Source organism: Phenylobacterium sp. (assembly GCF_965229015.1).
In the GTDB taxonomy this organism is placed as follows: Bacteria; Pseudomonadota; Alphaproteobacteria; order Caulobacterales; family Caulobacteraceae; genus Phenylobacterium.
Window position 1 is genome coordinate 107721 of the sequence record NZ_CBDDIM010000002.1, and the last position, 221392, is coordinate 329112.

General features: G+C 70.1%; 212 protein-coding genes, 4 tRNA genes and 1 riboswitch (2 of these 217 only partly in view). Of the genes, 132 read left to right on the forward strand and 84 right to left on the reverse strand.

The genetic code is table 11. The annotated features are described in order from the left end of the window. On the reverse strand, positions 1-1438 hold the 5' portion of the coding sequence (locus tag ACO06I_RS16740; RefSeq protein WP_421933754.1) for a DNA translocase FtsK 4TM domain-containing protein. It extends 956 nt beyond the left edge of the window; 1438 of the gene's 2394 nt are visible here — the first part of the coding sequence; it begins with the start codon at positions 1436-1438; its stop codon lies off the left edge, out of view. A gap of 85 nt (positions 1439-1523) precedes the next feature. Further along, a complete protein-coding gene (locus ACO06I_RS16745) occupies positions 1524-2471 on the reverse strand; it encodes a cupin-like domain-containing protein (RefSeq protein WP_421933755.1) in 948 nt (315 codons plus the stop codon). Between the two features lie 87 nt (positions 2472-2558). Between ACO06I_RS16745 and ACO06I_RS16750 the strand changes: the two genes are divergently transcribed. Continuing rightward, positions 2559-2993 carry a hypothetical protein gene (locus ACO06I_RS16750; protein ID WP_421933756.1) on the forward strand — a complete coding sequence of 145 codons (435 nt, stop codon included), beginning with the start codon at positions 2559-2561 and terminating at the stop codon, positions 2991-2993. Between the two features lie 3 nt (positions 2994-2996). Here the strand turns inward: ACO06I_RS16750 and ACO06I_RS16755 are convergent, their stop codons facing one another. Further along, the gene (locus tag ACO06I_RS16755; protein WP_421933757.1) at positions 2997-3611 is read right to left on the reverse strand and encodes an alpha-ketoglutarate-dependent dioxygenase AlkB; all 615 of its coding nucleotides are present in this window, start codon (positions 3609-3611) and stop codon (positions 2997-2999) included. Positions 3612-3630: 19 nt separating this feature from the next. Here ACO06I_RS16755 and ACO06I_RS16760 point away from each other — a divergent pair, with 19 nt between their 5' ends. The 4 genes from ACO06I_RS16760 to ACO06I_RS16775 all read left to right on the forward strand — a co-directional run bounded on the left by ACO06I_RS16760 (position 3631) and on the right by ACO06I_RS16775 (position 8276). After that, positions 3631-4131, forward strand: a complete 501-nt coding sequence (locus ACO06I_RS16760; RefSeq protein WP_421933758.1) for a hypothetical protein — start codon at positions 3631-3633, stop codon at positions 4129-4131. A 182-nt stretch (positions 4132-4313) separates the two neighbouring features. Then, positions 4314-6221, forward strand: a complete 1908-nt coding sequence (gene dnaK, locus ACO06I_RS16765; RefSeq protein ID WP_421933759.1) for a molecular chaperone DnaK — start codon at positions 4314-4316, stop codon at positions 6219-6221. A gap of 152 nt (positions 6222-6373) precedes the next feature. Next, positions 6374-7522 (forward strand): molecular chaperone DnaJ, encoded by a 1149-nt coding sequence (dnaJ, locus tag ACO06I_RS16770; protein WP_421933760.1) that lies wholly within the window; start codon positions 6374-6376, stop codon positions 7520-7522. 19 nt (positions 7523-7541) lie between these two features. After that, positions 7542-8276, forward strand: a complete 735-nt coding sequence (locus ACO06I_RS16775; protein WP_421933761.1) for an aminoglycoside adenylyltransferase domain-containing protein — start codon at positions 7542-7544, stop codon at positions 8274-8276. A gap of 117 nt (positions 8277-8393) precedes the next feature. Here the strand turns inward: ACO06I_RS16775 and ACO06I_RS16780 are convergent, their stop codons facing one another. After that, positions 8394-8921: a GNAT family N-acetyltransferase gene (locus ACO06I_RS16780; protein WP_421933762.1), complete on the reverse strand. Its 528-nt coding sequence runs from the start codon at positions 8919-8921 to the stop codon at positions 8394-8396. Between the two features lie 96 nt (positions 8922-9017). Here ACO06I_RS16780 and mutS point away from each other — a divergent pair, with 96 nt between their 5' ends. From mutS to ACO06I_RS16815, 7 genes are all read left to right on the forward strand, one after another. Further along, positions 9018-11702 carry a DNA mismatch repair protein MutS gene (gene mutS, locus ACO06I_RS16785; protein WP_421933763.1) on the forward strand — a complete coding sequence of 895 codons (2685 nt, stop codon included), beginning with the start codon at positions 9018-9020 and terminating at the stop codon, positions 11700-11702. 137 nt (positions 11703-11839) lie between these two features. After that, a complete protein-coding gene (locus ACO06I_RS16790) occupies positions 11840-12079 on the forward strand; it encodes a hypothetical protein (protein WP_421933764.1) in 240 nt (79 codons plus the stop codon). A 140-nt stretch (positions 12080-12219) separates the two neighbouring features. After that, positions 12220-15048: a [protein-PII] uridylyltransferase gene (locus ACO06I_RS16795; RefSeq protein ID WP_421933765.1), complete on the forward strand. Its 2829-nt coding sequence runs from the start codon at positions 12220-12222 to the stop codon at positions 15046-15048. A gap of 39 nt (positions 15049-15087) precedes the next feature. After that, complete coding sequence (murJ, locus tag ACO06I_RS16800; RefSeq protein ID WP_421933766.1) at positions 15088-16719, forward strand: murein biosynthesis integral membrane protein MurJ; 1632 nt, start codon at positions 15088-15090, stop codon at positions 16717-16719. A 148-nt stretch (positions 16720-16867) separates the two neighbouring features. Next, positions 16868-17902 (forward strand): tryptophan--tRNA ligase, encoded by a 1035-nt coding sequence (trpS, locus tag ACO06I_RS16805; protein WP_421933767.1) that lies wholly within the window; start codon positions 16868-16870, stop codon positions 17900-17902. Between the two features lie 166 nt (positions 17903-18068). Continuing rightward, entirely contained in the window at positions 18069-18542 is a 474-nt protein-coding gene (locus tag ACO06I_RS16810; protein WP_421933768.1) for a universal stress protein, read from the forward strand. Between the two features lie 31 nt (positions 18543-18573). Further along, the gene (locus tag ACO06I_RS16815; protein ID WP_421933769.1) at positions 18574-19374 is read left to right on the forward strand and encodes an SDR family NAD(P)-dependent oxidoreductase; all 801 of its coding nucleotides are present in this window, start codon (positions 18574-18576) and stop codon (positions 19372-19374) included. A gap of 194 nt (positions 19375-19568) precedes the next feature. Here the strand turns inward: ACO06I_RS16815 and ACO06I_RS16820 are convergent, their stop codons facing one another. Continuing rightward, positions 19569-20255, reverse strand: a complete 687-nt coding sequence (locus ACO06I_RS16820; RefSeq protein ID WP_421933770.1) for a MarC family protein — start codon at positions 20253-20255, stop codon at positions 19569-19571. Positions 20256-20331: 76 nt separating this feature from the next. Between ACO06I_RS16820 and pyrF the strand changes: the two genes are divergently transcribed. Further along, positions 20332-21039, forward strand: coding sequence for an orotidine-5'-phosphate decarboxylase (gene pyrF, locus ACO06I_RS16825; RefSeq protein WP_421933771.1), 708 nt, complete (start codon positions 20332-20334; stop codon positions 21037-21039). 156 nt (positions 21040-21195) lie between these two features. On the opposite strand, the gene ACO06I_RS16830 is transcribed toward pyrF, so the two are convergent. Next, complete coding sequence (locus ACO06I_RS16830) at positions 21196-21744, reverse strand: hypothetical protein (RefSeq protein WP_421933772.1); 549 nt, start codon at positions 21742-21744, stop codon at positions 21196-21198. Between the two features lie 234 nt (positions 21745-21978). After that, positions 21979-22176, reverse strand: a complete 198-nt coding sequence (locus ACO06I_RS16835) for a DUF1674 domain-containing protein (protein WP_421933773.1) — start codon at positions 22174-22176, stop codon at positions 21979-21981. Between the two features lie 156 nt (positions 22177-22332). Between ACO06I_RS16835 and ACO06I_RS16840 the strand changes: the two genes are divergently transcribed. The 5 genes from ACO06I_RS16840 to purH all read left to right on the forward strand — a co-directional run bounded on the left by ACO06I_RS16840 (position 22333) and on the right by purH (position 28236). Then, positions 22333-22719, forward strand: a complete 387-nt coding sequence (locus ACO06I_RS16840; protein WP_421933774.1) for a hypothetical protein — start codon at positions 22333-22335, stop codon at positions 22717-22719. A gap of 57 nt (positions 22720-22776) precedes the next feature. Then, positions 22777-24066 carry an RsmB/NOP family class I SAM-dependent RNA methyltransferase gene (locus ACO06I_RS16845; RefSeq protein WP_421933775.1) on the forward strand — a complete coding sequence of 430 codons (1290 nt, stop codon included), beginning with the start codon at positions 22777-22779 and terminating at the stop codon, positions 24064-24066. Between the two features lie 42 nt (positions 24067-24108). After that, entirely contained in the window at positions 24109-24774 is a 666-nt protein-coding gene (rpe, locus tag ACO06I_RS16850; RefSeq protein ID WP_421933776.1) for a ribulose-phosphate 3-epimerase, read from the forward strand. 8 nt (positions 24775-24782) lie between these two features. Continuing rightward, complete coding sequence (locus tag ACO06I_RS16855; protein ID WP_421933777.1) at positions 24783-26510, forward strand: heparinase II/III family protein; 1728 nt, start codon at positions 24783-24785, stop codon at positions 26508-26510. Positions 26511-26538: 28 nt separating this feature from the next. After that, a riboswitch (ZMP/ZTP riboswitch) is annotated at positions 26539-26621 on the forward strand. Positions 26622-26643: 22 nt separating this feature from the next. After that, positions 26644-28236, forward strand: a complete 1593-nt coding sequence (gene purH, locus ACO06I_RS16860; RefSeq protein ID WP_421933778.1) for a bifunctional phosphoribosylaminoimidazolecarboxamide formyltransferase/IMP cyclohydrolase — start codon at positions 26644-26646, stop codon at positions 28234-28236. Between the two features lie 136 nt (positions 28237-28372). On the opposite strand, the gene ACO06I_RS16865 is transcribed toward purH, so the two are convergent. From ACO06I_RS16865 to ACO06I_RS16880, 4 genes are all read right to left on the reverse strand, one after another. Further along, a complete protein-coding gene (locus tag ACO06I_RS16865; RefSeq protein ID WP_421933779.1) occupies positions 28373-28606 on the reverse strand; it encodes a hypothetical protein in 234 nt (77 codons plus the stop codon). Continuing rightward, a complete protein-coding gene (locus ACO06I_RS16870; protein WP_421933780.1) occupies positions 28606-31428 on the reverse strand; it encodes a M16 family metallopeptidase in 2823 nt (940 codons plus the stop codon). Before ACO06I_RS16870 ends, ACO06I_RS16865 begins: the two co-directional genes overlap by 1 nt. 307 nt (positions 31429-31735) lie before the next feature. Then, positions 31736-32428: a hemerythrin domain-containing protein gene (locus ACO06I_RS16875; RefSeq protein WP_421933781.1), complete on the reverse strand. Its 693-nt coding sequence runs from the start codon at positions 32426-32428 to the stop codon at positions 31736-31738. Positions 32429-32490: 62 nt separating this feature from the next. After that, on the reverse strand, positions 32491-33153 hold the full coding sequence (locus tag ACO06I_RS16880) for a glutathione S-transferase family protein (protein ID WP_421933782.1): 663 nt from the start codon (positions 33151-33153) through the stop codon (positions 32491-32493). 111 nt (positions 33154-33264) lie between these two features. Between ACO06I_RS16880 and ACO06I_RS16885 the strand changes: the two genes are divergently transcribed. Then, positions 33265-34218, forward strand: coding sequence for a LysR family transcriptional regulator (locus ACO06I_RS16885; RefSeq protein WP_421933783.1), 954 nt, complete (start codon positions 33265-33267; stop codon positions 34216-34218). 143 nt (positions 34219-34361) lie between these two features. Here the strand turns inward: ACO06I_RS16885 and ACO06I_RS16890 are convergent, their stop codons facing one another. The 5 genes from ACO06I_RS16890 to ACO06I_RS16910 all read right to left on the reverse strand — a co-directional run bounded on the left by ACO06I_RS16890 (position 34362) and on the right by ACO06I_RS16910 (position 39711). Then, complete coding sequence (locus ACO06I_RS16890) at positions 34362-35345, reverse strand: NADP-dependent oxidoreductase (protein ID WP_421933784.1); 984 nt, start codon at positions 35343-35345, stop codon at positions 34362-34364. A gap of 95 nt (positions 35346-35440) precedes the next feature. Further along, complete coding sequence (locus tag ACO06I_RS16895) at positions 35441-36421, reverse strand: small ribosomal subunit Rsm22 family protein (protein WP_421933785.1); 981 nt, start codon at positions 36419-36421, stop codon at positions 35441-35443. A gap of 9 nt (positions 36422-36430) precedes the next feature. Continuing rightward, positions 36431-37021, reverse strand: a complete 591-nt coding sequence (locus tag ACO06I_RS16900; RefSeq protein WP_421933786.1) for an SRPBCC family protein — start codon at positions 37019-37021, stop codon at positions 36431-36433. Between the two features lie 9 nt (positions 37022-37030). Further along, positions 37031-38971 carry an acetate--CoA ligase gene (acs, locus tag ACO06I_RS16905; RefSeq protein ID WP_421933787.1) on the reverse strand — a complete coding sequence of 647 codons (1941 nt, stop codon included), beginning with the start codon at positions 38969-38971 and terminating at the stop codon, positions 37031-37033. A 77-nt stretch (positions 38972-39048) separates the two neighbouring features. Beyond that, positions 39049-39711, reverse strand: coding sequence for a TetR/AcrR family transcriptional regulator (locus ACO06I_RS16910; RefSeq protein ID WP_421933788.1), 663 nt, complete (start codon positions 39709-39711; stop codon positions 39049-39051). A 93-nt stretch (positions 39712-39804) separates the two neighbouring features. Here ACO06I_RS16910 and ACO06I_RS16915 point away from each other — a divergent pair, with 93 nt between their 5' ends. Further along, positions 39805-41178, forward strand: coding sequence for a cytochrome P450 (locus ACO06I_RS16915; protein WP_421933789.1), 1374 nt, complete (start codon positions 39805-39807; stop codon positions 41176-41178). Between the two features lie 75 nt (positions 41179-41253). Next, complete coding sequence (locus ACO06I_RS16920; RefSeq protein WP_421933790.1) at positions 41254-42003, forward strand: creatininase family protein; 750 nt, start codon at positions 41254-41256, stop codon at positions 42001-42003. 30 nt (positions 42004-42033) lie between these two features. Here ACO06I_RS16920 and ACO06I_RS16925 read toward each other — a convergent pair whose 3' ends face one another. The 6 genes from ACO06I_RS16925 to tsaD form a co-directional block, all read right to left on the reverse strand. After that, positions 42034-43245: a cell wall hydrolase gene (locus ACO06I_RS16925; RefSeq protein ID WP_421933791.1), complete on the reverse strand. Its 1212-nt coding sequence runs from the start codon at positions 43243-43245 to the stop codon at positions 42034-42036. A 195-nt stretch (positions 43246-43440) separates the two neighbouring features. Continuing rightward, on the reverse strand, positions 43441-44157 hold the full coding sequence (locus ACO06I_RS16930; RefSeq protein WP_421933792.1) for a class I SAM-dependent methyltransferase: 717 nt from the start codon (positions 44155-44157) through the stop codon (positions 43441-43443). 56 nt (positions 44158-44213) lie between these two features. Further along, complete coding sequence (locus tag ACO06I_RS16935) at positions 44214-44582, reverse strand: Rieske (2Fe-2S) protein (RefSeq protein WP_421933793.1); 369 nt, start codon at positions 44580-44582, stop codon at positions 44214-44216. Then, a complete protein-coding gene (locus ACO06I_RS16940; RefSeq protein ID WP_421933794.1) occupies positions 44579-44863 on the reverse strand; it encodes a YciI family protein in 285 nt (94 codons plus the stop codon). The genes ACO06I_RS16935 and ACO06I_RS16940 overlap by 4 nt, the downstream gene beginning before the upstream one ends. A 9-nt stretch (positions 44864-44872) precedes the next feature. Beyond that, positions 44873-45871 carry an NAD(P)H-dependent glycerol-3-phosphate dehydrogenase gene (locus ACO06I_RS16945; RefSeq protein ID WP_421933795.1) on the reverse strand — a complete coding sequence of 333 codons (999 nt, stop codon included), beginning with the start codon at positions 45869-45871 and terminating at the stop codon, positions 44873-44875. Then, on the reverse strand, positions 45868-46956 hold the full coding sequence (gene tsaD, locus ACO06I_RS16950) for a tRNA (adenosine(37)-N6)-threonylcarbamoyltransferase complex transferase subunit TsaD (RefSeq protein ID WP_421933796.1): 1089 nt from the start codon (positions 46954-46956) through the stop codon (positions 45868-45870). The genes ACO06I_RS16945 and tsaD overlap by 4 nt, the downstream gene beginning before the upstream one ends. A 68-nt stretch (positions 46957-47024) precedes the next feature. Between tsaD and hemC the strand changes: the two genes are divergently transcribed. The 6 genes from hemC to ACO06I_RS16980 all read left to right on the forward strand — a co-directional run bounded on the left by hemC (position 47025) and on the right by ACO06I_RS16980 (position 51779). Beyond that, positions 47025-47978 carry a hydroxymethylbilane synthase gene (hemC, locus tag ACO06I_RS16955; protein WP_421933797.1) on the forward strand — a complete coding sequence of 318 codons (954 nt, stop codon included), beginning with the start codon at positions 47025-47027 and terminating at the stop codon, positions 47976-47978. Positions 47979-48030: 52 nt separating this feature from the next. Further along, positions 48031-48723, forward strand: coding sequence for a uroporphyrinogen-III synthase (locus ACO06I_RS16960; RefSeq protein WP_421933798.1), 693 nt, complete (start codon positions 48031-48033; stop codon positions 48721-48723). Positions 48724-48726: 3 nt separating this feature from the next. After that, positions 48727-49605, forward strand: a complete 879-nt coding sequence (locus tag ACO06I_RS16965; RefSeq protein WP_421933799.1) for a COG4223 family protein — start codon at positions 48727-48729, stop codon at positions 49603-49605. Next, positions 49602-51128: a heme biosynthesis protein HemY gene (locus ACO06I_RS16970; protein ID WP_421933800.1), complete on the forward strand. Its 1527-nt coding sequence runs from the start codon at positions 49602-49604 to the stop codon at positions 51126-51128. The genes ACO06I_RS16965 and ACO06I_RS16970 overlap by 4 nt, the downstream gene beginning before the upstream one ends. A 41-nt stretch (positions 51129-51169) precedes the next feature. After that, positions 51170-51245 (forward strand) — tRNA-Thr (locus ACO06I_RS16975). Positions 51246-51332: 87 nt separating this feature from the next. Continuing rightward, a complete protein-coding gene (locus ACO06I_RS16980; protein ID WP_421933801.1) occupies positions 51333-51779 on the forward strand; it encodes a hypothetical protein in 447 nt (148 codons plus the stop codon). Here the strand turns inward: ACO06I_RS16980 and ACO06I_RS16985 are convergent. Beyond that, positions 51776-52003: a helix-turn-helix domain-containing protein gene (locus tag ACO06I_RS16985; RefSeq protein ID WP_421933802.1), complete on the reverse strand. Its 228-nt coding sequence runs from the start codon at positions 52001-52003 to the stop codon at positions 51776-51778. The genes ACO06I_RS16980 and ACO06I_RS16985 overlap by 4 nt on opposite strands. 173 nt (positions 52004-52176) lie before the next feature. On the opposite strand from ACO06I_RS16985, the gene ACO06I_RS16990 reads away from it, so the two are divergent. Next, positions 52177-52470: a hypothetical protein gene (locus ACO06I_RS16990; RefSeq protein WP_421933803.1), complete on the forward strand. Its 294-nt coding sequence runs from the start codon at positions 52177-52179 to the stop codon at positions 52468-52470. 9 nt (positions 52471-52479) lie between these two features. On the opposite strand, the gene ACO06I_RS16995 is transcribed toward ACO06I_RS16990, so the two are convergent. Then, complete coding sequence (locus ACO06I_RS16995) at positions 52480-53232, reverse strand: SIR2 family NAD-dependent protein deacylase (RefSeq protein WP_421933804.1); 753 nt, start codon at positions 53230-53232, stop codon at positions 52480-52482. Between the two features lie 203 nt (positions 53233-53435). Here ACO06I_RS16995 and ACO06I_RS17000 point away from each other — a divergent pair, with 203 nt between their 5' ends. Then, positions 53436-53900 (forward strand): chemotaxis protein CheW, encoded by a 465-nt coding sequence (locus ACO06I_RS17000; protein ID WP_421933805.1) that lies wholly within the window; start codon positions 53436-53438, stop codon positions 53898-53900. A gap of 103 nt (positions 53901-54003) precedes the next feature. Next, the gene (locus ACO06I_RS17005) at positions 54004-55302 is read left to right on the forward strand and encodes an ammonium transporter (protein ID WP_421933806.1); all 1299 of its coding nucleotides are present in this window, start codon (positions 54004-54006) and stop codon (positions 55300-55302) included. Positions 55303-55306: 4 nt separating this feature from the next. Here the strand turns inward: ACO06I_RS17005 and ACO06I_RS17010 are convergent, their stop codons facing one another. Next, on the reverse strand, positions 55307-55591 hold the full coding sequence (locus tag ACO06I_RS17010) for a DUF167 family protein (RefSeq protein ID WP_421933807.1): 285 nt from the start codon (positions 55589-55591) through the stop codon (positions 55307-55309). Then, a complete protein-coding gene (locus ACO06I_RS17015; RefSeq protein WP_421933808.1) occupies positions 55591-55896 on the reverse strand; it encodes a YggT family protein in 306 nt (101 codons plus the stop codon). The genes ACO06I_RS17010 and ACO06I_RS17015 overlap by 1 nt, the downstream gene beginning before the upstream one ends. Before the next feature lie 108 nt (positions 55897-56004). Between ACO06I_RS17015 and ACO06I_RS17020 the strand changes: the two genes are divergently transcribed. The 4 genes from ACO06I_RS17020 to ACO06I_RS17035 all read left to right on the forward strand — a co-directional run bounded on the left by ACO06I_RS17020 (position 56005) and on the right by ACO06I_RS17035 (position 60159). After that, positions 56005-56080, forward strand: a tRNA-Ala gene (locus ACO06I_RS17020). An 89-nt stretch (positions 56081-56169) separates the two neighbouring features. Further along, a complete protein-coding gene (locus ACO06I_RS17025; protein ID WP_421933809.1) occupies positions 56170-57612 on the forward strand; it encodes an MBOAT family O-acyltransferase in 1443 nt (480 codons plus the stop codon). Between the two features lie 4 nt (positions 57613-57616). After that, positions 57617-59203, forward strand: coding sequence for an alginate O-acetyltransferase AlgX-related protein (locus ACO06I_RS17030; protein ID WP_421933810.1), 1587 nt, complete (start codon positions 57617-57619; stop codon positions 59201-59203). Positions 59204-59379: 176 nt separating this feature from the next. Next, positions 59380-60159, forward strand: a complete 780-nt coding sequence (locus ACO06I_RS17035) for a metallophosphoesterase family protein (protein WP_421933811.1) — start codon at positions 59380-59382, stop codon at positions 60157-60159. A gap of 102 nt (positions 60160-60261) precedes the next feature. Here the strand turns inward: ACO06I_RS17035 and ACO06I_RS17040 are convergent, their stop codons facing one another. The 3 genes from ACO06I_RS17040 to polA all read right to left on the reverse strand — a co-directional run bounded on the left by ACO06I_RS17040 (position 60262) and on the right by polA (position 65945). Beyond that, the gene (locus tag ACO06I_RS17040; protein WP_421933812.1) at positions 60262-61137 is read right to left on the reverse strand and encodes a DUF1206 domain-containing protein; all 876 of its coding nucleotides are present in this window, start codon (positions 61135-61137) and stop codon (positions 60262-60264) included. A 53-nt stretch (positions 61138-61190) separates the two neighbouring features. Next, complete coding sequence (locus ACO06I_RS17045) at positions 61191-62864, reverse strand: CocE/NonD family hydrolase (RefSeq protein WP_421933813.1); 1674 nt, start codon at positions 62862-62864, stop codon at positions 61191-61193. A gap of 216 nt (positions 62865-63080) precedes the next feature. Beyond that, positions 63081-65945 (reverse strand): DNA polymerase I, encoded by a 2865-nt coding sequence (gene polA, locus ACO06I_RS17050; RefSeq protein ID WP_421933814.1) that lies wholly within the window; start codon positions 65943-65945, stop codon positions 63081-63083. A gap of 203 nt (positions 65946-66148) precedes the next feature. Here polA and dnaN point away from each other — a divergent pair, with 203 nt between their 5' ends. The 5 genes from dnaN (at position 66149) to ACO06I_RS17075 (ending at position 73088) form a co-directional block, all read left to right on the forward strand. Then, positions 66149-67267: a DNA polymerase III subunit beta gene (gene dnaN / locus ACO06I_RS17055; RefSeq protein WP_421933815.1), complete on the forward strand. Its 1119-nt coding sequence runs from the start codon at positions 66149-66151 to the stop codon at positions 67265-67267. A gap of 52 nt (positions 67268-67319) precedes the next feature. Further along, the gene (gene recF / locus ACO06I_RS17060) at positions 67320-68465 is read left to right on the forward strand and encodes a DNA replication/repair protein RecF (protein ID WP_421933816.1); all 1146 of its coding nucleotides are present in this window, start codon (positions 67320-67322) and stop codon (positions 68463-68465) included. Then, positions 68462-70900 (forward strand): DNA topoisomerase (ATP-hydrolyzing) subunit B, encoded by a 2439-nt coding sequence (gyrB, locus tag ACO06I_RS17065; RefSeq protein WP_421933817.1) that lies wholly within the window; start codon positions 68462-68464, stop codon positions 70898-70900. Before recF ends, gyrB begins: the two co-directional genes overlap by 4 nt. Positions 70901-70978: 78 nt before the next feature. Further along, on the forward strand, positions 70979-71848 hold the full coding sequence (locus ACO06I_RS17070; protein ID WP_421933818.1) for a class I SAM-dependent methyltransferase: 870 nt from the start codon (positions 70979-70981) through the stop codon (positions 71846-71848). Between the two features lie 166 nt (positions 71849-72014). Further along, complete coding sequence (locus ACO06I_RS17075) at positions 72015-73088, forward strand: methyl-accepting chemotaxis protein (RefSeq protein WP_421933819.1); 1074 nt, start codon at positions 72015-72017, stop codon at positions 73086-73088. On the opposite strand, the gene recQ is transcribed toward ACO06I_RS17075, so the two are convergent. The 3 genes from recQ to ACO06I_RS17090 form a co-directional block, all read right to left on the reverse strand. Further along, a complete protein-coding gene (gene recQ / locus ACO06I_RS17080; RefSeq protein WP_421933820.1) occupies positions 73085-74917 on the reverse strand; it encodes a DNA helicase RecQ in 1833 nt (610 codons plus the stop codon). The genes ACO06I_RS17075 and recQ overlap by 4 nt on opposite strands. A gap of 48 nt (positions 74918-74965) precedes the next feature. Continuing rightward, positions 74966-75430, reverse strand: coding sequence for a BLUF domain-containing protein (locus ACO06I_RS17085; protein ID WP_421933821.1), 465 nt, complete (start codon positions 75428-75430; stop codon positions 74966-74968). Positions 75431-75506: 76 nt separating this feature from the next. Then, complete coding sequence (locus ACO06I_RS17090) at positions 75507-77246, reverse strand: N-acyl-D-amino-acid deacylase family protein (protein ID WP_421933822.1); 1740 nt, start codon at positions 77244-77246, stop codon at positions 75507-75509. 172 nt (positions 77247-77418) lie between these two features. On the opposite strand from ACO06I_RS17090, the gene ACO06I_RS17095 reads away from it, so the two are divergent. Next, positions 77419-77553 carry a hypothetical protein gene (locus tag ACO06I_RS17095; protein ID WP_421933823.1) on the forward strand — a complete coding sequence of 45 codons (135 nt, stop codon included), beginning with the start codon at positions 77419-77421 and terminating at the stop codon, positions 77551-77553. A 183-nt stretch (positions 77554-77736) separates the two neighbouring features. Here ACO06I_RS17095 and ACO06I_RS17100 read toward each other — a convergent pair whose 3' ends face one another. Continuing rightward, complete coding sequence (locus ACO06I_RS17100) at positions 77737-78198, reverse strand: COG3650 family protein (protein WP_421933824.1); 462 nt, start codon at positions 78196-78198, stop codon at positions 77737-77739. Positions 78199-78245: 47 nt separating this feature from the next. On the opposite strand from ACO06I_RS17100, the gene ACO06I_RS17105 reads away from it, so the two are divergent. The 3 genes from ACO06I_RS17105 to ACO06I_RS17115 all read left to right on the forward strand — a co-directional run bounded on the left by ACO06I_RS17105 (position 78246) and on the right by ACO06I_RS17115 (position 81155). Further along, positions 78246-79388 carry a DNA cytosine methyltransferase gene (locus tag ACO06I_RS17105; protein ID WP_421933825.1) on the forward strand — a complete coding sequence of 381 codons (1143 nt, stop codon included), beginning with the start codon at positions 78246-78248 and terminating at the stop codon, positions 79386-79388. Positions 79389-79719: 331 nt separating this feature from the next. Next, positions 79720-80712 (forward strand): cysteine synthase A, encoded by a 993-nt coding sequence (cysK, locus tag ACO06I_RS17110; protein ID WP_421933826.1) that lies wholly within the window; start codon positions 79720-79722, stop codon positions 80710-80712. A 32-nt stretch (positions 80713-80744) separates the two neighbouring features. Then, complete coding sequence (locus tag ACO06I_RS17115; RefSeq protein ID WP_421933827.1) at positions 80745-81155, forward strand: very short patch repair endonuclease; 411 nt, start codon at positions 80745-80747, stop codon at positions 81153-81155. On the opposite strand, the gene ACO06I_RS17120 is transcribed toward ACO06I_RS17115, so the two are convergent. The 4 genes from ACO06I_RS17120 to ACO06I_RS17135 form a co-directional block, all read right to left on the reverse strand. Further along, on the reverse strand, positions 81152-82870 hold the full coding sequence (locus tag ACO06I_RS17120) for a response regulator (RefSeq protein ID WP_421933828.1): 1719 nt from the start codon (positions 82868-82870) through the stop codon (positions 81152-81154). The genes ACO06I_RS17115 and ACO06I_RS17120 overlap by 4 nt on opposite strands. Positions 82871-83090: 220 nt before the next feature. Beyond that, entirely contained in the window at positions 83091-83558 is a 468-nt protein-coding gene (locus ACO06I_RS17125) for an OsmC family protein (protein WP_421933829.1), read from the reverse strand. A gap of 2 nt (positions 83559-83560) precedes the next feature. Then, positions 83561-85348 carry an acyl-CoA dehydrogenase C-terminal domain-containing protein gene (locus ACO06I_RS17130; RefSeq protein ID WP_421933830.1) on the reverse strand — a complete coding sequence of 596 codons (1788 nt, stop codon included), beginning with the start codon at positions 85346-85348 and terminating at the stop codon, positions 83561-83563. A gap of 93 nt (positions 85349-85441) precedes the next feature. After that, positions 85442-85909, reverse strand: a complete 468-nt coding sequence (locus tag ACO06I_RS17135; protein ID WP_421933831.1) for a MerR family transcriptional regulator — start codon at positions 85907-85909, stop codon at positions 85442-85444. Positions 85910-86180: 271 nt separating this feature from the next. On the opposite strand from ACO06I_RS17135, the gene ACO06I_RS17140 reads away from it, so the two are divergent. Then, positions 86181-88634 carry a zinc-dependent metalloprotease gene (locus tag ACO06I_RS17140; RefSeq protein ID WP_421933832.1) on the forward strand — a complete coding sequence of 818 codons (2454 nt, stop codon included), beginning with the start codon at positions 86181-86183 and terminating at the stop codon, positions 88632-88634. A 7-nt stretch (positions 88635-88641) separates the two neighbouring features. Here the strand turns inward: ACO06I_RS17140 and ACO06I_RS17145 are convergent, their stop codons facing one another. Then, entirely contained in the window at positions 88642-90327 is a 1686-nt protein-coding gene (locus ACO06I_RS17145; protein WP_421933833.1) for a lysine--tRNA ligase, read from the reverse strand. A gap of 118 nt (positions 90328-90445) precedes the next feature. On the opposite strand from ACO06I_RS17145, the gene phnD reads away from it, so the two are divergent. Next, a complete protein-coding gene (phnD, locus tag ACO06I_RS17150; RefSeq protein WP_421933834.1) occupies positions 90446-91453 on the forward strand; it encodes a phosphate/phosphite/phosphonate ABC transporter substrate-binding protein in 1008 nt (335 codons plus the stop codon). 23 nt (positions 91454-91476) lie between these two features. On the opposite strand, the gene ACO06I_RS17155 is transcribed toward phnD, so the two are convergent. Both ACO06I_RS17155 and ACO06I_RS17160 read right to left on the reverse strand, forming a co-directional pair. Further along, positions 91477-91893, reverse strand: a complete 417-nt coding sequence (locus tag ACO06I_RS17155) for a PaaI family thioesterase (protein WP_421933835.1) — start codon at positions 91891-91893, stop codon at positions 91477-91479. Beyond that, positions 91890-92342 (reverse strand): PaaI family thioesterase, encoded by a 453-nt coding sequence (locus ACO06I_RS17160; protein WP_421933836.1) that lies wholly within the window; start codon positions 92340-92342, stop codon positions 91890-91892. The genes ACO06I_RS17155 and ACO06I_RS17160 overlap by 4 nt, the downstream gene beginning before the upstream one ends. A 334-nt stretch (positions 92343-92676) precedes the next feature. Between ACO06I_RS17160 and ACO06I_RS17165 the strand changes: the two genes are divergently transcribed. Then, positions 92677-93690 (forward strand): ligase-associated DNA damage response exonuclease, encoded by a 1014-nt coding sequence (locus ACO06I_RS17165; protein WP_421933837.1) that lies wholly within the window; start codon positions 92677-92679, stop codon positions 93688-93690. Continuing rightward, the gene (locus ACO06I_RS17170) at positions 93665-95308 is read left to right on the forward strand and encodes a cisplatin damage response ATP-dependent DNA ligase (protein WP_421933838.1); all 1644 of its coding nucleotides are present in this window, start codon (positions 93665-93667) and stop codon (positions 95306-95308) included. Before ACO06I_RS17165 ends, ACO06I_RS17170 begins: the two co-directional genes overlap by 26 nt. Before the next feature lie 164 nt (positions 95309-95472). Here the strand turns inward: ACO06I_RS17170 and ACO06I_RS17175 are convergent, their stop codons facing one another. From ACO06I_RS17175 to ACO06I_RS17185, 3 genes are read right to left on the reverse strand one after another with little or no spacing between them, the layout of a single operon-like run. Continuing rightward, positions 95473-96831 carry a hypothetical protein gene (locus tag ACO06I_RS17175; protein WP_421933839.1) on the reverse strand — a complete coding sequence of 453 codons (1359 nt, stop codon included), beginning with the start codon at positions 96829-96831 and terminating at the stop codon, positions 95473-95475. After that, positions 96828-97745, reverse strand: a complete 918-nt coding sequence (locus tag ACO06I_RS17180) for an ATP-binding cassette domain-containing protein (RefSeq protein WP_421933840.1) — start codon at positions 97743-97745, stop codon at positions 96828-96830. Before ACO06I_RS17180 ends, ACO06I_RS17175 begins: the two co-directional genes overlap by 4 nt. Beyond that, complete coding sequence (locus ACO06I_RS17185; protein ID WP_421933841.1) at positions 97742-98263, reverse strand: D-glycero-alpha-D-manno-heptose-1,7-bisphosphate 7-phosphatase; 522 nt, start codon at positions 98261-98263, stop codon at positions 97742-97744. The genes ACO06I_RS17180 and ACO06I_RS17185 overlap by 4 nt, the downstream gene beginning before the upstream one ends. A gap of 128 nt (positions 98264-98391) precedes the next feature. Here ACO06I_RS17185 and ACO06I_RS17190 point away from each other — a divergent pair, with 128 nt between their 5' ends. The 5 genes from ACO06I_RS17190 (at position 98392) to ACO06I_RS17210 (ending at position 104268) form a co-directional block, all read left to right on the forward strand. Then, positions 98392-100215, forward strand: a complete 1824-nt coding sequence (locus ACO06I_RS17190; RefSeq protein WP_421933842.1) for a dipeptide ABC transporter ATP-binding protein — start codon at positions 98392-98394, stop codon at positions 100213-100215. A gap of 10 nt (positions 100216-100225) precedes the next feature. Then, positions 100226-101293 (forward strand): mannose-1-phosphate guanylyltransferase, encoded by a 1068-nt coding sequence (locus tag ACO06I_RS17195; protein WP_421933843.1) that lies wholly within the window; start codon positions 100226-100228, stop codon positions 101291-101293. 114 nt (positions 101294-101407) lie between these two features. Then, positions 101408-102499, forward strand: a complete 1092-nt coding sequence (locus tag ACO06I_RS17200; RefSeq protein WP_421933844.1) for a GNAT family N-acetyltransferase — start codon at positions 101408-101410, stop codon at positions 102497-102499. Between the two features lie 60 nt (positions 102500-102559). Next, complete coding sequence (locus ACO06I_RS17205) at positions 102560-103762, forward strand: threonine ammonia-lyase (protein ID WP_421933845.1); 1203 nt, start codon at positions 102560-102562, stop codon at positions 103760-103762. 14 nt (positions 103763-103776) lie between these two features. Beyond that, positions 103777-104268: an FKBP-type peptidyl-prolyl cis-trans isomerase gene (locus ACO06I_RS17210; RefSeq protein ID WP_421933846.1), complete on the forward strand. Its 492-nt coding sequence runs from the start codon at positions 103777-103779 to the stop codon at positions 104266-104268. 9 nt (positions 104269-104277) lie between these two features. On the opposite strand, the gene ACO06I_RS17215 is transcribed toward ACO06I_RS17210, so the two are convergent. After that, on the reverse strand, positions 104278-105366 hold the full coding sequence (locus tag ACO06I_RS17215; RefSeq protein WP_421933847.1) for a hypothetical protein: 1089 nt from the start codon (positions 105364-105366) through the stop codon (positions 104278-104280). Positions 105367-105423: 57 nt separating this feature from the next. On the opposite strand from ACO06I_RS17215, the gene ACO06I_RS17220 reads away from it, so the two are divergent. From ACO06I_RS17220 to ACO06I_RS17235, 4 genes are all read left to right on the forward strand, one after another. After that, positions 105424-105756, forward strand: coding sequence for a DUF1294 domain-containing protein (locus ACO06I_RS17220; RefSeq protein WP_421933848.1), 333 nt, complete (start codon positions 105424-105426; stop codon positions 105754-105756). A 67-nt stretch (positions 105757-105823) separates the two neighbouring features. Continuing rightward, on the forward strand, positions 105824-107056 hold the full coding sequence (locus tag ACO06I_RS17225; RefSeq protein WP_421933849.1) for an FAD-dependent oxidoreductase: 1233 nt from the start codon (positions 105824-105826) through the stop codon (positions 107054-107056). Continuing rightward, positions 107056-107406, forward strand: coding sequence for a nuclear transport factor 2 family protein (locus tag ACO06I_RS17230; RefSeq protein ID WP_421933850.1), 351 nt, complete (start codon positions 107056-107058; stop codon positions 107404-107406). The genes ACO06I_RS17225 and ACO06I_RS17230 overlap by 1 nt, the downstream gene beginning before the upstream one ends. Beyond that, entirely contained in the window at positions 107403-108476 is a 1074-nt protein-coding gene (locus ACO06I_RS17235; RefSeq protein ID WP_421933851.1) for a phosphotransferase family protein, read from the forward strand. Before ACO06I_RS17230 ends, ACO06I_RS17235 begins: the two co-directional genes overlap by 4 nt. Before the next feature lie 184 nt (positions 108477-108660). Here ACO06I_RS17235 and purU read toward each other — a convergent pair whose 3' ends face one another. After that, positions 108661-109503 (reverse strand): formyltetrahydrofolate deformylase, encoded by an 843-nt coding sequence (purU, locus tag ACO06I_RS17240; protein WP_421933852.1) that lies wholly within the window; start codon positions 109501-109503, stop codon positions 108661-108663. 206 nt (positions 109504-109709) lie between these two features. On the opposite strand from purU, the gene argE reads away from it, so the two are divergent. Beyond that, positions 109710-110879 carry an acetylornithine deacetylase gene (gene argE / locus ACO06I_RS17245; RefSeq protein ID WP_421933853.1) on the forward strand — a complete coding sequence of 390 codons (1170 nt, stop codon included), beginning with the start codon at positions 109710-109712 and terminating at the stop codon, positions 110877-110879. Positions 110880-111084: 205 nt separating this feature from the next. On the opposite strand, the gene ACO06I_RS17250 is transcribed toward argE, so the two are convergent. Continuing rightward, complete coding sequence (locus ACO06I_RS17250; RefSeq protein ID WP_421933854.1) at positions 111085-112071, reverse strand: glycosyltransferase family 2 protein; 987 nt, start codon at positions 112069-112071, stop codon at positions 111085-111087. A gap of 61 nt (positions 112072-112132) precedes the next feature. On the opposite strand from ACO06I_RS17250, the gene rfbC reads away from it, so the two are divergent. From rfbC to ACO06I_RS17270, 4 genes are read left to right on the forward strand one after another with little or no spacing between them, the layout of a single operon-like run. Then, the gene (gene rfbC, locus ACO06I_RS17255; RefSeq protein ID WP_421933855.1) at positions 112133-112687 is read left to right on the forward strand and encodes a dTDP-4-dehydrorhamnose 3,5-epimerase; all 555 of its coding nucleotides are present in this window, start codon (positions 112133-112135) and stop codon (positions 112685-112687) included. Continuing rightward, on the forward strand, positions 112687-113523 hold the full coding sequence (locus tag ACO06I_RS17260; protein ID WP_421933856.1) for an acyl-CoA thioesterase: 837 nt from the start codon (positions 112687-112689) through the stop codon (positions 113521-113523). The genes rfbC and ACO06I_RS17260 overlap by 1 nt, the downstream gene beginning before the upstream one ends. Positions 113524-113538: 15 nt before the next feature. Then, positions 113539-114129 (forward strand): DedA family protein, encoded by a 591-nt coding sequence (locus ACO06I_RS17265; protein WP_421933857.1) that lies wholly within the window; start codon positions 113539-113541, stop codon positions 114127-114129. Between the two features lie 53 nt (positions 114130-114182). Continuing rightward, positions 114183-115499 carry an amidohydrolase family protein gene (locus ACO06I_RS17270; RefSeq protein ID WP_421933858.1) on the forward strand — a complete coding sequence of 439 codons (1317 nt, stop codon included), beginning with the start codon at positions 114183-114185 and terminating at the stop codon, positions 115497-115499. A gap of 4 nt (positions 115500-115503) precedes the next feature. On the opposite strand, the gene ACO06I_RS17275 is transcribed toward ACO06I_RS17270, so the two are convergent. Further along, entirely contained in the window at positions 115504-116580 is a 1077-nt protein-coding gene (locus ACO06I_RS17275) for a sensor histidine kinase (protein ID WP_421933859.1), read from the reverse strand. 73 nt (positions 116581-116653) lie between these two features. After that, entirely contained in the window at positions 116654-117751 is a 1098-nt protein-coding gene (locus ACO06I_RS17280; protein ID WP_421933860.1) for an NADH:flavin oxidoreductase, read from the reverse strand. A gap of 123 nt (positions 117752-117874) precedes the next feature. Here ACO06I_RS17280 and ACO06I_RS17285 point away from each other — a divergent pair, with 123 nt between their 5' ends. From ACO06I_RS17285 to ACO06I_RS17315, 7 genes are all read left to right on the forward strand, one after another. Then, a complete protein-coding gene (locus ACO06I_RS17285) occupies positions 117875-118306 on the forward strand; it encodes a globin domain-containing protein (protein WP_421933861.1) in 432 nt (143 codons plus the stop codon). A 109-nt stretch (positions 118307-118415) separates the two neighbouring features. Then, entirely contained in the window at positions 118416-119840 is a 1425-nt protein-coding gene (locus ACO06I_RS17290) for an MFS transporter (RefSeq protein WP_421933862.1), read from the forward strand. Positions 119841-119965: 125 nt separating this feature from the next. Beyond that, on the forward strand, positions 119966-121102 hold the full coding sequence (locus ACO06I_RS17295; RefSeq protein WP_421933863.1) for a patatin-like phospholipase family protein: 1137 nt from the start codon (positions 119966-119968) through the stop codon (positions 121100-121102). Further along, a complete protein-coding gene (locus ACO06I_RS17300) occupies positions 121099-121884 on the forward strand; it encodes a 3-hydroxybutyrate dehydrogenase (protein WP_421933864.1) in 786 nt (261 codons plus the stop codon). Before ACO06I_RS17295 ends, ACO06I_RS17300 begins: the two co-directional genes overlap by 4 nt. Positions 121885-121978: 94 nt before the next feature. Then, entirely contained in the window at positions 121979-122896 is a 918-nt protein-coding gene (locus ACO06I_RS17305) for a glutathione S-transferase family protein (protein ID WP_421933865.1), read from the forward strand. Positions 122897-122909: 13 nt separating this feature from the next. After that, the gene (locus ACO06I_RS17310) at positions 122910-123728 is read left to right on the forward strand and encodes a crotonase/enoyl-CoA hydratase family protein (RefSeq protein WP_421933866.1); all 819 of its coding nucleotides are present in this window, start codon (positions 122910-122912) and stop codon (positions 123726-123728) included. Positions 123729-123792: 64 nt separating this feature from the next. Further along, positions 123793-124440: a glutathione S-transferase family protein gene (locus ACO06I_RS17315; RefSeq protein WP_421933867.1), complete on the forward strand. Its 648-nt coding sequence runs from the start codon at positions 123793-123795 to the stop codon at positions 124438-124440. A 6-nt stretch (positions 124441-124446) separates the two neighbouring features. On the opposite strand, the gene ACO06I_RS17320 is transcribed toward ACO06I_RS17315, so the two are convergent. After that, entirely contained in the window at positions 124447-125340 is an 894-nt protein-coding gene (locus tag ACO06I_RS17320; protein ID WP_421933868.1) for a LysR family transcriptional regulator, read from the reverse strand. A gap of 154 nt (positions 125341-125494) precedes the next feature. On the opposite strand from ACO06I_RS17320, the gene ACO06I_RS17325 reads away from it, so the two are divergent. Next, positions 125495-125989, forward strand: coding sequence for a VOC family protein (locus tag ACO06I_RS17325; RefSeq protein ID WP_421933869.1), 495 nt, complete (start codon positions 125495-125497; stop codon positions 125987-125989). 70 nt (positions 125990-126059) lie between these two features. Continuing rightward, the gene (locus ACO06I_RS17330; RefSeq protein ID WP_421933870.1) at positions 126060-126740 is read left to right on the forward strand and encodes a hypothetical protein; all 681 of its coding nucleotides are present in this window, start codon (positions 126060-126062) and stop codon (positions 126738-126740) included. Here the strand turns inward: ACO06I_RS17330 and queG are convergent. The 4 genes from queG to ACO06I_RS17350 are packed head-to-tail and all read right to left on the reverse strand — an operon-like array spanning position 126737 to position 130600. Further along, entirely contained in the window at positions 126737-127846 is a 1110-nt protein-coding gene (gene queG / locus ACO06I_RS17335) for a tRNA epoxyqueuosine(34) reductase QueG (RefSeq protein ID WP_421933871.1), read from the reverse strand. The two genes, ACO06I_RS17330 and queG, sit on opposite strands and share 4 nt — an antisense overlap. After that, positions 127827-128501 carry a glutathione S-transferase family protein gene (locus tag ACO06I_RS17340; RefSeq protein WP_421933872.1) on the reverse strand — a complete coding sequence of 225 codons (675 nt, stop codon included), beginning with the start codon at positions 128499-128501 and terminating at the stop codon, positions 127827-127829. Before ACO06I_RS17340 ends, queG begins: the two co-directional genes overlap by 20 nt. A 39-nt stretch (positions 128502-128540) precedes the next feature. Further along, positions 128541-129473 carry a cation diffusion facilitator family transporter gene (locus ACO06I_RS17345; RefSeq protein WP_421933873.1) on the reverse strand — a complete coding sequence of 311 codons (933 nt, stop codon included), beginning with the start codon at positions 129471-129473 and terminating at the stop codon, positions 128541-128543. A gap of 56 nt (positions 129474-129529) precedes the next feature. Further along, on the reverse strand, positions 129530-130600 hold the full coding sequence (locus tag ACO06I_RS17350) for a citrate synthase/methylcitrate synthase (protein WP_421933874.1): 1071 nt from the start codon (positions 130598-130600) through the stop codon (positions 129530-129532). A gap of 89 nt (positions 130601-130689) precedes the next feature. On the opposite strand from ACO06I_RS17350, the gene ACO06I_RS17355 reads away from it, so the two are divergent. After that, complete coding sequence (locus ACO06I_RS17355; protein ID WP_421933875.1) at positions 130690-131856, forward strand: citrate/2-methylcitrate synthase; 1167 nt, start codon at positions 130690-130692, stop codon at positions 131854-131856. 272 nt (positions 131857-132128) lie between these two features. Here the strand turns inward: ACO06I_RS17355 and gltB are convergent, their stop codons facing one another. Together gltB and ACO06I_RS17365 are read right to left on the reverse strand one after the other, a co-directional pair. Then, a complete protein-coding gene (gltB, locus tag ACO06I_RS17360) occupies positions 132129-136694 on the reverse strand; it encodes a glutamate synthase large subunit (protein WP_421933876.1) in 4566 nt (1521 codons plus the stop codon). Between the two features lie 5 nt (positions 136695-136699). Next, positions 136700-138136, reverse strand: coding sequence for an NAD(P)-dependent oxidoreductase (locus ACO06I_RS17365; RefSeq protein ID WP_421933877.1), 1437 nt, complete (start codon positions 138134-138136; stop codon positions 136700-136702). Positions 138137-138357: 221 nt separating this feature from the next. Here ACO06I_RS17365 and ACO06I_RS17370 point away from each other — a divergent pair, with 221 nt between their 5' ends. Continuing rightward, positions 138358-139164 (forward strand): undecaprenyl-diphosphate phosphatase, encoded by an 807-nt coding sequence (locus ACO06I_RS17370; RefSeq protein ID WP_421933878.1) that lies wholly within the window; start codon positions 138358-138360, stop codon positions 139162-139164. A gap of 7 nt (positions 139165-139171) precedes the next feature. Here ACO06I_RS17370 and ACO06I_RS17375 read toward each other — a convergent pair whose 3' ends face one another. Continuing rightward, positions 139172-140143 (reverse strand): complex I NDUFA9 subunit family protein, encoded by a 972-nt coding sequence (locus tag ACO06I_RS17375; RefSeq protein WP_421933879.1) that lies wholly within the window; start codon positions 140141-140143, stop codon positions 139172-139174. A 153-nt stretch (positions 140144-140296) separates the two neighbouring features. Here ACO06I_RS17375 and ACO06I_RS17380 point away from each other — a divergent pair. From ACO06I_RS17380 to rpoN, 7 genes are all read left to right on the forward strand, one after another. Continuing rightward, a tRNA-Leu gene (locus ACO06I_RS17380) sits at positions 140297-140383 on the forward strand. Between the two features lie 51 nt (positions 140384-140434). Further along, positions 140435-141052 (forward strand): ribonuclease D, encoded by a 618-nt coding sequence (locus ACO06I_RS17385; RefSeq protein ID WP_421933880.1) that lies wholly within the window; start codon positions 140435-140437, stop codon positions 141050-141052. Between the two features lie 7 nt (positions 141053-141059). Further along, on the forward strand, positions 141060-141680 hold the full coding sequence (lptC, locus tag ACO06I_RS17390) for an LPS export ABC transporter periplasmic protein LptC (RefSeq protein WP_421933881.1): 621 nt from the start codon (positions 141060-141062) through the stop codon (positions 141678-141680). A gap of 52 nt (positions 141681-141732) precedes the next feature. After that, on the forward strand, positions 141733-142278 hold the full coding sequence (locus tag ACO06I_RS17395; RefSeq protein ID WP_421933882.1) for an LptA/OstA family protein: 546 nt from the start codon (positions 141733-141735) through the stop codon (positions 142276-142278). 41 nt (positions 142279-142319) lie between these two features. Next, entirely contained in the window at positions 142320-143045 is a 726-nt protein-coding gene (gene lptB, locus ACO06I_RS17400; RefSeq protein WP_421935102.1) for an LPS export ABC transporter ATP-binding protein, read from the forward strand. 85 nt (positions 143046-143130) lie between these two features. Beyond that, entirely contained in the window at positions 143131-145188 is a 2058-nt protein-coding gene (locus ACO06I_RS17405) for a prolyl oligopeptidase family serine peptidase (protein WP_421933883.1), read from the forward strand. A gap of 103 nt (positions 145189-145291) precedes the next feature. Further along, the gene (gene rpoN / locus ACO06I_RS17410) at positions 145292-146788 is read left to right on the forward strand and encodes an RNA polymerase factor sigma-54 (protein WP_421933884.1); all 1497 of its coding nucleotides are present in this window, start codon (positions 145292-145294) and stop codon (positions 146786-146788) included. On the opposite strand, the gene ACO06I_RS17415 is transcribed toward rpoN, so the two are convergent. Genes ACO06I_RS17415 through ACO06I_RS17425 form a run of 3 tightly spaced genes read right to left on the reverse strand, consistent with a single transcriptional unit; the run spans position 146785 to position 148935 of the window. Further along, a complete protein-coding gene (locus tag ACO06I_RS17415) occupies positions 146785-147414 on the reverse strand; it encodes a glutathione S-transferase family protein (protein ID WP_421933885.1) in 630 nt (209 codons plus the stop codon). The two genes, rpoN and ACO06I_RS17415, sit on opposite strands and share 4 nt — an antisense overlap. An 8-nt stretch (positions 147415-147422) precedes the next feature. After that, on the reverse strand, positions 147423-147869 hold the full coding sequence (locus ACO06I_RS17420; protein ID WP_421933886.1) for a GNAT family N-acetyltransferase: 447 nt from the start codon (positions 147867-147869) through the stop codon (positions 147423-147425). 19 nt (positions 147870-147888) lie between these two features. Then, positions 147889-148935 (reverse strand): aspartate-semialdehyde dehydrogenase, encoded by a 1047-nt coding sequence (locus tag ACO06I_RS17425; RefSeq protein ID WP_421933887.1) that lies wholly within the window; start codon positions 148933-148935, stop codon positions 147889-147891. Positions 148936-149218: 283 nt separating this feature from the next. On the opposite strand from ACO06I_RS17425, the gene ACO06I_RS17430 reads away from it, so the two are divergent. The 3 genes from ACO06I_RS17430 (at position 149219) to ptsN (ending at position 151067) form a co-directional block, all read left to right on the forward strand. Then, positions 149219-149845, forward strand: a complete 627-nt coding sequence (locus ACO06I_RS17430; RefSeq protein ID WP_421933888.1) for an exopolysaccharide biosynthesis protein — start codon at positions 149219-149221, stop codon at positions 149843-149845. A gap of 31 nt (positions 149846-149876) precedes the next feature. Then, the gene (gene hpf, locus ACO06I_RS17435; RefSeq protein ID WP_421933889.1) at positions 149877-150530 is read left to right on the forward strand and encodes a ribosome hibernation-promoting factor, HPF/YfiA family; all 654 of its coding nucleotides are present in this window, start codon (positions 149877-149879) and stop codon (positions 150528-150530) included. Between the two features lie 72 nt (positions 150531-150602). Next, positions 150603-151067, forward strand: a complete 465-nt coding sequence (gene ptsN / locus ACO06I_RS17440) for a PTS IIA-like nitrogen regulatory protein PtsN (RefSeq protein ID WP_421933890.1) — start codon at positions 150603-150605, stop codon at positions 151065-151067. Positions 151068-151201: 134 nt separating this feature from the next. Here the strand turns inward: ptsN and ACO06I_RS17445 are convergent, their stop codons facing one another. The 6 genes from ACO06I_RS17445 to ACO06I_RS17470 all read right to left on the reverse strand — a co-directional run bounded on the left by ACO06I_RS17445 (position 151202) and on the right by ACO06I_RS17470 (position 156191). Next, entirely contained in the window at positions 151202-151468 is a 267-nt protein-coding gene (locus ACO06I_RS17445) for a DUF1150 family protein (protein WP_421933891.1), read from the reverse strand. A gap of 45 nt (positions 151469-151513) precedes the next feature. Then, positions 151514-151933 (reverse strand): Hsp20 family protein, encoded by a 420-nt coding sequence (locus ACO06I_RS17450; RefSeq protein ID WP_421933892.1) that lies wholly within the window; start codon positions 151931-151933, stop codon positions 151514-151516. Between the two features lie 135 nt (positions 151934-152068). Next, positions 152069-152653, reverse strand: coding sequence for a pyridoxamine 5'-phosphate oxidase family protein (locus tag ACO06I_RS17455; protein WP_421933893.1), 585 nt, complete (start codon positions 152651-152653; stop codon positions 152069-152071). A gap of 264 nt (positions 152654-152917) precedes the next feature. Continuing rightward, on the reverse strand, positions 152918-154723 hold the full coding sequence (locus ACO06I_RS17460; protein ID WP_421933894.1) for a methyl-accepting chemotaxis protein: 1806 nt from the start codon (positions 154721-154723) through the stop codon (positions 152918-152920). A gap of 783 nt (positions 154724-155506) precedes the next feature. Continuing rightward, a tRNA-Ala gene (locus ACO06I_RS17465) sits at positions 155507-155582 on the reverse strand. A 129-nt stretch (positions 155583-155711) separates the two neighbouring features. Next, entirely contained in the window at positions 155712-156191 is a 480-nt protein-coding gene (locus ACO06I_RS17470; RefSeq protein WP_421933895.1) for a TIGR02300 family protein, read from the reverse strand. Between the two features lie 117 nt (positions 156192-156308). Between ACO06I_RS17470 and aroA the strand changes: the two genes are divergently transcribed. The 11 genes from aroA to ACO06I_RS17525 all read left to right on the forward strand — a co-directional run bounded on the left by aroA (position 156309) and on the right by ACO06I_RS17525 (position 167200). Next, on the forward strand, positions 156309-157631 hold the full coding sequence (gene aroA, locus ACO06I_RS17475) for a 3-phosphoshikimate 1-carboxyvinyltransferase (protein WP_421933896.1): 1323 nt from the start codon (positions 156309-156311) through the stop codon (positions 157629-157631). Continuing rightward, positions 157628-158278, forward strand: a complete 651-nt coding sequence (gene cmk / locus ACO06I_RS17480) for a (d)CMP kinase (protein ID WP_421933897.1) — start codon at positions 157628-157630, stop codon at positions 158276-158278. The genes aroA and cmk overlap by 4 nt, the downstream gene beginning before the upstream one ends. 173 nt (positions 158279-158451) lie before the next feature. Then, complete coding sequence (gene rpsA / locus ACO06I_RS17485) at positions 158452-160161, forward strand: 30S ribosomal protein S1 (protein ID WP_421933898.1); 1710 nt, start codon at positions 158452-158454, stop codon at positions 160159-160161. A 315-nt stretch (positions 160162-160476) separates the two neighbouring features. Continuing rightward, positions 160477-160761: an integration host factor subunit beta gene (locus ACO06I_RS17490; protein WP_215343259.1), complete on the forward strand. Its 285-nt coding sequence runs from the start codon at positions 160477-160479 to the stop codon at positions 160759-160761. Positions 160762-160768: 7 nt separating this feature from the next. Next, positions 160769-161194 (forward strand): large-conductance mechanosensitive channel protein MscL, encoded by a 426-nt coding sequence (gene mscL, locus ACO06I_RS17495; protein WP_421933899.1) that lies wholly within the window; start codon positions 160769-160771, stop codon positions 161192-161194. 31 nt (positions 161195-161225) lie between these two features. Beyond that, positions 161226-161870 carry a phosphoribosylanthranilate isomerase gene (locus ACO06I_RS17500; RefSeq protein WP_421933900.1) on the forward strand — a complete coding sequence of 215 codons (645 nt, stop codon included), beginning with the start codon at positions 161226-161228 and terminating at the stop codon, positions 161868-161870. An 8-nt stretch (positions 161871-161878) separates the two neighbouring features. Beyond that, positions 161879-163099 carry a tryptophan synthase subunit beta gene (gene trpB, locus ACO06I_RS17505; RefSeq protein ID WP_421933901.1) on the forward strand — a complete coding sequence of 407 codons (1221 nt, stop codon included), beginning with the start codon at positions 161879-161881 and terminating at the stop codon, positions 163097-163099. Beyond that, positions 163096-163929, forward strand: coding sequence for a tryptophan synthase subunit alpha (gene trpA, locus ACO06I_RS17510; protein ID WP_421933902.1), 834 nt, complete (start codon positions 163096-163098; stop codon positions 163927-163929). The genes trpB and trpA overlap by 4 nt, the downstream gene beginning before the upstream one ends. Before the next feature lie 4 nt (positions 163930-163933). Next, complete coding sequence (gene accD, locus ACO06I_RS17515) at positions 163934-164866, forward strand: acetyl-CoA carboxylase, carboxyltransferase subunit beta (protein WP_421933903.1); 933 nt, start codon at positions 163934-163936, stop codon at positions 164864-164866. Between the two features lie 78 nt (positions 164867-164944). Further along, positions 164945-166264, forward strand: coding sequence for a bifunctional folylpolyglutamate synthase/dihydrofolate synthase (locus ACO06I_RS17520; protein WP_421933904.1), 1320 nt, complete (start codon positions 164945-164947; stop codon positions 166262-166264). A 75-nt stretch (positions 166265-166339) separates the two neighbouring features. Continuing rightward, entirely contained in the window at positions 166340-167200 is an 861-nt protein-coding gene (locus ACO06I_RS17525; RefSeq protein WP_421933905.1) for a hypothetical protein, read from the forward strand. Between the two features lie 146 nt (positions 167201-167346). On the opposite strand, the gene trxA is transcribed toward ACO06I_RS17525, so the two are convergent. The 7 genes from trxA to ACO06I_RS17560 all read right to left on the reverse strand — a co-directional run bounded on the left by trxA (position 167347) and on the right by ACO06I_RS17560 (position 177374). Continuing rightward, complete coding sequence (gene trxA / locus ACO06I_RS17530; RefSeq protein WP_421933906.1) at positions 167347-167670, reverse strand: thioredoxin; 324 nt, start codon at positions 167668-167670, stop codon at positions 167347-167349. Positions 167671-167750: 80 nt separating this feature from the next. Then, on the reverse strand, positions 167751-171233 hold the full coding sequence (gene addA / locus ACO06I_RS17535) for a double-strand break repair helicase AddA (RefSeq protein ID WP_421933907.1): 3483 nt from the start codon (positions 171231-171233) through the stop codon (positions 167751-167753). After that, positions 171230-174265: a double-strand break repair protein AddB gene (addB, locus tag ACO06I_RS17540; RefSeq protein WP_421933908.1), complete on the reverse strand. Its 3036-nt coding sequence runs from the start codon at positions 174263-174265 to the stop codon at positions 171230-171232. The genes addA and addB overlap by 4 nt, the downstream gene beginning before the upstream one ends. Then, the gene (locus ACO06I_RS17545) at positions 174262-174969 is read right to left on the reverse strand and encodes a nucleotidyltransferase family protein (RefSeq protein WP_421933909.1); all 708 of its coding nucleotides are present in this window, start codon (positions 174967-174969) and stop codon (positions 174262-174264) included. The genes addB and ACO06I_RS17545 overlap by 4 nt, the downstream gene beginning before the upstream one ends. Then, entirely contained in the window at positions 174966-176063 is a 1098-nt protein-coding gene (amgK, locus tag ACO06I_RS17550; protein ID WP_421933910.1) for an N-acetylmuramate/N-acetylglucosamine kinase AmgK, read from the reverse strand. The genes ACO06I_RS17545 and amgK overlap by 4 nt, the downstream gene beginning before the upstream one ends. Further along, positions 176041-176508, reverse strand: a complete 468-nt coding sequence (tsaE, locus tag ACO06I_RS17555) for a tRNA (adenosine(37)-N6)-threonylcarbamoyltransferase complex ATPase subunit type 1 TsaE (protein ID WP_421933911.1) — start codon at positions 176506-176508, stop codon at positions 176041-176043. The genes amgK and tsaE overlap by 23 nt, the downstream gene beginning before the upstream one ends. Next, entirely contained in the window at positions 176505-177374 is an 870-nt protein-coding gene (locus ACO06I_RS17560) for a GNAT family N-acetyltransferase (protein WP_421933912.1), read from the reverse strand. The genes tsaE and ACO06I_RS17560 overlap by 4 nt, the downstream gene beginning before the upstream one ends. Before the next feature lie 139 nt (positions 177375-177513). Between ACO06I_RS17560 and ACO06I_RS17565 the strand changes: the two genes are divergently transcribed. The 3 genes from ACO06I_RS17565 to ACO06I_RS17575 are packed head-to-tail and all read left to right on the forward strand — an operon-like array spanning position 177514 to position 180583. Further along, entirely contained in the window at positions 177514-178371 is an 858-nt protein-coding gene (locus tag ACO06I_RS17565) for an alpha/beta hydrolase (protein WP_421933913.1), read from the forward strand. A gap of 9 nt (positions 178372-178380) precedes the next feature. Beyond that, entirely contained in the window at positions 178381-179892 is a 1512-nt protein-coding gene (locus ACO06I_RS17570) for a CoA-acylating methylmalonate-semialdehyde dehydrogenase (RefSeq protein ID WP_421933914.1), read from the forward strand. Between the two features lie 25 nt (positions 179893-179917). Then, complete coding sequence (locus ACO06I_RS17575) at positions 179918-180583, forward strand: hypothetical protein (protein WP_421933915.1); 666 nt, start codon at positions 179918-179920, stop codon at positions 180581-180583. Positions 180584-180598: 15 nt separating this feature from the next. Here ACO06I_RS17575 and ACO06I_RS17580 read toward each other — a convergent pair whose 3' ends face one another. Further along, positions 180599-180832: a hypothetical protein gene (locus ACO06I_RS17580; protein ID WP_421933916.1), complete on the reverse strand. Its 234-nt coding sequence runs from the start codon at positions 180830-180832 to the stop codon at positions 180599-180601. Positions 180833-180933: 101 nt separating this feature from the next. Here ACO06I_RS17580 and zapE point away from each other — a divergent pair, with 101 nt between their 5' ends. Beyond that, positions 180934-182046 (forward strand): cell division protein ZapE, encoded by a 1113-nt coding sequence (zapE, locus tag ACO06I_RS17585; protein ID WP_421933917.1) that lies wholly within the window; start codon positions 180934-180936, stop codon positions 182044-182046. Here the strand turns inward: zapE and ACO06I_RS17590 are convergent. Further along, entirely contained in the window at positions 182043-182924 is an 882-nt protein-coding gene (locus tag ACO06I_RS17590) for a LysR substrate-binding domain-containing protein (protein WP_421933918.1), read from the reverse strand. The genes zapE and ACO06I_RS17590 overlap by 4 nt on opposite strands. 104 nt (positions 182925-183028) lie before the next feature. Here ACO06I_RS17590 and ACO06I_RS17595 point away from each other — a divergent pair, with 104 nt between their 5' ends. From ACO06I_RS17595 to ACO06I_RS17625, 7 genes are all read left to right on the forward strand, one after another. Further along, a complete protein-coding gene (locus ACO06I_RS17595) occupies positions 183029-183340 on the forward strand; it encodes a hypothetical protein (protein WP_421933919.1) in 312 nt (103 codons plus the stop codon). Positions 183341-183394: 54 nt separating this feature from the next. Next, positions 183395-183802, forward strand: a complete 408-nt coding sequence (gene sdhC, locus ACO06I_RS17600) for a succinate dehydrogenase, cytochrome b556 subunit (protein ID WP_421933920.1) — start codon at positions 183395-183397, stop codon at positions 183800-183802. Next, positions 183802-184188, forward strand: a complete 387-nt coding sequence (gene sdhD, locus ACO06I_RS17605; RefSeq protein WP_421933921.1) for a succinate dehydrogenase, hydrophobic membrane anchor protein — start codon at positions 183802-183804, stop codon at positions 184186-184188. The genes sdhC and sdhD overlap by 1 nt, the downstream gene beginning before the upstream one ends. Positions 184189-184196: 8 nt before the next feature. After that, positions 184197-185984, forward strand: coding sequence for a succinate dehydrogenase flavoprotein subunit (gene sdhA / locus ACO06I_RS17610; protein ID WP_421933922.1), 1788 nt, complete (start codon positions 184197-184199; stop codon positions 185982-185984). Between the two features lie 45 nt (positions 185985-186029). Beyond that, positions 186030-186812, forward strand: a complete 783-nt coding sequence (locus tag ACO06I_RS17615; RefSeq protein WP_421933923.1) for a succinate dehydrogenase iron-sulfur subunit — start codon at positions 186030-186032, stop codon at positions 186810-186812. 124 nt (positions 186813-186936) lie between these two features. After that, on the forward strand, positions 186937-188166 hold the full coding sequence (locus ACO06I_RS17620; RefSeq protein ID WP_421933924.1) for an NAD(P)/FAD-dependent oxidoreductase: 1230 nt from the start codon (positions 186937-186939) through the stop codon (positions 188164-188166). 19 nt (positions 188167-188185) lie between these two features. Continuing rightward, positions 188186-188506: a 2Fe-2S iron-sulfur cluster-binding protein gene (locus tag ACO06I_RS17625; protein WP_421933925.1), complete on the forward strand. Its 321-nt coding sequence runs from the start codon at positions 188186-188188 to the stop codon at positions 188504-188506. A 241-nt stretch (positions 188507-188747) separates the two neighbouring features. Here ACO06I_RS17625 and ACO06I_RS17630 read toward each other — a convergent pair whose 3' ends face one another. Continuing rightward, positions 188748-189341 (reverse strand): sigma-70 family RNA polymerase sigma factor, encoded by a 594-nt coding sequence (locus ACO06I_RS17630; protein ID WP_421933926.1) that lies wholly within the window; start codon positions 189339-189341, stop codon positions 188748-188750. A gap of 328 nt (positions 189342-189669) precedes the next feature. On the opposite strand from ACO06I_RS17630, the gene ACO06I_RS17635 reads away from it, so the two are divergent. Then, entirely contained in the window at positions 189670-190602 is a 933-nt protein-coding gene (locus tag ACO06I_RS17635; RefSeq protein ID WP_421933927.1) for a hypothetical protein, read from the forward strand. Here ACO06I_RS17635 and ACO06I_RS17640 read toward each other — a convergent pair. The 3 genes from ACO06I_RS17640 to ACO06I_RS17650 form a co-directional block, all read right to left on the reverse strand. Next, on the reverse strand, positions 190529-191254 hold the full coding sequence (locus tag ACO06I_RS17640; RefSeq protein WP_421933928.1) for a carbon-nitrogen hydrolase family protein: 726 nt from the start codon (positions 191252-191254) through the stop codon (positions 190529-190531). The two genes, ACO06I_RS17635 and ACO06I_RS17640, sit on opposite strands and share 74 nt — an antisense overlap. A gap of 190 nt (positions 191255-191444) precedes the next feature. Continuing rightward, positions 191445-192431, reverse strand: coding sequence for an NAD(P)H-dependent flavin oxidoreductase (locus tag ACO06I_RS17645; RefSeq protein WP_421933929.1), 987 nt, complete (start codon positions 192429-192431; stop codon positions 191445-191447). A 60-nt stretch (positions 192432-192491) separates the two neighbouring features. Next, entirely contained in the window at positions 192492-194810 is a 2319-nt protein-coding gene (locus ACO06I_RS17650; RefSeq protein WP_421933930.1) for an ATP-binding protein, read from the reverse strand. Between the two features lie 88 nt (positions 194811-194898). Here ACO06I_RS17650 and ACO06I_RS17655 point away from each other — a divergent pair, with 88 nt between their 5' ends. The 5 genes from ACO06I_RS17655 (at position 194899) to ACO06I_RS17675 (ending at position 198533) form a co-directional block, all read left to right on the forward strand. Next, positions 194899-195468 (forward strand): hypothetical protein, encoded by a 570-nt coding sequence (locus tag ACO06I_RS17655; RefSeq protein WP_421933931.1) that lies wholly within the window; start codon positions 194899-194901, stop codon positions 195466-195468. Further along, positions 195461-195853, forward strand: coding sequence for a metallopeptidase family protein (locus ACO06I_RS17660; protein WP_421933932.1), 393 nt, complete (start codon positions 195461-195463; stop codon positions 195851-195853). Before ACO06I_RS17655 ends, ACO06I_RS17660 begins: the two co-directional genes overlap by 8 nt. Before the next feature lie 221 nt (positions 195854-196074). Beyond that, on the forward strand, positions 196075-196476 hold the full coding sequence (locus ACO06I_RS17665; protein WP_421933933.1) for a response regulator: 402 nt from the start codon (positions 196075-196077) through the stop codon (positions 196474-196476). Positions 196477-196786: 310 nt separating this feature from the next. Continuing rightward, positions 196787-197917, forward strand: coding sequence for a ferritin-like domain-containing protein (locus ACO06I_RS17670; protein ID WP_421933934.1), 1131 nt, complete (start codon positions 196787-196789; stop codon positions 197915-197917). A 136-nt stretch (positions 197918-198053) separates the two neighbouring features. Continuing rightward, positions 198054-198533, forward strand: a complete 480-nt coding sequence (locus ACO06I_RS17675; RefSeq protein ID WP_421933935.1) for a VOC family protein — start codon at positions 198054-198056, stop codon at positions 198531-198533. Positions 198534-198655: 122 nt separating this feature from the next. Here the strand turns inward: ACO06I_RS17675 and ACO06I_RS17680 are convergent, their stop codons facing one another. Genes ACO06I_RS17680 through ACO06I_RS17690 form a run of 3 tightly spaced genes read right to left on the reverse strand, consistent with a single transcriptional unit; the run spans position 198656 to position 199490 of the window. After that, complete coding sequence (locus ACO06I_RS17680) at positions 198656-198925, reverse strand: hypothetical protein (RefSeq protein ID WP_421933936.1); 270 nt, start codon at positions 198923-198925, stop codon at positions 198656-198658. 28 nt (positions 198926-198953) lie between these two features. Beyond that, positions 198954-199214: a hypothetical protein gene (locus tag ACO06I_RS17685; protein ID WP_421933937.1), complete on the reverse strand. Its 261-nt coding sequence runs from the start codon at positions 199212-199214 to the stop codon at positions 198954-198956. A gap of 51 nt (positions 199215-199265) precedes the next feature. Then, positions 199266-199490, reverse strand: a complete 225-nt coding sequence (locus tag ACO06I_RS17690) for a DUF2188 domain-containing protein (protein WP_421933938.1) — start codon at positions 199488-199490, stop codon at positions 199266-199268. A 294-nt stretch (positions 199491-199784) separates the two neighbouring features. On the opposite strand from ACO06I_RS17690, the gene ACO06I_RS17695 reads away from it, so the two are divergent. The 12 genes from ACO06I_RS17695 (at position 199785) to mmcB (ending at position 208388) form a co-directional block, all read left to right on the forward strand. Beyond that, on the forward strand, positions 199785-200252 hold the full coding sequence (locus tag ACO06I_RS17695) for a hypothetical protein (protein WP_421933939.1): 468 nt from the start codon (positions 199785-199787) through the stop codon (positions 200250-200252). Beyond that, positions 200249-200680, forward strand: coding sequence for a hypothetical protein (locus ACO06I_RS17700; RefSeq protein WP_421933940.1), 432 nt, complete (start codon positions 200249-200251; stop codon positions 200678-200680). Before ACO06I_RS17695 ends, ACO06I_RS17700 begins: the two co-directional genes overlap by 4 nt. Further along, positions 200677-201441 carry an ImmA/IrrE family metallo-endopeptidase gene (locus tag ACO06I_RS17705; protein WP_421933941.1) on the forward strand — a complete coding sequence of 255 codons (765 nt, stop codon included), beginning with the start codon at positions 200677-200679 and terminating at the stop codon, positions 201439-201441. Before ACO06I_RS17700 ends, ACO06I_RS17705 begins: the two co-directional genes overlap by 4 nt. A 188-nt stretch (positions 201442-201629) precedes the next feature. After that, positions 201630-201842 (forward strand): DUF4287 domain-containing protein, encoded by a 213-nt coding sequence (locus tag ACO06I_RS17710; RefSeq protein ID WP_421933942.1) that lies wholly within the window; start codon positions 201630-201632, stop codon positions 201840-201842. Between the two features lie 189 nt (positions 201843-202031). After that, positions 202032-202556 carry a hypothetical protein gene (locus ACO06I_RS17715; RefSeq protein WP_421933943.1) on the forward strand — a complete coding sequence of 175 codons (525 nt, stop codon included), beginning with the start codon at positions 202032-202034 and terminating at the stop codon, positions 202554-202556. A 14-nt stretch (positions 202557-202570) separates the two neighbouring features. Then, complete coding sequence (locus ACO06I_RS17720) at positions 202571-203122, forward strand: hypothetical protein (protein ID WP_421933944.1); 552 nt, start codon at positions 202571-202573, stop codon at positions 203120-203122. Positions 203123-203240: 118 nt separating this feature from the next. Then, complete coding sequence (locus ACO06I_RS17725) at positions 203241-205055, forward strand: DUF885 domain-containing protein (RefSeq protein WP_421933945.1); 1815 nt, start codon at positions 203241-203243, stop codon at positions 205053-205055. Positions 205056-205296: 241 nt separating this feature from the next. Beyond that, positions 205297-206427: a ferritin-like domain-containing protein gene (locus ACO06I_RS17730; RefSeq protein WP_421933946.1), complete on the forward strand. Its 1131-nt coding sequence runs from the start codon at positions 205297-205299 to the stop codon at positions 206425-206427. An 82-nt stretch (positions 206428-206509) separates the two neighbouring features. After that, on the forward strand, positions 206510-206965 hold the full coding sequence (locus tag ACO06I_RS17735) for a deoxycytidylate deaminase (protein ID WP_421933947.1): 456 nt from the start codon (positions 206510-206512) through the stop codon (positions 206963-206965). Between the two features lie 190 nt (positions 206966-207155). Beyond that, positions 207156-207674 (forward strand): lipocalin family protein, encoded by a 519-nt coding sequence (locus tag ACO06I_RS17740; protein WP_421933948.1) that lies wholly within the window; start codon positions 207156-207158, stop codon positions 207672-207674. Positions 207675-207729: 55 nt separating this feature from the next. Further along, the gene (locus ACO06I_RS17745; protein WP_421933949.1) at positions 207730-207894 is read left to right on the forward strand and encodes a hypothetical protein; all 165 of its coding nucleotides are present in this window, start codon (positions 207730-207732) and stop codon (positions 207892-207894) included. A gap of 41 nt (positions 207895-207935) precedes the next feature. Next, complete coding sequence (mmcB, locus tag ACO06I_RS17750) at positions 207936-208388, forward strand: DNA repair putative endonuclease MmcB (RefSeq protein ID WP_421933950.1); 453 nt, start codon at positions 207936-207938, stop codon at positions 208386-208388. Here mmcB and ACO06I_RS17755 read toward each other — a convergent pair. Beyond that, the gene (locus tag ACO06I_RS17755) at positions 208385-208942 is read right to left on the reverse strand and encodes an ActR/PrrA/RegA family redox response regulator transcription factor (RefSeq protein WP_421933951.1); all 558 of its coding nucleotides are present in this window, start codon (positions 208940-208942) and stop codon (positions 208385-208387) included. The genes mmcB and ACO06I_RS17755 overlap by 4 nt on opposite strands. Before the next feature lie 94 nt (positions 208943-209036). Next, positions 209037-210419 (reverse strand): ActS/PrrB/RegB family redox-sensitive histidine kinase, encoded by a 1383-nt coding sequence (locus ACO06I_RS17760; protein WP_421933952.1) that lies wholly within the window; start codon positions 210417-210419, stop codon positions 209037-209039. Positions 210420-210473: 54 nt separating this feature from the next. On the opposite strand from ACO06I_RS17760, the gene ACO06I_RS17765 reads away from it, so the two are divergent. The 3 genes from ACO06I_RS17765 to ACO06I_RS17775 all read left to right on the forward strand — a co-directional run bounded on the left by ACO06I_RS17765 (position 210474) and on the right by ACO06I_RS17775 (position 213299). Further along, a complete protein-coding gene (locus ACO06I_RS17765; protein ID WP_421933953.1) occupies positions 210474-211064 on the forward strand; it encodes an SCO family protein in 591 nt (196 codons plus the stop codon). Between the two features lie 168 nt (positions 211065-211232). Further along, positions 211233-212513, forward strand: a complete 1281-nt coding sequence (locus ACO06I_RS17770; RefSeq protein WP_421933954.1) for a polyhydroxyalkanoate depolymerase — start codon at positions 211233-211235, stop codon at positions 212511-212513. Positions 212514-212561: 48 nt separating this feature from the next. After that, entirely contained in the window at positions 212562-213299 is a 738-nt protein-coding gene (locus ACO06I_RS17775) for a M48 family metallopeptidase (RefSeq protein ID WP_421933955.1), read from the forward strand. Positions 213300-213346: 47 nt separating this feature from the next. Here ACO06I_RS17775 and ACO06I_RS17780 read toward each other — a convergent pair whose 3' ends face one another. Further along, on the reverse strand, positions 213347-215299 hold the full coding sequence (locus ACO06I_RS17780; RefSeq protein WP_421933956.1) for a transglycosylase domain-containing protein: 1953 nt from the start codon (positions 215297-215299) through the stop codon (positions 213347-213349). 299 nt (positions 215300-215598) lie between these two features. Between ACO06I_RS17780 and ACO06I_RS17785 the strand changes: the two genes are divergently transcribed. The 7 genes from ACO06I_RS17785 to atpD all read left to right on the forward strand — a co-directional run. Beyond that, on the forward strand, positions 215599-215937 hold the full coding sequence (locus ACO06I_RS17785; protein WP_421933957.1) for a CC_3452 family protein: 339 nt from the start codon (positions 215599-215601) through the stop codon (positions 215935-215937). A 315-nt stretch (positions 215938-216252) separates the two neighbouring features. After that, entirely contained in the window at positions 216253-216552 is a 300-nt protein-coding gene (locus ACO06I_RS17790; RefSeq protein ID WP_421933958.1) for a PaaI family thioesterase, read from the forward strand. A gap of 191 nt (positions 216553-216743) precedes the next feature. Then, complete coding sequence (locus ACO06I_RS17795; protein WP_421933959.1) at positions 216744-217298, forward strand: F0F1 ATP synthase subunit delta; 555 nt, start codon at positions 216744-216746, stop codon at positions 217296-217298. Positions 217299-217304: 6 nt separating this feature from the next. Further along, positions 217305-218840 (forward strand): F0F1 ATP synthase subunit alpha, encoded by a 1536-nt coding sequence (atpA, locus tag ACO06I_RS17800; RefSeq protein ID WP_421933960.1) that lies wholly within the window; start codon positions 217305-217307, stop codon positions 218838-218840. A gap of 7 nt (positions 218841-218847) precedes the next feature. Further along, the gene (locus ACO06I_RS17805; protein ID WP_421933961.1) at positions 218848-219477 is read left to right on the forward strand and encodes a pseudaminic acid biosynthesis-associated methylase; all 630 of its coding nucleotides are present in this window, start codon (positions 218848-218850) and stop codon (positions 219475-219477) included. Positions 219478-219485: 8 nt separating this feature from the next. Further along, entirely contained in the window at positions 219486-220355 is an 870-nt protein-coding gene (locus tag ACO06I_RS17810; protein ID WP_421933962.1) for a F0F1 ATP synthase subunit gamma, read from the forward strand. 18 nt (positions 220356-220373) lie between these two features. After that, a protein-coding gene (gene atpD, locus ACO06I_RS17815; protein ID WP_421933963.1) for a F0F1 ATP synthase subunit beta crosses the window boundary here: on the forward strand, positions 220374-221392 show its 5' portion. It continues 571 nt past the right edge of the window; 1019 of the gene's 1590 nt are visible here — the first part of the coding sequence; its start codon is at positions 220374-220376; its stop codon lies off the right edge, out of view.

Genomic DNA, 221392 nt, shown 5'->3' on the forward strand with positions numbered 1-221392 from the left:
ACTGCTCGGGGGGCAGGCGGTAGAGGATCGACAGGATCATGGCGTTGACGCCGACCGACTTGCCCGAGCCGGTGGTGCCGGCGATCAGCAGGTGGGGCATCTTCGACAGGTCGGCGATATAGGGCTCGCCGCCGATGGTCTCGCCCAGCGCCATGGGCAGGGCGGAGTTGGACTTCTCGTATTCGGCGCTGCCCAGCAGGTCGCGCAGATAGACGGTCTCGCGCCGGGCGTTGGGCAGCTCGATGCCGATGGCGTTGCGGCCGGGCACCACGCTGACGCGGCAGGCGGCGACGGACATGGAGCGGGCGATATCGTCCGACAGGGCCACGACCCGGGCCGACTTCACCCCGGCGGCCGGGACCAGCTCATAGAGGGTGACCACGGGACCGGGACGGATCTGGTCGATGGCGCCCTTGACCCCGAACTCGGCCAGCACGCTCTCCAGCAGCTGGGCGTTCTGGCGCAGGGCGCCCTCGTCGAACTGGCTGGCCCGCGGCTTGGGCTTGGCCAGCATGGAGAGCTCGGGCAGGGCGAAGCCGCCGGTCTTGACGAAGTCGAAGGCGCCCTGGGCCTCGCGCAGCTCGCGGCCGGATTCCTTGGGGGCGGCCTTTGGGATCTTCACCGCCACCGGGGGCGCGAAGGGTTCCGGCTCGGCGGTCGCGGCCTGGGGCGGGGGCGCGGCGGCCTCCGGCTTGGCGATGGGCGGCAGGGCCGAGGCGGGGATGCGATCCTCGCCGGTCGAGGCGGCGCGCGCGCTGGCGCGGCGGGCGACCGAGGGGCGGACCGGCTTGGGCGCTGGCGCGGCCTTGGGCTGCAGGGCGCCGGCCAGCCAGTGGGCGGCGGCGCCCAGGTCGAGGCGGCGCAGGCCCAGGGCGTAGCCGAGGCCCGCGAAGGCGCCGACGGCCAGCAGCAGGGCGGCGATCAGGGTGGCGCCGGGCAGGCGGGCGAAGGCCAGGACGCTGGCCACGCCGTGCAGCAGGCCGTCGCCCCAGAAGCCGCCCAGGCCCTTGGCGAGCGGCCAGGCGGCGGGGGCCGGGGGGGCGGCCAGCAGGCCGGCCAGGGCCAGCAGGCCCAGGGTTCCGACCAGGGCGCGCAGGCGCACCTGGGCCCGGGTCTCGTCGGGATGGGGGGAGACGGCGCGATAGAGTCCGAACAGCACCATCAGCAGGGCGGCGACGCCGGCGGCCAGGCCCAGGGACTGGACCCCGATGTCGGCGGCCGTGGCGCCGGGACCGCCCAGGGCGTTGGCGGGGCGGAAGGGGGAGGCGGCGTTGAGGCTGGGATCGCCGGCGCTATAGGTGGCCAGCGCCACGGCGAAGGCCGCGCCGGAGGCCGCGATCAGCCCGCCCCGAAGCCGCGCGGTGGTCGGATGGGTCCAGGCCAGGCTGGCGATATGCAGCCCCAGCTCCAAACCCGTCTTTCGCGCCGCCCGCGCCATTCGTCACGCCTCCCATTCTGGAAGCCCCAGTCTATGGGCCCCAGTTGGTTAAGAGGCGTTTACTTCAAGGCGTCCCGATGGCCGGTCAGGCGGCTTTCCTGACATCGGGCCCGAAGCCCTCGCGCCAGCGCACGCAGCCGGGCGCCGCCAGGTCGATATCGAACTGCCGGGTGTGGTCGCGCTCCACCGTGCCCAGGGGCACGAGCCGCTTCAGGACCAGGGAGGCGGCCAGGTAGGCGGGCCGCAGGACGGCCGGGGTCGCCCGCGAGCCGAGCTTCAGCCCGAGCCTGCGACGCAGCACCGCATGGGTGTGGAAGACCCCGTTCACCAGCCGAGAGTGGGGGGAGGCGAAGTCCATGGACATGGAGACGTTGAGGTCGTCGCCATTGGTCACCCGGTGCGGCGAGTGCAGGGGCCAGTAGACCGCCTCGCCGGGGGACAGGGCCACGGGCCGGGCGTGGGGCTCCATCTCGGCGCGATAGGGCAGGTCCGACAGGGTCTCCTTCATCAGGATGGCCTGCAGGGACTCCTCGCTGACGAAGTCCTGGGTCGGCGGGTAGAGGCGGATCGTCTTGTGGCCGCGCACGTGCCACAGCATGGTCTCGCCCGGATCGACGTGGAAATAGATGCCCATGCGGGGGCTGGAGATCAGCACGGCGGCGTCGGCGCCGGCCACCTTCACCCCGGTCTTGGCGCTGAACTCGGCGCTGAGGGCCTCGAACACCCGCCGGTAGCGGGGATTGATCTTCAGCGCGCTGCGCGGGCTCAGCCACAGGGCGCCGCGCTTGGCGGCCTCCAGCAGTTCGGCGCCGGAGAGCTTGCCCGCCTCGCCGGCGATCCAGAGCTGATCGGGGGGCGGGTTCTCGGCCATGGTGCAGACGGTGAGCTGGTCGCGCGGATGCTCGTCCAGCAGCCGGACCAGGGCCTCGTCGGTGAACAGGCCGGTCTCGGCCAGCCGGTGCTTGAAGGTGAGGATCTCGCGACCGGCCAGGGCGGCCTGGTCGGGGAGGAGCGAGGGCATCAGCTCGGGCATGACTGCAAGTCCCGTTTCAAGTCAGGTGGGCGGGCGCGCTGCAATCGCGATTCCACTTTCCCGCGATCCGCATTAGGACTTGGCGCCATGTGGAGCATGCCGCGCAGCGTCCTGAAGGTTGTCGCCGTCCTCATCGCCCTGTGCGCGGTGGGCGGATTTGTCCTGGGGGTCCGGGGCGCGCCCGAAAAGGCCCGGCTGCCGGGGGAGGGGCCTCCCGGCGCCGCCGCCGGCGTCCAGCTCCAGGCCACAGAGGCCAAGCCGCTGGGGGACGAGATCCCGGCGCCGCCCCCGCCGGTGGTGACAGCCAAGGTCGAGGAGAAGAAGCCCGAGGTGAAGACGCCGCAGGCCGATCCCCTGGATCTCGCCGCCGACCAGGTCGCGCCCCAGACCGTGGCCAGCGCCACCCCGGCCAAGCCCGCCGCCCCCAAGCCCGCTCCGCCGAAGACCGCGCCCGCGGCCGACGACAAGGTCGGCGACCTGCTGGACGGCATCACCCCGCCCCCGGAAGATCCACCGATCTAGGCCTTAGGGCCTCGGCCCGGCCCGCCGCAGGGTCAGGTTGATCCGGCCGCCGCCGGGGATCAGGCGCGAGGAGCCGGCCAGGATGCGGTCGACCCCGTGATGGAACAGGCGCGCCTCGCCCCCCAAGAGGCAGACATCCCCCGAGGCCAGCCGCAGCGAGCGGGTGGGGTCCCCCCGCTTGAGACCGCCGAGCCGGAAGAGCGCGGTGTCGCCGAGGGAGACCGACAGCACCGGAAACCCGAAGTCGGCCTCGTCCTTGTCCTGATGCAGGCCCATGCGGGCGCCCTCCCGGTAGAGATTGACCAGGCAGGCGTCGGGCGGGGTCGCCGGATCGGCGAGCTGCGCCCACAGCTCGAGCAGGATCGGGGGAATGGCGGGCCAGGGCTGGCCGGTTTCCGGATGGGTGGCCTGGTAGCGGTAGCCGCGGGCGTCGGTGACCCAGCCCAGGGGGCCGAGATTGGTGGTCTCCACGCTCATGGCCTTACCGCCGGGGGTGATGGGCCGGTAGAAGGGCGCGGCGCCGGCGAGGCCGAGAACCTCCTCGGCCAGGGCGCGTTGCGTCTCCGGCGACAGGCGGCCGGGATGGAGCACGAAGCCCTGCGTCGTCGAAACGGTCATGAGGCGCCATATAGGCCAGATGGACGATCACGCATCCATGCGGCCTGGCGGTTTGCGGACCCTGACCTCCGGCGAGGCGGCCCTGGCCTGGGAGCTGTTCGGCGGGGGCCTCGACCCCGAACCCGTGCGGATCTTCGCCATCCCCCTTTGGCGGCGGGCCTTCGTGCCCTTCGGACGGCTGATCGTCTGGCCGGCGGCCCAGGCCCACGCCGACTTCGCCCGGGCGCCGCTGCCCCTGCAGGGGGTCTTCGTCCACGAACTGACCCACGTCTGGCAGGCCCAGTCGGGGGTCAATCTGCTCACGGCCAAGCTGCGGGCCGGGGATGGTCCCGGCGCCTACGCCTACGATCTTTCGAAAACCTGCGATTTCTCAAGTTTGAATATCGAGCAGCAGGCCATGGTCTTCCAGCACGCGTTTTTGGCCGCGCGCGGCGGTTTCGCGCCGCATGAAGGTGAAGCTTATGCAAGGATATTAGCGACTTGGCGGGAGGGCTCCGCCACAAGACCCCGCACACTTTAAGGGCATTCGCCCTTGCGGGGACGCCCCGCCATCCCATATCGCGACTCGACGGCGGTTTCCGCACAGGTTAACCGCCCGAGACCCTGATCGAACCGGGGACGGTGACAGAAAAAGTCGGGCGCTTGGAAACGAGGCCCCTCACGCACCGTCCGCCACTAGTGGAGCGAGCAAGAGACTCGAACATGAGCAAGATTATCGGCATCGACCTCGGCACGACGAATTCGTGCGTTGCGATCATGGACGGCAAGCAGCCGAAAGTGATCGAGAACGCCGAAGGCGCGCGGACCACGCCTTCCGTGGTGGCCTTCCTGGAAGACGGGGAGCGCCTTGTCGGCCAACCCGCCAAACGCCAGGCGGTGACCAATCCCACCAACACCGTCTTCGCGGTCAAGCGTCTGATCGGTCGTCACAACGACGATCCGCTGGTCGAAAAAGACAAGAAGATGGTGCCCTACGAGATCGTCAAGGGTCCCAATGGGGACGCCTGGATCCGGGCCCAGGGCAAGGACTACTCGCCCCAGCAGATCTCCGCCTTCATCCTGGGCAAGATCAAGGAGGACGCCGAGCGTCACCTGGGCGAGAAAGTCGAGAAGGCGGTCATCACCGTCCCGGCCTATTTCAACGACGCCCAGCGCCAGGCCACCAAGGACGCCGGCAAGATCGCTGGCCTGGAAGTCCTGCGCATCATCAACGAACCCACCGCCGCGGCGCTCGCCTACGGGCTCGAGAAGAACGACGGCAAGAAGATCGTGGTCTACGACCTCGGCGGCGGCACCTTCGACGTGTCGATCCTCGAGATCGGCGACGGCGTCTTCGAGGTGAAGGCCACCAACGGGGACACCTTCCTCGGCGGTGAGGACTTCGACCTGCGGATCGTCGACTACCTCGCCGACGAGTTCAAGAAAGAGACCTCGGTCGATCTGCGCAAGGACAAGCTGGCCCTGCAGCGCCTCAAGGAAGAGGGCGAGAAGGCCAAGAAGGAGCTGTCGACCACCACGCAGTACGAGGTGAACCTGCCCTTCATCTCCATGAACGCGTCGGGTCCCCTGCACCTGAACATCAAGCTGTCGCGCGCCAAGCTGGAAGCCCTCGTCGAGGACCTGATCGCCAAGACGGTCGGGCCCTGCGAGATGGCCCTGAAGGACGCCGGCCTGAAGAAGTCCGACATCGACGAAGTGATCCTGGTGGGCGGCATGACCCGCATGCCCAGGGTCGTGGACACCGTGAAGGAGTTCTTCGGCCGTGAGCCCCACAAGGGCGTGAACCCGGACGAAGTCGTGGCGCTGGGCGCCGCGGTGCAGGCCGGGGTGCTGCAGGGCGACGTCAAGGACGTGCTGCTGCTGGACGTCACCCCCCTGACGCTCGGCATCGAGACCCTGGGCGGGGTGTTCACCCCGCTGATCGAGCGCAACACCACCATCCCCACCAAGCGTTCGCAGACCTTCTCGACCGCCGACGACAACCAGTCGGCCGTGACCATCCGGGTGTTCCAGGGCGAGCGGCCCATGGCGCACGACAACAAGATGCTGGGTCAGTTCGACCTGGTGGGGATTCCCCCGGCGCCGCGCGGCGTGCCGCAGGTCGAGGTGACCTTCGACATCGACGCCAACGGCATCGTCAACGTCTCGGCCCGCGACAAGGCGACCGCCAAGGAGCAGTCGATCCGCATCCAGGCCAATGGCGGGCTGTCGGACGCCGACATCGAGAAGATGGTCCGCGAGGCCGAGAGCAACAAGGCCGAGGACGAGAAGCGCAAGGCGATGGTCGAGGCCAAGAACCAGGCCGAGGCGGTGATCCACTCCACCGAGAAGGCCATGGCCGAGCACGGCGACAAGATCGGCGGTCCCGACAAGGAAGCCATCGAAGCCGCGCTCACCGACCTGAAGTCGGCGGTGGAGGGCGACGACGCCGAAGCCATCGCGGCCAAGACCCAGACCCTCATCCAGGCTTCCATGAAGCTGGGCGAGGCCATGTACGCCGCCCAGCAGGGCGGCGGTGAAGGCGAGCAACCTGACGCCTCGGGCGGTGACGACGTCGTCGACGCCGAGTTCGAGGAAGTCAGCGACGACGACACCAAGAAGTCCGCGTGATCCGCGCCCCATGGCGGCCCTTCGCATCCCTTGCGGAAGGTCGTCATGGGGAGCGACACCGCGTCGCGGCGATCGCGCCTGGCCCAAGGCTTGCAGCGCGAGCCGGGCGGCCCCACCTCCCATGAAGATCAATTTGAACGCCTGATGATTTGATGCGGGACTATTACGAGATCCTGGGCGTGACCCGCGGCTGCGACGAGGCCGCGCTGAAGTCGTCCTTCCGCAAGCTGGCCATGGAGCACCACCCCGACCGCAATGGCGGCTGCGAGGAGGCCGAGGGCCGGTTCAAGGAAATCAACGAGGCCTATTCGATCCTGTCGGATCCCCAGAAGCGCGCCCGCTACGACCAGTTCGGCCATGCCGGGGTGAACGGCGGCGGCGGCGGTCAGGGCGGCGGCCAGTTCCACGACGTGAACGACATCTTCAACGAGGTGTTCGGCGACGTCTTCGGCGACATGTTCGGCGGACGCCGCCAGCGTGGCGGCCCGGCCCGCGGCCAGGACCTGCGCTATGATCTCGAGATCAGCCTGGAGCAGGCCTATGCCGGCTCGGAGGTGGAGATCGTGGTCCCCGCCTCCATCCAGTGCGAGGCCTGCGAGGGCTCGGGCGCCAAGCCCGGCACCAGCCCCACGGTCTGCGGCACCTGCGGCGGGGCCGGCCGGGTCCGCGCCAGCCAGGGCTTCTTCTCCGTCGAACGGGCCTGTCCCCGCTGCGGCGGCTCGGGCCAGATCATCCTCGACCCCTGCGTCGAATGCCGCGGCCACGGCCAGGTCCGCAAGGAACGCACCCTGCAGGTGCGCATCCCGGCCGGGGTCGACGACGGCGCCCGCATAAGACTTGCCGGAGAAGGGGACGCTGGAGCGCGGGGCGGCCCGCGCGGCGACCTCTACATCTTCCTGTCGGTGAAGCCGCACGAGCTGTTCGAGCGCGATGGCCTGGACCTGCTCTGCACGGTGCCGGTGCCCATGACGGTGGCGGCCCTGGGGGGCGCCATCGAGGCGCCCTGCCTGATGGGCGGCGAGAATTGCGACGGCAATTGCAAGATCGAGGTCAAGGTGCCCGAAGGCGCCCAGACCGGCCGCACCGTCCGGCTCAAGGGCCGCGGCATGCCCTCCCTGCGCTCCCGCGAGCGGGGCGACCTGGTGGTGGAGCTGTTCGTCGAGACCCCCACCCGCCTCAGCGCCCGGCAGAAGGAACTGCTGCGCGAGCTGTCGGACCTCTGCGGCGAGCAGCAGCATCCCAAGTCCGCCAACTTCCTGGGCAAGGCCAAGCGCTTCTGGGAAGAGGTGACGGGGGCCTAGGCTCCCTCCGCCGCCGGCCATGATCCCGCCCGCCGACGCGATCGCCGCCGCCGACGTCTTCCTGGGCCTGATCGACGCTGAGGCGCCGGGCCTGGTGCTGGACTTCCACCTGGTGGGCTCGGCCGTGCTGGACGACTGGCGTCCCGGGACCAGCGACGTCGACTTCCTCGCCGTCACCGCCCAGCCGCTCTCGGACCTCCAGCGGGAGGCGATCACCGCCGCCCTGCTGGCCTATAACCGGCTCCCCGGCCGGCCGGCCATCGAGGGCGAATGGATGACGGCGGGCGACCTGACCCGGCCACCGGCCACCAACCCGGGCGTCATCGCCCTGCGCACCCTGGACCTGCACGGCTACGCCGTGCGTGGCGCGCGTCCCGCCGAGATCTGGCGTGACGAGGCCGCGGTCCGCGCCGCCATCCTGGACAATCTCGACACCTACTGGACCGCCTGGCTGCGGCGCGCCCGAAGGCTGCTCACCCCGCTGGGGATCATGATGCTGGACGGCTGGGCGCCGGCCTGGGGCGTGCTCGGCGTGGCGCGCCTGGCCTACAGCCTGGAGACCGGGGACATCATCTCCAAGACCGGGGCCGGCCGCTGGGCGCTCGGCCGGTTCCCCCGGCATCGCCGCATCCTGGCCGAGGTCCTGCGCCTGCGCACCGGCGAGGGCGAGCCCGGCTACCGCGGCCGCTTCCCCCGCAAGCGCGAGGCCCTGGCGGCCATGGCCGAAATCATGGCGGCGTGCCGGAAATCCTGAGCTGTCATCCCGGTTTCCGCGCCAGCGGAAGACCGGGACCCAGAAGCACCGATCTCTCCTGCACGCTCCGCGCGTCTGGGTCCCGGACAAGCGCAAGCGCGCTTTCCGGGATGACACTCAGAATTGGGCCGTCAGCGCCCGGATATCCGCCCACCGGTAGCTGACCTCGTACATCAGGCCGCCGGGGCCGGGCTCCTTGCGCGGGGCGTCGGCCTCGCCGCCCAGGTGTTCGTAGAAGCCGCGGGCCGGGATGTTGTCGCGCAGGACCGAGATCATCAGGGACCGGGCCCCCTGGTCGGCGAACACCCGGGCCGCGGCGGTCAGCAGCCGCCGGCCCAGCTCCTGGCCCTGGTGGGCGCGCAGGACATAGAGGGTGGTGACCTCCGCCTCCCCGGCGACGCGACTGCGGGACGGACCGCCCGCGGCGTAGCCGACGATGCCCGCCCGGTCGGCGGCCGCCAGGGTGATCTCGTGCTCGGCGGGGCTGACCAGGGCCCGGGTGAAGCGCCGGGCGTGCACGGGCGCGCTCATCCGGTCGAGATAGGAGTCCGGCAGCAGGCCGCGATAGGTCTCGCGCCAGGCGGTCACATGGACCTGGGCCAGGGCCTCGGCGTCGTCGGGGCCGGCGGGGAAGATGACGTGCATGGGAAACCTCCCGGACTTAACCACAGCTTGGGCCTCGCGGGGCTCGGTTCAAGGGGCTGACGCGGAGGGCGGGCGCCGTTAACCTCCGCGCCGAGCATGAACGCCCAGATCCCCCCCTCCGCGGACTCCGCCGGCGCCACCCCGGTGATGGCCCAGTACTTCGAGGCCAAGGCCCGCCAGCCCGACGCCCTGGTCTTCTTCCGCATGGGGGATTTCTACGAGCTCTTCTTCGAGGACGCCGAGAAGGCCGCCGCGGCCCTGGGCATCACCCTGACGGCGCGAGGGAACCACGGCGGCGCGCCGATCCCCATGTGCGGGGTGCCGGTCCACGCCGCCGAGGCCTATCTGGCCAAGCTGATCCGGTCGGGCTTCAAGGTCGCCGTCTGCGAGCAGATGGAGGACCCCGCCGAGGCCCGCAAGCGCGGCTCCAAGTCCATCGTGCGGCGCGACGTGGTTCGCGTGGTGACGCCGGGCACGCTCACCGAGGACGGCCTGCTGGATGCCCGCGGCGCCAATCGCCTGGCCGCCGTGGCGGTCCGCGCCGGGGCCGCGGCCGTGGCCAGCGTCGAGCTCTCCACCGGCGAGGTGGAATGCTGGGCCGTGGCCCGCGAGAACCTGGCCTCGGCGCTCGCCGCCCTGGGCCCCTCCGAGATCCTGGTCCCCGACCGCCTGTTCGCCGACGAGGGCATGAACGCCGCCCTGCGCAGCGCCGGCGGGGTGGTGCAGCCCATGCCCTCGGCTCTGGCCGAACCCGCCGCCTCCGAGGCCCGGCTGAAGCGGCTCTACGGGGTCGACACCCTGGACGGCTTCGGGACCCTGTCGGGGGCGGAGATCTCGGCGCTCGGCCTGATCGCCGCCCACCTGGAGACCACCCAGGCCGGCCGCCTGCCGGCCCTGACCGCCCCGCGGCGGGCCGGCGAGGCCGACGTCATGGCCATCGATCCGGCCACGCGGACCAGCCTGGAGATCGAGAAGAGCCTGTCGGGGTCCCGCGAGGGCTCCCTGCTGGGCGCCATCGACCGCACCATCACCGCCCCGGGCGCCCGGATGCTGGCCGCCCGCCTGGCCCGGCCGCTGCTGGACCCCGCCGCCATCGAGCTCCGGCTCGACGCCGTCGGCTGGTTCGTCGAGCGCCGCCCCCTGCGCCAGAAGCTGCGGGAGGAGTTGAAGGGCCTGGGCGACATGGCGCGCGCCCTGTCGCGCCTGGCCCTGGGACGCGGCGGCCCCCGCGACCTGGGCTGCCTGCGCGACGGCCTGGCCCGCGGCGAGGCGATCGCCGTCCTGTTCGCCGGGGCGCCCGAGCCCCTCGATCCGCCGCCGCCGGCCGAGATCGCCGCCGCGCTCGCCGCCCTCCACGCCCAGGACCATTTCGACCTGGGCGCCTTCCGCCAGATGCTGGCCCAGGGCCTGGGCGACGAGCTGCCGGCCCAGGCCCGCGACGGCGGCTTCGTGGCCGCGGGCGTCCGCCCCGAGCTCGACCAGGCCCGCGCCCTGCGCGACGACAGCCGCCGGGTGATCCTGCAGCTGGAGGCCCAGCTCGCCTCCGAGAGCGGCGTGGCCCTGAAGATCCGCCACAACGCCGTCCTGGGCTATTTCGTCGAGTGCACCGCCAAGGCCGCCGAGCCCCTGATGGCGCCGCCGCTGAACGCCACCTTCATCCACCGCCAGACCCTGGCCAACCAGGTGCGCTTCACCACGGTGGAGCTGGCCGAGCTGGACGCCAAGATCGCCCAGGCCGCCGAGCGGGCGCTGGCCATCGAGGTGGCCACCTTCGAGGCCTGGCGCGAGGCCGCCATCGGCGTGGCCGCCGCCATCCAGGCCGCCGCCGAGGGCGCCGCGCGCCTGGACGTGGCCTCAGGCCTGGCCGAATGGGCCGACGACGTGGGCGGGACGCGCCCGATCATCGACCGCTCCACCGCCTTCGAGGCGGTGGCCGCCCGCCATCCGGTGGTGGAGGCCGCGGTCAAGCGGGCGGGCGAACCCTTCACCCCCAATGACTGCCGCCTGGACGGCGCCGGGGCCGTGGGCCCGCGCCTGGCCATCGTCACCGGGCCGAACATGGCCGGTAAGTCCACCTTCCTGCGGCAGAACGCGCTCCTTGCGGTGCTGGCCCAGGCGGGTTGCTACGTGCCGGCCCAGAGCCTGCGGATCGGGGTGGTGGACCGCCTGTTCAGCCGGGTCGGGGCCGGGGACGACCTGGCCCGCGGCCGCTCGACCTTCATGGCCGAGATGGTGGAGACCGCCGCCATCCTGACCCAGGCCACCCCGCGCTCCCTGGTGATCCTCGACGAGATCGGCCGGGGCACGGCCACCTATGACGGCCTGGCCATCGCCTGGGCCTGCGCCGAGGCCCTGCACGAGACCAACCGCTGCCGCGGCCTGTTCGCCACCCACTATCACGAGCTGGCGGTGCTGGAGGGCCGGCTCGCCCACGTCGCCAACCTGTCGCTGAAGGCCAAGGAGTGGAACGGCGACCTGATCTTCCTGCACGAGGCTGGTCCCGGCCCCGCCGACCGCTCCTATGGCGTGCAGGTGGCCAAGCTGGCCGGCGTGCCCGCCCCGGTGGTGATCCGCGCCCGCGAGGTGCTGGAGCGCCTGGAGCGGGAGACCGGCGCCCCGGCCCACCTGGAGGACCTGCCCCTGTTCGCCGCCAGCGCCCCCGGCGTCGCCGAGCGCTCGGGCCCCAGCGCGGTGGATGCGGCGGTGGCCGAGCTCGACCCCGACAGCATGAGTCCCCGCGAGGCCATGGCGGCGCTCTATCGGCTCAAGGGCCTGCTCTGACCTAGGCCAGTCCGAGAATTGTGCGGTGCAAAATATTAAGCATCGCGCTGCACCATTTTTTAAGCGCCAGGGTACAAAAACCCCTCCGACGAGCGCGGGCCGCCTCCCCATTTTTCCGCGCCGCAGGAGATTAGAACATGATCCGCATCGCCGTTATCGCCGCCGCCGCCGCCCTCATCGCCTCCTCGGCCAGCGCCACCGAAGTCCGCGTCTCCCTCACCGGCAAGTCCGCTGACCAGATCAACGCCGACATCCGCGATGCGGCCCGCACCGTCTGCCTGAAGGACACCGCGGGCGACACCATGATCCTCGGCGCCTACAGCCGCTGCGTCCGCGACACCCTGAAGGTGACCCGCGAGAAGCTCGCCGCGCTCTAAGCCGCGCAAGCTCGATCCGATTGCAGGAAGGCCGGCGCTCACGGGCGCCGGCCTTTTTCTTTGGCCGCGGCTCCGTGCGGGGTTCGCCCGGGGGGCGGCGCGGCCCTATATGTCGGGGACCATCTCCCCAAGGGCCCCCCATGCCGCCACGCCTGCGTCCCACGCGCCTGGAATATGTCGTCGACGGAATCCGGCTGCGCGCCCAGCTCTCCGCCGCGGCCCTGGACGCCGCCGGCGACGAGGCCGAGCAGCGCCGGCGCGCCCTGGACATCCTCAAGCAGGCCCTCTTCCGCGGCCGGATGATCGCCAAGGAGCGGCTGGAGAACGGCGCCGGCGGCATCGAGACCGCCCGGCTGCTTTCGGGCGTCACCGACGAGGTGGTCACCGCCCTCTACGACTTCACCACCGTCCACGTCTTCCGGGCCCGCAACCCCACCGAGGGCGAGCGCCTGGCCCTGATGGCGGTGGGCGGCTACGGGCGCGGCACCCTGGCGCCCTTCTCCGATCTCGATCTGCTGTTCCTGCGGCCCTACAAGCAGACGGCCCATGCCGAGAGCGTCATCGAGTACATGCTCTACGCCCTGTGGGACCTGGGCTTTAAGGTCGGCCACGCCTCGCGCACGGTCGAGGAGTGCATCCGGCTCTCCAAGGAAGACTTCACCATCCGCACCTCGATCCTGGAGGCGCGGCGCCTGACCGGCGACGAGAAGCTGGCCGAGGAGCTGACCCGCCGCTTCGCCAACGAGGTGGTGAAGGGCACCGGCGCCCAGTTCGTCGCCGCCAAGCTCAAGGAGCGCGACGAGCGCCACGACCGGGCCGGCGCCACCCGCTACCTGGTGGAGCCCAACGTCAAGGAGGGCAAGGGCGCCCTGCGCGACCTCAACACCCTGTTCTGGATCGCCCAGTACCTGAACCCCTCGGCCCAGGCCCGGATGGACGGCATCGTCCACCTGGAGATGTTCGAGCGCCGCGAGGTGGCCGCCTTCCTGCGCGCCTTCGACTTCCTCTGGGCGGTTCGCTGCCACCTGCACTTCGCCACCGGCCGCCCGGAAGAGCGCCTGACCTTCGACCTGCAGCCGGAGATCGCCCGGCGCATGGGCTATGGCGACCGCGGCGACGCCCCGGCCGTCGAGCGCTTCATGCGGCGCTATTTCCTGATCGCCAAGGAGGTGGGCGCCCTCACCCGCGTCTTCGCCGCCAAGCTGGAGTCCGAGCGGGTCAAACAGCAGCCCAGGGGCATCTCCCGCCTGCTGCCGGGCCGGGGCCAGTCGCGGAAGAAGGTGCTGGACCCCGGCTTCCACGAGGAGGGCGGCCGTCTCAACATCGACGGTCCGGAGGTCTTCGAGGCCGACCCCATCAACCTGTTGCGCCTGTTCCGCCTGGCCGATCAGCGGAACCTGGACCTGCACCCCGACGCCTTCACCGCCGCCACCCGGTCCCTGCCCCTGATCACCTCGAAGACCCGGCGCGACCCCGCCGCGGCCAAGGTGTTCCTGGATATCCTGGCCCGCGGCCGCGACCCGCAGCGCACCCTGACCCTGATGAACGAGGCGGGTGTGCTGGGCCGCTTCCTCCCGGAGTTCGGCCGCATCGTCGCCCAGATGCAGTTCAACATGTACCACTCCTACACGGTGGACGAGCACACCCTGCGGGCCGTGGGCGTGATCGCCCAGATCAAGGCCGGGCGCTTCGCCGAGGACCATCCGCTGTCGACGGCCATCATGCCGCTGATCGACGACCCCGAGGCCCTGTTCCTGGCCATGCTGCTGCACGACACCGGCAAGGGCGGGGCCGGCGGCCAGGAAAAGGCCGGGGCCCGGGCCGCGCGCCAGGCCTGCGAGCGCCTGGGCCAGGACCGCAAGCGCATCGAGCTGGTGGCCTGGCTGGTGGAGCATCACCTGGTGATGAGCGACTACGCCCAGAAGCGCGATGTCTCCGACCCGCGCACGGTGGTGGACTTCGCCCGCATCGTGGAGACTCCCGAACGCCTGCGCCTGCTGCTGGTGCTCACCGTGGCCGACATCCGCGCCGTGGGGCCCGGCGTCTGGAACGGCTGGAAGGGCCAGCTGCTGCGCGAGCTCTACGCGGCCACCGAGGCCGTGTTCCGCGGCGGCCGGGGCTCGGACGCCGCCGCCGCCGTGCGCCGCTATCACGAGAACGCCGCCTATGACGCACGCATGCGTCTGGTGGCGGTCGATCCCGCCGCCACCGCCTGGGCCCAGGCCATGGAGGACGCCTATTTCACCTCCTTCGCCGAGGCCGAGGTGCAGCGCCACGCCATCCTGGCCCGGCGCGCCGAGACCGCCGCCGCCGCCGCCGAGGGGCATATCCGCCCGGGGCTGAACGCCTCGGAGGTGGTGGTGGCCGCTCCCGACCGCCCTCGTCTGTTCGTCGATCTCGCCCACGCGGTGACGGCGCTGGGCGCCAATGTGGTGGGCGCCCGGGTCTTCACCTCGCGCGCGGGCCAGGCTCTGGACGTCTTCTATGTGCAGGACGTCACCGGGGCGGCCTATGGCAGCGACAACGCCAAGGCCCTGGCCCGCCTGGCCGAGGCCCTGGAAGCCGCCGCCCGCGGCGAGCCGGTGAAGACCGAGACCAAGCGCACTTCCGACTTCAGCCGCGCCGCGGCCTTCTCCATCACCCCCACCGTCATGCTCGACAACGACGCCTCGGAGGTCTCGACGGTGGTGGAGGCCTCGGGCCGCGACCGGCCAGGCCTGCTGGCGGCGCTCGCCCAGCCTATCTCCGAGGCCGGCCTCTCCATCCTCTCGGCCCATATCGACGGCTATGGGGAGCGGGCGGTGGACGCCTTCTATGTGGTGGACGCAGCGGGCAAGAAACTCACCGATCCCAAGGCCATGACCAGTCTGAAGGCCGATCTGATGGCGGCCCTGGACGAGGGCGAGGCCGCCGCCGCGCCGAAGAGCCGCGCCAACCTGCAACGGGCCCGGGCCAGCGTGGCGCGCTGATCCCTTGACGGCGGCCGCGGCCCTGCGCACAGAGCCAAGGTGAGCGATCCAACCCCGACCTCGACGTCCGCCCCCGCCAAGCCCGGCGGGATGATCCGTTCGTCGATGATCTATTCGGCGCTCACCCTGGTGAGCCGGTTCATGGGCCTGGCCCGCGACCTGGTGATCACTGCCCGCCTGGGGGGCAGCTCCAACATCGCCGCCGACGCCTATTTCACGGCGCTGACCTTCCCCAACCTGTTCCGCCGGATCTTCGCCGAGGGCGCCTTCGCCGCGGCCTTCGTGCCCGACTATTCGCGCCGCCTGGCCAGCGACGGCCGGGAGGCCGCCGACGCCTTCGCCGCCGACAGCCTGGCGACCCTGGCGGCCGCCACCGTCGCGGTGACCATCGTCTGTCAGCTGGCCATGCCCTGGCTGATGATGGCCTACAGCCCCGGCTATATGAGCGACCCGGCCAAGTTCAAGCTGGCGGTGCTGCTCACCCAGATCACCATGCCCTACCTGCCCTGCATCTCGATCGCCTCCCTGTTCGCGGGCATCCTGACGGCGCGGGGGCGGTTCGTGATCTACGGCCTCTATCCCACCATCCTCAACGTGGTGATGCTGATCGCGGTCCTGCCGCAGAAGGACCCCACGGCGGCGGCCTTCGCGGCCTCGGTGGGGGTGGTGATCGCCGGGATCGGCCAGGCGGCGATCTGCTGGTGGGGCGCGCACCGCACCGGCGCCCGGGTCCGCCTGAAGGCCCTGAAGTTCACCCCGGAGATCAAGGCCCTGGCGCGGCGCGCCGTGCCCGGGGTGATCGCCTCCAGCGCCGTGCAGATCAACCTGTTCATCTCCGCCATCCTGGCCTCCCAGGTGGCCGGCATGCGGGTCTGGCTGAACGTCGCCGAGCGGTTCTACCAGCTGCCGCTCAGCCTGGTGGGGGTGGCCATCGGGGTGGCCCTGCTGCCGCGGCTCGCCACCGCCTTCCAGCTGGGGGACCATGACGACGCCCAGGGGTCCATGGACCAGGCCATCGTCTTCGGTCTGGCGCTCACCCTGCCCGCCGCCGCGGCCCTGATGGCCATGCCGGTCTATCTGGCCGACGGCCTCTTCGCCCGCGGCGAGTTCACCTATGCCGACGCGGCCTCCTCCGGGGCGCTGCTGTTCCACTACGGCTGGGGCCTGCCGGCCTTCGTCCTGATCAAGATCCTGCAGCCGGCCTTCTTCGCCCGCGGCGACACCAAGACCCCGATGCGGTTTTCCCTCATCTCGGTGGTGGTCAATATCGTGCTGGGGGTGGCGCTGTTCTACACCATCGGCTTCCCCGGCATCGCCATCTCCACGGCCATCGCCTCCTGGGGCACGGTCGCCCAGATGGCGGTCCTGCTCTGGCGGCAGAACGCCTACCGGCCTTCCAAGCGCGCCATCGGCAAGATCATCCGGGTCATGGTCGCCAGCGTGGGGCTTGGGGTGCTGCTGGCCCTTGCCGCCCATTTCCGCACCACCCTGGAGGCCCCGATGGCGGGCCTCGGCCACGCCAAGGAGATCACCGTCCTCCTGGTGTCGGCGGTCGGCGGCCTGCTCTATCCGGTGCTGTTGTTCGCCTTCGGCGGCGTCACCCCGGCCGAGGTGCGCGGGGCCCTGAAGCGGCGCAAGGGCGACGTGGCCGTCGCCGTCCCCGACCTCTGACGGACTTGCCCAAAACGCCCGCCCGGACTATTCGCATCGGCCATGACTTTGACCGGACGTCTCTCCTGGCGATGGCGCAGCGCCTGACCCCGCCTCCGCGGCGCGATGCTTCGCGCCCCCACGTCCTCTCTTTTCAAAGCCTGATCCCATGACCGAACAAGCTCCCGCCGCCTATGCCGGCAAACGACGCGTGCTCTCCGGCGTCAAACCCACCGGCGACCTGCACCTGGGCAACTATCTCGGCGCCCTGGTGAAGTTCACCCGCATGCAGCACGAGGCCGAGACCTTCATCTTCGTGGCCGACCTGCACGCCATCACCGAATGGCAGGACCCGGCCAAGCTGACCGCCCAGACCCGCGAGATCGCCGCGGCCTATCTGGCGGCCGGCCTGGATCCGAAGATCGCCACCATCTTCCCGCAGTCGGCGGTGACGGAGCACGCCGAGCTCGCCTGGATCTTCAACTGCGTGGCCCGGGTCGGCTGGCTCGACCGGATGACCCAGTTCAAGGACAAGTCGGGCAAGCACAAGGAGCGCGCCAGCGTCGGCCTCTACACCTACCCGGTGCTCCAGGCCGCCGACATCCTGCTCTACAAGGCCACCCACGTGCCGGTGGGCGACGACCAGAAGCAGCATGTCGAGCTGACCCGCGACATCGCGGCGAAGTTCAACCACGACTTCGACGCGCCGGGCTACTTCCCCCTGCCCGAGCCCATCCACCAGGGCGCGGGCGCGCGGATCATGTCCCTGCGCGACGCCAGTGAGAAGATGAGCAAGTCCAACCCTTCGGATGCCGCGCGCATCAACCTCACCGACGAGGCCGATGTGGTGGCCCAGAAGATCCGCAAGGCCAAGACCGATCCCCTGCCGCTGCCGGACACGGTGGAGGCGCTGAAGGACCGGCCCGAGGCCCAGAACCTGGTGGGGATCTACGCCGCCCTCGACGGCCGCACCTCGGCGCAGGTGCTGACCGAGTTCGCGGGCGAGGGCTTCGGCGCCTTCAAGCCGCGGCTGGCCGACCTGGCGGTGGCCAAGCTCGGCCCGGTGGGGACCGAGATGCGGCGGCTGATGGCCGATCCCACGGAGATCGACAAGGTGCTGGCCGCCGGCGCCGAACGCGCCCGGGCCGCCGCCGCCCCGACGCTGGCCGAGGTGAAGAAGCTCGTCGGCTTCTGGGGCGCCTGAGTCCTCCCAACCTTCGTCATCCCGGACGGCCGCCAGGCCGATCCGGGACCCAGGGGCCATGCGAACCGCCCCTGGGTCCCGGCTCTCCGCTTCGCTACGGCCGGGATGACGTAAAGGGTTGAGAGGGATGCTTGCGCTTGTCCGCGCTGCAAGCCACCGTCGCCCCATGAGCCAACGCAAGTTCCTGGTCATCGCCGACGACAGTCCGGAGTTCCTGGCCGCGCTGAAGTTCGCCTGCCGCCGCGCCCGCTCCACCGGCGGCCACGTGGCCCTGCTGCGGGTGATCGAGCCGGCCGTCTTCGAGCACTGGAGCGGCGTGCGCGAGGAGATCGAGCGCCAGGCCCGCGAGGAGGCCGAGGCCGCCCTGCAGAAGATGGCCGAGTTCGTGGTGGCCGAGACCGGGGTCTCGCCCGAATTCATCATCGAGCACGCCGACAACACCCGCGCGGCCCTGCGCAAGGTGGTCTCCGAGGATCCGGACATCAAGATCCTGGTCCTGGCCGCCGCCGTGGAGGGCCGCGGCCCCGGCCCCCTGGTGGCCTCCATCGCCAAGGAGGGCGTCAAGTGGGGCGCCCGCAAGCTGCCGGTCACCATCGTCCCGGGCGATCTGACCGACGACGAGATCGCCGATCTGGCGTAACTAGGTCTGATCGACAGGGGCGAGGGGCTGCATGGACCGCAAGTTGGCGCTGATCACGGGGGCTTCGGCCGGGATCGGGGCGGCCTTCGCCAGGATCTACGCCAGCCACGGCTATGACGTGGCGCTCACCGCGAGGCGCGCCGACCGGCTGGACCGCCTGGCCGAGGACATCCGCCTGCGTCACGGCGTCGAGACCCTCACCGTCGCCGCCGACCTGGCCGATCCGGCCGCGCCGGGCGCCATCCTCGACCACCTCACCGCCCACGGCCGGCGGGTGGACGCCCTGATCAACAACGCCGGCTACGGCCAGCCCGGGACCTATGCCGACACCACCTGGGAGCAGCAGCAGGCGGTGATCCAGGTGATGCTGACCGCCCCCAGCGAGCTGGCCCACCGGGTGCTGCCCGGCATGGTGGACCGCCGTTTCGGCCGCATCGTCAATGTCGCCTCTCTGGCGGGCCTGGTCCCCGGCTCGGCCGGCCATACCCTCTATGGCGCCACCAAGAGCTACCTGGTGAAGTTCTCCCAGAGCCTGCACCTGGAGAACCTGGCCACCGGGGTGCATGTCAGCGCGCTCTGCCCCGGCTTCACCTATTCGGAATTCCACGACGCCAACGGCACGCGGGAGCGGATCAGCGCCTCGACGCCGGCCTGGCTCTGGCTGGGCGCCGACGAGGTGGCCGCCGCCGGCTACGAGGCCGTGGAGGCCAACCGCGCGGTCGCGGTCCCCGGCGCTCCCAACAAGGCCATCGCCGGCCTGGCCCGGCTGATCCCCGACGACTGGGCGCTCGCCCTGATGGCCTGGCAGGGCCCGCGCTTCCGCAAGGTCTAGGCAGGCGCCGCGAACCACGAACTTCGCGAACGACGGGGATCGGAGCGCGACCTAGCCCTACCCCAGTGTCATCCCGCATGGAGCGCGAAGCGCGGAAGTGCGGGACCCATACGCACCGATCTTTCCGGAGAGGCCCGCGCGTCTGGGTCCCGGTCTTCCGCTGTGCGGAAACCGGGATGACACCATTTGCCTGCTCAGTGCGCCGCGTAGGGCGCGGCGGCCTTGCGCAGGATGACGTCGTGGGTGCTATCGGCGATGCCGATCATCACGAACTGGACGGCGAGCGCGCAGAGGATCAGGCCCAGGACCCGGACCACGATGGTCAGGCCGATCTTGCCCAGCATGCGGGTGATCAGCGGGCTGGCCCAGAAGGCCAGCATGGTCGACAGGGCCGTGGCGGCGATCACGCCCACCCCCACCGCCGCCCCGATCAGGCCGAAGCGCTTGGCCTCGCTGGCGTAGATGATCACCGTGGAGATGGCGCCGGGCCCGATCAGCAGGGGCATGGCGAAGGGCACGATCATCCGCTCGAAACGCTTGCGGGCATGGGCCCGGCCCTCGCCGGGGGTGGTGTCGGCCCCCTCGACGCTGGTGGCCATGTCGCCGCGCACCATGTCCAGGCCCAGAAGGAACAGGATGATCCCGCCGGCCATGCGGAAGGCCGGCAGGGAGATGCCGAAGAAGGCCAGCAGGGACAGGCCCGAGAAGTAGAAGAAGGTCAGGAAGAACAGGATGAAGAAGGCGATATAGACCGCGATCAGCCGCGAATCCTTGCTCTTCACCCCCATGGTCGCCGCGGCGAACAGGGGCACGGTGCCGATCGGGTCGATCAGGGCGAAAAGGGCGACGAAGAAGTTGACCGCGAAGTCTGCCGGGCTCATTGCAGCGTCTTAGCCCAATTCGTCTCCCGCGCCGACCTCCTGGCTGAGGTCCCCCGCGCCTGCCCGGAGCTAAGCCATGTCCGAGACCCTGGTCAAAGCCGACCCCCGCCTGATCATCCCCCTGGACCTGCCCACGGTGGCCGAGGCCCGGGCCATCGTCGAGGCCCTGGGATCGGCCGTCAGCTTCTACAAGGTGGGTCTGGAGCTGTTCGCCACCGGCGGCGGCATGGACCTGGCCCGGGAGCTCAAGGCCAAGGGCAAGCAGGTCTTCCTGGACTGGAAGCTGCATGACATCGGCACCACGGTGCAGCGCTCGACCGCCGTCCTGGCCGACTCCGGCTGCGACTTCCTCACCGTCCACGGCGAGCCCCAGGTGATGGAGGCCGCCGTGCGCGGCAAGGGCCGCTCCGACCTGAAGATCCTGGCGGTGACGGTGCTCACCAGCCTGTCGGACGCCGACCTGCTGGAGATGGGCTTCTCCGAGACCGCGCGGTCCCTCGTCGAGCGTCGCATCCACCAGGCGGTGAAGGCCGGTTGCGACGGGGTGGTGGCCAGCCCGCACGAGGCGGCCCTGGCCCGGGCCATCGGCGGCAAGGACTTCCTGGTGGTCACCCCTGGCGTGCGTCCCGACTGGTCGGCCAAGAACGACCAGGCCCGGGCCGCCACCCCGGCCGACGCCCTGAAGGCCGGCGCCTCGCACCTGGTGGTGGGCCGGCCCATCACCGCGGCCAACGATCCACGCGAGGCCGCGCTGCGGGTGGCCGGCGAGATGGCGGGCGTCTAGGCCTAGATGCTCCCCCACTGGGGGAGCTCCCGGCCGAAGGCCGGGTGAGGGGGACTTTGACCCTCGTTTGTGGGCGGCAACCCCCTCCGTCACGCGTCTGTCGACGCGCGCCACCTCCCCCAAATCGGCCTGCGGCCTGGGGGAGGATCTGAGGTGCTACTTGTGGCCGTAGCCGCCGTGGCCGCCGCAGGTGTTGCACCCGCCGCCGCCCTTGTGGCCGCCGCCGCGGCCGATATTGATGCTGACGTGGCTGCTGGAGCTGGCGAAGGCCGAGGCCCGCGCGCTGGCGGCCGCCCCGGCTCCGGCCCCGGCGAATCCGCCGCCGCCGCTCATCACATAGCCGCCGCCCCCGCCGTAACCGCCCTCGGGATAGGGGCCGACGCCGCCGTCATAGTAGAAATTGCCCAGGGTCAGCTCGCCGCACTGGCGGCAGTCGCCGCAGCGCTGCTCGCGGCAGGGGGGTGGGCCGCGATCCTCATAGCGGTCGTCGCGGTCATACCCGCGGTCCTCATAGCCATACCGCCGGTCGTCATGGCGGGCGGCGCAGCCCCCGCAGCTGGGATAGCCGTAGTGCTGGGCCACGTCGCCATAGGTGGGCAGGTTGAAGCCGCCGCCCCCGCCGCAGCGGTCGGGGCAACCGGCCAGGGCCGCGCTCGCGCCAAGGGCCAGGGCCAGGCCCATCGCCATCCGAATTAACCAGGACATGCCGCGTCTCCACCAGGTCTCGCGGCGACAAACCTAGGCCCGGCAAGCGGTTGCGGCGACTGCTCACGCCTCAGGCGCGAATGCCGGCGCGGAGAAGGTTAATGACGGGAGCGGTTCACCTTCTCACGTCATCCCGGACGGCCGACAGGCCGAACCGGGACCCAGGGGGGTTGATCGCGGCCCCTGGGTCCCGGCTCTCCGCTTCGCTGCGGCCGGGATGACGGAAAAGCGCGTTCAGAAGTCGACGGCGATGCCCTTGCGCTCCCAGTCGCCGAAGCGGGTGGGTTCGGGACCGGCCGGGCCGCCGTCCTCGGCCGGCGCCTGGGCGGCCTGCGCCTCGGCGTGGCGGGCGGCGGCTTCCTCCAGGGCCCGGCGGGCGGCGGGGGTCAGGGGCTTGCCGGGGGCGGCGTTCGGGGGCGCGGGGTCTTCCATGGGGGTAATTTACGCCCTGCCGCCCCCGCGCGCCAGTCGCCGGGGGCCAAGCGTTGCCATGCGGCTCAAGCCATTCTAGGTAGAGTCATCGGCGTCCGCCCCCCGCGTCAGGCGAGATCTTCCGGCGGATGCGCAACATTCGGGGGAGTGTTTCAAATGTCCAAGATTTCCGTCGCCTTCTTCGGCGCCGCGGTCCTCTACGCCCTGTTGGGCATGAGCCTCGGCATGTTCATGGGCGCCACCGAGGATTTCACCCTCGCGCCCGTCCACGCCCACATCAACCTGCTGGGCTGGGCGACCCTAGCCCTGATGGGGACCTTCTACGGCCTGGCCGGCGCCCAGGCGCCGGCGCGCCTGGCCTGGACGAATTTCGCCGTCTCCAATCTCGGCAATCTCATCAGCCTGCCCCTGCTGGCCATCATGCTGAAGGGGAACAAGGCCTATGTGCCGATCATGGTGGGCGGCGAGGTGCTGCTGGTCCTGGGCATGGCGATCTTCGCCGTGGCGGTGCTCAGCGTGGCCCGCAAGCCGGCGATGGCCTAGGTCGATAAGCCGACGTCAGGGCTTGCCTAAGGACCGCTTTGGGGGCACGCCGCCCGCGTGAACGACCTTGCATCCCCTGACGCCGCCGGCCTGCCGGCCCGCCGCGCCGCGCTCGACCTGCTGAGCGCGGCGCTCGCCCGCCGCACCGGCTTCGACGAAGCCGCCGCCACCCCGGCCTTCCGCAACCTGGCGCCCCGCGACCGGGGTTTCGCCCGCGCCCTGGTGTTGGCCACCCTGCGCCACCTGGGGCCCATCGACCGGGCCCTGGACGCGCGGCTGTCGCGGGACCCGCCCGACGTGGTGCGCAACATCCTGCGCCTGGGCGCCGCCCAGGCCTTCGTCCTGGGCACCCCGGCCTTCGCCGCGGTCGGGACCAGCGTCGACCTGGTGGCCGCGCTGAAGGAGGGCCGCGCCTTCAAGGGGGTGGTCAACGCCATCCTGCGGGCCCTCACCCGCGAGCCGCCGGACATGACCGATCCGGAGTCCCTGGCCCCGCCCTGGCTGTTCAGCCGCTGGTCGGCCGCCTTCGGGCCGCAGGCGGCCCGCGCCATGGCCACCCTGATCGCCGCCGAGCCGGCCACCGACCTGTCCCTCAAGGGGCCCGCCACCCCCGAGCTGCTCGCCGCCCTCGAGGCCGAGGAACTGCCCGGGGGAACCCTGCGCTCGGCCCTGCGGGGCGAGATCTCCACCTGGCCGGGCTTCGCCGAGGGGGCCTGGTGGGTGCAGGACGCCAGCGCCGCCGTCCCCGCCCGCCTGCTGGAGGTGAAGCCCGGCGAGACCGCGCTGGATCTCTGCGCCGCCCCGGGGGGCAAGACCCTGCAGCTGGCCGCCGCCGGGGCGGAGGTCACCGCCGTCGACCGCTCCGCCGCCCGCCTGGTGCGGGTGGCCGAGAACCTCGCCCGCCTGGGCCTGACGGCCGAGACGGTGGCCGCCGACGCCGGGGCCTGGAGCGACGAACGCAGCTTCGACGCCGTCCTGCTGGACGCCCCCTGCAGCGCCACGGGCACCTATCGCCGCAATCCCGACGTGCTCTGGGCCGCCAAGCCCGGCGATGTCGCCGCCCTGGCCGGCGTCCAGGCCAAGCTGCTGGACTCCGCGGCCCGCCGCGTGAAGCCCGGCGGCCGCCTGGTCTATTGCGTCTGCTCCCTGGAGCCGGAGGAGGGTGAGGCCCAGACGGCCGGCTTCCTGGCCCGCAATCCCGAATTCGCGCTCGCCCCCATCGCGCCCGGCGAGGGCGGGGCGCCGGAGGCCAGCGTCAGGGCGGACGGCACGCTCAGAATCCTGCCCCACCACCGCATCGGAGGCACGGACGGCTTCTTCGTCGCCCGCTACGTCCGCGGCGCCTAACTCCGCCTTGTCCCGGGCGCCGGGCCCCGTTAAGTCGGGACCATGACCGCGCGCACCCCGATCATCGCCCCCTCCATCCTGGCGTCGGATTTCGCCAAGCTGGGGGAAGAATGCCGCGCCGTGGCCGCGGCCGGCGCCGACTGGCTGCACATCGACGTGATGGACGGCCACTTCGTGCCCAACATCACCCTCGGGCCCGACGTGGTGAAGGCGCTCAAGCCCCACGTCTCGATCCCCTTCGACGTCCACCTGATGATCGCCCCGGTCGACCCCTATCTGGAGGCCTTCGCCGCCGCCGGGGCCGACCTGATCAGCGTGCATCCCGAGTCCGGGCCCCACCTGAACCGCACGCTCAAGCGCATCCGCGAGCTGGGCTGCAAGGCGGGCGTGGTGTTCAACCCCTCGACCTCGCCCTCGGTGATCGAGTGGATGATGGACGAGGTCGACCTGATCCTGGTGATGTCCATCAACCCCGGCTTCGGCGGTCAGAAGTTCATGCACTCCCAGCTGGCCAAGATCGCCAGGCTGCGGGAGATGATCGACGCCACGGGCCGCGACATCCACCTGGAGGTGGACGGCGGGGTGACGGTGGAGACCGCCCCCCTCTGCGTGGCCGCCGGCGCCACGGCCCTGGTGGCCGGGACCGCGGTGTTCAAGGGCGGCCCCGCCGCCTACGCCGCCAATATCGCCGCCCTGAAGGGCGGGTAGGACCCGGCATGGCGGGCGGCCTTCCGGCTCTGACGCGCCTGCCCGGCCGAGTCTTCCTCCAAGCCCTGGCCCAGGGAACCCGCCGCCAGGCGCAGCGGGAGTGGGCCGGCACCCCCATGCACCGCTGGCTGCTGGCCAGGCCGCGCCCGGAGGGGCTGGCCGCCGATCCCCACGATCCGCGCCCGGTGGATCCGGAGGCCGGCCGTCGCATCCTGGACGGACGCTTCGTCTTCGGCGGCGCGACCCTGGAGACCGGGACCCGCGGCGATCCCTGGGATCGTCCCAGCCCCACCCGCCGCTTCGCCGCCATCCTGCACCGCTTCGACTGGATGCCCGACCTGCTGGCGACCGGCGAGGCCGGCGCCGCCGAGGGCCTGCGCCTGACCCTGGACTGGAGCCGGGTGTTCGGCCGCTGGAACGGCTTCTCCTGGGCCCCGGAGGTGCTGGAGCGGCGGACCTTCAACCTGGCCTGCGCGGTCCACACCCTCTGCGCCCGGGCCTCCGACGCCGAGACCGCCCTCATCACCCTGGATCTCGCCCGCCAGGCCCGCCACCTGCTCTCCAGCCTCGAGGGGCCGGTGCGCGCTGCCGAGCGCGCGGCCGCCGCCACCCTGGCCGGGACCACGCTTTCCGGCGAGGCCGGCGAGCAGCTGGTCGATCGCGGCCTGGTGCGGCTGGAGCGCGCCCTGCACGTCACCGTCCAGCCCGACGGCGGCCACGCCTCGCGCAGTCCCCGCGCGGCGCTCGAACTGCTGCTGGACCTCCAGGCCCTGGACGAGGCGCTGGTCCAGCGGGGCATCGCCGCCCCCGACGAGATGATGCGGGCCATGGACCGGCTCACCGGCGCCATCCGCTTCTTCACCCTGGCCGATGGGTGTCTGCCCGACCTGCAGGGGGGCGAGGCGGGCCGCAGGTCCTATGTGGCGGCCGCCCGGGCCAGCGAGGAAGCGTCCGCCCGCCTGCCGGCGGCCCGCAACGGCTATCAGCGCCTGGAGTCCCGCAGCCTGCAGATTCTGGCCGACTGCGCCCCGCCGGCGCAGGGGCCCTGGAGCGTGACCGCCTGCGCCCAACCCCTGGCCCTGGAGGTGCTGGCGGCCGGCCGGCGGATGATCGTGGCCTGCGCCTGGTCCCCGGAGGCCAACGGCCCCCAGGCCCTGCGCCTGGCCGACGCCGCCTCCACGGTCAGCGTCGGCGACGCCGCCTGTGGCGAACCCCTGCGCGGCTTCCGGGCCGGGGCGCTGGGGCCCCGCCTGGTGGACGCCTATGAGACCGTGGCGGCCCAGCGCCACGAGACCCGCGAGGCCCTGTGGCTGGAGATGTCCCACGACGGCTGGGTCCCGCGCTTCGGCCTGCGCCACGAGCGGCGGCTGTTCCTGGACCTGCTCGCCGACGAGCTGCGGGGCGAGGACCGGCTGGCGCCGGTCGAGGCCGCCGCGGGCGACCACGACGGCCGCCGCTTCGTGCCCTTCATGGTCCGCTTCCACGTCCATCCCGAGGTCCGCGCCAGCCTGGCCCGGGACGGCAAGAGCGTGCTGCTGCGGGCCGAGGGGGACGAGACCGGCTGGTGGCTGCGCAACGACGCCCAGGAGGTGGCCGTCGAGACCTCGGTCTATTTCCAGGACGGCCTGCCCAAGCGCACCCATCAGATCGTGCTGCGCGGCAACGCCCGCCTGGACGCCGGCGCGCGGGTGCGCTGGAAGCTCGCCGCCGCCGAGGCCTGGCCGCCGCCGCATTGACGATTTGACCCGGCAGGCCTAAACGACCCGCGACCTGCGTGACTGGCGAAACTGAGGTGGGAGACCACCGGGGAGCGCAGGGTCCCTACGCCGCTCGCCTGGGCAAAATTCCTTAAACGATGAAGGATTTGCCGTGCCCGCAGCCCCCGACTTCCCCAAACCCGCCGACCGCGCCCCCCTCAAGCGCGCCCTGATCTCGGTCTCCGACAAAACCGGCCTGATCGAGGCCGCCAAGGTCCTGGCCGAGCTCGGCGTCGAGCTGGTCTCCACCGGCGGCACCCGGGCGGCCATCGCCGGCGCCGGCCTGGCGGTGAAGGACATCTCGGAGCTGACCGGCTTTCCCGAGATGATGGACGGCCGGGTCAAGACCCTGCACCCCATCGTCCACGGCGGCCTCCTGGCGGTGCGCGACGCCCCCGACCACGCCAAGGCTATGGCCGAGCACGGCATCGGCGGCATCGATCTGGTCTATGTGAACCTCTATCCCTTCGAGGCGACCGTGGCCGCCGGCGCCGACTTCGAGACGGCGATCGAGAACATCGACATCGGCGGCCCGGCGATGATCCGCTCGGCGGCCAAGAACCACGGCTATGTCTGCGTCTGCACCGAGATCTCCGACCTGGGGGAGGTGTTGGCCGAGCTGAAGGCGACCGGGACCACCAGCCTGGCCCTGCGCAAGTCCCTGGCCGCCCGGGCCTATGCCCGCACGGCGACCTATGACGCGGCCATCTCCACCTGGTTCGCCGCCGCCCTGGGGGACATCGCCCCCAAGCGCCGGACCATCGCCGGCGAGCTGGTTCAGACCATGCGCTACGGCGAGAACCCCCACCAGTCGGCCAGTTTCTACCGCTTCGCCGATCCGCGTCCGGGGGTGGCGACGGCCAAGCAGCTGCAGGGCAAGGAGCTCAGCTACAACAACATCAACGACACCGACGCGGCCTTCGAGCTGATCGCCGAGTTCGACCCCGCCGCGGGCCCTGCCTGCGCCATCATCAAGCACGCCAATCCCTGCGGCGTGGCCACCGGAAAGACCATGGTGGAGGCCTATGAGCGGGCGCTCGCCTGCGACCCCACCAGCGCGTTCGGCGGCATCATCGCCCTGAACCAGAAGCTGGACGCCGCCACGGCGACCGAGATCCTCAAGCTGCTCACCGAGGTGGTGATCGCTCCGGACGCCGATCCCGACGCCGTGGCCCTGTTTTCCAAGAAGAAGAACGTGCGCCTGCTGGTGACCGGCGGCCTGCCCGATCCCCTGGCGGCCGGGACCACCTTCAAGTCGGTCTCCGGCGGCTTCCTGGTGCAGAGCCGCGACGACGCCCGCCTGACGGCCGCCGACCTCAAGGTCGTCACCAAGCGCGCGCCGACCGACGAGGAGGTGCGCGACATGCTGTTCGCCTTCACCATCGCCAAGCACGTGAAGTCCAACGCCATCGTCTACGCCCGCGCCGGCCAGACCCTCGGGGTCGGCGCCGGCCAGATGAACCGCAAGGACTCCGCCCGTATCGCCGCGCTTCGAGCCGCCGACTTCGGTCTGGACCTCAAGGGGTCGGCCTGCGCCTCGGAGGCCTTCTTCCCCTTCCCCGACGGCCTGATCCAGGCCGCCGACGCCGGCTGCACCGCGGTGATCCAGCCCGGCGGCTCCATCGGCGACCAGAAGGTTATCGACGCCGCCGACGAGCGCGGCCTAGCCATGGTCTTCACCGGGGTGCGGGTCTTCCGGCACTAGAAGGAAACATGGGTGTCATCCCGGAAAGCGCGTTTGCGCTTGTCCGGGACCCATACGCGCGGGGTGTGCAGGGTAGATCGGTGCGTCTGGGTCCCGGTCTTCCGCGTGCCGCGGAAACCGGGATGACACGGTTTAGCTAGGATGCCGCTCGCGTGTCCCACCAGCGCCACAGGGCCGCGAGACCCCAGAAGATCTCGATCAGCCCGAAGGGCCAGGCGCCCTGCAGGAAGGCGTAGGACGAGGCCGCGAAATTGGCGAAGGCGAAGCCCAGGGTCCACCAGGGGCTTCGCCTTTCCATGATGTAGCAGAACAGGCTGGCGCAGACGGCCGCGAGGCCGAACAGCGACAGGGCGTCGAAGTGAAATCCCATCAGGGGGCTTTAGCAGCTTTCCTCAGGGTGGGACTGTCGAGATCGAGGTCGGCCGCCGGGATCACCTCCAGGTCGGGCCGTCGCGCCTTCAGGCCCTCGGTGAAGCTCTTGGCGTCGCCGGCGACGATGACGCTGACCTTGGCGGGATCGAGCTTGGTCGCGGCGAAGTCCTGCACCTGGGCCCCGGTCACCGCCTCCACCTTGCCGGTATAGGCGTTCATCTCGCTGAGCGGCACACCGTAGAGGGCGAGGTTCCCCAGGATGTCGGCCAGGCCGTCGGTGGTCTCCAGCTCGCGGCCGAAGCCGCCGATCAGCACCGACTTGCGGGCCTTCAGCTCGTCGGCGCCGGGCGGGGTCGAGGTCAGGCCCTTCATCTCGGCCAGGATCAGGTCCAGCACCTGGGGCGCGGACTCGTTCTTGGTCTGGGCCGCGGCGCGGAACAGGCCGGTGGTCCGCCGTGGGGTGAGGGACGAGCTGGCGCCGTAGGAGAGGCCGCGCTTGATGCGGATCTCCTGGTTCAGCCGGGCCGAATAGCCGCCCCCCAGCACGGTGTTGGTGACGATGCCGGGATAGTAGGCCGGGTCGCTGCGGGGGATGGCGGGCCCGGCCACCGTCACCGCCGCCTGGCCGGTGCCGGGCAGGTCGATGGCGATGGCGCGCGGCTTGGCGGCCGGCGTGATGGTGGGGGCGGCCGGGGTCGGCGCCGCCGGCTTCTTCCAGTCCCCGAAGGTCTTCTGCGCCAGGGAGAAGCCCTGCGCCGGCGTGATCTTGCCGGTGAGGACCAGGATGGCGTTGTCGGGCCGGTAATAGGCGTCGTGCAGCTTCACCAGGTCGCCGGTGGCGAACCTGGCCACCGAGGCCGGGGTGCCGCCGGCCACATGACCGAAGGCGGTGCCGGCGAAGACCGTGGGGCCCGCAGCGAAGGAGGCCAGCTGGCCGGGCTCCTGATAGGCCACAGACAGTCCGTCCAGGGTCTGGGCCCGCTGGCGCTCCAGCTCCTCGCTGGCGAAGGCCGGGTTCTTGGCCACGTCGGCCATGATCGCCATGGCCGCGTCCAGGTTGCCCGGCATGACATTGAGGGTGACGGAGCTGCTCTCCTGGCCGCCGCCGGACTCCAGGGTCGCCCCCAGGGCCTCGGTCTGCTGGGCGATCTGCGGGGCGCTGCGGGTCTTGGTCCCTTCCGTCAGCATGCCGGCGGTCATGTTGGCCACGCCCGCCAGGCCGTTCGGATCGGCCCAGGCGCCGGTCTTCACGGTGAGGTCGGCGGTCACCAGGGGAAGCTCGGTGGATTGGGCGACGATCACCCGCAGGCCGTTGGCCAGGGTCTTCTCGGCCGGCTTGGGCAGGACCGGGCTGACGGGCTCGGCCAGGGGCGGCGGGGCGACGCGCTGGCCCTCCGGGGCCAGTTCGCTGACCGGGCCGGCATACTTCACCGAGGCGACGACGGGGGCGGCGGCGACCGTGGCGGTCTCGCCCTTGGGCCGGTCGCTCTCGGGCAGGTAGCGGATGGTCATCCGGCGGTCATCGGGCAGGTACTTGGCGGCCACCCGCTGCACGTCGGCGGCGGTGACGGCCTGGAGCTCGGCCAGTTCCTTGTTGGCCTGGGCGGCGTCGCCCTCGGTGCGCAGGGCGTAGCCCAGGGCGAAGGCGCGGCCGTCGATGGTCTCGCGTTCCCGAAGCTTGCCGGCCACCAGCTCGTTCTTCGCCTCCGACAGCTCGGCGGCGGTGGGCGGGGCGTCGCGCAGGCGCTTCACCTGTGCCAGCAGGGCCTTCTCGCCCTCGTCGATGGTGTGGCCCGAGGCCATGATCGAGCCCACCCCGAACAGGCCCGGCTGCTGCGGCAGGTCGGCCTGGGAGAAGACCTGGGCCGAGATCTGCTGGTCGTAGACCAGGGCGTCATAGAGCCTCGACGACTTGCCCGAGGACAGGATGGCGTCCAGCACCTTCAGGGGGGCGGCGTCGGGGCTGGAGGCCTGCGGACCCAGCCAGGTGATGGCCACGGCGGGCAGGGGGACATTGGGGCCGTAGCCGGTGAAGACGCCGGGCCCCTTGCGGGGCGGCTCCACGGCGGTGACCCGCTTCAGCGGAGCGGCCGGGGGCTTCAGCGGGCCCATATACTTGTCGACCCAGGCGTCGAGCTTCTTCGGATCGAAGTTGCCCACCACGATCAGGGCGGCGTTGTCGGGGCGGTAGTATTCGTTGTGGAAGGCCCGCACGTCGTCGATGGTGGCGGCGTCCAGCTCCTCGATGGAGCCGATCCCGGGGCGCTTGTAGGGATGGGTCGTGTAGCTGGCCTGGGGCAGGTAGAGGCCAAACAGCCGGCCATAGGGGCTGGCCAGCACCCGCTGGCGCAGCTCCTCCTTCACCACGTCGCGCTCGGACTTGAAGTTGGCCTCGTCCACCACGAGGGAGCCCAGGCGCTCGCTCTCCACCCAGATCAGCCGCTCCAGGTGGTTGGCCGGGACGACCTCGTAGTAGTTGGTGAAGTCGTCATAGGTCGACGCGTTGTTGATCCCCCCCACGTCCTCGGTGAAGCGGTCGATGCTCTCTGCCGGGAAGTCCTTGGTAGCCTTGAACATCATGTGTTCGAACAGGTGGGCGAAGCCCGAGCGGCCCTGGGGGTCGTCCTTCGAGCCCACGCCGTACCAGACCTGCACCGTCACATTGGGGGTCGTGCGGTCCAGCGAGGTGTAGAGCTTCAGCCCATTGGCCAGGGTCCGCTCCTGGTAGGCGATCGGCGGAACCGTATCGGCGGCGAAGGCGGGCGCGGTGGCGGCGAGCCCCAGGCTCAGGGCGGCGGCGCAGGCGAAGGTGCGGAACATGGAGGCGTCTCGAAGGGGCTGGGTTGCTGCGAACCTAGCACCCGCGACGCGCGAGGGAAGCTTACGGGATTGTCATTGAAAGCCGCGGTGCGGCGAGGTTTGAACGATCGACCACGAACGTCACGAACGTCACGAACAAGAGTGTCATCCCGGAAGCCGCGTCAGCGGCTGTCCGGGACCCAGACGGGCAGACCCCTCCGAAGGATCGGTGAGTATGGGTCCCGCACTTCCGCGCTGCGCGCTCCATGCGGGATGACACCGCTGTTTTGTTCGTGCCGTTCGTGAGGTTCGTGGTTCCTCTTCGGCCCTAGGCCGCCAGGCCCAGTCCCTCGCTCAGGTGCGCGAAGTCGACCGCCGAGATGTTGGGCTGGACCGCCACCGACAGGATCGCGCCGAAGGCCTCGGCCGGCGCATTGGCGCGCATGGCGCTGAGCATGCCGATGCGGTCGGTGCGGGTGGCGGCCGGGATCATCAGCCTGGCGACGGCCACCATCTCCTCGGGCGGGATCTGGCTGACGATGGCGTCCTCCAGGGCCATCAACTCCTCGTCGGAGAACAGGCTCTGCAGGATCGGCAGCATCAGCTGCTCCTCCTCGGCCATGTGGGCGAAGTCGTCGGCGCAGAACAGCGAGAACCGAAGGTAGAGCGCCCGCAGCAGGGGCGCCTTGGCCGGCCCCTCGGCGTGCTCGATGCGGCAGGCCAGGGTCTCGATGTCCTCGAAGGTCGCCCGGTGATGCTCGTGGGCCTGGGCCAGGCGGGAGGTGGAGCCGGGCGCGCGGGCCTCCAGGGCGGTGTGGATCACCGCGTCCTCGTGGACCAGGTGCTGCTCCGACAGGCGCAGCTGGGCGCGCAGGTCGGCCAGCAGCTGGGGCAGGTCGGCGTCGCCGGCGTCGGCGGCGCCCAGGCGCGCCAGCATCTGGCAGAGGCCGAGCCGGATGCCCTTGTGGATCGGGGCGTAGAAGTCGTGGGTGGCCAGCGGTTTGGCTTGGAGGAAGGACATGGAGGTCTCCGCCCGCCGCGGCGCCCGCGGCGGGTCTTCAGAACGGGGATTGGGGAAGGACGCTAGGCGGCGCGGGCCTGGCCGAGGGCCGAGACGAAGCCGTTGAAGCCGGCATAGGTGGCGTCCCAGGACGGCAGGGCCTTCATCCGCGCGATCCAGGCCTGGATGTTGGGATAGGGGCTGAAGTCGAAGCCCGAGGCCTCGCCCAGGGTGACGAAGGCCGAGCCGAGATAGTCGGCCAGGCTGATCTCGCCGCCGCAGACGAAGGGCCGGTCGCCCAGCATGTGGCGGTCGAGCACGGTCAGCCAGCGCGGCGCGTGCTCGGTCCCGAAGGCCACCATGGCCTGGGCGAGGTCCGGGTCCACACCGTGCGGGATGCCGAAGTTCGGATAGACGGTGAACAGGCAGAAGTACTCGTGGAAATTGGTGGCGAACCAGTCGAGGGCCTCGTTGACCCGCGCCCGGGCCTTGAGCTCGGTGGGGTAGGCCGGCGACCCCACCTTGTCGGCCAGGTATTTCAGGATCGCCGAGGATTCGCCGAGCGCGAAGTCGCCGTCCACCAGGAAGGGCACCACCCCGTTGGGGTTCACCGCCAGATAGGCGGCCTCGCGGTTGGCGTGGCTCATCAGGTCCACGTGCTCGCGCTCCAGGGCGATGCCGGCCTCGGCGGCGAACAGCATCACGGGGCGCGAGGTGGTGGAGATCGGGTCACAAAAGAGTTTCATCGGTGCGTCTTGTTCTTGTCAGGGTTGCGGGGGGCGGGGTTTAGTTCGACGAACGCGGGTCGGCAATCGGCGGTCTTGCAGGAAGGTTCTGCGGAAATGCAGAATAGCGCGATGTTTGACTGGAACGACCTCAAGGCCTTTCTCGCCGTCGCCCGCGGCGGCTCGACCCTGGCCGCCGCCAAGACCCTGAAGATCAACCAGACCACGGTGGCCCGGCGGATCGAGGCCCTGGAGTCCGCCCTGGGCTTGAAACTGTTCGAGCGCGGCCAGGCCGGCAGCCGGCTCACCGAGGCCGGCGAGGACCTGCTGGCCGAGGCCGAGCGCATGGAGGTCTCGGCCAAGGCCTTCGCCAACCGGGCCGGCGCCCACCAGCGGGGCCTGGCCGGGACCCTGAAGGTCACCTCCACCGAGATCCTCGCCAACCTGGCCATCACCCCGGCCCTGGTGGGGTTCCGCGAGCTCTATCCCGACGTGAAGGTGGAGCTGATCCTGGGTGACCTGCCCCTGGACCTGGCGGCGGGCGAGGCCGACGTGGCCATCCGGGCTGGCCAGGCCCTGACGGTGTCGGACCTGGTGGCCCGCAAGCTCGCCGACTTCGAGTTCGCCCTCTATTGCAGCCGCGACTACGCCGCCCGCCGCGGGCTGCCCGCCACCCTGGAGGACCTGCGCCAGCACGACCTGATCGGCGGGGAGGGCGCCCGCCTTCCCCTGCCTGGCACCCGTTGGCTGTTCGATCAGCTCCCGGGCGCGGTCCCCGCCCATACCTCGAACTCGATGACCAACCTGAACCTGGCGGTGAAGGCGGGCCTGGGAATCGCCCCCATCGGCTGCCTGCTGGCCGATCTCGACCCCGACCTCATTCAGATCTGGCCGCCGATCCCCGATCTGAGCGCCAGCGCCTGGGTGGTGACCCGGGCGGAGCTGAAGGACACGCCGCGGGTGCGGGCCTTCATCGACTTCATCGTCCCCCACGTCGCCACCCTGCGCCGCACCCTGGAGGCCCAGGGCGCGGCCATGAAGGCCGAAAAGGCCGCAACGGTGGTGGCCTTCCCGAGGACGGCCTAGCTTAAGGTGTCATCCCGGTTTCCGCGGCACGCGGAAGACCGGGACCCAGAAGCACCGATCCCTCCGGCATGTCCCGCGCATCTGGGTCCCGGACAAGCGCAAACGCGCTTTCCGGGATGACAGTTTGGGGGCGCCCTGACGTTCTAGTCCGCCAGCTTCACCAGCATCTTGCCGGCGTTGCGGCCTTCCATCAGGCCGATCAGGGCGGCCGGCGCGTTGGCGATCCCGTCCAGCACCGTCTCCTGGTACTTGACCTGGCCGTCCTTCAGCCAGCCGGCCATGTCGCGCTGGAAGTCGGCGTACATGTGCATGAAGTCCGTGCCCACGAAGCCCCGCAGCATCACCCGCGAATAGATGATGTTGGACAGGTTCGAGACGTTGGAGTGGCCGGAATTGTAGCCGGAGATGAAGCCGCAGACCGGGATGCGGCCGAGCGTGTTCATGCGGCGCAGGGCCGCCTCCAGGTGATCGCCGCCGACATTGTCGAAATAGACGTCGATCCCCTTGGGCGTGGCGGCCTCCAGCTGGCCGCGGATCGGGGCGTCCTTGTAGTTGATGACGGCGTCGAGGCCGACCTCGTCCTTCAGCCAGGCGGCCTTCTCGGCCGAGCCGGTGGAGCCCACCACGTAGCAGTTCTTGATCTTGGCGATCTGGGCGGCCACCGAGCCGACGGCCCCGCCGGCGGTGGAGACGAAGACCTGTTCACCGTCCTTCAGGGCGCCGATGTGCAGCAGGCCGCCATAGGCGGTGAAGCCGGTCATGCCGAGCGCGTGCATGTGGACGGTGAGCGAGAGGTCCGGATCGGGGGTCAGCTTGGTGAGGCCCTTGCCGTCGCTCACGAAGTATTCGCGGAAGCCCAGGCGGTTGGAGACCAGGTCCCCGACGGCGAAGTCGGGGGTCTTGGACTGGACGACGCGGCCCAGGGCCCCGCCCATCATGGCCTCGCCCAGGGCCTGGCCGGCGGTGAGGCGCGGCCGCATGGCCGGGTCCACCGACATGTAGAGGTTCTGCACCAGCACCTCGCCGTCGGCGGCGTCGGGGACCTGGGTCTCGACGACCGCGAACTGGTCGACCGTGGGCAGGCCCTTGGGGCGCTCGATGAGGTGGATTTCGCGGCTGACGGGCATGTCGCCCTCCCATTTTGGAATTTGAAAAAGCTAAAAATTCACCGATCACGCAATGTGATGGATCGGATGGCGCAGTCTGTCACAGCCCCCTCCCGTCAGGGAAGGGCGTCGCCCCAGTCGAGGCGCCGGGCCCAGGCGTAGGCGGCCTTGTCGCGGCGGGGGATGTCGGTCAGCTCGGCGGTCCCGGAGGTCGTGCAGAGCTTGAAGGTGATCGCCGGCTTGGCGGTCCTCGGCGGGGCCAGGATGCGGGGTGTGGGGGGCCGCGTCGTCACCGAGGGGCGGGCGGCGACGAGGTAGATAAATTTTTCGTCTTCGAAGGGCAGGTCGGCGCCCTTGGCCAGCCTGTGGTCCCGCGAACGGGGCAGGCGCTGGACGAAATGGCACCAGTCCGGCGGGGTCAGGGGACAGGCCTGCGTGTGGGGGCAGGGGGCCAGCAGGGTCGCGCCGGCCGTGATCAGGGTTTGCCGCGCGGCCAGGATGCGGCGATAGCCGTCGGGGGTTCCGGGCTCGATCAGGGCCAGCATCCCGTCGGCGGCGCTCCACAGGGCCGAGACGGTGTCGGCCTGGCGCGCGGCCGGGATCTCGGCCAGGGCGTAGCTGGCGATCACCAGGTCGGCCTGGGGCCAGTCGACAGCCGGCGCGGTGAGGTCGCCGCGTAGAAATTTCGCGTCTCTCAGGGCGCCGTGGGCCTCGGCGGCCAACCTGGCGGCCATGTCCAGGAAGGGCCGGCTGGAGTCCAGCAGGGTCACGGCCGCGAGGCCCGGCCAGGTCTCCAGGGCCGCCCAGCTGGCTCCGCCGGGGCCGGCGCCGGCGTCCAGCAGGCGGGCCGGGGCGAAGTCCGGCGCCATCCGCCGGGCCTCGGCCAGCACATAGGCGCCGGCGGCGTAGGTGGCCGGCAGGCGCGAGAGCACATAGGCGATGGCGTCGGCCTCGTCGGTGACCACCACCTTGGAGGTCTCGCCGCCGCGATAGCCGCTGGAGATCCTGGCCGAACGCTCGGCCAGGCCCTTGCGGGACACGCCCTCCAGCAGGCGGTCGGCGGCGAGGCGAAGGGCGGCGGGCAGGTCGGGGCTCATGGGAAGGCTTTAGCCCGCCGGGGCCGCCCGCGCCAAACTCTCACGCTTCAGGGCGCCCATGGCCATCAGCACGTCGCGGCGCAGGGCCAGGCGGGCGAGGGCGCCCGGGACCGCATAGGGGCTGGCGGCCCGGTTCTCATAAACCACGCGGGTCGCCCGGCCGCCGCGCAGGGGGATCAGCCGCCACTCGCCCTCCAGGATCTTCAGGTCGCCGTCGGTGCGCTTGAAGCGCAGGCGCCTCGGCGGATCGAAGTCCGAGCGCACGATGCTGCGGAACCGGGGCATCAGGCCGGGGCGGGCGATCTGTTCGCGTATGTCCCAGCGTCCGGCCGGATCGCGCTCCAGCACCCGGCAGCTCTTGAGGCTGGGCGCCATGCGGGGGGCGAGGTCGCAGTCGGTGAGCACCGCCCAGACCACCTCCGGCGCGGCGGCGATCTCCACCCCGGCGCGGATCAGGCCCGAGGCGCCGTCCGGGTCGGGCCGGACCTCAACATAGGTCTGGCCCCGGGTCAGCTCGGCCAGCACCTGGCCCGGCGGCTCCCAGGCCCAGACCGGAGAGGCCTGGACCAGCAGGGCCGCGAGGGCGAGGGCCAGGCGCACGCCGCGCCCTCAGCTTCCGACGCGGTTCTTCACCAGGTCGTCCACCACTGACGGGTCGGCCAGGGTCGAGGTGTCGCCCAGGTTGGAGAGGTCGTTCTCGGCGATCTTGCGCAGGATGCGGCGCATGATCTTGCCGGAGCGGGTCTTGGGCAGGCCGGGGGCGAACTGCACCACGTCGGGCGCCGCGAAGGGCCCGATCTCCCGGCGCACCCAGCCCTTGAGCTCGGCCTGCAGGATGTCGGTGGGAACCACCTCGGCCTTCAGGGTGACGAAGCAGTAGACGCCCTGGCCCTTGATATCGTGCGGGAAGCCGACGACGGCGGCCTCGGCCACGTTCTCGTTGCTCACCAGGGCGCTCTCGATCTCGGCGGTGCCCAGGCGGTGGCCGGAGACGTTGATCACGTCGTCCACCCGGCCGGTGATCCAGTAATAGCCGTCCTCGTCCCGGCGGCAGCCGTCGCCGGTGAAATATTTACCGGCATAGGTGGAGAAATAGGTGTCGAAGAAGCGCTGGTGGTCGCCGTAGACGGTGCGCATCTGGCCGGGCCACGAGTCGGTGATCACCAGGTTGCCGCTGGTGGCCCCGTGCAGGGTCTTGCCCTCGGCGTCCACCAGCTCGAACTTGATCCCCGGCAGGGGCTTGGCGCAGGAGCCGGGCTTCAGCGGCGTGGCGCCGGGCAGGGGCGAGGCCAGGCAGGCGCCGGTCTCGGTCTGCCAATAGGTGTCGACGATGGGGCAGCGGCCGTCCCCCACCACCCGGTGGTACCAGAGCCAGGCCTCAGGATTGATCGGCTCGCCCACCGTGCCCAGCAGGCGCAGGGACTTGCGCGAGGTCTTCTGGACCGGGGCGTCGCCGTCGCGCATCAGGGCGCGGATGGCGGTGGGGGCGGTGTAGAAGGTGTTGACCTTGTGCTTGTCGATCACCTCCCAGAAGCGGGAATTGGTGGGGTAGTTGGGCACCCCCTCGAACATCACCGTGGTGGCGGCGTTGGCCAGGGGGCCATAGACCACATAGGAGTGGCCGGTGACCCAGCCCACGTCGGCGGTGCACCAGAAGACCTCGCCGGGCTTGTAGTCGAAGACCAGCTCGTGGGTGTGGGCCGCCCAGACCAGATAGCCGCCGGTGGTGTGCAGCACGCCCTTGGGCTTCCCCGTGGAGCCGGAGGTGTAGAGGATGAACAGCGGGTCCTCGGCGTTCATCGGCTCGGGCTCGCAGGTGTCGGAGACGCTCTGCTTGAGATCCGAATAGAAGGCGTCGCGGCCGGCCTTCATCGGCACGTCGGCGCGGGTCCGGCGCACCACGACGACGTCGGTCACCCCCGGGCACTGCTCCAGTGCCTCGTCGACATTGCGCTTCAGCGGCACGATCTTGCCGCCCCGCAGGCCCTCGTCGGCGGTGATGACGATCTTCGAGTCGCAGTCCTGGATGCGGCCGGCGATGCTGTCGGGGGAGAAGCCGCCGAAGATCACCGAATGGACGGCGCCGATGCGGGCGCAGGCCAGCATGGCCACGGCGGCCTGGGGGATCATCGGCAGGTAGATGGTGACCCGGTCACCCTTCTGGACGCCCTTGGCCTTCAGCACATTGGCCATGCGGCAGGTTTCGGCGTGCAGCTGGCGGTAGGTGAGGTTGTCCCAGGGCTCGCCCTCGTCGCTCTCCCAGATGATGGCCACCTGGTCCCCACGGGTCTCCAGGTGCCGGTCCAGGCAGTTGACCGAGACGTTCAGCACGCCGTCGGCGTACCAGCGGATGTGGAAGGGATGCTTGTGGAAGGAGGTGTCCTTCACCACCGTGAAGGGCTTGATCCAGTCGAGCCGGCCGGCGACCTCGGTCCAGTAGCCGTCGGGATCGGTTTCGACCTGTGCGACCGCCGCCTCATAGGTCTGCGCGTTCATCTTGGCCCGCTTGGCCCAGGCCGCGGGAACCGGGAAAACTTCGCCCTCGCTCACCGTTCACACTCCCCTAAATAGCTTGGGTGCGAGTTATGCGGAGGGCGCCACGTCGGCGCAACAGGCTCCGCCAGAAATCAGCGTTTCGGAATGAGCTGCTCGAAACCGGCGATCAGGCAGTTGAGGCCGAAGGCGAACTGGCCGTCGACATCGCCCCCCACCTCGAAGGCGCTCATCACCTGGGCGAAATGGGGATAGGCGCCGGTGGCCAGCATGGCCTTGGCCAGGTCGTCATTGCCGTCGTGGCCGGTGGCCTGGCGGGCGCGCAGCTCGGCCTCCCCCACCGCCCAGCTCACCACATAGGAAAACCCCGTGCTCATGGCGTAGGCCGCGTCCCGCGGCGACAGGCCGGCCCGCATCAGGATCGCCAGGATCATCTCGCCCTGGGCCATGATGTTGGGGCCGACGAAGAAGCCGTGCGGCAGCAGCTTGGCCACGTCGCGGCGGGCCAGCAGGTGGCGGCGCAGCTGCTGGGCCATGCGGTAGATGTCCTCGCGCCAGTCCCGCCCGTCCAGGGTGAAGGTCAGGTCGGCCATCAGGTGGTCGTAGAGCGCCACCTGCAGGGCGTCCTTGCTGGGGAAGTGCCAGTAGAGGGCCGGCGCCTGGACGTTCAGCTCGGCGGCCACGGCCCGCATGGTCAAGCGCTCGATCCCCTCGCGTTCCAGGACCCGCGCCGCGGCCTCCACCACCAGGTCGGGACTGAGCTGCGGACGGGCCTTGGAGGGGAGGCGGGAGACCATGCCCGTCATTCTGTCATTCATTTAACGTTGTAAATCTCCTTCGGTGGCGTAGGCTCAGCTTAACAGCGTTAAATGAGCCTGGGAGGGCGCGCCATGACCGCCGTCGAGATGTCGCCGAAGCTGGTGGGGTCCGATCCGCCGCCGCGCCGCATGCCGCTGTTCGGCCTGGACAAGGCCCTGCGCAAGCATCCCTTCCCCACCATCCCGCCGCAGGCCTACCGCGCCCCGGTGTTCAAGGTCCCCACCCCGGGCGGCCAGCGCTTCTACGTGGTCAGCGACCCGGCCGGGGTGAAGCGAATCCTGCTGGATCATGTCGCCAACTATCCGAAGACCGAGCGCGAGCGCAGGTTCTTCTCGGCCATGTTCGGCGACGGCCTGCTCTCCACCGACGGGGAGGTCTGGCGGGCCCACCGGCGGACCATGGCGCCGTCCTTCTCGCCCCCCAGCGTGGCCGCCTACGCCCCCACCATGGCCGCCTGCGCCGAGGCCTTCCGCCAGCGTTGGGACCAGGCGCCGGAGGGCGCCGAGATCGACGTGGCCGAGGCCATGACCGACCTGACCCTGCAGATCATCGCCAGGACCATGTTCTCCACCGACGGCGCCGATGTCGCCGGCGTGGTGCGCGGGGCGATGAGCCGGGCCATGGACCAGCTGGACTTCAACATCCTCGACCTGCTGCCGGGGATCGGCGAGATGCGGTTCAAGGCCCGCGAGCGGCGGATCGAGACCATCTTCGCCGAGCTGGACGCCGCCATCGCCCGGATGATCGCGCAGCGTCAGGCCGATCCGCAGGACGGGCCGCAGGACCTGCTGGCCCGGCTGATCGCCGCCCGCGACGGGGAGACCGGCCAGGCCATGAGCCCCAAGGAGATCCGCGACCAGGTGGTGACCATCTTCCTGGCCGGCCATGAGACCACTGCGGCCACCATGTGCTGGCTCTGGTACCTGCTCTCCCAGCATCCGGAGGTGGAGGCCCGCCTGCACGCCGAGCTCGACCAGGTGCTGGGCGGCCGCGCCCCGGGCCACGAGGACCTGGCTAGGTTGCCCTATGCCCGGATGGTGGTGGACGAGGCGCTGCGGATCTATCCGGCCGCGCCGGGCCTCTCCACCCGGGTGGCCCTGGAGGCCGACGAGATCTGCGGGGTGAAGATCCCCAAGGGCGGCATGATCGCGGTCGCCCCCTGGATCCAGCATCGGCACGAGACGCTTTGGGAGAACCCCGGGCGGTTCGATCCCGAGCGCTTCGCCCCGGGGGTGGAGCGGCCCCGCTTCGCCTACATGCCCTTCGGCGGCGGGCCCAAGGTCTGCATCGGCGCGGCCCTGGCCACCACCGAGACCCTGCTGATCCTGGCCACCCTGGCCCAGGGCTACAGCCTGGCCCTGAAGCCCGGCCACCAGGTGGAGATCCTCCAGAAGATCACCATGCGCCCGCGCGGCGGGCTGCCGATGATCCTGCATCGCAGATAGCGCGGCGGCGCTTACGGGGCGGGCGGGAACCGACTATGTGGGAGGGGACGCCATTTCCCAGCCCAGGACCGCCCCATGCTGCTGCACCTCTCCACCTGGCCCGAGATCGAGACCTTTCTCACCCGCTCGAAGACGGTGGTGATTCCGATCGGGTCCAATGAGCAGCACGGGCCCACCGGCCTGCTGGGCACCGACTGGCTGTGCCCGGAGATCATCGCCCACGAGGCCCAGAAGACCGGCGACATCCTGGTGGGGCCGACCTTCAATATCGGCATGGCCCAGCATCACCTGGGCTTCCCGGGCACCATCTCCCTGCGGCCCTCGACCTTCATCGCCGCCATCGGCGACTGGTGCCGGTCGCTCGGCCACCACGGTTTCGAGAGGATCTATTTCCTCAACGGCCATGGCGGCAATGTCGCCACCATCGAGGCGGCCTTCTCCGAGCTCTACGCCGAGGCGAGCTTCGCCGGCCGCCCGCGCGGATTCTCCCTGAAGCTGAAGAACTGGTGGGAGCTCAGGGGGGTGATGGCGGTGGCCAACCGCCAGTTCCCGGTGGGCCACGGCAGCCATGCGACCCCCTCGGAGATCGCGGTGACCCAGTGGGCCTATCCCGACCACATCAAGAGCGCCAACTACGCGCCCCAGATCGCCCCCACCGGGCCGATCCGCGAGGCGCTGGACTTCCGCGCCCGCTATCCGGACGGCCGCATGGGCTCCGACCCGGCCCTGGCCACCCCGGAAAAGGGCGGCGAGCTGGTGGCCACCGCCGCGGCGGGCCTGATCGAGGACGTGAACGCCTTCTCGGCGGAGGTCGCGCCGGGCTGACCGCCAGCGGAGAGGGCGAGAGCTCTCGCCCTAGAACATCGAGCCGGGCATGGCCAGGCGCGGCGGGCCCTTCCTCTTGGGCTGGCCGGTCCAGTCGAGATCCTCGGCCTTCAGCAGGGCGCCGGCGTCCTTGGCGGCGTCGGCCACGGTGACCAGCTCCTCGGCCTTGGCGACGGGCTCATGCCCGCCCGCCGGGGTCTTGCCGTCAGCGGCCTTGGGGGCCTTGGTCTGGACGGCTTCCTCGACGGGCAGGGCTTCCTCGACCGCGTCCTTGGTGAGGGTGGCGTCGATCTTCGGGGTGGTGGCGTAGCGGTCGAGGGCGGCGATCTGCATGCCCTCGGCCTCGGTGCCGAGATACTTGCCGGAGAAGGCGGGCGGCAGGCCCGAGCCCCCGGTCCAGCGATAGAAGATATGCGCGCCGATGGTCCCGACCTTGACCAGGCTCGGGCTCCAGTACGCGGCCACGTAGTTGGCGTGATAGTGGGTGGCGGTGCCGACCTTCTTCATCACGTAGCCGTTGAGGGCGGCCGAGGCGACGCTGCGGGCCCGCAACCAGGCGGCTTCCTGCGGCTGACGGTTCATCGAGCCATCGCAGGTGAAGCTGAACTGGCAGCCGGTGGTGCGGTTGGAGCCCTGGAAGACCACGCCGCAGACGGTCTTGGGGAAGGCCGGGTGGCGCATGCGGTTGAGGACCACCTGGGCTACGGCCCGCTGGCCGTCCAGGCTTTCCCAGGCCGCCTCGTAATAGATGGCCGCGGTCATGCAATCGATGGCCCGGGCCTCGTCCAGAACGCCGCCGGTCTTCAGCTTGAAGGGCCGGGCCGCCGGATTGGGCAGGGCCGAGGTGGGGTTGGCCAGGTTCCAGGCGCGGGCCTGGTCGGGGTCGAGGTCCTGCAGGCGGATGACGGCGGCGTCGGCCGCGGCGCCTTCCGGCAGGGCGTCGGGATTGATCACCCCGTCCACCTTCTGCAGGGCGCCGCCCATGCGGGGCTCGACCCGGCTGGCCAGGGTCAGCATGGCGGGATCCATCCCGGCGGTGAGGCGGGCGAAGGCCTGGGCCGACATCTCGCCGCCGGTCAGGCGGGCGAGGCGCGCATTGCGGCCGTCCGGGGCCGCGGCGAAGGCGAGGCCGGCGGTGAGCGCGGCCGCCAGGCCCAGCTCCACGCCCACGAGGTGGATCGCGTCGCGTCGCGGCAGGCGGCTCGAGAGGAGCTGCGAGAGATGACGGAAGCGCTTCAACACGTGATGTCTTCTCCTGGGACAGTGCACTGCAGCAAATGCAAGCCGGACGCCATAAACCCGAAACGGGGATCGCGCCACCAGGATTCTTTTATTTTGTATTAACTATGGCGTGAGGCGCCGCCCAAACAGTCAGGGTCGGTCGCCGACTCCAGCGGCGAAACCGCAGAGCAAGCCTTCAGGAAAGCTTGGCAGTAATCAGCGCGGGATTTCTTTGACCTTGGTCAAGGCCACCTGGCGATAGACCGCGGTGATATCAAAGTAGCGGTGGAAGACTCCGTGGAAGCGATCCACCGCCTGCTTCACGCCTGGCCCGCCGATTTCGCTCTCGTGGTGCCAGTAGTCGTCCAGCACCATCATGCCGCCGACCTCCAGCAGGGCCGCGCAGAAGGCCAGGTCCACTCCGACGGCCCAGGCGGTGTGGGAGCCGTCGATATAGATCAGGTCGTAGGCCTCGCCCCGCTCCAGCATCCTGGGCAGCTCGTAGGTGGAGAAGCCCTTGTGGGTGGTCAGGCTGGAGAAGCCGAGCTTGGCGGTGTTGCGTTGGAAGCGCGGCTCGACGGCGTGGTACTTCTCTTCGGGATTCAGATCCTCGTCGAACCAGGGATCGATCACCGTGACGTCCAGCCTGGCCGGCAGCAGCCAGTCCATGAAGGCCAGGTTGCGCCCCTCATAGGCGCCGATCTCCATGTAGCGGATCGACCCGCGCTGGGCGGCGAAGTCCCGCAGCAGGGGGGAGACGAAGGGGATGTTCTGGTCGGCCCAGCCCTCGGTGAACTCGAAGCCCTTGGCCTGACAATGCCGGGCGAAGGCCGCGGCGTCCTCGTCGGCGCGCGGCGTGGCCAGCATGGTCTTGGCGAATTGCGGCGCGAACCGGTGGTTCATGGTCGCAAGGGCGCGAAGGGCGTCGGCCATGGCAGGCTCCTCAAGTCTCGGCCCGGATGGCTTAGCGCCCGCGGGTTAAGGAAGAGTCAGGCGGTGAGGATCTCGCCGTCCGCCACGGTCACCGGCCAGGGGCGCAGGTGGTCGTCAGCGCAGGGGCCGGCCACGCAGAGACCGTCGGCGGGGCGGAACATGGCGCCGTGGGCCGAGCAGATGATCCGGTCGCCCTCCCGGGTCAGGTAGCGGTCGTCCATCACCGCCAGGGGCCAGCCGTTGTGCGGGCAGGAATCGACATAGCCGGTCACCTGGTCCCCCTGGCGCACCAGGAAGCCGGCGAACAGCGACTGGTCCTGGCGGAAGCGGAACCCCTTGGCCCCGGGATCGGCCAGGTCGGCCAGGGCGCAGAGCCGGACGCCGGCCGGCGGCCGGGCCGGATTGTCCCCGCCGTCCCGGGTCACAGGTTTCCGATGCTGGCGCGGAAGGGCAGGACCTGCACGCTCTGGAACAGGCCGGCCAGGGTGTAGGGGTCGTCGCGATTGAAGGCGCGGGCCACCTCGGCGCTCTCGCCCTCCATCACCAGCAGGGAGCCGGCCATGTCGCCCTTGTCGTCCAGGATCGGCCCGCCCAGCTTCACCACCTCGCTGAAGGTCCCGGCATAGGCCAGGTGGGCCGGGCGGGTGGCCATGCGCAGGTCCAGCGAGTCGGGCTTGTCGAGGCAGATCAGGACGAAGAGGGCCATGGGACTTCCTTAGCGTTCAGCCTTGAGGGGTCGGGAGAGCAGGCCGGCGATGGCCGTGTCGAGATCGGCCTCGCCGGCCAGGATGGCGGCGACGGCGTCGGAGATCGGCATCTCCACGCCGACCTTGGCGGCGAGGTCCCGCACCGCCGGGGCCGAGGCCACGCCCTCGGCCACCGCGCCGCCGAGGCTGGCCAGGGCCGCCTCCAGGCTCATGCCCTGGCCGAGCGCCAGGCCGATGCGGTTGTTGCGCGACTGGGCGCTGGAACAGGTGAGCACCAGGTCCCCCAGGCCGCAGAGGCCGGCGACGGTCTCGGCCTCGCCCCCCAGGGCCACGGCCAGACGGGTCAGCTCGGCGAAGCCGCGGGTGATCAGGGCGGCGTGGGCGCTGCGTCCCAGGCCGCGGCCCTCGACGATTCCGCAGGCGATGGCCAGGACGTTCTTCACCGAGCCGCCGATCTCGGCGCCCACCATGTCGGTGGCCACATAGGGGCGGAACAGGGGGCTGGCGATGGCCTCGGCCAGGGCCCGGCCCAGCGCCTCGTCGGGGCAGGCCAGGGTCACGGCGGTGGGCAGGCCGCGGGCCACCTCGCCCGCGAAGCTCGGCCCCGACAGCACGGCGGGGGCGGCCTGGGGCAGGGTCTCGGCCAGGATCTCGGTCATCAGTTTCAGGGTGCCCTGCTCCACCCCCTTGGCGCAGAGCAGGATCGGGACGCCGGGCCTGGCGTGGGGCGCGAAGGCCCTCAGGCTGGCCCGCAGGTGCTGGGCCGGGGTGACGTTGAGGATCAGGTCGCAGCCGGCCAGGTCGGCCAGGTCGCCGGTGGCGGCGAAGGCGGGGTCCAGCTTGATCCCGGGCAGGAAGACGCTGTTCTCCCCCTGGGTGCGGATGGCGTCGACCACCTCGGGCTCGCGGGCCCAGAGCGTGGTGGTCAGGCCGGCGCGGCCGCAGACCAGGGCCAGGGCCGTGCCCCAGGCGCCGCCGCCGATCACGCCCGCGGTCTTCATGCTCATGCCTTTGCGCCCTTGCGACCGTAGGAGTGGGTGGGATTGGACAAGGCCGCGGCGGCGTCCAGGGGCCAGCGCGGCCGGGCCGGGGCGTCCAGGGGATCGGTCATGCCGAGCGCCAGACGCTCGGCGCCGGCCAGGGCGATCATGGCGGCGTTGTCGGTGCAGTAGGCCAGCGGCGGGGCGTCGAAGGAAAAGCCCCGGGCCCGGGCGGTCTCCTGCAGCTTGGCCCGCACCGCCCCGTTGGCCGCCACCCCGCCGGCGACCACGAAGCGCAGGTCGCGGCCCTGGCGGGTCAGGGCGTAGGCGGCCATGGCCCGCTCGGTGCGGTCGGAGAGCTGGCGGGCGATGGCGGTCTGGACGCAGGCGGCCAGGTTCCTTCGCTCGACCTCGCTGGTGACGGTCTCGGCCAGGCGGGCGGCGGCGGTCTTCAGGCCGGAGAAGGAGAAGTCGCAGCCCTGCCGCCCCAGCAGGGCGCGGGGCAGGGTGAAGGCGGTGGGATCGCCCCCCTCCGCCAGCTTTTCCAGGGCCGGCCCGCCCGGATACGGCAGGCCGAGGCTCTTGGCGATCTTGTCGAAGGCCTCGCCGGCGGCGTCGTCGATGGTGGAGCCCAGACGCGTGCAGGCCCCAATGCCCTCCACGGCCAGCAGCTGGCAATGGCCGCCGGAGACCAGCAGCAGCAGGAAGGGATAGGGAATGTCGGCGGCCAGGCGCGCCGAGACCGCGTGGCCCTCCAGGTGATTGACCGCGATCAGCGGCAGGCCGCGGGCCAGGGCCACGGCCTTGCCGAAGGCCAGCCCCACCATCACCCCGCCCACCAGGCCGGGGCCGGCGGTGGCCGCCACGCCGGAGAGGTCGCCATAGGTGACGCCGGCCTCGGCCATGGCCTGGGCGGCGATGGCGTCGATGGACTCCACATGGGCCCGGGCGGCGATCTCGGGCACCACCCCGCCATAGGGGGCGTGGGCGGCGATCTGGCTGGCGATGACGGAGGACAGCACCTCGACGCGGCCGTCGGCGGACCGCCGGACCACGGAGGCGGCGGTTTCGTCGCAGCTTGTTTCGAGGCCCAGGAGGGTAAGGTCGGTCATCTGCGTTGCGGCTTGGGGTTCCGTCCTGTAGCCAACGGCTCAGTCCCCGCCGAGGTAGCCCTCCCGCCGTGTCCACGCAACCTGTCCGGATCGGAGCCCGCGGCTCCAAGCTTTCGCTGGCCCAGGCCGGCATGATGCAACGCCGTATCGCCGCGGCCCTCGGGGCGCCCCCCGAGGACGCCGAACGCGTCGCGCCCCTGATCATCATCACCACCACCGGCGACCGGGTCCAGGACCGCCGCCTGCTGGAGATCGGCGGCAAGGGCCTGTTCACCAAGGAGATCGAGGAGGCGATGCTGGAGGGCCGCATCGACTGCGCCATCCATTCGCTGAAGGACATGCCGGCGGTCTGCCCCGACGGCCTGACCATCGCCGCCATCCCCGAGCGGGAGGATCCCCGCGACGCCTTCCTGTCCCTCAAGGCCGACCGGCTGGAGGACCTGCCGCAGGGCGCGCGCCTGGGCACCGCCTCCCTGCGCCGCCAGGCCCAGTCCCTGCACCGCCGTCCGGACCTCGACGTCCAGATGCTGCGGGGCAATGTCGACACCCGCCTGGCCAAGCTGCAGGCCGGGGACGCCGACGCCATCCTTCTGGCCATGTCGGGGCTCAACCGTCTGGGCCTGGGCCACCTGCCCAAGAGCCTGATCGATCCCATCGAGGTTCCGCCGGCCCCGGGCCAGGGGGCGCTGGCCATCGAGACCCGCGAGGCCGACATCGGCCTGGCCTGGCTCGACGCCGTGCGCCACGCCGGCACCACCGTCGCGGTGGCCGCCGAGCGCGGGGCCCTGGCCGCCCTGGAGGGGTCCTGCAAGACCGCCATCGGCGCCCACGCCCGCCTGCTGGGGGACCGCATCCACCTGATCGTCGAGGCCCTGTCCCCCGACGGGATCCACCGTTTCCGCCGCGAGGGCGAGGCCGTCCTGGCCGGCGACCACGTGGCCGTCGCCCGCGAACTGGGCCTGGCCCTGGGCGCCCAGGTGCTCGAGGAGGGCGGCGACCTGCTCGCCCTGCACGCGACATGATGACCGCCCAGGGTTGCGTTAAGGCCAAGCTTCGCTCAACCGTATGCGGACGATGAGCAGCCGTAAGATCTGGATCACCCGCGCCCAGCCGGGCGCCGAGGCCACCGCCGCCCGCGTGCGCGCCCTGGGCCACGAGGCCTTCGTGGCGCCCCTGCTGGAGGTGCGCCCCGTCGAGGGGGTGCAGATCGACCTGTCCGGCGTCTGCGCGCTGGCCTTCACCAGCGCCAACGGCGTGCGCGCCTTCATCGAGGCCACGCCGGAGCGGTCACTGCGGGTGTTCGCCGTGGGCTCGGCCACGGCCCAGGCGGTCCGGGCGGCCGGGTTCAAGAACGTGCTGTCGGCCGACGGCGACGTCGAGGCCCTGGCCGAGGGCATCGCCGCCCGCAAGCGCGACCTCAAGGGCTGCGTCCTGCATCCGGGCGCCGCCGAGCCGGCCGGAGATCTGGTGAGCGCCTTGGAAAAGCACGGGATCGAGGCGCGGCGCCTGATCCTCTACGACACCGGCCCGGCGGAGCTGACCCCCGAGGTGCTGGAGGTCCTGCCGAGCCTGGACGCGGCCCTGCTGCACTCGCCCAAGGCCGCCAAGGTGCTGGCCGACCTGCTCAAGGACCACCCGCTGCCGCAGCTGCGGGCGCTGTGCCTCTCCAAGGCGGTGATGAAGCCGCTTACGCGCGCCAAGCTTTCGGCCAAGGTGTTCGCGCCCTTTCCTCTCGAAGCGGCGCTGCTTAATCTGATAGACCGTTAGATCATGAGCATAGCTCCGGACCCCGTCGAACTTTCGGCCCCCCGGGATCCCGCCTCCTATGGCCGCTCAAGGCTCATGGGGCCCGGGTTCTGGGCCCTGATCGCGTTCGGGGTGCTGTGCATCCTCGCCGGCTTCGGCATCTCCCGATTCGGACCCCAGCTCTTCCCGGTCAAGCCGGCGGCGCCGGCCAGCGCCGCGGCCGTCGCCCCCGGCGCCGCGCCCGCCAGCGGTCCCGCCCCGGTCGAGGCCGCCCTGCCCCTGGCCGCCGAGACCCCGCCGCCGCCGACCTCCGAGGCGGTGATCCGCCTCACCGAGCGGATCGACGCCCTGGAGGCCGAGCAGTCGCGCACCGCCGAGGCCGCGGCCTCGGCGCTCGCCGCCGCAGCCCTGATGGAGGCGGCCCAGACCTCCCGCCCCTTCGCCGACGAACTGGCCGCCCTCGACGCGGTCTCGCCCCCCTCGGCCGAGCTGCGCGCCCTGCGCCGGATCGCCGAGCGCGGCGCCCCCAGCCGCGCGGCCCTGGCCGCCAGTTTCCCCGACTACGCCGCCCGCGCCGCCGGCGCCGCCCGCGCGCCGGGGGAAGGGGCCGGCCTCGGCGCCCGCCTGGCCGCCGCCCTGTCCCGCGTCGTCACCCTGCGCCAGGTGGGCGACGTGCCGGGCACGGGGATCGACGCCCTGCTGGCCCGGGCCGAACGCCAGGTGGAGGAGGGCGACCTCGACCACGCCCTGAAGACCCTGGACGGCCTGCCCCCGGCCGGCCGCGACGCCATCGCCCCCTGGCGCGCCGCCGCCGAGAACCGGGCCGACATCGACCGCCGCGTCTCCGCGGTCCGCGTCCAGGCCCTGGAGGACCTCGCCCGGCTGGCCCGGAGCGGGGCATGATCCGCACCGCCATCGTCATCTTCCTGGTGGTGGCGACCGCCACCGCCATCCTGGCCGTCACCGGCGAGCCCGGCCACGCCAGCATCGTCTGGCTGGGCTGGCGGGCCGACATGACCGCCGCGGCCATGGTGCTGATCACCCTGATGGGGGCCTTGGGCGCCATGATCGGCTGGCGGCTGCTCCTGTGGGTGATGGAGGCCCCGCGCCGGGCCGAGCGGGCCCGGGCCGACGCCCGCCGCCGCCAGGCCAACGAGACCCTGACCCGCGGCTTCCTGGCCGCCGCCGCCGGCGACGGCTCCGAGGCCCGCCGCCTGGCCCTGAAGGCCGCCGACCTGGCCGACGAGGCGCCGGGCCTGGTCCGGGTGCTGGCCGCCCAGGCCGCCGAGGCCGCCGGCGACGCCATCGCCGCCCAGGCGGCCTATTCGGCCATGCTGGGCTTCCCCGAGATGCGGCTGGCCGGCCACAAGGGCCTGATGCAGCTGGCCCTGGCCCAGGGCGACAAGCCCGGCGCCCTGCGCCACGCCGAGCAGGCCTTCGGCCAGGGCCGCACCGCCCGCTGGGCCTGGCGCGCCCTGCTGGAGGCGCGGCTGGAGGCCGGCGACTGGGACGGGGCCCTGGACCTGGTGAAGACCGCCCTCGACCGCAAGATCGTCTCCCCCATCGTCGCCGAGCGGGCCCGCGCCGCCCTGCTGGCCGCCTCGGCCGCCCAGCTCGAGACCTCCCTGGACCCCAAGGCCCGCGGCCAGGCCGCCGACTACGCCGTGGAGGCCGCCAAGCTGCAGCCCGGCTTCGCGCCCGGCGTGGTGATGGCCGCCCGGCTGCTGGCCGTCGAGGGCAAGGCCAACCGCGCCGCCCAGGTGATCGAATCCGCCTGGAAGGTGGCGCCGCACCCGGCCCTGTGGCTGGCCTATCGCGACCTGAAGACCAGCGAGACGCCCCGCCAGAGGGCCGAGCGGCTCAGCGACCTGGCCCGACTCAATCCCGACGCCCGGGAGAGCCGCATCCTGTTCGTCGAGCAGGCCCTGATCGGGGGAACCCCGGCCCGCGCCCGCGAGGCGGCCAAGACCCTGGAGGCCGAACCGGTCACCGCCCGCATCGCCGGCCTGATGGCGCGGGTGGCTTTCGCCGCCGGCCAGCCGGACGAGGCCCGGGTCTGGATGGCGCGCGGGGTCGGCGCCCCGCAGGAGGCCGACTGGAGCGATCTGGACCCCGAGGGCCAGGCCTTCGCCTACCAGGCCGCCGACTGGGCGCGGCTGACCGCAGCCTATGCCGAGACCGGCGAGCTGATCCATCCGCGCCACGAACGGGCCGAGCGGACCATGAGCGAGCTGCCGGAACTGCCCATCGCCTATGCCGACAGCGCCCCGTTCCTGCACGCCCACGAGGCCGCCCCGCCGCCCTATGAGGGGGATGAGGGCCTCTATGACGACGAGCCGCCGGAGCCCCCGCCGCCCCCGCCGGTGGGTCAGAGACGACCGCAGGCCCGACGCCGCTTGGCGAGCGCGCCGAGAGCAGCTAAATAGGCGCTCCCGCGCGGACCGGTTCGCCGATCCACGAGGTTTAGGCCGCTTTAGCTCAGCTGGTAGAGCACATCATTCGTAATGATGGGGTCAGGTGTTCGAGTCACCTAAGCGGCACCACCCTTCCTTCCGATCCGCAAATCCAGGCGTCCCCGCCCGCGGCGAATCACGTCAGGGATTTCCCACCCCCCGCGACGGAATCGGCACATGGACGACCCCCGGCACATCCGGCTGATCTCCCGGCTGTCCATGGACTATGTGATCTCGATCTACAGCGCGGTCCTGCGCGGCGGGACCCACGACCCCCTCGACGCCCTGATCCTGTCCACCGTGGCTGTGGCCAATGTGGCCCACCTCAGCGCCGACCCGGCCCAGTCCCTGCGGTATGGGGCGATCGACCAGCCCGAGCCCTTCGAGATCAAGCGGCCCATCAGCCGCAACGCCGTGGCCCTGTCTCTGGGCCTCTCCTACGAGACCGCGCGGCGGCGCATCCAGAAGCTGATCGACGCCGGGTCCCTGATCGACACCGAGGACGGCCTGGTGGGGGCCAACGAGACCCGCAATCCGGAGATGGTCCTGGCCATGGCCAAGCAGAACGCCACCCTGCTCAAGCGCCTGGTGCGGCTGATGCGGGAGTCCGGCGTCGAGGTCTAGCCCCGGCGGACCAGGACGGCGCCCATCCAGGCGTCCTCCACCATCAGCTTGACGCCGTTGCGCTCGAGGGCCTGGGCCAGGCGCTGCTGTGTGGTCCCGTGGGCGGGGCGGCCGTTCTCGAACTGGGAGATGGTGGTGAAGGCCACGCCCGACTTCTCGGCCAGGTCCTTGAGGCTCCAGTCGAGCAGGGCGCGGCCGGCGCGGCAGCATTCGGGGGTCAGCATGGAACCGGTCTCCACGGCGAATTCCGCTGATTCTAGGCGATGAGCGTTAAAAATTCACCGCCGATCGTGGGGGCCTTGCGGCGCGGCGTCGCGCGCGGCTTGCCCCGGTTGGGCAAGAGGCCTAGTTCGGACCCCGACGCGGCGCCTGTCGCCTGCAGATCCCGAAGCGCCGCATGACCGACGAACCCCGCCCCCGCAAGATTCTCAGCCTGAAGAACCCGCCGACGCGGCCTCTGGGCCCGGAGCCGATTCGTCCCAAGGCGCCGCCGCCCCCGCCTCCGCCGCCGGTTCAGACCTTCGCCTGGAAGTGCAAGCCCTGCGGGGCCGGCTTCAATGTGGGCGATGAGCTGGCCGACGACGTGGTCATCCGCTGTCCGTCCTGCAACGCCAAGATCGGCCTGGTGGGAGACTTCCGCGCCGATCCGCCGCCGGCCAAGCTGAGGGCCCGTCCGGTCAAGCCGGGCTAGCCGAATCCACTAGAGACTCGCGGCGACCTCGCTCATCACCGGCCCGATCTCGTCGTTGAGCACCAGGTCGGCCAGGTCGTCCAGGTCGGTGGGGTCGCGGTTGACGATGGCCAGGGCCGCCCCGTTGCGCTTGGCCACCTGGGGCAGGGCCGCGGCCGGATAGACCACCAGGGACGACCCCAGCACCAGGAAGAGGTCGCTGTTGAGGCTCTCGCGCTCGGCGCGCTTGAGGACGTCGGGCTTGAGCGGCTGGCCGAAGGAGATGGTGGCGGTCTTCACGATGCCGCCGCAGGCCTGGCAGACGGGCAGCTCGTCGGTGGCCACGAACCGCGCCTTGAGGTCCGCCAGCTCGTGGCGCAGGCCGCAGTCCAGGCAGGTGGCGTAGCTGGCGTTGCCGTGCAGCTCGATGACGCGGGCCGGCGGGATGCCGCTATCCTGGTGCAGGTTGTCGACGTTCTGGGTGATGACGCTGGAGAGCTTGCCCTGCTCCATCAGCCGCACCAGGGCGTAGTGGCCCTCGTTGGGGGCGGCCCCGACCCAGCCGGCGCGGCCGGAGAAGGCTCGCGTCCAGGCCTCCCGGCGCTTGTCGGGATCGGCCACGAAGTCCTGGAAGTTGATCGGGGTCATCTTGCTCCACACCCCGCCCGGGGACCGGAAGTCGGGAATGCCGGATTCCGTGGAGATGCCGGCCCCGGTGAAGGCCACGATGCGTCGGGCCTCGCCGATCAGGGCGGCCAGGTCCTGGCGGGGATTGCGTGTCATCGGTCGAGGTTAGGCGCGGCGGGCGCGCGGGCGCAACCCGACCGGCCCGCGCAGGTTTCGGTAACCTTCGCTGTTAATAAAATCGAGTGGGTTCCGTGGGATAAGGCGATCGAGGTTGAGCAGGCCTCGTCGGCAGCGCGCCCAAAAAGGGCGCCGCGCGGCGAGTTCGACCCTCGAAGGCAACGCTTGGGAGAATTCTAAGCATGGACCGCTCGCATATTCCCCAGCCCGGCGCGGAGCTGATCTCGATCCGTATCGGCGACCAGGCCTACGCCATCGACATCATGGCTGTCCGGGAGATTCGCGGCTGGACCGCCGCCACGCCCCTGCCCCACGCCCCGCCCCACGTCCTGGGGATGATGAACCTGCGCGGCGCCATCCTGCCGGTGATCGACCTGGGCTCGCGCCTGGGCCTGGGCCCGGCCGAACCCAACGCCTCCTCCGTGGTGGTGGTGGCCCAGATCGGCGAGGCCCAGGTGGGCCTGGTGGTGGACGCGGTCTCCGACATCCTCACCGTCACCGAGGGCCTGATCCAGACCCCGCCGGACGTGGGCACCTTCGACTCCCTGCAATACGTCAACGGGGTGATGACCACCGACACCGGCATCGTCAGCCTGCTGTCCCTGGACAATGTCCTGCCGGCCGAGCCCATCGTCCTGGCCGCCTAGGCGCCCTGCCCGCTTTTTACGCGCCGTCTGAAAAATTCTGCCTGCACAACGGGCAGAGTCTGCTGTAGCCAGGGCCCCAGCTTGGGGACTCGGGGGAGCGGGCATGACGGTTCGGACGCTGGCGCGGTGGGGCGCGCTGATCTTGGGCGTGGCCCTGGCCTCGCCGGCCCTGGCGCAAGGCGCCGCGCCAGCCATCGATCACGGCGACACCGCCTGGGTGCTCAGCGCCACGGCGCTCGTCCTGTTCATGACCCTGCCGGGCCTCGCCCTCTTCTACGCCGGCCTGGTGCGCGGCAAGAACGTGCTGTCGGTGATGACCCACTGCGTGGCCATCGCCTGCCTGGGCTCGGTGCTGTGGTTGCTGGCCGGCTACAGCCTGTCCTTCTCCGGAACCGGCCCGCTGATCGGCGACCTGGCCAAGCTGGGCCTGGTCTCGGTGGGCCGCGACGCGGTGGTGGGCAAGTTGCCGGAGAGCGTCTTCTTCGCCTTCCAGATGACCTTCGCGGTCATCACCCCGGCCCTGATCGTCGGGGCCTTCGTCGAGCGCATCAAGTTCTCCGCCGTCCTGCTGTTCTCCGGCCTCTGGCTGCTGGTGGTCTACGCCCCGGTCTGCCACTGGGTCTGGGGCGGCGGCTGGCTCGCGGGCCTGCACGTCATGGACTATGCCGGCGGCCTGGTGGTCCACGCCACGGCCGGGGTCTCGGCCCTGCTGATCGCCTGGCGCCTCGGCCCGCGCGACGGCTTCCCCCGCGACCTCTCGCCGCCGCACAATCCGGGCATGACCATGATGGGCGCCGGCATGCTCTGGGTCGGCTGGTACGGCTTCAACGCCGGCAGCGCCCTGGCCGCCGACGGGAACGCGGGATCGGCCCTGATCGCCACCCACCTCTCGGCCGCCACGGCGGGCCTGGTCTGGGCGGCCATCGAGTGGAAGCGGTTCGGGCGTCCCAGCATGGTGGGCCTGGTCACCGGCGTGGTGGCGGGCCTGGCCACCGTCACCCCGGCCTCGGGCTTCGTCGGCCCCCTGGGGGGCGTGATCCTGGGGGCCGCCGGCTCCCTGGTCTGCTACCAGGCCGTGGACCTGGTGAAGCACCGCCTGAAGATCGACGACAGCCTCGACGTCTTCGCCGTCCACGGGGTGGGGGGCATCCTCGGAACCTTGCTGGTGGCGATCCTGGCCAGCGCCGGTCTCGGCGGGGCCGGCTATGCGCCGGGCATGACCATGGGGTCCCAGGCCCTGACCCAGATCCTGGGGGTGGCCGCGGTCTGCGCCTGGTCGGGGATCGCCACCCTGGTCCTGGTCTTCCTGGTACGCCGCACGACGGGCCTGCGGGCCACCGACGATGCGGTGGACGAGGGCCTGGACATGTCGGCCCACGGCGAGCGGGCCTACAATCCCTGAAACCTCACGGGGCGGGCTTGGGGCCGAAGGCGGCCTCGAAGTCCGCCTCGGTGGCGGACTCCACCTCGATCATCTTCACCCGCGCGGTCTCGCCCGAGGCGATGCGCAGGGCCGACTTGGGCCGCTTCAGGGTCTTGGCCAGCAGGACGAGCACCGCGGCGTTGGCCGCGCCCTCGGCGGCCACCGTGCTCACCCGAACCTTCAGATAGGGCCGGCCCTCGGGATCGGTCGCCCAGCCCTCCACCGCGTCACGGCCGCCCTTGGGCGTGACCCGGACGGGCAGGCGCATCAGCCCATCAGGGCGACGAGGGGCCCGAACGCCATCGGCAGCAGGTAGGCCTTGATGCCCTGCAGGATCAGCAGGACGATGATCGGGCTGATATCCACCCCGCCCAGCGGCGGAATGATCCGCTGGAACGGCGCCAGGATCGGGTGCGTCACCGCGTCCAGGAACTTGGCGATGTTGTAGACCACCTGGTTGCGCAGATTGATCACGTCGAAGGCCACCAGCCACGAGATGATGGCGTTGGCGAAGATCGCGAAGATCAAAAGGCCCAGGAGCGAATTGACGATGAAGTAGAGGAAGCTGCCCATGGCCCCGGTTTAAAGGGGCTCCTGTGTCGCTGGCAAGGCGCTGCGTCGTCGTCGCGCATTTCTGCGGCTTGACACGAGGGGTCCGAAAACGCTTATTCCGCGCCTCCTGGGGCCGTAGCTCAGATGGTAGAGCGCCTCGTTCGCAATGAGGAGGTCAGGGGTTCGATTCCCCTCGGCTCCACCAGGAACCTTCCGACAGCCTGATCGGGCCCGGCGCGCCTTGCCGCCCGGGACCAAGCCTGCCACAACCGGGCGGCCAGCGTTGGGGGGCGGATGGTCTTCTCGTCCATCATCTTCATCTTCTATTTCCTGCCCGTCTTCCTGCTTGGCTATTACGTCAGCGGCTGGCGTACGGGCGCCCTGCTGGTCGGCAGCGTGGCCTTCTACGTCTGGGGCGAGGGGGCCTATGTCCTCCTGCTGCTGGCCCTGATCGGCGCCAACTACGCCGGGGCCCGCGCCCTGGACCGGGCCCAGGCGCCCGCGCGGCGCCGCCTGATCCTGACCGCCATGATCGTGCTGGATCTGGGGGTCCTGGCCTGGTTCAAATATGCCGGCTTCCTGGCCCACACGCTCAACGAGATCCTGCCCGGGGCGCCCCTGCCGGAGCTGACCCACCGCCTGCCGCTGGGCATCTCCTTCTTCACCTTCCAGCTGATCAGCTACGCCGTCGACGTCTGGCGCCGCGCCGTGCCGGCGGAGGCCTCCCTGGCGCGGTTTTCGGCCTATATCCTGATGTTCCCGCACCTGATCGCCGGGCCCATCGTCCGCTACGCCGACATCGCCGAGGAACTGCACGCCGACCGCCGGGGGTCGGGCCGGGTGGGGCTGGGGTTCCAGTACTTCATCGTCGGCCTGTGCCAGAAGGTGCTGATCGCCAACACCGTGGCGCCCGTGGCCGACCACGCCTTCGGCCTGCCGCCCGGGACCCTGAGCGCGACGGCCGCCTGGCTGGGGACGCTCGCCTACACCCTGCAGATATACTTCGACTTCTGCGGCTATTCCAACATGGCGATCGGTCTGGCCTTCATGCTGGGCTTCACCTTCCCGAAGAACTTCGACCACCCCTATGCGGCGACCTCGCTGACCGACTTCTGGCGGCGCTGGCACATGTCGCTGTCCTCCTGGTTCCGGGACTATGTCTACATCCCGCTTGGGGGGAACCGGGGCGGCCAGACCAGGACCGTCCGCAACCTGCTGATCGTCTTCTTCCTCACCGGCCTGTGGCACGGGGCGGCCTGGAGCTTCATCGTCTGGGGTCTCTATCACGGGGCCTTCCTGATGCTGGAGCGGTACGGCCTGGACCGGGTCCTGGCCGCCGCGCCGCGGCCCCTGCGCCATCTCTACGCCGTGGCGGTGGTGATGGTGGGCTGGGTCTTCTTCCGCGCCGCCGACCTGCCCCAGGCCCTGGCCTATCTGGCGGCGATGTTCGATCCGCACGGCTTCAAGCCCCTGGGGGTGGCCCTGCGTCACCTGCTGGACACCGAGGTGATCGCCGCCTTCGTGGCCGGCGCCGTCTTCGCTGTCCCGACCCTGCAGGCCCTGATGGGGGGGTTGAAGGCCCGGCGCTCCGACGCCCCCTCGCCTCGCCTGGCGGCCCATCTGGACACCCGCGGCGCCTATGTCCTGCCCACTCCGGTCCTGGCGGCGGGCTTCGTGGTCAGCATCGCGGTCCTGGTCAATTCGACCCTCAATCCGTTCCTCTATTTCCGGTTCTGAGGCGATGGACACCCCGATCCCGCGCCGAGGCCTGATCGCCACCATCCTGGTCCTGATGGCCGCCGCCTTCCTCCTGCCCCACCTGGCCAGGCCGCCCCAGCTGCAGGAGGGCCGGGTCCTGGCCGGGCCGCCGGCCTGGACGGGGTTGGCGGGCCTGGACGACCTGCGCCACCGGACCGACGCCTATGTGGCCGATCGCTTCCCGGCCCGGCCCTTCCTGATCGGTTCTCTCAACCTCGCCCGCCTGCGGATCGGCGACAGCGGCTCCGACCGGGTGCTGGCCGGGCGCGACGGCTGGCTGTTCTACAACGACGGCTCGCGCCTGGGCCCGGCCCGGGGCGTGGGGGCGGTGGACGACGCCCAGGCCGCCGAGTGGCTGCGGGGCCTGTCGGGCCGCGTCGAGGCCCTGCACGGCCGCCCCTATCTGGTGGTGGTCCCCCCGGCCAAGGAGACCATCTATCCCGAGCTCGGCCCCGCCTGGTATTCGGGCCCCAATCCTGGCCGGACCAGCCTGCGCCTGGCGCAACTGGCCGCCCGGACCGAGCCCGGCCACGTGGTCCACCTGCACGACGCGGTGGCGGCGGTGAAGGCCGCGGGCGTCCCGGCCTTCAGCCGCCACGACACCCATTGGACCGGCGACGCCGCCTATGCCGGCTACGTCCAGATCATGGCCCGCCTGCGCGCCCAAGGCGTGGCGGCCCAGACCCGGCCGCTCAGCGACTTCCGGCCGGTGGTGAACGGGGTCAATCCGCCGCGCGACCTGGCCCTGATGCTGGGGGTGGCCAGCTTCGTGCCGATCCACTACCGCGGCTATCTCGATCCCGCCGCCGCCGGCTACCGGACCAGCTGGCTCTCCGAGCGCCGCGGGTGGACGGCGCCCCAGCTGGTGGACACCGGCCAGGCGGGCAAGCCCACCCTGCTGCTGACCCGGGACTCGTTCTCAAACGCCCTGACGCCCTTCCTGCTGGGGCACTTCAGCCGGGTGATCCTGACCCATATCGACGACGGCTTCTGGCGCCAGGACCTGATCGACCGGTTCCATCCCGACGTCGTCATGCTGGAGGTCCAGGAGCACGGCCTGGGCTTCGTCATGCGCGGCTCGCCGGCGGTGTCGGAGGCCGCCGAGGCCCGCATCGAGGCCGCCCTGCCGCGCGCCCCGGCCCACGGCCCTCTGGCGCCCTCGGCCCCGTCCCGAGGGCGGTTCGCGCCGGTGGCGCGGGCCGGCGCCGCCTTCGCGGGGCTGGACGCCGCGGTCCCCACCCCGGGCTGCAATGTCGACCAGGCCCTGATGGACGCCCGCGGCCTGGTGGTGGCGGGCTGGATCTCGGACCTGTCGGTCAAGGCCAGCCCCACCGAGGGCGCCGTACGCCTCAGCGGCGCGGCCGGTGACTTCCTCCAGCCCCTGGCGATCGACCAGGCGCGGCCCGACGTGGCGGCCGCCTTCAAGCGCCCTGTCGCCCAGCCCAGCGGCTTCTCCACCAGCCTCAGCGTCGAGGGCCTGCCCGCGGGGACCTACGGCCTGCGGGTCTATCGCCGCGCGGCGTCGGGCTGGATCGGCTGCCAGGGTCCGCAGGGGTTGGTGCGCCCCTGAGCCCAACGGCTTGTTCATCCGGCAAGGCTAGGGTCGCGCCGCGTCCGGCCAAAAATCCGCCCGAACCGGTGTCTAGCTTGACCCGTTGCGGGGCGGGCGGGTCTTTCCGGTCGTCTCCGCGTTGAAGACCTCGCGCACCCTACCTAAGGTGGGCGTCCAACCCAGAAGGCCCGCCCTTGTTCTCTCGCCTGTTCGGCCGCAAGACCCCGGAAGCTCCGCCCTCCACTGGCGGGCGGCTGGTCTACGCCGTCGGCGACATCCACGGCCGGCTCGACGCCTTCGATCCCCTGCTGCACGCCATCGCCCAGGACGTCCTGGACTCGGCGCCGCAAGAACGGCCGATGCTGGTCCTGCTGGGGGACTATGTGGATCGCGGCCCGGCCTCGGCCCAGGTCATCGATCGCATCCTGAGCCTTCAGGCCGAACCCGCCTTCGAGGTCCGGGCGCTCAAGGGCAACCACGAGGAAGCCCTGTTGCAGTTCCGCGACGAGCCGGGCTTCGGCCAGACCTGGGTGGAGCATGGCGGGTCGGCGACGCTCGCCTCCTACGGCGTCCAGCCCCCGGCCACCCGCACCGACCCCGAGGCCTGGGAGACCGCCCGCCTGGCCTTCGGCAAGGTCCTGCCGCCGGCCCACACCCACTTCTATGAAAACCTGGAGCTGATGCTGACCGTGGGCGACTACGCCTTCGTCCATGCCGGCGTTCGGCCCGGCGTGCCCCTGGAGCGCCAGGTGGAGCGGGACCTGTTGTGGATCCGCGCGGAGTTCCTGCAGTCCACCGCCAAGTTCGAGAAGATCATCGTCCACGGCCACACCCCGATGGAGGAGCCGCAGATCACCGGCCGCCGGATCGGGGTCGACACCGGGGCCTATGCCACCGGCCTGCTCACCGCCGTGCGGCTGGACGACAGCGGGCACCGCATCCTGCAGGGCCGCGCGGTGCGTTCGGCCGCCTAGAGCCTTTTAGGGCCAGATCTGGCCCGTTTAAAAAGGCTCTAAATTCCAAAAGGTTGAGCGCGCCGGGCGGGTTAACCGGCTTCCACTTAACCCTGGCGCGCTCTAGCCCAGGATCCGGTCCACCGCCATGCGGCGATAGCGGGCCTCGATGAAGGCGAAGAGTCCGAAGGCCACCAGACCCAGCGCCACAAGGGTCAACAGGGCGTCGCCGAAGGGCTGGCCCTCCAGCAGTTGCAAGGCGCCGCCCATGCCGGACGCCTGTTCGCTGCGGGCCTTGATCCCCGCCGCCAGCATCAGGGCGCCGATGGGCAGGAAGGCCAGGCCCCGCCCCAGATAGCCGGCGCGGCCGACCCAGGGCGCCCAGGTGCGGACGGTCTCGTCGCAGGCCAGGGGCTTGCAGAAGTCCCGGCCGAAGACCTGGACGATATTGCCCACCCCGGCCCCCAGGATGAACAGGCCCGCCGCGGCGATCAGCAGCTCGCCTCCGGGCAGGGCCAGGATCGCGGCCACGGCCTGCCGGGTCTTGGCCTGGTCGTCGGCCTCGGTGAGGTCCTCCAGGGCGTCGATCAGGCCGAACACCGAGACCGCCAGGGCGCCGTAGACCACTCCGCTGATCGCCTGGCCGATGCGCGATCCGATGGCCCGCAGGCTGGTCCCCTGACGGTCGGCGTCGAACACCGACTGCAGCAGGCGCCAGCCGGCGAAGGCGTAGAGCCCCAGGCCGGTGAGCCAGAGCAGCACCACGCCGAAGGGCCAGTGCGCCCAGGCTTCCAGCGCCCCGCGCGAGCCCTGCGCCCGGGGGGTCAGGTCCAGGGCGGCCAGGACGGCCATGCCGCCGATGCTGAGATAGATGAAGCCGCGGGCCAGATAGCCCGCCCGGCAGGCGAGTTCGGCCAGGGCCGGCCAGGGCGCCTGGACGATCCAGTCGCGCACCTGGGCGAAGGCGGTGGCCGAGGGTTCATTGGCGGTGGTGGTCACGACGAACGCCTCGCGCCCAAGCGGCGCTGGGGCGGGAACGTCAGCCCGGCCCCCTAGTTCCCCTCCGGATAGATCACCGGCAGGATCAGGGCGGAGGGGTGGGCGGCGTCCATATGGACGCTGTTGACCGCCACCCGGGGCTTGAGGCTGTGCTGGCCCGGGGCCTCGCCGGTGTTGGGATTGACCTCGAAGCGCGGGGCGTTGGAGGAGGTGATGTGCACCGCGATCCGGTGCCCCTTCTCGAAGGTGATGGCGGTGGACCACAGGTCGATGGTCAGTTCCTCCGGGGCGTTCGGGGTCATCATCTTCACGTCGTCGGGCTCGCGTCCCTGGCGGTAGCGGGTGCGGATCGGCGCATCCAGGACCAGGGCCTCGTAGCCGTCGGGATAGACGTCCACCAGCTTGGCCATGAAGTCGGTGTCGAGGCCGTCGGTGGCGCCGTAGAGCTCCACCTTCACCGGTCCGGCGATGGCCACGTCCCTGTCCAGCACCGGCGTCTGGAAGCGCAGGTAGTCCTGGCGCGCCGGAACCTGGCGCTGGTCTTCCGGCCCGCGATCGAAGGTCAGGTTGGCGCCGCCGAAGGTGGCCACCGGATTGGCCGGATCGAACCTGTAGCTGAGCCTGGCCTCGGTCGCGGCGGGCGGCTTGGTGGTCAGCCCCTTGTCCGGCGTCAGATAGTAGCGGACTTCGCGGTGGGCCGGCGGCCAGTTGGCCGAGGTCATCATCCGGTTCTTGGGCGAGGCCGCGCCCTTCCGGGCGCCGGCCATCATGAAGAAGCTGACCGGGGGCTCGTCCATGATCCCGTTGTCGATGCCCTTCAGCCAGTAGTCGAACCAGCGCAGTTCGTTGCCGAAAGCGCCCTGCAACTGGTCCTGACCGGGATAGGCCAGGTCGCCGGACAGCGGCCCGTGGCCGAAGGGGCCCATCAGCAGCTTCTGATTGCCCTTCGCGCCCTTGGAACCTTGGTTCTGCAGGTGCTCGAAGTTCGACGTATTGCCCTGGTTGAAGATGTCGTACCAGCCGCCGACATTGTAGATCGGCACGGCGATGTACTTGCGGTTCGTGCTCATGGCGAACCGGTTCCAGAACACGTCGTCGGCGGCCCGGGCGCGCAGGGCGTCGACCTCGGCGTCGGAGACCCCCTGGCCCTTCAGCCAGCCCACCGAGTCCTTTTCCTTGATCACCCCGCCCATGAAGCTGGAGTGCAGCCGGTCATAGGGGGCCACCACCACATAGGCCGCCTTCAGGTGGGGCGGGTTGGCCATGGCCGCGGCGTTGGAGGTGACCCCGAGCGCCGAGGCCCCGGTGACCCCGACGCGGCCGTTGGACCAGGGCTGCTTGGCGGCCCACTCGACGCTGTCGTAGCCGTCCTCGATGTCGGTGACATAGGCCTGGTAGAAGCCCTCGGAGCGGCCCTTGCCGCGCACGTCCTGCAGGACGAAGACATAGCCGGCGTCGGTGTATTTCTTTGCCGCCGCGGCCAGCTGGTCGGGGGTTCCGCGCCCGTCCTTCAGATAGGGGGTGCGGCTCAGCACCACCGGCCAGGGGCCCGTCCCCTGGGGCTTGAACACATTGGCCGCCAGCTTCACCCCATCCCGCAGGGTGGCGAATTCCTCCACCGCGCCGGGCGGCGGGGCGTAGGCGGCCGGCGGCGGGGTCTGGGCCAGGGCGCTCATCGGCGCAAGGAACAGGGTGGCGGCCAGCAGGGCCGCTTTGAAGGTCGTCATGGGCTTCCCCCCGCGCCGATCAGGCGCGAAAATTTTCTGTCTTTGAAATCGCGGCGCGGACGCCACGGGGAGATTAGAGGACCGAACCCCCAATGTGTCATCCCGGAAAGCGCGTAGCGCTGGTCCGGGACCCAGATGCGCGGGGGGCGCCGGAGACATCGGTGTCTATGGGTCCCGGTCTTCCGCTGGCGCGGAAACCGGGATGACACAGAGGGTCTAGTGCGCGTCGTCCCAGTTCTTGGCGGCCCGCGCATCCACCACCAGGGGGACCGAGAGGGCCACCACGGGTTCGGCGGCGTGTTCCATCACCCGCTTGACGACCTTGATCAGGGCCTCGGCCTCGGCCTCGGGGACCTCGAAGACCAGTTCGTCGTGCACCTGCAGCAGCATCCGGGCCTTCAGTCCCGAGGCCTTGAGGGCGGCGGGCATGCGGATCATGGCCCGGCGGATGATGTCGGCCGCGGCCCCCTGAAGCGGGGCGTTGATGGCCGCCCGGTCGCCGAAGGCCCGCTCGGCCTGGGACTTGGAATAGACCGCGGGGATATTGACCTTGCGGCCGAAGATGGTGGTGACGAACCCCTGGCTGCGCGCCGCCTGCTTGGTGCGGTCCATATAGGTGCGGATGCCGGGGAACCGTTCGAAATAGGTCTTGATATAGGCCCCGGCCTCGTCCTGCGGGATCGACAGCTGGTTGGCCAGGCCGAAGGCCGAGATGCCGTAGACGATGCCGAAATTGATCGCCTTGGCGCGGCGCCGGGTCTCGGCGGGCATGCCCTCCACCGGCACGCCGAACATCTCCGAGGCGGTGGCCGCGTGGATGTCCAGGCCGTCGAGGAAGGCCTTCTTCAGCTGCGGGATGTCCCCCACATGGGCCAGCAGGCGCAGCTCGATCTGGCTGTAGTCGGCGCTTACCAGCACATGTCCCGGCTCGGCGATGAAGGCCTTGCGGATCTTGCGGCCCTCCTCGGTGCGGACCGGGATGTTCTGCAGGTTGGGGTCCGACGAGGACAGCCGCCCGGTGGTGGTGGAGGCGAGCGCATAGGAGGTGTGGACCCGGTTGGTGCGCGGGGAGATGGCGGCGGCGAGGGCGTCGGTATAGGTGCCCTTCAGCTTGGAGAGCTGGCGCCAGTCCAGCAGCACCCGGGGCAGCTCGGCGCCCTGGGCGGCCAGCTCCTCGAGGATGGAGGCGTCCGTGCCCTGGGCGCCGGTGGCGGTGGTCTTCTTCGAGGCCAGGCCCATCTCCTGATAGAGCACCTCGCCGATCTGCTTGGGGCTGCCGAGGTTGAAGGGGCGGCCGGCGAGCGCATGGGCCTGGGCCTCCAGCTCGGTCATCCGCACCGAGAAGTCGTGGGAGAGCCTGGCCAGTTGGTCGGGATCGATGCGGATCCCCTCGCACTCCATCTGGGCCAGGACCGGCGGCATGGGCCGCTCCAGGGTCTCGTAGACGGTGAGCAGGCCCGCCGCGGCCAGCTTCGGGCGCAGGATCTGGTAGAGCCGCAGGGTGACGTCGGCGTCCTCGGCGGCGTAGCAGGTCGCAGGCTCCAGGGGCACGTGCTTGAAGCTCTTCTGGGCCTTGCCCGCCCCGGCCACCTGCTTGAAGGCGATGGGCTCGTGGCCCAGCCAGCGCTTGGACAGCTCGTCCATGCCGTGGCTCTTGTGCAGCCCCGCCTCCAGCACGTAGCTGATCAGCATGGTGTCCTCGATGGGGGCCACATCGATCCCCTGCCGCGACAGCACCGCCAGGTCGTACTTGGCGTTCTGGGCCACCTTGAGGACCGAGGGGTCCTCCAGCAGCGGCTTCAGCCGCGCCATCACCGCGTCGTGCGGGATCTGGGTCAGGTCGGCCGGAGCGTCGAATTCCAGCCCGCCCTCGTGCTCGTGGCCCACGGGGATGTAGCAGGCCTCGCCGGCCGCGACCGCCAGGGACACCCCGCAGAGGCCGGCGTTTGCCGAGGAGAGCGAGTCGGTCTCGGTGTCGAAGGCGATGACCCCGGCGGCCCGGGCCCGGGCGATCCAGGCGTCGAGGGTCTCAAGGTCGCGGACGCAGACATATTTGGTGGTGTCGATGGGGCCGTGGTCGGTGACCGCCTCGGGGCGCGGGGCCGGCGTCGAGGGCGCGGCCGGCGCCTTGGTCCCACCGCCGCCGCCGGCGACGCGCCGGCCCAGGGTGTGCAGGCCCATCTCCTCCAGGAAGGCGGCCAGCACCTCGGCGGTGGGCTCGGCCACCCTCAGGTCGTCGATGGGGGCGGGCAGGGGTGTGTCGCAGTCCAGCTGCACCAGCTGCCGCGACAGGCGGATCTGGTCGGCGAAGTCGATCAGGGTCTGGCGGCGCTTGTCCTGCTTGATCTCGCCGGCCCGCGACAGCAGGGTGTCGAGGTCGCCATACTCGTTGATCAGCAGGGCGGCGGTCTTGACGCCGATGCCGGGCGCGCCCGGCACATTGTCGACGCTGTCGCCGCACAGGGACTGGACGTCCACCACCTTGTCCGGCGGCACCCCGAACTTCTCGATCACCTGTTCGCGGCCGATCAGCAGGTTCTTCATGGTGTCCATCATGAACACCCGGTCCCCCACCAGCTGCATCAGGTCCTTGTCCGACGAGATGATCCGCACCTCGCCCCCCATGTCGCGCACCTTGCAGGCATAGGCGGCGATGATGTCGTCGGCCTCGTAGCCCGGCAGTTCCAGGCTGGGCACGCCGAAGGCCCGCGTGGCGTCCCGCACCAGGGGGAACTGCGGGATCAGGTCCTCGGGCGGCGGCGGGCGGTGGGCCTTGTACTTGTCGTACAGCTTGTTGCGGAAGGTCTTCTCCGAATGGTCGAAGATCACCGCCAGGTGGGTGGGGGCGTCGGCCTGGGCCTTCATGTCCACCAGCAGCTTCCACAGCATGTTGCAGAAGCCCGAGACCGCCCCGATGGGCAGGCCGTCGCTCTTGCGCGTCAGGGGCGGCAGGGCGTGGAAGGCGCGGAAGATGAAGCCCGACCCGTCCACCAGATAGAGTCGGACGGCCGGCCCGTCCTGGGTGTTGTCGCGGGGCAGGTCGGGCAGCGGCGGGGCGTCGGCGATCGGCGTGTCGGTCATGCCTCCAAGATAGGGGGCAGAGGCCGCCGGGTCACCTGCGCAGAGGCCCGCGCCGCGACCTGACGCCACATATCTTCGACTTCTCCCGGCCAGGGCGCCGGTCCCTCTTCCGCGCGGCGGCAATTCGGTTAAAGTCGCAAGTCCCTTCCTATCGGGGGGCGGCGGCGCACGGGCGCGCCGTTGGCCACAGGTTCGGACTGACCATGAAATTGACGATCGAGCGGGCGGCGCTTCTGAAGGCGCTCGGGCATGTGCAAAGCGCGGTGGAACGCCGCAACACCATCCCGATCCTCTCCAATGTGCTGCTCTCGGCCGAGGGCGAACGCCTGACCTTCTCGGCCACCGATCTCGACATGGAGATCATCGACGAGGCCTTCGCCCAGGTGGAGCAGCCGGGCCAGATCACCGCGCCGGCCCACACCCTCTATGAGATCGTCCGCAAGCTGCCGGACGGCGCCGACGTCTCGCTCTCCTTCACCGGCGAGGACCCGCGCCTGACCGTGGCCGCCGGGCGCTCGCGCTTCAACCTGCCGGTCCTGCCGGCCGGCGACTTCCCGGTGATGTCGTCGGATGGCCTCTCCAACCGCATCGGCGTCGATGTCGGCGACCTGATCCGCCTGATCGACAAGACCAAGTTCGCGATCTCCACCGAGGAGACCCGCTACTACCTCAACGGCCTCTACCTGCACTCGGTGGTGGAGGGCGGCGTGGCCAAGCTGCGCGCCGTGGCCACCGACGGCCACCGCCTGGCGCTCGCCGAGATGATCGCCCCGGAGGGCTCGGCCGGAACCCCCGGCGTCATCGTGCCCCGCAAGACGGTCAACGAGGCCCGGCGCCTGCTGGAGGACGCCGGCGAAAGCGTCGACCTGGCGGTCAGCCCCCAGAAGGTGCGCTTCGAATTCGGCGGCGCCGCCCTGACCTCCAAGGTCATCGACGGCAACTTCCCCGACTATGTCCGGGTCATCCCCCGCGACAACGACCGGGTGATGATGGTGGACAACAAGCTGTTCGCGAAAGCCGTGGACCGGGTGGCCACCATCTCGGCGGAGAAGAGCCGCTCGGTGCGCATGGCCATCGAGCCGGGCCGGGTGATCCTGACGGTCCGCAACATGGAGGCCGGCCAGGCCGTCGAGGAGATCGAGGTCGACTATTCCGGCGAGGCTTTCGAGCTCAGCTTCAACGCCCGCTACCTGCTGGACGTCACCGACCAGATCGGCGCGGAGCTCGCCGAGTTCCGCTTCGGCGGCCCCAACGACCCGGCCCTCGTTCTCGACCCCACCGACCCGGACGTCCGCTACGTCCTGATGCCGCTCAGGGTCTAGGGCCGCGATCACGGCTGTGGGGTGAGGTGGAAAAACCGGCTATGACCCGCCGGTGACCCGCTCGGCCCTTACCCGCCTGACCCTGACGGACTTCCGCTCCTATGGCCGCGCCGAGCTGCCCCTGGACGGGCGGCCGGTGTTTCTGATCGGGCCCAATGGGGCGGGGAAGACCAATCTGCTGGAGGCGGTCAGCCTGCTCACCCCCGGCCGCGGACTGCGGGGCGCCAGCCTCGCCGAGGTCGGCCGGCGGATGCCGGGGGAGACCCAAGGCCGCGCCTGGGCCGTGGCGGCGATCATCGAGCTGGACGGTGAGCCGGTGCGGCTGGGCACCGGAACCGAGACCGCGGGCGCCGCGCGGCGCACGGTGCGGCTGGAGGGCGAGCCCGTGCCGCCCGGCCGCCTGGCCGACCACCAGCGCCAGGTCTGGCTGACCCCGGCCCAGGACCGGCTGTTCCTGGAGGGCGCCGGCGACCGGCGCCGGTTCTTCGACCGCCTGGTCTTCGCCGCCGAGCCGGCCCACGCCGCCCACGCCTCGGCCTATGAGAAATCCCAGCGCGAGCGCATGCGCCTGCTCACCGACGGTCCGGCCGATCCCGACTGGCTGAGCGCGCTCGAGGCCCGGCTGGCCGAGGCCGGGGCCCTGATGGCCGCGGCGCGGGCCCGGACCCTTTCGGCCCTCCAGAGCGAGATCGACGAGCGCGGGGACCGGCCCTTTCCCCAGGCCCGCCTCAGCCTCACCGGCGCCTGGGAGCAGATGGCGCTGGAGGGCGTCGAGACCCCGGAGATCGAGGCCCGCCTGGCCCAGGCCCTGGCCGGGGCGCGGGAGCGGGACGCGGCTGCGGGGCGGGCGCTCACCGGCCCCCATCGGGGGGATCTGGCGGTGATCCACGCCGAAAAGGACCGCCCGGCGGCGGAATGCTCCACCGGGGAGCAGAAAGCCCTGATTCTGAACCTGGTTTTGGGGCAGGCGGCGCGTCTTTCACGTGCAGAATCAGGACCAAACCCTATATTGTTGCTAGACGAAGTCGCAGCGCACCTGGACCGCCGCAGGCGGGCCGCATTGTTCGACGAAATCACGGCGCTCAAGCTCCAGGCCTTCCTCACCGGCACGGACGAGCACCTGTTCGAAGATTTGAAGGGCCGGGCCCAGGGCGTCCATGTGGATGGCTCCAGCCTGGCGATTCTGGATACCGAATGACCGACGAAACGCAGATCCCCGACAACACGCCGGAAAACAACGGCCAGGCCGAATACGGCGCGGAGTCCATCAAGGTCCTCAAGGGCCTGGACGCCGTCCGAAAACGCCCGGGCATGTACATCGGCGACACCGACGACGGGTCGGGCCTGCACCACATGGTCTATGAGGTGGTGGACAACGCCATCGACGAGACCCTGGCCGGCTGGGCCACCCGGGTCGAGGTGATCCTCAATCCCGACGGCTCGGTCACCGTGACCGACGACGGCCGCGGCATCCCGGTGGACATCCACGAGGGCGAGGGCGTCTCGGCGGCCGAGGTCATCATGACCCAGCTGCACGCCGGCGGGAAATTCGACCAGAACTCCTACAAGGTCTCCGGCGGCCTGCACGGCGTGGGCGTCTCGGTGGTCAACGCCCTGTCGGACTGGCTGCGCCTGAAGATCTATCGCGGCGGCAAGGCCTACGAGATGGAGTTCCGCCGCGGCGACGCGGTCTCGCCCCTGATCGTCACCGGCGACGCCCCCTTGCGCGAAAACGGCGAGTTCCTGTCGGGGACCGAGGTCACCTTCATGGCGTCGACCGAGACCTTCGCCTTCATCGAGTTCGACCGGAAGACCCTGGAGCATCGCCTGCGCGAGCTGGCCTTCCTCAATTCCGGCGTCACCATCTGGCTGAAGGACAACCGCGAGGCCGAGCCCTTCGAGGAGGTCATGCACTACGAGGGCGGCATCGAGGCCTTCGTGCGCCACCTCGACAAGGCCAAGACCCCGATCCTGAAGACCCCCATCGTGGTTCGCGGCAAGCGCGAGAACGTCGAGCTGGACCTGTCGCTCTGGTGGAACGACGGCTATCACGAGAACGTCCTCTGCTTCACCAACAACATCCCGCAGAAGGACGGCGGCACTCACCTGGCCGCCTTCCGCTCGGCGCTGACCCGCATCATCACCGGCTATGCCGAGAGCTCCGGCGCCACCAAGCGCGAGAAGGTCTCGCTGTCGGGCGAGGACAGCCGCGAGGGCCTGACCTGCGTCCTGTCGGTCAAGGTTCCCGACCCCAAGTTCTCCAGCCAGACCAAGGAAAAGCTGGTCTCCTCGGAGGTGCGTCCCGCCGTCGAGAGCCTGGTGTCCGAAGGCATCGGCCAGTGGTTCGAGGAGCATCCGGTCGAGGCCAAGCTGATCGTCCAGAAGATCGCCGAGGCCGCCGCCGCCCGCGAGGCGGCCCGCAAGGCCCGCGACCTGACCCGGCGCAAGACCGCGCTCGACATCTCCTCCCTGCCCGGCAAGCTGGCCGACTGCCAGGAGCGCGATCCCGCCAAGTCCGAGATCTTCCTGGTGGAGGGTGACTCCGCCGGCGGCTCGGCCAAGCAGGCCCGCAACCGCGAGAACCAGGCCGTCCTGCCCCTGCGCGGCAAGATCCTCAATGTGGAGCGCGCCCGCTTCGACCGCATGCTGGGGTCCGACCAGATCGGCACCCTGATCACGGCGCTCGGCGCCGGCATCGGCCGCGACGACTTCGATATTGAGAAGGTCCGCTACCACAAGATCGTCATCATGACCGACGCCGACGTCGACGGCGCCCACATCCGGACCCTGCTGCTCACCTTCTTCTACCGGCAGATGCCGCAGGTGATCGAGCGCGGCTATCTCTATATCGCCCAGCCGCCGCTCTATAAGGCGGCCAAGGGCAAGTCGATCACCTACCTCAAGGACGATCCGGCCCTGGAGACCTACCTGGTCAACGAAGGTCTGGATGGCGCGACCCTGGATCTCTCCAATGGCGAACGCCTGGCCGGCCAGGACCTGCTGGCCCTGATCCAGACCTCCCGCTCGGCCAAGGCCAATATCGAGCGCCTATCGTCGCGGGCCCCCGCCTTCGCCATCGAACAGGCGGCCCTGGGCGGCCTGTTGGCCGAGGGGACCAATATCGACGCCGCCGCCAAGCGGCTCGACCTCTACGCCGAGGAAAGCGACGGCAGCTGGTCCGGCGAGCCCGGCCCCGCCGGCGGCTTCGTCTTCAGCCGGGTCAAGCGCGGGGTCTCCGAGCGCGTGGTGCTGGACGACCTGCTGCTGCACGCCGCCGACGCGCGACGCCTGGCCGAGCGCGCCGCCACCATGGCCGACACCTTCGCCGGCCCGGCGGTCTTCACCCGCAAGGACAAGGTCACCACGGTGCGCGGGCCCCTGGATCTGGTGGGCGCGATCATGGACGCCGGCCGCCGCGGCCTGGCCATCCAGCGCTACAAGGGCCTGGGCGAGATGAACCCCGAGCAGCTGTGGGAAACCACCCTTGACACCGACGCCCGCACCCTGCTGCAGGTCCGGGTCAACCACGCCGACGACGCCGACGACATGTTCACCCGCCTGATGGGGGACCTGGTGGAGCCGCGCCGGGAGTTCATCCAGGAGAACGCCCTGGACGCCGAGGTCGACGTCTAAGCCGGACTTGTAACCGCCGCGCGGTTTGGGCAAACGGGCTCTCCGCGCGGCGTCTCGCCGCCTAGCGAAAGTTTCCGCGTGCTGCTGATCGACGAAGCCAGGATCGTGACCGAGGCCGACGGCCTCGCCGCCCGCGGCGCCACCGTCAACGAGGTGCTGGAGTTCCTGCGGGGCAAGCTCTCGCTGGACGCCTTCGGCATGCTGCTCTTCGACCTGCCGCGCGAGGACCTGCCGGCGCTGTCGGCGCTGTTGCCGCGCATGGCCAGCGAGGAGACCCAGCGCAACTTCACCGGCGACGCGGGCCTGTCCCTGCTCAAGCCCACGGTCAGCTTCATCCGGGCGCTCGCCTACAACTACGCCGCCCTGCGCAACCGCTCGCTCTCGGGGGCGAAGATCCTCGACTATGGCTGCGGCTACGGGCGGATGACCCGGCTGCTCTACTATTTCAGCAATCCCGAGGCGATCTGGGCCCTGGACCCCTGGGACCTGGCGGTGAACCTCTGCCGCGAGGCGAACCTGGCGGGCAACCTCGCCCAGTCGGACTACCTGCCGGTCAGCCTGCCGGCGCCGGAAGCCGCCTTCGACGTGATGTTCGCCTTCTCGGTCTTCACCCACACCTCGCGCAACGCCACCGACGCGGCGCTCGGCGCCCTGCGCAAGCACATCGCCCCGGACGGCCTGCTGGCCATCACCATCCGCCCGGCCGAGTACTGGGTGGTGAACCCCGACTACGCCCCCCAGGCCGCCGATTATCAGGCCCGACACGCCGCCGAGGGCTTCGCCTTCGTCCCCCACGGCCGCGACACCGTGGAGGGGGAGGCCACCTATGGCGACACCTCCATGACCCTCGACTTCATCGCCCAGACCTATCCGGACTGGCGAATCGCGGGCGCCGACTGGGCCCTGGCCGACCCCTATCAGCGCTACGTCTTCCTGGCGCCCGCCTAAAAACCGGGCAATCTCTGCCCAAAATCTAGGAATTTCCGGGGTTTCAGCGCGGGAATGCGCCGGCGCAGGCGCCTGCGACACTTAAAATGGTCGCCCCGACTCCGGGATCGTGTCCGCATGTCCCGATCGTCCCGTCAGCGTGCGCCGCGGCGCAAGAGGATGCGGTTTGGCTGAATCCGACGGCCCCCTGGTCCCGGAACGCATTCTGGAGCTCTCCGAACGGCTGTCGTCCGTCGCCGGCGCCAAGATCGGCGAGATCTCGTCGATCAATCGCGAAGCCAAGATGCTGGCGATCAACGCCCTGATCACCGCCGCCCGCGCGGGCGACGCGGGCAAGGCCTTCGCCATCGTGTCGGAGGAGTTCAAGCGCATCTCCCAGGAGATCGACGAGGTGGCCCAGGCCCTGGAGAGCCAGGTCCGCGCCGACCTGCGGGAGTTGTCGGCGGTGGGGGGCGCGATCCTCGACCACCTGCGCGGCCAGCGCCTCGCCGACCTGGCGCTCAACGCCATCGAGATCATCGACCGCAACCTCTATGAGCGCACCTGCGACGTCCGCTGGTGGGCCACCGATTCCGCCGTGGTGGCCTGCTGCGCCGAGCCGACGCCCGAGGCCGCCCGCCACGCCAGCAGCCGGCTGAAGGTCATCCTCGACGCCTATACCGTCTATCTCGACCTGTGGATCTGCGACGCCCGGGGCAAGGTGCTGGCCACCGGCCGGCCCCAGACCTATCCCCAGACCCAGGGCCTGTCGGTGCCCGCCGCCGGCTGGTTCCAGCAGGCGATGAAGACGGTCTCGGGCGACGAGTTCGTGGCCTGGGACATCGAGCGGATCGCCGCCCTGCACAACGCCCCGGTGGCCACCTACGCCACCGCCATCCGCCAGGACGGCCTGGCCGACGGGGCGGTGATCGGGGTCCTGGGCATCCACTTCGACTGGAAACCCCAGGCCCAGGCGGTGGTGGACGGGGTGCGCCTGACCGAGGACGAGCGGGCCCGCTCGCGGGTGCTGCTGCTGGACCACAGCGGCCGGATCCTGGCGGCCTCCGACCGGCGCGGCGAACTGGAGGAGACCTTCCGCCTGCCCGGCGACGCCACCGGCATGGGCAGCTACGCCCGCGACGGGGTCACCGTCGGCTACGCGCTCACGCCGGGCTACGAGACCTATCAGGGCCTGGGCTGGTACGGCGCCATCACCCAGCGCGAACCCGACGCGGCCTCCGCCGGCGTCCGAGCAGCTTAAGCCTCGAACCCCTTCACTACCTCCAGCACCGCCTCGCCGTAGCGGGCGAGCTTGCTCTCGCCGACCCCGGAGACGGCGGCCAGGCGGGGCAGGGAGCCGGGCTTGGTCTGGGCCACCTCGATCAGGGTGCGGTCGGGGAAGATCACATAGGGCGGCACGTGCTGGCGCTTGGCCTCCCCGGCCCGCCAGTAGCGCAGGGCCTCGAACAGGCCGGCGTCGGCGACGTCGATGGCCGCGGCCTCCCGGCGCTTGCGGGGCCGGCCGGAGCGGGTGGTGGGGTCATGCTCCTCGGGCGCCTTGCGCAGACCCACCCGGCGCTCGCCGCGATAGACCGCCTTCACCCCCTCGGGGTCCCCCAGGCCGATCAGCGGGCGGCCGTCATTGGGGTCCTCCTTCAAGAGGCCGTCGAACAGCAGCTGGTCCAGCAGGTCGCGCCAGCCATTGGTGCTGAACTCCTGGCCGATGCCGAAGGTGGTGAGCCCGGCCTCGAAGCTGGAGGGCTCCTTGGTCTTGCCCAGCAGGTGCTCCACCAGCCGGCCGCGCCCGAACCGGCCGCCCAGGCGGTGGACCGCCGAGAGCGCCTTCTGGGCGGCCTCGGTGGCGTCGATGCTCTCGGGCGGCGACAGGCAGAGGTCGCACTGGCCGCAGGGGGCCACGCCCTCCTCGCCGAAATAGCGGCGCACGGCGGCGGCGCGGCAGTTGGCGCCGTCCAGCATGGCGTAGAACTGGCCGACCTTGCGGCGCTGCACGGCCTTGACCGTGTCGTCCATCTCGCGGCCGTCGATGCGGCGATAGGCCCAGGCCATGTCGGCCGCGCCATAGAGGGTGATGCCCTCGGCGGGATCCCCGTCGCGGCCGGCCCGGCCGATCTCCTGCCAGTAAGCCTCGATGGAGGCGGGCGGATCGGCGTGGATCACGAAGCGGACGTCGGGTTTGTCGACCCCCATGCCGAAGGCGATGGTGGCCACCATCACCGCGGCGTCCGCCTCCAGGAAGGTCTCCAGCCGCTCGGCGCGGACGGTCTTGTCGAGGCCGGCGTGATAGGCGAGCGCGTGGGTTCCGGCCGCCCGCAGGGACTCCGCCAGCTTGTCGACCCCGTCGCGGGAGCCAGCATAGACCACGCCCGAGCGGTCGGGCCGGGCCTCGATCAGCTCCAGCACCCGCTTGTGGCCCGCGCCCCGTTTGCGTTCGGCTGAAAGCGCCAGTTCGGGCCGCGCGAAACTGGCGACGAACTCCTGGGCGTTCTCGAGCCGCAGTTCGGCGCGGATGTCGTCGCGGGTGCGCGCATCGGCGGTGGCGGTGACCGCCAGGCGCGGCACATCGGGGAAGACCTCGGCCAGGCGGCCCAGCATGCGGTATTCGGGGCGGAAGTCGTGGCCCCACTGGCTGACGCAGTGGGCCTCGTCTATGGCCACCAGGGCGAGCGGCGTGCGGCGCAGGCGCTCCATCACCGAGGAGCTCATCAGGCCCTCGGGCGAGATGTAGAGCAGATCCAGCTTGCCCGCCTCGATCCGCTCCCAGGTCTGGGCCTTCTCCCAGGGCTCGATATTGGAGTCCAGCCGCGCGGCGGCCACCCCCGACTGCACCAGTCCCGCCACCTGGTCGGTCATGAGCGCGATGAGGGGCGAGACCACCAGGCCCAGGCCCGGGCGCATCAGGCTGGGGATTTGGTAGCAGAGGCTCTTGCCGCCGCCGGTGGGCAGGACGGCCATGGCGCTGCGCCCGGCCAGGATCTCGGCGATCACCTCGGCCTGGCGGCCCCGGAACTCGGCATGGCCGAAGGTGCGGCGCAGGATCTCCCGCGCCTCGTCGAGGGAGGCGGATGGCATGGCGGTCTTATGCCGTGCGTCGGGCCCCGCGCGAAGAGGCCTAAGACACTAGGCTGTGAGCGCCGTGCGGTCCTGGATGCCGCGGACCGCCTTCAGCAGGCGCAGGGCCGCCTTGTCGCTCAGGGTGGCGGGGTCGAAGGCCTGCTTCTGCGCCAGGGTGTCGAGGATGGCGTCGTCGGCGGGGCTGAAGCGGCGCGCGCACATGTTCCAATCGCCGAACTCGGGGGCGTCGGCGGGGCCGGCCGAGATGACCCGGCTGTCGGTGTGGCGGGGGTCGTTGAGGATCCGCTGATAGGTGGTCATCACCGCCGTGGCGGGGCCCTCCAGGGCCTGGACGAACCAGCCGTCATGCACCAGCAGCAGGCCGGTGAGGGAGGTCAGCCGGTTGTTGCGGATGGAGGCGCGGATCAGGGCGTCGATCTCGTCGTCGGCCACCATGTCGGGCGCGAAGGCCTGGCGGCTGGCATAGATCAAGCGGTGCAGCGAGCGGCTGCCGGAAATGGCCTGCGACATACCCTGGCATGCCACGGCCGCTCCTAACGGACGCCTAACGCGTTCGTTGAAATCATTCAGCAAAGCTTGGCCGTGGCTACTCCGCCGCCATCGACACGGGCGCGGCCTGGCTGCCGCGCAGCAGGCGGCCGGGCAGGGCGCCGGTGGGCTCGCCGTCGCGATAGGTGACCTGGCCGGCCACGATGGTGGCCACATAGCCGTCGGCCCGCTGGATCAGCCGACGCCCGCCGGCCGGCAGGTCATAGGCCACCTGGGGCGCCCTCAGGGTCAGGTGCTCGTAGTCGATGACGTTGAGATCGGCCCGGTAGCCCGGGGCGATCAGGCCGCGGTCGAACAGGCCGAGCGCCTGGGCGGTGTCGTGGCTCTGCATCTTGACCATCAGCGGCAGGGAGAGCCTGGCCCCCCGGGTGCGGTCGCGGGTCCAGTGGGTGAGGTTGGAGGTGGGGAAGCTGCCGTCGCAGATCATGCCCACATGGGCCCCGCCGTCCGACAGGCCCGGCACGGTGTCGGGATGGGTCAGCATCTCGAAGCTGGGGTCCAGGGAGCCGTCGGCATAGTTGAGGAAGGGCAGGTAGAGCATGCCCCGTCCGCCGTTCGACAGCATGTGGTCGAGGGCCAGTTCCTCCGGCGTCACGCCCCGGGCGGCGGCCATCGCCGCGATGGTGCGGTCCGGGGTCTGCTCGTAGTCGGGCTCGGCCCCCATCAGGAACATGATCCCCCAGTTGCGGGTCATGTTGGCGGCGAAGGCGGGATCGGCGGCCGCGCCCTCCTCGAACAGCTGGGCGCGGAAGGCCGGGTCGCGCAGTTTCTCCACCCGCTGCGCCAGGGGCAGCTTGGCGATGGCCTGGTAGCTGGGGCGGCTGGTGAACGGGTTGAGGGTCAGCTCCAGGCCGAACAGGATGCCCACCGGCCGCCCGGCCACCTGGGCCTTCATCGGCAGGCCGGATTCGTTGGCGGCGCGCAGCTGCTCCAGCAGGAACTCGTACTGCCGCGGCTGGCGGGGATTCTGCACCAGCGAGAAGGAGAGCGGCCGCCCCGAGGCCTCGACGATCCGCCGCAGCATGGCGAATTCCTCGGCCGGGTCGTTGAAGTCGGAGACGAACTGCAGGGCGCCCTTGCCGGCCGCGGCCAGCCCCATGGCGATGCCGGTGAGCTCGGCCTCCGAGGCGGTGAGGGTGGGGGTCGGCTGGCCGTCGCTGGTGCGGTGGTTGAGCGTCCGGGAGGTGGAGAAGCCGAGCGCCCCGGCCTCCACCGCCCGCTTGGCGATGGCGGCCATGGCGGCGATGTCGGCCTCGGTGGCCGCCTCGCGGTTGGCCCCGCGCTCGCCCATCACATAGACCCGCAGGGCCGCGTGGGGCAGCTGGCTGCCGATGTCGACGTCGAAGCTGCGGGCGGAAAGCGTGTCGAGATAGTCGGGATAGCTCTCCCAGGTCCAGGGCAGGCCCTCGGTCAGCACCGGGAAGGGAATGTCCTCGACCCCCTCCATCAGGCGGATCAGCCGGTCGTGGTCCTCGCGCTTGCAGGGGGCGAAGCCGACCCCGCAATTGCCCATCACCACGGTGGTCACCCCATGCCAGGCCGAGGGCTGCATGTGGGAATCCCAGGTCGCCTGGCCGTCATAGTGGGTGTGGATGTCCACGAAGCCGGGGGTGACGATCTTCCCCGCCGCGTCGATCTCCTCGGCGCCCCGGCCGCGCACCTCGCCCACCTGGGCGATCAGCCCGTCCTTGATGGCCACGTCGGCGGCGTAGGGCTCCCCGCCCGAGCCGTCCACCACGCGGCCGTTGCGGATCACCAGGTCCCAGGCCCGTTCCATGGCGGTCTCCCTATCGTCTTCTTCGTTGGATCGAATTGGGCGCCCGGAGGGGCCGCGGGGTCAAGGGCGCCGCGAGGTCAGGCTGGGTCCTATTTCGCCGGCCCCACCCGAAGCGTTAACCGCGGCAAGCTAGGCTGTGGGCCAAGATCACGGGGTTCGGGAGGACCCTCCCATGGCGCTCAAGACCTTCTTCACCGCCGCCACCCTGGCCGCCGTCCTGGTGGGCCTGCTGCTTCCGACGCCGAACAAGCACGCCGCCCCGGCCGGCGAGAGCCAGATCGCGACGATGACGCTGGGGGCGGGGTAGGCTCCCAGTTGTTCCCGGTGTGGGGAGCGCCCAGAGATCAGCGCGGCATGCTCCTCTCCCGCTTGCGGGAGAGGTCGGGTGAGGGCCCTTTCTGAAGGGCCATTGCGCTCCGATCTCAGCAAGACCTCCGCTGCGCGGAGGCCCCCTCACCCATCCTCTCCCCCTGAATGGGGAGAGGCGAAGTTATTCCTTCGGCATCGCCGCGGCCTTGCCGGCGCAGCCCTTCAGGGTCTCGGCGCCCAGCGTCACCTCCGCCGCATAGCCGTACTTCAGGTCCGACATGCCGTCGGAGCAGGCCTGCAGGGTCAGGGTGACGGTGAGCGGGACCGCGCCGGCCGTGGTGGTCCAGACCGCCTTGGGCCCCTGCAGGGTCAGGCCCGGATTGGCGGCCACCAGGTTGGGATGGTCGGGGCGCTGCAGGGTGATCTGGGTGGCGCGGATCTGCAGGCCCCAGAAGGGCTCGGTCCCGCGCGCGTCGAGATCGCCGGAGAATTCCTCCGGGATCGGGGCCACGACCGGCGGCGGCGCGGCCGCGGGCGGCGTCGCCGGCGCATCGGCGGGGGGCGGGGCCACGGCGCCGTCGGGCGCCTGGGGCGAGCAGGCGGCCAGGATCAGGACGCAGGCGGTAAGGACGATGGGGCGCATGGCGGCGATCCTTTCGCGGGGACGGAAGCAGGCTAGACTCTCCCGCGATGAGTCGGAACGCCCCTCGCCCCTTCTATGAGTTCTTCGCCGGCGGCGGCATGGCCCGCCTCGGCCTGGGCGAGGCCTGGACCTGCGCCTTCGCCAACGACTTCGACGCCGCCAAGGCCGCCACCTATCGCGCCAATTTCGCCGACGCCGAGGACCATTTCCGCCAGGGCGATGTCTGGAAGCTGGCGCCGTCCGAACTGCCGGGCCAGGCCGACCTCGCCTGGGCCTCCTCCCCCTGCCAGGACTTCAGCCTGGCGGGCGCGCGGGCGGGGCTGACGGGGGGCCGATCCTCGGCCTTCTTCGGCTTCTGGCGGCTGATGGAGGCCCTGGCCGCCGAGGGCCGCGCGCCGCGCACGGTGGTGATCGAGAACGTGGCGGGCCTGCTGACCTCCCATGGCGGGGCCGACTTCACCGCGCTGTGCCGGGCCCTGGCCGCCCAGGGCTACCGCTTCGGGGCCCTGGAGATCGACGCCGCCCGCTTCCTGCCCCAGTCGCGGCCCCGGGTCTTCGTGGTGGCCACGCGCCAGCCCGTCCCCGCCGGCCTGATCGGAGAGAGCCCCTTCCACACCCGCCTCGTGCGCGAGGCCCAGGCCCGCCTGCCGCAGGACCTGGCCGCCGCCTGGGTCTGGTGGCGGGGCCCGGCGCCGGCCGCCCGCAACACCGACCTCGCCAGCCTGCTGGAGCCCGACGGCGCCGTGACCTGGCATTCGCCCGCCCGGACCCAGGCCCTGGTCGCCCTGATGGCGCCCCTGCACCGGGCCCGGCTCGACGCCCTCAAGGCTTCTGGCCAGCGGGCCGTGGGGGGCCTCTTCCGCCGCATGCGGGCGGAGAACGGCGTGCGGGTGCAGCGCGCCGAGGCCCGTTTCGACGGCCTGGCCGGCTGCCTGCGCACCCCGCGCGGCGGCTCTTCGCGCCAGACCCTGGTTGTGGTGGAGGCCGGCCAGGTCCGAACCCGCCTGCTCAGCCCCCGGGAAGGCGCCCGGCTGATGGGCCTGCCGGAAACCTATCAACTGCCCAAGGCGGCCACCTCGGCCCTGCACGTCATCGGCGACGGGGTGGCGGTCCCGGCGGTCCGCTGGCTGGCGGCGACGATCCTCGAGCCCCTGCTGGACGGGTCGCCGGCGGTGCTGGCGGCGGAGTAGAACAAACCGCTCATCGCGGCGAAGGTCGGGACCCAGATTCATGCCGCGGTCCTGAAGTTGGCCCGCCCGTTCGTGTGGTTCGTGTGGTTCGTGGTTCCAATTCTTGAGACCGTGCGGCCGCCGAGGCCCAACAGATTGTCCACGAACCACACGAACCACACGAACGGGGGTTCCTGATCAAAGGTTCGAGGTGAATCTGGGTCCCGGCCTTCGCCGGGATGAGCGGTTGTTATTAGAAAACCTCGGCCTCCCGCGCCAAGAACCTCCCTTCCAAATCCCGGCCACGGGGGTAGGGTCGGCCCTCAAAGCGACCCCTCCAGAGACCAGACCCATGGCCGACGCCGCCGACACCTCCGCCTATGACGCCGCCCGCTACAAGCGCGCCGGCCGGGGCAAGATCTACGACTCCATCATCGACACCATCGGCGACACGCCCCTGGTGGCCCTGCCCAACCTCACCAAGGCGCTGAAGCCCAAGGGGATCGTGCTGGCCAAGCTGGAGTTCTTCAATCCGATCGGCTCGGTGAAGGACCGCATCGGGGTGGCGATGATCGAGAGCCTCGAGGCCCGCGGCATCCTCAAGCCCGGCGGCGCCATCATCGAGCCCACCAGCGGCAACACCGGCATCGCGCTCGCCTTCGTCGCCGCCTCCAAGGGCTACAAGCTGACCCTGGTCATGCCCGAGAGCATGTCCATCGAGCGGCGCAAGATGCTGCTGATCCTGGGCGCCAAGCTGGAGCTGACGCCGGCCGAGCGCGGCATGGCCGGCGCCGTGGCGCGCGCCAAGGAACTGGTGGACGCCACCCCGGGCGCGGTCATGCCCCAGCAGTTCGACAACGCCGCCAACCCGCTGATCCACCGGGTCTCCACCGCCGAGGAAATCTGGAACGACACCGCCGGCGCGGTGGACGCCGTGGTCTCCGGGGTCGGCACCGGGGGCACCATCACCGGGGTCGGCCAGGTGCTGAAGGCCCGCAAGCCCTCCCTGAAGATGGTCGCCGTCGAGCCCGAGGCCTCGCCGATCCTCTCGGGGGGCAAGCCCGGCCCGCACAAGATCCAGGGCATCGGGGCGGGCTTCGTCCCCTCCATCCTCGACCGCGGGGTGATCGACGAGATCATCCAGGTCTCTAACGACGACAGCTTCGCCATGGCCCGGCGGGTGGCCCGCGAAGAGGGCATCCCGGTGGGCATCTCCTCCGGCGCGGCCCTGACGGCCGCCTTCGACCTGGCGTCGCGCGACGAGTTCGCCGGCAAGACCGTGGTGGCCATCATCCCGAGCTTCGCCGAGCGCTATCTCTCCACCGCCCTCTTCGACGGGCTGTAGGCGCGCCCCCCGCCGGGCGGGGAGGAGTCGCCATGACCGACGTCTATGGCCCGGACAAGCGCTCGGCGGTGATGCGCGCCGTGAAGGGCAAGGGCACCACCCCGGAGATGAAGGTGCGCCGGGCGCTCACGGCGCTCGGCGCCCGCTATCGCCTGCACCGCAAGGACCTGCCGGGCTCGCCCGACATCGTCCTGCCGGGACGCCGGCTGGCGATCTTCGTCCATGGCTGTTTCTGGCACGGCCACGACTGCGCCCGCGGCGCCCGCGTGCCCAAGGCCAACCGCGACTACTGGGTGGCCAAGGTGGCCCGCAACCGCGCCCGCGACGCCGCCGCCCGCGAGGCCCTGACGGCCCTGGACTGGCGGGTGGAGACGATCTGGGAGTGCGACCTCAAGGACGCCGAGGCCCTGACGGCCCGGCTGGAGGGCTTGCTGCAGCCCTAGGCCGCCGCAGTCTCGACTGAGTCCTCGGCCTCCGGCAGCACGCGGGCGATGGCGGCGGTCAGGGCGGCGGGGTCGATGGGCTTGGCGACGTGGTCGGTCATGCCGGCGGCCAGGCTATCGACCCAGTCCTTGGCGCTGTCGGCGGCGGTGCAGGCGATCACCGGGGTGGCCTTGTTGGGGCCGGGGGTGGCGCGCAGGCGGCGGCAGGTCTCGTGGCCGTCCATCCCCGGCATCTGGACGTCCATCAGGATGACGTCGTAGACGCGGGCGGCGGCCAGGGTCAGGGCCTCCTCGCCGCTGGACGCGGCGGTGAGCTCCACTCCGTAGGGTTCCAGGATCAGGGCCACGGCGCGCCGGTTGACCTCGTGATCGTCCACCACCAGCACCCGCGCCGGACCCAGGGCGGCCTCCAGGGCCGGCTCGGCCGGCGCCGCGGCCTCCACCAGGTCTAGGGACAGAGTGAAGAGCGCCCCCTGGCCCGGAAGGCTGGCGGCGACCAGGTCGCCGCCCATCAGGCGGGCGAGCTGGCGGCTGATGGAGAGGCCCAGGCCGGTGCCGCCATGGGTGCGGGCGGTGGAGGCCTGAGCCTGCTCGAAGGGGGCGAACAGGCGGGAGATCTCCTCGGGGGTCAGGCCGCGCCCAGTGTCGGCCACGGCGAAGCGGAAGGCCTCGCCCTTGTGGCTCACCGCCAGGATCACCGCGCCGCGGTCGGTGAACTTGATGGCGTTGGAGATCAGGTTGTTGAGGATCTGGCGCAGGCGGGTGGGGTCGCCGGCCACGCAGGCGGGCAGGGTCTCGGCGCCCAGCCGCTCCAGGGTCAGGCCCTTCTTCTCGGCCTCGGCCCGCCAGAAGGCGGTGGTGTCCTCCACCAGGGCGTCGAGGTCGAAGGGGACGGTCTCGATGCTCATCCGCCCGGCCTCCATCTTGGAGAGGTCCAGCAGGTCGTTGAGCAGGGTGCGCATCATGCGTCCCGACTGGGCGATCAGGGCGCCTGCGGCGGCGTCGGCCCCGCCATGGCGCTCGATGACCTCGGCCCCGGCCAGGATGGCGCTGATGGGGGTGCGCAGCTCGTGGCTGACCATGGCCATGAAGGCCGACTTGACCTCGGCGGCCGCCTCGGCGGCGCTCCGGCCGCGTTCGGCCTCCTCGCGGGCGCGGCGCTGGGCCTCGAGGGCCTCGGCGGCGGCCCGCCACAGGATGGTGGAGGAGAAGACCAGCAGCACGCCCACCATGCCGACGGCGATCCCGTAGGTGGAGGCGCCGCTGATCGCCCAGGCCATGCCGGCGGTGAGCAGCAGATAGACGCCGAAGGGGGTCATGGCCGCCACATAGGCCGCCTGGGACCGCTGATTGGTGACCACGGTGTTGAGGACGGCGCCGGCCAGGAACAGGCCGCCGCAGATCAGGCCCCCCGAGCCCCCACCCACGATCGCCATCAGGGCCAGGGCCCCATAGATGATGGAGTTGAGGCTGAGGATGGCCAGGGCCAGCCGGGGCCGGAAGGCGCGCGCGCGGGCCTTGTCGGTGGCGAACAGGAGGAATTCGCCGGTGTGCAGCAGGCCGTAGGCGGCGATCCAGGCGGCGGCGGGGGTCCAGCCGGCAACCGGCGCCAGGACCACGGCGTAGACCGCGGCGAACACCATGCGGGTGCGCATGCCGGCGGCCCGGGCCAGCATAGTCTTGGCCAGACCATCGTCGGTGGAGTTCTGCACCATGGTCGGCGCCCCTGGGTGTGAGGGTCTGAGCACGCCCCTTGGAGAGCCAGCTTAGCCCCGGGGCCTAAACCATCGGTAAAGCGCCACCGCCGTCGGTTGCGCTAGACCCTGACCGTTTCAGCTGGACCCATCTGAAACGGCGAGAAGGGTCCAGCTTCAAGACATGAGAGCATGTCGGGCGGCGGAGCCGGTATCCAGTTCCGCCTGACGCGCTCTGGAGTCAGGCCGGGCGGCGCGGCTCCACCACGACCTCGGTGGTCACCGAATTGGCGATGTAGCATTCCTCGTGGGCCTCGTGGTGCAGCCGGTCCAGGGCCTCGGCGGTGGGTTCGTCGCCCCGCCAGGTGACCGTCGGCCGCAGCCAGACCTTGGTGACCCCCAGCCGCCCGGGGGCGACCTCGGCCATGATCCCCTCGGCGGCGTCCTCGTAGCGGACCGCCGTGAAGCCGGCCAGCCGGGCGCGGTGCAGGAAGGTCAGCATGTGGCAGTTGCTGAGCGCCGCCACCAGCATCTCCTCCGGATCGACCGCCGCCTCCACCGCCCACTTGCCCACCACGTGCGGCGAGGCCGAGGCCGGAACCTCGACCCCGCCGTCGAAGGTCAGGCTGTGGCCGCGGCTGTAACGCCCCTTGGCGAAGTCCTCGCCGTCCTTGAGGGTCCAGAGGACCTCGGCGACATACTTGGCCATGGTCAGAAGGCCTCCGCCGGCAGGGCCATCATCAGCTCCGAACCCGTGACCAGCTTGGCCAGGTGGGCGCCGGCGTCGGGCAGGATGCGCTGCATGTAGTAACGGCCCACCACCAGCTTGTCGGCGAAGTAGGAGTCGGTCTCCCCCGCGGCGATCTTGGCCTGGGCGGTCTTGGCGATAAGGGCCCACATATAGGCCAGCGCCGTGAGGCCGAAGAGGTGCATGTAGTCGGTGGAGGCGGCGCCGGCGTTGTCGGGGTTCATCAGGCCGTTCTGCATCAGCCACATGGTGCCCTCCTGCAGCTTGGCCTTGGCGTCGGCCAGGCCGTCGGTGAAGGGCTTCAGGGCCGGATCGCCGGCGTTGGCGTCGACGAAGGCGTCGATCTCGGCGAAGAAGCTCATCACCGCCCGGCCGCCTTCGGCCGCCAGCTTGCGGCCCACCAGGTCCAGGGCCTGGACGCCGTTGGTGCCCTCATAGATGAGCGCGATGCGGACATCGCGCATGTACTGGCTGGCGGGGAAGTGCTCGGTGAAGCCCGAGCCGCCATGGATCTGCAGGGCGTCGGAACAGACCTTCAGGCCCTTGTCGGTGAGGAAGCCCTTCACCACCGGGGTCATCAGGGCCATGTAGTCGCCGGCCTTCTGGCGCACCGCCTCGTCGGGGCTGGCATGGGCCAGGTCGCCGTGCAGGGCGGTCCAGAACAGGAAGGCGCGGCCGGCCTCGATGATGGCGCGACTGTCCATCAGCATGCGCCGCACGTCGGGGTGGACGATGATCGGGTCGGCGGGGCCGTCGGGGTTCTTCGGCCCGGTCAGCGAGCGGCCCTGCAGGCGGTCCTTGGCGAAGGCGGCGGCGGCCTGATAGGCGGCCTCGGCCTGGGCGACGCCCTGCAGTCCCACCCCGATGCGGGCTTCGTTCATCATCACGAACATCAGGCGCAGGCCCTGGTTCTCCGTCCCCACCAGCCAGCCGGTGCTCTCCTCATGCTGGATGACGCAGGTGGCGTTGCCGTGGATGCCCATCTTCTCCTCGAGGCCGGCGCAGAAGACGCTGTTGCGCGCGCCCGGCTTGCCGTCGGCGTCGGGGATGAACTTGGGCACGATGAACAGGCTGATGCCGCGCACCCCGGCCGGCGCGCCCTCGATGCGGGCCAGGACCAGGTGGACGATGTTCTCGGCCATGTCGTGCTCGCCCCCCGAGATCCAGATCTTCTGGCCCGAGATCTTGTAGCTGCCGTCGGCCTGGGGAACCGCCTTGGTGCGCAGCAGACCGAGGTCCGTGCCGCACTGGGGTTCGGTCAGGTTCATGGTCCCGCCCCATTTCCCCGAGACCAGGTTGGGCAGGTAGAGGCTCTTCTGTTCGTCCGAGCCGCCGTTGAGGATCGCCGAATAGCAGCCGTGGGTCAGACCCGGATACATGGAGAAGGCCATGTTGGCCGAGGAACTCATCTCCGAGAACGACAGGTTCACCACGTGGGGCAGGCCCTGGCCGCCATAGGCGGGCTCGGCCCCGAGCGCCGGCCAGCCGCCCTCGACGAGCTGGGCGTAGGCCTCCTTGAAGCCCTTGGGCGTGGTGACCGTGTTGTCGGGATGCCAGGTGCAGCCTTCCTTGTCGCCCACGGCGTTCAGGGGTGCGAGGACCTCGCTGGTGAAGCGGCCGGCCTCCTCGATGATCTGCTGGACCACGTCCATCGAGGCGTCGGCGAAGGCCGGCAGGTCGGCGTACTTCTCGATCTGCAGGACGTCGCGCAGCAGGAAGGCGTGGTCGCGCACGGGGGGCTGGTAGGTCATGTCCGCTCCGGAATTGTCAAAAGGGCCCCCGACGGGTCGGGAGCCCTTGAGAGATACTAGCTGAGGTTCTCGCCGCCGCTAAGGCGCCGGAGACTACTTGGCGTGTTCGAGATCGCCCAGGCGGGCGCGCAGCACCTGATCGTAGTCGGCCGCCCGGGGCAGCAGGTCCGGCCGGGTCCGGGCCAGTTGGCCCTCCAGGGCGTCGCAGCCGGAGCGGAGCTCCTCGATGGCCTTGTCGATGTCCTGGCGCTGGGCCTCCAGGGCCACGATCCGCTCGCGGAACTTGGTGAGGGACTTGATGTTCTGGGCCGCGCCGCCGTCGTCGACCTCGTAGAGGTCGAGGATCTCGCCGATCTCCGACAGGGCCAGGCCGACCCGCTTGCCGCGCAGGATCAGCTGCAGCCGGGCGCGGTCCTTGTAGGAATAGACCCGGTTCATGCCGTCGCGGGCGGGGGAGAGCAGGCCCTTGTCCTCGTAGAAGCGCAGCGCCCGGGGCGTGCACTTAAACTCCAGGCAGAGCTGGCGAATGGTGAAGGTCCGCGCCGGACGGCGCAATTCCATGGGCACTGGATGTCCTCCCTCGGAGTTTTCTTGGTTGCCCGGAACGTAAGCCTGCATTCCGTTAACGTCAACATGATCGTTGATCACCTTGCGTGAGCTCGCAGGCTTGTGATCGGCGTCCGGACCCTCGGAGCCTGACCGTTTCAGATGGATTCATCTGAAACGGACAATCGGGCTCGAATCTCATGTTTAGAACGTGACGGGCGCCTGAACCGGTAGCCACTTCAGGCTGTCACGCTCTAGGCTGACCCCTCCATCTGGGGGCGGTTCGATGACACGCAATATCTGGCTCTGCTCGGCGGCGGCCCTGGTCCTGCTGACTGGCGCGCCGGCGAGCGCCCGGGACAAGGCGCCCGCCGCGGCCGAGGCGACGGCCGGCGCCCAGCGCCAGGAGGGCCTGCTGCCGGTCTATGTGGACAAGGCCAAGGGCAGGATCCTGCTCTCCCTGCCGGCCCCCGACGCCGACGGGGTCAGCGGCCGCTTCCTTTATCTGACGGCCCTGCGCGCCGGCCTGGGCTCGGCGCCCGTGGGCCTGGACCGCGCCGCCATCGGCGACACCCAGGTCCTGGTGTTCCGCCGCCTCGGCAAGAAGGTGTTCGCCGAGTACGAGAACCCCCGTTTCCGCGCCGCCGGCGCCCCGGCTCCGGAACAGACCGCGGCCCGCGAGGCCTTCGCCACCTCCATCGTCTGGGCCGGCGAGGTGGCCGGGACCGAGGGCGACGGCCGCATCCTGGTGGACATCTCTTCCTTCCTGACCCGCGACGTCATGGGGGCGGCCGATGCGCTGAAGCGCGCCGACGAGAAGGGCTACCGCCTGGTCCCGGAGCTTTCGGCCGCCGACCCCTCGATGGTGAAGGTCTTTCCGGAGAACCTGGAGTTCGAGGCCCGCCAGACCTATCAGTCCGACACGCCGGGACCCGAGAGCCGTAACATCGCCCCGGACGCCAAGCTGATCACCCTGCAGGTGCGCCACAGCCTGGTGAAGCTGCCCGACCCCGGCTACGAGGTCCGCCGGTTCGATCCCCGCGCCGGCGTGTTCGGCTCCACCGTCCTGGACTACGCCGCCCCCCTGGGCGCCGACATCGTCGGCCAGGTGGCCCACCGCTTCCGGCTGGAGAAGACCGATCCCACCGCCGCCCGCTCGCCGGTGAAGAAGCCCATCGTCTTCTATGTCGACCGCGCCGCGCCCGAGCCGATCCGCACCGCCCTGAAGGAGGGCGCCGCCTGGTGGGCCCAGGCCTTCGAGGCGGCGGGCTATCAGGACGCCTATCGGGTGGAGATCCTGCCCGAGGGGGTCGATCCCCTGGACGTCCGCTACAACGTCATCAACTGGGTGGACCGGGCCACCCGCGGCTGGTCGGTGGGCCAGTCGGTTCGCGACCCGCGCACCGGCGAGATCCTCAAGGGCAGCGTGCTGCTGGGCGCCCTGCGGGTTCGGCAGGACATGCTGATCTTCGAGGGCCTGGTGGGGGCCGACAAGGTGGGGACGGGCGGGCCCAACGATCCCGTCGAGGTCTCCCTGGCGCGCCTGCGCCAGCTGGCCGCCCATGAGGTGGGCCACTCCCTGGGCTTCGCCCACAACTTCGCCGGCAGCACGCAGGGCCGCGCCTCGGTGATGGACTATCCGGCCCCGCGGGTGACCCTGGTGGCCGGCAAGCCCGACCTCTCCGACGCCTATGGGGTGGGCCTGGGCGCCTGGGACAGGTTCATCGTCGACTGGCTCTATGGCCAGGTTCCGTCCGGCGCGGCCGGCGAGGCGGCCCTGGCGGCCAAGGCCCGGGCGGAGATGGCGTCCGGCGCCCGCTATGTCACCGACGGGGATTCCCGTCCGGCCGGCGCCGCCCAGCCCTGGGGCGCCCTGTGGGACGACGGGGCCGACCCTGTCGCCGAGCTGACCCGGATGATGGGGGTGCGCCGCGCGGCCCTCGACCGCTTCGGCCTCTCGGCCCTGAGGGCCGGGGAGCCGGTGGCGAGCCTGCGCCGCAAGTACGTGCCGATCTTCCTGCTGCACCGCTACCAGGTGGACGCCGCCGCCAAGCAGCTGGCCGGGATCGACTATCCCTATGCGGTGAAGGGCGACGCCCGCGAGGCCGCCCCCATCGTGCCCGCCGCCGGGCAGCGCGCGGCCCTGGAGGCCCTGCTGGCGACCCTGCGGCCCGCCGAGCTGGACACCCCCGAGGCCCTGATCCCGCTGCTCTCGGCGGGCCAGTCCGGGGACGGGGACCGGCAATTCGAGATCGAGGTCTTCGACGGCGATCCGGTGTTCGATCCGCTCACCGCCGCCGACGTGGCCGCCGGCCTGACGATCGAGGCCCTGACCGCCCCCGACCGCCTGGGCCGGCTGGTGGAACAGCACCGCCGCGACGCCGCCCTGCCCGGCGCCGGCGAGGTGCTGGACCGGCTGATCGCCACGGCCTTCGCCCCGGCCGCCGGGCGGAGCGCCGAGATCGCGCGACGGGTGCAGACCCGCGCCGTGCTGGACCTGGCCGAGGTCTCACGCAGGGCCGGGACCTCGCCGGCGGTGTCGGCGGAGATCGATCAGAGGCTGGCCGACCTGGCCGCGCGGCTGAAGGCCTCGCCCGGCGAGGGCGCCGACCGGGCCCACCGCCTGCGGCTGGCGGGGTTGATCGCCGACCGCGACGAGATGGCCCGGGTGCTGGCCCAGCCCAAGCTGAAACCCACCGTGCCGCCGGGCATGCCGATCGGCGACGACGGGGACTGGTGAGCCCTGGTTAGCCGACCAGTTCCCCCGCCAGGCCGCGCTCGATCAGGGCGATGGTGCGCTCCAGGCCGAAGATGGCCGCGAAGGAGCCGAAGCGGGGCCCCTGGCTCTGGCCCAGCAGCACCTCGTAGAGGGCGGTGAACCACAGGCGCAGGGGCTCGAAGCCGGCCTCCTTGCCGGCGGCGTAGACCTCGTTCTGGATCAGCTCGGCGTCCTGGCAGCCGGCGGGCAGGGCCCTGAACCGGGCGATCAGGTCCTGCATCGCCGCCCGCTCCTGGCCGTCGGCGACCCGGAAGGTCTTCGAGGGCTTCACGAAGTCCTCGTAGTAGTTGATCGCGTAGCCGGCCAGGTGGTCCAGCAGGGGCTGGGTGGCCGGCGTGGCGCCGGGGATGTAGCGCTCCAGGAAGCCCCAGAGGATGTCCTTGGTGGAGGCGTCGGCGGCCGAGACCAGGTTCAGCAGCAGGGAATAGGAGACCGGCGACCCCTCGGCGGGCGGGTTGGCGTGGTGGACGTGCCAGACCGGGTTGTCGATCTGCGGCTCGTTGGAGCCCTCGGCCCGCTTGCGGTTGTAGGCGTCGAGCTGCTGCAGATATTCGTCGGTGGCCTTGGGGGCGACGTCGAAATAGAGCCGCTTGGCCGAGCGCGGCGACTGGAACATGTAATAGGCCAGGCTCTCCGGCGGGGCGTAGCGCAGCCACTCCTCCATGGAGAAGCCGTTGCCCTTGGTCTTGGAGATCCGCTCGGCGTTCTCGTCGAGGAACAGCTCGTAGCTGAAGGTCACCGGGGGCACGCCCCCCAGGGCCTTGGCGATGGCCGTCGAGGTCTTGACCGAGTCGATCAGGTCCTTGCCCGACATCTCGTAGTCCACCTCCAGGGCGGTCCAACGCAGGGCCCAGTCGGGACGCCACTGCATCTTCACGTGGCCGCCGGTGACCGGGACCTCGGTGCGGCCGCCGTCGGGGTCGTCGAAGACGATGGTCCCCTTCTCGACGTTGCGCTCCAGGGTGGGGACCTGCAGCACCTTGCCGGTCTTGGGGCTGACAGGGAGGAAGGGCGAATAGGTGGCGCGCCGCTCGGGGCCGAGGGTCGGCAGCATGACCTTCTGGATGGCGTCGAAGCGGGCCAGGGCGGTGAGCAGGGTCGCGTCGAAGCGGCCCGAGCGGTAGGTCTCGCTCGACGACATGAACTCGTAGTCGAAGCCGAAGCTGTCGAGGAAGGCGCGCAGGCGCGCGTTGTTGTGCCCCGCGAAGCTGCCGTCGGTGCCGAAGGGGTCGCGCACCACGCTCAGCGGCTTGTCGATGTCCTCGAGCAGCATCGCCTGGTTGGGCACGTTGGGCGGAATCTTCCGCATGCCGTCCATGTCATCGGAGAAGGCGATGAGGCGGGTGGGGATGGCGTCGTCGGTCAGGGCGCGGAAGGCCACCCGCACCATGGTGGTCCGCGCCACCTCGCCGAAGGTGCCCACGTGCGGCAGGCCCGACGGGCCATAGCCGGTCTGGAACACCACCGGTTTCACCAGGGCCGGAAGCGTGGCGACGGCCTCGGCCGCCTTGCCCTGGGCGATGAGGGTGACGGCGAGATCGCGCTCGGCGTCGGTGAGCCGCAGGCGCAGGATACGCTCCAGCAGCAGGCGGGCCTGTTCGAAGGGCCAGCTCTTGGCTTCACGGGCTTGGTGGGAAAGACCTTGCAGGGACATGGGCGGGCGTTAGCGCCCTATGTGCCGGGCCTCAAGCTTAGTTTTCGCTGGCCGCCGTCGGATAAGCGTCACAAGAACAGGCGAAACAGGGAGCCAGGACGTCTTGCAGGGTGTTTCGATGATCTCTCGCCGCGCGGGTTTCAGTCTGCTGGCCGCGACCCTGGCGCTCGCCGCCTGCGCCAAGCCGGCGGACAAGCCCGCCCCCACCGACACCCTGAACTTCTCCATCATGTCGACGGAGAAGGCCTCGACCCAGGCCGCCGAATGGGCGCCCTTCCTGGCCGACATGGAGAAGGCCACCGGGCTGAAGGTGAAGCCCTTCTATGGTTCCAACTATTCGGCCCTGATCGAGGCCATGCGCTTCAAGCAGACCGACATGGGCTGGTTCACCAACCAGTCGGGGCTGGAGGCGGTGCGCCGCTCCGGCGGCGAGGTCTTCGCCCGCACCACCAAGCCGGACGGCGGCCAGGACGGCTACCAGTCGGTGATCATCGTGGCCAAGGACAGCCCGATCACCCTGGAAACCCTCCTCAAGTGCGACAAGAGCCTGAGCTTCGGCATGGGGGACGCCAAGTCCACCTCCGGGACCCTGGCGCCCATGACCTATCTGTTCGCGCCGCGGGGCATCCGGCCGGACGAATGCTTCAAGACCGTCCGCTCGGCCAACCACGAGGCCAATCTCTACGCCGTGGCCAACCGGGTGGTGGACGCGTCGACCAACAACACCGCCTCCATGGCCCGGCTGGCCCAGCACGGCACCGCGGCCGGGGACCGGACCCTGGCCAATCTGAAGGTGATCTGGACCTCCCCCACCATTCCGGAGGACCCCATGCTGTGGCGCAAGGACCTGGACCCGGCGGTAAAGGCCAGGATCGCCAAGTTCTTCTTCTCCTATGGCGTGGGGACCGGTCCGGAGGCCGAACGCCAGCGCGACAACCTGCGCCGCATCGAGAGCGGTCCCTTCAAGCGCGCCGACGCCACCCACCTGCTGCCCGTGCGCGAGATGGAGGCCACCGAGCAGCTGATGGAGGCCCGGGAAAAGGGCGACACCGCCGCCGCCGCCAAGGCCCAGGCGGAGCTGGACGCGGTGCATGCGGAAGAGAAGGCGGCCAAGCCGGCCTCCTAGATGCTCCCCTCCTGGGGGAGGATCTATTCGTCCGAGCTCAGCATGAAGTGGCCGCGCAGGGCGGCGATGGGGCTGGAGCGGGCTTCCTGCCAGGCTTCCACCGTCACATTGGCGATGCGGCGGCCGACCTTGCGCAGGTCGGCGCGGGCGTAGGTGGTGAGCGCCCGGCCGGGGCGCAGGTATTCGATGGTGACGTCGATGGTCTTGTGGACCTTCGGGGTCTGCTGGACCACGGAGAGCTGGGCGAGCGCCGTCATCTCCAGGAAGGCGCCGATCACCCCGCCGTGCAGGGCCGGCAGCATGGTGTTGCCCACCAGGTGGGGGGCGAAGGGCAGGATGGCGGTCATCTCGTCGCCCGCCAGCTCGCAACGCATGCCCAGGAACTGGATATAGGGCACCGAGGCCAGGAAGCCCTGCAGGCGGTCGCCGGCCTCGCTCATCGGGCCGCTCCGGGGGCCGGGGCGCCGTTGAGGATGAAGGCGGCCTGGGCGGTGGCGATGGGATCGTCGGGGTCCTCGTCCCAGGCATGGGCGCGGACGAAGGCGATGGACCTCGTCATCTTGTAGCAGTGGGCGAGCGCCGTGACCCCGGCGCGCGGCGCGGCGGGGCGCATGTAGTCGATGCGCAGGTCCAGGGTGGCGGTGGGAAAGCGCTCGTTCTTGGCCGAGGAGATGGCCAGGCCGCAGCAGTGGTCCAGCAGGGAGGTGACGACGCCGCTGGCGATCACCCCGGTGGCGGGGTCCCCCACCAGTTCGGCCCGCCAGGGAACCAGGATCGAACCCCGGGACTCCCCGACGGACACCAGTTTGAAGCCGAGCGCGGCGGCCTGGGGCACCGTCTCCACCATGTGGACGGCCATCTCGCGCAGGGGGTGTTCGGGGGCGCTCATGCCTTCGGTTTGGGCCAGGCCCGCCCGAGGGTCAAGGACGACCCAAGGGAAGGTTTAGGCGGCGGTGAACCCGGTGGTGAGCGCGACGAGGGCGATGGCGAGCATGGGCAGGGCGGCCATCAGGAGGGTGGCGAGGCCGCTGGCGCGGCCGAGGTTGAACGGGTGAGACATGGCATTTTCTTTCGGTTCGGAGCGAAGCGCGGGGAGGCGCGTTCGTCTCGAGCGGGGGTATAGGAGCGGCCCCTCGCGAATACTCGTTAAGTCTTGGTCATGACGCCGATTTCACAATATGAATACTCTGTAAGGTGGAGCTTCCCATGAGCCGGCGGCCCGGATGATCAAGCCCGAAGCCCTGCTGCGCCCCACCCCGGCCGGCCTCTACTGCCCGCCCGGCGACTTCTACATCGACCCCACCCGGCCGGTGGACCGGGCGGTGATCACCCACGGCCACTCCGACCACGCCCGCGCCGGCCACGGGGCGGTGCTGGCCACGCCCGAGACCCTGGCCATCATGGCCGAGCGCTATGGCGCCGACTTCGCCGGGGCGAGCGAGGCCGCCGCCTTTGGCCGACCCGTGCATCGCGACGGGGTGGAGGTGACTCTGGTCCCGGCCGGCCACGTCCTGGGCTCGGCCCAGGCGGTGGTCCAGTGGAAGGGCCTGACCATGGTGGTGTCGGGGGACTACAAGCGCCGGCGCGACCCCACCTGCCCGCCCTTCGAACCCGTGCCCTGCGACGTCTTCATCACCGAGGCCACCTTTGGCCTGCCGGTGTTCCGTCATCCGCCGGACTCGGGCGAGGTCGCCCGGCTGCTGCGTTCGGTGGCCCAGTTCCCGGAACGCTCGCATCTGGTGGGCGCCTATGCGCTGGGCAAGGCCCAGCGGGTGATCCGCCTTTTGCGGGAGGCGGGCTGGGACAAGACCATCTACGTCCATGGCGCCCTGGAACGGTTGAACCGCCTCTACGAGGACCACGGGATCGACCTCGGCCCGCTCTCGCCCGCCACCGTGACCACCAAGCAGGACTTCGCCGGCGCCATCGTCATCGGCCCGCCGTCGGCCCTGCAGGACCGCTGGTCGCGGCGCTTCCCCGATCCGGTCCAGGCCTTCGCCTCGGGCTGGATGCAGGTCCGCGCCCGCGCCCGCCAGCGGGGGACCGAGCTGCCCCTGGTGATCTCCGACCACGCCGACTGGGATGAGCTCACCGCCACCGTCGACGAACTGCGTCCCGGCGAGCTGTGGATCACCCACGGCCGCGAGGAGGCCCTGGCCCGCTGGGCCCAGCTGCACGACATCAAGGCCCGGGCCCTGGCCCTCGTCGGCTATGACGACGACGAGGAGGACGGCTAGCTTGCGCGCCTTCGCCGAACTCCTGGACCGCCTGTCGCTGACGGCGTCGCGCAACGCCAAGCTGACCCTGGTGCGCGACTATCTGCGGGAGACGCCCGACCCCGACCGGGGCTGGGCGCTGGCGGCCCTGACCGGCGACCTCAGCTTCGCCGCCGCCAAGCCCACCTTCATCCGCAAGGCGGTGGAGGAGCGGATGGACCCGCTGCTGTTCCGCTGGTCCTACGACTATGTGGGGGATCTGGCCGAGACCGTCGCCCTGGTCTGGCCGGCGCGGCCGGGCGCCAATCGCGAACCGGAGCTGTCCGAAGTCATCGACGCCCTGCGCGGCGCCACCCGGGCCGAGGTGCAGCGGCTGATCGAAGGCTGGCTGGACGCCCTGGAGCCCACCGGCCGCTGGGCGCTGCTGAAGCTGATGACCGGCGGCCTGCGCGTCGGGGTCTCGGCCCGCCTGGCCAAGCAGGCGACAGCCGACCTGGGCGGCGTGCCGGTGTCGGAGGTGGAGGAGGTCTGGCACGCCCTGCACCCGCCCTACGAGGATCTGTTTTCCTGGCTGGAGGGCCGCTCGGACCGGCCGCGCCCGGACTCGCCCGGCCGCTTCCGCCCCACCATGCTGGCCCAGGCCATCGACGAGGCGCTCGACTTCGGCAAGCTCGACCCCGCCGACTATGCCGCGGAGTGGAAGTGGGACGGCATCCGCGTCCAGGCGGTGAACGAGGAGGGCGTGCGCCGCCTCTACACCCGCAACGGCGACGACATTTCAAAGACGTTTCCCGACGTGCTCCAGGTCCTGGACTTCGAAGGCGCCCTGGACGGCGAGCTGCTGGTGATGGGCGACGACGGGGTGGCCAGCTTCGGCGACCTGCAGCAGCGGCTGAACCGCAAGACGGTGGACGCCAAGCTGATGGCGAAGCACCCGGCCGGCATCCGCGCCTATGACCTGCTGGCCGAGGCCGGCGAGGACACCCGGGTCCTGCCCTTCAGGGACCGCCGGGTCCGGCTGGAGGCCTTCGTCGGCCGGCTCGCCACCCCGCGCATCGACCTGTCGCCCCTGCAGCCCTTCGAGACCTGGGCGGAGCTGGCGGCCCTTCGCGCCTCACCCCCGCCCGGCGACCCGCAGATCGCCGAGGGGCTGATGCTGAAGCGGTGGGATTCGATCTACGAGGCCGGGCGTCCCAAGGGACCCTGGTTCAAGTGGAAGCGCGACCCGTTCCTGATCGACGCGGTGCTGATGTACGCCCAGCGCGGGCACGGCAAGCGCTCGAGCTTCTATTCCGACTACACCTTCGGGGTCTGGACGGAGGTCGAGGGCAAGCGGGCGCTCACCCCCGTGGGCAAGGCCTATTTCGGGTTCACCGACGAGGAGCTGAAGCTGATCGACAAGTTCGTTCGCGACAACACCATCGAGCGGTTCGGCCCTGTCCGCTCTGTGAAGGCCGAGCCCCATTTCGGCCTGGTGTTCGAGGTGGCCTTCGAGGGCCTGCAGCGCTCCACCCGCCACAAGTCCGGGGTCGCCATGCGCTTCCCCCGCATCCACCGTATCCGCTGGGACAAGCCCGCCGGGGAGGCCGACGAGCTGGAGACCCTGGAACGGATGCTGGCCCAGATGGAGGGGCGCTAAACCGAAGATGCTCCCCCACTGGGGGAGCTGCCGGCGAAGCCGGCTGAGGGGGACTTTGACTCTTGTCTTTGGGCGGTCGGGGTCAACTACGTTGATCCCCCTCCGGCACGGACCTGCGGTCCGCGCCACCTCCCCCACATCGCGCTGGCGCGCTGGGGGAGGATCTATGAACTACGCGTTTCCGGCGCCTTGATCCGCCGCCAGGCGAGGGCCCAGGCGACGACGGCCTGGGCGAGGCCCGAGGCCAGGCTGGCCCAGGGGGCCAGCGAGAGCGGCACGAACAGGGCCTGGCCGATTCCGGGGCTGATCACCGCCCCCACGATACCGCCCACGGCGTAGAGCAGGGCGAGCGCCACCACCGCGCCGAAGTCGCCGCGCTGGGGCCGGGGGCCGAAGCGGAACAGGGCGATGACGCCGAGGTCACGCAGGATGAAGGCCATCAGGGCCGCGGCCTGGGCCGGGTCGGGGCCCTGGTCGAAGGCCGAACCGGCGCCGCCGACCATGAAGGCGGCCGCCACCAGGAGCAGGGCCAGCAGGAAGGGGGCGATGGCGGCGGGCGTCAGGGGAAGGGCTCGGCCAAGATCACCCTTGCCCAGGGCGCCCGCGAACTGGCGCAGCCGCACCCGGTCGGCGGGCTCGGCGAAGGCCGCCGCATAGGCCGCCAGCGCCACGGCGAGGGCCCCCACCAGCAGGGCGGCGGCCAGTCCGCCCCCGGCATAGGCGAAGCCGCCGAGGAAGATGGCCAGGAAGATCAGGAAGGCCGGCCAGACCACCGGCGCGTTCTTCATCTGCAGCTCCAGCCGCATCAGCCGCCAGGCGCCGGCCAGGGCCCAGCCGGCGAAGGCCAGGGTCGCGAGGGTCCGGAACCCGACGGCGGGGAAGACCTGGCCCCACCAGGTGACCTCGCCGCGGGCGTAGAGGAAGGCCGGAATCCCGGCCAGGCCGGCGCCCTTCTGGAAGCCGGAGGAGCCGGCGACGACGCTCAGCAGGAAGAGGCCCAGGATCAGGCCGCCCATCACCCCGCCGGCGCGGGCCACCCGGCCCTCGGCGCGGGCCTTGCGCACCCCGATCAGGGCGGCCCCCAGGCTGACGGCCTGGAGCAGGAGGGCCAGCGCGATCAGGAAGGCGAGCATCCACAGGGCGCCCGGCTGGCCCTGGACCAGCATCAGCCCGGCCATCAGGACCACCCCTGTCAGGGCGCAGAGCCAGGCCAGGCTCGAGGCCCCCAGCAGCTTGCCCCAGGTCATGGCCCAGGGGGTCAGGGCCGAGAGCCGCTGGAAATCCCAGGTGCGGTCGGCGATCTCCGCCAGCACCGCCGTGCCGGCGGCCCGCGAGCCCCAGATCACGCCGCAGATCAGGAAGACGAAGCCCCCCACCCCGGCCAGGGCCGGCAAGGGCCCGCCGCCGGAGTCGCGGGCCAGCAGGGCCGTGGCGCCATAGATCAGGATGAGCGTGACCGCGGCCCAGGCGACGCGGCGGGGCGAGGCCTCCAGCCACAGATTGCGTTGGAACTCCGGGTTCATCGGGCCACCTCCGCCAGATAGGCGTCTTCCAGGGTCTTGCGGCTCGCCTGGAAGGCCCGGACCTTCAGGCCCGCCCCGATCAACTGCGCGAGCAGGGCCGAGTCGTCCTCGCCGTCGGCCAGGACCAGGGTGGCGGCGTCGCCCTCCAGCCGTTCGACGGTGACGCCGAGGGCCACCAGCCGGTCGCCCAGGTCGTCCGGGGTCTCGGCGAAGACCACCTCCACCCGGCTCCCGTCGCGATGCCCGGCGCCAGCCGCCAGCACCCCGCCGCCGGCCACCGCGCCGTCGCGGATCATCAGCATCTGGGTGGAGTAGTCCTCCAGCTCGGCCAGGATGTGGGAGGAGACCACGATGGTCATGCCCTCGCGCGACAGGGACAGGATCAGGTCCGACAGGCTGCGCCGCGCCTCGGGGTCCAGCCCGGCGGCGGGCTCGTCCAGCAACAGGACGCGGGGACGGTGGACGATGGTCTGGGCGATGGCCAGGCGCTGCTTCAGGCCGCGCGACAGTTCGCCGGCCCGGGCCTCCAGGCGGTCGGTCAGCTGCACCCGGGCCGCGGCGGCCTCGACGGCGGCCGGGGTGTCGGCCACCGACACGCCCCGGGAGCGGGCGGCGTAGGTCAGGGCCTTGCGCACCGACAGCTCGTCATAGAGGCCGAAGAAGTCGGGCAGGTAGCCGATGGCGGCGTGGACCCCGCGGGGGTCGGTCTCCACGTCGAGGCCCGCCACCGCGATGGTCCCCTCGGTGGGGACGTCGAGGGCGGCGATGCAGCGCATCAGGGTCGACTTGCCGGCCCCGTTGGGGCCCACCAGGGCCAGGACTGCGCCAGCCTGGACGTCGAAGGACACCCCGTGCAGGGCGCGGGCCGAGGGGTAGTCATAGACCACCCCGCGAACCTCAATCATCGCGGTCATGTCAGCTCCCCTTCCAGGAAGGCCTTGAGGTCGCCGCCGGTGAACTTCAGTCCGCGGATCCCGGCGCGGCGGCCGGCCTCCACGTCGCCGTCCTTGTCCCCCACCATGACGGAGCGGGTCAGGTCCACGGGCCACTCGGCGATGGCCTGCAGCAGCATGCCGGGATTGGGCTTGCGACCCGGCGGGTCAGGATGCCGATAGATCTCGTCGGCGGCCTCGGGGTGGTGCGGACAGTAGTAGAAGGCGTCGACCTTGCCGCCGACCTCGGCCAGCGACGCGCTCATCTGGGCGTGCAGTTTCCGGACGTCGTCCTCGGTGTAGTAGCCGCGGCCGACCCCGGACTGGTTGGTCACCACGAACACCCACCAGCCGGCGGCGTTGAAGGCGGCGATGGCCTCCCGGGCGCCTGGAATCCAGACGAAGTCCTCCCAGCGATAGACATAGCCGGGGTCTTCGTTGAGCACCCCGTCGCGATCGAGGAACAGGGCGGGGCGGGGGGACGGGTCAGGCGCGCTCACGCCGCCACCTTAGCGCCAAGACCCGGCTCCTGTCGCGGGGGTCGGCCTTAAGCTTTCGTAAGCTCGCCATTTCGCCGACACATCGCCCCGGCTATGGTCGCGCGTCCCTTCCAGTTTCCGAGGTCGCCTTGGCCGACGCATCGCCCGTTCTCTCCATCAAGGACCTCCGGGTCGACTTCGCCACCCATGATGGGGTGGTCAACGCCGTGCGCGGGGTCTCCCTGGACGTGGCCCGGGGCGAGACCCTGGGTGTGGTGGGCGAGAGCGGCTCGGGCAAGAGCCAGACCTTCATGGCCCTGATGGGCCTGCTGGCCCGCAACGGCCAGGCCAGCGGTTCGGCCAGGTTCCTCGGGACCGAGCTGCTGAACCTGAAGCCGTCGGAGCTCAACAAGATCCGTGGGTCGAAGATGACCATGATCTTCCAGGACCCTCTCACCGCCCTGACCCCCCACGTCCGCATTGGCGAGCAGATCGCCGAGCCCCTCCGCCTGCACCTGGGCATGTCCGGGGACGCGGCGACCAAGCACGCCAAGGACTGGCTGGACCGGGTGCGCATCCCCGACGCCGCCCGCCGGCTGCGCCAATATCCGCACGAGCTGTCGGGGGGCATGCGCCAGCGGGTGATGATCGCCGCCGCCATGGCCGGTTCGCCCGCCCTGCTGATCGCCGACGAGCCCACCACCGCCCTCGACGTCACCGTCCAGGCCGAGATCCTCGACCTGATGGACGAGCTGAAGCGCGAGACCGGCACGGCCATGGTGCTGATCACCCACGACATGGGGGTTATCGCCCGCCTCGCCGATCGGGTCTGCGTCATGAAGGACGGGGCCTATGTGGAGGAGGGCGGCGCCGAGGCGATCTTCGCCGCCCCGAAGGACGCCTATACGCGGGCCCTGCTGGACGCGATCCCGCGCCTGGACCGCTCCGATCGCGGCGGCCGCCCGACCCTGTCGCCGGTCGCCCCCAACGCTCCCGTCGTGGTGGAGGGCAAGGACATCAAGGTCTGGTTCCCGATCCACGAGGGTGTCTTCGGCGCCAAGCGCAACCTGCGGGCCGTCGACGGCGTCTCCTTCCAGGTGCGCGAGGGCGAAACCCTCGGCGTGGTGGGGGAGAGCGGCTGCGGCAAGTCCACCCTGGCCCGCGCCGTCATCAACCTGATCCCGGCCACCGGCGGGGCGGTCACCCTGCTGGGCCGTGACATCACCGGCGCCGACAAGGAGGCCGTCCGCGCCTCGCGCCGCGATCTGCAGATCGTCTTCCAGGACCCGCTGGCCAGCCTCGACCCGCGCATGACCATCGGCGATTCCATCGCCGAGCCCCTGCAGGTGTTCAAGCCGGAGCTGAAGCGGGCCGAGCGGGACACCGAGGTGGCCGCCATGATGGCCAAGGTCGGCCTGCCGCCGGCCCTGATCAACCGCTATCCGCACGAGCTGTCCGGCGGCCAGAACCAGCGGGTCGGCATCGCGCGGGCCATGATCCTCAAGCCCCGGCTGGTGATCTGCGACGAGGCGGTCTCGGCCCTAGACGTCTCCATCCGCGCCCAGATCATCGACCTGCTGATCGAGCTGCAGAAGGAGATGGGCCTGGCCATGGTGTTCATCAGCCACGACCTGGCGGTGGTCCGCGAGATCAGCCACCGGGTCATGGTGCTCTATCTGGGCCGGGTGATGGAGCAGGCCGACCGCGAGCAGATCTACGCCCATCCGCACCACCCCTACACCCAGGCCCTGCTCTCGGCCGCGCCGATCCCCGATCCGGTGCGCGAACGGGCCCGCAAGCGGCTGAAGCTGTCGGGGGAGCCCCCCAGCCCCATGGACCCGCGCAGCGCCCTGCGCTTCCTGCCCTCCCGGCTCTCGGCCGACCCGCTGGGCCAGGTCTATGTGCCGCAGCTGAAGGAGGTGGCCCCAGGCCACCTGGTCTCCGAATTCGACCCGCCGGCCGAAGCGGCCTAGAGCGCGCGCCATGAGCGGAAAGATCACGCCCATCCTGATGTCGGGTGGCGCGGGCACGCGCCTCTGGCCCCTATCGCGGCAGGCCAAGCCCAAGCAGTTCCACCGGCTGGGGGGCGCTGAGACCCTCATCCAGGCCACGGCCCTGCGGGTGACCGGCGAGATGTTCAATCCGCCCATCGTCGTCTGCGCCGCCGCCCACGCCGACCTGACCCGCGACCAACTTCGGGAGGTGGGGATCACGCCCCGGGCCCTGATCGCCGAACCGGCGCCGCGCAACACCGCCGCGGCCTCGGTGGCTGCCGCCGCCGTGGCCGCCGAGATCGATCCGGAGGGGGTCTTCCTGCTGCTGCACGCCGACAACCTGGTGGCCGATGTCCCGGCCATGCACCGCGCGGTGGAGGCGGGCCGGGCGGCCGCCGAGGCCGGCGAGGTGGTGATCTTCAGCCTCAAGCCGACGGGGCCGGAGACCATCTACGGCTATATCCGCGCCGGGGCCGGCGACGGCCCGGTGCGCAAGGTCGCCCAGTTCGTCGAGAAGCCGGACCTTGAGACCGCCAAGCGCTTCGTGGCCGATCCCGACTATGGCTGGAACGCCGGCATGTTCATGTTCAGCGCCGCCGCCTTCCTCGAGGAGTGCCGCAGGCTGGCGCCCGCCATCTCGGCGGCCGCCGAGGCCGGGGTCGCCAAGGCCGCGCGGCGCGGCGACCTGATCGCGCTGTCGCCCGACTTCCTGACCGCGCCGTCGGAGGCCATCGACACCGCCATCATGGAGAAGACCGCCCGCGCCAGCGTCGTGGGCGCCGACATCGGCTGGAGCGACGTGGGCAACTGGAACGCGCTGTGGGAGGGCTCGGCCCAGGACGGTGAGGGCAATGTCGCCGACGGGGACGTGGTTCTGGTGGGCTCGGCCCGCAGTCTGGCCCGCACCGACGGGCCGGTGGTGGTCCTGGCCGGGGTCGAGGACCTGGTGGTGGTGGTGGAGAACGGGGTCGTCCTGGTCACCCGGCGTGAGTCCACCGCCTCGGTGCGCGCCGCCGTCGACGTCCTGAAGACCCGGGGGCGCGGCGAGCTGCTCTGAACCCTGGGATGACTTGCCGTTCGCGGAAGTTGCATTCGGCCCCTTCCGGCAACTTCGCGGAAAGACTTCTTGGTTAAGTTCGCCGTCCTGTAGTCGCGTATTCGCCGCCTCGGGATGGCCGTCTTGCACATCGAAGTCCTCCGTCCGCAGGACATGACGGCGCAGCGGTTGGCCCGTTGGGCGGCCCTGCAGGCCACCGACATCACCCTGGACAGCCCCTTCCTGTCGCCCGACTGGGCCCGCGCCGTGGCCGGCGTCCAGCGCCAGACCTCCCGCCAGGTCCGCGTCGCCGTGGCGGTGGAGGACGGCCGCGATGTCGCCTTCCTGCCGGTCCGGGTCGGCCACCTCACCGCCATGCCGGTGGGGGCGCCGATGTGCGACTACCAGGGTCTGGTGGCCGAGCCCGGCGCCCGGATCGACATCCGCAAGATGATCCAGGCGCTCGGGGTCCAGCGCTTCGACTTCTGCCACATGATCGAGGCCCAGGCGGTCTTCGCCCCCTATGCCCGGGGCCGCGACCTGTCCCACGTGGTGGACGTCACCGAGGGATACGAAGCCTATGAGGCCGCCCGCCGCGAGGCCGGGACCTCGGTGCTGAAGGATTGCGACAAGAAGCGCCGCAAGGTCGAGCGCGAGATCGGCCCGGCCGTTTTCACCCCCTTCTCCCGCAGCCAGGCCGACTTCGACCAGCTGGTGGCCTGGAAGCGCGCCCAGCTCGACGCCACCGGCCAGACCGACATCTTCGACGCCGGCTGGACCTTGCGGCTGATGCAGGACCTGTTCGAGCGCCGCGATCCCGACTTCGGCGCGGCCCTGTTCACCCTGCACTTCGGCGACCGCCTGGCCGCCGTGCACCTGCACCTGCACGGCAAGCAGACCATCCACGGCTGGCTGATCGCCCACGACCCGGAGTTCGAGCGCTATTCGCCGGGGATCCTGCTGTTCCAGGACATCCTGCGCTGGATGGACGCCACCCCCTATACGCGCCTGGACCTGGGTCCCGGCGACTACCGCTTCAAGCGCGAACTGGCCAACGCCGGCGTCTGGGTCACCCACGGCTTCGTCGGCGGGGTCGCGCCGGCCGCCCTGGTCCGCCACGCCGCCTACGGGGTCCGCGCCGCCGCCGAGGCCCTGCCCCTGGGCAAGATGTCGGCCCTGCCCGGCAAGGCCATGCGGCGGATGGACGTGCTGCGCGGCCTTCGCTGACGTTGCCGTGAGGGCCCGCCCTCGTTAGAGGTGGCGTCCTTTTCCACCCCTGGCCTGATCATGACCCTGTCCATCGACGATATCCGCGCGGCCGCCGAGCGGCTGAAGGGGCGCATCGAGCGCACGCCCTGCCGCCAGTCGCGGACGCTGTCGGAGATTACCGGGGCCGACGTCTGGGTGAAGTTCGAGAACCTGCAGTTCACCGCCGCCTATAAGGAGCGCGGCGCGCTCAACACCCTGCTGCAGCTCTCCGACAATGAGGCCAAGCGCGGGGTGATCGCCGCCTCGGCCGGCAATCACAGCCAGGGCCTGGCCTATCACGCCGCGCGCCTGGGCATCCCGGTGACCATCGTCATGCCCCGCAACACCCCCTTCGTGAAGGTGCAGCAGACCCGCGCCTTCGGGGCCGAGGTGGTCCTGGACGGGGAGACCTATGACGACTCAGCCGCGCTCGCCAAGACCCTGTGCGCTGAGCGGGAGCTGGTCTTCGTCCACCCCTTCAACGACGTGAAGGTGATGGCCGGCCAGGGCACGGTGGCGCTGGAGATGTTCGAGGACGTGCCCGACCTGGAGGTGCTGCCCATCCCCATAGGCGGCGGCGGCCTGATCGCCGGTTGCGCCACGGTGGCCAAGTCGCTGAACTCCAAGGTCGAGATCTACGGCGTCGAGCCGGCCATGTACCCCTCCTTCACCGCCAAGATGCGCGGCGTCGGCGCGGCCACCGGCGGGGCCACCATCGCCGAGGGCATCGCGGTCCGGAGCGTGGGCGAGGAGAGCTACGCCATCGCCCGGCCGCTGATCGACGACGTGCTGCTGATCGAGGAGCCCTATTTCGAGCGGGCCATCGCGCTCTACTGCAATGTCGAGAAGACGGTGGTGGAGGGCGCCGGCGCGGCCTCGCTGGCCGCCCTGCTGGCCTATCCGGAGAAGTTCCGCGGCAAGAAGGTCGGGCTGATCATCACCGGCGGCAATATCGACACCCGGCTGCTGGCCTCGGTGCTGACCCGCGAGCTGGTGCGCGAACAGCGGCTGGTCTCCCTGCGCATCATCGGCGACGACCGGCCGGGGCTGCTGGGCACCGTCTCGGTGCTGATCGGCAAGATGGGCGCCAATATCGTCGAGGTGGCGCACAACCGCCTGGCCCTGGACGTGCCCGCCAAGGGTGCGGAGTTCGACATCATGATCGAGACCCGCGACGCCCAGCACACCCAGGAAATCATGGACGCCCTGCGCGAGAGCGGCTACCCGCCCCGCGCGGTCTGAGAAGCGAGATTGCAATGAAGCGTATCGTCCTGGCCTTCGCCCTGATGGCCCTGGCCGCCTGCGGGCCGAACAAGAAGGCCGCCGACAATCTCGGCGCCGCCACGACCTTCCTGGCCGCCAACGCCAAGGCGCCCGGCGTCGTCACCCTGCCCTCGGGCCTGCAGTACAAGATCGTCCGCTCGGGGCCCAAGGACGGGCTTCGCCCCCATCCCGGCGACGAGGTGAAGGTCCACTACGAGGGCAAGCTGCTGGACGGCAAGGTGTTCGATAGCTCCTACGAGCGCGGCGTGCCGGCCGCCATGCCGCTGGACGCCCTGATCCCGGCCTGGATCGAGGCCCTGCAGCTGATGCGGCCCGGCGACGAATGGGTGCTCTATGTGCCGCCGGCCCTGGGCTATGGCGAAGAGGGCGCGGGCGGCGGCGAGATCCCCGGCAACAGCGTGCTGATCTTCAAGATCGAGCTGATCGGCGTCCTGCCGGGCCCCGGCTCGGTCGCCCAGGGCTAGCGCAACGGCCTAGCTAAACAGATGCCTGCGGGTGTCGGGATTCTCCCGGCGCCACATGACGTTGTCCAGGAAGAAGTGGTGGATGTTGATGAAGATCCACACCGCGAACAGGCAGGCCGTGGGCCCGAACACCGCGTGGTCGTAAGGGATCACCGCGTCCATCAGGTTGGGCAGGCCCCAGAAGCCGACAAAGCCCAGGACCAGGCCTGAGGCCACGAATATCCCAAGGCCGCTTTTCCACCTGAACGATTTGGCGCGCTCCACACCGGCCTGATAGCGCCAGACCACCGCCAGGTACTGCAGCGAGTGGAAGGCCGGGATCACCAGCAGCCACAGGGGGTTGATGCGCATGAAGACCAGCCAGGCGTAGAGGCTGGCGGCGTAGGCCGCCGCCCCGTTCCAGGGCAGGGTCCTCCAGGACCGTCCCATCACCACCAGGGTCGCCGCCGTGGTGAGCGCCGCGGCCAGGCCCGCGACCGCCAGCAGGGCCTGCGGGACCGGCAGGGCGTAGTAGTCCAGGCCCCAGAGGTGGGTCACCTTCACCAAGTGGTTGGCGTTCAGCCAGGAGAAGGCCCAGACCACATAGGCGTTCACCAGGAACACCTTCTTCTGCATCGCGCCGAAGAAGCTCTTCTTCAGGGCGCTGTCGACCATCAGCATGCCGTAGCCCTGCTTGACGTAGTGCCAGCCCACGAAGAAGGCCATCAGGTTGCCGCCGAAGCCCAGCAGGCGGGAGTCCGCGCGCGTCAGGGCGGTGGCCAGGAAGGCCGCCAGGGCCAGAGGCACGATCAGGCCGGCGAAGATGTAGCGGCCGCGCAGCGCCGGCGCGTGGGTCCCGGAGAAGGCCTTGGCCGGGTAGTCGCGGTAGAAGATCTGATAGGAGTGGGCGAAGTGCGGGTGGTTGAGGACGTTGATCAGCATCCACATCGCCGCCGCCAGGGGCGCGGCCACCCGCTCGGCCGGCAGCAGCAACAGGGCCGGGAAGGCCAGCAGCGACCCGCCCCCCAGCAGCAGGAAGTCGGCCACCGGGCCCCACAGGTGGCGGCGCGGCGTCGCGGCCGCCGCGTGCGTCGCGGTCTCGCCCAAGGCTATCGACATGGCGCCCTCCGCCCCGGTTCTTCGGACGCCAGCATGGCGGGCAATGCTTAGGCCCCGGTGAACGTCCCGCTAAGCCTGTGGCGCCAGACTGCCGGCGTGCTGACCTTCATCCTCACCTATCTGGCGGTGCTCAACCTGACCGCCTTCGCCGTCTTCGCCGCCGACAAGCGCGCCGCCGCCGCGGGCCGCAGGCGGACCCCTGAGGCCACCCTGCTGGGGCTGGCGGCCCTGGGCGGCGGCCTGGGCGCCGTGGCGGCCCAGCGCCTGCTGCGCCACAAGACCCGCAAGCAGCCCTTCGCCCGCGAGCTGGGCCTGATCCTGACGGGCCAGGGGGTTCTGGTCGCCGTGCTCGGCCTGCTGGCCGTCCGACACGCCCTTGTCATCCCCTAAGGAAGCCTGCTGAGATCGGTCTTGGAGCCGCGCCGTCAGAGCGCCGGCCAAGGGACGGAAGCAGCGCATGGACTACGACCTGATCGTTGTCGGCGGCGGTATCGGCGGCTCGGCCCTGGCCGCCGTCATGGCGCAGGCGGGCGCCCGCGTCCTGCTGCTGGAACAGTCGCTGGCCTACGAGGACAAGGTGCGCGGCGAGTGGATCGCGCCCTGGGGCGTCACCGAGGTCAAGCGCCTGGGGCTCTACGACCTGCTGGTGGGCGCCGGCGGGCACCACCTGGAAACCCACATCTCCTATGACGAGAACCGCGATCCGGAGGACGCGCGGTCGACGCCGATCCCGCTGGGGGTCTTCGCCCCCGACGTGCCGGGTCCGCTGTGCATCGGCCATCCCCACCACTGCCAGACCCTGTTCGACGAGGCCATGCGGCGCGGCGTCGACGCCCGGCGCGGGGTGCAGGTGATGTCGGTGAGCGCCGGGGCGGCGCCCAGCGTCACCTTCCGCCAGGACGGCGTCGAGACCACCGCCACCGCCCGCCTGCTGGCGGGCGCCGACGGCCGGGCCTCCATGGTCCGCGAGAGCCTGGGCATCGTCCTGCACCAGGACGCGCCGCACCACATGTTCGCGGGCCTGCTGGTGGAGGGCGCGCCGGGCTGGGACGACAAGGTCCAGGCCATCGGGGTGGAGGGGGACTTCTCCTTCCTGGCCTTCCCGCAAGGGGCCGGCCGGGCGCGGCTCTACGGCGCCTTCAGCCTCGACCAGCGCCGGCGGTTCTCCGGTCCCGACGGGCCGCGGGCCTTCCTGGAGGCCTTCCGCATGTCCTGCTCGCCGGACAACGAGCACCTGGCCCGCGCCACCCCGGCGGGACCTCTGCTGGCCTATTTCAACAACGACGCCTGGACCGATGAGCCCTTCGCGCCGGGCGCGGTGCTGGTGGGGGACGCCGGCGGCTGGAACGACCCGATCATCGGCCTGGGCCTCTCCATCACCTATCGCGACGTGCGCCTGGTGACCGACATCCTCAAGGCCAGCCCCGACTGGGCCAAGGCCGACTTCACCCCCTATGGGCAGGAGCGGGCCGAGCGCCTGCGCCGGCTGCGATTCACCGCGGGCCTGGTCTCGGCCCTGGAGGCGGAGTTCGGCGAGGGCCCCCGCGCGCGGCGCGAGAGCCTGCATCAACGCGCCCTGCAGGATCCCTCCCTGCGGGCCCACACCCTGGCGGTGATGGCTGGACCGGAAATGCTGCCGCCCGACGTCTTCACCCCGCAACACCGCGCCCGCGTCCTGGGAGAGGCCTGATGGAAGAGTTCAACACACGCTGGCTGGCGGCCTGGACCGCCAAGGACGTCGAGGCCCTGCTGGGCTTCTATGCGCCCGACACTCTCTATTTCGACCAGCAGACCGCCGCGGGCATCCGCGGACACGAGGCCTTGGGCGCCTATCTGTGCGGCCTGTTCGGCATGACCCCGCCCATGCGCTACGAGGCCGAGGCGGTCTGGGAGATCAAGGGCGGCTTCTGCGGCCGCTGGTACTGCACGATCGGGGATGCGGCGACGCCGGCCCTGCGCGGCTTCGACCTGGTGCTGATGGACGGCGACCGCATCGGCCGCAACGAGGTCTATGTCCACACCCTGGGGCCCGCGGCGTGAGCGAGCTCCCCATCGTCACCGATCCCGCCGCCATCGACCCCGCCTGGCTGACCGCCGCCCTCAACCGCGCCGGCGTCGCCGCCCAGGTGGAGGGCTTCATCACGGAGAAGGTGGGGGACGGCATGCTGGGGGAAAGCGTCCGCTTCAACCTGGCCTATGCAAAGCCCGTCGAGGGCGCCCCGGCCAGCCTGGTGGGCAAGTTCCCCTCCGCCGATCCGGTCAGCCGCGCCACCGGCGGCCAGATCGGTCTCTATCTGAACGAGGTGCGCTTCTATCAGGAGATCGCCCACACCGTGGCGATCCGCACCCCGCGCCCCTTCGTGGCGGCCATCGACCCGGAGACCAGCGACTTCGTGCTGCTGCTGGAGGACATGGGTCCGGCCCGCGGCGGAAACCAGCTCACCGGCTGCTCCCTGACCGACGCCCAGACGGTGATGGACGAGGCCGCGGCCCTGCACGGCCCCCGCTGGGCCGATCCCAGGCTGGACGAGGTGGAGTTCCTCAACCGCCAGATGCTCGACCCCGCCGCCCTGGTGGCCATGTTCGGCGGGATCATGGCCGCCTTCCGCCAGCGCTACGAGGGCGCCCTGGAGCCGGAATACATGGCCCTCTGCCAGGACTTCGCCGACAATCTCGCGGGCTATTATTCGGGTCCGCAGACCCCACCCACCGTGCAGCACGCCGACTTCCGCCTCGACAACATGCTGTTCGAGCCCCAGGGCGGCCGCTGGCCCCTGGCGGTGCTGGACTGGCAGACCGCGGCCAAGGGGCCGGGGGTGCAGGACGTGGCCTATTTCATCGGCGCGGGCCTGCCGACCGAGGAGCGCCGCCGCCACGAGCGCGACCTGTTGCGCCGCTGGCTCGAGGCGCTTTCCCGCTACGGCGTGACCTACAGCTGGGACGAGGCCTGGACGGCCTACCGCCACTACCTGCTGCACGGGGTCTTCACCGCCATCTTCGCCTCGGTCAGCACCAAGCAGACCGACCGCGGCGACCAGATGTTCCTCACCATGGCCCGGCGCCACAGCGCCCACGCCCTGGACCTGGAGTCGATGAAGCTGCTGCGCTGAGAAGAAGGTCGAGCCCGAACCGGGGGCGGCTTCATCCTCAAGTGTCATCCCGCATGCAGCGGCGAAGCCGCGGAAGTGCGGGACCCATACGCACCGGCCTCTCCGGCAGGCTCCGCGCGTCTGGGTCCCGGTCTTCCGCGCGCCGCGGAAACCGGGATGACACGCTTGGGCGCGCAGCGCCCCCTCAGTCGGTGAACACCACCGTCTTGCTCCCGTTGAGCAGCACCCGGTCCTCCAGCCGCCAGCGCACGGCGCGGGCCAGGACCCGGCGCTCGATGTCGCGGCCCTTGCGGATCAGGTCCTTCGGCGTGTCGCGGTGGCTGATGCGCTCGACGTCCTGCTCGATGATCGGGCCCTCGTCGAGGTCGGCGGTGACGTAGTGGGCGGTGGCGCCGATCACCTTCACCCCGCGCTGGTGGGCCTGGTGATAGGGCCGCGCCCCCTTGAAGCCCGGCAGGAAGGAGTGGTGGATGTTGATGCAGCGGCCCTCCAGCTTGGCGGCCAGGCCGTCCGACAGCACCTGCATGTAGCGGGCGAGCACCACCAGCTCGGTCTCGGTGTCCTGGATGAGTTTCCAGAGCGCGGCCTCCTGCTCCATCTTGGTGTCGCGGGCGACCGGGAGATGGTGGAAGGGCACGCCCGACAGATCCAGGTGGGCGTAGGTGTCGGCGGCGTGGTTGGAGACCACGGCGGCGAGCGTCATGGGCAGTTCGCCGCGGCGCCAGCGATAGAGCAGGTCGGCCAGGCAGTGGTCCTGCTGCGAGGCCAGGATCATCACCCGCTTCTTGTCCTTGGCCCCCCGCAGGGTCCAGTCCATGCCGAATTCCTGGGCGTGGGGGGCGAAGGCGTCGCGCAGGCTCTCGGCGCTCTCGCGGCCGGCGTCGAACACCACCCGCATGAAGAAGCGGCCGGTCTCCTCGTCGTCGAACTGCTGGGCGTCCAGGATGTTGCCGCCGCGTTCGAAAAGGAAGGCCGAGACGCGGGCGACGATTCCGGGGCGGTCGGGGCAGGCGAGGGTCAGGATCATGGCCCTGCCTAAGGCTTGATCACCGGACGGACGTCAAGCCGCTCACGCTCAGTTGCGCGCGCCGGCGGGGTGGAGCCCGTCGCGGCCCAAGGCTAGAGCGTGATCCGCTCAGATTGAATCGGAGCGGCGCTCTAGCTTCCTGGCTTGTCGCGCAATTTTCCGACGAACCGGTGTCCACTTCCTCGGATTGCGCTCTAGGGTGGCCCATGACCCTGACGTCCCGCGCCCTCGACATCCTGGCGACCCTGGTGGCCTTCGACACCACCTCGCACCTCTCCAACCTCGCCCTCATCGAATGGGTGGAGGCCTATCTGGACGGCCATGGCGTGCCCCACCGCCGGGCGCCCAATCCCGAGGGGACCAAGTCCAACCTGCTGGCCACTATCGGCCCGATGATCCCGGGCGGGGTGGTGCTGTCGGGCCATACCGACGTGGTGCCGGTGGACGGCCAGCCCTGGGTCACCGACCCCTTCAGGCTGACGCCCAAGGCCGACGGCCGCATCTATGGGCGCGGGACCTGCGACATGAAGGGCTTCCTGGCGCTCGCCCTGGCCGCCGTCCCCGACCTGGTGGCGGCGAACCCCCGCAAGCCGGTCCACCTGGCCTTCTCCTATGACGAGGAGATCGGCTGCCTGGGGGCGCCCGACCTGATCCGCCTGATCGGCGCCGAGCTGCCGGCCCCGGCCCTGGTGGTGGTGGGGGAGCCCACCAACATGGAGGCCGTCCGCGGCCACAAGGGCATCATCAACCACCGGGTGACGGTCAACGGCCACGAGGCCCATTCCAGCCAGACCCAGCTGGGAGTCTCGGCGATCATGGAGGCCGTGCCCCTGATGGCCGCCCTGCGCGACCTGGCGGCGAAGCTGGAGCGGGAGGCCGACCCCGCCTCCCTGTTCACCCCCAAGCAGGCGACGCTCACCATCGGCCTGGTGAACGGCGGCACGGCGGGCAACATCCTGGCGCGCGAATGCGTGTTCCAGTTCGACCTGCGCTATCCGGCCGGCCTGGATCCCGACGTCGTGCTGGCCGATTTCATGGCCCAGGCCGCCGCCCTCGACGCCGAGCTCAAGGCCCGCGCCCCCGAGGCGGGGGTCAGGGTCGAGCGCCGCTCCGCCACTCCGCCCCTGGCGCCCGAGCCCGACAGCGCCGCCGAGGTCTTCGCCCGCCGGCTGACCGGCGACAACGGCCCGCCCCGCGTGGTGGCCTTCGCCACCGAGGCTGGCCAGTTCCAGCAGGCCGGATTTTCCACCGTGATCTGCGGCCCGGGCTCCATCGACCAGGCCCACCAGCCCAACGAATATGTCGAGGCCGTCCAGATGGACCGCGGCGGCGCCTTCATGGAACGCCTGGTGGAGTGGGCCGCGGCGGGGGAATGAATGAGGGAAACCACGAACCTCGCGAATGGCACGAACAAGAACGAGCCGCTTCCCCAGTGTGTCATCCCGGTTTCCGCGTAGCGGAAGACCGGGACCCATACTCACCGATCCATCCTGAAAATCCCGCGCGTCTGGGTCCCGGACAAGCGCTGCGCGCTTTCCGGGATGACACTTGTTTTGTTCGCGCCGTTCGTGAACGAAGGTCCTACCGCCGCTTGATCACCACCCGGCGCAGGAACAGGTCCAGCGGGTTCCAGGTCATGGCGCGCGCGATGGCCCAGGAGCTCACCGTCCGGGTCGCCTGGGCCTCGCGGCGGGCGGCGAGCGCCACGTCCAGACCCTTCAGCCCCGCCATCAGCCCTCGCCAGGGCGCGCGGAACTCGTGGCGGTCGGCGTGGCGGACGAAGAGCAGGGCGGTGGTGAACAGGTGCAGGGGCAGGGTCAGCCACAGCAGGAGCGGCGGGGTGTTCTTCACATAGACCCACAGCCGGTTGCGGGTGCCGTGGAAGACCGCGAAGGTCGACCGGGGCCCGCCGGACGCCGTCGAGCCCACGTGCCGCACCACGGCGGTGGGGATCACCAGGGTCGGCTCCCCGATCAGCCGCATGCGGTAGCCGAAGTCGACGTCCTCGCAGTAGCAGAACAGGCGCTCGTCGAAGCCGCCCAGCGCCAGGAAGAAATCCCGCGCCACCAGCATGGCCCCGCCGCAGGCCGAGAACACCTCGCCGGGCGCCACCGGGCCCGGATCGGCGCCGGTATAGCCGCCCCGGAAGGGGAAGCCCGCCCCCGACATCACGTCCCCCAGTCCGTCCAGCCGTCCGGGGTCGTCGGCCATCAGCTGGCGGGAGGAGAAACACTTCACCTGCGGCCAGGTCTCCGTCGCCGCCATCAGGGTCTCCAGCCAATCGGGGTCGGCGAAGGCGTCGGGATTGATCAGGGCCATCCACCTGCCCCGCGCCAGGCCCGCCGCCCGGTTGACCCCCGCTGCGAAGCCCAGGTTCTCGCCCGCCTCGACGAACCTCACCCCCGGATGGGCGGCGACCGCGGCCTGCGGCGCGCCGTCGCTGGAGGCGTTGTCCAGCAGGATGATCTCGTGGTCGGTGAAGCCTTGGCGCTCCAGGGCCGCCAGGCAGGTTTCCAGGTGGCGGCCGCTCTGATAGGCGACCACGATGATGCTGACGGCGGGCGTCAAGGACTTGTCTTTGCCGCCAACCCGCGCCATCGCAAGCGTCACTCCGTCCAATTGAGGCGCCATGACGACGATTACGCCGCTCGCCCTGCCCGAGGTCCTGCTTATCACGCCCAAGCGCCATGGCGATGCGCGGGGCTGGTTCGTGGAGACCTGGAGCCGTCGAGCCTTCGCCGACGCCGGGCTCGACATCGATTTCGTGCAGGACAACCACGCCTTCAGCGCCGAGGCCGGCACCGTGCGCGGCCTGCATTTCCAGACCGCGCCCCACCCCCAGGCCAAGCTGCTGCGGGCCCTGCGCGGGTCCATCCTCGACGTGGCCGTCGACATCCGCCCCGGTTCGGCGACCTACGGCCGCTGGGTCTCGGCCACCCTGACCGCCGAGGGCGGCGAGCAGCTCTTCGTGCCCCGCGGCTTCGCCCACGGCTACTGCACCCTCTCCCCCGACACCGAGATCGCCTACAAGGTCGACGGCCTCTATGCGCCGCAGACCGAGGGCGCGGTGCTTTGGAACGATCCGGATATCGGGATCGACTGGCCTGACTTCGCCGGCGCCAGCCTGTCGGAGAAGGACAAGGTCGCCCCGCGCCTAAAGGATCTCGCCCCGGTGAGCTTCTGATGGGCGAGGTCTCCGAACTGGTCTCCATCCTGGAGCTGGAGCCCATCGAGCTGGACCTGTTCCGCGGCCAGACCCCGCCCGGCGCCGGCAGTCGCATCTACGGCGGCCAGGTGGTGGCCCAGGCCATGGCCGCGGCCTATCGCACCATCGACGATGGCCGGCTCTGCCACTCCATGCACGGCTATTTCATGCGGCCGGGCGACCCCAAGGTCCCCATCCTGTTCCAGGTGGAGCGGGTGCGCGACGGCGGCACCTTCGCGGTGCGCCGGGTGGTGGCCCTGCAGCACGGCAAGCAGATCTTCAACCTGGCCGCCTCCTTCCAGATCCCGGAACAGGGCTTCGAGCACCAGTTCGACATGCCCGCCGCGCCGGATCCCGACACCCTGCTCAACGAGGAGCAACTGCGGGCCAAGGCGGGCCTGGATCCCGCCAGCCGCCGCATCTGGCCGGTGGAGGTGCGCCCCGTCGATCCCTCTCCCCACGGGGTGGCCCAGGTGCGCGAGCCCTCCGACATGTGCTGGTTCCGCGCCCGCGTCTCCCTGGGGGAGGACGTGGTCCTCAACCAGTGCGCCCTGGCCTACGGCACCGACATGACCCTGCTGGACGTGTCGCTGCGGCCCCACGCGGTGGACTGGGACTCCGGCCGTCTGCAGGTGGCCAGCCTCGACCACGCCCTCTGGTTCCACAAGGCCAGCGACTTCTCCCAGTGGCACCTCTATGTGCAGGACAGTCCCTCGGCCTCTGGCGGCCGGGGTTTCAACCGCGGGTCCATCTATGGGCCCGACGGCGCCCTGGTGGCCTCGGCCACCCAGGAAGCCTTGATCCGGTATCGGTAGAAAGACGTCTCGCCCATGGGCGATCTGCAGCAGGCGCTGGTCGCCTACGGACCTATCGCGATCTTCCTGGGCGCCGCCTTCGAGGGGCAGGCCGCGGTGATCGCCGGCGGCTTCCTGGCTCACCAGCACCTGGTGACCCTGTGGATGGCGCTGGCCTGCGCCGCGGCGGGCTCCTGCCTGATCGACCAGGCCCTGTTCCTGGCCGGACGCCGCTTCCGCAGCACCAATTTCGTGATCCGCACCGCCCAGACCCCGGCCTTCGCCAAGGCGCTCGGCTTCATCGAGCGCTATCCGGTGAGTTACATCTTCGCCTTCCGCTACCTGTTCGGCCTGCGGATGGTCAGCCCCATCGCCCTTGGGGTCACCCAGATCCCTTCCCTGACCTTCGCCCTGCTGAACGCGGCCTCGGCCCTGGCCTGGGCGACGGTGTTCACCGGCCTGGGCTATTGGTTCGGCCAGACCATCGAGACCACCTTCAGCCGCTACAAGAACGTCGAGCACCGCGTGGTGGTCGCCGCCGTGGTCCTGGCGGCGGCCTTCGTCCTCTTCCATCTCGGTCGCTGGGCCTGGCCGCATCTGAAGGCGCGGTTCCAACGCGCCGACTAGCGCCGGGACACCGTCCTCGTTAGCTTCGCCGCAAAGCTTCGTGAGGGGACTTCATGCGTATCCAATGGCTGGCGAACGTCGCCGCGGCGGCCCTGGTCCTGGGCGCGGGGCCCGCGTCCGCGAAGGACATCGTCATCCACGCCGGACGGCTGATCGACGGGGTCTCCAAGGCGCCGCGCGCCGAGGTCTCCATCCTGATCCATGACGACCGGATCACCGGGGTGCAGTCGGGCTATGTCACGCCCCCCGGCGCCGAGGTCATCGACCTGAAGGCGGGCACCGTCCTGCCTGGCCTGATCGACACCCACGACCACATCACCGCGGGCTTCCACAAGGGTGACCCGATCCGCAACGCGGTGACCCTCACCAGCTACGACACCGCCATCGAATCCACCAACTATGCCCGGGCCACCCTGCTGGCGGGCTTCACCTCGGTGCGCGACGTGGGCGGCGAGACCGGCGTGACGGTGGCCCTGAAGAAGGCGATCAATTCCGGCGAGATCCCCGGCCCCCGCATCTGGACCTCCGGGGCCCCCATCAGCCCCACCGGCGGCCACGGCGACGCCGCCAACGGCCTGGATCCCGAGCTGGAGCATCCGGGCTGGAAGGACAACCTGGTGGACAGCCCCGAGGCGGCGCGGCGCGTGGTGCGCACCCTGCAGCGCCAGGGCGCCGACCTGATCAAGATCCTGCCCTCCGGCGGGGTGATGTCCATCGGCGACGATCCCAACCTGCAGCTGATGGCCGACGACGAGATCAAGGCGGTGATCGAGACGGCCCATGCGCTGGGCATGAAGGTGGCCGCCCACGCCCACGGCAAGCTGGCCATCGACAAGGCCGCCGCCCTGGGGGTCGACTCCATCGAGCACGGCTCCTTCGCCGACGCCGAGAGCTACAAGATCATGAAGGCCCACGGGACCTATTTCGTCCCCACCATGCTGGTGGGCGCCAAGGTCTATGACCGGGCCAAGACCCATCCCGAGCAGCTCAACCCCTCCACCGCCGAGAAGGCGCTCAAGGTGGTGCCGGTGATGGTGAAGAACCTGCACGACGCCTATGCCGCCGGGGTGAAGATCGCCTTCGGAACCGACACCTTCGGCATGTCGGCCCACGGCGAGAACGCCCAGGAGTTCGCCCTGATGGTCAAGGCCGGCATGACGCCCTCCGACGCCATCACCGCGGCGACGGCCAGCGCGGCCGACCTGATCGGCGACGCCCAGGACATCGGCTCGGTCCAGGCCGGGCGCTACGCCGACATCATCGCCGTCGACGGTGACCCCCTGGCCGACGTCACCACCCTGGAGCGGGTCGGATTCGTGATGAAGGGCGGCACGGTCTACAAGGCCGGCGGCAAGGCCGTGGCCCCCTGAAGGCTCAGGCTTCCGGGGCGGCGTCGGCGCGGGCGAAGAAGACGCTCACCCGCAGGCCCGTGCCGGGATTGGGCTCCACCTCGACCTGGGCCTTGGCGTTCTGTCGCAGGGACTGGACGATCATGGCGCTGAGCTTGCCGGCCCGGGGCCAGACCTCGCCGGGGCCCAGACCCACCCCGTCGTCGGCGACGATCACCCGGCACCCGGTCTCGTCCACCAGGCTGCGCAGCTTGATGGTGCCGCCCTCGCGGCCCTTGAAGGCGTGCTTCAGGGCGTTGGTGAGCAGCTCGTTGACCACCAGGCCGGCGGGCATGGCGACATTGATGGAGACCGGCCAGGTGTCCACCTGCAGGTCCAGGTGGATGCCCTCCACCGCATGGGCCTTCATCACCGCCGAGGCGACCTGGCTCAGATAGACCCCCAGGTCGATGCTCTCCCCGTGGCCCTCCTCGGACAGCGAGCGGTAGAGCAGGCCCAAGGCCTCGACCCGGCCGGCCAGGCGGGCGAACCGCTCGTCCTTGGCGTTCTCGGGCGCATTGCGCGCCTCGATGCGGATCAGGGCGGTGATCATCTGGAGATTGTTGCCCACCCGGTGCTGCAGCTCCTTCAGCTGCACGTCCTTGTCATGAATTCTTTGCTCGAACTCGCTCAGGTCCAGCTCGCCGCGGCGGGCGGCCTCCACCAGGGCCAGCATGCGGAACACCGGGGCGCCCCCGGAGTCCTGGATCAGGTTGGACCAGGCGTCGACGGTCTGGACCTGATCTGCGGCGGTCAGGTCGAAGGCCCCGATGAAGTCCTGGTCCTCGGTGATGGCGTCGCTGAACCGGCGTCCGTCCTGCGCCCCGGCGGCCTGGCCCGAGAGGGTGGTCCAGACCTGGCCCTCCAGGTCGGCGGCCGCGCGGCCCGTCAGGCGCTCGAACTCGACATTGGCGTAGACGATGTGCTCGGCCGGCTCGAGTTCGGCCACCGCGATGGCGATCGGCACCTGGTCCAGGAACTGGCGGAAGCTGCTGCTTTCCAGCACGCCGGCCAGGTCCGGGGTGTTCAGCAGCTGTTCGAGCCGCTCGTCCGGAGGCGTCATGCGGAAGTCCTTACTAGCGTCCCGCTGCTCCTATGCGCCCGCTCGGCCCGCAAGGCCAGGGCGCGCGGCCCACTCAGGCCTCCGCCGCCTCCGGTTCGGTGACGAAGCCCTTCCAGGTGGACATATAGCCGACGAAGGCCGGGCCCAGGCCCTCGGCCTTCAGGTATTCGGGCGTCACCGGCAGGCTGACCGGCTTGAAATCCGGATCGGCGGCGACTTTCCGAGGGTAGTCGTGGTGCAGGATGGCCGCCCGGCCCAGCAGGACGAAGTCTGCGCCCGCCGCCAGCATGGCCCGGGCGTCGGCGGCGCTCATGATCTTGCCCGCCACCCCCAGGCGGACATTCCCGCGGTCCAGTTCGGTGAAGTAGCTCATCAGGCTGCGCCCCTGATAGGCCGGGTCCGCAGGCTCCTTGAAGGCGTCCCAGAGGGACATGTCGAGGAAGTCGATCAGGCCCGCGCGCATCACGTTCTGGGCGAAGTCGGCGATCTCCTTGAGGTCGAGGTCGAACCGCTCCGGCGACAGGCGCAGGCCCAGCAGGAAGCCCTCGCCGCAGCGCTCGCGCACGCCCTTCAGGACCTCGACGATCACCCGCCCACGGTTCTCCGCCGAGCCGCCGTAGCGGTCGGTGCGGCGGTTCAGCCCCGCGCTGAGGAACTGGCAGAGGATGTAGGAGTGGGCCCCGTGGATCTCGACCCCGTCGAAGCCCGCGGTCCTGGCGCGCAGGGCGGCGAGCACGAAGTCCTCCACCAGCTGCTCCACCTCGGTGGTGGACAGGCCCCGGGAGCCGGTGGCCTCGTCGTCGGAGGGCCCCACCGGCGCCTCGCCGATCAGGGCCTTGGGCGAGCGGAAGCCGGCGTGGTGCAGCTGCACCACCGCCAGGCTGCCCGCGGCCTTGATGGCGGCCGCCAGCCGGGTCAGGCCCGGCAGGTGGGCGTCCGACCAGATCCCCATCTGACCGGGGAAGCCCTGGCCGATCCGCTGGACGTGGGCCGCGCAGGTCATGGTCAGGCCAAACCCGCCCTGCGCCCTCAGGGTCAGCCAGCGGAACTCGTCCTCGCTCATCGTCCCGTCGGGGTGGCTCTGCAGGTTGGTGAGGGGCGCCAGCATGAAGCGGTTCTTCATCGCCGGGCCATGGGCGAAGCTCAGGGGGGCGAACAGGTCTGCGGTCAAGGTCGTCTCACCCCTAAGATTTCCACCCTCGGCGGGCTCGGCGGGAGCGCCGGACCCACCTAGGTGATTGCCGATAAGCTGAGGGCGCGCGATGATCGCGTCAACATCTCGCGGGAGGCGATCATGAACGCAGAACTCATCGAGCGGAGCCTGGAGCTGGCGGCCGAACGCTGCGAGGATCTCACGCCGCTCGTCTATGCCCGGCTGTTCGCCGACCATCCGCAGATGGAGGCGATGTTCTGGGGCGACACCAACTGGGCGATCCGCGGCGAGATGCTGTCCAAGGTGTTCTCGGCCATCCTGGATTTCATCGGCGAGCGCCTCTACGCCCACACCCTGATCCAGACCGAGGTGGTCAACCACGCCGGCTACGACGTGCCCCCCGACGTCTTCCGGGTGTTCTTCGGGACCGTGGCCGCCACCGTCCGCGAGGTGATCGGCGCCGACTGGACGCCGGATATCGACCAGGCCTGGACCGACCTGCTGGCGCAACTGGACTTCTACGTCACCCACCCCAACCAGGCCGAGACCCAGGGAGCCCCGGTTCCGGCTTGATGTATTTGTTGTCATCCTTCGTGTCGGCCCTTGCCCTCGCCGCGGGAAATCGCTTCCTGTGCCGCGTCAGAGCGCCGCGGTTGATCGGCGCCGATCGGGAGCAGGCTTCGTGAATCAGGGCGCGTCAGGCTCCAGCAGGCTCGGCCTGCCCACCATCCTGGGCTTCTCGCTCTCCAACCTGCCGCTGGGCGCGCTCGCCGTCGCCGTGGCGGTCTATCTGCCCCCCTATTTCGCCAGCCATCTCGGGGTCAGCCTGACGGTGGTGGGCAGCGCCTGGGCCATCGTCCGGCTGCTGGACATCGGGGTCGATCCCGTCCTCGGCCTGGTCATGGACCGCACCCGCACCCGGATCGGCCGCTACCGGTTCTGGATGATCATCGGGGCCCCGATCCTGATGCTGGCCACCTACGCCCTCTTCCAGGCGCCCCACGGCATCGGCTCGCTCTATCTGATCGGCTGGCTGCTGATCTTCTATCTGGGGACCTCGATCCTCGGCCTCGGCCACTCCGCCTGGGGGGCGAACCTGTCGACCGAGTATCACGAGCGCTCGCGCCTGTTCGGCGTGGTGGCGGCGCTTGGCGTCATCGGGGCCGTCGTGGTCCTGCTGATCCCCATCGGCGCCAACGCCCTGCACCGCAGCACCGCCGAGATCGTGCCCGACATGGGCTGGTTCATCTTCTGGCTGATCCCGGTCTCCATGGCCTGGATGGTGTTCCGCACCCCCGAGCGCATCGCGCCGGAGACCGGCCACCCGCAGTTCCGCCTGCGCGACTACGTCTCCCTGCTGGTGAAGCCCGACCTGCTGCGGCTGTTCCTCGCCCAGATGGCCCTGACCCTGGGCCCGGGCTGGATGAGCGCCCTCTATGTCTTCTTCTTCACCGACAGCCGCGGCTTCACCCCCACCCAGGCCTCGGCCCTGCTGCTGGTCTATATCCTGGCCGGGATCGTCGGCGCCCCACTGACCGCCCTGATCGCGCGCCGGCTCTCCAAGCACCGCACCCTGATGGTCACCACCACGGCCTATTCCCTCGGCCTGTGCATGGTGCTGGTGGTGCCCAAGGCCAATGTGGCGGCGGCGATCCCGGTGATGTTCTGGTGCGGCTTCATGGCCGCCGGTTTCGACCTGATGATCCGCGCCATGCTGGCCGATGTCGGCGACGAGGTGCGGCTGGAACAGGGCCAGGAGCGGCTGAGCCTGATCTATGCGCTCAATTCCCTGGCCGCCAAGATCGCCTCGGCCTTCTCCATCGGCCTGACCTTCCCCCTGCTGGCGAGGCTCGGCTACAAGGCCGCCGAGGGGGCGGTGAACACGCCGTCGGCCATCCGCAGCCTGGAATGGGCCTATATCGCCGGCCCGATCATCTTCGTGATGCTGGGGGGCGCCTGCGTCGTCGGCTGGCGCCTGGACGCCGACCGCCACGCCCAGATCCGCCGCGACCTCGACGACCGCGACGCCCAATACGCCGAGGCGCCGATCATCGAGAGCGTCTCCACCGAGCCGGCCATTCCGATCCTGGACGGCAAGGCGGTCTAGGCGCGCCGCCCTCGCCGCCCTGGGCGCGCGCGGCCGGGGGTCCCGACAAATCTCCTTGCGCCTTTTGTGCGCCGCAATATGAGCGTGGATAGCCGACCATCCTTCGGCTTCTCACACCGGTCGCCATGCCGATCTCCGACACCCCCACCCCCCGCCACGTCCTGGTCCTGCAGGGCGGCGGCGCGCTCGGCTCCTACCAGGCCGGGGTCTATGAGGCCCTGCACGAGGCCGGGGCCCAGCCGGACTGGCTGGCGGGCATCTCCATCGGGGCGATCAACTGCGCCATCATCGCCGGCAACCCCCCGGAGACGCGGGTGGCCCGCCTGCGGGAGTTCTGGACCCTGGTGTCCTCGGGCTGGGAGCCGCCGATCGCCAGCTTCGGCGATCACGGCCGGGCCATGGTCAGCGACGCCAGCGCCGCCTGGACCGCCACCCTGGGGGCGCCGGGCTTCTTCACCCCGCGCATCCCCGGGCCGGTGTTCCAGCCGCCCGGTTCGCCCGGGGCGCTCAGCCTCTATGACACCGCCCCCCTGAAGGCGACGCTGGAACGGCTGGTGGACTTCGACCGCCTCAACGCCGGCGAGACCCGGCTGAGCGTCGGCGCGGTCAATATCCACACCGGCAACTTCGCCTATTTCGACAACGACCATCAGAGGATCGGCCCCGAGCACATCATGGCCTCCGGCGCCCTGCCCCCCGGCTTCCCGCCGGTGGAGATCGAGGGTCAGTGGTACTGGGACGGCGGCATCGTCTCCAACACCCCCCTGGAATACGTGCTGGACGAGGACGAGCAGGACGACCTGCTGATCCACCAGGTAGATCTGTTCAATGCGCGGGGCCCCATGCCCCGGACGCTCGCCGAGGCCGCCGAGCGGGAGAAGGACATCCGCTTCTCCAGCCGCACCCGGCTCAACACCGACGCCAACCTGAAACTGCGCCAGGCCAAGGCGGCGATCCGCGCCCTGGTCAAGATCCTGCCCCAGGAGCTGGCGGCCGATCCCAATGTGGCCTTCCTGTCGGGCCTGGCCCGGGAGAGCTCGGTGGCGGTGGTCCAGCTTATCTACCGCCGCAAGCCCTACGAGGGCGGCTTCGCCGACTTCGAGTTCTCCCGCCAGACCATGCTCGACCACTGGTCCTCCGGCGTCGAGGACGCCCGCCACGCCCTGCAGAAGCGCCTGGCCACGCCGGCCGCCGGCGAGGCCAAGGCCTTCGACCCCAATCGCGACGAACCCAGCTCTCCGGCCCCAAGGACGCCCGCATGATCCTGAAAGACAAATCCGCCGTCGTCACCGGCTCCACCAGCGGCATCGGCCTGGCCATCGCCCGCGCGCTGGCCGCCGAGGGCGCCAACGTCATGATCAACGGCTTCGGCAAGCCCGAAGACATCGAGAAGGAGCGCTCCGGCATCGAAAGCGAGTTCGGCGTCCGCTGCCTCTATTCCCCTGCCGACATGACCAAGGGCGACGAGATCGCCGCCATGATCGCCACCGCCGAGAAGGAACTCGGCGCCGTCGATGTCCTCGTCAACAACGCCGGCATCCAGTTCGTCTCCCCCATCGAGGACTTCCCGGTGGAGAAGTGGGACCAGATCATCGCCATCAACCTGACCGCCGCCTTCCACGCCATCCGCGCCGCCGTGCCGGGCATGAAGGCCCGCGGCTGGGGCCGGATCATCTCGACAGCCTCCGCCCACTCCCTGGTGGCCTCCCCCTTCAAGTCGGCCTATGTCGCCGCCAAGCACGGCATCGCCGGCCTGACCAAGACCGCGGCCCTGGAGCTGGCCACCTTCGGGGTGACGGTCAACTGCATCAGCCCGGGCTATGTCTGGACCCCCCTGGTGGAGAACCAGATCCCCGCCACCATGGCCTCGCGCGGCCTGACCCGCGAACAGGTGATCAACGACGTCCTGCTGGAGGCCCAGCCCACCAAGCAGTTCGTCACGCCTGAGGAGGTCGCCGCCATCGCGGTCTTCCTCTGCTCGCCGGCCGCCAAGCAGATGACCGGCGCCAACCTGTCGGTGGACGGCGGCTGGACGGCGGAATAGGGGGACCGTGCCCCCGCGTCACGGTTTCCGCGGGGCGGATTCCGTGACAGCGTGATCCCGCGCGGGCGCCTCAGACCCGCCGGGGACGGACGTCATGACCGGGATCATCCTGCACCACTATGAGGCCTCGCCCTTCTCCCAGAAGGTGCGTTGCTTCCTGGGGCTGAAGGGCCTGGCCTGGTCCTCGGTGATCACGCCGAACATGATGCCCAAGCCCGACCTCACCCCGCTCACCGGCGGCTATCGCCGGGCGCCGGTGATGCAGATCGGCGCCGACGTCTATTGCGACACCCAGGTCATCCTGGCCGAGATCGAGGCCATCGCCCCGCAGCCGCCAGCAGCGACGGGCCCCGCCTGGGCGGTGAATTTCTGGGCCGACCGGCTGTTCTTCCAGACCACCGTGCCGGTGATCTTCGGCGAGCTGGGGGACGCCGTGCCCCGGGCCTTCATCGAGGATCGCGAGAAGCTCTCGGGCCGCCCCTTCGACGTGGCGGCCATGAAGGCCGCCGCCGGGGTGATGCGGCCCCAGTGGCGGGCCCACGCGGCCTGGATCGACCGGGGCCTGGCTACCCAGCCCTTCCTGTCCGGCGAGACGCCCGGCCTGGCCGACGTGGCGGCCTATATGAACGTGATCTGGCTGGATCGGGCCCTGCCGGCCACGGCCGCCGCCCTGATGGCGGGCCTGTCCCGCCTGCCGGCCTGGCGTGAGCGCATGGCCGCCCTCGGGGAGGGGATCCGCACCGAGATGGCGCCCCACGTGGCCCTGGAGATCGCCCGCGACACCCGGCCCCGCATCCCGCCGGCCCACGACCCCGCCGACCCCCTGGGCCTGGCGCCGGGAACCCACGTGACGGTGATGGCCGACGACTACGGCCGCGACCCCATCGCCGGCGCCCTGGTGGCCGCCACCCCCGACCGTCTGGTGATCGCCCGCGACTCCGCCGAGCTGGGCGCCCTGCACATCCATTTCCCCCGCGCCGGCTATATCGCCGTCCGCGCCAAGCCCATTTGAAGGAGCCCGCCCCATGGAAGACCGCATCAAGGTTGAGATGAAGGACGGCGTCGCCGACGTGCGCTTGGTCCGCGCCGACAAGATGAACGCCCTCGACGACCACATGTTTCAGGCCCTGATCGACACGGGTGAGGAGCTGAAGACCCGCAAGGGCGTCCGCGCCATCGTGCTCTCCGGCGAAGGCCGCGCCTTCTGCGCCGGCCTCGACATGGGCAATTTCGGCAAGATGGCCTCGGGCGAGCGCTCGGGCGGTCAGTCCTCCACCGGCGAGGCCCTGCTGACCCCGAAGCGCACCGCCGGCGGCTCCAACCGCGCCCAGCACGCGGTGATGGTCTGGCGCGAACAGGTGGTCCCGGTGATCGCCGCCATCCACGGCGTGGCCTTCGGTGGCGGCTTCCAGCTGGCCCTGGGCGCCGACCTGCGGTTCGTCACCCCCGACGCCCGCATGGCGGTGATGGAGATCAAGTGGGGCCTGGTGCCCGACATGGGCGGCCTGGTGCTGATGAAGCGTCTTGTGCGCGACGACGTGGCCCGGGAGCTGACCTATACCGGCCGTATCTTCAACGGCGAGGAGGCCTATCGCCTGGGCTTCGCCACCCGCGTCTGCTCCGATCCCCTGGAGGAGGCCCTGGCGCTGGCCGCCGAGATCGCCGGCAAGAGCCCCGACGCCATCCGCGGCTCCAAGCGCCTGCTGGACATGGTCCACGACGCCGACCAGCACGCCATCCTGCTGGCCGAGAGCCAGGAGCAGGGCGCCCTGATCGGCTCCCCCAACCAGGTGGAGGCGGTGATGTCCAACATGCAGAAGCGCGCCGCCATCTACGCCGACTAGGCGCGTGACAGCCAGAAGTGGACGCCTGATCTGGCGCCCGTCACGCGACCAAGGATAAATGCCGTTGGGTCTGGTTCTCTATCACTGCGCCGATGCGCGCTCCTTCCGGGCCCTCTGGGCCCTGGAGGAGCTGCGCCTGGCCTATGAGCTGAAGCTGCTGCCCTTCCCGCCCCGGGCCCTGGCGCCGGACTATCTGGCGGAGAACCCGCTGGGCACCATCCCCCTGCTGGTGGACGGGGCGACGCGGATGACCGAGAGCGCGGCCATCGTCCAGTATCTCGCCACCCGCGACGGGCCCACGGCGCTCTCGGTGGAGCCCGGCGACCCCGCCTATGGCGACTGGCTGAACGGCCTGCACTTCGGCGAGGCGACGCTCACCTTTCCCCAGACTCTGGTGCTCCGCTACACGCGACTGGAGCCGAAGGAGCGCCGCAACCCCCAGGTGGCCGAGGACTACGGCCGCTGGTTCAACGCCCGTCTCAAGGGCCTGGAGCCCCGCCTGGCCGCCAACGGCGGGTGGTACTGCGCCGGGCGGTTCACGGGCGCCGACATCTCGGTGGGCTACGCCCTGCTGCTGGCGGAGACGCTCGGCCTGAATGAGCGGTTCAGTCCGGCTATCCGGGACTATTGGGCGCGGCTGCAGGACCGCGAGGGATTCCGGAAGGCGAAGGCCGCCCAGGCCGACGCGCCTCCGGCCACCTGGCAGGCCTGAGGCCGCTCATCGGGCCTGCAGGCGGGGCCTCTCCCCGTGGATGTACTCGGCCAGGAAGTCGGCGAAGGCGCGCACGTGGGGGGCGTTGCGCATGTCCTCGCGCACGATCAGCCAGAGCTCGGAGTCCAGCTCGGCGATCCGCGGGAGGCACCTAAGGAGGTCCGGCTCGCCGTCGCCCACGAAACACGGAAGCATGGCGACCCCCAGGCCGGCCCGCAGGTTCGAGACCAGGTTGGTCAGGCTGTTGGAGCGGAAGCGGATCACCGCGTCGGGCGCCGAGGCCTGCAGCCACATCGGCTGGGGGACGTTGGCCATCAGTCCCTCCATGCCGATGATGCTGTGGCCGGGCAGATCCTCCCGCCGCCGGGGCGCGCCGTGCTCCTCCGCATAGGCCCGGCTGCAATAGACGTTCCAGGCCGCGTCGCACATGCGGCGCGCGACGACGCCCGCGCCCTCCGGCCGCGATCCCGCCCGCAGGGCCACCTCGGCCTCGCCGCGGGCCAGGTCCAGGCGGCGATCCTGGGTGATGAGCTCGATCAGCACGCCCGGATGCCGCTTCTGGAACTGAAGCAGGCAGGGCGCCACCAGGTAGTTGGCCAGGATCTCGCTGGTGGTCAGGCGGACCACGCCGCTCAGCGCCCGGTGTTGCGCCTCCAGCAGGCTGGTCAGGGCCTGGACCTCCCGCTCCATGCGCTCGGCGGTCTCGGCGACGCGCGCCCCCAGCTCGGTCAGGCGATAGCCCGTCCTCTGGCGCTCGAAGAGCTGCGCGCCCACGGCGCATTCGATCTGGGAGATGCGGCGGATCACGGTGGTCTGGTTGACGCCCAGCGCCCGCGCCGCGCTCAGGGCCGCCCCTGACCGAGCCACCGCCAGCACGATGCGGAGATCGTCCCAGTCCATGGGCCGATACTGCATATTCGCAGCACAGCTTGGCAATAGTGCGGATTGAGAACGCTGTTCTCCGGAGATATCACCCCGGCCAAGAGTTCAGCGCGCCCCCCGCGCTTCATCCCCTTCAACCTGCGTATCCGGCCCGCGGCATAAGGCGTCGACCATGATCAATCAGCTCCACCACATGGCCTTCCGCTGCCGGGACAGCGAAGAGACCCGCGCCTTCTATGAAGACGTGATCGGCCTGCCCCTGGCCGCGGTCCTCGAACTGAAGACCAGCGCCACCGGCCGTCCCATCGAAGCCCTGCACAGCTTCTTCGAGATCCGCGACGGCTCGTTCCTGGCCTTCTTCGAGGTCCCCGACCAGCCCTTCGCGTTCAAGCCGCAGCACGACTTCGACCTGCACATCGCCCTGGCGGCCGATCTGGCCGCGGTGCAGGCGGCGGTCACGGCCGCCAGGGCGCGGGACCTCGAGGTCCGGGGCCCGTCGGATCACGACTTCATCCGCTCGACCTATTTCCGCGACCCCAACGGCTACGTCGTCGAACTCGCCGTCCCCACGCCCCGGCGCGATGAGGTGCTTTCGATGGCGCGCGGCAAGGCCCGGGCCCAGCTCGACGCCTGGACCGAGCGTCGGCGCGATCCCGTCGCGGTCTGACGCCGCCAGCTCGCCGCCCTCCCACTTTCGACAGCAATGGCCGCCCGCGGTGGGCGGCGAAGGAGAACCTATGTCTGAACGTCACGACTTCTACGGCCCGATCCACAAGGGCCTCCGCCTGGGGTCCACGCGCCTGCTGACCGCCCTGGGCTGTGTCGACTGGAGCGACCCCCAGGCCAGCGGCGACCTGCTCGAGCAGCTGCGCGCGCACCTGGTCCTTCTGGCCAAGCACCTCGATCACGAGGACGGCGAGATCAATGTGATCCTGCGCGAGGCGACGCCGGGCCTCGGCGTGCGCCTCGACCACGACCATGACGATCATCGCGCCGCCTTCGAGGGCCTGGACCAAGCCATCGCCGAGGTGGAGCGGGCCGAGGGGGAGGGGCGCGGCCGGGCCGGCCACCGCCTCTACCTGCGCTTCTCGCGTCACCTGGGAGAGGATCTGCTGCACATGGCCCGCGAGGAGGAGGAAGCCCTGCCGCGCCTGCAGGATCTGTTCGACGACGCGGCGCTGGAGGCCATCCACAACCGCATCAAGGCCTCGATCCCCCTCGATCGTCTGGTGGCCTATTTCAAGCTGATCGTCGCCGCCGCCAGCCCCCAGGAGCGGGTGATGCTGATGGCCGACCTGCGGTCCGGCGCCCCGCCGGAGGTCTATGAGGCGGTGGCGGCCGGCGTCCGCGGCGCGCTGCCGGCGGGCGCGTGGGACGCCCTGTCCGTCGCCCTGACCGGCCTGCGCCAGGCCGCCTAGGCCCACTCGGCGCGCACGTCCCCGTCGGCCTCGGCGGGGACGTGGCGGGCCCTCAGGTCGGCGAAGACCTCGGCCGGCAGCAGCCGCGACAGCGCCCAGACCGCCGCCCCGCGCACCAGGGGCGACGGATCGTCCAGCCGCCGCTCGGCCTCCGCCGCCAGGCGGGGCTCGCCGGAATTGCCGATGGCGTAGAGCACGTTCCTCACGAACCGGTCGCGCCCGATCCGCTTGACCGGGCTCTTGGAGAACAGGGCGCGGAAGCCGGCGTCGTCCAGGGCCGCCAGCTCGGCGAGGGCCGGCGCCTTCAGGGCGTCGCGGGCCTGCAGCCGCTGTTCGCGCGCGGTGGCGGCGAACTTGTTCCAGGGGCAGACCGCCAGGCAGTCGTCGCAGCCATAGATGCGGTTGCCCATCGGCCCGCGGAACTCCCGCGGGATCGGCCCCTTCAGCTCGATGGTCAGGTAGGAGATGCAGCGCCGCGCATCCAGCTGGTAGGGCGCGGGGAAGGCCCTGGTCGGGCAGATGTCCAGACAGGCCTGGCAGGACCCGCAGTGGTCGGTCTCCGGCGTGTCGGCCTCGAGCTCCAGCTCCGTCAGGATGGAGCCCAGGAACAGCCAGGAGCCGAACTCGCGGCTCACCAGGTTGGTGTGCTTGCCCTGCCAGCCGAGGCCGGCCTGGGCGGCCAGGGGCTTTTCCATCAGGGGGGCGGTGTCGACGAACACCTTCAGCTCGCCGCCGAACCGGCTCGCCAGCCAGGAGGCCAGCTGCTTCAGTCGCCCCTTGATCAGCTCGTGATAGTCGTCCCCCTGGGCATAGACCGAGATCACGCCCCGGTCTTTGTGCGCCAGGGCCTCCAGCGGATTGGTGTCGGGGCCGTAGTTCACCCCCAGCATGATGGCCGAACGCGCGCCGTTCCACATGGCGTTGGGGTGGGCGCGGCGCTCGGCGGTGTCGGCCATCCAGGCCATCTCGCCGTGGCGGCCATGGCCGATGAACTGCTGGAGGCGATCGCCGGCGGTCCAGGGCGCATCGACGCGGGCGAAGCGGCAGGCGTCGAAGCCCAGCTCGGCGGCCTTGGCGGCGATCAGTTCAGAAGTCGAGGTCGTCATAATGCGGCGCCGGCGCGAGGCCGGGCCAGCGGTCGGCCAGCAGCGGCCGGAAGGCCGGCCTCGATTTCAGCTTCATGTACCAGGTCTTGACCGCCTGGAAGTCCGCCCAGGGCACGTCGCCGAAATAGTCGATCACCGAGAGGTGGGCCGCGGCGGCGAAATCGGCCAGGGACAGGCGCTGGCCGGCCAGCCAATCGCGCTCGGCCAGCAGGCTGTCGATATAGACCATGTGGCCGCGCAGGGCCTCGCGCCCCTGGCGCAGGGCGGCCAGGTCCGGGGCGCCCAGGCCCAGCAGCCGCTTCTCCATCTTCTCGTGCAGGATGAAGCCGCCGACCTCGTAGTCGAACTTGCGGTCGAACCACTGCAGCAGCCGCCTGGCCTCGGCCCGTTCGGCGGGCTCGCGGCCCAGCAGGGCCGGCTCGGGATAGGTCTCTTCCAGATGGTCCAGGATCGCCCGGCTCTCGCAGAGCACCAGGGGCCCTTCGGTGAGCACCGGGGTCAGGCCCGAGGCGTTGAGCGCCACCAGCTCCTTGGGTCGCTCCCAATAGCGCACCGGGTTCTCGGAGAAGGCCAGGCGCTTTTCGCCCAGGGCCAGGCGCACCTGGCGGGAGGCGGGATCGAGGGGGAAGTGGTGCAGGACGCGTTCGGGGGACATGGGCGATGCGGCCTAGCACGGCCTGCGTTAAGGGCGCGTTTACTGAGCGTGCTCGGCGAAGGCCCCGCCATGCGGCTCGGCCCGGCCGCGCGGGTCGGCGTGAATCAGGATGTCGGCGTGGGGGAAATGCTCCAGGATCCGCTTCTCCGCCTCGACGATCACCCGGTGGGCGTCCTCCAGGGTCAGGTCGGGATCGAGGTCGACGTGCATCTGCATGTGGACATAGGGGCCCGAGGCCCGGGTGCGCAGCTGGTGGACGTCGGTCAGCCGGGCGTCCTGGGCCACCAGGGCCACCACCCGGGCGCGGTCGACCTCGGGCAGTTCGGCGTCCAGCAGCTGGCCCGAGGCCTCGCGGAACACCCCGATCGCCGCCCACAGCAGCAGGGCCGCCACCGCCAGGCCCGCGAAGGCGTCCAGCGCGAACCAGCCCAGCCAGGCGGCCGCCCCGATGCCTGCCAGGGCGATGATGTTGGAAGCCACGTCGGTGAGGTAGTGGGCCCGGTCGCCGGAGACCGCCACGGAGCTGGTCTGTTTCAGCACCCGGCCCTGGGCCACGATCAGCAGGCCGGTGAGCACCGTGGAGATGGCCATCACCGCCACCGCCCAGCCCTCGTTCTGGACCGGGGCGGGGTGCAGGATGTGGACGATGGCCTCGCGACCGATCAGGGCGGCCGAGGCGAAGACCAGGCCCGCCTGGGTCAGGCTGGCGAAGGCCTCGGCCTTACCGTGCCCGAAGCGGTGCTCGGCGTCCGGCGGTGCCTGGGCGTAGCGGACGGCGTAGAAGGTCACCAGGCTGGCGATCAGATCCAGCCCCGAGTCCGCCGCCGAGGCTAGGAGCGCCACCGAGCCGGAGATCAGCCAGACCCCCGCCTTGATCGCCACCAGCACGGCGGCGGTGGCCACCGACAGCAGGGTGATCCGCCGGGTGAGGGCGGCGGCGGTCTTGGGGTCGAGGCCGGCGGGGGCGTGCATGGCCTCTATCTAGTGCGGCCGCGCCCGCCGCCCCAGCGCTAACGACTCTCAGGTCATCACGCCGCAGCGCGGGGCGTCGGTCCCACATAGACGGACTGCGGCCGGATCAGGCGGCCTCCGGCCAGCTGCTCGCGGGCGTGGGCGATCCAGCCCGCCGTGCGGCCCATGGCGAACACACAGGTGAAGGCCTGGGGCGGGAAGGCCAGCGCCTCCAGCAAGAGCGCGGTGTAGAACTCCACATTGGTGTCCAGGGACCGGTCAGGCTTGTGGGCCTTGAGGATCTCCAGCACGGCGCGTTCCACGGCCTCGGCGAATTCCAGCCGGCCGGCCCGGGTGCCCATCCGACGGATCGCGCCCTTCAGCGCGTCGGCGCGGGGGTCGCGCACCCGGTAGACCCGGTGGCCGAAGCCCATCAGCCGGTCGCCGCGGGCCAGGGCCGCCTCGATCCAGGGCCGGGCGTTCTCCGCCGTCTCGATGCCGTCCAGCATGTCGATGATCGGCCCCGGCGCGCCGCCGTGCAGCGGGCCCTTCAGGGCGCTGATGCCGGCCAGCACCGCCGAGCCGAGGCCCGCCCGGGTCGAGGCCACCACGCGGGCGGCGAAGGTCGAGGCGTTCAGCCCGTGGTCGCTCACCGTCACCAGATAGGTGTCCAGGGCCTCTGCCTCGGCCTGACTGGGCGCCTTGCCCAGCATGCGCAGGATGTCGGCGGCGTGGCCGAGGGAGGTGTCGGGCGCGATGGGCGCCTCGCCCGCCTGGCCCCGCACCACGGCGGCGGTGAACACCGCCGGGGCGGCCAGCAGCCGCAGGGCGACGGCCAGGTCGTCACCGTCCGCCAGCCGGGCGGTGAGCGCCCGCATGGCCTCGATGGGGCTGAGCGCCAGGATGCCGGTGTCCATGGCCGAGACCTCGGCGAACACCTCGGCCCTGGCGGCGGCCAGGGGTCCGGCCAGGTCGGCGGGCAGGTGGTCGAAGAACCCGTCCCACAGCAGCCGGGTGACCTCCTCGAAGGTGGCCCGTCCCGCCAGATCGTCCAGGGACCGGCCGCGGATGATCAGCCGTCCGGCCGCGCCGTCCACGTCGGACATCACGGTGTGGGCGGCGACGACGTCTTCCAGTCCGTCCGTCATGGGAGGACCTCCTTTTTTCCAAACTTGCTAAGGGCGATATTTGCCGCCAAGCTTGGGGCGTCAATCTTGATCAACATAATCAACATCAGATGCCCCTGACCAAGACCCCCGACTGGATCGGCGCCGACGAGGCCCGTACGAAGCTGGGCGTGCGGCCCCAGACCCTCTACGCCTATGTCAGCCGCGGCCGGGTCCAGACCCGCATCGACCCGCGCGACCCCCGCCGCAGCCTCTACCGGGCCGCCGACATCGCCGCCCTGGTTCAGCGTAAGACCCGCAGCCGCAAGGCCTCGGAGGTGGCGGCCGGCGCCATCGCCTGGGGCGAGCCGGTGCTGGTCTCGGCCATCACCACCATCGCCCAGGGCCGGCTGTTCTATCGGGGCCGCGACGCGGTGGAGCTGGCGGAGACAGAGACCCTGGAGTCCGTCGCCCGCCTGCTGCGGGGCGGCCATGGGGCGGCGCTCAAGCGCACCGACCGTCCCCTGCCGCCCGACGCCCCCGACATGACCGCCCGCGCCTTCCTGGCCCTGGCCGCCCGGGCGGGGGTGGACCCGCCGGCCCTGGGCCGCCATCCCCTGGCCCTGGCGGTGGAGGCCGCCACCCTGCTGGACGTGCTCACCGACGCCATCGCCGGCGAGGTAGGGGGCGGGGCGATCCACAACCGCCTGGCCTTCGCCTGGGGCCTCGGCCCCGGCGGCCCGGGGGCCGACCTGGTGCGCCGGGTGCTGGTGCTGCTGGCCGACCACGAACTCAACCCCTCGGCCTTCGCCGCCCGGGTGGCCGCCTCCACGGGAGCCTCCCTGGCCGCCGCGGCGCTCGCGGGCCTGGCCACCCTCTCAGGTCCCCGCCACGGCGGGGCGCCGGCGGCGATCCGGGGTTTCGCGGCCGAGGCGGCGCAGAGCGGCGCGCGGAGCGTCATCGCCGCGCGCCTGGCGGAGGACCGCCTGCTGCCGGGCTTCGGCCACCAGCTCTATCCCGACCACGACCCCCGCGCCGCCGCGCTGCTGGACCGCTTCCAGCTCACCCCGGAGATGGCCAGCCTGCGCGGGGCGGTGGAGGACATCACCGGCCTGGCGCCCAATATCGACTTCGCCCTGGTGGCGATGTCCGACGCCCTGAAGCTGCCCCGCGAGGCGCCCTTCGCCCTCTTCGCTGTCGCCCGCTGCGCCGGCTGGATCGCCCACGCCATCGAGCAGGGCCAGACCGGGGCGCTGATCCGGCCCCGGGCACGGTATGTGGGGGTGGAGGTGGCGTGATCTTCCTACTGCGCTGAGGGCGGCGGGTTAGATCAGATTGTCAACGAACCACACGAACACGCGAACAAGCAAACCGTGTCATCCCGCATGCAGGCCGAAGGCCGGAAGTGCGGGACCCATACGCATCGATCTGTCCGGCACGCCCCGCGCATCTGGGTCCCGGCCCTCCGCTTCGCTGCGGCCGGGATGACACTGAGAGTGTGACACCGCCCGTTCGTGACGTTCGTGTGGTTCGTGGTTCCACCTCTTGAGGGCCCATCGGCCCCAGAGAGCTACGCCCGGTGATGCACCGCCTCTTCCTCGGCCAGCGGCTTGTCGAGACGGTGCACCATCTCCTTGGGCACCACCTGCCAGAACTTCCCCAGGTGCCGGTCCCAGTCGCGCAGGATGCCGGCGGCGAAGGCCGAGCCGGTCTCCCGCGCATGCTCCTCCACCAGCCCCTTCAGTTCCGCCTCCCAGGCCCGGGTCCCGATCCGCTGCACCACCACGCTGTCGGTGTTCAGGTGGGTCAGGAAGCGGTCGTGCGGGTCCAGCACATAGGCCATGCCCCCGGTCATGCCGGCGGCGAAGTTGAAGCCCACCGGCCCCAGGATCACCGCCCGCCCGCCGGTCATGTATTCCAGCCCGTTGGCGCCGCAGCCCTCAACGACGGTCACCGCCCCGGAGTTGCGCACCCCGAACCGCTCGCCCGCCAGGCCCGCCGCGAACAGCCGGCCCGAGGTCGCGCCATAGAGCACGGTGTTGCCCAGGATGGCGTTGGCCTCCGGCGCCGCCAGGTGGGGCGAGGGCCGCAGGATGATGGTGGCCCCCGACAGGCCCTTGCCGACATAGTCGTTGGCCTCGCCGGTGAGCTCGATGCGCAGGCCCTGGACCGCGAACGCCCCCAGGCTCTGCCCCGCCGAGCCCTTGAGCTGCACGGTCAGGTGCCCGGCCGGCAGGCCGGTCATCCCGAACTTCCGCACGATGTGCGAGGAGGTCCGCGATCCGATGGCGCGCGCGGTGTTCCGCACCGTGTAGGTGAGCTGCATCTTCTCGCCGCGCTCCAGCAGCGGGGCGGCGTCGCGGACGATCTGGGCGTCCAGGGTGTCGGGCACCTCGTTGCGGCCCTCCACCACGCAATGGCGCGGGTTGGACCCCGGATCGGCCATCACCAGCAGGGGGTTCAAATCGAGATCGTCCAGGTGTTCGCCGCCGCGGGAGACCTGGGCCAGCAGGTCGGTGCGGCCGACGATCTCTTGGAGCGAGCGGAAGCCCAGGGAGGCCAGGATCTCGCGCACCTCCTCGGCGATGAAGGTGAAGAGGTTGATCACCTTCTCCGGGCTGCCGGAGAACTTCTCGCGCAAGGCCTCGTCCTGGGTGCAGACTCCCACCGGGCAGGTGTTGGAATGGCACTGGCGCACCATGATGCAGCCCATGGCGATCAGGCTGGCGGTGCCGATCCCGAATTCCTCCGCCCCCAGCATGGCGGCGATGACGATGTCGCGTCCGGTGCGCATGCCGCCGTCGGCCCGCAGCCGCACGGAGTGGCGCAGGTTGTTGAGGGTCAGAACCTGGTTGGCCTCCGACAGCCCCATCTCCCAGGGCCCGCCGGCATATTTGATGGAGGTCTGGGGCGAGGCGCCGGTCCCGCCGACATTGCCGGAGATGAGGATCACATCTGCTTTTGCTTTCGCCACGCCCGCCGCGATCGCCCCGATGCCGGTCATGGCCACCAGCTTCACGCAGACCCTGGCCGTGGGATTGATCTGCTTGAGGTCATAGATGAGCTGGGCCAGGTCCTCGATGGAATAGATGTCGTGGTGCGGCGGGGGTGAGATCAGCATCACCCCCGGCGTCGCGTGGCGCAGACGGGCGATCAGCTCGGTGACCTTGAAGCCGGGCAGCTGCCCGCCCTCGCCGGGCTTGGCGCCCTGGCTGACCTTGATCTCGATCTCGCGGCACTCGTTGAGATATTCCGCCGTCACGCCGAACCGCCCCGAGGCGATCTGCTTGACCGCCGAGTTGGGGTTGTCGCCGTTGGGCAGGGGCTTGTAGCGAGCGGAGTCCTCGCCGCCCTCGCCCGAGACGCTCTTGGCCCCGATCCGGTTCATGGCGATGTTCAGCACCCCGTGGGCCTCGGGGCTCAGCGCCCCCAGGCTCATGCCCGGCGTCAGGAACCGCTTGCGGATCTCGTTGACGCTCTCGACCTCGTCGAGGGCCACCGGCCGTTCGGGCGAGCGCCAGTCCAGCAGGTCGCGCAACTGGAGGGTGGGCTGGCGGCGCATGCCGGCGGAGAAGGCCTGGTAGGCGGCGTAGTCGCCGCTGTCGCAGGCGCGCTGCAGGGTGTGGATCATGCGCGCCTCGAAGGCGTGGCTCTCGCCGCTGGCGCGGGCCTTGTAGAGGCCCCCCACCGGCAGGCTGACCGCCCCCGGATCCCAGGCGCGGCGATGCACCTCGACGGCCTTGGCCTCCAGACCGGCCAGGCCGATGCCGGAGATGCGCGAGGGCATGCCCGGGAAGAACTCCGCCACCAGGGCGCGGCTCAGGCCGACGGCCTCGAAGTTGTAACCGCCGCGATAGGAGGAGATCACCGCGATCCCCATCTTGGCGATGATCTTCAGCAGCCCGCCCTCGATGGCGTGCTTGAAGTTGCGGCAGACGTCGTGGAGCGTGAGCTCCCCCGCCAGGCCGCGCTCCAGCCGGTCCTGGAAGCTCTCCTGGGCCAGATAGGCGTTCACCGCCGTGGCCCCCACCCCCACCAGCACCGCGAAATAGTGGGTGTCCAGGCACTCGGCCGAGCGCACGATGATCGAGACGTAGGAGCGCAGCCCCTTGGCCACCAGCCAGGAATGGACCCCGCCCGTGGCCAGGATCATCGGCAGGCCGACCCGGCCCGGTCCCGAAGCCTCGTCGGTGAGCACGATGGTGGCGCAGCCGCGCAGGGCCGCGTCCTCGGCCTCGGCCCGGATGCGGTCGAGATTGGCCCTGAGCGCGTCGCCGGGCCGGGCTTCGCCCGCCGGGATCGGCATGGAGCAGTCGACGGTGGCCACGGAGCCCTCGCCGATGAAGCCCATGATCCGCTGGTACATGCCGGTGGTGAGCACCGGGCTCTCCAGCACGAAGACGTCGGTCTGGGCCTCGTCCTGGGCCAGGATGTTGCCCAGGTTCTTGAACCGGGTCTTCAGGCTCATGACGCCGGTCTCCCGCAAGGAGTCGATCGGCGGGTTGGTCACCTGGCTGAAGTTCTGCCGGAAGAAGTGCGACAGCGGCCGGTACTGGTCCGACAGCACCGCCAGCGGCGCGTCGTCCCCCATGGAGCCCACCGCCTCCTTGCCGTCCTCGATCATCGGGGCCAGCAGCAGCTCCAGGTCCTCCAGGCTCATCCCGGCGGCGGCCTGGCGCCGGGTCAGCTCCTCTCTGGCGTAGGCGCGGGGCTCGGGGCCGGGGGCGATCTGCGCCTCCAGGTCCACCATGTTGCCCAGCCACTGGTCATAGGGGTGCTGGGCCGCCAGGCGGTCGATGATCTCGTCCTCCTCGTAGAGGCGGCCCTCGGCGAGGTCGACGGCCACCATGCGGCCGGGCTGGATGTGGGCCTTGCGCACGATGCGCGCCTCGTCGACGCGGCACATGCCGGCCTCCGAGCCCATGATCAGCAAACCATCGTCGGTATAGGTCACCCGCAGGGGCCGCAGGCCGTTGCGGTCCTTGCCGGCCACCACCCAGCGGCCGTCGGTGGCGCAGATCGCCGCCGGTCCGTCCCAGGGCTCCATCACTGCGTTGCAATAGGCGTAGAGCGCCTTGTGGGCCGGGCTGATCTGGTCGTCGCTCTTGTGCGCCCAGGCCTCGGGGATCAGGAGGGCCTTGGCCATGGGGGCGTCGCGTCCGGCCCGCACCAGCACCTCGAAGGTGTTGTCCAGGGCCATGGAATCCGAGCCGCTGGCGTCCTGGATCACCGGCTTCACGTCGTCCCCGAAGTCGCCAAAGGCGTCGGCGGCCATGCGGATCTCGTGGCTCTTCATCCAGTTCAGGTTGCCCTTCTTGGTGTTGATCTCGCCGTTGTGCGCCAGCATCCGGAAGGGCTGGGCCAGCCGCCATTCCGGGAAGGTGTTGGTGGAATAGCGCTGGTGGAAGATCGCCACGGCCGCCGTGAACCGTTGGTCGGTCAGGTCGGGATAGAAGGCGTCGATATGCTCGGCCAGGAACATGCCCTTGTAGATCAGCGAGCGGGCCGACAGCGAGCACAGGTAGAATTGCTGGATGCCGGCCTGGCCCACGCGCTTCTCGATGCGCTTGCGGCACAGGAACAACGCCCGCTCCAGGGCCTCGCCCTCCAGGCCGGCGGGTCCGGCCAGCATGATCTGCTCGATCTCGGGGCGGGTGGCGTTGGCCTTCTCGCCGATGACCTTGGTGTCCACCGGGACCTGGCGCCAGCCATAGATGTAGAACCCGAACCTCAGGGCCTCGGCCTCGACGATGGTGCGGGCCGCCTCCTGGGCGTTGAGGTCGTTGCGCGGCAGGAAGACCTGGCCAACGGCGATGGGGCCGGGGCGCAGCTTGTGCCCCGTGCGCTTCACCTGGTCGGCGAAGAAGTCCTGCGGGACCGAGACCAGCACGCCGGCGCCGTCGCCGGTCTTGCCGTCGGCGTCGATGGCGCCGCGGTGCCAGACGCTCTTCAGCGCCCGGATCGCCAGCTCCACCACCTCGCGGCGTGGCTGGCCGTCCAGGGCGCAGACGAGGCCCACGCCGCAGGCGTCCCGTTCACTGTCGGCGTCATAGGCGTGGCCGTCGATCAGGCGCTGGCGGTTCTCGAGGAAACGCTGCGTGTCGCCGTCGCTCCAGGCGGGGGTTTGCTCGCTCATGATCTTCACTCCGCCGCGACGAGCGCGGGTTCCGTCAGGTAGCGGTGGATGGCGTCGGCGGCGTCGCGGCCGTCCTTGATCGCCCAGACCACCAGGGAGGCGCCGCGGGCGATGTCGCCGGCGGCGAAGACGCCCGGGATGCTAGTCATCAGGCTGCGGAAATCGGCCTTCACCGTGCCCCAGCGGCTCACCGCCAGGTCGGGCGCCTTGAACAGGGCCGGCAGGTCCTCCGGATCGAAGCCCAGGGCCTTGATCACCAGGCCGGCGGGGGCCTCGAAGTCGGCGCCCTCGATCTCCTCGGGCGCCGAGCGGCCGCTGGCGTCGGGGGCGCCCAGCCGCATGCGGGCGGCCCGCACGCCGGTGGCGAGGTCGGCCTCCCCCAGCACGGCGCGCGGCGCGGCCAGCCATTCGAAGACCACGCCCTCCTCCTCGGCGTGGGCCACCTCGCGGGCCGAGCCCGGCATGTTGGCCCGGTCGCGGCGGTAGAGGCAGGTCACCGAGCGGGCCCCTTGGCGAACGGCGGTGCGCACGCAGTCCATGGCGGTGTCGCCGCCCCCCACCACCACCACGTCGCGGTCCTTGGCGTGCAGGGCGCCGGAGACGAATTCCGGAACCTCGTCGCCGAGGCCCGCCCGGTTGGAGGCGATCAGATAGTCCAGCGCCGGGGTGACCCCCGCCGAACCCGCGCCGGGGACCACGAGGTCGCGGGCGGCATAGACCCCGGTGGCGATCAGCACGCTGTCGTGCAGGTCGCGCAGGTCATCGAGGCTGGCCTCGACGCCCACCTCGAAGTTCAGCCTGAACTCCACCCCGCCATCGGCGAGCCGCTGGGTGCGCCGCATCACCACGTCCTTCTCCAGCTTGAAGCCGGGAATGCCGTAGATCAGCAGACCGCCGGCCCGGTCGTGGCGGTCATAGACGGTGACGGCGTAGCCCATCTCCACCAGGCGCTCGGCGGCGGCCAGGCCCGCGGGGCCCGCCCCGATGATTCCCACCGACCGGCCGCGGGGTCGGCCGGGGACCAGGGGCTGGACCCAGCCCTCCTCCCAGGCCTTGTCGGTCAGGTAGCGCTCCACGGCCCCGATGGTGACGGTGCCGTGCCCCGATTGCTCGATGGTGCAGGAGCCCTCGCACAGGCGGTCCTGCGGGCAGATGCGGCCGCAGATCTCGGGCATGGAATTGGTGGCTTGGGAGAGCTCATAGGCCTCCTGAAGCCGCCCCTCGGCCGTCATCCGCAGCCAGTCGGGGATGTTGTTGTGCAGGGGGCAGTGGGTCTGACAGAAGGGGATCCCGCACTGGGAGCAGCGCGAGGCCTGCTCGCGGGCCTTGGCGTCGATGAAGTCGGCGTAGATCTCGTGGAAATCGCCGGCGCGCTCGCCCGCCGCCCGCTTGGGCGGCGTGGCCCGCTCGACCGTCGTGAACTTCAGCATCCGCTCGGCCATGGCCGTCCCTCCACCCGATCCGCGGGCAGGGGGCTTTTACGCGCCTTTTCAAGGCCCGGAAATATGATGGTCTAATATAGGGACGATATTGCCTTTGCCGGCCTAACCGAGGGTGGCGAGCCTCCAGATCGAGGGTTCATATAGTCCATAAATGGGATGAACCTCAAATTTACCCTGATCCCGGCCCTTGGTGACCACGTCATCAAGCCTGAAAGCAGCCCATGTCCGACTGGATCTACGCCGTTATCCTCGGCATCGTCGAAGGGGTGACCGAGTTCATCCCGGTCTCCTCCACCGGTCACCTGCTACTCACCAAGACCCTGCTGGGGCTGCCCGACGGTTTCTGGGACACCTTCACGGTCCTGATCCAGCTGGGCGCCATCCTGGCGGTGGTGGCCCTCTATTTCGGCAAGCTCTGGAAAGTGCTGATCGGCCTGCCCACCAGCGCAGAGGCCCGGTCCTTCGCCATCTCGGTGCTGATCGCCTTCATCCCGGGCGCCATCGCGGGCCTGGCCCTGCACGACGTGATCAAGACCATCCTGTTCGAGAGCCCGCGCCTGATCTGCTGGTCGCTGATCATCGGCGGGGTGGTGCTGCTGGCCCTGGACCGCTGGTCCCCTGCGCCACGGGAGGGCGACGCCATGGCCCTGACCTGGAAGACCACCCTGGTGGTGGGGCTCTTCCAGACCCTCGCCCTCATCCCCGGGGTCTCCCGCTCGGGCGCCACCATCGTCGGCTCGATGCTGATGCGGGTGGAGAAGCGGGCCGCGGCCGAGTTCTCCTTCTTCCTGGCCATCCCCACCATGGCCGGCGCCTTCGCCGTCGACCTCTACAAGAACAAGGACGCCCTCAATGTCGACCAGGCCGGACTGATCGCCGTCGGTTTCGCGGTCAGCTTCGTGGTGGGCTTCATCTTCGTCCGCACCCTGGTGAACTTCGTCGGCCGCCACGGCTTCGCCCCCTTCGCCTGGTGGCGGATCGTGGTGGGGGTCGGCGGTCTGGTGGCGCTCGGCGTGGTGGGCCGCTAGTCACGCCCTAGGCGGCGGCGAGGCGCTCGGTCTCGTCGGCGTACTGGCCGCCCTTGCGGAAGCGGTAGAGATAGGCCGGCACGATCGCCTCGACGGCGGTGGGCTCGATCCCCAACTCGGCGAGGCCGGGCAGGTCGCCGGAGACCACGTTGTCGGACTTCAGCAGCTCGACCTGGTCCTCGGTCAGCGGCGGAGCGATCGGGGTCAGGGCGAGGATCTCGCAGGCCTTGCCGATCAGGGCCGCCACCGGGAAGGGCAGGGACAGCAGCATGCGCTTGCGGCCGGTCTCGGCCAGGACGATCTCCATCAGCTGCCGGAAGCTGTAGGCGACGGGGCCGCCCAGCTCGTAGGTCTGGCCGGCGCAGTCGGGATCGACCACGCAGCGGGCGACGGCCTTGGAGACGTCGCCGACGAACACCGGCTGCAGCTTGCCTTCGCCGCCGCCGATCAGGGGCAGGGCGGGGCTGATCACCGCCATCTCGCCGAACTTGTTGAAGAAGTGATCCTCGGGGCCGAACACCACGGAGGGGCGCACGATCACGGCGTCGGGGAAGGCCTCGCGGACCGCGGCCTCGCCCATGGCCTTGGTGCGGGCGTACTTGGAGGGCGAGTCGGGGTCGGCGCCGATCGCCGAGATCTGCACGAACCGGCGCACGCCGGCGGCCTTGGCCACGGTGGCGATGTTGCGCGCCCCCATGCCGTGCACGCTCTGGAATTTCTGGCGACCGGTCTCGTAGAGGATGCCGACGGCGTTCACCACCGCCTCGGCGCCCTCGACGGCGCGGCGGATGGAGGCCTCGTTGCGGATATTGGCCTGGACCACCTCGATCTGACCGACATCCCCCAGCAGCCGCATCTTGTAGGCCAGGTGCGGCTGGCGCACGGCCACCCGGACCCGCAGGCCCTGCTTGGCGAGGGCGCGGACGACTTGGGCTCCGAGAAAGCCCGAACCGCCGAAGACGGTGACCAGATCCTGCATGGGGTTCGCTTGGATTTGAGTGGGTCTTGAGGCGCTTCGGATAGACGAACCGACCCCGCGCCGCAATGCGACTTGATAGGAAGGTGAAGCGGGGCGTTGACCGGGCCGGGGCGGCGCCCTAAGGAACCCCCCTCGCGCGATCCGGTGGATCGGGCCCAGGTGGCGGAATTGGTAGACGCGCTGGCTTCAGGTGCCAGTGGCTTAACGGCCGTGAAGGTTCGAGTCCTTTCCTGGGCACCATCCCTCTCCCTATATGGGAGAGGATCTAGTTTGCGCCGGAGCGAGGCGACCTTGGCGAATCATCTGCACATCGGCGATTTACCCAAGGGCGCCTTCGCCGGCGCGACCTCGGTCGCGGTGGATTCCGAGACCATGGGCCTGCGGCTCGGCCGCGACCCGCTCTGCGTGGTGCAGATCTCCGACGGCAAGGGCGACGCCCACCTGGTCCAGCTCGACCGGTCGACCTATGACGCCCCAAACCTCAAGGCCCTGCTGACCGATCCGGCGGTGACCAAGATCTTCCACTTCGGCCGCTTCGACATCGCCATGTTCTATCTGCACCTCGGCGTGGTGACGGCCCCGGTCTACTGCACCAAGATCGCCTCGAAGCTGGCGCGGACCTATACCGACCGCCACGGCCTGAAGGACGTCTCCAAGGAGCTGGCCGGGATCGACATGTCCAAGGCCCAGCAGAGCTCCGACTGGGGCGCCGCCAAGCTCAGCGACGACCAGATCGCCTACGCCGCCTCCGACGTCCTGCACCTGCACGCCCTGCGCGCGCGGCTGGACGCCATGCTGGTGCGCGAGGGCCGCGACCATCTGGCGCGCGCCTGCTTCGACTTCCTGCCTCACCGCGCCCTGCTCGACGTGGCCGGCTGGGAAGAGGTCGACATCTTCGCCCATATGTGAGGCCGCGGTGACCGCCGCCTTCGCCGAGGGAAGCTATCCCCAGCTCAGCGCCGACTTCGAACGCTGGCGCAAGCGCTCGCGGCTGATCCGGCGGCTTCGGGTCATCCTGCCGGCGGTCATTGGCCTGATCCTGCTGTCCATGGTGGGCTTCGTGATCCAGAGCACCCTGGCCGGGTCCAAGGACAAGCCCCAGGACGCCGACGCCCCCATCCAGCTGGTCAATCCCCGCTTCCTCGGCCGCGACGACAAGGGCCGCGCCTTCGTGCTCACCGCCAAGGTCGCGGTGCGCGATCCCAAGGACTACCAGCGGGTCATGCTCGACACCCCCATGCTGATCCTCGACGAGGAGGGGCCGCGCCCCACCCGCATCTCGGCCAAGGCCGGGGTCTACCGCGAGGACAAGCGGGTGCTGAATCTCGAGGGTGGCGTGAAATTGAACGGCGGGGACGTGAATTTCTCCACCGCGACCTCCATCTTCAACACCGCGACCGGCGAGCTGGAGGGCGCGGGCGAGATCCAGGGCGCCGGCGCGCTTGGAGAAATCATCGCGAAGTCCTATGGCGTTTACGACAAGGGCGAACGCATGGTGTTCAAGGGCGGCGTGCACACGCGCGTCGAGTCGCACTAGACTTTCGAACGGCATGGGCATGATCAGGCTAGCGACGATGAAGCATTGGGCGATGGGCGCACTGGCCTGCGGGCTGTTCGTGGCCGGACCGGCCGCGGCGCAACTGGCGCAGAACTCCGACGCGCCGGTGGACATCACCGCCGACGAGCTGGAAGTGATCAACGCCCAGTGCCTGGCCACCTATTCCGGCGGCGCGGAGGCCCTGCAGGACACGGTGCGCCTGCGGGCCGACGTGCTGAAGATCTTCTACAAGCCCAATCCCTCGGCAAAGCCGGGCGGAACCGGCCAGGCCGGCGCCTCCTGCGGCAACCAGCTCGACCGCATGGAGGCCAAGGGCTCGGTCTATTACGTGACCCCCCAGCAGCGGGTCCGCGGCGACGCGGCGGTCTATGATGCGGCGGCTGACACCATCACCATCACCGGCGACGTGGTGGCCGCCCAGGCCCAGAACGTCCTGCGGGGCTCCAAGCTGGTGATCAAGGTCTCCACCGGCGACGCCCAGATGCAGAGCGGCGTGAAGGGCCGCAACAAGCCCGGCCGCGTCCGCACCGTGCTCTATCCCAAGCAGCAGGCGGGACAGCCCGCCGCGCGGCGCTAGGGGCCGGGGTGAAGTCCGAAAGCTTCGTCGCGCTCCCCGGTCTGGCCGGCGAAGGGCTGGTGGTCGACAATATCGGCAAGTCCTTCCGTGGCCGCCCGGTGGTGAAGGGCGTCACCCTGCGTCTGCGCCGCGGCGAGGTCGTCGGCCTGCTGGGCCCCAACGGGGCCGGCAAGACCACCTGCTTCTACATGATCACCGGCCTGATCCCGGTGGACTACGGCGCCATCTATCTCGACGGCGAGAACATCACCGCCCAGCCCATGTACCAGCGCGCCCGCATGGGCGTCGGCTACCTGCCGCAGGAAACCTCCATCTTCCGGGGGATGACCGTGGAGGAGAATGTGATGGCGGTGGTGGAGCTGCGGGCCAAGGACATGGGCCAGGCGCGGTCCACGGTCACCCAGCTGCTCACCGACCTGCACATCGAGCACCTGCGCAAGGCGCCGGCCATCTCGCTGTCGGGCGGGGAGCGCCGCCGGGTGGAGATCGCCCGGGCACTCGCCAGCGAGCCCTCCTTCATGCTGCTGGACGAGCCCTTCGCGGGCATCGACCCCCTGGCCATCTCCGATATCCGCGAGGTGATCGCCTTCCTGAAGAGCCGTGGCATCGGCATCCTGATCACCGACCACAATGTCCGCGAGACCCTGGACATCATCGACCGCGCCGCGATCATCCATGCCGGCGAGGTGCTGTTCGAGGGCACCCCCGCCGAGATCGTCGACGATCCCGAGGTCCGCCGCGTCTATCTGGGCGAACGCTTCGGCTGATCCGGCTCAAGCTGGACAATCCATCCCCCGACCGCCTCTAATGGGCCGCAAGGTTTGCGTCTCGTCCTGTGATGTGGGGATTTTCATGCGTTCTGTCCTGCTGGCCACGGCCCTCTGCGCCCTCCTGACCGCGCCCGCCGTGGGCCAGGTGTTGGAGGGGCCGCAGCGGCTGTTCACCGGCCGTGACCTGTTTGGCCTGGAGGTGGCCTCCAACCCCGAGATCCGCCCGGATGGCGGGACCATCGCCTATGTGCGGGCGACCAACGACATCATGACCGACCGGGCCCGACGCTCGATCTGGCTGGTGGACCCGCAGAGCGGCGCCCAGGGCCCCCTGGTGGCCGACGACGCCTCGAACTTCTCGCCCCGATGGTCGCCGGACGGCCAGCGCCTGGCCTATGTGGCGGCGGGCCCCGGCGGGGCGCAGCTCTATGTGCGATGGATGGCCACCGGCCGGTCGGCCCGGCTCGCCAGCCTGAACCAGTCGCCTGGCGACATCACCTGGTCGCCGGACGGCAAGAGCCTGGCCTTCACCATGCTGACCCCCGACGAGGGGCATCGGCTGGGGTCCCCCATGGCCAAGCCGGAGGGCGCGACCTGGGCCGATCCGCTGACGGTGGAGAACCGGGTCACCTGGCGCGCCGACGGGGCCGGCGAACTGAAGCCCGGCTTCTCCCAGGTGTTCGTGGTCTCGGCCGAGGGCGGGGCGCCGCGCCAGCTCACCTTCGGACGCTTCGACGCCGTCGGGCCCCTGGCCTTCACTCCTGACGGCAAGGCCCTGCTCTTCGCCTCCAACCGTAACGCCAACTGGGAGCGCGATCCCCAGGAGAGCGAGATCTTCCAGTTGACCCTGGCCGACGGGACGCTCACCCCGCTCACCAAGCGGGTGGGACCCGACCTCAATCCGGTGGTGTCGCCCAACGGCCGCCAGATCGCCTATCTCGGCTTCGACGACGCCCGCCAGCGCGGCTACGAGAACGTGGTGCTCTATGTGATGGATCGCGACGGCCGGAACAGCCGGGCGCTGAGCGCCAGCCTGGACCGCTCCGTGGGCTCGCCCCGCTGGGCCGCTGACGGCCGCGGCCTCTATGTCAGCTATGACGACAGGGGAGAGACCAAGGTCGCCCGGGTCGGCCTCGACGGTAAGGTCGAGACCGTGGCCACCGGCCTGACCGGTTCGGGGCTGGACCGGCCCTATACCGGTGGCGACTTCTCGGTGGCCGACAACGGGATGGTGGCCTTCACGCAAGGCACGCCCCTGCGACCCTCCGACGTCGCCGTGGCCCGCAAGGGCGCCCCGGCCAAGCGGCTGACGGCCCTGAACACCGACCTGCTGGCGGGCAAGACCCTGGGCAAGGTGGAGGCCCTGCCGGTCACCTCGTCCTATGACGGCAAGTCCATCGGCGCCTGGATCGTCACTCCGCCCAACTTCGACCCGGCCAAGAGGTATCCCCTGATCCTGGAGATCCACGGCGGGCCGTTCTCGGCCTATGGCCCGGTGTTCTCCACCGACGACCAGCTCTACGCGGCCGCGGGCTATGTGGTGGTCTATTCCAACCCGCGGGGCTCCACCTCCTATGGCGAGGCCTTCGCCAACGAGATCGACCGCAACTATCCCAGCCACGACTATGACGATCTGATGAGCGTGGTGGACGCCGCCATCGCCAAGGGCTTCGTCGACGACAAGCAGCTGTTCGTCACCGGCGGCTCCGGCGGCGGGGCCCTGACGGCCTGGATCGTCGGCAAGACCGGCCGGTTCGCCGCGGCCGCCACCCAGAAGCCGGTGATCAACTGGACCAGCGAGGTGCTCACCACCGACGGCTACAACAGCATGGCCAAGTACTGGTTCGGCAAGATGCCGTGGGAGGATCCCCAGGGCTACTGGGCCCGTTCGCCGCTCTCCCTGGTGGGCAATGTCACCACGCCGACCCTGGTGGTGGTGGGCGAGAAGGACCTGCGCACCCCCGACAGCGAGGCCGAGCAGTACTATCAGGCCCTGCAGCTGCGCGGCGTGCCCACGGCCCTGGTCAAGGTGCCGGGCGCCTCGCATGGCGGGATCGCGTCACGGCCGTCCCAGGCGGCGTCCAAGGCCGCCACCATCCTGGCCTGGTTCGAGCGATATCGGCCCTCAGCCCCGAAATAGGGGGCGAAAGATCATGGTTAACCAAAAGGTCGCAGCCCGGTTAACCAATCACTCGTGAATGCACGCCTAGCCTGTCCAGCAAGAAACAGGCCAGGAGGCGATTTTGGCGCTCGGCGCGCGTTTAGAGATGCGGCAAGGCCAGGGGTTGGTGATCACCCCCCAGCTGCAGCAGGCCATCAAGCTCCTGCAGCTCTCCAACATGGAGTTGGACGCCTATGTGGAAGGCGAACTGGAGCGGAACCCGCTGCTCCAGCGCGACGAACGCGACTCCGAACCCGATGTCGAGGCCGGCCCCCGCGACGCCGAGGACTTCGCCTCCGACCAGATTCCGGAGGGCGCGGCCGAGGCCCATATGGACGTCAGCCATGAGGCCGAGGCCTCCCCGGGCGAACGCAACACCGGGGACGCCGCCGACGGCGCCGGCGAGGCCGGGGGCGCCATCGACTGGTCCCGCGCCGGCAAGGGCGGCTCCTTCGAGGACACCGACGACTTCGAACAGCGCCTGACCCGCGAGAAGACCCTGGCCGAGCACCTCCACGACCAGCTGGCGGTCTCGGGCTTCTCCGGCATCGAGTACGCCGCCGCCAGCGTGCTGGTCGATAGCGTCGACGAGGGCGGCTACCTGCGGGTCGACATGGCCGAGACCGCCGAGCGGCTGGGCTGCGACCCGACCTTCCTGGAGGACGTGCTGCGCATGCTGCAGCGCTTCGAACCCATCGGAGTCTTCGCCCGCGACGTGCGCGAGTGCCTGATGCTGCAGCTCAAGGAGCGCGACCGCTGCGACCCGGCCATGATGGCCCTGTTGGACAACCTGGACCTCCTGGCCCGCCGCGACCTTGGCGCCCTGCGCAAGGCCTGCGGCGTGGACGACGAGGACCTCAAGGACATGATCGCCGAGCTGAAGTCCCTGACGCCCCGTCCGGGCGCGGCCTTCGGCGGCGAGCCCAGCCAGCCGGTGGCCCCCGACGTCTTCGTCCGCGAGGGCCTGGGCGGCCTGTGGCACGTGGAGCTGAACTCCGACACCCTGCCCCGCCTGCTGGTGGACCAGCGCTACCACGCCCGGGTCTCGGCCGGGGCGCGGACCGACCAGGAGAAGGTCTTCGTGGCCGACTGCATGGCCAGCGCCAACTGGCTGGTGAAGAGCCTCGACCAGCGGGCCAAGACCATCCTGAAGGTCGCCTCCGAGATCGTGCGCCAGCAGGACGGCTTCCTGGCCTATGGGGTCGAGCACCTGCGGCCGCTGAACCTGAAGACCGTGGCCGACGCCATCGGCATGCACGAGTCCACGGTCAGCCGGGTCACCTCCAACAAGTACATCGCCACCCCGCGCGGCATGTTCGAGCTGAAGTTCTTCTTCACCTCCGGCATCGCCAATTCCGGCGGCGGCGAGGCCCACTCCTCGGAGAGCGTGCGCCACCGGATCAAGCAGCTGATCGAGACCGAGCGGAGCGAGGCCGAGGTCCATTCCGACGACCGGATCGTGGAGATCCTCAAGGAGACCGGGGTCGACATCGCCCGGCGCACCGTGGCCAAGTACCGGGAGGCCATGCGCATCCCGTCCTCGGTGGAACGCCGCCGGGTGCTGAAGGCCGCCTGCTAGACGAAGGGCGCCGCAAGGCCTTCCACCGCAAGGGTTTCCTGCACCGCCGGCCGCGCCAGGACGCGGGCGGCGTGGGCCGCCAGGACCGGTTTCTCCCGGGCCGGATGGGGCAGGGTGCGGCCCCAGCGGACCATCATCAGCAGGTAGAGGTCGGCGGCCGAGAAGCCTGAGGGCAGCAGCCAGTCGCGGCCCTCGAGCTGGCCGGCGATGACCCCGAAATTGGCCATCATCCGCTTGCCGGCCGCGGCCTTGGCGGACGCCTCGTGGGCCGGATCGTCAATGTACTCATGGGGATAGAACCAGGCCCGGAACTCGGCCTGGGTGGTGTTGGCCAGGTGGACCATCCACTTGTAGTAGTCGCCCCGGTCCGGAGCCCCCACGGCCGGAGCCAGGCCCGGATGGCGGTCGGCCAGGTGGAGGGCGATGGCGGCGGTCTCGTAGAGGGCCCGGCCGTCCGCCACCAGGACCGGGATGCGGCCATTGGGGTTGAGCTTCAGGTAGGCCGGGCCGGCCTGCTCCCCGCCCTCCCGGTCCACCAGCCGCAGCTGGAAGGGGACCCCCAGCTCGCGGAGCATCATGTGGGGCAGCAGGCTGGCCGTGCCCGGTGAGTAGTGCAGTTCGTACATAGGCGCCCTCAGGGGATCAGTTCGTAGAGGTTGAAGTGCGACTTGGCGCCGACCCGGTCGTACAGGGTGCGGGCCCGGTAGTTGTTGTCGGCGGTGAGCCAGCGGACCGTGGCCCAGCCTCGGGTTCGGGCCACGTCGGCCACATGGGCGATCAGCCGCTCGCCGACCCTGTGGCCCCGGGTCTCGGGGTCGACGAAGAGGTCGTCGAGGAAGCCGACCTCCGCGCCGTAGAGCGGACGGGGCATGCGGCGGAAGTGGGCCAGGCCCACCGGCCGCCCATGCAGCACCGCCAGCACGCCCTCCACCTCATGGGCCGGGTCGTTCAGCCAGGCCCAGACGGTGTCGAAGATCTCCGCCGTCATGGGGCGCTTGTAGAAGTCGCCGTAGCCTTGGAACAGAGCCTGCCAGGCGCCCCGGTGTTGGGGCGCCTGGGGGATGGGGACGATCTGCAACATGTCGGTCTCCACGGAGGGATCAGACGGCATATTGCTCGGCGATCTGGACGGCGTTCAAGGCGGCGCCCTTCAGGAGCTGATCCCCGGCCAGGAAAAGGGTGAGCGTGCGGCCCGAGGGATCGCTGGCGTCGACACGTAGCCGACCGACCAGCACGTCGTCCTGGCCCGAGGCCTCGACGGGCATGGGGAAGTGGTTGTTTTCATTATCGTTCACGATGCGGACCCCCGGCGCCTGGGCCAGGAGGGATTCCGCCACGCTGACCGACATGTGCTCGGCGAACTCCACGCTGAGCGCCATGGAGTGGGCCCTCAGCACCGGCACGCGCACACAGGTGAAGGATACCCGCATATCCGGGGCGGCCATGATCTTGCGGATCTCGGCCATGACCTTGGTCTCCTCGCCATTGTACCCGGTGAGGGGATCGATGGCGGTGTTGTGGCTGAAGACGTTGAAGGCGTAGGGGTGCGGCAGGACCTTGGGGGCGAAGGCCTCCCCGGCCAGGTAGGCGGCGGTGGAAAGCTCCAGCTCCTCCATGGCCGCCGCGCCGGCGCCCGAGGCCGACTGGTAGGTCGAGCCGATCACCCGGACGATGGGGTTGCGGGCGTGCAGGGGCGCCAGCGCCATCACCGCGATGGCGGCCACGCAGTTGGGATTGGCCACGATGGCCGGGCGGGCGTCCAGCAGGCCGCCATTGACCTCCGGCACCACCAGGGGGGTGTCGGCGTCCATCCGGAAGGCCGAGGAATTGTCCACCACCAGGGCGCCCCTGGCCGCGGCGATGGGGGCGAACTCGCGGCTTATGGAGGCGCCGGCCGAGAACAGGGCGATGTCGACGCCCTCGAAGGCCTCGGGAGTCAGGGCCTCCACCGTCACCGGCTGGCCCTTGAACATCAGGGTCCTGCCCGCCGAGCGCGGCGAGGCCAGCAGCCTGAGGCTGGCCACCGGGAAGTTGCGGCGCTCCAGGCAGCCGATCAGCTCGGCGCCCACGGCGCCGGTGGCCCCGACGACGGCGACATTGAACAGGCGCTGGCGGGCGGGATTTTCAAGTTCGACTTGGACGGACATGGGTCGTTCTCCGGTTTGAGGGCCGGAGGGCGGGGCTGTCTCAAGGCTTCTGGACCTTCAGCACCCGACCTTCCGGCGGGGTGCTGGGGGTGGCTACGCGGCGTGCGCGCGCGAACCCCCAGGCCCCGAGAGCCTGGTGGTTTTAATGGCGCGTTTAATGACGGCGATCCGCATGGCGCGCCTCCTAGCCGAAAGCGCGCGCCCCTGTAAAGCCACGGCCGCCGTTTTCGCTCCCGAAGCGTTGTGCTGGCGACAGGGCCTGCGCCCGACGATATGAGACCGCATGCCTGACCGAGCGTCCCCCGAGCACCTGAGCCTCTCGGCCCATATCCGCGCGCTCGGCCGGCAATCGGCCGAGACCGTGACCCTGGGCGAGATCATCGACACCTTCGGGCGCCGGGCCTTCGGCGCCCTGATGTTCGTCCTGGCCCTGCCCAACCTGCTGCCCCTGCCGCCGGGCTCCACCACCATCCTGGGGGCGCCCCTGTTGCTGATCTCGCCGCAGATGGTGATAGGCTTCCAGACCCTGTGGCTGCCGGCCTTCATCGACGACCGGAAGATGAGCCGGACCGACCTGGCGCGGGGCTTCGAAAAGCTGCTGCCCTGGCTGGAGCGGATCGAGCGGGTCTCGCGGCCGCGGCTGATCTTCATGTTCGGCCCGGTGGGGGACCGGCTGATCGGCCTGGTCTGCACATTGCTGTCCTTCGTGCTGATCCTGCCCATCCCCCTGGGCAACGTCCTGCCGGCCCTGACCATCGCCGTCCTGGGCTTTTCCATGGTGCAGAGGGACGGCCTGCTGGCCCTGGCCGGCTATGCCCTGGCGGCCGTTTCAGGGGGCCTGCTGTTCCTCAGCGCCGGGGTCGTGATGGGCGCCGTACACCATCTCGTGGGGTGGTTCGGAGGCGCTTGACACCATCGGCGGTCAGGCGCGTTGTGAGCTCATGCAAGTCTCGGTTTCCGGCAAGCATGTCGCCGTTGGGGAGGCCCTGCGTGAGCGGGTCACCGACGAAATCACCGGTTCTATCGGCAAGTACTTCGAACGCGGCGGCGCCGCGGACGTGGTCGTCAGCCGAGAGGGCCATTCCTTCAGAGTCGACTGCGCAGTCAAGCTGGCCACAGGCCAGGCGCTGCAGAGTCACGGTCTGGGCTCCGACGCCCACGGCGCCTTCGACCAGGCGCTGTCCAAGATCGAGACGCGGGTCCGACGTTACAAGCGAAGGCTGAAAAGTCATTCCACCGCGGCCAGCGCCAAGGCCGCCGAAACCGCCGCCTATTTCGTGATCCGCGCCCCCGAGGGCGAGGAGGACGAGGCCTGGGACGTCGGCGACGACGGCGAAACGTCGCACGGTCCCCATGCCCTGCCCGCCGCGATGGTCATCGCCGAAACGGAAAAGGACCTTCGGACCATGACCGTTTCCATGGCGGTCATGGAGCTGGACTTGACGGAATCCCAAACAATCGTCTTTAGGAACGCCGCTCACGGTGGATTGTCCGTGGTGTATCGCCGACCCGACGGGAATATCGGCTGGATCGACCCCGAACGCACCAAATCGCTGAACGGGAACGGACTGAACGGAACCCACGTCCCGGCGTGACGTTCCGGCCCGGCCCGTGGCGATCTGGTCTTTCCACGGGTCGGTTTCTGATTGTTTTGGGCGTCACGAACGATGTTGATCGGTGAGATTCTGGAACGCGCGGCCATAGCGCCGCGTGTCAGCGCCCCCAACAAGCGCCAGGTCCTGGCGGTGGTGTCGGAGGTGGCCGCGCGCCAGTTCGGCCTCGACGCCGGGGTGGTGCTGGACGCGCTGGCCGAGCGCGAGCAGGCCGGCTCCACCGGGGTCGGCTCCGGCGTGGCGGTGCCGCACGCCCGGCTCGAGGGCCTGCAGCGGATGCGCGGGGTGTTCGTGCGCCTGGACCATCCGGTGGACTTCGACTCCATCGACGACCAACCGGTGGACCTGATCTTCGCCCTCTTCGCCCCGCCCAACGCTTCGACCGAACACCTGCGGACGCTCGCCCGGGTGTCGCGCCTGCTGCGGCAGGCCGACCTGCGCGAACAGCTGCGCCAGGCCCGCACCCCCGACGCGATCCACGCGCTGCTGGTGCAGGAAGCGCGGTCGAGCGCGGCTTAGTCTCCGTTCATCCCCGCGAAGCGGGGACCCAGGCGTTTTAAAGGAAATCGCGGCCAAGCGCCGCTCCGCCCCAGGCTTTTCTTGAACAGAAAAAGCCTGGGTCCCCGCTTTCGCGGGGATGAGCGGGTTTGTGTCTAGTGCACCGAGACCGGGGCCAGTTCGTGGGCCAGGGCGGCGGCGACGGCGGAGTCCTTGTCGGTCATCACCGCCAGGCGTTCGCCGTCGGCGCGGTGGACCGCGTAGAGGGTCTGTTCGGGATCGAGCTTGAAGCCCTCGATCTGGGCCGCCGGGGTGGAGGCGAGGATCTCGGAGGCCTTGATGGGCCGGACATAGACGAGATCGGGGGCGCCGAGGGCGGCGAAGGCTTCCGTCGTGAGATCTATCATCGTGTTAGGCGTCATCAGACCACCTCCTTGTAAGGGCAACGCGTACTGCGACCGCTGGGTTCAGCCGGCCGTCTGGATCGGGATCCGCTTGATGAGCTTGTCGGGCTCGGGGCGGGCGAGGTCGATGTGCAGCAGGCCGTGTTCGAGCAGGGCCTTCTCCACCTCCATGCCATCGGCCAGGACGAAGCTTCGGATGAAGCCCCGGGCGGCGATGCCGCGGTGCAGATAGGCGTCCTCGGCCTTGCCGGCGTCCTCGCGTTTGCCGGCCACCACCAGCTGGCGGTCCTCCATGGTCACCTGCAGGGTGTCGGGGGTGAACCCCGCCACCGCTAGGGTGATCCGCAGGCCGCCGTCGCCGCGGTCTTCCACATTGTACGGCGGGTAGCTCTCGGCGGCGGCCTTGGCGGCACGCTCGATGAGGCTGCGCGTGTGCTCGAAACCGAGCAGGAAAGGTGAGTCGAAGACGATCGACCGGGTCATTTCAGAGTCCTCGCTGTAAGCGACTCTCCGGAAGACCGCCCGAGACCTGGCGCGGTCCCCCGGATGACTCAGAAGATGGTGAGCGGGCCGGTGGGTTTCAATGGTGGAGGTGGAGAGGGCTAGCGAGCCGTCGCCTCACACCCGTCGGGGCGGGACCACGTCGGAGAACATCGGGTGGGCCTTCCACTCGGGTTCGACGGCGGCCTTGTCGGCTTCGGGCGCGTACACCGACGGCGTGGTGACCCTCAGGGTCGGGATGTAGCGCGGGCAGTTGGGGAAGATGTCGCGGGGCGTCACCCGGACAAGGAGCTGGGCGCCGGGGGTTTGCGCCAGCAGCGGGTCGTCGTGCAGCACCTCTGCGGTCCCGTTGATCCGCAGGCGCTGGGGCCGCTCGCCCACCGACAGGAACAGCAGGCCGACATTCGGATTGGCGGTCAGATTGCCGAGGCTGCGGAACATGCCGTTGCCGTCGTAGTCGGGGAACACCAGGGCGTCCGGCGCGATGACACGGGCGAAGCCGGCGGGGCCGCCCTTGAAGGAGCAGTCGGGCCGCCCCTCGCTGTCGGCGGTGGCCAGGAAGAAGAAGCTCTGCTGCGCGATGAAGGCCGCGTCGCGGTCGGTGAAGAGCTCGTGGCGCAGGGTCTCATCCAGCCGGTCGGCCAGGGCGCGGCTGCCGAAGGCGTCCTGCAGATCGCGCTGGCCCTGGTGGTACATGGACATGGCTGGCTCCCCGCGAAGGCTGGAGGATAGCACTAGAGGGGCGGGGTCTAGGAAGCGGCAGTCACCCGCCCGACCGAGCGGGTTTGGGGTGGTCAGTCTGTGCGCCGCTTCCGCCCCCAAATGGAGACGGCCGCCTCCGGTGGGAAGCGGCCGCCATGGTGGAGCTTAGCGGTGTCGAACCGCTGACCTCCTGCATGCCATGCAAGCGCTCTACCCGCTGAGCTAAAGCCCGAGGTCTCCCCTCTCCGGGGGGCGCCGCTCAGCTCAGAACTCTTCCCACTCGCCGGCCGGCGCCTCGGCCACGGCGGCCGAGCCGAACGCCCCCTTCAGCCGGCCGCGCTGCTGAGCGACGGGATTGCGGGCGGCCACATGCCGTCCGGGATCGGCCAGTTCCAGGCGGGCCGCGCCATGCACGGCGCCTCCGGACTGGAAGCGGCTGACAAGTCGCACCAGCTCCCGCGCCTCGCCGCGCAGGCTGGAGGCGGCCGCGGTGGCCTGCTCCACCATGGCGGCGTTCTGTTGGGTCACCTGGTCCATCTGGTTGACCGCGGTGTTGACCTGGGCGAGGCCGGTGGCCTGTTCCTGGGAGGACAGGGCGATCTCGGAGATCAGGCCGTCGATCTCGGCGACCTTCTCGGCGATCCCCAGCAGGGTCTGGCCGGTTTCGCCGACGAGCTTCACGCCCCGTTCGACCTGGGCGCCGGAGGTGGCGATCAGGGACTTGATCTCCTTGGCCGCGTCGGCCGAGCGCTGGGCGAGCGCCCGGACCTCGGAGGCGACCACCGCGAAGCCGCGGCCTGCCTCGCCGGCGCGGGCGGCCTCGACCCCGGCGTTCAGGGCCAGCAGGTTGGTCTGGAAGGCGATCTCGTCGATCACCCCGATGATCTGGCTGATCTGCTTGGACGACCCTTCGATCTCACCCATGGCCGAGACCGCCTCGCGCACCACCTCGCCGGACCGCTGGGCCTCGGTGCGCGCGCTCGAGGCGGCGCTGGAGGCTTGTTTGGCGCCGGCCGCGCTGCGCCTGACGGTGGCGGTGATCTCATCGAGGGCCGCGGCGGTTTCCTCCAGGCTGGCGGCCTGCTGCTCGGTGCGCCGCGACAGGTCGTCCGAGGCGCTGGCGATTTCATCGGCTCCCCCGCCGACGCTGGCGGTGGAGGCCGAGACCGCGGTCATGGTCTCCTGCAGGGTGGTCATCGCCGCGTTGAAGTCGGTGCGCACCTTTTCGAAGGCGGGATCGATGGCGCGCGCAATCCGATAGGTGAGGTCGTTGTCGGCCAGCTTGGCCAGAGCGCCGGCGATCTCGTCCACGGCCTGGACCCGGCCGGTGATGTCGGTGGCGAACTTGACCACCTTGAGCACCTTGCCGTCGGCGTCGAGGATGGGATTGTAGGAGGCCTGGATCCAGACCTCGCGGCCCCCCTTGCCGATGCGCTTGAACTCGGCGGCCACGAACTCCCCGGCGTTCAGTCGCCGCCAGAAGTCGTGATATTCGGCGCTCTGGGCGAACTTCGGCTCGACGAACATCCGGTGGTGGCGGCCCTTGATCTCGGCTAGGTCGTAGCCGAGGGCCTTGAGGAAGTTCTCGTTGGCGTCGAGGATGTCGCCGTCGACGGTGAACTCGATCATGGCCTGGGCGCGGCTAATGGCAGCGATCTTGCCCTCGAAGTCTGTGTTCCGGAGCTTCTGGGCGGTGATGTCGGTGGCGACCTTCACAACCTTCAGGACCTGGCCCCGGGCATTCGTCACCGGGTTGTAGGAGGCCTGGATCCAGACCTCCCGGCCGCCCTTGCCAATGCGGCGATATTCCCGGGAATCGTATTCACCCCGGCCCAGCTTGGCCCAGAAGGCGGCGTAGTCCGGGCTGCGCACCACCTCCGGATCGACGAACAGGCTGTGGTGGCGGCCCTGGATCTCCGAAAGGCTGTAGCCGAGGGCGGCGCAGAAGTTCTCGTTCGCCGTCAGGATCACGCCCTTGGGGTCGAACTCGATGATGGCGAGGGATCGCCCCAAGGCCTCGAGGGTCGCCCCGGCGTTCCCGCCCGATCCCGTATGGATGCCGAACACCATGTCTCTCCCGAGGTTCGCGCGGCCGATACTTGCGTTCGGCAACTGTTATCCGAGCGGAATCGCCGACTCAAAGCAGAGGCGATGAATGCTCGCCGCGAACTTCGCCTGCACCTGTAAATTAACTCCTAATTTCTAGATAACAGCAGGGTTCAACGGTGACGGGTATACTCAAATTGAGCATACCGTTCAACGAATGTTGAAGTTCGACATAATTCGTAATGACATCGTCTGTATAGATAGCTCTGACGAAGCAGGAAGACCATGACGCGCGCCGTTCCATTGAACCTCGGAAGGGCCGCGCCGGACCGCGGCCCGGTCGTCCGGCAGGCCGCTCCAGATCGGATGGCCAGGGCGCGGCTCCCGAAGGCGTCCTGCAGGGCCCGATGGCCCCGGTGGCAAATCGACATGGCTCCCCGTTAAGGCCCGAGGATTGCACTAGAGGGGCGGGGTCCTTGGAAGTCGGCGATCGCCCCGCAGCTCATCGCGGCGAAGGCGGGGATCCAGGTTCATCCCATCGCTGTTGGGGATGACCCACCGTTCGTGTTGTTCGTGAGGTTCGTGGTTCTGCTCTTCAGGCAGCGCCGCCGCAGGGGCCCAATAGATTGTCCACGAACCTCACGAACGGGATGCTGATCGAAAGCCGAGACTAAATCCGGGTCCCGGCCTTGACTGCTTCGCGCCGCCCTTCGGGTCGCCGGGATGAGCGGAGTGGGGGACGGCCGCTCTGTGCGCCGGTCCCAACCCCAAATGGAAACGGCCGCTTCCGGTGGGAAGCGGCCGTTATGGTGGAGCTTAGCGGAGTCGAACCGCTGACCTCTTGCATGCCATGCAAGCGCTCTACCAGCTGAGCTAAAGCCCCGAGGTCTCGGGTTTCTCCGGGGGCGGACTGGAAGGCCCTCCCCGAAGAGGCGCGGAACCTAGTCTGACAGTTCGCCGCGATCAAGCCCGCCCGCAAAGGAAATTTGCAGGCGGGTTGTCGCAGACAAAATCAGCGGTCTTCGACGTCGCCCTCGCCGGGCAGACCCTCGATTTCGGTGTCGTCGAAGTCGTCTTCGTCGTCCTCTTCGAGGAAGGGCACGTCGTCGGTGTCCTCCTCAAGGTCTTCCTCGTCCTCGGAGAAGCCGGCGAGCTCGTCCTCGGGCGTGGCGCCCGGTTCGGCGTCGTCGTCATCGTCGTCGCCGGGGATGATCGGGGCGTCGACGACTTCGTCGAGTTCCGGGGTGACGACTTCTTCTTCTTCCTCGTCGTCATCGGCCTCCGACTTGCCGCGGACTTGAGCTTCGCCGTCCTCCTCGACCTCATGGTCGGTGGGGGCGACGCGCGATCGGCTGCGGCGGCTGCGGACCGCCTCGTCCGGATCGAACTCGGTTCCGCATTTCGGGCAGTGGGCGGGACGACGGGTGAGGTCGTAGAACTTCGCTTGGCAGTTCGGACAGATCTGCTTTGCGCCCAGTTCGGGATTGGCCAAGGGCTAAGCCTCTAAGGGGTTCGAATGAAGCCGGGTCCCTTGCCACGGCCCTGCGCCGCTGTCAAAAGCAAACCCCCTCGTGACAACAGCAGAGCCTTAAGGAGGCTTGGCGATACCATGACGTCGGCAGGACTGACCGCGCAACGCGGCGGCCCGCTGCGGGGCCGCGTGCGCGCCCCGGGCGACAAGTCGATCTCCCACCGGGCCCTGATCTTCGGGGCCCTGGCGGAGGGGACGACGCAGATCGAGGGGCTTCTCGAAGGCGACGATGTGAAGCGCACCGCCGCGGCCATGGCGGCCTTCGGCGCGCAGGTGACGCGCCTGGGCGACGGCGCCTGGCGCGTCGAGGGCCGGGGCGGGTTTGCCGAGCCCGACGACGTGATCGACTGCGGCAACGCCGGCACCGGGGTGCGGCTGATCATGGGGGCGGCGGCGGGGTTCCCGATCAGCGCCACCTTCACCGGCGACGCCTCCCTGCGCGGGCGGCCGATGAACCGGGTGATGAAGCCCTTGCGGGAGATGGGGGCGGTCTTCGCCTGCCGGACCGGCGGGCGGCTGCCGCTCACCCTGCAGGGGGGGAGCCTGAGGCGCATCGACTACCGCCTGCCCGAGCCCTCGGCCCAGGTGAAGTCGGCGGTGCTGCTGGCGGGCCTGAACGCGGCCGGCGGGGCGGGCGTCATCGAGCCGGAGCCGACGCGGGATCACACCGAGCGGATGCTGCGGGCCTTCGGGGCGGTCGTCGAGGTCGAGGACCGGGACGGCGAGCGCCACATCAACCTGGCCGCCGGCCAGAGGCTGACGGGGACGCGGATCGTTGTCCCGGGCGACCCCTCCTCGGCGGCCTTCCCCCTGGTGGCGGCCCTGATCACCCCGGGCTCGGAGGTGACGGTGGAAGGCGTGCTGCTCAATGATCTGCGCACGGGCCTCTTCACCACCCTGCGGGAGATGGGGGCCGACCTCACGATCTCGAACCCGCGCGACGAGGGCGGGGAACAGGTGGGCGACGTCACCGCGCGCTACTCGGCGATGCGCGGGGTGGACGTGCCGCCCGAGCGGGCGCCCTCGATGATCGACGAATATCCCATCCTGGCGGTGGCCGCGGCCTTCGCCGAGGGCCCGACCCACATGCGCGGCATCGGCGAGATGCGGGTCAAGGAGAGCGACCGTATCGCCCTGATGGCGGCGGGGCTCGCCGCCTGCGGCATCGGGGTGCAGGAGGAGGCCGAGGGGCTGATCGTGGTGGGGGCGGCGCGGGCCAACCACCCGGCCGCCGGCGGGGCGAAGGTGGTCACCAAGGGCGACCACCGGATCGCCATGTCCCACCTGGTCATGGGCCTGGCCGCCGAGGCGCCGGTGAGCGTCGACGAGCCCGGCATGATCGCCACCAGCTTCCCGGGCTTCGTCGAGATGATGCGCGGGCTCGGGGGGGACCTTAAGTGAAGCCGCCCTTCATCATCACCGTCGACGGGCCGGCGGCCTCCGGCAAGGGGACCATCGCCCACCGGCTCGGCGCGCTCTACGACGTGCCGGTGCTGGATTCCGGCCTGCTCTACCGGGCGGTGGGGGTGCTGACCCGCAGGGCGGGCAAGGACCTCGACAGCGAGCAGGACGCCGGGGCCGTGGCCATGACCCTGACGGCGGCCATGCTGGATGATCCGGAGTTCCGCACCCGCAGCGCCGGGGAGTGCGCCAGCCGGGTGGCGGTGCATTCGGCGGTGCGCCTGGCCCTGCGGGACCTGCAGCTGGCCTTCGCCCGCACCCCGGGCGGGGCGGTGCTGGACGGCCGCGACATGGGGACGGTGATCTGCCCGCAGGCGCCGGCCAAGCTCTATGTCACCGCCAGCCCCGAGGTGCGCGCCCAGCGGCGGTGGAAGCAGCTCCGGGCCCAGGGGGAGGAGGTCAGCCTGCCGGAAATCCTGGAGGACATCCGCAAGCGCGACGAACGCGACGGGGGCCGCGCCGACAGCCCCATGGTGGCCGCCGACGACGCCGTCTTGCTGGATACCAGTGAAATGACTATAGAGCAGGCCACCGATGCGGCCCGCCGCACGGTCGAGGCGGCGCGAGCCCGGTGGGAAACTTCCTGACGGGCAATCCAAACGTTCCTTTCCCTCGATGGCTGCGGGCGAATTTCACCGCGCTGGGGTCCGCCCCGACGCCTTCGGTTTGCAACCCTTAACCCGACGCCGGGACTCCGACCGCTCATGCGGATCGGGCCAACTCCGTTTCCGGACGGCGTCACTGAAGACGAAAGAATATTATGGCTGACGATATGAGCCTGAACCCCTCCCGCGACGACTTCTCGGCCCTGCTGGACGAATCCATGGGCGGCCGCGACTTCATGGAAGGCGTGGTGGTCAAGGGCATCGTGGTCGGGATCGAGAAGGATTTCGCGATCATCGACGTGGGTCTGAAGACCGAGGGACGCGTGTCCCTGAAGGAATTCGGCCAGGAAGGCGACGACCAGACGCCGATCGTGGTGGGCTCCACCGTCGAGGTCTTCCTCGAACGCGTCGAGAACGCCATGGGCGAAGCGGTGATCAGCCGCGACAAGGCCCGCCGCGAGGAGGCCTGGACCCGTCTGGAAGGCGTCTACGAGAAGAACGAACCGGTGATGGGCTCCATCGTCGGCCGCGTGAAGGGCGGCTTCACCGTCGACCTCGGCGGCGCCTCGGCCTTCCTCCCGGGTTCGCAAGTCGACATCCGCCCCGTGCGCGACGTCGGCCCGCTGATGGGCAAGGAACAGCCCTTCGCCATTCTGAAAATGGACCGTCCGCGCGGCAACATCGTCGTCTCGCGTCGCGCCATCCTGGAAGAAGCCCGCGCCGAACAGCGCACCGAGCTGGTCTCCCAGCTGCAGGAAGGTGAAATCCGCGAAGGCGTGGTCAAGAACATCACCGACTACGGCGCGTTCGTGGACCTGGGCGGCATCGACGGCCTGCTGCACGTCACCGACATGAGCTGGAAGCGCGTCAACCACCCGAGCCAGGTCCTGGCCGTGGGCGACACCGTCAAGGTCCAGATCGTCAAGATCAACCCCGACACCCAGCGCATCAGCCTCGGCATGAAGCAACTGCAGTCCGACCCCTGGGACGGCGTGGAAGCCAAGTACCCCGTCGGCGCGAAGTTCACCGGCCGGATCACCAACATCACCGACTACGGCGCCTTCGTGGAGCTGGAAGCCGGGGTCGAGGGCCTGGTCCACGTGTCGGAAATGTCCTGGACCAAGAAGAACGTCCACCCGGGCAAGATCGTCTCCACCAGCCAAGAGGTTGAGGTCGTGGTCCTGGACGTCGATCCGTCCAAGCGTCGCGTCTCGCTCGGCCTGAAGCAGGCCATGGACAATCCTTGGGACGCGTTCGTCGCGGCGCACCCGGTCGGTTCGACCGTGGAAGGCGAGGTCAAGAACGCCACCGAGTTCGGCCTGTTCATCGGCCTGGAGAACGACATCGACGGCATGGTCCACCTTTCGGACCTCGACTGGACGGCGTCGGGCGAAGAAGCCATCGCCAAGTATCACAAGGGCGAAATGGTCAAGGCCCGGGTGCTGGACGTCGACGTCGAGAAGGAACGCATCTCGCTCGGCATCAAGCAGCTGGCCGGCGATCCGATGGTGGGCGACGGCTTCCGCAAGGGTCAGACCGTCACCGTCACCGTGACCGAAGTCACCACCGGCGGCATCGAAGTCCGCTTCGGTGAGGACGAGGCCCCGATGACCGCCTTCGTGCGCAAGTCGGACCTGTCCCGCGACCGCGCCGACCAGCGTCCGGAACGCTTCGCCGTCGGCGATCGTGTCGACGCCCAGATCACCAATGTCGACAAGGCCGCCCGTCGGGTGGGTCTGTCGATCAAGGCTCTGGAAATGGCCGAGGAAAAGGAAGCCATCGAGCAGTTCGGCTCGTCGGACTCCGGCGCCTCGCTGGGCGACATCCTGGGCGCCGCCCTGCGCGAGAAGGCCAAGAACGACTAAGCCTCGTCGTCTTGCCTGAATAGGTTGAGAGCGGCGGATCGGGAAACCGGTCCGCCGTTTTCTTTTTCGCCAATCGCACTATCCTGAGTTGACCGGGCGCAGGGCCCGTTCTGTGTCAGGTGACGTCAGCGTGTCGGTCGGGGATGTTCGAAAGAGGGAAGAGTCGATGGCTCAGCCCTTCCAGCGCCCCGATTTGGGGACGATGAGCCCAAGCTTTCGGCGCAGATCATGGTCGATAGGGCGTAAACCCTTTTCCTGCCTTGAACATCCTCAGGGACTCGACCATGTTCCGCAGCCGAAAGACCGGAAGAAGGCATGATCAAGTCTGAGCTGATCGCCAAACTCGCTGAGGAAAACCCGCACCTCACCCAGCGCGATATCGAGCGCGTGGTGGGGGTGATTCTCGAGCGGATGATCCAGGCCCTGGAGAACGGTGGCCGGGTGGAGCTGCGTGGCTTCGGCGCGCTGTCCGTCCGCTCGCGCGACGCCCGGGCCGGGCGCAACCCGCGCACCGGCGAGGCCGTCGAGGTCCGCGCCAAGCACGTGCCCTTCTTCAAGAGCGGCAAGGAACTGCGTGAGCGACTCAACGCCGACGAATAGGCGCCCGATGAGCATCTTCTCCGAATTCCGGGAATTCATCGCCCGCGGCAACGTCATCGACCTGGCCGTGGGCGTGATCGTCGGGGCGGCCTTCAACGACATCGTCAAGAGCCTGGTGGACCAGGTGGTGATGCCCCCCATCGGCCTGCTGCTGAGCGGGGTGGACTTCTCGCACCTGGAGCTGGTGCTCAAGCCCGACAACCCGATCACCAAGGCCAACGAGCTGGTGGCCATCCAGTACGGCGCCTTCCTCAACACCATGATCAAGTTCACGATCGTGGCCTGGGTGGTGTTCCTGATCGTCAAGGGCGTGAACGCCGTGCGCCGCAAGGACGCCGAGAAGCCCGCGGCCCCGCCGGCCCCCACCGCCCAGGAAGCCCTGCTGATCGAGATCCGCGACCTGTTGAAGAGCCAGGGCGCGGCCAAGCCTTGAATTTCCAGGGCCGGCGCCCCTTATCGGGCCCATGACGATCGCCACCAAGATCTGCGGCCTGTCCACGCCCGAGGCGGTGACCGCCGCCGTCGACGGCGGGGCGAGCCACATCGGTTTCATCTTCTTTCCCAAGAGCCCCCGAAACATCGCCCCCGACGCCGCCGCGCGCCTGACGTCCCCGGCGCGCGCCAAGAACGTCAAGGTCGTCGCCGTCACCGTCGATCCCGACGACGAGCTGCTGGAGCGGCTGTCGAGCATCCTGAAACCCGACCTCATCCAGCTGCACGGGGCCGAGACCCCGGCCCGGGCCCGCGACGTGGCCCGGCGCACCGGCGCGGGCGTCATCAAGGTGATCCCCGTCACCACCGCCCACGACCTCTCGGCCGCCAAGGCCTATGAGGCGGCCGTCGACCACCTGATGTTCGAGGCCAGGGCGCCGGCCGACTCCGAGCTGCCCGGCGGCAACGGCGCGCGCTTTGACTGGGGCCTGATGATGGGCCACCGGTTCCAGCGGCCCTGGCTGCTGGCCGGCGGCCTGGATCCCTGGAACGTCGTCGAGGCCGTGCGGCTGTCGGGCGCGCCCATGGTGGACGTTTCCTCTGGCGTGGAGCGCGGTCCCGGCCTAAAGGACCCGGCCTTGATCACGGCGTTCCTCGACGCCACCCGCCGCGCCTGAGCATCATCGTGAACGCAGCCGCCAAGCCCAACGACTACGCCGCCTATCCCGACGCCGCCGGGCGGTTCGGGGACTATGGCGGGCGCTACGTGCCCGAAACCCTGATGCCCCTGGTCCACGAGCTGGACGCCGCCTACCAGGCGGCCAAGGCCGATCCCGCCTTCCAGGCCGAGCTGTCGGGATTCCTGAAGCACTATGTGGGACGCCCCAGCCCGCTCTATTTCGCCGAGCGGCTGACGGCCCACTTCGGCGGCGCCAAGATCTATCTGAAGCGCGAGGAGCTGAACCACACCGGCTCCCACAAGATCAACAACTGCATGGGCCAGATCCTGCTGGCCCGCCGCATGGGCAAGACCCGGATCATCGCCGAGACCGGCGCGGGCCAGCACGGGGTGGCCTCGGCCACGGTCTGCGCCCGCTTCGGCCTGCCCTGCGTGGTCTATATGGGCGCCGTGGACGTGGAGCGGCAGAAGCCCAACGTCTTCCGCATGAACCTGCTGGGCGCCACCGTGGAGTCGGTGACCTCCGGGTCGGCGACCCTCAAGGACGCCATGAACGAGGCCCTGCGCGACTGGGTCACCAATGTCGCCGACACCTATTACATGATCGGCACCGCGGCCGGCATGCACCCCTATCCGGAGATGGTGCGCGACTTCCAGTCGGTGATCGGCCAGGAGGTGCGCAGCCAGATCCTGGAGGCCGAGGGCCGGCTTCCCGACGCGGTCGTGGCCTGCGTCGGCGGCGGCTCCAACGCCATCGGCATCTTCCACCCCTTCCTCAACGACGAGGGTGTCAAGCTCATCGGGGTCGAGGCGGCCGGCGAGGGCATGGACAGCGGGCGTCACGCCGCGGCCATCAATGGCGGCCGTCCCGGCGTCCTGCACGGCAACATGACCTATCTGCTGCAGGACCCCGAGGGCCAGATCACCGAGGCCCACTCGATCTCGGCGGGCCTGGACTATCCGGGCATCGGCCCCGAGCACTCCTGGCTGCACGATGTGGGCCGGGCCACATACCTGACCGCCACCGACACCGAATCCCTGGACGCCTTCAAGCTGTGCGCCGAGCTGGAGGGCATCCTGCCGGCCATCGAGAGCGCCCATGCCCTGGCCCGTCTGGCCGACGTCACCCGCGACGTGGGCAAGGGCGGGATCGTGGTGCTGAACCTGTCGGGCCGCGGCGACAAGGACGTGGCCACCGTCGCCGCCCACCTGGGACGCACGATTTGACCAAGGCTCGTATCGATGCGCGTTTCGCCGCGCTGAAGGCGGAGAACCGCGCCGCCTTCGTGGCCTATGTCATGGCCGGCGACCCCGACTACGACACCGGCCTGGAGATCCTGAAGGGCCTGCCGGCCGCCGGCGCCGACCTGATCGAGGTGGGCTTCCCCTTCTCCGACCCCATGGCCGAGGGTCCGCCCATCCAGCGCGCGGCCCTGCGCGCCCTGGACAAGGGCATGACGCTCTCCAAGACGCTCGCCATGATCGCCGAGTTCCGCAAGGGCGACCAGACCACGCCGATCATCCTGATGGGCTACGCCAATCCCCTGGTGAACCGGGGCTTTGCGACCTTCGCCAAGGACGCCGCCGCCGCCGGGGCCGACGGCCTGATCGTGGTGGACATCCCGCCCGAGGAGGCCGATCCCCTGGCCGACGCCCTGGACGCCGAACAACTGTCCCTGCTGCTGCTGTCGACCCCCACCAGCGACGACGCCCGCCTGAAGATCATCGCCCGGCGCACCTCGGGCTTCGCCTACTATGTCTCGGTGGCGGGCGTGACCGGGGTCAAGGAGGCCGACGCCGCAGTGGTGGCCCCCCAGGTGATCCGCGTGCGCGCGGCGGGCGGCCTGCCGGTCTGCGTCGGCTTCGGCATCAAGACCCCGGAACGCGCCGAGGCCGTGGCCCGGGTCGCCGACGGCGTTGTGGTGGGCTCGGCCCTGGTCGAGGAGATCGCCGCGGCCCTGGCAATGAACGAAACCGTGACCACGCGGGTTCTTTCCAAAGTGGATTCCTTGGCTAAGGCTGTGCGCTTCGCGCGAGTCGCTAGCCCGACGGTGTAGACCCATGGCGATGGCTGAGCACAGAAACGAAAAGTCCGGCAAACCCCCGAGCGTTCCGACGCCGCGGGAGCGGGGCGGATGGCTGGCCAAGATCGCGCCGGGCGTGCGCAACCTGGTGGCCAAGCGCGAGACCCCGGAGAACCTCTGGGTCAAGTGCCCCGACACCGGCGAGATGATCTACCGCTCGGACCTGGAGGCGGCCCTGTGGGTCACCCCGTCCGGCAACCACATGCGGATCGGCGCCGCCAAGCGCCTGGAATACACCTTCGACGACGGCAGCTATGAGCGCATCGCCTCGCCGACCGTGGTGGAAGACCCGCTGAAATTCCCCGACGACCGGGCCTATCCCGATCGCCTGAAGGCCGCCCGCAAGGCCACCGGCGAGGTGGACGCCATGGTCATCGCCTATGGCGCCATCAAGGGCCAGAACGCCGTGGTGGTGGTGCAGGACTTCGCCTTCATGGGCGGCAGCCTGGGCATGGCCGCGGGCGAGGCCTTCATCAAGGCCGCCCAGGAAGCGGTGCGCCGCCAGGTTCCCTTCGTGATCTTCACCGCCTCGGGCGGCGCGCGCATGCAGGAGGGTACGCTCTCCCTGATGCAGCTGGCCCGCACCACGGTGGCGGTCAACGAGGTCAAGGAAGCCGGCCTGCCCTACATCGTGGTGATGACCGACCCCACCAGCGGCGGGGTCACCGCCTCCTACGCCATGCTGGGGGACGTGCACCTGGCCGAGCCCAACGCGATGATCGCCTTCGCCGGCCGCCGGGTGATCGAGCAGTCGATCCGCGAGACCCTGCCGCCGGGCTTCCAGCGCGCCGAGTTCCTGGTGGAGCGCGGCATGGTGGACCGGGTGGTGACCCGCTGCGAGATGACCACGGTGCTGGGCTCCATCCTCAAGACCCTCATGATGGGACGCAACGCTTCCAAAGCCGCCTAGATCACACGCGGGTCGCGGGCGGGGTTCCCATTTCTCCACCCGCTCCAGTCCCATCCAGCCCTCTCCAGGCCACGCCCCATGTATGATGAGATCCGCGCCTTCGACGCGATGATCGCGCGCCTGCGCGAGCGCTTCCCCTCCCTGATCGACCTGTCCACCGGACGGATCGAGCGGCTGCTGGCCCAGTTCAACCGGCCGCAGGACCGGCTGCCGCCGGTGATCCATGTGGCCGGCACCAACGGCAAGGGCTCCACCACCGCCTATCTGCGGGCCATCGCCGAGGCCGCCGGGCTGAAGGCCCATGTGCTGACCTCGCCGCACCTGGTGCGGTTCGCCGAACGGATCCGGGTGGCGGGCGAGCTGATCACCGAGGCCGAGCTGACCGCCCTGATCGACAAGATGATCGCGGTGAACGCCGACCAGCCCATCAGCTTCAACGAGATGCTGACGGCCATGGCGATCGTGGCTTTCGCCGACAAGCCCGCCGACCTGACCATCATCGAGGTGGGGCTGGGGGGCCGGTTCGACTCCACCAATGTCTTCGAGGCCCCGGCGGTGAGCGTCATCACCCCCGTCGACTACGACCACCTGGAGATGCTGGGGCCGGAGCTCTCCAAGATCGCCTGGGAGAAGGCCGGGATCATCAAGCGGGGCCGCCCGGTGGTGGTGGCCCGCCAGCTGGAGGAGGCCCTGGAGGTCATCGCCCGCGAGGCCGAGGCCCTGGAGGCGCCCATGCTGCTGATGGGCCGCGACTTCGACGCCTGGGAGGAGCGGGGGCGGCTGATGGTGCAGACTCCCGACCAGCTGCTGGACCTGCCGGCGCCGAGCCTGTTCGGCGGCTACCAGTTCGCCAACGCCGGGGCCGCGGTGATGGCCGCCATCGCCTGGGGCCATCCGGCCATAGACGAGGCGGCGCTCGCCAAGGGGGTGTCCTCGGCGGTGTGGCCGGCGCGGTTCCAGCGGCTGACGGCGGGGCCGCTGGCCAAGCTGGCCGCCGAGGGTGGGGCCGACCTGTGGCTGGACGGGGGACACAATCCCCATGCCGGCCGGGCCCTGGCCGAGGCCGCCGGACGCCTGGTCGCCCGGGACGGCCGCCGCCTGGCCCTGGTGACCGCCATGTACGCCCGCAAGGACGCGCTGGGCTTCTTCCAGCCCTTCGGCGAGCTGAAGCCCAAGGTGTTCGCCACGGGGTTCGACTCCGCCAACGCCGCGCTCCCTGAGGACCTCGCCGCCGCCGCCCGCGGGGCGGGGCTGGAGGCGGAGATCGTCGCCGATGTGGAGGAGGGCGTGCGCCAGGCCCTGAAGAGCGCCGAGCCCCCGCCCCACATCCTGATCTGCGGCGGCCTGCACTTCGCCGGCGAGGTGCTGGCCATGAGCCCGGAGACCTGGCCGAGCTGAGGGGTGGCGCCTACCGCCCCTTGCCATCCGCGTCCTTCATGTTCTAGTTTTGTTCCGAAACTGAAGGAGCCTCCCATGACGTCCGTCCTGGACCGCGCCCGCGATTTCCTGCTGCGCAATGGCCGCCTGCTGGAGCGGCGGCTGTTCGAACACCATTTCGAGGGCGCCTCGGTCGAGCCGGTTGTGCGGGCGCTCGTGGCCTATCAGGGCCGCGACGGGGGGTTCGGATCGGCCCTGGAGCCCGACAAGCGCGATCCCGCGAGCCAGCCGGTGGACGTGCAGATCGCCTTCGAGATCCTCGACGAGGTGGACGCCTTCGATCCGCTGATCGCCGCTCGGGCCTGCGACTGGCTGGCCAGCGTGGCCACCGCCGAGGGCGGGGTTCCCTTCGCCCTGCCCAGCGTCAACGCCGCGCCCCATGCGGTCTGGTGGGCCGTGGAGGGCGCCCAGCCCCCGGCCGACATCAATCCCACCGCCGCCCTGGTGGGGCTGCTGCGCAAGCACGGGATCGATCATCCGTGGATCGCCAAGGGGGAGGCCTTCTGCTGGTCGGTGATCGACGGCGCCCAGACCGACAAGTTCCACGACCTGATGCCGATCATCGGCTTCCTGGAGCACACGCCGGATCGGCCGCGCGCGGAGGTGGCCCTGGCGGCGCTGGCGGCGCGCATCCCGGGTCTCGTGGAGCTGGACGTGGACGCGGTGGGCTATGTGAAGAAGCCCCTGGACTGGGCGCCGTCCCCCGCCAGCTTCTGCCACCGGCTGTTCTCGCCCGAGGTGCTGGGCCACCACCTGGCGGCGCTGGAGGCGCGGCAGGCGCAGGACGGCGGCTGGCCGATCAGCTGGGAGACGGTGGGCCCCGGGCCGCAGATGGAATATCGCGGCGTGATGACCGTGGCGGCGCTGAAGACCCTGAAGGCTTACGGGGCCTTATGAACAAGGGTGTCATCCCGCATGGAGGCCGCAGGCCGGAAGTGCGGGACCCAGAATCACCGAACTTGCCGGCACGCCCCGCGCGTCTGGGTCCCGGACAGCCGCTGCGCGGCTTCCGGGATGACACAGGGGGATAGCTCAGTCGGGCGTCAGAGCCCGGCTTCGTTGAGCCACTCGACGATCTTCTGCTTGGGCATGGCGCCGACCTTCATCGAGGCCATCTGGCCGTCCTTGAACAGCATCATGGTGGGGATGCCGCGGACGCCGTAGCGCGAGGGGGTGGTGGGGCTTTCCTCGATGTTGAGCTTGGCCACGGTGACCTGGGCGCCCATCTCGGCGGCGATCTGCTCGAGCGCCGGGGCGATCTGCTTGCAGGGGCCGCACCATTCGGCCCAGAAATCCACAAGCACGGGCTTGGAGGACTGCAGGACGTCCTTGTCGAAGGACTCGTCGGTGACCGCTACGGTGCTCATCAAAAGCTCCTTGTTACGCTGCGACCTCAACGCCGGGCCGCGATGTTCGATCCGCCACATAGGCGGCGCCTGTCCTGGTATCAACCGGCGCGGCCAAGCTCGGCAAGGGTTTGGCCGATAAGTATTTCTGGGATCGCCATCAGCTTGGGGCCGTCGGTCCACACCAGCGCGGCCTCGATCCGGTGCTGGGGAAAGACTTCGGCGAGCACGGCGGCGTAGATCGCCATCTGCCGCAGATAGGCCGGGTCGGCGTCCTCGATGCGCGCCGGCGAGGGGCGGTTGGTCTTGAAATCGGCCACCAGCACCCGGTCCTCCAGCACCACCAGACGGTCGATTCGCCCGGAGATGGCCAGGCCGGGCGGCAGTCTGGCGGCGGTCCCGGCCAGCGCCACCTCGGCGCGGCTGCCGGGGCCGAACACCTCGGCGAAGCGGGGATCGTTCAGGACGCCGAGCGCCGCGGCGGTCATCTCGGCGCGCTGGGGCTCGGTAAGGTCCCGCTCCCGGGCCAGCAGGCGCAGGGCGGCGGCGGGGCGACCCTCCAGCGGCAGGTCGGGCAGGACCTGCAGCAGGCGGTGGATCAGGTCCCCGCGCCGGAAGCGGCCCAGGCCTGCGACGGCGGCCAGGGGCGAGGCGGCGGGCGTGGCGGCGTCCTCCCCCAGCTGGGAGGGAGAGGCGTAGCGGGCGTGGGGCTCGGCGACCGCCTGGGCTTGGGTCCAGGCTGGGGCGGGCGCGGCGGTGAGCGTCAGGTCGGCGGCCTGGCCCAGGGCCTGGGGATCGGGGCCGAAGCGCAGGAACTCCAGCTCGCCCGCGCGGACGGTCCGCTTGTGCGGGTTGATCTGCGCATGGTCGAAGGCGGCCGTCAGCGCGCCCCACCAGCCCTTGAGGTTCTCTTCCTTGGCGTTGGCGGCGATCCGACCGCAGAGGACGAGACGATCGCGGGCGCGGGTGAGGGCCACATAGAGCAGGCGGTAGGCCTCGTCCTCCTCGCGGGCGGCGCGGCGCTCGCGGGCGGTGGCGGAGGCCTCGCAGTCGGCCTTGGCCGCGGCGCACCAGAGGAAGCCGCCGGCCTCGGTCTCCATCAGGGGCGTGCCCCGCGCGCCGCGGCTCAGGGTGGTCTCGGGCAGGAAGACGATGGGCGCCTCCAGGCCCTTGGCGCCGTGGGCGGTCATCACCCGGACCTCGTCGCGGGCGGCCTCCATCTCGCGCTTCACGGTGATGTCGAGGCTGGCGAAGGCGGCCGCCAGGCTCTCCAGGTCCTCGATCCCCCGGCGCTCGGCGGCCAGGACCTGGGCCAGGAACTCGTCCAGGGCGTCCTGCGCCTCGCTCCCCAGGCGCCGCAGCAGGCGCTGGCGCATGGAGCGGCCTTGGGCGTCGCGGGTCCCCAGCAGCCGGGCGTAGAGCTCGAAGGGCCTTCGCTCGCGGGCCTCCGCCAGCAGGCCGGCCAGCAGGGCGTGGGCGTGCCCCCAGGCCGGGCGTTCCTCGGCCCGGGCGGCGAGCGTCGCCCAGAGGCTGGCCTTCCCCCGCGGCTTGGCCAGGTCGTAGAGATCCTCGTCGGCGAGGTCGCAGAAGGGGCTGCGCAGCAGGGCGGCCAGGGTCAGGTCGTCGGCGGGGAAGAGGGCGAAGCGGGCCACGGCCACCAGGTCGTCGAAGACGATGTGTTCCGACAGCGCCAGGCGGTCGGCGCCGGCCACCGGGATCTTGGCGTGCTTGAGCGCCCGCAGGATCTCCTCGAACAGCGCCTTGCGGCGGCGCACCAGGATCAGGACGTCGCCGGGGCGGGCCGGGCGCCAGACGCGGGTCTCCTTGTCGAACACCCCGTCGCCGCGGGCCAGGAGGGCCGCGATCTCGCCGGCGACGCGGGCGGCCAGGCGCTTGTTGGCGCTGGCCTCGGTCTCCTGGTCGAGGGGGGCGTCCCAGGCCTCCCGGACGTCGCCCTTCTCCTCCCGCTCCAGGGGCCAGATATCGACGCAGCCGGCGTGGTCGACCCGGCGGGGCTGGTGGACGATGGGCTCGGCCAGGGCCCGGGGCAGGATGGCCGAGGCCAGCTCCGGGGGCGAGAAGGTCGCGTCGACATAGGCCAGCACCTGCGGGGTGGAGCGCCACGAATCCAGCAGGTCCACCCGCTCGAAGCGAAAGCCGGCGCCTGTGGCGCGGTCCTTGTGGAACTCGAACTCCTGGATCAGCAGCTCGGGCCGGGCGCCCTGGAAGGAGTAGATCGACTGCTTCTCGTCGCCCACCACGAACATGTTGCGCTCCAGCCGGGTGGCCGTCGGGACCCCCGCGCCGGAGAAGAACTCGCCGGCCAGGGCGCGGACGATGGCCCACTGGTCCGGCGCGGTGTCCTGGGCCTCGTCCACCAGGATGTGGTCGATGCCGCCGTCCAGCTTGTAGAGCACCCAGGCGGCGGCGGGGCTGTTGTCGACGAGCTTGCAAGTCTTCTCGATGAGGTCGGCGAAGTCCAGCGCACCCTGGGAGCGCTTCTCGATGTCGTAGGCCGCCAGATAGGCCGCGGCCAAGGTCAGGGCGCCGTCGGTGTCCACCGCCACCTGGGCGGCGCGGCGATAGGCGCGGGCCTCCTCCAGGGCCTCCTGGTCGGCCAGCAGGGCGCTGCGCAGGGGTTCGTGGGCCTTGAGGCCACTGGTCTTGGCGACCCAGGTGGCCGGCGTGCCCTCGCCGTTGTCGATGAACAGGCAGGTGAGCGCGCCGGAGAAGCTGGGCTCGGCGGCGAGCTCGGCCAGGGCCGCCGCGTTCTTGGCGTCGGCCTTGCCGCCCTGGGCCAGGACGTGCGCGGCCTCGCGCCAGCTGCGCAGGTTGAGCGCGGCGACCGCCTGGAGCTCGACGGCCTCTGGGTCGACGGGCTCCGGGAAGCCGCAGACCTCCCAGACATCGGCCACGGCGCCGGGCAGGCCGCCAGTGCGCGCGAGGTAGGCGGCCAGCCGGCCCCGGGCGCCCTCGAAGGCGCCGAACATCGACTGGAAGCTCTGGAAGTCGAGGGCCACGGAGAACCGGGCATAGGCCTCGGCGACACGGCCCTCGCCCTTGAGGGCCAAGCGGGCCACCCCCTTGCGGGCGGCCGCGGCGATGGCGGCCGAGGCGGCGTCGTCCATGACCCGGAAGCCGGGGGAGACGCCGGCCTCCAGGGGGAAGCGGCGCAGCAGCTTCTCGCAGAAGGCGTGGATGGTCTGGATCTTCAGGCCGCCGGGGGTCTCCAGGGCGCGGGCGAAGAGGGCGCGGGCGGCCGACAGGCGCAGGTGGTCGTAGTCGAGGATCGGCCGCCCCTCGAGGTCGGACAGGGCCTGGCGCAGCCGCGTGTCGTCGCAGACCGACCAATCGCCCAGCAGGCCGAACAGCCGGCGCTGCATCTCGGCGGCGGCGGCCTTGGTGTAGGTGACGCAGAGGATGGTGGCGGGCTCGGCCCCGGCCAGCAGCAGGCGGGCGACCCGGTCGATCAGGGTCTTGGTCTTGCCCGAGCCGGCGTTGGCGGTGACGAAGGCCGAGAGCTCCGGATCGGCGGCGACGCGCTGCGGATCGGTCTCGCGGGTGGGGAAGGGGATCGCGGTCATTCCCCCTCCTCGTCGCCGCTGGTGGACCATTCGAACACCCGGGCCAGGTGGTCGTAGTCGCTGATGTGGGTCTTCACGAACTGCGGGGCCGAGCGCGACAGGTAGGGCTGGGCCGGGTCGTCGAAGCGGGCGATCAGCTTGCCCAGGCCGTCCAGGGCGGTGCGGGCGGCGGCTTCGCTCTCCTCGCCGGCGGCGGCGCGCACCTCCTCGCGGCCGGCGGGCTTGCGGCCGGTGACCTCCAGATAGGTGAGGTCTCCGGGCATGGGGCGGCCCAGGGTGGGGAAGCCGCCATAGGCCAGGATGGCGGCGGTGAGGGTGAGCTGGGGCGAGAAGCCGGTGTCGACCACCTTCTGCGAGGGCGCCTTACCGGTCTTGTAGTCGAGGATGTGGCCGTAGCCGTCCGGCGACAGCTCGATGCGATCGGCCCGCGCATTGACCTTGAACAGGCCGGCGGGGGCCATGATCTCCAGCTCGCCCTTCAGCTCCACATGGATGGTGCGGCCGTCGGCCCGCCTGCGGCGCTCCAGGTCGGCGACCCAGAGGGCGGCCTCGCGGGCCAGAGCGCTCTCCCGGGCCAGCGCCTCGTGGGGCATGCCGGCCTCTTCCAGGGCGGTGACGTACATCGCCTCGAAGATGGCCGCCGCGTCGGGGGGAACCTCCACCGGATGGGCCTCGGCGAAGCGTTCGAAGGCCTTGTGGATGGCGGTGCCGCGGGCGCGGGCCTCGACCGCCTCGTCGGGGCGCTCGAGGGGATAGAGCCGCAGGATGTCGCGGGCCCAGACGGCGTAGGGGTCGCGGGTCAGGGCCTCGACCCGGGTGACCGCCATCTCGCGGGGGCGGTCGGCGACGGGCGGGCGCGGGGCGGGGCGCTTGGCCGGCGTGTAGTCCGTGGCCGCGTCGAGGGACCGGGCCCAGTCGAGGATCTCGGGCCGGGTGGGCAGGTCGACGCCGGCGCCGCGCGCCAGGGTCTCCAGCCGCCAGAGCCAGCGGGACTTCACGGCCGGGGCGCCCTCGCGGCGTTCGGAGTGCAGCAGGATCACCTCCGGCGCGCAGGCGGCCTGGGCGAAGTCGTGGGCGGCCAGGCCCACGCGGCGCTCCGGCGGCGGCAGGCCCAGGGCCTCGCGCATCGGACGCGACAGGAAGGGGTCGAGGGTCGCGCCCTGGGGCCAGACGCCCTCCTCCAGGCCAGCCACGATCAGCCGATCGGCGCGGGTCAGGCGGGCCTCGATGGCCCCCAGGATGCGCAGGCGTGGATGGGTGGCGCCCCCCGAACGGATGCTCTCGCCGGACATCAGCCGGGCCAGCAGGTCGGCGAAGCCGCGGGGGCTGACCGCCGGCGAGCCGTCGGACTCGCTCATCAGGCCCGACAGCAGCCGGCCCAGGGCCTCGCCGCCGTGGCCGGCCCAGAGTTCGCCGGGGTCGCCGCTCTCGTCGCCGGCCAGGGCCTCCATGGTCTGGGCCAGGGCCCGGGCGGCGGCGGCTGGCGGCGCCACATCCTCGGCATAGGGGGTCAGCAGCGGGGCCAGGACCACGCGAAGCTGGGCGGCGAAGGCCAGCGCATCCTCCAGCGCCGGCAGGTCGGCGCGGGGCTCGTCCATCCTGCGGCGCAGGCGGGCGTCCAGGGCCCCCCAGCTGGTCTGGCGGGGGCCGCGCAGGCCGTGCAGCTCCAGGGCCGCGCGGCGGCGGTCCAGGGTCTCGGGGTCCAGGCCCAGACGCACGAAGGGGTGCTTGGCGATGGCCAGCAGGGTGACGGGGTCCAGCGGATCGCTGGCCGCCCGCGCTGTCAGGGCGGCCAGCACCCCGCAGCGGCAGCCGGCCAGGGCCGAGCCCGCCGAGGAGTCCGCGCCGACGCCCCAGCGGGCCAGCTTGGCGGCGACGCGGCGGGCCAGGGTCTGGTCGGGCGCCACCAGGGCTGCGGTCATGCCGGGGGTCTCCAGGGCCTCGCGCAGCAGCAGGGCGGCCACGGTGGCGGCCTCCTCCTCGGCCCGGGCGGTGACCACCGACAGGCCCTCCAGGCCCGCGGCGATGGGGTCGACGCCCTCGCTCTCGCCCTCGGCGCGCAGGGTCTCGATGACGGTCAGCCAGTCGGCGGTGGCCTCGGCCGGGCGCAGGGCCTCGTTGATCACCCGGCGGCGCCAGCGGCCGGCGGTGTCGAGGGTGTCGGAGGCGGGCCAGAGGACGACGTCGCCCCGGGCGGCGCCGGCGCGGGCCAGCAGCCGCTTCATGGCGCCCTGCGGATGCTGTTCCCCGACCTGGGCCCAGGCGGCCTCGGCCAGGCTTTCGTCGAGGCCCGGCAGGATCACGGCCCCCTGGGGGGCGCGGGCGATGACCGCCAGCAGGTCGGCGGTGGCCGGCGCGGTGCCGGTGGAGCCCGCCGCGATCAGCACCCCCTCCGGCGGCCGGTGGTCCCAGGCCTCGGCCAGGGCGCGCAGCAGGGCCACCCGGCGCTGGCTGACATCGACGACCCCCAGCTCGCGCAGGCGGGCCGGCCAGGCGACCAGCGCGGTCTCCAGGAACTCGCGGCTGACCCGCCAGTGCTCGGCGAGGTCAGCGCTCACCAGGTCGGCCAGGCCTTCCTTGGCGCTGACCTCCTCGATCTGCAGGCTGTCGAGGAAGGATCCCAGGGCGTCGGCCAGCTCCAGGGCGGCCGAGGCGTCGAGGTCGCGGTTCAGCGCCTTCTCGTGGCCCTTCACCAGGGCGATCAGCTCGAAGCGGCGGCGCAGGGGATCGATGGCGGCGGGCAGGTCGATGGCCAGCTCGCCGGGCTCGAAGGGCGGCTCGCCCTCGTCCAGGTCGCCCAGGGGCCGGATCTGCGGCGGCAGGACCGCGCGGCCGCCCGCGGCGGCGATGAAGGCGTCGGCCAGCGCCCGGGCGCCGCGCCGGGTGGGGGTCAGCACCACGGCCTGGGACAGGGCCTGGGGCCCGAGCGGCGACAGCGCGTCGAACAGGCCGCCGGCCAGGTCGTGGACGAAGGGACGATGGGCCGGGATGTTGAACCAGCGGGGACCGGCCGAGGCCAGCAGGGGGATCACGTCAGCCTCGCTTCGGCCTCGTCTCGCGCGATAGGGTCGCCCACCTGCATCCAGAGACCGTCCAGTTGCAGACCGAACAGCCGCCGCTTCCGGGTCGAGGCGATCCAGATGTCGCGCAGGGTGAAGGCGTCGCGAGGATCGGCATAGACCAGGGTCGGATCAAGAATCTCGATGCCGAAACAGTGCAGCGGCGCCTCGGCTGCCTGGCCCCGGTGGGTCAGGGCCCCGTCGGGGTCCTGGAAGAAATCTCCGGGGGTGTCGAAGCCCATGGTGCGGGCCTTGGGGATGACCACCAGCAGGGCGTCCATCCGGGCCGGGTCCCAGGCCTTGGCCAGGGTGGTCATCGGCGGTTCGCCGGGGACGTCCCAGACATAGTCGCTGTTGCAGACCCAGACCGGCGCGTCACCGATCAGGCCCCGCGCGTGCTTGATGCCGCCACCGGTCTCCAAGAGTCTGGCGCGCTCGTCGGAGATCAGGACCTCGACGTCCGTCCTGCGCTTCAGATGGGCTTCCATCTGGTCGGCATGGGCGTGGACATTGACCACCACACGCTCCACGCCGGCGGCCACGAGGGGATCGATCATGTGATCGATCAGGGCCTTGCCGGCGACCTCGATCAGGGCCTTGGGCTGATGATCGGTCAGGGGCCGCATGCGGGTGCCGAGGCCAGCAGCCATAACGATGGCGGTCTTGGGCGCGCTCATCGACGGCTCTCCTGCGGGACATGCTCGTCGAACCAGGCCGCCAGCTCGGCCAGGGCCGGGTCGGCCAGGCAAGCGTCGAGATAGCGCCACAGCCTCGGCATGAAGGCGGCGTAGCGGGGCTTGGCGTCGCGGGTCACCAGGCGGGCGAAGATGCCCAGGATGCGGACGATGTTGAGGGCGCCGAGCGCGTGGTAGTCGGCCAGGAATTGGGCCTGGTCGAGGTCCGGCCGCAGCTTGAAATAGTAGGCCAGGGCCGCGGCCTCCCGCTGGGGCGACACATCCCGGCGGGCGTCGTGCAGCAGCATGGACATGTCCCAGGCCGGGTGGGCGCGGACGGCGTCCTGGAAATCCAGCAGGCCGACCCGGGCCGCCCCCTGGCGCTCGGGCAGCCAGATCAGGTTCTCGGCGTGGTAGTCGCGGTGGCAGAAGACGCTGGCGCCGGCCGCCCCGTGGGCGCGGATCGGGGCCCAGATCGCGTCCCACTCGGCGACCGCGGCGTCGCTGAAGGCCAGCTCCGGCTTCAGCCTGGGCAGCCATTCGGGAAGGATGTCGCCCGCGGTCTTCAGCGCGACCTCGTCATAGTCCAGCAGAGGCCATTCGATCCCCGGGGCGGTGAGCATCCTGGGCGCCGTGGCCGTGTGCAGGTTCACCAGGCCCTCGATGGCGGCGTCATAGAGGGGCGCCTCGTCCTGGCCGCCGGCGATCAGGACAGCGAAGAGGTCGTCGCCGAGGTCCTCCAGCACCGCCAACCCTTGCGCGGCGTCATGGGCCAGGATGGCGGGCGCCGAGAGGCCCTGGGCCTTCAGCCACTGCGCCACCGCCACGAAGGCGTCGACCCGGCCGGCGGCCAGGCGGGCCAGGGCGTTGTAGCCGGACTGCGCCCGCTGCTCCGGCGTGGCCTCGGGGGCGCAGGGGGCGGTCTCGGCGTTGGGGGGCTGGTCCATGAAGATCAGGCTGGGGCCACGGGTCGGATGCAGCCGCTCATAGGCCCGGGTCGAGGCGTCGCCGCTCAGGGGGACGCGGGCGGCGTCACCCCAGCCGTGCTGGGCCAGGAAGGCGGACTTGATGGCCTCACGATCGGAACTCAAACCCACGTCCTTTCCAGGCGCCGCTGGGGGTCAGGCGCGCGCGGCGGCCCTCCCCCTCGAGGATGATCTCTATATCAAGCCGGTCGGGCGGCAGGCGACCTTCCAGGCGTTCGGGCCACTCGATCAAGGCCGCCCCGTCCTCCAGGGCCTCGTCCAGGCCGATCTCATAGGCCTCGTCGGGGCTGGTGAGCCGGTAGAGGTCGAAATGGGCCACCGAAATGGAGGCCCCTTCATAGAACTGAACAAGCGTGAAGGTGGGGCTGGGCACATCCTCGGCAGGCGTGGTGAGCGCCCGGATCAGGGCCCGGGCCAGGGTCGACTTGCCGGCCCCGAGCGGCCCGGTCAGGCAGATGGCCTCGCCGGGCTTCAGCGCTCCGGCCAGGGCCGCGCCGAGGGCCGACGTGGCGGCCTCGTCCTCCAGGGCGATCTCACCGGCCGCCGGGCGGATCATGCGAAGGGCCGGTCGGGCTGGTGGGGCAGGACACCGGCGATATAGGCCTTCACCGCCAGGGTCGCGAGGTTGACGTCCGGGTCGAGCGCTTCGGGGGGGATCAAGGGCCCCACGGTCAGGTCAAAGGCCCGGCCCCGCTTGTTCAGCAGCTCGTGGAACAGGGTGATGTCCCGCAGCTCGCCGGAGAAGTCGTTGAAGAGGTGGAACAGGGTCGACCAGGGTCCCGACAGGTGCATGGGGACGATGGGCGCCTCGTACTTGCGGGCGATGGAGAAGGCGCTGGGCATCCAGGGGGGATCCATCAGGGTCCCGTCCGGCGCCTTGCGGGCCAGGCGTCCGGCCGGGAAGATGGCCAGGGCGCGCTCGGCCTCCATGGCCTCCCGGGTGAGGTTCAGGGTCAGGCGGGTGCGCTCGCGGGTGCGCTTGGCCTCCACCCACTCCACCGGGATCAGCACCTCGCTGAAGGCCGGCGACACCCGATGGGCGTCGGCGTTGGCGTAGAAGCAGAGGTCGGGGCGCAGGCCCTTGACCGCGTCATAGACGGCGATCCCGTCGGCGATGCCGGTGGGGTGATTGCAGATCAGCACCACCCGTCCATGGGCGGGAATCCGCTCCAGGCCGCGCACGCTGACCTTGACGTCCAGCAGGGCCGAGACGTGCTCCAGGGCCTGGCGGCCCGACATCTGGGCGATGTCGTCGGCCATGGTCCGGGCCTTGCGGTAGTCCAGCAGGCGGTAGAGCAGGGGCCGGATCAGCGGCCATGCCGCCCCGCCCGAGAGCTTGGGGGCGCGCTCGGCGATCAGGGTGTCGACGATGTGATCGTGATAGGCCCGCCGCGCCGGCAGGGCCTCGGTGGCGACGCTCATGGGGGCAAGATGCCCTTGCCCGCGCGCCCGGTGCAAGGGGCTGCTCCCCTGTCCCTGACCTGGGAAGAAATGAGCGATCTTCAAGTCTGGCGGTCCCACGCCGTCCCGCCCAAGCTTCGCCTCCATCCCGGGGGAAGACATGACGACCACGGACCATGAACCGGCGACGATCCTGGCCACCCATCGGTACAGTCTGCATAGCGAGGCGATCGGCGAGACCTTCCAGATCGATGTCGCCCTGCCCAGTCCCTGGGCTGGCCAGCGTCCCGATCATCGGCTGCCGGTGATCTATGTGATGGACGCCAACACCGTGTTCGGGATCGCCGCCCAGGCCCTGCGTTTCCTGCAGAACGGCGACGGGGTCCCGCCCTGCCTGCTGGTGGGGGTGGGCTATCAGCTGGAGGGGCCGCGCCGCCGCCGCCGCGACTATGGCGGCCTGCGGACCCGGGACCTGACCCCGAGCTTCGACGCCGCGTTCCACGAGACCCTGCTGGCGCAGATGGGGGACCGCCCCCTGCCCGACATCGGCCCGGCCGGCGGCGGCGAGGCCTTCCTGGATTTCCTGATCGAGGGGGTGCGACCCTTCATCGCCGAGCGCTACGCTACCGATCCGGGAGACCAGACCCTGGTGGGCAGCTCGCTGGGGGGCCTGTTCAGCCTGCACGCCTACCTGACCCGCCCGGGCGCCTTCCAGCGGCATGTGGCGGGCAGTCCGGCCCTGTGGTGGCGAGGCGGCGAGGCCTTCGCCACCGAGGCGCAGGCCCGGCCCGATCCGCAGACCCGGCTGTTCCTGTCTGTGGGGGGGCTGGAGACCGATCCGCGCTGGCCCATGGTCGACCATATGCGGCGGATGGCCGAGCGGCTGGCGGGGCGCGGCCTGCCGGTCACCGCCCACGTCTTCGAGGGCGAGAGCCACACCTCGGTGATCCCCGCCGCGCTGAGCCGCGGCCTGAGATCGGTGCTCGCGCCCCTACCCACCCGCGCCGGGACGTCCTAAAAGCTCGGCATGCGCGAGATCACACACTTCATCGACGGCGTGTCCGTCGCGGGGACCTCCGGCCGCTACGGCGAGGTCTTCAATCCCAACACCGGCGAGGTCCAGGCCCGCGTGGCCCTGGCCACCCCGGCCGAGCTGGACGCCGCCGTGCAGGCCGCGGTCCGGGCCCAGCGGACCTGGTCGGCGGTCAATCCGCAGCGCCGGGCGCGGGTGATGTTCGAGTTCAAGCGGCTCGTCGAGGCCCGCATGCAGGAGCTGGCCGAGCTGCTCTCCTCCGAGCACGGCAAGGTCATCGCCGACTCCAAGGGCGACATCCAGCGGGGCCTGGAGGTGATCGAGTTCGCCTGCGGCATCCCCCATGCGCTCAAGGGCGAATATACCGAGGGCGCGGGTCCGGGCATCGACGTCTATTCCATGCGGCAGCCCCTGGGCGTGGCCGCCGGGATCACCCCGTTCAACTTCCCGGGCATGATCCCGATGTGGATGTTCGGGATCGCCATCGCGGTGGGCAACACCTTCATCCTGAAGCCCTCGGAGAAGGATCCGACCCTGCCGGTGCGTTTGGCCGAGCTGTTCATGGAGGCCGGGGCGGCCCTGGGGATGGACCTGAAGGGCGTGCTGAACGTCGTGCATGGCGACAAGGTCGCCGTCGACGCCATCCTCACCCACCCCGACATCGCCGCGGTCAGCTTCGTCGGCTCCTCGGACATCGCCTCCTACGTCTATTCGACCGGGACGGCGCACGGGAAGCGGGTCCAGGCCATGGGCGGGGCCAAGAACCACGGCATCGTCCTGCCCGACGCCGACCTCGACCAGGTGGTCAAGGACCTGTCGGGGGCGGCCTTCGGCTCGGCCGGCGAGCGCTGCATGGCCCTGCCGGTGGTGGTGCCGGTGGGCGCCAGGACCGCCGAGGCCCTGCGCGAACGGATGATCGCCGAGATCGACACCCTGAAGGTCGGCCTCTCCAACGACGCCGCCGCCCAGTACGGCCCGGTGGTCACCGCCGCCCACAAGCAGAAGATCGCCGACTACATCCAGATCGGCGTCGACGAGGGGGCCGAGCTGGTTGTGGATGGCCGCGGCTTCTCCATGCAGGGCTACGAGAAGGGCTTCTTCATCGGCCCCAGCCTGTTCGACCAGGTCAAACCGGGCATGAAGACCTACAACGAGGAGATCTTCGGCCCCGTCCTGCAGATCGTCCGCGCCGAGACCTTCGAGGAGGCCGTGGCCCTGCCCTCGGCCCACCAGTACGGCAACGGCGTGGCCATCTTCACCCGCAGCGGCCGGGCGGCCCGCGAGTTCGCGGCCCAGGTCAATGTCGGCATGGTGGGGATCAATGTCCCGATCCCGGTGCCGGTGGCCTACCACTCCTTCGGCGGCTGGAAGCGCAGCGCCTTCGGCGACACCAACCAGCACGGGATGGAGGGGGTGAAGTTCTACACCAAGGTCAAGACCATCACCGCCCGCTGGCCCGAGGGGACAAGCGAGGATTCGGCCTTCGTCATCCCCACCATGCGTTAAGCTGGCGCGGAACAAGGAGTTGGCGATGACATTCCGGACCTGGGCGATCCTGATCCTGGTGGCGGTTCTGGCCGGAGTCGGGGGCTGGGCTTACTGGAACTACGACCTGCGCTGGCGGCCCAAGACCATCACCAAGCACCAGGCCGAGATCACCAAGATTCTGGAACAGGCCGGCTGGGCCTCGCCGGGCTTGACCAAGACCAAGCTCTACATGGTCTCCTTCCGCACCTGCCCCGACTGCCTGCGGTTCAAGAAGGAGGAATTCCCCGGCCTGCACGCCGCCGGCGTCGACACCCGGGTGATCGAGATCGCCCGGCGCGACAAGAACGGCATCGCCAAGTCCACCCCGGTGGAGCGCTCCACGGTGGCCGAGCTGTGGATCCGGCATGGAACGCCCAAGGCCTGGGAGCTGATGGAGCAGTGGGAGGCCGTGGTCCCCGAGGCCTGGACCGCCCCCGGCATCCCGCCGGCCGACGGCGACATGGCCCGCAGCGCGGTGATCGAGGCCGGCCGCAAGATGACCGAGGACCTGCGGCCGCTGCTGAAGGCGAACGGCGTCGCCGTCAGTGATCCGACGGGCATCCGCTATCCCACCCTGGTCTGGTGGAACGCCAAGGGCGAGATGCGGGCCTGCGCCTGCGAGCAGCGGGAAACCTACCGCTTCGTGCGCAAGGAGCTGGGGGCCGACTGAGCCGGCGTCAGGCGGTCAGGTCTTGAACGGCTTGCCGCTGACGATTTCCTTGTTCCGCAGCCGCGTCTTGGGCCCCTGGCCTCGCTCGGCCTCGGTCTTGATCGGCCGCCGGCTGTGATTGGCGCCGTGCAGGGCGCCCGGCTCCGATCCGCCCCAGTCGAGCTGGGGGCTGTCGCGGCCCTCGAGGTCGTGGGGGTCGACACCCGCGGGCGTGCCGATGAAGGGCTTCTCGGGGTTGGTGTCGGACATGGGCTTCCTTTCCGGACTGGACACGATCCCAACTGATCCGACGCTAGGAAGTTTCGCGCCCGCCGTTGTGATCTAGATCATCTGCGGTTAGGCGGGGTGCGATGGCCTCCGCCCTGCAAGCCGCCTATGACGCCCGCCTCGCCCAGGGGGTCATCCGTCCCGACCCCGCCCAGGCCGCCGGCCTGGCCGCCCTGGTGCGGCTGGAGGGGGATCTGGCGGCCAGCGAGCCCTCGGGGCTGTCGGCCTTCTTCCGAAAGCCCGAGGCCCAGCGCGGGGTCTATCTCTGGGGGCCCGTGGGGCGGGGCAAGTCCATGCTGATGGACCTGTTCTTCGAGACCGCTCCGGTCGACAGGAAGCGCCGCACCCACTTCCACGTCTTCATGGGCGAGATCCACCGGCTGATCGGGGCATGGCGGAGCGGCGACGCCGCAGCCCGCAAGGCCCGGTTCGGCCAGCACAAGGGCGACGATCCCATCCCGGCGGTGGCCGACGTGGTGGCGCAGGACGCGCGCCTGCTGTGCTTCGACGAGTTCCAGGTCACCGACATCGCCGACGCCATGATCCTGGGGCGGTTGTTCGAGGCCCTGTTCGCCCGCGGCGTGACCCTGGTGGCCACCTCCAACCGGGTTCCGGACGCCCTCTACAAGGATGGCATCAACCGCCAGCTCTTCCTGCCCTTCATCGAGATGATCAAGACCCGGCTGGAGGTGGTGAGCGTGGCCGGCGGGCACGACTATCGCCTGGACCGGCTGCGGGCGGCCGGGGTCTGGTTCTCCCCCGACGATCCCGACAACCAGCGCAGCTTCATGGCCCTGTGGCGCGACATGCTGGGCGGCGAGGCCGAGATCGGCGAGACCCTGGAGGTGCTGGGCCGCAAGGTCCACCTGCCCCACGCCTCCGGCGGCCTGGTGCGGGCGTCCTTCGCCAGCCTGTGCTCGGTGGCGCTCGGCCCCAACGACTATGTGGCGCTCGCCGAACGCTTCCACACCGTCTTCCTGGAGGACCTGCCCAGGCTCACCGCCAACCGGCGGGAGGAGGCGCGGCGCTTCGTCATCCTGATCGACGCCCTCTACGAGGCGCGCACCAAGCTGATCGTGCTGGCGGAGGCCGAGCCCATGGCGCTCTATCCGCAGGGCGACGGCGCCTTCGAGTTCGAACGCACCGCCTCGCGCCTGCAGGAGATGCGCTCGGCCGACTGGCTGGCGGAGGACTAGGTCCGCAGGCTCGTCACCAGGTCCTGGGCGTAGGGGCGCAGGTCGGCGAAGCGGCGGACGCAGAGGGTGAGGTCGCGGACGGCCCAGTCGTCCTCAAGCTCGATCACCGAGAGCGGCGTCGTCTGGGCCACCCGGGCGGCGGTGGACTGCGGCACGACGCCGACCCCCACGCCTGCCTCCACCAGCCGGCAGACGGCGTCGAAGCTGCGCAGCTGGACGCGCAGGTTCAGGCCAGATCCGAGGCGGGCGGCCTTGTCGGCCAGGAACCGTTGCAGGGCGCTCGTGCGCTCCAGCCCCACCAGGTCGTAGGCCAGCACGTCGGCGAAGGCCACGCGGGCCCGGGCCGCCAGCGGATGCCCCTTCTGCGCCACGACGACGAAGCGGTCCGACCGGAAGGGAAAGGTCTCCAGGCCGCCGACGTCCACCGTGCCGGCGACGATGCCGATGTCCCCCACCCCCTCGGCGATCAGGCCGACGATCTCGTCCGACAGCCGCTCCTCCAGGTCGACCCGGACCCTGGGATTGTCGGCCAGGAACCGCCCCAGGGCCTCGGGCAGGAACTCCGTCGACGCATTGGTGTTGGCCAGCAGGCGGACCTCGCCGGTGAGGCCGCCGGCGAAGGCGCCCAGGTCCTCCCGCATTCGCGCGCTCTGGGCCAGGATGGTCCGGGCGTGCTTCAGCAGGGTCAGGCCGGCGGGGGTGGGAGTCACGCCCTGGCGGGATCGCACCAGCAGCCCGGCCTCCAGGCTGTTCTCCATGCCGCGAATCCGCGTCGAGGCCGCCGCCAGGGCCAGCGCGCTGCGCTCGGCGCCGTGGGTGATCGAGCCGGCGTCGACCACGTCGCAGAACAGCTTCAGGTCGGTGAGGTCGAATCTCATCCTTCGTCCTTTGCGAAGGAAGACTAAGTCAATTGCGCATTGAAGTGGAGGAAATTTGGCGTGAGGCTTCGTGGAATCCGAATGTCGATCGAATGGGGCGCCGCATGCTCACCTATCTGATGGAACGAACCATCCCGCCGCGTTTCGACACGACCGATCCTGATCAGGTGGCCCTGCACGCCCGTTGGGCGACGGACGCCTACCGGGAGGTCGGCGCCTTCTGGCTGGGCGGCGTGGTCACCGAGGATCGGATGTTCAGTCTGGTCACCGCGGAGGCCGAGGGCGACCTGCGCCGCTACTGCAAGTCCCTGGGCATCGCCGACCAGGACGTGACTCTGCGTCAGGTTCTGCGGCCGCTCGGGCCCTACTTCGCCATGGCGCGCGATGACGCCCGCTTCCGCCCTCCGCTTCGTTGACACCGGGCGCCCGGCGCTTAAAAGCGGAACCGCTTCATCCTCTTGGAAACAGCCATGACAGAAACCACCCAGGGGCCTCGCGAACGCCCGCTGTCGCCGCACCTGCAGGTCTGGCGGCCGCACGCCACCATGGTGGGGTCGATCCTGCACCGGATCACCGGGAGCGCGCTCTATGTCGGCGCCCTGATCCTCGCCGGATGGGCCATGTCCCTGGCCGCCGGGCCCGACGCTTACCAGACCTTCATGGAGCTGCTGGGCTCGCCGCTCGGCAAGCTGGTGATGTTCGGCCTGACCCTGTCGGTCTTCTACCACCTGGCCAAGGGCGTTCAGCACCTGTTCTGGGACGTGGGCGCGGGCTTCAAGCTGGCGACCGCCAATATGGGCGCCGTGGCCTGCTACGCCTTCGCCGTCGCCGCGACCCTGGCCGTCTGGGCCATCGCGGCCATGACCGGAGCGCTGTGATGGAAAATTATCGCACCCCCCTGCGCCGCGCCCGCGGCCTCGGCTCGGCCAAGCACGGGGTCGGCCACTGGATTTCCGAGCGGGTCACCTCGGTGGCCCTGGTTCCCCTGGTCCTGTGGGCGGTGTTCGGGGTGATCACCCTGGCCGGCACCGACTATTACGGCGCGGTCGCCTGGATCGCCAACCCGGTCAACGCGGTGCTGATGGTGCTGCTGACGGCGGTGTCCTTCCTGCACATGCACGCCGGCATGCGGGTGATCGTCGAGGACTACATCCACAAGTCCCTGAGCAAGTCGGCCCTGTTGCTGCTCAATCTCTTCGTCTGCGCCCTGGCGGGATCGCTGGCGGTGTTCTCCATCCTCAAGGTCGCGCTGGGAGGCGCTTGATCGGTCCCATGGCGACTTACGAATTCATCGACCACAAGTTCGACGTCGTCGTGGTGGGCGCGGGCGGTTCCGGCCTGCGCGCGGCGCTGGGCTGCGCCCAGGCCGGCCTGAAGACGGCCTGTATCACCAAGGTCTTCCCCACCCGCTCACACACCGTGGCGGCCCAGGGCGGCATCTCGGCCAGCCTCGGCAACATGGGCGAGGACGACTGGCGTTGGCACATGTACGACACCGTCAAGGGGTCGGACTGGCTGGGCGACCAGGACGCCATCGAATATCTCTGCCGCAACGCGCCGGCCGCGGTCTATGAGCTGGAGCACTGGGGCGTGCCCTTCTCCCGCACCCCGGAAGGCAAGATCTACCAGCGCGCCTTCGGCGGCATGACCCGCAACTATGGCGAGGCCCCGATCCAGCGCACCTGCGCCGCGGCCGACCGCACCGGCCACGCGATGCTGCACACGATGTACGGCCAGTCCCTGGCCCATGATACTGAATTCTTTATAGAATATTTTGCGCTCGACCTCATAATGGACGAGGGCGTGTGCCGGGGGGTGACGGCTTGGAAGCTGGACGATGGGACCCTGCACCGGTTCCAGGCCCAGCAGGTGATCCTGGCCACCGGCGGCTATGGCCGGGCCTATTTCTCCGCCACCAGCGCCCACACCTGCACCGGCGACGGCGGCGGCATGGTGCTGCGGGCCGGCCTGCCCCTGCAGGACATGGAGTTCGTGCAGTTCCACCCCACCGGCATCTATGGCGCCGGCTGCCTGATCACCGAGGGCGCCCGGGGCGAGGGCGGCTACCTGACCAATTCCGAGGGTGAGCGCTTCATGGAGCGCTACGCGCCGTCCGTGAAGGACCTGGCGCCGCGGGACATGGTGAGCCGGGCCATGACCATCGAGATCCGCGAAGGCCGGGGCGTCGGTCCCAAGAAAGACCACATCCACCTGCACCTCGATCACCTGGATCCCAAGATCCTGCATCAGCGGCTGCCGGGGATTTCAGAAAGCGCCAAGATCTTCGCAGGTGTTGACGTGACCAAACAACCGATTCCGGTCTTGCCAACCGTACATTATAACATGGGTGGTATTCCGACGAACTTCTTCTCCGAGGTGGTTACTCGGGACGGTGACAATCCGGACAAGGTGGTGCCGGGGCTGATGGCGGTCGGGGAGGCGGCGTGCGTTTCGGTGCACGGGGCCAACCGGCTGGGGTCCAACTCCCTGATCGACCTGGTGGTGTTCGGGCGGTCGGCGGCGCTGCGGACGGCGGCGACCATCAAGGCGGGCGCGAGCCAGCCGGAGATGAAGAAGGTCGAGACCGACGCCCACCTGGCCCGGTTCGACCGGTTCCGGAACGCCTCGGGCGGCACGACGACGGCGGCCCTGCGTCTGGAGATGCAGATGGCCATGCAGGAGGACGCCGCGGTGTTCCGCACCAGCGAGAGCCTGGCCTCCGGCGTCCAGCGCCTGGACGCGGTTCAGGCCAAGCGCGGCGACCTGAAGGTCACCGACCGGGGTCTGATCTGGAACACCGACCTCATGGAAACCCTGGAGCTGGACAACCTGATCGGCCAGGCGGTGACCACCGTCGTCGGCGCGCACAACCGCACCGAAAGCCGCGGGGCCCACGCCCACGAGGACTTCCCGGACCGGAACGACAAGGAGTGGATGAAGCACACCCTGACCTGGTTCGACGACGCCAGCGGCAAGGTGGCCATCGACTACCGCCCGGTGCACGACTTCACCATGACCAATGACATCGCTTACATCCCGCCCAAGGCGCGGGTGTACTGAGCCGGCCTGGCCGGTGGCGATCAAGGTATTCAAGGAAAGCGTCTGATGGTCCAGCTCACCCTGCCGAAGAACTCCCGCGTCCAGAAGGGCCGCCACCACGCGGCCCCGGCCGGGTCCGGCAAGACCAAGACCTTCAAGGTCTATCGCTACGACCCCGAGGGGACCGAGAATCCCCGCTGGGACACCTATGACGTGGACGTCGACAACTGCGGCCCCATGGTCCTGGACGTCCTGATCCACATCAAGAACACCATGGACCCGACGCTCGCCTTCCGGCGGTCGTGCCGCGAGGGGGTCTGCGGCTCCTGCGCCATGAACATCGGCGGCCGCAACACGCTCGCCTGCACCCACGGCCACGACGAGGTCCCGGGCGCCGACTGCACCATCGCCCCCCTGCCCAGCATGCCGGTGGTCAAGGACCTGATCCCCGACCTGACCATGTTCTACGCCCAGTACGCCTCCATCGAGCCCTGGCTGCACACCACCACGCCCGAGCCGCAGAAGGAGTGGATCCAGAGCCCGCAGGACCGCGAGAAGCTGGACGGCCTCTACGAGTGCATCCTCTGCGCCTGCTGCACGACCTCCTGCCCCAGCTACTGGTGGAACGGCGACAAGTACCTGGGCCCCGCCACCCTGCTGCACGCCTATCGCTGGCTGATCGATTCCCGCGACGAGGCCACCGGCGACCGGCTGGACGCCCTGGAGGACCCCTTCAAGCTCTATCGCTGCCACACCATCATGAACTGCGCCCAGGTGTGTCCGAAGGGCCTGAACCCCGCCAAGGCCATCGCCGAGATCAAGAAGACCCTGGCCGAACGGGTCGTCTAGGGTCCTCCACGCCGGGCGTCGCGGGCGCCTGAACCGGTCTTCACGACAGGCTTTGACGCTCTAGAGTTATCCAAACGGCGTTCGTTAAGTTGACGCCTCCGTCATTTTTCTGCATGGGGCTGTCATGAGTTCATCGGCTGCACATGTCGTGGTGCTGGGGGCCGGCCATGCCGGGGGTTCCCTGGTGGCCCTGTTGCGCCAGTACGGCTTCGAAGGCGCCATCACCCTGGTGGGCGACGAGCCCATCGCCCCCTACCAGCGGCCGCCGCTCTCCAAGGCCTGGCTGAAGGGGGAGGCCGACGCCGACTCCCTGGCGCTGAAGCCCCTGGAGTTCTACGCCGAGAACCAGATCGACTTCCGGCCCGGCGTCGCCGCCGTGAAGCTCAAGCGGGCCGACAAGGTGGTGGAGCTCTCCGACGGCTCGACGCTCAGCTACGACATCCTAGTGATCGCCACCGGCATGCGGCCAAACAAGCTGCCGGTGGCCGGGGCGGAGCTCGACGGCGTGCTCTCCCTGCGCACGGCGGCCGACGCCGAGCAGCTGAAGGCCCACCTGAAGCCCGGCGCCCACCTGGCCATCATCGGCGGCGGCTATATCGGCCTGGAGGTGGCGGCCTCGGCTCGCGCCCTGGGGGCGGAGGCCACGGTCATCGAGCGCGAGAGCCGCATCCTGGCCCGCAGCGCCTGCGAGGCGCTCTCGACCTTCTTCGCCGACTATCATCGCGCCCGGGGCGTGACCTTCGAACTGGGCGCCGGGGTCGACAGCCTGACCGGCGACGGCGGCAAGGTCACCGGGGTGAAGCTCGCCGACGGCCGGACGATCCCCGCCGACGTGGTGCTGGTGGGGGTGGGCGGCAAGCCCAATGACGAGCTGGCCGCCGACGCCGGCCTGGAGACCGCCCGCGGCGTGGTGGTGGACCTGGAGGCGCGCACAAGCGATCCCGCCATCTTCGCCATCGGCGACGTCAGCCACCGGCCCATGCCCCACTATGACCGCATGTTCGGCCCCGAGAGCGTGCCCAGCGCCCTGGAGCAGGCCAAGCAGGCCGCGGCCGCCATCACCGGCCGGCCGGCGCCGACCCCGGAGGTGCCCTGGAACTGGTCGGACCAGTACGATCTGAAGCTCCAGATCGCGGGCCTGCCCTTCGACGCCGACAAGATCCTGGTGCGGGGCGACCCGGCCACGGCCAAGTTCGCCATCTTCCACCTGAAGGGCGACCTGATCCAATCCGTCGAGGCGGTCAACGCGCCGCCGGAATACATGATGGGCCGCCAGCTCATCGGGAACCGAAAGCCCGTCAATCTTGACAAGCTTGCGGACCCATCCATTTCCATGAAAGAGGTCGCCGCTTAAGGCGGGCGAAGGGGAGTAAATGGCCAAGATCACCTATATCGAGAACAACGGAACCGAACACGTCATCGACGTGAAGCCGGGCCTGACGGTGATGGAAGGCGCGGTGAAGAATAACATCCCGGGCATCGACGCCGACTGCGGCGGCGCCTGCGCCTGCGCCACCTGCCACGTCTATGTGGACGAGGCCTGGAAGGACAAGACCGGTACGTCCTCGGCCATGGAGGAATCCATGCTCGACTTCGCCGAGAACGTGGAGCCCAACAGCCGGCTCTCCTGCCAGATCAAGGTCACCGACGAGCTGGACGGCCTGATCGTCCGCATGCCGGAAAGCCAGCACTAACACCTTCGCCGGAGCGTCCCTCCATGTGTCATCCCGGAAAGCCCGCAGGGCTTGTCCGGGACCCATATGCGCGGGGCGTGCCGGAGAGATCGGGGCTTCTGGGTCCCGGTCTTCCGCGTGCCGCGGAAACCGGGATGACACCTGGTGGATCTCGCAAGAAAAAAGCCGCCGGCTGCGGGTCGCAGCGGCGGCTTGAATCTGTATCCCGAAGCTAGGAAGGCTCCGGGAGGGGGCGCTTTAGCTAAGCGGCCATACGCGGGGCGCAGAGGCGGTCCAGCGTGCCCATCAGGGTCGACATGGCGCTGGACGGCAGGATGGTGTCCTCCTCGTAGGAGCCCTCGGCCAGGATCAGGGCCAGGCGGTCGCGGGCGCGGCTGACGCGGCTCTTGATGGTGCCGATGGCGGCGCCGCAGATCTCGGCCACTTCCTCATAGGACAGGCCGCCGGCGCCGATCATGATCAGGGCCTCGCGCTGGTCGTCAGGCAGCATGGCGAGCGCCCGGCGGACCTCGTCCAGCTCCAGGGTGGCCATGGGATTGGAGACCGCCACCAGGGTGCGTTCGGCGGTTTCCGGGTCGAGCTGGGTCGAGCGCCACGAGCGGCGCTTGTCGGAATAGAACTGGTTGCGCAGGATCATGAAGGTCCAGGCCTTCATGTTGGTGCCCGGCTGGTAGCTGGCGCGGTTGTTCCAGGCCCGCAGCAGGGCGTCCTGGGCCAGGTCGTCGGCTTCCACGGCGTTGCGGCACAGGGAGTGCGCAAAGGCCCGCATGTGGGGGATGAGGGCGGTGAGTTCGCCCATGAAATCCTTGTCGGCGGGGATCGTCGTGGCGGTCATGAAGCACCCTTTGGAAATCGTCTCGGAGGGGGCCGTCACCAACCCCCGTGAAAACCAAACGCGGCCGTTGCGATAAAGCTCCGCCGTTCGGAAAAGAATCTTGGCCGTGGGGGGCGGGCTGCCTTCCCGGCTCCCCCCCTCGTGTCATCCCGGAAAGCCCGCAGGGCTTGTCCGGGACCCATAGACGCGGGGCTTGTCGGAGAGAACGGTGCTTCTGGGTCCCGGTCTTCCGCGTGCCGCGGAAACCGGGATGACACGGGTTGGGGGGTGAGGTGACAAATATCGTTCTTTTTTTGTTCTTTTCGACCTTCGCGGTTATCCTCCGTCCATGGTCCCCGCCTATCCGCGCAAGGAGATGATGGTCCGCATCTGCGAGGTGGTGGAGAAGGGCTGGCGGCTGGAGCAGCTGGCGCAGCGGCCGGGGTGGCCGAGCCGGCAGACCATCTATCGCTGGACCCTGGCGGACCCGGCCTTCGCCCAGCGGCTGAAATACGCCCGCGAGTGGCGCTACGGCCTGAAGGTCAGCGCCACGGCGGGTCCGGTGTTCGATCCCGAGCGGGCCGAGGCCTTCCTGATGGAGGTGCGGCGGGGGCACGCGGTGCGCGACCTGGTGCGGCGGCCGGAGTGGCCGAACCGGGATCGCTTCAACCGCTGGAAATCCGAACGGCCCGAGTTCGTGACCGCGCTCGCCGAGGCCGTGGCGCTCGCGGCCCGGATGCGGCCGCGCAAGTGGGAGTTCTATGAGGAGGCCATCGCCGACCAGATCATCGCGCGGGTGGCGTCCGGCGAGACGATGGCGCAGATCGCGGCGGCCAAGGGCCTGCCCGGCAAGGTGGATATCCGGCGCTGGAAGCGGCTGCGGCCGGACTTCGCCAAGGCCCTGAGGCTGGCGCAGCGCGGCGGCCAGATGCGCCGAAGCGCCAGACCGTCTCGCCTGACCCCGGCCCTGTTCGATCACATCCTCACCCAGATGACCTCCGGCGCCTCCCTGCGCCAGGTCGCCCAGGCGCCGGGCATGCCCCACTACGTCACCCTGATGGCCTGGCAGAGGCGCGATCCGGAGTTCGCCAAGATGCTGGCCTGGGCGCGGCAGGAGGGCCACCTGGCGCGCGGGGCGGAGAAGGTGGAAAGGGCCGATGCGTTGGCGGCGGCAAGTCGGCGCTCGCCCACCGCCGCCGCCACGTCGGCTAGGGCATCTCGAACACCAGCAGCCCCGGCTGCTCCAGCGGCAGCTGGGCCACGACCTCACCCTGGGGGTTGAGCACCGCCGTCGGGCCCCAGGCGACGGCGCCGTCGCGCTCGCCGGTGACGTCGGCGGAGATCAGCCAGAGGCCGGTCTCGCGGCAGCGGTCGCCCCGGGCGGGGTTGTGGCGGTCGCGCCAGTGCTCGGCGCCTGGGCGGGCCATCATGTTGTTGGCGGGGCAGACGATGAGGGTCGCGCCGGTGTCCGCCACGGCCTGGGCGGCATCGGCGAAGTTGGTGTCGTAGCAGATGTTGATCCCGAACCGGACGCCGGCGGCCTCGAAGGCGGGGGCCTCGGTTCCGGGGGTGAAGAGCTGTTCGCGGCCCAGCAGGCGGGCCTTGCGGTAGCGGCCGATCAGCTGTCCGGCGTGGATGACCACGGCGGTGTTGAAGAGGGCGCCGGCGTCTTGCTCAATCAGGCCCATGACGATCGTGGGGCCGGTGGTGGGGAGGCGGGCGAGGATCGCGGCGAACTGGGGCGAGGCCAGGTCCAGGGCGTGGCGGCGAGCGCCGTCCTCCTGGGTTAGGTAGCCCTGGAGGTAGGCCTCCGGAAAGACGAGGAGGTCGGCGGCCTGGGCGGTGGCGCCGGCGATGACCCCGAGTGCGTAGGCCAGGGCGGCGTCGACATCCTCGCGGAATTCCGGGGTCTGGGCGGCGGCGATGCGGGGCATGTTTCCTCCCTCCCTTGATGGGACGGGCGCCACTCCATCCTCCGCTCATCCCCGCGAAAGCGGGGACCCAGGTGTTTTTGGTTTGCGGCGTTCGATCGGCCCAAAATTGCGCCAAGTCTCGAACAGGGAGAAAAAGCCTGGGTCCCCGCTTTCGCGGGGATGAGCGGGGGTTGGGGTTGGGGATGAGCGCTTACGCGCTCACCACCACGCGCTGGGCGTTCTTGGTGAGGACCTGTTCGGCCTGGCGCATGATGTTGGCCACCAACGCCTGGCAGGTGGGGATGTCGTGGATCAGGCCCTGGCTCTGGCCGACGGTCCAGATGCCGCCGTCGGTGTCGCCCGCGCCCATCACATTGGTCCGTCCGCGGACACCGGCCACCAGGTGGCGCACGTCCTCGATGGTCTTGGTGGAGTCCTGCTGGATCGCCACCACCTCTTCCGACACCGCGTTGCGGGCCACGCGGCTGGTGTTGCGCAGGGTGCGGTTGGTGAGCAGGGTGTCGCGCTCGGTGTTCTCGACGATCTTCTTCTTCACGTTCTCATGGATGGCGCACTCCTGGGTGGCCATGAAGCGGGTGCCCATGTTGACACCGTCGGCGCCCAGCATCAGGGCCGCGGCCAGGCTGCGGCCGTCCGCCATGCCGCCCGAGGCGATCACCGGCACATCGCCGAGCGCGTCCACCGTGGCCGGCAGCAGGACGATCAGGCCGACGTCGTCCTCGCCCGGGTGACCGGCGCACTCGAAGCCGTCGATGGAGACGATATCCACGCCGTGGCGCGCGGCGGTCACCGCGTGGCGGACCGAGGTGCACTTGTGGATCACTTTCACCCCGGCTTCCTTGAAGGCGGGCAGGTGGTCGGTGGGGTTGCGGCCGGCGGTCTCGACGATCTTGATGCCGCTCTCGATGATGGCCTCGCGGTATTCGTCGTAGGGGATCTTGTTCAGGGACGGCAGCAGGGTGAGGTTCACCCCGAACGGCTTATCCGTCAGGCTGCGGCACAGCTCGATTTCGTCGAGCAGCTCCTGCTTGTTGCTGGAATGGTGCGCGGTGATGAAGCCCAGCGCGCCGGCGTTGGCGACGGCGGCCACCAGGCGGGCGTAGCCGACGCCGGTCATGCCGCCCATGACGATCGGCGTCTCGACGCCGAACATCTCCGTGATCCTGGTCCTGATCATGTCTCGTCCCCTGCAGTGTGATTTCTGGTTGGCGCCAGACTAGCAGGGGGTGACGGGCTTTTAGAAGCCCAACTCGGGATGGCCGGCGGCGCCCTGGGCCTGTTCGGGGAGGTGGCAGGTGAAGGTGGCGCCGGCGCCGGGTTCGCTCTCCAGGGCCACCCAGCCGCCGTGCAGCTCGACGAGGGACTTCACCAGGGCGAGACCCAGGCCCGGGCCGCCGCGCTCGCGGCCGATGAAGCGGTCGAAGATGTGGGCCTGGACGTGGAAGGGGATGCCGCGGCCGGTGTCGGTGACCTGCAGCTGGATCTCGCCGAGCGCCCGGCGGGCGGAGATGGTGACGATGCCCTCCGGCGGGGTCTGGCGGATGGCGTTCTCGCAGAGGTGGTCCAGGGTCTGGGCCAGGCGCTTGATGTCGCCGCGGATGACGCCGATGTCGTCGGGATACTCGACCTTGACCGTCACCTGGGCGGCGGCGGCCTCGTCGGCGCGCCGCGCGGCGGCGTCGTTGAGCAGCTGGGCGACGTGGACGTCCTCCAGGTCCAGCGCCATCTCGTCGGCGTCGATCTGGGCCATGTCGAGGACGTCGTCGATGGAGCGGGCGAGCTGGGTGGCGGCCGAGCGGACGGCGGCGGCGTGGCCGCGGCCGCGCTCCGAGAGGTTCTCGCCGGAGCGCTCCAGCAGCTCGGAATAGCCGATGATGGTGGTGAGCGGGGTGCGCAGCTCATAGGAGACATTGCCCACGAAGTCGCGCTTCAGCCGCTCGGTCTCGGCGAGCGCCGCGGAGCGGTCGGCCAGAGCGCTCTCCAGCTTGCGGGCGTCGGTGACGTCGCCGAAGGCGATGAGGGTCGCGCCGTCGGGCAGGGGGCGCGACTGGTAGACCACGATGCGGCTGTCGGAGGTCTTCACCTCGCCGGAGATGGGCGCGCGGGCGGCGGGGTCGGTGTCGGCCACCCGGCCCTTCAGCTCGCGCCAGAAGCCCATGTCGTGCAGGCGGGGCACGCAGAGCTCGACGACGCCCTCGAAGTCGTGGGCCTGGTCCAGCTGTTGCGGGGTGATGTTCCAGAACCGCTCGAAGGCCTCGTTGTGCAGGCGCAGGCGGCCGTCGGCGCCGAACACGGCCACGGCGTCGTTGAGCTTGTCCAGGGTGGCCTGCTGCACCTGGATGAGTGCGTTGTACTGGGCCTTCAGGCGCAGCTCGCCGGTGATGTCGGAGAACAGCAGGACGATGCCGCCCAGGGGATGGACCTGGCGGCCGACCTTGAGGGTGCGGCCGTCGGGGATGGACCACATGTCGTCGGGGCTGGCGTCCAGGGCCTCGTAGCGGTCCAGCTCGGCGGCCTTCCACTTGGTGTAGTCGGCGGTCTCGGGCAGCCGCCTACGCTGGCGCAGGCGGTCGAGGATCTCCGAATGGGTCGGGCGCTCGGCCAGCCAGGCCGGCTCCAGGCCCCAGAGCTCGGCGAAGGCGGTGTTGTGAAAGATCAGCCGCTTGGTCTTGGAGAAGATGGCGACCGCGTCGGCGATGTGGTTCAGGGTCTCGTCGTGGGCCTCGACGTGGCGCTTGAGCGCCTCGCGCATCTCCTCGGTCTCGGTGACGTCCTCGGTCCAGACGCCGACCCCGCCGCCCTCGAGGGGCTGGGCGGTGACCTGGAAGGCGCGGCGGCGTCCGGCGAAGCTGGACCAGCGCATGGTCTCGCGCTTCTGGCCCAGATTGGCGGCCTCGGCGGCCAGGGCGTCGGCGGCCTTGTCGAAGCTGATGCCGCGGGCGGCAGCCTCGTCCAGGCTGGCGGCGTCCACGGAGGCCAGCCAGGCGGCGTTGACCCAGACCGGGCTGCCGTCGGCCGCGGCGATCCAGGCCGGGGTCTGGCGGGCGTCCAGGAAGGCGGCGAAGCGCGGCGCGGTGGGCAGGCCGGCGTCCTCCCCCACCACGGCCGAGAGCCGCAGCCAGGCCAGGGCGCCGGCGGCCCGGCCCTCGACGGCCACCATGCCGCCGGGACCCTGGACCTCGAAGGCGCAGGCCTCGCCGCGTTCGAACAGGGCCCGCAGGCGCCGCGCATGGTCGGGGTCGGCGCGCATCAGGGCGGCGACCACGTGCTGGGGATCGGACTCCGGCAGGCCCAGGGCGGCGATGCAGGCGGCCAGGCTTTCCTCGCCCGAGGCCAGCAGGGCGTGGCCGTCCTCCACCGCCAGCAGGGCCGAATCGAAGGCCTCGGCCGAGGCCTGGGCGGCCTCGGCGCCGGCCTGCAGGCTGGCGATGGTGGCGCGCAGAGCCTCGATCCTGTGGTCGGACTGGCGGCGTTGGGCGAGCGCCCAGAGGGTGGCGCAGATGGCCAGCAGCACCGCGCCGGCGGCGGCGGCCAGGATCAGGTCCAGCTCGCTCATCGCGTCCCCCGCGACGCCGGTGCTTTTGCCTGTCGAATCATCAGGATCGAACATAGGCGCTCAGGCGGTCTTCGGCGATAATCCAGGCATGAGCGCGATCCTCTATCCGGTGGCGGCCGACGCCGCGGCGGCCCTGAAGGCGCCCATCGCCCGCTGCGCGCGCGAACGCGAGGCCGCGGGGGCGGCGGGCGAGGCGGTGGTGTTCGTCACCGAGCCGGCAGGCCCGCCCTACGCCAGCCGCGAGGCCGCCCTCGACGCCCATGCCGGCCGGGTCGAGGACGAGCGGCCGGGCCACGTCCTGACCCTGGTCCCGGAGGACCGCTACTGCGCCCTGGCGGAGGTGATCGAGGGCCGCCCGCCGCCCCCGGCCCAGCCGGTGCTCGCCGAGGGCCGCCGCTGGCCCGCGCCCAAGGCGGCGCCGAAGACCGCCTGGCGGCTGCAGGTGAGCTATTGGCGGCTGGCCTCGGCGGTCCCGCAGGCGAGCGGCCCCCAGGCGCGCCAGGCGCGCAAGTCGGCGCGCGAACCCTTGGACTACAAGGCCTTGAACGCCCTCGCCCGCCAGCCCATGCGGGCGGTCAAGCCGCAGCAGCCGCTGGATATCGGCCTCTTCGAGACACGGCCCCCCGAGGCGCCCCATATCATCATGCCCGATGAGTAGCCTCGCCCCCTCCCTCGACGACCTGGCCGCCCTGGCCGAGGCCGCCTTCGCCGCCCTGCCCGACGATTTCCGCCGCATGACCGGCGACGTCATCTTCCGCGTCGACGACTTCGCCAGCGCCGAGGTGCTGGCCGAGCTGGGGATCGAGGACGCCTTCGAGCTGACCGGCCTCTACCAGGGGGTCGACATCGGCCGCCGCTCCACCTTCGATCCGTCGCCCCAGCCCTCGATGATCTTCCTCTACCGCCGGCCGATCCTCGACGAGTGGGTCGACCGCGGCGACGTGACGCTGGAGGAGCTGGTCACCCACGTCCTGGTCCACGAGATCGGCCACCACTTCGGCCTCTCCGACGACGACATCGACGGCATCGAGGCGGCCGACTGACGCGGCGCGCCCGGCTGGAGCGCGGCAATCGGTCGCGAGGCCGCCGACCCCGCGACCCCGGAGATTATCGAGAGTCTTAAGGCCTCTGGTCGTCTGTTGCGCCCGTGGGTTGCGGCGGGACAGGGGTCTCGTGGGCGGCCCCGAGGAGCGTGATTGTGTCAGAGCTGACTTCGGCGCCGACGGGCGCAGAGGCGTCGATCCCGTCCCGGAGTCGACCGCTGGTGATCCTGCACGTGGACGACGATCCGACCAACCGATACGTCGTGCGGGAGATCCTGACGGCGTTCGGCCATGAGGCGGTCTCGGCGGCCAGCGGCCCCGAGGGCCTGGAACAGCTGGCGCGACTGGCCTTCGACCTGGTGCTGATGGACATCCACATGCCCGGCATGGGCGGCCTGGAGGCGGTGGACAAGCTGCGGCGGACACCCGGGCTGAACCGGGGGGTCTCGGTGATCGCGCTCACCGCCGACACCACCTCGCGCAACCGGGACGACTATCTGCGGTTGGGCTTCGACGACCTTGTGCACAAGCCGATAGCCATCGAGGTGTTCCGCGACGCGGTGGAGCGCGCCGCGGTGTTCGAACACCAGGTCGTCCCGCTCCCCAGCGCCCGGCCCGCCTGACCGGCATCGGGCGGCCTTTCGACGACGACATCGACGGCGTCGCGGCTCGTCAGAACCTACCCCGTCATCCCGGCCGCAGCGAAGCGGAGAGCCGGGACCCCGGGGCCGCATCCAGTCACCTGGGTCCCGGGTCTCTCCTGCGGGTCGCCCGGGATGACGCTGTAGGTTTGGGGGCCCGCCCCAGCCAGCCTTACCGCCGAATTAAGAAAATGACGCCCCCGTCAACTTCCTTGACTCGCCTGCGGTCTCTTGAGAGGCTCGCGCCCAAGAGGAAACGAGGCGCCCCCGCGCCCATCAGGAGACGATCCCCATGGCCGCCGACGGCAACATCACCAAGGACATCATCTACGAGGCCGTGGCCCCCGACGACTTCGAGGCCATGCTGGACCTTGACCGTTACGGCAATCGCTCGACCGCCTTCGACAAGATCATCTCGGCCACCCACGACCATTTCTGGGATCCGCTCGACAAGAAGTACATCGACTTCGACGAGCCCTTCGACATGGAAAACGAGATGCTCCTGCCGGAGGACATGATCATCTCCCTGTCCACCGACTACGTCTCCAACCACCTCAGCGACTGGAAGACCCGCGTGCGGTTCGCCAACCAGTCGGCCCTGCGCTCCTTCTCCTCGATCCTGCACGGCGAGCAAGGCGCGCTGAACCTGTCGGCCAGCCTGTGCCACGTGCTGCTGGACCAGGGCGCCCAGGAATACGCCGCCAACCAGACCCGCGAAGAGGCCCGCCACGTCACGGCCTTCGCCAAGTACATCAAGGCCCGCTGGGGCCGCCCGGTGGAAGCCGGCCCCACCCTCAAGGCCCTGCTGATCGACATCATCGGCAGCCCCGAGGTCTACAAGAAGATCATCGGCATGCAGATGCTGGTGGAGGGCCTGGCCATGGGCGCCTTCGCCACCTTCTTCAACAATATCAACGACCCGCTCGGCAAGAAGCTGATGCAGCTGGTGATGACCGACGAGGCCTTCCACCACAAGTTCGGCAAGATCTGGGCCGACCGCACCATCCCGCACCTGTCTGAGGCCGAGCACGAGATCATCGAGACCTGGGCGGCCCACTGCTTCCAGACCCTGCTGTTCAACCTGGTGGCCCCCACCCAGCAGCGCGACCTCTATGAGGAGTTCGGCCTCGATCCCGACCGCGTCATCGCCGAGATGGCCGCCAACATGAACGACGAGACCCGCCGCGAGAGCATGAAGGAGCAGTCCAACATCTTCCGCGTGCTGGTGAAGACCCTGCTCAACGCCGGCATCATCACCGACCGGACCCGGGCCTTCTACGCCATCTATGTCGACCTGGAGGAGCTGAAGTCCGAGGGCGACCGCATGGTGGGCGACGACATCGCCGAGGAGGGCATCGCCTACCTGCAGGAGATCAACTTCAAGGACCGCGTCGGCCAGGCGATCAAGATCGCCGCGGAGTAGCGGGCGCCGGCCGCGGCCGGACGACGACAGCACAGGCGGCGCCTCGGGAGACCGGGGCGCCGTTTTTGTTGGCCGCCTGTCGGGAACCCCGCGCATCCTTCGTCCTTGGATCAGACACCATCCAAGGAGGACGACGATGGCCAAGCTCACCACCTGCCTGTGGTTCGACCACGGCGAGGCCCGCAAGGCGGCCGAGTTCTATGCCGGCCTGTTCCCCGACAGCCATGTCGGCCCGGCCGCCAAGGCGCCCAGCGACTTTCCCGACGGCCAGGCCGGCCAGGAGCTGACCGTCGAGTTCACCGTCCTGGGCCAGGCCTTCATGGGCCTCAACGGCGGCCCCCTCTTCAAGCCCACCGAGGCCGTCTCCTTCGTGGTGGAGACCGACGACCAGGCGCAGACCGACAAATACTGGGACGCCCTGGTCGGGGGCGGCGGCCAGGAGAGCCAGTGCGGCTGGTGCAAGGACCGCTGGGGCTTCTCCTGGCAGATCACCCCCCGCCAGCTCACCGAGGCCATGACCGACCCCGACCCGGCGGTCGCCAAGCGGGTGTTCGAGGCGATGATGACCATGCAGAAGATCGACGTGGCGAGGATCGAGGCGGCGAGGAGGGGGTAGGGGGCGAAGCGGCCCGAGTATGACGACCTTAACATCATACGAGGACCCGCGAGCGCGTCGATTCTATCGCTCTATCGACCGGACCGTGAACTTGGTCACGAGGATCAAATGGAACTTCGCCGCTAGAGACGTGCGTTGATCCAGTCCCACACGTTTTTCGCCAGCCATCCTTGGTGGTTGCCGCTCACCAGTTTGGTGACAACGATCTTGTCGTTGTCGTCCAGATAGGTGCGCAAGTCGTCGGAAATTTGATTGGCCGTCCAATTGGTGGAGACAAACCTTACGCTGTCCAAGCCGGGGTCTTTGATGTTCTCAAACTGATCGAGCCGCCCCACGAAACGTGCGCGTGCGGTCGCGTAGTTTGGCTTTTCGCCGTTAAGGTCCCAGGTCACAAGATACACAGCCTAGATCAGTCTCCGCCTAGTTGAGGGTGTAGCGTCGCCACGGGATGCGACTGGGCGAGACGCGGGACAGGAAATTCACGATATCTCGTCGGCCGTAGTAGGTCGGGCGTCCGCTACCGTCCTGGGCCATCAGCACCAGCGGCAATCCGGGAAACACGCCGCTAAAGTTTTCGACCGCGTCAGCAGCTTGTGGCGCGTGGTCAAGGACGTGTCTCTTCACCACCACGACTGCAAAGGTGACGCCTTGTTCGCGAATTACCGCACCGTCAAATTGCATTTCTGTTCTCCATAGAAGAGGGCGGCGCACGCAGCACCGCCCTCTTCTTGCTTAGCCCTTGGGCGGGAACGGGTCGTTCCCGTGGCTGTCCCGGTCCCGGATTTGACCGTTGCGGCCGTGGATCAGGAGTTCGCTGCCCTGGTTCTGCGCGATCTGCCGACCTTGCTCGATCGCCTCGCGTTGGGTTTCATGAACGGAAGTCGCCTTGCTGTTTCCAGCCCCGCGAACGGCCCAGTTTCCCCCGTGGGGGACGACGTGCTGATTTTTACCCGACATCGATGTAGTCCTTTACTTTCCCGCCGAAGTTGGGATTCGCTCGCCTCGGCGTAGGCGGCGCCCCGAAGTCCGTTTGGCCCTTCAGCTTGTTAGGCGGCGCATCGGACCTCGCCGGACGTCGGCAAAGAAAAATCCTCGCCATGTCCGAGGCGAGCTTGAGGACGGCCTAACGCTGCGGGGAGGGAGCGACCCATCGAAGAGGAAGCGCACGACAGTCTGACGCCCGACGAGTTTCGGGAGGCGGTCAGTTGCTTTACGCAGGCGGACAAGCTCCGTTTGAGGAAAGCCGCGCGCTTGTTTGCCGATGGAACACGCTACGAGATCAATGACCTGATTAATGAGGCTGTGCTGCGTGCCCTAGACGGCAATCGGCGCTGTCCGCGGAAAACCGCACCGGTCATATTTTTGGCAAATGCGATGCGAAGCATCGTGTCGGCCGAGCGCGCTAGCGTCGCACTCCATCCTCGAACACAGTCGCTTTCGGCCACAGGGACCGAAGGCCCGTTTAATGTTCGCTCTCTTGACCGGAATCCGGAAGAGATGCGGCTAGCACGCGATGAGTTTGTCGAGCGCCTACAAGCGCTCGACACCCTCTTTGCGGACGATGAGGAGGCGCAGATGATTATCATGGCTGATATCGACGGGCTGGATGCCGACGCGATCCGCGAACTCACCGGCCTGAACTCGACACAATACGCGACTGCTCGCCGACGCATTCGACGTCGGATCGAAGTGCGCTTTCCGACAGGCTTTCGAACATGAGTGCTGACGACTCGCGTCGGAAGCTCTCTCGAATAGTCGACCCACTAATTGAAGACCTGTTGGCCCTTTCGGATGAAGAGCTAATCGCTGAGGTGATCGCTGACGGTGGCGATCCCGCTGTACTCGCAGCAGAGGTCGGTGGGGAAATAGCCGCCGCCATGGCAGCGCACGGAAAGCGTAAACTTGCTGCTGCCCGAGATGAATTGGGAGCGGTTCGTGCGCTTCGCAATCGTCCGGCAATCACGGCACTTCCGGCGACGGAAAAGCAGAAAATTCTTCAGGCCTTCGCCGCAAACGACGGGCCGCTGAAGAATAGGCTGACGATGGCTGCTCGCCATGGCGATGGTTTATCTGAGCAGGAGGTCGATACGGTGCTTCTCGACTTGGTCGAGCTCGGCGCTTTGGACGACGAGGGTAACATTCGTTGAGAAGGCTTACCGCTGCAGAGACGCTCCTCTTAAGTCTTGGGGTCGATGATCCAAAGGAAATCGACCTTGAGGCGATTGCGTGGTGTCTCGGTGCGGAAGTGAGATACGCGCCGCTGGAAAGCTGTGAGGCTCGGATCATCGGGTTCGGGGGCCGCGCAATCATCACGGTCGATAACCGCCATCGGCCTACTCGAATTCGCTTCTCGATCGGGCACGAACTCGGACACTGGCATTTCCACAGGGGTAAATCCTCGATCTGCCGATCTGACGAAATTGGTAGCCAAGCCAGGAGTCTCACTCATCCAGAAAGGGTGGCAGACGCGTTTGCAGCTGATTTGCTTATGCCGCCCTATCTCTTTGAGCCCGCCGCCCAAAAGTTGAAGCGTTCTACTTTCGCGACGGTTGACGCCCTAGCTTCTCTATTCCGGACAAGCCGAAGCGCAACCGCTTTGCGGGTTGTGGATTTCGGGCCTGAACCTTCGATTTTGATTTGTCATGGCGTCGCTGGGCGAAAGTGGTTCAAGCGCGGCCCTGATGTTCCCGATCGCTGGTTTCCGCGGGATGAATTGGATGCCCAATCGAATGCATTTGAGGCGTTGCATGGGAATGTAGATCGTCCGCAACCAATGCTCATTGGCGCCGATGCTTGGTTTGATCGCAGAGGGGCGGAAGATCACGAGGTGTACGAGCATACCGTTCGTACGCCTTCTGGAGAGGTTCTGACCTTACTTACATTCAAGGGCTTGGGAATGTTGAGCTAGCGATGGAGCTCCAGGCGCAATCCATCAAGTCAGGATTGGCGCACGACCTAGGCTAATAGAGGGACAGGAGCGCCGTTCCCACCTGAAACCGACGATGCCAAGAGGCCCATCACCAAGTTGATCGTTCCTCAAGGTCGGAAGGCCCGCTCTCCGTCCGTCCTTCGAGCACCAACCCGGAGAACCACCCAATGGCTGACGACCAGATCAAAGGCCCGGCGGCCTATTTTCCGTCCATCGAGAAGACCTATGGGCGGCCGATCGCCGAGTGGAAGGCCCTCGTGCGGGCGGCGATGCCGGCCCGGCACATGGAGCTCGTCGCCATGCTGAAGAGCGAGCACGGGATGGGGCATGGGTATGCCAATGCGGTGGTGGCGCATACGCTGGCGGAGGACGGCCAGTAGGGCGCCCTCCCTCCCCTTCATGGGGAGGGCGCGACAGCGATCAGGGGTGGAGGGTACCCGCCACACTTCCCCAGCCGTCCGGCGTTCCGCCGTCCACCCTCCCCATGAAGGGGAGGGAGGGGGCCTCTTGCTCCTGCGGTAGAGCTGCGCCATGGTGCTGCAACGCTTGGTGGTTTGATGTTGGCGGCCGTGTTTCTTTCGTTCGCCGTGGCGCAGGCCGCCCCTGACGGGGCCGCCGTCGCGCCGCCGGTTCAACCCGCGCCCGTGGTCCTGCATCTCCCCGCCGGGACCCCGGTCGAGGTCGAGATGGCCGAGACGATCAGTTCGCTCACCAGCCATCTGGCCGACCGGTTCTCGATCCGGCTGGCGGCGCCTCTCGTCCGCGACGGGGTCGAGGTGGTGGCCGCCGGGGCGCCGGGCCAGGGCGAGGTGATCGACGTGGCCCGCGCCGGGATCAGCGGCAAGCAGGGCAAGCTGATCATCTCGGCCCGCTATCTGGACCTGAACGGCCAGCAGGTGCGGGTGCGGGGCATGACCCTGATGACCTCGGGCAAGAGCCGGGTGGACCTGGCGACCGGGGTCATGCTGGTCCCCTATGTCGGGGTCGCCTCGATCCTCATCAAGGGCGGCGAGATCGAGATTCCCGCGGGCGCGCGGGCGACGGTGCGGTTGGCGGACGACGTCGACCTGCCGCTCTACGCGAACAGTCCATAGACCGGGGGAAGACCATGAAGAACCTGACCATCGCGGCCGCCACGGCCGTCTCGCTGCTGCTGGGGGCCTCGGCCTTCGCCCAGGAGGCGCCGCCCGCGCCCGCGCCCGCCGAGGCCGCCGCGCCCGCCGACGCCGCGCCCGCCGCACCGGCTACGCCCGCGGAGGCCGCGCCCGCGCCCACCGCGCAGGCGACGACGCCGAGCGAGAAGGGCCGCATCTACTTCTTCCGGCCCTCGCGGCTGGCCGGCGCGATCTATACCTACCACATCGTCGAGGTGGGCGATGACGGCAAGCCGGCCAAGGACGCCGCCGTGCTGGGGGACCTGCCCAATGGCGGGGCCTTCATCCTGGAGGCCGAGCCGGGCATCCACAGCTACAACATCACCGGGCCGATGGCGGTGAACAAGGCCGAGGACCGGCTGCGCCTGGAGGTCGAACCGGGCGCCACCTACTATGCCGAGCAGACCGTGCGCATGGGCGTGGTGACCGGCGGCTTCCGCCTGGTTCCCGCCGACGAGGCGCGGTTCACGGCCTCGAAGGTCAAGCTGGACAAGGGCAAGAAGTAGCCGTTCGCCTCCTGGACATGACGGACGCCCGCCGCTCATCCCGGCGGGCGTTTTTCGTCGTGTCGGGCGAAGACAAGACGACTAGGGTCGGCCCTCGGATCTGGCAGGAGTTTCCCCCATGCGCCTCTCGCGACGTGACTTCGGACTGGGAATCGCCGGGGCGGCGGTGGCGTCCGGCGCGCGCGGCGCGGCGCCCGCGGGCGGCCTCGACGCGGCGCTGACCGCCTATCTCGACGCGGCCTTCGAGCAGGAACTGGCCCTCGATCCCGAGCGGCTGACCCAGCTGGGGCGCAAGACCGCCAACGACCGGCTCACCGACCTGGGCGAGGCGGCCCAGGCGGCGCGGCTGGACTGGCGGCGCAAGAGCGTCGCGGAGATGAGGCGGCGGTTCGGGAGCGGGAAGCTCGGGGAGGACGCGCGGACCTCCTACGATATCTGGGCCCTCGAGCTGGCCCGGGCCGAGGAGGCCTATCGGTGGCGGGGGCACGTCTATGTCTTCGCGCGCAACGGGGCCCATACCGGCCTGCCCAACTTCATGATCAACCAGCACCGGGTCGATAGCGCCGCCGACATGGCGGCCTATGTGGCCAGGCTCGCGGCCATAGGTCCGGCCCTGGACGTGGAGCTGGACAAGGCCAGGCGGGCTGCGGCGGCCGGGGTGCGGATGCCGCGGTTTTCCTACGACCAGTCGGCCAGCGAGGTGAAGCGGCTGACCACGGGGGCGCCCTTCGACCCTGGGGCGGACTCCGCCCTGTTCGCCGACGCCAAGGCCAAGGCGGCGGCTCTGCGGGGGGCGGGCAAGATCGATGCGGGCCAGGAGGCGGGCTTCGTGCGCGGGGCGGCCGCCGCCATGACCGGCTCCATGAAGCCCGCCTATGACCGGCTGGGCGCCTGGCTGGCGGCCGACCGGGAGAAGGCCCCGGTGTCGCCCCAGGGGGCCGGCGCCCTGCCCGACGGGGCGGCCTTCTACCAGGCCATGCTGCGCCAGCAGACCACCACCGACATGACGGCGGATGAAATCCATGCCCTGGGCCTCTCCGAAGTGGCGCGCATCCGGGCTGAGATGGAGGTGCTGAAGGGGAAGATCGGGTTCGCCGGAACGCTGGAGGCGTTCTTCGCCTATCTGCGGTCCGACGACCGGTTCTATGTGAGCAACGACGACGCCGGCCGGGCGCGCTACCTCGCCCTGGCGGAGGGGTATCTGGCCGGGATGAAGGCCCGGCTGCCGGAGTTCTTCGGCCGGCTGCCCAAGGCCGATCTGGTGGTGAAGCGGGTGGAGGCCTTCCGCGAGGAGCCGGGCGGGGCGGCGCACTATGCGTCCGGCGCGGCGGACGGCTCGCGGCCGGGGATATTCTATGTGCATCTCGCCGACACCCGGGCGACGCCGATCTACGAGATCGAGGGCACGGCCTATCACGAGGGCCTGCCGGGGCATCACCTGCAGATCTCCATCGCCCAGGAGCTGACCGGCCTGCCGGTGTTCCGCACCCAGTATGGCTACGGCGCCTATGCCGAGGGCTGGGGGCTCTATGTGGAGCGGCTGGCCAAGGAGGTGGGGTTCTATACCGACCCGGTGAGCGACTTCGGCCGGCTGGGGCGCGAGATCTGGCGGGCGATCCGGCTGGTGGTGGACACCGGAATCCACGCCAAGGGCTGGAGCGAGGCGCAGGCGCTGGCCTTCTACAGCGCCAACTCGCCGCAGCCGGCGGGCAAGATCGCCTCGGAGGTCCGCCGCTACTTCGTCATGCCGGGCCAGGCCTGCGCCTATATGGTGGGGCAGTCGAAGATCCTGGCCCTGCGGGCCGACGCGCGGGCGGCGCTGGGGCCGCGCTACGACCAGCGGGCCTTCCACGACCTGGTGCTGGGGGCGGGGTCCCTGCCCCTGCCGGTGCTGGAGACGCGGGTTCGGCGGTGGGTGGCGGGGATGGCCTAGGGGGCCGTGGCGCAATTGCGCATTGGCCAGCAACGGCGCCGTCATCCCGGCCGTAGCGAAGCGGAGAGCCGGGACCCAGGGGCGGCGCGCTGGGCCCCTGGGTCCCGGATCGCCTATCGGCGTCCGAGATGACGAGGATGATGAAGCCTCAAGATTACAAAACTGACGGGTGTGTCATTTTCCTTTGACGATCCCCGAATTGAGGATGAAGCTCCGCGAAAATATCAGGAGGAGCCTCCCCATGGCCGCCGACGGCAACATCACCAAGGACATCATCTACGACGCCGTGGCGCCGGACGATTTCGAGGCCATGCTGGACCTGGACCGCTACGGCAACCGGTCCACGGCCTTCGACAAGATCATCTCGGCCACCCACGACCATTTCTGGGATCCGTTGGACCCCAAATATATCGACTTCTCCGCCCCCTGGGACATGGAGAACGACGCCCTGATGCCCGAGGAGCTGTCAGCCGCCCTGCAGACCGACTACGTCAAGGACAAGCTGAACACGCCGGCCCTGCGGGCCCAGTTCCTCAACAAGTCGCTGCTCTATTCCTTCTCCTCGATCCTGCACGGCGAGCAGGGGGCGCTGAACCTGTCGGCCAGCCTGTGCCACGTGCTGCTGGACCAGGGGGCGCAGGAATACGCCGCCAACCAGACCCGCGAAGAGGCCCGCCACGTCACGGCCTTCGCCAAGTACATCAAGGCCCGCTGGGGCCGGCCGATCGAGTGCAGCAAGGTGCTGCAGGACCTGCTGGTGGACATCATCGGCAGTCCTGAGGTCTACAAGAAGATCATCGGCATGCAGATGCTGGTGGAGGGCCTGGCCATGGGCGCCTTCGCCACCTTCTACCAGAAGCTCAACGACCCCTTGGGCCGGCAGCTGATGCAGCTGGTGATGACCGACGAGGCCTTCCACCACAAGTTCGGGAAGATCTGGGCCGACCGCACCATCCCCAAGCTCAGCCCCGCCGAGCACCAGATCGTCGAGGACTGGGCCGCCCACTGCTTCCAGGCGGTGCTGTTCAACCTGGTCTCGCCGTCGGAGCAGACAGCCCTCTATGAGGAGTTCGGCCTCGATCCCATGCGCGTGCTGGAGGAGATCCAGCTGATCGCCACCGACGAGGCGCGCCGCGAGGACATGAAGGAGGCGTCGAACATCTTCCGCGTGCTCATCAAGACCCTGCTGAACGCCGGCATCATCACCGACCGGACGCGCGCCTTCTACGGCATGTATGTCGACATGGAGGAGCTCAAGGCCGAGGGCGACCGCATGGTGGGCGACGACATCGCGGAGGAGGGGATCAAGTACCTGCAGAAGATCAACTTCAAGGACCGGGTGGCCGCCAACCTGACCATCGCAGCGGAGTAGGGGGCGCGGGCGCGGCGCTTGCCCCGCGGGCTCCCGCGCGGCAAGACAGCGGCCTCTCTCCGCCGCCTGGACGCCGCGCCCGATGCAGACCTTCTCCCCCACCTGGTCACGGCGGTTCCTGCGCCTGGCCCTGGAAGTGGCCTCCTGGTCCAAGGACCCCAAGGGCGGGGTGGGCGCGGTGCTGGTGGACGAGCGTAAGCGGGTGGTGGGGCTGGGGTTCAACGGCTTTCCCGACCGCATCCCCGATGACGCCGCCCTGCTGGCCGATCCCGAGGCCAAGCTGCCGCGCATGATCCACGCCGAGGTCAATGCGGTGCTCAACGCCACCCGCTCGGTGCACGGGGCGGCCCTGTTCACGACCCTCACCCCCTGCGCCGAGTGCGCCAAGCTGATCATCCAGGCCGGCGTCGCCCAGGTTTATCGCCTGCCCCACCCGCAGCACCGCCACCAGCGCTGGGGCCCCAGCTTCGACCTGGCCGCCCAGATCCTCGGCGAGGCCGGGGTGCCGATCACCACCATCGAGTTGGCGGACGACTAGGCCAGAATGGCACGGGGCGGCGGCGCCTCCAGGCGGTCAGGGACGCGGTTTTCCGCCGAAACGGGGCGAAAGCGCGATCATGAACGCCCTGTAATGGTCTAATTCCTGCTGTTCCTGTCCCACGCCTTCCGTTCGCGCGGGGGGCGTTTGAAGTTTCACAATCTGCAGGTAACGGTTAGCGATGATGACCATGCGTATCGTGGCCCCCGCGCTCTTCACCGCCGCCGTCTTGATGGGCGCGCCCGCCGTGGCCGCGCCCGCGCCGCCGGCCGAGAAGATCGAACTGACCAAGATGACCGGCCGCTGGTACGAGGTCGCCCGCCTGCCCAACAAGACCCAGAAGGATTGCCAGGGCGGGACCTCCGACTGGGTCCGCACCGGCGACACCTATGCGGTGGTCCAGGCCTGCCACAAGGGCGGGCTGACCGCGCCGGCCACCGAGTGGAAGGCCAAGGCCAAGGTCATCGACCCCAAGACCAACGCCCGCATCAAGATGAGCTTCTTCGGCGGCATGCTCAGCCAGGAATACTGGGTGCTGGACCACAAGTCCGACTGGCTGATCCTGGGCACCCCGAACGGCAACTATATGTGGCTGATGTCCCAGCGCCCGACCCTCAGCGCCACCGCCAAGGCCCAGGCCATCACCCGGGTCAAGCAGCTGGGCTACGACGTCAGCCGCCTGGAATTCCCGCTGCCCGCCCGAAATTAGTCCGGGCGTTCCGGATGTCGGGAACATGACACCCGTTTGACGGGTTGGGCTCCAGATGACGCAACCGCCCCAAGAACCCCGAAGCTGGGAGGTCGGCGACCCCGACGCCGTGCTGGAGGACCTGCGCCGCCAGATCGAGCTGCTGCGGACGCGGATCGCCGTCTACCGGTCGGTGGTGATCGGCGAGACTCCGCGGGATCGGCCCGACCCGGAGGCTTGACTCCCCTTGCATCCGGAACGAAGCCGGAACAAGAATTGGTCATGGACGTCATCGTCACCATCACCCGGCCGGAGATCACCACCGCCGTCACCCGCGGCGCGGCGCGGCTGCTGGTGGACCTGGGCTTCGCGCCCCTGGCCGAGGTGACCCTGCCCAACGGCCGCCGCGCCGACCTGATGGCCCTGTCGCGCAAGGGCCAGATCCTGATCGTCGAGGTGAAGTCGGGGCTGGAGGACTTCCGCGTCGACCGCAAGTGGCGCGAGTACATGCCCTATTGCGACCACTTCGCCTTCGCCGTGGCCCCGGAGTTTCCCCGGGAGATCCTGCCCGAGGAGCCGGGGCTGATCATCTGCGACGCCTTCGGGGGCGCGGTGCTGCGCGAGGCGCCCCTCTCGCCCCTGGCCGGGGCGCGGCGCAAGGCGCTCACCATCGCCTTCGGCCGCCTGGCGGCCCTGCGCGCGGCGGGCGGGTCGGCGGTGCTGCTGGAGCCCTAGCGCGGGGCGCGCTTGGCGAGGATGCGCTGCAGGGTGCGGCGGTGCATGTTGAGGCGCCGCGCGGTCTCCGAGACGTTGTGGCCGCAGAGTTCGTAGACCCGCTGGATATGCTCCCACCGCACGCGGTCGGCGCTCATGGGGTTCTCGGGCGGGGGCGGGCTCTCGTCCTTGCGGGCCAGCAGGGCGCGGGCCACGTCGTCGGCGTCGGCGGGCTTGGAGAGGTAGTCGATGGCCCCGGACTTCACCGCGGCGACGGCGGTGGCGATGTTGCCGTAGCCGGTGAGCATGATCACCTTGGCGTCGGGCCGGGCCTCGCGGACCGCCTCCACCACCTTCAGGCCGGTGCCGTCCTCGAGCCGCATGTCCAGGACCGCATAGGCCGGGGGCGCGGCGCGGACGGCGGCCAGGGCCTCGGCGACGGAGCCCACCAGGACCGGCTCGAAGCCGCGCTGTTCCAGGGCCCGCCCGAGCCGCGTTCGCAGCGGCGCGTCGTCATCCAGCACCAGCAGGCTCTTGTCTGCGAGGGCGGCGATGTCGGCGGAGAGATCGGTCATTACGCAACCCCGGATATTCTTGTTCGTCGTGTTCGCTCGCTGCGGCATCATGTCGCGGCTTGATCGCGCCGCGCAAGAACAATCCCGCAGATCCTCAGCTCGTCGGCGCCTCGATGCGGGCGCGCGGCCAGCGCGCGGAAACCACCGCGCCGCGGGGACGCCCATTCTGGAAAGTCACCACGGCTCCGGTTCGTTCCAACAGGGTCTTGGCGATGAAGAAGCCCAGGCCCATGCCGATGTGGCCGGTGCGCGATCCCTCCGCCCCCGGACGGGTGGTGACATAGGGCTCCCCCAGCTTGGCCAGCACCTCCGGCGCGAAGCCGGGGCCGTCGTCGCGGACCTCCATCGACACGCTCTGGGCGTCGAAGCGGGCGGTGATCAGCACCTCGGAGGTGGCGAAATCGACGGCGTTCTCCACGAAGGAGGTGAGCGCGTGCAGCACCTCGGGCATGCGCCAGATGTCGGGGGAGGCGACGCCGGCCGCACCGGTGACGATGGCCTCGACCCGGACCCCCTTCACGCCGGCGTGGGGCTCGATCACCTCGTGGACCAGCTGCAGCAGGCTCATCCGCTCGTGGACCTCGTCGGAGGCCTCGGCCGGGGCGTCGGTGAGCCGGCGCAGGATCTCGCGGCAGCGGGCCGCCTGGGCGATCAGCAGCTCGGCGTCCTCCTTGACCTGGGGGGTGTCGGCCTCGCGGGCCATCTCCTTGGCGACGATGGCGATGGTGGCCAGGGGGGTGCCCAGCTCGTGGGCCGCGGCGGCGGCCAGGGCCCCCAGGGCCGAGAGCCTCTGCTCCCGCGACAGCACCGTCTGGGTGACGTCGAGGGCGAGCGCCATGCGGGTGGATTCGGCGGCGGCCTGGCGCACGCTGCCGGCGATCACGGCGATGCCCGCCACATTGGCCCCGGCGGCGCCCAGCATGAAGCTCATCGGCAGGTCCAGGGCCTGGCCGTGGGCCATGGGCAGGGGCATGTGGAAGAAGGCGAGCGCGATGGAAGCGCCCACGGCGGCCCCGCCCAGGATCAGCAGGGGCTGCAGGGGCAGGGTGGCGGCCGCCAGGGTGACCGGGGCGATCAGCATCAGGACGAAGGGGTTGGCGGCTCCGCCGGTCAGGTAGAGCAGGATGCTGATCTGGGCGATGTCGAAGGCCAGCTGGGCGGTGGCCTCCCAGTCGGCGATCATCCTCTGGCCCGGAGAGGCGACCCCGGTGAGCAGGTTGATCCAGGCCGCGGCGCCGATCAGGCCGAAACAGAGGGCGTAGGGGGCGCGGAAGCCCAGCAGCAGCCCGCCCGCCAGCAGGATGCTCACCTCACCGAGGATCAGGGTCCAGCGCAGGGTGACGAGGGTGCGCATGCGCAACCGCCCGTGGCCGGCCCCGCGCATGTCCCAGGCGAGCTCGCCTTGCGCCGAAGCCGGGGTTTGCCTATCGAGGCCCGATGCTGGCCCCGACGGCGTCGTGGTGTGTACTGACGCCATCGCCGGGGGAGCATCGTGCAGATCGCGCCCCCTGACGAGACAAAAGGTTCACCCATGCCCCGCCGCAACCTTATCGTGATCGCCGCCCTCGTTTTGGCGGTGATCCTGGCCGGCGCCTTCGCCGTCTCCTCGGGCATGTTCCAGCCCAAGCAGACCGCCCTGGTGGGCGGTCCCTTCCAGCTGGTGGACCAGGCGGGCAAGCCGGTCAGCGAGAAGATCCTGAAGGGCAAGTGGAGCGTGGTCTTCTTTGGCTTCACCTATTGCCCCGACGTCTGCCCCACCACCCTGCAGGTGATGGCCCAGGCCCAGGAGCGGCTGGGCCCCAAGGCCAAGGATGTGCAGTTCGTCTTCATCTCGGTGGATCCCGAGCGCGACACCCCGGCCCAGATGGCCAACTACCTGGCCAATGACGCCTTTCCCAAGGGGACCATCGGCCTGACCGGGACCCCGGCCCAGGTGGCCGCCGCGGCCAAGGCCTACCGGGTGTTCTACGAAAAGTCCGGCGAGGGCGCCGACTACCTGATCAACCACTCCACCCCGAGCTACCTGATGAACCCCAAGGGCGCCTTCGACCGGGTGATCCCCTTCGGCATCGGCCCCGACGAGGTGGTGACCCAGGTCAGCGCGGCGATGCGCGAGGGCTGAGCCGGTCCAGATCCTCCCCCAGCGCCCAGCCCGATGTGGGGGAGATGGCGCGCCAGCGGGGGAGCCCTAAGCGCCACCGCGTCCCCACGCCGCAGCTTGCAACCAAACAGGGGTGGACTCTCTTAAGCCTCGGCGTGCATGCTGCATTGCACAACGGGACCATCGCGTATGCTCTATACCCTGTACGAAGCTGGTTATTACGCCTCCACGCCCCTGCGGTTCGCCGCGCGGATGTCGCGGAATTTCTGGTCGTCGCCGCTCAATCCGGCCAAGGACAGCGACCTGGGACGGCGGCTGTTCGCCGGCGCCGACCTGTTCGCCAACCTGACCCGTCGCTACGGCCGCCCGGCCTGGAACATCCATTCGGTGGAGATCGACGGCAAGCCGGTGCGGGTCACCCAGACCGAGGTCTGGTCCAGCCCCTGGGTGAAGCTCACCCACTTCAGCCGCAACATGGCCGACATGCGCAAGGCCGGGCATCGGGAGCTGGAGCCGGCGGTGCTGATCGTGGCCCCGCTGTCGGGCCACTTCGCCACCCTGCTGCGCGGCACGGTGGAGGCCTTCCTGCAGGACCATGAGGTGTTCATCACCGACTGGTCCAACGCCCGCGACGTGCCCCTGCACGCCGGCCGCTTCGATTTCCACGACTATCTCGACCATGTCCGCGAGATGCTGCGCCTGCTGGGCCCGCGCCCGCACGTGGTCGCCGTCTGTCAGCCGGGCCCCGCCGTCCTGGCCGCCGCGGCCCTGATGGCCGAGGACGAGGAGGAGAGCCGCCCGGGCACCATGACCTTCATGGGCTCGCCCATCGACGCGCGGCTGTCGCCCACCGTCACCAACAAGCTGGCGGAGGAAAAGCCCTTCGCCTGGTTCAAATCCAACATGATCGACACCGTGCCGGCCCCCTATCCGGGCCTTGGCCGCCGCGTCTATCCGGGCTTCGTGCAGCTCTACAGCTTCATGTCGATGAACGCCGAGAAGCACCAGGACGCCCACAAGCGCTACCTGGAGGACCTGATGAAGGGCGACGGCGACGCCGCCGAGAAGCATCTGGAATTCTACGACGAGTACCTGTCGGTCCTGGACCTGCCCGAGGAGTTCTATCTCCAGACGGTGGATTACGTGTTCCAGTCCTACCTGCTGCCCAAGGGCGAGCTGACCCATCGCGGCCGGCCGGTGCAGCCCTCCAAGATCAAGGATATCGGCCTGCTGACGGTCGAGGGCGAGAACGACGACATCTCCGGCATCGGCCAGACCCAGGCCGCCCACACCCTGTGCTCGAGCCTGCCGGACGAATTCAAGCAGGACTATGTGCAGCCCCATGTGGGCCACTACGGCGTGTTCAACGGCCGCCGGTTCCGCGAGGAGATCTATCCCCGGGTGCGGGCCTTCATCCGCAGCCAGGAAGCCGGCTTCGAGAAGGCCCGCGACGCCGCCAACGCCGCCTAGGGTCAAGAGAGGCCTCCCGTTCGCGGGAAAGCAGCTTAGATAGGGCCCATGTCCCTGTTCGGCCGCCCCCTGGCCGATGGCGACCGGCTGGACGTGGCCGGCGCCGTCGTCCGCCTGAAAGTCCACACCCGCGCCCGCCGCGTCTCCCTGCGGCTGGACCGCACCCGGCGCGAGGTGGTGGCCACCGCCCCCTCGGTGCGCCGCCTGCCCGAGGCCGCGGCCTTCGCCACCGAGCGGGCCGCCTGGATCGCCGCCCGCCTGGCCGAGCTGCCCCAGGGCCAGTCCATCGCGCCCGGGATCACCATCACCCTGTTCGGCCAGCCGTGCCGGCTGGAGGCCGCCGCACACCCGGTGCGCCACTTCCCGGCCAGCGAGAGCGAGCCGGCCCGCATCGCCGCCCGCGGCGAGGGGGAGACCTATTCCCGGGCCGTGGTGCGGATGCTGAAGAAGCAGGCCCTGATCGTCTTCGCCGAGCGCACCGCCCACTATTGCGACCGGCTGGGGGCCAAGATGCCGGCGGTGACCGTGATGGACGCCCGCGGCCGCTGGGGGTCCTGCCGCCCGGGCCTGCCGGGCAAGCCCGCCTCGATCCGCTACAGCTGGCGCCTGGCGCTCGCCCCCTTCGAGGTGGCCGACTATGTCGTGGCCCACGAATGCGCCCACCTGCTGGAGCTCAACCACGGCCCCCGCTTCTGGGGGCATGTGAAGGCCCTGGTGGGGGACGAGCGTCCCCACCGCGCCTGGCTGCGGGCCCAGGGCGCGGCCCTGCACGCGTTCGGGGCCTGATCCCACTCCGCTCATCCCCGCTTTCGCGAGGATGAGCGGGTCTTGAGTTAGTACGGAATCTCTTCGGCGGGCTTCTCGGCCGGGGCCTCGGTCTTGGCCGGGCCATTGCCCGACAGGATGTCGCCGATGGGATCGGAGGGGGGCGGGGCCTCGACGGCCGGCGGCGCCACGACGCCGCCCGGGATGGCCTGGGTCTTCAGGCGCGGCAGGGCCGCGGTCATGAAGTCGCGCCAGATGCCGGCCGGCGCGCCGCCGCCGGTGACCTTCTTCATGGGGGTGTTGTCGTCGCGGCCGACCCAGACGGCGGTGACGAAGCCGCCGGTGTAGCCGACGAACCAGGCGTCGCGGTAGTCGCTGGTGGTGCCGGTCTTGCCGGCGATGTCGAAGCCCGCGACCCGGGCCTTGGTCCCGGTGCCGCTGGTGATCACCTGGCGCATCATCTGGTTCATGTACTGCAGGGCCGGCGAGCCGATCACCGCCCGGCGCTCGCCCTTGTCGACGCTGTGGTCGTAGAGGACCTTGCCGCTGGCGGTGCGGATCCGCTCGATGCCATAGCCCTTGGCCAGGAAGCCGCCGTTGGAGAAGGGGGCGTAGGCCTGGGCCATCTCCATGGGGCTGACCTCGACGGCGCCCAGCGCCATGGAGGGGTCGAGCTGGATGTGGGAGGTGATGCCGAGCCGGCGCGCCGTGGCGGCCACATTGCCGGTGCCCACCTCGTTGGCCAGACGAGCGGCCACGGTGTTGATGGACTGGGCCAGGGCCGTCTGCAGGCTCATCGGCCCCAGGAAGCGGCCGGTATAGTTCTTGGGCTCCCAGGTCCCGATCTTCAGGGGTTCGTCCACCACCGGGGTCGAGGGCGTGCGGCCCTGCTCCATGGCGGTGAGATAGACGAAGGGCTTGAAGGAGGAGCCGGCCTGGCGCTGGGCCATGGTGGCGCGGTCGAACTGGCTGTCGGTGTAGGAGGAGCCGCCCACATAGGCGCGGATGCGGCCCTCGCCGTCGATGGCCACCAGGGCGCCCTGGCCGACGCCCTGGGCCTTGGACGCCTCGACCCCGCGGCGCAGGGCCTGCTCGGCGGCGGTCTGGATCGGCAGGTCCAGGGTGGTCTCCACCACCAGGTCCTCGGTGGGTTCCCCCACCAGGGAGCGGACCTGGTCGTCCACCCAGTCGGTGAAGTACTGGGCCCGCTGGTTGGCCAGCACCGGGTTGACGCGGACCGGGGTCTTGAAGGCCTCGGCCCGCTGCTCCGGCGTGATGGCGTGGGTGCGGACCATCTCGTCCAGCACGATGGTGGCGCGCCGCGCCGCGCGGTCGGTCGCCGAGACCGGCGAATAGCGCGAGGGCCCCTTCATCATCCCGGCCAGCAGGGCGCTCTCGCCGATGGTGAGCTGGGAGGCGGGCTTGTTGAAGTAGCGCTGGGCGGCGGCCTCGATGCCATAGGCCCCGGCGCCGAAATAGACCCGGTTCAGATAGAGGGAGAGAATCTCCTTCTTGGTGAACTTGGCCTCCAGCCAGACGGCGAGGATCAGCTCCTGGGCCTTGCGGCGATAGGTCTGGTTGGCGGTGAGGAAGAGGTTGCGCGCCAGCTGCTGGGTGATGGTGGAGCCGCCCCGCAGCGGCCCGCCGTGGTGGGTCACATTATAAAGGGTCGAGCGGATGATGCCCCAGGGGTTGAAGCCCCAGTGCCAGTAGAACCAGCGGTCCTCGATGGCGATGAAGGCCTTGGGCACGTAGGGCGGCAGCTTGTCGAGGTCGACGGGGGGCGCGTACTGGCTGCCGCGCACCGCCACCAGGGCGCCCGACCGGTCCAGATAGGAGATCGAGGGCTGGCGCTTGACGTCGTAGAGCTTGGAGGTGTCGGGCAGGTCGACGGCGAAGACCGCGAAGAAGGCCACCAGGAAGATCAGGCCCCAGACCCCGATCACAGCGCTCCAGTAGAGAACCGCCTGGGCAGGGGTGCGAGGGGCCCGGCGGGGACCTGGCGACTGCGCATTGGCCATGAGGGTATGAAGTCCTAAATTCGTCGCCCCGTCCGGCCGACTGATAGCTCAGGCGCACCAAACACGCGACAAGATTGACGGGGTGTGAATGGGGCGCTTTCGCGGCCCCGCTCCCGACCTCTGCAAAACCGCATAGCGGGGTTGCGAAAAAAGCGATTGCCGGTGATCTTAACAGTGTTATCTTAGCGATGCTTAGTTCAGGGCGCGCCAAGGGTGGGGATACTCGCGGCGACCCACGGCCTGAACGGCCAGGTTCCCTCCGGGGATCTGTTTTCTCCCCGAAACCCTGGAGGGCTCCCATGAAGCTCCAAACCCTTTCGGCCGCCTGCGCGGCCCTCGTCTCCCTGTCCTTCGCCGGCGCCGCCTTCGCGGCCGACCCGGTCACCGTCAAGCTGCAGGCCCCCCTGGCCGCCAAGGCCAAGTTCATCGCCGGCGGCGCGGTCTTCCTCTGCGAGGCCGACGCCTGCGTCGCCTCGGCCCCCTCGTCCCAGACCTTCGCGGCCTCCACCTGCAAGAGCGTGGCGAAGACCGTGGGCGCGGTGACCTCCTTCGGCGTCGGCGGCAAGACCCTGGACGCCGACAAGCTGGGCGCCTGCAACGCCGTGGCCGCCTCGGCCACCCAGCTGGCCAACCGCTAAGACGCCAAGGCCTCTCTACGATGCGGGATGGGCGGGCTCTCAAGCCCGTCCCGTGTCGCCCAGACCCGGCGCCTTCGGCGTCTCAGGGCTCCCGGCGCAGCCTCCCAGCCGCTCCAAATTGATGTCGAGCCTGAACTTGAGGGCGCCGGAGATGCCTCGGCGCCCTTTTCTTTTGCGCCGCACCCCCGGAGCCCTCCGGGTCAGATGAATTCATCTGACCCATGCAGAAGGGCTCGAAACCCAAAGAACATTGAGCGCGTCGGGCGGGCGAACCGGCTTCCACTTCGCCCTGACGCGCTCTAGAAGGGCGCACACATGACCGACACCCTCAGACAAGAGACCGCCTTCCCGGCCGGTCCCGCCGGCTCGGCCGCGCTGCTGGAGCCCTTGTTGGCCCAGGCCGCGGGGCCCGGCGCTGAGCCCGTCTCGCTCACCCTCGACTACGGACGCGGCCTCGCGGCCGGCGATCCCGTCACCGTGGAGGCCTGGGTCGACCGGGCCACCCGCACCCTGGTCTTCGCCCACGCCCGCCTGGTCGGGGCGAACGGCGTTCTCGCGGCCAGCGGCTCGGCGGTGTTCCGCCGCGACGCGGCCCCGGCGGAGCAGGTTAAATGAGCGCAGCGGGCTCTAGAGGGTCCGGTTTGGTTGCGGCCTGTAAAGTCGCGTGCTATCAGGCGCGCGGCTTCGGGCCAGGGGGCTACTCAGGTCTCGACGGCCAATGTGCTTTTCCAAGCGCTTTCAAGCCTTTAGGCGGCAGTAAGGGGCACCTTATCGCCGGCTTTCGACACGCACGGGCGGACAAATAAGTGGCGGACGATTCCAGGACTTCGAATGTGGGCGGCAGATATGCTCAGGCCCTCTTCGATCTCGCGACCGAAGACAGGAACCTGGCGGCCGTCGAGGCCGACCTGAAGGCGCTGAAACAGATGCGCGCCGAGTCAAAGGACTTCCGCACCCTGCTGGCCTCCCCGGCCTTCAGCGCCGAGGACAAGGGGAAGGCTGTCGCCGCCCTGGCCGCCAAGGCCAAGTTCAATTCCACGACCAAGAAGTTCCTGGGCCTGATGGCCGCCAACGGACGCCTCGCGGCGCTGCCGGCGGCGATCGAGGCCTTCGAGGGACTCTCGGCCAAGGCCCGCGGCGTCGTCGCGGCCACCGTCACCACCGCGGTCGCCCTGACCGCGGCCCAGGCCAAGGGCGTCGCAGCCTCGCTGCGCACCGCGCTTGGCAAGGACCCTGAAATCGAGACCCGTGTCGATCCGTCCATCCTGGGCGGCATCAAGGTGCGGGTCGGCTCGCGACTGTTCGATGCTTCACTTCGTTCGAAGCTCGATTCCCTCAAGTTCGCCCTGAAGAGAGCGTAAGAAGACATGGATATCCGCGCCGCCGAAATTTCGGCCATCCTCAAGTCGCAGATCGCCAATTTCGGCGAAGAGGCTGACGTTTCCGACGTCGGCCAGGTGTTGTCCGTCGGTGACGGCATCGCCCGCGTCTTCGGTCTGGACAATGTCCAGGCCGGCGAAATGGTCGAGTTCCCGAAAGCCGGGGTGAAGGGCATGGCCCTGAACCTCGAACGCGACAACGTCGGGGTCGTGATCTTCGGCGACGACCGCGCCATCTCCGAGGGCGACGAAGTCCGCCGCCTCTCGGAAATCGTGGACGTGCCGGTGGGCCGCGGCCTGCTGGGCCGCGTCGTCAACCCGCTGGGCGAGCCCATCGACGGCAAGGGCCCGCTCACCAACGTGGCCGAGCGCCGCCGGGTGGACGTGAAGGCCCCGGGCATCATCCCGCGCAAGTCGGTGCACGAGCCCGTGCAGACCGGCCTGAAGGCCATCGACAGCCTGATCCCCGTCGGCCGCGGCCAGCGCGAGCTGATCATCGGCGACCGCCAGACCGGCAAGACCGCCGTGGCGATCGACACCATCCTGAACCAGAAGTCGATCAACGCCGGCGATGACGAGAGCGCCAAGCTCTACTGCATCTACGTCGCCATCGGTCAGAAGCGCTCCACCGTCGCCCAGATCGTCAAGACCCTCGAGGAGCGCGGCGCGCTCGACTACACCATCGTGGTCGCCGCCACCGCCTCGGAGCCGGCCCCGCTGCAGTTCCTGGCCCCGTTCTCGGGCTGCGCCATGGGCGAGTGGTTCCGCGACAACGGCATGCACGCCGTCATCATCTATGACGACCTTTCCAAGCAGGCCGTCGCCTATCGCCAGATGTCCCTGCTGCTGCGCCGCCCGCCGGGCCGCGAAGCCTATCCGGGCGACGTCTTCTACCTGCACTCCCGTCTGCTGGAGCGCGCTGCGAAGCTCAATGAGGATAATGGATCCGGCTCGCTGACCGCCCTGCCGCTGATCGAGACCCAGGCCAACGACATCTCGGCCTATATCCCGACCAACGTGATCTCCATCACCGACGGCCAGATCTTCCTGGAAACCGACCTGTTCTTCCAGGGCATCCGCCCGGCCGTGAACGTCGGCGCCTCGGTGAGCCGCGTGGGTTCGTCGGCGCAGATCAAGGCGATGAAGACCGCCGCCGGCCCCATCAAGAGCGAGCTGGCCCAGTACCGCGAGCTGGCCGCCTTCGCCAAGTTCGGCTCCGACCTGGACGCCACCACCCAGCGCCAGCTGGCCCGGGGCGAGCGCCTGACCGAGCTCCTGAAGCAGCCGCAATACGCGCCGCTGACGGTCGAGGAGCAGGTGGCGGTGATCTATGCCGGCACCCGCGGTTATCTCGACACCATCCCGACCAACCAGGTCGGCCGGTTCGAGACCGAGCTGCTGAGCAACCTGCACGCCAAGCACCAGAAGGTCCTGGACACCATCCGGACCTCCAAGGAGCTCAAGGCCGACACCGAGCAGGCCCTGAAGGACGCGCTCGCCGCCTTCGTCAGCACCTTCGCCTGACGAGACGATGAGCCCCGAGCCCAAAGCGCTGCGCGCCTGGTCCGGCGAGTTCGGCGATCGGTATACGGAGCGGAACACCGCTTCGGCCGACGCCGTTCGCGGCCGCGCGCGCGTCTGGGCCGAGGTGCTCTCCAAGCTGGAGGGCGACGCGCCGGGCAGCGCCATCGAGGTGGGGCCCAACCTGGGCATCAACCTGCGGGCCATCCCGGCGGTGTCGGGCATGGAGCTTTGGGCCCTCGAGCCCAATGCCTCGGCCCGCGCCAAGATCGTCGAGGACGGCGTCCTGCCGGCCGAGCGGGTGTTCGAGGGCTTCGGCCACAAGATCCCCATGGCCGACAAGGCCGTCGACCTGGCCTTCACGACGGGCGTGCTGATCCACGTGGACCCCAGCCTGCTCGAAACGACGATGCGGGAGATCCACCGGGTCGCCGCCAAGTATGTCTTTTGCGCCGAGTACTTTTCGCCGAAGCCGGAGGCCGTTCCCTATCGCGGGGAAACCGACCTCCTGTTCAAGAACGATTTCGGCGGCCTCTATTTGGATATGTTTCCCGACCTCGTGCTGGTCGATTACGGCTTCTTCTGGAAACGGACGACCGTGATGGACGACAGCACCTGGTGGTTGTTTAGAAAGGTCTGAGGCGAGAAATGGCTAGCCTCAAGGAAATGCGCGACCAGATCAAAAGCGTGGAATCCACGCAGAAGATCACGCGCGCGATGCAGATGGTGGCCGCGGCGAAGATGCGCCGCGCGACTGATGCGGCCCAGAACGCCCGGCCCTACGCCCAGCGCATGGCCGCGGTGATCGCCAACCTGGCGGCGGGCGTCTCCGGCGACGGCGCGCCCAAGCTGCTGGTGGGCACGGGCCGTCAGGACCGCCACCTGGTGGTGGTGACCTCCTCCGACCGCGGCCTGGCCGGCGGCTTCAACTCCTCGATCATCCGCGCCGCGCGCGACAAGATCGTGGCCCTGCTGGCCGAGGGCAAGGACGTCAAGATCATCACGGTCGGCAAGAAGGCCCGCGACCAGTTCCGCCGGGTCTATGGCGATCGCTTCGTGGCCACCTTCGAGGCCGGCGTCCCCGGCCTGGCCACGGCCCAGCCGGTGGCCGACAAGATCACCGAGCTGTTCGAGACCGGACAGGTCGACGTCGTGACCCTGGTCTTCAGCCGCTACAAGTCGGTGGTGGTCCAGACCCCGACCCTGACCCAGCTGATCCCCGCCCAGGTTGCCGGCGCCGCCGCCACCATCGACCTCAAGGGCGCGGCCTACGAGTACGAGCCCGACGAGGAGACCATCCTCGAGACCCTGCTGCCCCGGAACCTCACGGTCCAGGTGCTGTCGGCGATGCTCGAAAACCAGGCCGGGTTCTACGCCGCCCAGATGGCGGCCATGGACAACGCCACCCGCAATGCGGGCGACATGATCGCCGCCCTCAACCTGAAGAAAAACCGTACACGCCAGGCGCAGATCACCAAGGAGCTGATCGAGATCATCTCCGGCGCCGAAGCGCTCTAGACCGAAAGAGTTCGACCCATGGCTACGACCCCGAAGAAGCCGGCCGCCACCAAGGCCGCCCCCGCCCCGAAGGCTGCGGCCCCGAAAGCCGCCGCCGCCACCGCCGTCAAGGCGCCGGCCAAGGCCGCCGCCGCCAAGAGCGCCACGCCCAAGTCGGTCGCTCCGGCCGGCGCCGTGGCCACCGGCCGCATCGTCCAGATCATCGGCGCCGTCGTCGACGTCGAGTTCGAGGGCCACCTGCCGCCGATCCTCGGCGCCCTGGAGACCACCAACACCGACCAGCGGACGGGCCAGCCCTTCCGCCTGGTGCTGGAAGTCGCCCAGCACCTGGGTGAGAACACCGTCCGCACCATCGCCATGGACACCTCCGAGGGTCTGACCCGCGGCCAGGCGGTCTTCGACACCGGCCGCGCCATCACCGTGCCGGTCGGCCCGGCCACGCTCGGCCGGATCATGAACGTCATCGGCGACCCCATCGACGAAGCCGGTCCGATCAACTCCAAGTTCTTCGCCCCCATCCACCGGGACGCGCCGTCCTTCGCCGAGCAGGCGACCTCGGCGGAAATCCTGGTCACCGGGATCAAGGTCATCGACCTGCTCTGCCCCTACACCAAGGGCGGCAAGATCGGCCTGTTCGGCGGCGCCGGCGTGGGCAAGACCGTGACCATGCAGGAGCTGATCAACAACATCGCCAAGGCCTACGGCGGCTATTCGGTGCTGGCCGGGGTGGGTGAACGCACCCGCGAAGGCAACGACCTCTATCACGAGATGATCGAGTCGAACGTGAACAAGCCGGGCGGCGGCGAAGGCTCCAAGTGCACCCTGGTCTATGGCCAGATGAACGAGCCCCCCGGCGCGCGAGCCCGCGTGGCCCTCACCGGCCTGGCCCAGGCCGAGTACTTCCGCGACGAAGAGGGCAAGGATGTGCTGCTCTTCATCGACAACATCTTCCGCTTCACCCAGGCCGGCTCCGAAGTGTCCGCCCTGCTGGGCCGCATCCCCTCGGCCGTGGGCTATCAGCCGACGCTCGCCACCGA

What these genes read in the sequence shown, in the direction of transcription:
- ACO06I_RS17270 (WP_421933858.1), top strand. Translation starts at nt 114,183, where the DNA reads ATGCGTATCCAATGGCTGGCGAACGTCGCCGCGGCGGCCCTGGTCCTG.
- ACO06I_RS16930 (WP_421933792.1), bottom strand. Translation starts at nt 44,157, where the DNA reads ATGGCCGACGCCCTTCGCGCCCTTGCGACCATGAACCACCGGTTCGCG.
- ACO06I_RS16875 (WP_421933781.1), bottom strand. Translation starts at nt 32,428, where the DNA reads ATGTCCTTCCTCCAAGCCAAACCGCTGGCCACCCACGACTTCTACGCC.
- ACO06I_RS17225 (WP_421933849.1), top strand. Translation starts at nt 105,824, where the DNA reads ATGGACTACGACCTGATCGTTGTCGGCGGCGGTATCGGCGGCTCGGCC.
- ACO06I_RS16855 (WP_421933777.1), top strand. Translation starts at nt 24,783, where the DNA reads ATGGCGGGCGGCCTTCCGGCTCTGACGCGCCTGCCCGGCCGAGTCTTC.
- ACO06I_RS16760 (WP_421933758.1), top strand. Translation starts at nt 3,631, where the DNA reads ATGGACGATCACGCATCCATGCGGCCTGGCGGTTTGCGGACCCTGACC.
- ACO06I_RS16795 (WP_421933765.1), top strand. Translation starts at nt 12,220, where the DNA reads ATGCCGCCACGCCTGCGTCCCACGCGCCTGGAATATGTCGTCGACGGA.
- ACO06I_RS16960 (WP_421933798.1), top strand. Translation starts at nt 48,031, where the DNA reads ATGAGCAGCCGTAAGATCTGGATCACCCGCGCCCAGCCGGGCGCCGAG.
- ACO06I_RS16895 (WP_421933785.1), bottom strand. Translation starts at nt 36,421, where the DNA reads ATGAGCCCCGACCTGCCCGCCGCCCTTCGCCTCGCCGCCGACCGCCTG.
- ACO06I_RS17305 (WP_421933865.1), top strand. Translation starts at nt 121,979, where the DNA reads ATGACCGGGATCATCCTGCACCACTATGAGGCCTCGCCCTTCTCCCAG.
- ACO06I_RS17645 (WP_421933929.1), bottom strand. Translation starts at nt 192,431, where the DNA reads ATGATCAGGACCAGGATCACGGAGATGTTCGGCGTCGAGACGCCGATC.
- ACO06I_RS17615 (WP_421933923.1), top strand. Translation starts at nt 186,030, where the DNA reads ATGGTCCAGCTCACCCTGCCGAAGAACTCCCGCGTCCAGAAGGGCCGC.
- ACO06I_RS16865 (WP_421933779.1), bottom strand. Translation starts at nt 28,606, where the DNA reads ATGGGATTTCACTTCGACGCCCTGTCGCTGTTCGGCCTCGCGGCCGTC.
- accD (WP_421933903.1), top strand. Translation starts at nt 163,934, where the DNA reads ATGGCGATGGCTGAGCACAGAAACGAAAAGTCCGGCAAACCCCCGAGC.
- ACO06I_RS17630 (WP_421933926.1), bottom strand. Translation starts at nt 189,341, where the DNA reads ATGACCGCCACGACGATCCCCGCCGACAAGGATTTCATGGGCGAACTC.
- ACO06I_RS17520 (WP_421933904.1), top strand. Translation starts at nt 164,945, where the DNA reads ATGTATGATGAGATCCGCGCCTTCGACGCGATGATCGCGCGCCTGCGC.
- ACO06I_RS17720 (WP_421933944.1), top strand. Translation starts at nt 202,571, where the DNA reads ATGAAGAACCTGACCATCGCGGCCGCCACGGCCGTCTCGCTGCTGCTG.
- pyrF (WP_421933771.1), top strand. Translation starts at nt 20,332, where the DNA reads ATGTCCGAGACCCTGGTCAAAGCCGACCCCCGCCTGATCATCCCCCTG.
- ACO06I_RS17455 (WP_421933893.1), bottom strand. Translation starts at nt 152,653, where the DNA reads ATGTCCATGTACCACCAGGGCCAGCGCGATCTGCAGGACGCCTTCGGC.
- ACO06I_RS17810 (WP_421933962.1), top strand. Translation starts at nt 219,486, where the DNA reads ATGGCTAGCCTCAAGGAAATGCGCGACCAGATCAAAAGCGTGGAATCC.
- ACO06I_RS16745 (WP_421933755.1), bottom strand. Translation starts at nt 2,471, where the DNA reads ATGCCCGAGCTGATGCCCTCGCTCCTCCCCGACCAGGCCGCCCTGGCC.
- ACO06I_RS17125 (WP_421933829.1), bottom strand. Translation starts at nt 83,558, where the DNA reads ATGGCCAAGTATGTCGCCGAGGTCCTCTGGACCCTCAAGGACGGCGAG.
- addA (WP_421933907.1), bottom strand. Translation starts at nt 171,233, where the DNA reads ATGACCGCGATCCCCTTCCCCACCCGCGAGACCGATCCGCAGCGCGTC.
- ACO06I_RS17625 (WP_421933925.1), top strand. Translation starts at nt 188,186, where the DNA reads ATGGCCAAGATCACCTATATCGAGAACAACGGAACCGAACACGTCATC.
- ACO06I_RS17170 (WP_421933838.1), top strand. Translation starts at nt 93,665, where the DNA reads ATGACGACGACGAGGAGGACGGCTAGCTTGCGCGCCTTCGCCGAACTC.
- ACO06I_RS17300 (WP_421933864.1), top strand. Translation starts at nt 121,099, where the DNA reads ATGATCCTGAAAGACAAATCCGCCGTCGTCACCGGCTCCACCAGCGGC.
- sdhD (WP_421933921.1), top strand. Translation starts at nt 183,802, where the DNA reads ATGGAAAATTATCGCACCCCCCTGCGCCGCGCCCGCGGCCTCGGCTCG.
- ACO06I_RS17700 (WP_421933940.1), top strand. Translation starts at nt 200,249, where the DNA reads ATGAGTGCTGACGACTCGCGTCGGAAGCTCTCTCGAATAGTCGACCCA.
- ACO06I_RS17260 (WP_421933856.1), top strand. Translation starts at nt 112,687, where the DNA reads ATGGGCGAGGTCTCCGAACTGGTCTCCATCCTGGAGCTGGAGCCCATC.
- argE (WP_421933853.1), top strand. Translation starts at nt 109,710, where the DNA reads ATGACCCTGACGTCCCGCGCCCTCGACATCCTGGCGACCCTGGTGGCC.
- ACO06I_RS17445 (WP_421933891.1), bottom strand. Translation starts at nt 151,468, where the DNA reads ATGACGCCTAACACGATGATAGATCTCACGACGGAAGCCTTCGCCGCC.
- ACO06I_RS16780 (WP_421933762.1), bottom strand. Translation starts at nt 8,921, where the DNA reads ATGCACGTCATCTTCCCCGCCGGCCCCGACGACGCCGAGGCCCTGGCC.
- ACO06I_RS16840 (WP_421933774.1), top strand. Translation starts at nt 22,333, where the DNA reads ATGTCCAAGATTTCCGTCGCCTTCTTCGGCGCCGCGGTCCTCTACGCC.
- ACO06I_RS17275 (WP_421933859.1), bottom strand. Translation starts at nt 116,580, where the DNA reads ATGACGCCTCCGGACGAGCGGCTCGAACAGCTGCTGAACACCCCGGAC.
- ACO06I_RS17090 (WP_421933822.1), bottom strand. Translation starts at nt 77,246, where the DNA reads ATGGAACGGGCCTGGGACCTGGTGATCCGCAACGGCCGCGTGGTGGAC.
- ACO06I_RS16890 (WP_421933784.1), bottom strand. Translation starts at nt 35,345, where the DNA reads ATGCCCGTCAGCCGCGAAATCCACCTCATCGAGCGCCCCAAGGGCCTG.
- ACO06I_RS17755 (WP_421933951.1), bottom strand. Translation starts at nt 208,942, where the DNA reads ATGACCGATCTCTCCGCCGACATCGCCGCCCTCGCAGACAAGAGCCTG.
- ACO06I_RS17350 (WP_421933874.1), bottom strand. Translation starts at nt 130,600, where the DNA reads ATGACGGACGGACTGGAAGACGTCGTCGCCGCCCACACCGTGATGTCC.
- ACO06I_RS17000 (WP_421933805.1), top strand. Translation starts at nt 53,436, where the DNA reads ATGGACCGCTCGCATATTCCCCAGCCCGGCGCGGAGCTGATCTCGATC.
- sdhA (WP_421933922.1), top strand. Translation starts at nt 184,197, where the DNA reads ATGGCGACTTACGAATTCATCGACCACAAGTTCGACGTCGTCGTGGTG.
- ACO06I_RS17330 (WP_421933870.1), top strand. Translation starts at nt 126,060, where the DNA reads ATGTCTGAACGTCACGACTTCTACGGCCCGATCCACAAGGGCCTCCGC.
- ACO06I_RS16985 (WP_421933802.1), bottom strand. Translation starts at nt 52,003, where the DNA reads ATGCTGACCCCCGAATGCTGCCGCGCCGGCCGCGCCCTGCTCGACTGG.
- ACO06I_RS17010 (WP_421933807.1), bottom strand. Translation starts at nt 55,591, where the DNA reads ATGCGCCTGCCCGTCCGGGTCACGCCCAAGGGCGGCCGTGACGCGGTG.
- ACO06I_RS17545 (WP_421933909.1), bottom strand. Translation starts at nt 174,969, where the DNA reads ATGAGCGCGCCCAAGACCGCCATCGTTATGGCTGCTGGCCTCGGCACC.
- ACO06I_RS17100 (WP_421933824.1), bottom strand. Translation starts at nt 78,198, where the DNA reads ATGCGCCCCATCGTCCTTACCGCCTGCGTCCTGATCCTGGCCGCCTGC.
- ACO06I_RS17295 (WP_421933863.1), top strand. Translation starts at nt 119,966, where the DNA reads ATGCCGATCTCCGACACCCCCACCCCCCGCCACGTCCTGGTCCTGCAG.
- ACO06I_RS17780 (WP_421933956.1), bottom strand. Translation starts at nt 215,299, where the DNA reads ATGGCCAATGCGCAGTCGCCAGGTCCCCGCCGGGCCCCTCGCACCCCT.
- ACO06I_RS17740 (WP_421933948.1), top strand. Translation starts at nt 207,156, where the DNA reads ATGCGTATCGTGGCCCCCGCGCTCTTCACCGCCGCCGTCTTGATGGGC.
- ACO06I_RS17180 (WP_421933840.1), bottom strand. Translation starts at nt 97,745, where the DNA reads ATGACCGCGATGATTGAGGTTCGCGGGGTGGTCTATGACTACCCCTCG.
- ACO06I_RS17085 (WP_421933821.1), bottom strand. Translation starts at nt 75,430, where the DNA reads ATGTCGCAGGCCATTTCCGGCAGCCGCTCGCTGCACCGCTTGATCTAT.
- polA (WP_421933814.1), bottom strand. Translation starts at nt 65,945, where the DNA reads ATGACCGACACGCCGATCGCCGACGCCCCGCCGCTGCCCGACCTGCCC.
- rfbC (WP_421933855.1), top strand. Translation starts at nt 112,133, where the DNA reads ATGACGACGATTACGCCGCTCGCCCTGCCCGAGGTCCTGCTTATCACG.
- ACO06I_RS16820 (WP_421933770.1), bottom strand. Translation starts at nt 20,255, where the DNA reads ATGAGCCCGGCAGACTTCGCGGTCAACTTCTTCGTCGCCCTTTTCGCC.
- ACO06I_RS17675 (WP_421933935.1), top strand. Translation starts at nt 198,054, where the DNA reads ATGGCCAAGCTCACCACCTGCCTGTGGTTCGACCACGGCGAGGCCCGC.
- ACO06I_RS17660 (WP_421933932.1), top strand. Translation starts at nt 195,461, where the DNA reads ATGAGTAGCCTCGCCCCCTCCCTCGACGACCTGGCCGCCCTGGCCGAG.
- ACO06I_RS17565 (WP_421933913.1), top strand. Translation starts at nt 177,514, where the DNA reads ATGACGACCACGGACCATGAACCGGCGACGATCCTGGCCACCCATCGG.
- ACO06I_RS16775 (WP_421933761.1), top strand. Translation starts at nt 7,542, where the DNA reads ATGATCCCGCCCGCCGACGCGATCGCCGCCGCCGACGTCTTCCTGGGC.
- ACO06I_RS17030 (WP_421933810.1), top strand. Translation starts at nt 57,617, where the DNA reads ATGGACACCCCGATCCCGCGCCGAGGCCTGATCGCCACCATCCTGGTC.
- ACO06I_RS17155 (WP_421933835.1), bottom strand. Translation starts at nt 91,893, where the DNA reads ATGAGCGAGGCCGGCGACCGCCTGCAGGGCTTCCTGGCCTCGGTGCCC.
- rpsA (WP_421933898.1), top strand. Translation starts at nt 158,452, where the DNA reads ATGGCTGACGATATGAGCCTGAACCCCTCCCGCGACGACTTCTCGGCC.
- ACO06I_RS16915 (WP_421933789.1), top strand. Translation starts at nt 39,805, where the DNA reads ATGACCGCCGTCGAGATGTCGCCGAAGCTGGTGGGGTCCGATCCGCCG.
- dnaJ (WP_421933760.1), top strand. Translation starts at nt 6,374, where the DNA reads ATGCGGGACTATTACGAGATCCTGGGCGTGACCCGCGGCTGCGACGAG.
- hpf (WP_421933889.1), top strand. Translation starts at nt 149,877, where the DNA reads ATGCAAGTCTCGGTTTCCGGCAAGCATGTCGCCGTTGGGGAGGCCCTG.
- ACO06I_RS17420 (WP_421933886.1), bottom strand. Translation starts at nt 147,869, where the DNA reads ATGTTGCAGATCGTCCCCATCCCCCAGGCGCCCCAACACCGGGGCGCC.
- mutS (WP_421933763.1), top strand. Translation starts at nt 9,018, where the DNA reads ATGAACGCCCAGATCCCCCCCTCCGCGGACTCCGCCGGCGCCACCCCG.
- ACO06I_RS17735 (WP_421933947.1), top strand. Translation starts at nt 206,510, where the DNA reads ATGCAGACCTTCTCCCCCACCTGGTCACGGCGGTTCCTGCGCCTGGCC.
- ACO06I_RS17500 (WP_421933900.1), top strand. Translation starts at nt 161,226, where the DNA reads ATGACGATCGCCACCAAGATCTGCGGCCTGTCCACGCCCGAGGCGGTG.
- ptsN (WP_421933890.1), top strand. Translation starts at nt 150,603, where the DNA reads ATGTTGATCGGTGAGATTCTGGAACGCGCGGCCATAGCGCCGCGTGTC.
- ACO06I_RS17425 (WP_421933887.1), bottom strand. Translation starts at nt 148,935, where the DNA reads ATGTCCGTCCAAGTCGAACTTGAAAATCCCGCCCGCCAGCGCCTGTTC.
- sdhC (WP_421933920.1), top strand. Translation starts at nt 183,395, where the DNA reads ATGACAGAAACCACCCAGGGGCCTCGCGAACGCCCGCTGTCGCCGCAC.
- ACO06I_RS16810 (WP_421933768.1), top strand. Translation starts at nt 18,069, where the DNA reads ATGAGCCAACGCAAGTTCCTGGTCATCGCCGACGACAGTCCGGAGTTC.
- ACO06I_RS17140 (WP_421933832.1), top strand. Translation starts at nt 86,181, where the DNA reads ATGACACGCAATATCTGGCTCTGCTCGGCGGCGGCCCTGGTCCTGCTG.
- ACO06I_RS17770 (WP_421933954.1), top strand. Translation starts at nt 211,233, where the DNA reads ATGCTCTATACCCTGTACGAAGCTGGTTATTACGCCTCCACGCCCCTG.
- trpS (WP_421933767.1), top strand. Translation starts at nt 16,868, where the DNA reads ATGACCGAACAAGCTCCCGCCGCCTATGCCGGCAAACGACGCGTGCTC.
- tsaD (WP_421933796.1), bottom strand. Translation starts at nt 46,956, where the DNA reads ATGACCGACCTTACCCTCCTGGGCCTCGAAACAAGCTGCGACGAAACC.
- ACO06I_RS17570 (WP_421933914.1), top strand. Translation starts at nt 178,381, where the DNA reads ATGCGCGAGATCACACACTTCATCGACGGCGTGTCCGTCGCGGGGACC.
- dnaK (WP_421933759.1), top strand. Translation starts at nt 4,314, where the DNA reads ATGAGCAAGATTATCGGCATCGACCTCGGCACGACGAATTCGTGCGTT.
- ACO06I_RS17015 (WP_421933808.1), bottom strand. Translation starts at nt 55,896, where the DNA reads ATGGGCAGCTTCCTCTACTTCATCGTCAATTCGCTCCTGGGCCTTTTG.
- ACO06I_RS17580 (WP_421933916.1), bottom strand. Translation starts at nt 180,832, where the DNA reads ATGTCCGACACCAACCCCGAGAAGCCCTTCATCGGCACGCCCGCGGGT.
- ACO06I_RS17430 (WP_421933888.1), top strand. Translation starts at nt 149,219, where the DNA reads ATGCCTGACCGAGCGTCCCCCGAGCACCTGAGCCTCTCGGCCCATATC.
- phnD (WP_421933834.1), top strand. Translation starts at nt 90,446, where the DNA reads ATGATCTCTCGCCGCGCGGGTTTCAGTCTGCTGGCCGCGACCCTGGCG.
- ACO06I_RS17365 (WP_421933877.1), bottom strand. Translation starts at nt 138,136, where the DNA reads ATGGCCGAGCGGATGCTGAAGTTCACGACGGTCGAGCGGGCCACGCCG.
- ACO06I_RS16755 (WP_421933757.1), bottom strand. Translation starts at nt 3,611, where the DNA reads ATGACCGTTTCGACGACGCAGGGCTTCGTGCTCCATCCCGGCCGCCTG.
- atpA (WP_421933960.1), top strand. Translation starts at nt 217,305, where the DNA reads ATGGATATCCGCGCCGCCGAAATTTCGGCCATCCTCAAGTCGCAGATC.
- ACO06I_RS17670 (WP_421933934.1), top strand. Translation starts at nt 196,787, where the DNA reads ATGGCCGCCGACGGCAACATCACCAAGGACATCATCTACGAGGCCGTG.
- ACO06I_RS17005 (WP_421933806.1), top strand. Translation starts at nt 54,004, where the DNA reads ATGACGGTTCGGACGCTGGCGCGGTGGGGCGCGCTGATCTTGGGCGTG.
- ACO06I_RS17805 (WP_421933961.1), top strand. Translation starts at nt 218,848, where the DNA reads ATGAGCCCCGAGCCCAAAGCGCTGCGCGCCTGGTCCGGCGAGTTCGGC.
- ACO06I_RS17195 (WP_421933843.1), top strand. Translation starts at nt 100,226, where the DNA reads ATGAGCGGAAAGATCACGCCCATCCTGATGTCGGGTGGCGCGGGCACG.
- ACO06I_RS16815 (WP_421933769.1), top strand. Translation starts at nt 18,574, where the DNA reads ATGGACCGCAAGTTGGCGCTGATCACGGGGGCTTCGGCCGGGATCGGG.
- purU (WP_421933852.1), bottom strand. Translation starts at nt 109,503, where the DNA reads ATGATCCTGACCCTCGCCTGCCCCGACCGCCCCGGAATCGTCGCCCGC.
- aroA (WP_421933896.1), top strand. Translation starts at nt 156,309, where the DNA reads ATGACGTCGGCAGGACTGACCGCGCAACGCGGCGGCCCGCTGCGGGGC.
- ACO06I_RS17340 (WP_421933872.1), bottom strand. Translation starts at nt 128,501, where the DNA reads ATGTCCCCCGAACGCGTCCTGCACCACTTCCCCCTCGATCCCGCCTCC.
- ACO06I_RS17210 (WP_421933846.1), top strand. Translation starts at nt 103,777, where the DNA reads ATGAAGCGTATCGTCCTGGCCTTCGCCCTGATGGCCCTGGCCGCCTGC.
- rpe (WP_421933776.1), top strand. Translation starts at nt 24,109, where the DNA reads ATGACCGCGCGCACCCCGATCATCGCCCCCTCCATCCTGGCGTCGGAT.
- dnaN (WP_421933815.1), top strand. Translation starts at nt 66,149, where the DNA reads ATGAAATTGACGATCGAGCGGGCGGCGCTTCTGAAGGCGCTCGGGCAT.
- ACO06I_RS17370 (WP_421933878.1), top strand. Translation starts at nt 138,358, where the DNA reads ATGTCCGACTGGATCTACGCCGTTATCCTCGGCATCGTCGAAGGGGTG.
- ACO06I_RS17655 (WP_421933931.1), top strand. Translation starts at nt 194,899, where the DNA reads ATGAGCGCGATCCTCTATCCGGTGGCGGCCGACGCCGCGGCGGCCCTG.
- ACO06I_RS17525 (WP_421933905.1), top strand. Translation starts at nt 166,340, where the DNA reads ATGACGTCCGTCCTGGACCGCGCCCGCGATTTCCTGCTGCGCAATGGC.
- ACO06I_RS17640 (WP_421933928.1), bottom strand. Translation starts at nt 191,254, where the DNA reads ATGCCCCGCATCGCCGCCGCCCAGACCCCGGAATTCCGCGAGGATGTC.
- ACO06I_RS17165 (WP_421933837.1), top strand. Translation starts at nt 92,677, where the DNA reads ATGATCAAGCCCGAAGCCCTGCTGCGCCCCACCCCGGCCGGCCTCTAC.
- ACO06I_RS16990 (WP_421933803.1), top strand. Translation starts at nt 52,177, where the DNA reads ATGACCGACGAACCCCGCCCCCGCAAGATTCTCAGCCTGAAGAACCCG.
- ACO06I_RS17730 (WP_421933946.1), top strand. Translation starts at nt 205,297, where the DNA reads ATGGCCGCCGACGGCAACATCACCAAGGACATCATCTACGACGCCGTG.
- ACO06I_RS17725 (WP_421933945.1), top strand. Translation starts at nt 203,241, where the DNA reads ATGCGCCTCTCGCGACGTGACTTCGGACTGGGAATCGCCGGGGCGGCG.
- ACO06I_RS16945 (WP_421933795.1), bottom strand. Translation starts at nt 45,871, where the DNA reads ATGAGCATGAAGACCGCGGGCGTGATCGGCGGCGGCGCCTGGGGCACG.
- ACO06I_RS17690 (WP_421933938.1), bottom strand. Translation starts at nt 199,490, where the DNA reads ATGTCGGGTAAAAATCAGCACGTCGTCCCCCACGGGGGAAACTGGGCC.
- ACO06I_RS16995 (WP_421933804.1), bottom strand. Translation starts at nt 53,232, where the DNA reads ATGACACGCAATCCCCGCCAGGACCTGGCCGCCCTGATCGGCGAGGCC.
- ACO06I_RS17200 (WP_421933844.1), top strand. Translation starts at nt 101,408, where the DNA reads ATGGCCGTCTTGCACATCGAAGTCCTCCGTCCGCAGGACATGACGGCG.
- ACO06I_RS17650 (WP_421933930.1), bottom strand. Translation starts at nt 194,810, where the DNA reads ATGAGCGAGCTGGACCTGATCCTGGCCGCCGCCGCCGGCGCGGTGCTG.
- ACO06I_RS17205 (WP_421933845.1), top strand. Translation starts at nt 102,560, where the DNA reads ATGACCCTGTCCATCGACGATATCCGCGCGGCCGCCGAGCGGCTGAAG.
- ACO06I_RS17575 (WP_421933915.1), top strand. Translation starts at nt 179,918, where the DNA reads ATGACATTCCGGACCTGGGCGATCCTGATCCTGGTGGCGGTTCTGGCC.
- ACO06I_RS17450 (WP_421933892.1), bottom strand. Translation starts at nt 151,933, where the DNA reads ATGACCCGGTCGATCGTCTTCGACTCACCTTTCCTGCTCGGTTTCGAG.
- ACO06I_RS17415 (WP_421933885.1), bottom strand. Translation starts at nt 147,414, where the DNA reads ATGTACGAACTGCACTACTCACCGGGCACGGCCAGCCTGCTGCCCCAC.
- ACO06I_RS17375 (WP_421933879.1), bottom strand. Translation starts at nt 140,143, where the DNA reads ATGCAGGATCTGGTCACCGTCTTCGGCGGTTCGGGCTTTCTCGGAGCC.
- ACO06I_RS17685 (WP_421933937.1), bottom strand. Translation starts at nt 199,214, where the DNA reads ATGCAATTTGACGGTGCGGTAATTCGCGAACAAGGCGTCACCTTTGCA.
- ACO06I_RS17145 (WP_421933833.1), bottom strand. Translation starts at nt 90,327, where the DNA reads ATGTCCCTGCAAGGTCTTTCCCACCAAGCCCGTGAAGCCAAGAGCTGG.
- ACO06I_RS17620 (WP_421933924.1), top strand. Translation starts at nt 186,937, where the DNA reads ATGAGTTCATCGGCTGCACATGTCGTGGTGCTGGGGGCCGGCCATGCC.
- ACO06I_RS16870 (WP_421933780.1), bottom strand. Translation starts at nt 31,428, where the DNA reads ATGTTCCGCACCTTCGCCTGCGCCGCCGCCCTGAGCCTGGGGCTCGCC.
- ACO06I_RS17595 (WP_421933919.1), top strand. Translation starts at nt 183,029, where the DNA reads ATGCTCACCTATCTGATGGAACGAACCATCCCGCCGCGTTTCGACACG.
- ACO06I_RS17635 (WP_421933927.1), top strand. Translation starts at nt 189,670, where the DNA reads ATGGTCCCCGCCTATCCGCGCAAGGAGATGATGGTCCGCATCTGCGAG.
- ACO06I_RS16980 (WP_421933801.1), top strand. Translation starts at nt 51,333, where the DNA reads ATGGACGACCCCCGGCACATCCGGCTGATCTCCCGGCTGTCCATGGAC.
- ACO06I_RS16970 (WP_421933800.1), top strand. Translation starts at nt 49,602, where the DNA reads ATGATCCGCACCGCCATCGTCATCTTCCTGGTGGTGGCGACCGCCACC.
- gltB (WP_421933876.1), bottom strand. Translation starts at nt 136,694, where the DNA reads ATGAGCGAGCAAACCCCCGCCTGGAGCGACGGCGACACGCAGCGTTTC.
- ACO06I_RS17460 (WP_421933894.1), bottom strand. Translation starts at nt 154,723, where the DNA reads ATGGTGTTCGGCATCCATACGGGATCGGGCGGGAACGCCGGGGCGACC.
- ACO06I_RS17045 (WP_421933813.1), bottom strand. Translation starts at nt 62,864, where the DNA reads ATGACGACCTTCAAAGCGGCCCTGCTGGCCGCCACCCTGTTCCTTGCG.
- ACO06I_RS17230 (WP_421933850.1), top strand. Translation starts at nt 107,056, where the DNA reads ATGGAAGAGTTCAACACACGCTGGCTGGCGGCCTGGACCGCCAAGGAC.
- ACO06I_RS16965 (WP_421933799.1), top strand. Translation starts at nt 48,727, where the DNA reads ATGAGCATAGCTCCGGACCCCGTCGAACTTTCGGCCCCCCGGGATCCC.
- ACO06I_RS17095 (WP_421933823.1), top strand. Translation starts at nt 77,419, where the DNA reads ATGGCGCTCAAGACCTTCTTCACCGCCGCCACCCTGGCCGCCGTCCTG.
- ACO06I_RS16790 (WP_421933764.1), top strand. Translation starts at nt 11,840, where the DNA reads ATGATCCGCATCGCCGTTATCGCCGCCGCCGCCGCCCTCATCGCCTCC.
- ACO06I_RS17775 (WP_421933955.1), top strand. Translation starts at nt 212,562, where the DNA reads ATGTCCCTGTTCGGCCGCCCCCTGGCCGATGGCGACCGGCTGGACGTG.
- ACO06I_RS17105 (WP_421933825.1), top strand. Translation starts at nt 78,246, where the DNA reads ATGAGTCGGAACGCCCCTCGCCCCTTCTATGAGTTCTTCGCCGGCGGC.
- trxA (WP_421933906.1), bottom strand. Translation starts at nt 167,670, where the DNA reads ATGAGCACCGTAGCGGTCACCGACGAGTCCTTCGACAAGGACGTCCTG.
- ACO06I_RS17760 (WP_421933952.1), bottom strand. Translation starts at nt 210,419, where the DNA reads ATGGCGTCAGTACACACCACGACGCCGTCGGGGCCAGCATCGGGCCTC.
- ACO06I_RS16830 (WP_421933772.1), bottom strand. Translation starts at nt 21,744, where the DNA reads ATGTCCTGGTTAATTCGGATGGCGATGGGCCTGGCCCTGGCCCTTGGC.
- recQ (WP_421933820.1), bottom strand. Translation starts at nt 74,917, where the DNA reads ATGCCATCCGCCTCCCTCGACGAGGCGCGGGAGATCCTGCGCCGCACC.
- ACO06I_RS17135 (WP_421933831.1), bottom strand. Translation starts at nt 85,909, where the DNA reads ATGGAATTGCGCCGTCCGGCGCGGACCTTCACCATTCGCCAGCTCTGC.
- mmcB (WP_421933950.1), top strand. Translation starts at nt 207,936, where the DNA reads ATGGACGTCATCGTCACCATCACCCGGCCGGAGATCACCACCGCCGTC.
- ACO06I_RS17590 (WP_421933918.1), bottom strand. Translation starts at nt 182,924, where the DNA reads ATGAGATTCGACCTCACCGACCTGAAGCTGTTCTGCGACGTGGTCGAC.
- ACO06I_RS16835 (WP_421933773.1), bottom strand. Translation starts at nt 22,176, where the DNA reads ATGGAAGACCCCGCGCCCCCGAACGCCGCCCCCGGCAAGCCCCTGACC.
- ACO06I_RS17710 (WP_421933942.1), top strand. Translation starts at nt 201,630, where the DNA reads ATGGCTGACGACCAGATCAAAGGCCCGGCGGCCTATTTTCCGTCCATC.
- ACO06I_RS16750 (WP_421933756.1), top strand. Translation starts at nt 2,559, where the DNA reads ATGTGGAGCATGCCGCGCAGCGTCCTGAAGGTTGTCGCCGTCCTCATC.
- ACO06I_RS17175 (WP_421933839.1), bottom strand. Translation starts at nt 96,831, where the DNA reads ATGAACCCGGAGTTCCAACGCAATCTGTGGCTGGAGGCCTCGCCCCGC.
- ACO06I_RS17745 (WP_421933949.1), top strand. Translation starts at nt 207,730, where the DNA reads ATGACGCAACCGCCCCAAGAACCCCGAAGCTGGGAGGTCGGCGACCCC.
- ACO06I_RS17560 (WP_421933912.1), bottom strand. Translation starts at nt 177,374, where the DNA reads ATGAGCGTCGCCACCGAGGCCCTGCCGGCGCGGCGGGCCTATCACGAT.
- ACO06I_RS17490 (WP_215343259.1), top strand. Translation starts at nt 160,477, where the DNA reads ATGATCAAGTCTGAGCTGATCGCCAAACTCGCTGAGGAAAACCCGCAC.
- ACO06I_RS17120 (WP_421933828.1), bottom strand. Translation starts at nt 82,870, where the DNA reads ATGGTGCAGAACTCCACCGACGATGGTCTGGCCAAGACTATGCTGGCC.
- cysK (WP_421933826.1), top strand. Translation starts at nt 79,720, where the DNA reads ATGGCCGACGCCGCCGACACCTCCGCCTATGACGCCGCCCGCTACAAG.
- ACO06I_RS16940 (WP_421933794.1), bottom strand. Translation starts at nt 44,863, where the DNA reads ATGGCCCTCTTCGTCCTGATCTGCCTCGACAAGCCCGACTCGCTGGAC.
- ACO06I_RS16885 (WP_421933783.1), top strand. Translation starts at nt 33,265, where the DNA reads ATGTTTGACTGGAACGACCTCAAGGCCTTTCTCGCCGTCGCCCGCGGC.
- ACO06I_RS17355 (WP_421933875.1), top strand. Translation starts at nt 130,690, where the DNA reads ATGCCCCTGACCAAGACCCCCGACTGGATCGGCGCCGACGAGGCCCGT.
- ACO06I_RS17265 (WP_421933857.1), top strand. Translation starts at nt 113,539, where the DNA reads ATGGGCGATCTGCAGCAGGCGCTGGTCGCCTACGGACCTATCGCGATC.
- ACO06I_RS17320 (WP_421933868.1), bottom strand. Translation starts at nt 125,340, where the DNA reads ATGGACTGGGACGATCTCCGCATCGTGCTGGCGGTGGCTCGGTCAGGG.
- zapE (WP_421933917.1), top strand. Translation starts at nt 180,934, where the DNA reads ATGGCCTCCGCCCTGCAAGCCGCCTATGACGCCCGCCTCGCCCAGGGG.
- ACO06I_RS16920 (WP_421933790.1), top strand. Translation starts at nt 41,254, where the DNA reads ATGCTGCTGCACCTCTCCACCTGGCCCGAGATCGAGACCTTTCTCACC.
- ACO06I_RS17405 (WP_421933883.1), top strand. Translation starts at nt 143,131, where the DNA reads ATGCGTTCTGTCCTGCTGGCCACGGCCCTCTGCGCCCTCCTGACCGCG.
- ACO06I_RS17345 (WP_421933873.1), bottom strand. Translation starts at nt 129,473, where the DNA reads ATGCACGCCCCCGCCGGCCTCGACCCCAAGACCGCCGCCGCCCTCACC.
- tsaE (WP_421933911.1), bottom strand. Translation starts at nt 176,508, where the DNA reads ATGATCCGCCCGGCGGCCGGTGAGATCGCCCTGGAGGACGAGGCCGCC.
- ACO06I_RS17160 (WP_421933836.1), bottom strand. Translation starts at nt 92,342, where the DNA reads ATGAGCGCCCCCGAACACCCCCTGCGCGAGATGGCCGTCCACATGGTG.
- ACO06I_RS17395 (WP_421933882.1), top strand. Translation starts at nt 141,733, where the DNA reads ATGGGCGCACTGGCCTGCGGGCTGTTCGTGGCCGGACCGGCCGCGGCG.
- ACO06I_RS17325 (WP_421933869.1), top strand. Translation starts at nt 125,495, where the DNA reads ATGATCAATCAGCTCCACCACATGGCCTTCCGCTGCCGGGACAGCGAA.
- gyrB (WP_421933817.1), top strand. Translation starts at nt 68,462, where the DNA reads ATGACCGACGAAACGCAGATCCCCGACAACACGCCGGAAAACAACGGC.
- queG (WP_421933871.1), bottom strand. Translation starts at nt 127,846, where the DNA reads ATGACGACCTCGACTTCTGAACTGATCGCCGCCAAGGCCGCCGAGCTG.
- ACO06I_RS17115 (WP_421933827.1), top strand. Translation starts at nt 80,745, where the DNA reads ATGACCGACGTCTATGGCCCGGACAAGCGCTCGGCGGTGATGCGCGCC.
- mscL (WP_421933899.1), top strand. Translation starts at nt 160,769, where the DNA reads ATGAGCATCTTCTCCGAATTCCGGGAATTCATCGCCCGCGGCAACGTC.
- ACO06I_RS17785 (WP_421933957.1), top strand. Translation starts at nt 215,599, where the DNA reads ATGAAGCTCCAAACCCTTTCGGCCGCCTGCGCGGCCCTCGTCTCCCTG.
- ACO06I_RS16910 (WP_421933788.1), bottom strand. Translation starts at nt 39,711, where the DNA reads ATGGTCTCCCGCCTCCCCTCCAAGGCCCGTCCGCAGCTCAGTCCCGAC.
- ACO06I_RS17285 (WP_421933861.1), top strand. Translation starts at nt 117,875, where the DNA reads ATGAACGCAGAACTCATCGAGCGGAGCCTGGAGCTGGCGGCCGAACGC.
- ACO06I_RS17310 (WP_421933866.1), top strand. Translation starts at nt 122,910, where the DNA reads ATGGAAGACCGCATCAAGGTTGAGATGAAGGACGGCGTCGCCGACGTG.
- ACO06I_RS17130 (WP_421933830.1), bottom strand. Translation starts at nt 85,348, where the DNA reads ATGACCTACCAGCCCCCCGTGCGCGACCACGCCTTCCTGCTGCGCGAC.
- ACO06I_RS17765 (WP_421933953.1), top strand. Translation starts at nt 210,474, where the DNA reads ATGCCCCGCCGCAACCTTATCGTGATCGCCGCCCTCGTTTTGGCGGTG.
- ACO06I_RS16880 (WP_421933782.1), bottom strand. Translation starts at nt 33,153, where the DNA reads ATGAAACTCTTTTGTGACCCGATCTCCACCACCTCGCGCCCCGTGATG.
- ACO06I_RS17025 (WP_421933809.1), top strand. Translation starts at nt 56,170, where the DNA reads ATGGTCTTCTCGTCCATCATCTTCATCTTCTATTTCCTGCCCGTCTTC.
- ACO06I_RS17790 (WP_421933958.1), top strand. Translation starts at nt 216,253, where the DNA reads ATGACCGACACCCTCAGACAAGAGACCGCCTTCCCGGCCGGTCCCGCC.
- ACO06I_RS17215 (WP_421933847.1), bottom strand. Translation starts at nt 105,366, where the DNA reads ATGTCGATAGCCTTGGGCGAGACCGCGACGCACGCGGCGGCCGCGACG.